The organism is Microbacterium sp. A94, assembly GCF_051842855.1.
Classification (GTDB): domain Bacteria; phylum Actinomycetota; class Actinomycetes; order Actinomycetales; family Microbacteriaceae; genus Microbacterium.
This window is the reverse complement of record NZ_JBPXMU010000002.1, coordinates 567,540-764,586: the sequence shown is the minus strand read 5'-3', so window position 1 is coordinate 764,586 and position 197,047 is coordinate 567,540. Positions and strand designations below refer to the sequence as shown.

Here is a 197,047-nt window from a genome sequence, read left to right as displayed (position 1 = left end):
CCGAGCACCTGCGCCGCTCGATCACCTGGGACCGCGGAACCGAGCTCGCCGAATACGCCACGATCCAGACCGCACTGGATGCAACGCTTTATTTCTGCGACCCGCACTCGCCCTGGCAGCGCGGGACCAACGAGAACACCAACAGGCTGCTGCGGTTCTGGTTCGAGAAGGGATCCGACCTCTCCGCCCATACTTCCGAGGATCTCCGCCGGGTCGCTGCGACGCTGAATCGTCGGCCCCGACCCACCCTCGAGCTTCAGACCCCAGCCAACCGGCTGAACGAGCTGCTACTCGCCGCTTAAACCCCCGGCGTTGCTCCCACCATTTGACATTGCCGCGGGTTTAGCAGCACCAACTGCGACCGGAACGGTGGAGGCGGTCATCCAGGCAACGACGACGTCACCGATCATCGAACGCAGGTGTTCGCGCCGTTCCTCGGCGAGCAGATCCCGATCGAACAGGTACCCGAAAGTGTGCTGGTTGGCGACCTGGAAGAAGCAGTACGAACTGATCAACAGGTGCACGTCGAGGGCGTCGACGTCGGCGCGCAGCGAGCCCTCCGACCTCCCCCGCTCCAGCACGACCTCGAGCACGTCGACGGCCGGCTGATTCAGTGTGCGCAACCCCTCGAGCCGTTTGATGAACTCGCCGTGGTGGATGTTCTCGATCGAGACGAGGCGGATGAAGTCCGTGTGATTGCGGTGGTGGTCGTAGGTGAGCTCCGCGATCTGGCGCAGTGCTTCCACGGGCGGCAGGTCCCCGGCGTGGATCGCCTGCTCCGTCTCACGGATGCCGCGGTACGCGTTCTCGAGCACAGCAAGGTAAAGCTGCTCCTTACCCCCGAAGTAGTAGTAGATCATCCGCTTCGTCGTCTGCGTGCGCTCGGCGATCTCATCGACCCGAGTGCCGGCGTACCCGGACTCAGCGAAAGCCTCGGTGGCGACTGCGAGCAGCTCCGCGCGCGTGCGCTCGGCGTCTCGTTTGCGCACGATCGGCTCAGCCACAACACTCTCGGTCATCACATCTCGTCTCTCTTGGCGCAGCGGTCCAACCGCTGTGCACACATCATGCCCCACCCGCGAGCACTCGTCGCGGATTCACAGTCATCAGCTGATGCACGGTGGCATCGTCGATACCGGCGGCACGCAGCTGCGGCAGCACGGTCTCGCACAGGTACGACATCTTCCAGTCGGGCGTATGCGTCGCCCGCCACGATGGCGGCGTCACCCGACTGAAGATCGCCGCGTCATGCGAGAGCACGATGCGTGCGGCGTATCCGGCGTCGAGCAGTTCGAGCAGCATCCGCACTCGATCCTCGTCGCGTGCAAGATGTGTCATGCCGAACCGGTCGAACCCGAGATAGGACCCGCGATCGGCGAGCCCCCGCAGGTATTCGAGGTCGGTGGAGTCACCGCTGTGCCCGATCACCACGCGGTCTAGCGGAACGCCGAGCCGTTCGAGTTCGTCCTGCTGGGCGATGCCCCCGCGGGAGGCCGCATGCGAATGGGTCGTGATCGGCACGCCGGTGCGTCGGTGTGCTTCGGCAGCCGCCGCGAACACCCGCGCTGCATCAGGAGTGAGGCCTGCGGCATCCGTCGCGATTTTGATCATGCCCGCGCGCACTGCCGTGCCGGAGATCCCCCGCTCGATGTCTCCGACGAAGAGGTCGACGAGGGGATCGGGACGGTCGACGACGAGGCCTGGGCCGTTGAGCCGGAAGAACGGGGAGAGCACCTCGGCCGCGTAGCATCCGGTCGCAGCGATGATCTGCACCGGCACGCGTGCGGCGACCTCGGCGACTCGGCGCACGTCGCGCCCGAGTCCGGGCACCGTCAGGTCGACGACGGTCCGCACTCCCAACGAATGTAGCTCGGAGAGCGTGGCGACAGCCTGTTCCAGATAGGCATGATCATCCCATTCCGGATGAGGCATATTGATGTCGAGTTCCGGGTCGGTGACGAAGATGTGCTCGTGGATGAGGGTCATCCCGAGCGCATCTTCGTTCACCTCCCCTGTGAACGTGGGTACCGAACGCGTCATGCAGAAACGGTCATCCAGATCACTTTGCGGTCGAGCGGATGGCTTCGTAAACGGTGAGCGAGTCACCGGTGAGGACACCGCTGAGGTATTCCTCGGCCTTTTCGCTGAATGCGTCACGGTCGACGTCTTCGATGACCTCCCAGTCATCTCCGGTGCGCCACTCTTCGAGGAGCGCCTCTTCGTCTTCGGCGACGCAGCTGGTGACCTCGGTGACCGCCGTCTCGGTCGCAGCGGTCAGCGCCTGCTGCTGCTCATCGCTGAGCTCGTCCCAGACAGGACCGACGATGACGAGGTTCGTGTTCAGCTGGTGCGAGCTCATGCTGACGTAGTCCTGAACCTCCTTCAGGTTCGAGGCCACGATGTTGGTGATCGGGTTCTCCTGACCATCGACCGTGCCCTGCTGCAGGGCGAGGTAGAGCTCCTCGTACGCGACCTCGGTCGCCTCAGCCCCGAGCGCCTTGGCGTTCATGAGGAACTGTGGGGATCCGGGGAACCGCATGCGCAGACCCTCGAGGTCCTCCGGTGTGCGGATCGCCGTGTTCGCCGTGAACTGACGTGCGCCGGCCGACCACGCGCCCATCGTGTGCACACCGGATGCCTCTTCGAAGTCCGCGGTGACGGTGTCGGATGCATCGCTCGCCATGAACGTGGCGAGGTGATCGGCGTCATCGAACGCGTATGCCGAGTCGAGCACGCTGATCGGTTCGTAGACCGCACCCAGCGCAGATGCACCCTGGATGTCGATGTCGATGTCACCGGATGCCACGGACGCGATGCGGTCGGCGTCGCCACCCAGCTGGCTGGATGGGAAGATCTCGATCTCCAGGCCGACGCCGGCGGCGTTGACCTCGTCAGCGATCACCTGTGCACCACAGCGGTGCTGCGGCTGGTCCTCGTTGTAGCTGTGGGCGAGCGAGAGCTTCTGGACGGTACCGGCATCGGCATCGCCGCCGCCATCGCCGCCGGTGGTGTCTCCTGCGCTGGAGCAGGCAACCAGCATCATCGCCGGTGCTGCAACCAAGGCGAGCCACATTGTTCGCCGAGTGCGTCGTGCATTCATCACTTTTCTCCTCTTTCTGGTGCTGTTTGGGGTGCCACGCTCTGTGCTGTCGCGTTGGCGGGGGTCATGGTCGCTTCTTGGGCGACCAGGTCATTGAGGTCGGCGAGCATCGCCTGACGGTCCGCACGCTCTCCTGTGAAGATCTCGAAGGCGTCGGCGGCCTGGTGCATGGCCATGCCCAGCCCCGACATGGTGCGGATGCCGCGGGCGCGGGCAGCCTTGAGCAGTGCCGTCTCCGCGGGGCGGTAGACGATGTCTGCGACGCGAATGGCGTCCGGGAGAAGTGCCACGTCGAACGGCGTGCCGGGGTGAGCGGCCATGCCCATTGGCGTCGCGTTCACGATCAGATCGGTGTCTGCGATGAGCGCGGGGAACTCGTCGACATCGGCCGCACGGACGGTCGCGGTTGTTTCTGAACGGACCTGCGCGGCGAGCGCGTCGGCACGTTCACGCACCTGATCGATGAGGATCAGCTCATCGATTCGCAACCGTGCGAGCGCCGTCGCGACAGCCGAGCCCGCTCCCCCGGTGCCGAACAGCACGACGCGTCGAAGGTGCTCGTCACCGAAGGCGTCTGTCACTGCAGCGGCGAAACCAGTGACGTCGGTGTTGTGGCCGATGGCGCCAGCATCCGTGAACACCACAGTGTTGACTGCGCCGACGGCGCGGGCACTGTCGCTGAGATCATCCAGGAGCGGGATGACTGCCTGCTTGACCGGATGCGTAATGTTCAGGCCGGTGAACCCGAGGCGACGTGCCGCCTCGAGCAGTGGGCGAAGCGCCCCGCTCGTCGCCTCGCTCTGATCGATGTCGATCGTGCGATACACATAGTGCATCCCGTGCCGCGCGCCTTCGAACTCGTGCATCGGCGGGGTGAGCGACGGTGTGACGCCCTCGCCGATCAGGCCGATCAAGACGGCCGGACGGCGAGTATCGACCGCAGCAGGCGCGAGCGTCATAGACCCAGCACCCCCGGCAGCCACATAACTGCAGTCGGGAACGCGATGATCAGCACGCAGATCACCAGCAGCGGAATGATGAACGGCAGCGACCCGCGGAACACCTCGCCGATGCGCGTCTTCGACACGGCTGCCGTCACGAACAGCACGGTTCCGACCGGCGGGGTCAGCAGGCCGATCATCAGCGAGAGGATCATCAGCAGACCGAGCACGATCGGGTCGACGCCGATCTGGTTGCCGATCGGAAGGATGATCGGAACCGTCAGCACCAGGATCGCGGTCGCGTCGATCACGGTGCCGAGAATTAGCATCAGGACCGTGACAAGGATGAGGAATACCGTCGGGCTGTCAGTGATGGCGAACACCAGTTCGGTGAGCATCTGAGGCAGCCGCTCACGAGCCAAGATGTAGCCGAGCAGTGACGCTGAGGCAACGATGATCATGATCGACGCGGTCGTTGTGGCGGTCTCGGTGAGCGCGTTGATGAAGCTCTTCAGACTCAGCGAGCGCTGGATGAGGCCGACGAGAATGATGTAGGCGACACCGACTGCTGCGGCCTCGGTTGGGGTGAAGAATCCTCCGAGGATGCCACCCAGGATGATGAACGGCGCGAGCAGCGGCAGGATGACGCCCTTGCTCGACGCGACGAACTCGGCGCGGTCGAAGGTGCCCTTCTTCACGTTGGGCATCCGCCTGACGAGTGCCCAGACGACAATGCACAGGCCGAGCGCCATCAGCAGCGCAGGGATAACGGATGCTGCGAACAGCGCTCCGGTCGAGACTGCGGCAAGGCCCGCGTAGATCACGGCGGGGATGCTCGGTGGCATGACCGGTGCGATCAGGGATGACGTCGCCGAGACGCCGGTGGCGAAACGGCGGCCGTAGCCGGCACGCACCATGGCCGGGATCTGCACCTTGCCGAGGGCGGCGGCATCGGCAACGGCGGAGCCACTCATCCAGGAGAAGCCGACGCTGGTTCCGACGGCGACGTAGCCGAGGTTGCCGCGGATGTTCGCGAGTCCCGCCTGAGCGAAGCGGAACAGCCGGTCGGCGATGCCGGCGTGGTTGGCAAGGGCGCCGAGGAAGATGAACAGGGGAACAGCGAGCAGCGGGAAGCTGCTGGCGGCGTTGGTGACGGTGCGCAGCGCCATACCGAGCGACTGGCCTTCGATGGCCATGTAGACCAACGACGGGCCGAGGAATGCGAACGGAACCGGCACGCGCAGTGCGAGCAGAAGGCCGATCGCGAGTACGAGAAAGAGAAGAGTCACAGTCCTGCCACCTCCGGCTGGTCTTCCTCGACGTCGGCGGCGACGGGGCCATGCATGGCGATGTCTGCGGCTGCGAAGAGGGCGCGAATGGTGGTGCTGACGGTGCCGATGAGCACGGGGATGTAGACCCAGGACATCGGCACGCGCAGCACGGGGGACTTCACGATGCCCTGGGTTTCGATCAGCGCCCAGGCCTCCATGCTGAGTCCGAAGCCGGTTGCTGCGACAACGATGAGCGAGAACACCTGGATGATGCGCACGGTCATCGGGTTGCGTAACGAGTCGACGAGTTCCAGGGCGATGTGTCCGTGGCTGGTGACCAGGATGCCCATGGCCGCGAACGTCGCCCACAGCAGCGCGAAGCGGGCAAGCTCGCCGGTCCAGGCGATGCTTTCGACGGGCAGGTATCGCTGCAGGGCCTGGTAGAAGACCAGGACGAGAATCACCATGACAGCGATAGCGCCGATGGCGAGTTCTATACCGGTGATGACACGCACAATGCGGCGCAGCACGCCGGTGCGGTGGGGTTGCTGATGTTGAGTCACGACGTCTTTGTCCTCGGGGTCGGTGATGCTGGAACTGAATGTACCGGTTAGTACATTGATTCAGCAATACCTCTGGGAAATTAATGTACAAACTGGTACGTTCACTGCCATGCTCACCTCAATCGCTTCCGTCTGCCTGTCCGGCGGACTCGTCGACAAACTCCATGCCTGCGCTGAAGCCGGCTTCGATGGCGTCGAGATCATGGATGCTGATCTCATCGCCGCGCCGGAATCCCCCGAGGAGATTCGCGCGCTGTGCGACCGGCTCGGGCTGCGCATCGACATGTTCCAGCCGTTCCGTGATGTCGAGGGCGTCACCGACGACGTCTTCGCCGACACCCTGCGGCGGGCGGAGGCGAAGTTCCAGATCATGAACCGCCTCGGCACCGATCTGATGCTCGTGTGCAGCAACGTCGGCACCGCCTCGATCGACGATGACGAGGTGGCGGCGCGCCAGCTGGGTGAGCTGGCCGATCGGGCAGCCGCACACGGCATCCGTCTCGCGTATGAGGCGCTGGCCTGGGGAAAGTACGTCGACGACTACCGACGCGCCTGGGAGATCGTGCAGCGCGCTGATCGGCCGAATCTCGGTATCTGTCTGGACAGTTTCCACATCCTTTCGCGCGGGCACGATCCAGCCGGCATCGAGGAGATTCCGGCTGAGAAGATCTTCTTCCTGCAGCTGGCGGATGCTCCGAAGCTCGACATGGACGTGCTCAGCTGGAGTCGCCACCATCGGCTGTTCCCCGGCGAAGGCGACTTCGACCTCGTGGATTTCATGACGCATGTGGGGCGCGCAGGCTACGCGGGACCGTGGTCTCTGGAGGTGTTCAATGACACGTTCCGACAGACCGATACGGTGCGAACTGCCGCACATGCGCACCGGTCGCTCGCCTGGCTCGCCGATCGGACCGCCGCTGCAAACGGCTGGGACGACGGCCGGCTCGGAGAAGCGCCGACGGTGACCGGTCTCGATTTCGTCGAGGTGGCCGGCACAGATCTCGCCGAGGTCGACGAACTGCTCGCCCAACTCGGATTCGCGTTCGAGGGGCGTCACCGCTCCAAGCCCGTGCGGCTGTGGAGCGCGGGCGCTGCTCGTGTGATCCTCAACGAGCAGGTACGCCATGATGAGCCTCGCCTGTCGGGGATCGGGTTGCGGGTGGCGGATGCTGAAGCCGCTGTCGACAGGGCGATCGCGCTGGGGTCACAGAACATATTCCGCCGCACGTATGAAGGTGAACAGGCGCTGCGTGGAGTCGCATCTCCGGACGGAACGCAGGTGTTCTGGAGCTCGCTGCCCGTCGAGAAGTCCTGGCTGCAGGAGTTCGATGGCGGTACCGGCGCGGTGGACGGACTCGTCGGCGAGATCGACCACATCAATCTGGCATATGCGTGGCAGGACTTCGACGAAGCGGTGCTGTTCATGTCGAGCGCGCTGTCACTGCAAGCCGAGCCGCCGGCCGACGTACCCGGCCCGCACGGGCTGATCCGCAGTCAGGTCATGCGCACACCGGATGGAATCGTTCGGGTGCCCATCAACCTGGCCCCGCCCACGGCGCCGAGGCCGGCACGCCACATCGCCGTGCGCACCGATGATGTGTTCACGGTCGCCCGCCGGGCGCGCGAACGGGGTATCGACCACCTCCGGATTCCGGCGAACTATTACGACGACCTCGGTGCGCGCTTCGGGCTCTCCCCCGAACTACTGTCATCGCTGCAGGAGCTGGATCTGCTTTACGATCGCGATGCCGCCGGCGAGTTCATCCATTTCTACACCCGCACGATCGGTGATGTGTTCTTCGAGGTGGTCGAGCGACGCGGCGGCTACGACGGCTACGGCGGCGCGAACGCGCCGATCCGGTTGGCCGCGCAGCGGTAGATTCTCGCCCGCCCCGCGCGCACAACTCCTGAAGTTCACGCAGTTCGGCCCCGAATCTGCCGGATCCGGGGCCGAACTGCTGATTTCTCAGGAGTTATGAACGCGTGGGGCTGAGCACCTCGCGCTCGAGGCGCGCGAACGACTCCTCCATGCCATCGGCCATGCCGGTGGCGAGGATCATGTCGCGGGTCTCCAGGTCGGGGTACTCGATGAGCACCGTGACCAGGGTGGCGCCATCCTCCTCGTAGAGGTTGAGGTCGTTGAGCGTCTGCGTCGGCATCCCCTGCATCCGCTCTGTCGTCACAGCGCGACGCGGGGCGTCGATGAGCAGGACTTCACCCTCGAAGCCGAATGGCTCGCCCTCGGTGTCACCGACCGGAGCCCAGGAGTTGCGGTAGCTCTCACCAACCGTCGTGGTGGCCACGCACTCCGTCATCTCCCAGCCGTCGGGTCCGAGCATCCACTGCTTGATCAGATCCGGTTCGTGGTGCGCGCGCCAGACGAGTTCGCGCGGGCCATCGACGAGACGCGTGATGCGCACATGGGTGTCATCGAGCAGCTCGACGCGCGTGCCCTTGCCCTGGGCGTAGTCGCGCAGGTCCTGGAGCACGGCATCCAGCTGGCCCATCGCCATCTTCGCGCCCTCGATCGCGCCCATCGCGACGACCTGCTCGAGCGCTTCGGCCGAAGTGAAGTAGCTGGTCGTGACCATGCGTGTGCTGTCACCGGATGCTTCGAATGAGAACGCCATGCGCATGGCGGGGAAGCCCTCCAGCGGCGTGCCGTCATCGTCGACGAAGGAATCGAGCACCTCGAACCGGTGCGGCTCCTCGATCGCGAGGAACTCCCAGGCCCCAGAAGATTTCTCGCCCTGCGGACTGGTCATGTGATAGATCGCGCGACCGCCGACGGCGTGGTCCCAGGTGGTGAAGGTGGCGGGCCACCCGGGAGGACCCCAGAAACGTTCGAGCTGGCGCGGATCGCTATAGGCCGCCCACACGCGCTCGACCGGTGCTGCGAGGTCGGCGACGACGGTCATGGTGAGGTTCTCAGCATCCGTGGTGACATCGGTGACAGGCATTTCACTCTCCTTGTTGTTTGGGCGCCGGCGTCTCTGCCAGCAGGTCGTCGAGGCGGGCGATCCGCGACCGCCACAGGGCTTCGTATTGGGCGAGCAGCGCCCGAGCGCGTGCGATCATCTCAGGATTCGCACGGACGAGCCGCTCGCGTCCCTCGGCGCGCTTGATGATGAGACCGGCGGCTTCGAGAACGGCGACGTGCTTCTGCACGGCCGCGAACGACATGTCGTAGTCGCCCGCGAGCATCGAGACGGACTGCTCGTCGTTGATCGTGCGGCGCAAGATGTCACGCCGCGTCTGGGCAGCAAGCGCTTGGAAGACACGGTCGATGTCCGTTTCACTCAATCCCATTTGTGCAACCATTTGGTTGTACGTTACGCCCGTGCGGATGCTGTGTCAAGGGCGGGCGCCGCCACCGCCACCGTGCTGTCGAACAAGAAATCGGCCGACCCCGCAGATGCGGAGCCGGCCGATATTCATGAGTCGTTCGTCAGGAACGCGCGCGGCGGATCATCAGTACCGCACCGCCGGAGAGCAACAGCACCAGGGCTGCGCCCAGCGCGATCCATGCCGGTGAACCACCGGTGGTCGCAAGGTCTCCTGCCGGCTCGACGGCAACGGGAGGTGTCTCGCCGCCGACAGCATCGCTGACCCCGCCCACTGCGGTTTCATCCGCAACGTTTCCAGCACCGTCCGGCGCCGCATCAGGAACGGCAACCGGGTCAGTCTCGGTGGGGGCGGGGGTGGGTGTGGGGGCGCCCACCGCATCTCCGATACCGCCCTCGACCGGCGCTGCGGGCTTGTCACCAGCATCCGGCGCTGGCGCCTCAGTGTTGGGAGCATCCACATCGGGGTTCTCTCCCGGCTCGACGACAGGTGCGTCACTCTCGACGGGAGCGGGCTGCTCACCCTCAGCAGGTTTGTCGCCTTCAACAGGCTTGTCGCCTTCAACAGGCTTCTCGCCTTCAACAGGCTTGTCACCCTCAGCAGGCTTGTCACCCTCAACGGGCTGCTCACCCTCCGCGGGAGTCTCGTCGTCGACCGGCGTAGAGCCGATCTCGTCGATCGCGTCGCCGATTCCGCCGGTCACTGGCTCGTCCGGAACCTCGGTCGGAGTTTCGTCAACGGGAACCTCCTCGGCCGGGTTGCCCTCAACGGGAACCTCGACGGCAGGCTTGTCGACTTCCTTGGTTCCAGCGAGAAGGGCGAGGCCATCTGCGCTGAGGTATGCCAGCAGCGGGTTGGCGTTCGTCTTGAAGCCGACCCAGTACTGGTTCGTGGTGCCCGACACCCCGTATGAGGTCACATACGAGGTCTTACGGTTGTAGTCCATTGCGCTGCGCGTATTCGAAGCACGCACAACGGTTGAGTCGCCGTTCAAGACCCAGCGCTGTTCGATGTTGTTCAACGAGCAGTCAGAAACCCCGTACGTACCCATATGCGTGACGCACAGGTTCGGGTTCTGGGCGCTGTGGATGCGACCCGCGATGTCAACGAACCAGGTTTCCTTGTGGTTGTCAGCACATTTCTGATCAGCATCCACTCGCAAAAGGTTCTTGTCATCGAGGTAGAGGCAGCGCCCCTGGTTGACGGTCACAGCCGAACCGGCCGGAGTGTCGACTGCACCATCAGCATCGGCATACCCGCGATCCTCGAGGAACGAGGCGAGTTCAGGCAGGTCTGCTGCGGTGACGCCCTTACCTCCGTGCTCAGCAAGGTAGGCCTCGACCGTGAGTGCGTCGGCAGTCAGCTGCAGAATCCGTTCTGCAACGCGACGAGCCTTCATGCTCAGCGGGGAGAGATCATCTGCCCACCCCTGGAGGATGATCATGTCCGGGACGCTCAGCACCGGGGCACCAACATTCTCGAGTCCGAGAAGGGTCGCTTCCAGCTTGCGCAGCTCCTGCTCGCGGAGCGCATCGAACCCGTCATCCATGCCAACGACGACCGCAGCGGGCATCGGCTCGAGGTCAGTGGCGATCGTGATGGGCTCGCCCATCTTGGTCGTCTGCTTCTCGACCCGGCAAGAGATCTGCGCACCGGTCGGGCGCTCGCTCTCGGCGATGTTCACGTTGAGCTGCTTGACACCGTCACTGGCATCCAGGGCGATGTACTGCGTCGCAGCATTCTGGAAGGTGACCTCGACCCAGCACGCACGATCGTACGACTGGATCTGCGGGTCCACCTGCGGCAGATCGAATGTCACACCGTAGTTCGAGCGGAATGCCGGGTACATCAGCGTCTGCTCGGGCTTGGCCGGGTTGTATCCACCGAGAAGGGTGAACACCGGCACACCGACCTGCTTAGGAGCAAGCATGTTGAAATCGGGGTTCGCCTGCTTCGCATCGACCCAGGCGCCCGCCTTCTCATCCCAGTCGCGGTAGCCGCTCGGGTAGGACGTGTCCGCGACAAGATCCCGCAGATAGGTCTGGATGCGCTTGAGAGTGTAGCGAGTGTGGTGGGTGTAGTCGGAAACCGGGCTGGCATCCCAGCCACCGGCCATCGCGTCGGTGTTGAAGTTGTAGCGACCGGCCAGGTTCTCACGGAAATCCATGCCGTTGATCGACGGGAACGGCCGGTACGCGCGCTGGTCAAGGTTTGAGCGCATGAGCCCCCGGTAGGCGATGTATCCCCATCCCGAGTCCATGTTGTGCGAGGCGTCGCGGACGATGTCATCGCCGGTCGCCTTGTTGTTCACACCCGGGTAGTGCCCGATACCGTAGGAGTGACCGAGCTCGTGGCTCAGCTCATTTCCGACGGAGTCGTACAGCGTCGCCATGCCGTTGCCACCGGACAGGCCGTGGCGATGACGGCCGTTCGAGTAGAGCCCAGCGGAGTGGTGGATGACGCGCTGGTTGGTGCTGCCCGGCTGGCGCTGATTCATCGGGGAGCTCGTGATGCCCCACGTCGCGAGGTTGATGCCGGTGGAGACCTGCGCCTTTCCGACGTTCTCGCGCATGGTGCCTGCGTAGACGCTGCCGATACGGGGATCCGGGCTGTCGACGGTGTAGATGTCACCCGAGTGGACGATGACCTTGTCGAGTTCGACGTCCTCGTACTTCGCCATGGTGAGCCTGGACAGCGGGATCGTCTGGAAGTAGTCAGTCGCACCCGACGCCGGGTCGTTGAGGAAGCGCTGTCCGTTGGCTACGGGCGGGAAGGTGAGCATGCCCAAGCGGATGTTGTTGATGACCATCTCACGCGGCGCACCGACATCGACTGCGTCGAGCGTGCCGGTGCGTCCGGCGCCGTCGATCACCGTAAGCGTGATGCCCGGCTGCACCCACTCGTACGGGAGTTCGACCGACCACGCGCGCAGCGAATATGCCACAGTTCCGCGCGAGTCGAAGCTCTGATCAGCATCCGGGAGCAGATTCGGGTGTGCGAGGTCGACGGTGCCCTTGACCTCGCCCTTGACCTTCACCTCGACCTTCAGGGAATCGACAACCGTGGTCGGTGTGACCATGAGCAGCGCAATACGATCGGCGACCAGCGTCGGTCCTTCGTGCGCTGCGTTGTCGGTGGGGTCGACGGTGGTCATCTGCGCGAACTCGACCATCGCGCCGAGATCGCCGGTGAGGTCGTTGCGGATCTCACGCTCAGAGCCGTCGCGTGTGTAGTCGTGGAAGCCGATGTCGGCGGATGCGCGGTAGCTGTCCGTAACAGGGAGAGCAGTCGCTGCAGCGGCGGCTGTCTCCTGGGAGGCAACCATCGGCACGGCGAGGGCGGCGACGCAGAGCGAAGCGACGAACCCTGTTCTCATCCGCCGAGCGGTTGACAGCGTGAATTTGCTGGGGGGCATAGTGGGGGATTTCCTCGATTGGGGGGAACGAGTCAGGCCGCGCCAGGTGGACACGACCGTGTAGGCAGTCGATCAGCGGCGACTGCTCGACTGGCGAGCATTTTGCGCAGACCCTTACCAAATTCTTATCCAGGATACTGCACGCTGCGGTCATTAACTCAGTAGCAGGGCGATTCGCCGCGATTAGGGGCTCGGGTGCGTTCACACGCCGAGAATGTCGGATGCCCGATCTACAGTGAGCACGTCTCACCGATGAGACAGTCTCGATACGAGATACAGACATACGGAACCGGAGTGAAGAACATGAACGAGACGACTCTCACCATCGTGGGGAACCTGACGGCCGACCCAGAACTGCGCTACACGCAGTCGGGTGCGGCGGTGGCGAGCTTCACCATCGCCAGCACGCCGCGCTCATTCGATCGCCAGGCGAACGAGTGGAAGGACGGCGAGGCGCTGTTCATGCGCTGCTCTGCCTGGCGCGACCTCGCGACGAACATCGCCTCATCGGTATCGAAAGGCAGCCGGGTGATCGCCTCCGGGCGTCTGCAGCAGCGCAGCTACCAGGATCGCGAGGGCAATTCGCGGGTCAGCATCGAGTTGCAGATCGATGAGATCGGGCCCTCGCTCCGGTACGCGACAGCGCAGGTGACGCGCGGGGATCGGTCGGCGCCGGTAGCAGCTGTGTCAGCGACGGTGCCCGTAGTGGCGCGAGCGGGCGCGCCAGTTGCGGCGGACGCAGCGGCGCCCGCGTCGGATGCTGGGTGGGCGGCGGTCGACGAGACACCGTTCTGATGTCGGGGCTTCAGTGCCGGCCACCGAAGAGCGCATAGAGCAGCGGCGCCGCCGAAACGATCATGAGCACCGCCCCCAGTGCGGGCAGCGGCGTGAGCAGCAGTGCACCCCCGACGAGCATGCCGGCGAACAGGACTGCGGCAACCGCGCGACGGCCGATGCTCATCACGATGTCGAGCCGCCGTTCGAGGCGGGATGTGTCGAACGTCACCGTGCCGTTGTCAATACTGGTGATGACGTTGTCGATGCGCTGCGGCAGCCGCCAGGTGACGTCTGCGGTGCGGAGTGCTCGACGAGCCAATTCCTGCACGACGTTGCCGCTCTCATCGCGGATCAGGCGCGCGGCATAGGGCTCGGCCGCATCCCAGACGTTGAAGGCGGGGTCAAGCCCGCTGCACATACCTGAGGTGAGCGAGACCGCACGGATGAGCAGCAGCATATCTTCAGGCAGCTGCAGCGGAAGCGACCGCACGACATCGCCGAATTCGGCGGCGAAGGCGCTAAATTCCTTCGGGTCGACCTTGCTCAGTTCGGCGACGCCCATCCCGCCGAAGCGTGCGAACAGGGCGGTCAGGGCACGTTCGAGTTCGAGGGTGTCGGCGGTGGGGAGCAGCATCCCGATCTCCTGCGCGGAATCCACCAGGCCTTTGCTGTCGCGCCCGGCGACGGCGATCAGCAGCGTTCGCAGCCCGTCACGCAACCCGTCTGGCACCTCGGCCATCATGCCGAAGTCGACAAAGGTGAGTCGCCAGCCGGTCCCCGCCGCTGTTCCCTCCCCCGATGCGGGCGTGACGAAGATGTTGCCCGGATGCGGGTCGGCGTGTACGAAGCTGTGGCTGAACACCTGGTCGAACATGACCTCGGCGAAGACCTTCGCGACCTCAGTCGGGTCGATCCCCGCCGCGCGCAGGGCCGTACCGTCATTGATCTTGATCGCGGTAACGTCCGACAACGTCAGCACGCGACGGGTGACGCGTTCCCAGACGATCTGCGGGGTGTTGACGCGAGGGTCGTCGGCGAAGTTGTCCGCGAAACGTTCGGCGTTCGCGGCTTCGTGCAGGTAGTCAATTTCCTCCAGGCTGGTCTGGGCGAACTCCTCGACGAGGGCTGGCGCATCGACACGGCTGGAGACGAGGCGGATTCGGCGCAGCCAGCCAGCGACGCGGCGAAGCGCGGCGAGGTCGGTGGCGACGATCTCGTCGATGCCGGGACGCTGCACCTTCACGACGACGTTTCCGAGTCCGGTATCGGCGGCGTCGAGTGCGGAGAGCCGGGCGCGGTGGACTTGGCCGAGCGATGCGGCCGCAAGCGGTTGCTCATCGACCCAGGCGAATGCGCGTTCGAGGGGTACGCCGAGTTCAGCTTCGGCCAGTGCTTTGATGTCTGCGAAGGAGACAGCGGGGACTTCGTCTTGCAGCCCGGCGAGCTCATCGGTGATCTCGGGCGGGAGCACATCAAGACGAGAGGAGAGGAACTGCCCCACCTTGATCATGAGTCCACCGAGCTCGATTGCGAGCACGTGGAACCGTTGGGCCAGTCGCTGCATCCGTCCGACACGACTGCGCTCCGTGACGCGCGAAAGGCCGACGCGTGGCAGGAACAGCTCGAACCACCACAGCTGCACCAGTTGCCTGGCGGCGAACGCGATGATGCGGCGGTAGCGTGCGCGGTGGGGACTCACTGCCCCAATTCACTTCTCGGCGAGGATCGCGTACAACCGGCGCCGTGCGTCTTCGAGTACGGCCACCGCTTCCTGCACCTGTGCGGGAGAGCCGGTGCGAGCGACCTGCGCGGCCGCGCCGGCGAGATCGATTCCCGCTTTCGGCAGCGCAGTGTGCGTTGATCCGTCGCGGGAAGAAAACGCGGCCCATGGTGCTGGCTTTTCTGCTGCGATCTCGGCTTCTTCACGCCCAGCACCGGTGAGCGAGTAGGTTTTGCGGCCGTTCTGCTCTTCTGCGGTGAGGAGCCCTTCGTCAGCCAGGAGCTGCAGCGTGGGATAGACCGATCCGGCGCTGGGTTTCCACGCGCCCCCGGAACGCTCTTCGATCTCATGGATGATCTGGTACCCGTGCATCGGCTCTTCGGCGAGGAGCGTGATGACGGCCGACCGTACATCTCCGCGCGCCATCCGCGAGGGCCCGGTGCGCTGCTCGAAGGATTTCCTGAGCTGATCCATCGCATCGAAGATCGCGGATGCCGGACCGCCGGCACCGCCGAACATTGCTCCGTCGCCGAACGGGCCCGAAGGGAATGACGTGCTCATGAGGACCTCCCGATAGTGGGTGACGCCGAATGGCTCTGGGGAGTTAACGATATATCGTTCAGTATCGCTAGGGAAGGGTGCGGCGCGAAGAGACCCGCTCATGCCACAGTGCCCCATGCCGCAATACCTCATGCCGCGATATCGAATCGTGCGCGCCCGCCGAGCCGGGGCTCGCGTGCTGGATCGACATAGTTCGGGGGAATAAACCAGACCCGCGCCCCAGCGCCGACGCCGTCAACGTTGACTTCCCACCCGTTGTCATGGATGCGATGGTGGCACGTCTCGCAGAGCAGCACCCCGTTCATCAGGTCAGTTCGACCGTGATGTCGTTGCCACCACCGGATGTGATGAGCTTTGGTCATTTCGGGTGGAAGAGCGCACATTGCGCAGCCGCCGTCCCGTTCGACGAGCGCCAACCGTTGAGCTCGAGTAAACAGCCGCTTCTTCCGGCCCCAATCGAGAATCTCGCTATCACCGCCGAGGACACAGGGGATGATGCCGTCACCCGCGGCCATTCGCCGGGCTGCGCTGACGCTGACTGGCTGATCTGCGCCGTCGATCGTTGCCCATCCGGTACCGGAGATCAGATCTTGCAGGCTGATGCGGACGATGACCGTGGCACCGGCGAGCGGTAGCTTCGAGTCGCATCCGAGCACGTGGGAGCAGAACGCCGCGAATGCGTCCGCTTGAATCATCGCTACGCTGCGGCGGTCAGCATCCGGAGCATTGGGGTCAACTGAATCCTTACGCGCAACGAACGCGGCAGACACGAAGCCGCGGAACGCGGCAAGGATCGGGGCACCGCTTTCGATATCGGTCTTGCCGCTGAAATGTAGCTCTCCATCGCGCTCGAACATGTTGAAGAAGCGCTTACTGCGACGCTCCTCTTCTCGCGGCTCGACGCCGTCGGGGTCGAGCCATGCCTCGGCGCGCACAATGAGCTTGCGCAACTCGTCGAGGCTGAGCCCGACGGCGTTCTCGGTGAGGACTCTCTCCCCCTCGGCGATGCGCTCGGCGCCCGCGGCCACCCGACAGCGATCGAGCAGCGTGATGATCATCGCCGCCGCCTGCGCGCTCAGCTCTCCAGAAGCTAGAGCCTCACGCACCAGTTGATACTTCGCCGGCAGAGGGTTGCCCAGCAGATCTGACCGCGGCGCGGTCCCCTCACCCACTTTGATCAGCCGGAATGCGTCACCCGACGACACCCCCGTCGTCGCAGCAATCAGCTTGGCGGCCGTGCGGAACCCCTGCTGCTTCGCCAAACTGTCTGGACCGAGTTCCGTTCGCGACTCGTGAGCGATCCCGGCGGCGACATCGACATGCAGGGCATCCAATCTCCGTTGCAGGAGACCGACAGCCGTTTCCGCTGCGATGAGCTGTTCTCTCGTAAAAGTATTCGAGTCACCGGCATCCGCCCACACAGCGTCCAGCCCATTCAGGGCCTCGTGGATTGCGGTCAACTGTGACATGACTCCAGCTTAGCAACCGAGTTCGACTTTGTCGAACATTATTTCGAGAAAATCGAACTTTCGGCAGATAGCAGGGTGGCTCACGTGCCACACTTGCCGCATGTGGATCGGCTGGCTCTGGTGCGATGTTTTACTCGGCGATGTGCGCTCCCTGAAGGAGAAGCGCAGCGTGATTCGTCCATTGATCTCCGACCTGGCCCGTCGCACCGAATCCGCCGCCGCCGAGGTCGGCGCCCATGATCTGCACCGGCGATCAGAGATCGGAGTGTCCGTGATCGCGGCAGAAGCCGCCCATGTTCGAGACATCCTCGATCGCGCGGAGCGGATGCTGGCGGAGGAGCATCCCGAGATCACGCTGTTGTCGACCCGCCGCGGATTGCACTCCAGCGACGACTGATCGCGGCCAATGACCGGACCACCCCTAGCCCCGATCGCCGTCGTGTGACATTCTTGCCCGACACGACCGGAGGTGATGATGGACACCATTCTCTTCTTGGGTTTCGCGATCGCGTACCTCGTCCTGCTGATCTGGGGGATCGCGCTAACAGTTCGACGCGGGCGACTGATCGTCTCCGACCTCGCACTACTCGTATTCGCAGCCCTCGTCTATGACAACGCCGTGATCGGTCTCGGTTCATTCATCGGCGAGAGCGCGGGCCTCGAGGCGCTCAACGCCGTGCGCTATTGGTTGCACGCGCTGGTGACGCCGATGCTGGTGCTCGTCGCGTGGAACGTGCTCGTTCGCGCTGGTGTGCGCTGGGCCAAGACTTCGTGGGCGACGCTGGGAGCCATCGTGATCACGGCCGCGCTCGTCACCTACGAGGTGATCGTGGGCGCGGCTCCGGCGCAGCTGGTCGCGCAGCACGAGTACGGAACGCTGAGCTATTCGAATGAGAATGCCCCGGGTGGCCCGCCGCTCATGGTGCTGTTCGTGGCTGCCGCGCTGCTTGTCGCCGGCATCTACGCGTGGAAGCGCCAGGGGTGGCCGTGGTTGTGCATCGTCACCATCCTCATGGTGATCGGAAGCGCCATCCCGTTCGATTTTCCCAGCGGAGCGGTCACGAATGCGTTCGAGCTGGTGCTGCTGGTCGGCGTCCTTGCGACGATCGCGTTCCAAGATCGGCGCGCCAAGGCCGGGTGACTCCGGGCGGGTCGACGTGCACGGCACACCCCGGGACGCGCTCGCAGCGCGCCTACCTCCACCCGCCCCCGCTCACTCAGGAACGGAGCGCACCACACGCGCGGGTGAGCCCACGACGATCGACCCCGCCGGCACATCCTTGGTGACTACGGATGCCGCCGCCACAACGGCGTCATCGCCGATCGTGACCCCGGCCAGGATGGTGGCGTTGGCGCCGATCCAGACGTTACGGCCGATCATGACAGGAGCCGGGTGCATGTCCGCACGATGGCTCGGCGCCAGGTCGTGGTTGAGGGTCGCGATGACCACGTTGTGTCCGATGAGGCAGTCGTCGCCGATGGTGATGCCGCCCTGGTCTTGGAACTTGCATCCGGCATTGATGAAGATGCGCTTGCCGAGCGTGATGTTCCGCCCGAAGTCTGAGGAGAACGGCGGGAACATCGTCACCGTCTCATCCACCGGCTTCCCGATCAGACGCGACAGCAGCGCGCGCACTTCGGCCGGCTCGTGGTAGCCGCCGTTGAGCTCGCCGGTGATGCGCATCGCCTCCTGACTCGTCCGATGCATGACCTCGTGCAGTGGCGAGTCCCCCTTAATGGTGCGACCAGAATTCAGTTCGTTCAGAAGATCGTCAAGATCCATGGTGCTTCTCCTTCTCTGCAGCCGTGGTGATCAGTCCAGGGGCCCGCCGCCTGTCCAGCACGCCGGCGAACGCCATCGCGACGAGTCCCGCAACGGGCACGACGAGCAACCCCCACCGGAGCCCGGCGTTGTCCGCGATGAAGCCGACGAACGGTGGCGAGAGCAGGAAGCCCAACCGCAGCAGCCACGACACGATCGTGAGGCCGGCGCCGTGGCGCAGGCCCGGAAGCGCGTCGGCTGCTTGCATCGCGGCGGGAATGAGCGTCGCCGACCCGAAACCTGCCGCGGCGAAGCCGAGGATCGTGCCGGGCACGGTCGGAAACATCAGCGCCAGCCCCATCCCGACGAAGATGAGCAGCCCTCCGGCGCGGGCGACGGCACGCTGTCCGAACCGGTCGACGAAGCGGTCGCCGGCGAGGCGTCCGATGAACTGTGCGCCGACGAGGGCGATGTATCCGGTCGCGGCGAGGACCGCGGGCGCGTCCAGCGAGGCGGAGAGGTAGAGGGTCGCCCACGACATCCCGGCATCCTCGACGACGGCGCCAGCGATAGAAATGAGCACGAGCGCGACCATCACGAAGACTGTCCGTCCCGAGATTCCCCGCCGCACGGCATCGCGGATCTCGGGGCCGTCGGCGACGGCATCCTCTTCGGTGACGTCGTCGCGGCCCGGCAGACACAGACGAAGTGCGATGAGCGCGACGATGCAGAACACGACGGCAGAGATGGCGAGATGGATGCCGAGGGGCAGCGCGATCGCGATCGCCACAGCTGCCATCGATCCGCCGAGAACCGCGCCGATCGACCAGATCGCATGGAAGGAGTTGATGATCGAGCGGCCGTAGCCGCGCTGCACGCGCAGACTATGCGCGTTCTGGCCGACGTCGGTGATCGCGTCGGAGGCGCCGCCGAGGAACAGGCCCAGCGCGAAGAACAGTGCCGACGGCGCGATTCCCGCAGCAAGCAGGCCGAGGCTGGTGATGATGGTGCCGATGACGGCGACCTTCGCCGAGCCGAAGCGACGGATGAGCACGGCCGCAGCAAGCCCGGCAACGATCGCACCGGCGGGGAAGGCGGCGATCGCGAGGCCGTAGGCTGCAGCATCCAATCCGAGCGTCCGCTTGATCTCCGGATAGCGCGGCAGGATGTTCGCGAACAGGGCACCGTTGGTGAGGAACAGCAGTGCGACGCCGACGCGCGCGCGGCGGAGAAGAGGAGCGACGGTGGTCGTGCTGGGCATATCTACCAGCGTAGGCCGGGGCAGCGGGGCGGGCGCCGCGGTCCGCGCGGCCGCCCTCGCTATGCTGGTCGCGTCTTAGTCGCCACGGGGGGATCCACAATGACCACGAGACGCACGCGCCGCGCGGCCGCTTTCGCCGCAGCATCCGCCGCTCTGGCACTGACAGCAATGCTGTCCGGATGCGGCCTGATCTCCGGCGGCAACTCCGGTGGCCCTGACGTTCCCGCTGATCTGGTGCTGCATCCATCCGGCGACGAGGGGGCGTGGATGCTCAACGGGTACTCCGCCGGCACGTCCGGCGAATGGGTCTCCGATGACATGCTCTGCGGCATCCGAGATGGCATCGCGATCCACCGCGATCTGACAGACAGGGCGGTCACGCTCATCGCCACCGACCTCGCAACAGGCAGCGACCTGTGGCGGCTCGAGACCGAAACGCCGGGCGGCGTGAACTGCGCGCCCGTTCTGGATGACCGCCTGTACACCTCCGAAAGCGAGATGAATGCGAACGGCGACTACCGTTCCATTGTCGTGCGAGTCGACCTGGCCACCGGCGAGCGCACCAACATCTACGAAGCACCCATCAACATCTCGATATTGACCGCGTTCGCCCATGAGGGTGAGACGGCCTACGCCCTTGCCGCCGCCGACGCCGGCGAGGTGCTGCTCGCCTTCGATGGTGCCGGGCAGATCGCCTGGCAGGCCCCGATGAGCGCCGTCGCCGAATGCCACCTGCTGTCCGGACACATCGCCTGCGTCGACATGATGACCACCGAGTACACCATCCTCGACGCCGCCACTGGCGAGATCACCGCCTCCGGAAGCAGTCCCAGCGATCCGAACGACCTCGTGAACTTCGCCGCTGACGGATTCGCGCTGACCACCGACCGCGTTTCCTTCACCGAAGCCACCTACACCGGCTACGACTTCGACGGCAATGAGATCGGCGAGCTCGACAGCGCCCGTGGCCCCGGTATGCCCTCTGCCCTGGATGGCGTGTTCTACGAATTGGACGACTTCAACTACTGGACTATCGCCGCCGTCGACAGTGCGGGAACCCCCGTCTTGAAGCTCCCCGGCGGCCTGGACAACGGGCTCGACTCGGTAGCGACCGGCAAGAACTTCCCCGACATCGAGCTCGACGCCGTCTCAGCCGACGGACAGACCATCGTCACGGCACCCTTCGGCGCGCCGGCGCTCATCCTCGACCTCGATGCCAACACGATCGCAGAGCTGCCCAGCGGCGACGGGATCCGAACCATCGGTGGGTATCTCACTTCCACGCGCGACAGCGGCTCGGTCGTCTACCTTCCGGCTGGATAGCGGATGCCACGGACAGCGGATTCCGCCCCCTCGACAAGCTCAGGGAGCGAGATCCGCCGCCCGGCGTTACTGGTCACTGAGCCTGTCGAAGTGCCGGCGTTGTTAGGACGCGGATGCCTCGGGAACGGCGATGCCGCGCATGAGCACCTCGCCGAGAGCATCCGCCTGAGCGTCGTCGATCTTGCGTCCGAGCAGAGCCGCATATGAGGCGGCCGCGGCGAATTGGTTCGCGACGGCTGCCGCATCGATCTCGACACGCACTTCACCGGCCTGCTTGCCACGCTCGATGCGCTCGGTGATCCACCCGATGATCGGCTCGGTGAACCGTTGATTGAGTTGTGCACCCAGTTCTGGATCTGCCACGTTGACGGCGATCAGCGCCCGCGCGAGCGCAGTGTTCTCGGTGGTGCCGATCCGCGCCATCATCGTCGACACCCACTCGCGCAGGTCGGTGCCGAGATCCGTTGTCATTGGGACCGGCGGGGCGTTCCCCGGTAGCTCCCCTTCGAGCAACGCTTCCCCCAGGATCGCTGATTTCGACGGCCACCAACGGTAAATCGTCTGCTTCGATACCTCGGCTTCGGCAGCCAAGCCCTCGATCGTCGCAGTTTCATATCCCCCGGTGGCCAGTGCATTCCGCATCGCAGCCAGGACAGCCTGGCGTGCCTTTTCGCTTCTTGGACGGGCCATTCCCTGATCGTAGCCGAGCAAAATAGCACATACTGAGCGCTCCGTGACAAAATTTCGCACCGAAGATGGTTTCAGGGACTCACCGGCCGCGCAGGAACTCCTCGACCTCAACTGCGGTCGGCGCGGTCGTCGGCCCTCGACGGGTGACTTTGATCGCGGCCGCCGCGTTGGCGCGTCGACAAGCGTCCACCCAACTCGATCCGACCGCGATACCGGCCAGCAGCGCACCCGTGTGGGTATCACCGGCCCCGTTGGTGTCGACGGGGGTCTGCGGAAAGCCCGCCACGTAGGTGCTTTCGCCGCGCGCCTGCACCGCGCAGCCTTCGGCTCCGTCGCGGACGATGGTGATCGCACCGGCCCGCATCAGCGGCGCCAGCGCGCCGGATTGCGCGACGATCTCGCGTTCGGATGCTTCGACCGGAACAGCCCGCACCGCCAGCAGGTCGGTCGCTTCCTCTGCGTTGCCGGTCCACACGTCAGTGCGGGCGAGCATCACGTCGCGCACGTCGGCAGGCAGCGCGGCGAACGCGGCCCCGGGGTCGAGGACGACGACGGCGTCCTCGGGGAGGGTTGCCAACCAGGTCAGCAGCGGGTCTCGGGTCTGTGCGACGGCGAGGGAGTATCCCGTGACGCAGACGAGGTCGCCGGGCTGGACGTCGGCGGTTGCAAGCGAATTGACTGTGATGTCGCGCTCGGCGCCCAGCGTCGTGATGAAGGTGCGCTCGGCGGTCGGTTCGACCAGCACGATGCATACGCCGGTGTCGCGTGTGGTGATCGGCGGGGCGGATGCTGTGATGCCATCAGCATCCAGTGCCTCACGGATGAGATCGCCGTGCGGGCCGGTGCCGAGCGCACCCGCGTGCACGCACTGCGCACCCAGGCGGGCTGCTGCGAGCAGCACGGTGACGGCGCCGCCGGCGTATTGAGCGTCGGAGCCGGCCATCACGTTCTGTCCGCGCGCTGGGATGTCGGGCACTTCGATGACCAGGTCGACCAAGGCTTGGCCGGTGTGGATCACGCGGGGGCGGTGCGCACGGCTTGTCTCCAGAAATTGCGATGCCATGGTCGGATGCTACCGCGGTCGCCGGACATCCCAGTCGCTGCAAGGCATCGGGGCCAATGTCCATGCCCCCGAATACACTCAACCTCGATAGGTCCGCACGGGCCCTGGAACCCGACTCGAGTTCCCCGATTCGCGCCCTGCCCTTAGGGCGATATTCGGCGTGCGTGCGAACCATCGCCCTACGGCATCCGTCGTGGGGCAGGCCGGTGCTCCACGCACACTCCTGAAGGAGAATCACATGTCCATTCCCAACCCTCCTGCGACTCCCGCTCCGCAGCAGATGCCTCCTCCGATGCCGCCCGCTGAGGCGACGGCATCCGCGCCGAAGAAGACGAACGTCCTCGCGCTGGTCGCGCTCATCGTGGCAGCCGTCGGCTTCATCTTCGCGTGCATTCCTGGCGCTCTGATCGTCGGCTGGATCCTGCTGCCGATCGCGTTCGTGCTCAGCCTCGTGTCGCTGTTCCTCAAGGGCGGGCGCAAGTGGATGGGCGTCGTCGGCCTCATCCTGTCCGTTGTTGGCACGATCGTCGGGGTGGTCGTCTTCTTGGGCGTTATCGCGAGCGCGGCCGATGAAGCGTTCGACGAGGCCTTCGGCGACACCGAAACCACCGTCACACAGCCTGCAGATGAAGAGGTCGTCGCGGTAGATGAGGAAGAGCCGGCGGATGCTGCCGAGCAGGGCACTCGCGAGAACCCGTACCCGCTTGCCTCGCAGATCAGCACCGATGACTGGACCGTCGTCGTGAACAGCTACACCGCTGACGGGGCGGCGGCAGTTGCCGACGGCATGTTCAACGACCCGGCACCTGCGGGGTCGCATTACGAGATCGTGAACTACACGGTCACATACACCGGTGATGAGTCCGGTCTCGCGGCCGAGGTCGGCATCGCCTTCGTCACCAGCGCCGGCAACGTCGTCAACAGCTACGACTCGATGGTTGTTCTCACGGACGGCATCGGGATGGACGAGCTCTACAACGGCGCATCTGCCACCGGCTCTCAGGCCTTCCTGGTGCCGGACGGCGAGACGGTGCTGATCCGGGTCAGCCCCGGGATGCTGGCTGACGAGGTGTTCGTTCAGCCGTAAGTAATGAGCCGCAGCAGGGGCCCAAATGGGGATGCGGGCCTCTGCTGCTTTTTCGCATACGGGGTCGTGAGGCGCGCATTGCGCATTAGCGATGCGGCGGCAGCGATAGTCGCGATACTTTGAGCGTATGAATCTGCGATCCCTCCCAACCTTCGCAGTAGCCGCTGTTGGAATTCTGTTCGTAGTGACTGGGTGTGCGCCGACGTCCACAAACCCGAGCATCGGTGCTCCTGAATCAGCCAGTCCGTCAGAGAGCCCGCCAACCACCACTACGCCGATGCCGTCACCGGCGCAGGAGGTTCGTGATGGCGATGACTACCCCACAATCGACAGCATCACTTGCGAAGGGATGCTTGATCCGCTCATAGTCGAGACGCTCACATCCCTCAGCTTGACCGCAGCTCCAAAAGAGTTCGCCCAGTTCAACGTGCCACTTTCCGGAGCAGCGCTCGAGTGCCCATGGGGATTTGAAGGCGATATGCATTCAAGTGTCTACTTCGCGTGGGCAGCCCTCACACCCGCCGAACATCATGCTTACCACGAAAGCACGAGGAGTAATGGGTACCTCGAAGAGCCTGGCAACGACGGCGTGTGGCTCCGTGACCCTTCCGGACCGCCCGGAGGTGAGGTTCTGGTCAGCGAGCGCTGGGTAGCGTTCGCTCCTACTCGAGCATTGATCGACGCGATCGTTTGGACGCGCTGAGGCGCATCAGAACCGGTGCCATGGATCCGCGTAAATCGTTGGGTCGCCGAGCACCTATCTCGATCCAAGAATCTGTCGCGCAGCTACACCGCTGACGGCGCCCCTGCAGTTGCAGACGGGAGTATGTTCAACGACCCGGCTCCGGCGGGCCGCGCCGAACTGCGCAATCGGCCGCCATCCTCAATGCCGTTATCACTTGGACCCGGCAATTGTCAGACACTCCCTGATATGGGAATGAGTTTGTCAAGGACGCAGGGGTGAGCGGATGCCGTTCCCGTCGGCTGCGGTGTCCGCTCGTTCCGGGCGCGTCTGGTGGTGACGCGCGTGTCGTGTTCGACCCGTTGTCAGTCTGACACGGATCAGGTGCTCGCGCGCCTGCGCCTGCACCTGATCTTCGGTGAGGGTTGCCACGTCTCCGCGCTGGGTGAGCACGCTGCGCGACAAAACATGCCCGCGTGCCAAGCACATTTCCGGGTCGTCGCGGCGTAGCCAACCACTCAACCAGCCTGCCGCGAACGCATCCCCCGCACCGACCGGGTCGACGACGTCAACTATCGGTGACGGCACGAAAATCTCGCCCGCCTTCGTGAACGAGGTTGCCCCGATGCCGGCATCCTTCACGACCAGCACGGCCACCTCCGGGAGGAGGGAGCGCACGTCCTGTGCGGTTCGCGTGCCCCACAGCATCTCGGCCTCATCGCGCCCGACAAACACGACATCGGCGCGCTGGGCCGCCTCGCTCATGACCGACGCGGCATCGTCCCGGTCTGCCCACAGCGCGCGGCGATAGTTCACGTCGAAGCTGACCGATCCCGCTTCCGGGTGCCCATCGAGCAACGTCCCTACGAGTTCGGCGGTAGTGTCACTGAGTGCGAGGGTGATGCCCGACGTGTGGGTGAGGGCTGCACCGCAGATGCGGGTTGCGGCCTCCGCGGTCAGGTGAGAAGCGGCTGATCCCTTGCGGAAGTACACCGGGGTGGACGACCCCGCCGCGTCGAAGAGCTTGAAGTATGCTCCTGTCGTATGCACCTCATCCACGGAGACGCCTGACACGTTGACCCCGGCCCCACCGAGCTCCGCCAGCGCAAGCCGACCCAGCTCATCGTCTCCGACGGCGCTGATCCACGCGGTGTCGATGCCGAGCTGGGCTAGTGCCATGGCAACATTCGCTTCTGCGCCGCCCACCCCGAACCTCATCGTGGCACCCACGCTGAGCGGTTCTGCGGCGGTCGGAGTGACCCAGGCGATCGCCTCGCCTACGGTGACGACGCGCGCGTGAACAACGAGGTCAGACACCGCGCACCTCTGCCACGAACTCCGCGGCGATGCGCTCCAGGATCTCGTCGGAGGCCTCAGCCAGCTGACCTGCACCGAAGAAGCTCACCCCCACACACGCGGCAGAAGCCCCGAACTCCAGCAGTTCACGGCTGTCGGCAGCCCCCAGCCCACCCGACACCACGTAGGTGATGTGCGGCAGCGGACCACGTAGTTCCTTGAGGTAGCCGGGGCCCCCCGCACGCACCGGGAACACCTTCACGGCGGCGGCGCCCAGTCGGTGGGCGGTTTGGATTTCGGTGGGCGTGAACACGCCCGGAATGTAGGCGAGACCGCGCGCCGCCGACATCTCGGCGACGGGCAGATAGGTGTCGGGCGCGACGATGAAGGTGGCCCCTGCATCCGCCGCCAGGGTCACCTGCTCGGGCTCGAGCACGGTGCCTGCACCCACGGGGAAGCCGGGGAACTCACGTACCAGCTCGGCCATCAAGTTCTGGGCGTTCGGAACAGAGAACGTGATCTCGACAGCGTCGAAGCCTGCCGCAATTGCGGCGCGCGACGCACGGAGAGCTTCACGCTCTGTGGGAACCCGTGTAACAAGAACGAGTCCGGTGGGTGCGAGGGTAGTCATTAGTCGATCTCATTCGGGTCGTGGCTCACGCGGCCGTTGCGTTCCATGTTGTCGATGCGTTGCATCTGCTCGTCGCTCAGCGAGAAGTCGAACAAAGAGAAATTCTCGCGGATGCGGGCAGGAGTGGACGACTTCGGGAAAATGATGTTGCCGTGCTGCAGGTGCCAGCGCAGCACCACCTGCGCCGAGGTGCGCTCGACGCCCGCCGCAATGTCGGTGATCGTCGGGTCAGTCAGCAGCGGGTACGCGCCCTGACCAAGCGGCGCGTACGCCTCAACCGCAATGCCGTTCTGGGCGCACAGGGCGACCAGATCCTGACGCTGGTATGCGGGGTGCAGTTCGATTTGGTTCACCGATGGCACATACGTACTGTTCTGGAGCAAACGGGTGAGGTGCGGCTCGAGGAAGTTCGATACCCCGATCGAGCGCGAGGTGCCCTGCTCGGCGAATGCCTGCATGACCTCCCATGTTTCGAGGTACTTGTCATTCTTCGGCATCGGCCAGTGGATCAGGAACAGATCCACGTAGTCCAGGCCCAACAAACTGAGGCTCTCGTGGAAGGAAAGCTCCGTGGTGTCGCGCCCCTGCCACGGGTTCCATAGTTTGGTGGTGACGAAGAAGTCTTCACGCGGCAGACCGGAGGTTGCCAGTGCTCGGCCCACTTCTGCTTCATTGTGGTAAATCTGCGCGGTGTCGAAGTGACGGTACCCGATCTCGATGGCCTCGAGCACGGCGCGCTCGCAGTCCTCTGCGGCAATCTGAAACACCCCAAACCCGAGCTGCGGGATCGTGGTGCCGTCGTTCAGGACGACCGAATCAGGATTCATCATCGCCACTCAGCGCTCGGCAAGAATCGCCGACACGTCATCCCAGATCGCGCTCGACATGGTGATCTGGTCGACATTCTTTGCGGCGTGAGCACGCTCGACGTCTCCAGGGAGGAGAACTTTGCCGCCCGGGGTGGACGGGGTGCTCGCCGTGATCACCTCGGTGGCCTCTGTGGTGTCGGCGAGGAACGCCTCACTACCGACGAAGAAATCCGGGGCGACGACGATCAGCACGACGCCGTTGCCGGAGACGTAGCTCTCGTTGACCGAGGGGTGCCCGCCCGACAGCGCGCCGCCGAGCAGCTCGATCGCCAGGCTCAAGCCGTAACCCTTGTGGGCGCCAAACGGCAGAAGCGCTCCACCGTTATAGAAGTCGTTCGGGTTGGTGCTCGGCTGACCGTCCTTGTCGACGACGGATCCGGGCGCTACCTCGACCTCGGCCGCGCGGGCGACACGCAGCTTGCCCTCCGCGACGGATGCGGTCGCGAAGTCGACGATGACCGGTTCGTTCGCGGTCGGTACCGACACCGCGAACGGGTTCGTTCCGAGCATCCGCTCTGCGCCACCGAACGGGGCAACGCAGGGGTCAGAGTTGCACCACATCATGCCGACGAGTCCCTGCTCGGCGATCTGGTCGACGTATTCACCGATGCGGCCCACGTGGTTGCAGTTGCGCACGGTAACAACCGCCACGCCGAGTTCGCGGGCGCGCTTCACCCCGGCGACGACGGCCGCGTGACTGGCAACCTGACCCCAGCCGTGGTGACCATCGATCATGATCGCGGCGCCGCGGGAGGAGATGACCTCTGGCTCGGCGTCTGGCACAACAAGCCCGCGGTCGACAAAGCTCGAATACTCGCGCAGACGCACCAAACCGTGGGAATCGTGCCCCACTATCTGCGCCAGCACGAGCGAGTGCGCCACCTCGGCTGCACGGTCGGCCGGAGTGCCGAGCTTCATCAAAATATCAACGGCTGCTTCTTCAGCATCAGCAACCGCAATAGTACGGTTTTCCGCTTGGGACATCACTTCACCACCACAGGATTAACAGGCGAGCCAGCCGCCTCACGAATATGCAGCGGAGCCGCTGCGAACAAAAACTCTCGCTGGCCGTCTGCATCGCAGTCGGCCGCAAGCTCAGAGAGGTCACACGCCTCGCAGAACGCAACGCCGAGGTTGCGCATGAGGGCGTTGTGCAAGGGAAGCTGTACCCCAGATTTCGGATCGATGGTGGTTTCGTTGCCCATCGTGTCCGTCACCAGGCACGGGATCTCCATGCGGTGGAACCACTCGACGAGCTCGGTCGAGAAGGTCAGCCCTGGCTCACGGAAATCGCGGTAGAAGTCCGCGGCCTCCGTGTTGTACCAGCTCTCCAGCCATCCGGTTCGTACAACCAGGATGTCGCGGGGTCGAATCTCGACGCCTTGCGCCTCGGCGGCTTCCAGCACGTCCACAAGCCCGAAGGTCTCGCCACGCTCGAGGTACGGGCGCCCGCGATGGCGGGCGACATCCACGATCACTGCACGCCCGACAACACCGCGCTTCGCGATCGGTGCAACGCTCGCGAAGCGCAACCCGCCGACGGTGCTGACAGCGGGTTTGCCATTGTAGATCTGTCCGTCGTACCAGACGTGGCCCAGCGCATCGAACTGCGTTGTGCCCTGCAGGTAGCCGGAGATCATGTCATCGGCCCAGTGCATCCCGCCGGGAGGGGTTTCCTGGTCATCGTTAAGCCACGAGGCCTCATCGACCACCATGTAGCGTTCCATGCCGCGACGCCCAGGCCAGACCGGGTCGCCGTGCGGATGCCCCACGGGGGTCTGCAGGGTGAATACTTTGCCTTGACGCACCGACCCGACCCCCGCGAGCACCTGCGTCGCATCGAGATAGTTGAGCGATCCGACTTCGTCGTTGTCGCCCCATTTACCCCAGTTGCTCGGCAGGCCCGCCAGCAGCTCCCTCAGCGGGGGAACAGGACTGTCGGTCACGGCTGCACCCGAAGGACGACACCGCCCGCGTCAATCTCGTCGCCCTCGGCGACAAGGATTTCAGCGACCGTACCGGTGACCTCGGCGGTGATCTCGAACGAGAGCTTGGCGCCCTCCACCTCGCACATCGGGGTCCCGGGGGTGACCGCGTCACCCACGGAAACCAGCAGCGACACGATTTCAACCGAGTCGCCTTCGAGGCCGGCCTTGGGCACGATGATGTCAAACATATGTGTTCTTCCTTGTTGTGTTTCTGATCGGCGTTCAGGGCTCACGCGCGGGTGCGCGCAACAGCCGCCGCGATATCCGTGGGGTTAGGCAGGTATGCCGCCTCGAGCACCGGGCCGTAGGGCACCGGAACGTGGGGCGGGCCCACGTGCACGGGGGCGCTCTTCAGCGCATCGAAGGCCTGCGAGGTGACCGTCGAGATGATGTGCTCAGCGATCGAGCACACCGGGTTGTCTTCGTCGACGACGATCAGGTGACCGGTTTTGCGCACCGAGGTGATGATCGCGTCTATGTCGAGCGGCACGAGCGTGATCGGGTCGACGACCTCGACCTCGACACCCTGCTCGGCAAGCGTCGCCGCAGCCTCAAGTGCACGCGGAACCATGGCACCGATGGCGACGATGGTGGCGTCGGTTCCGGGGCGCTTGATGTCCGCTTCCCCCAGACGCAGGGTGCGCGGCCCGGTAGCCGCCTGCTTCTTCGAGTAGAGTGCCGTGTTCTCCAGGAAGAACACCACGTTGTCGTCGGCCACACACGCCGGGAAGATGTCGCGCGCATCCGAGGCGTTTGCCGGGACCACGAGCTTCACACCCGGAAGGTGGGCAAGCAGGCCGAAGTAGCTGCCGGAGTGGTGGGGGCCTGCGGCAAGGCCCGCGCCGTAGGTGGAACGCACCACGAGCGGCACTGTCACCTGACCGTTCGACATGTACCGCAGACGCGAACCCTGGTTGAGGATCGGGTCAAGGCACATGCCGATGAAGTCGATGAACATCAGCTCAACGATGGGTCGGAGCCCGCATGCCGCGGCACCGACTGCCGCACCCATGAGGGCGTTCTCAGCGAGCGGCGTATCGATGACGCGGCGTCGACCGAACTCACCGACGAGTCCGCTGGTCACCCCGAAGACGCCGCCGAGGCTGCCCGACTCCTCGTACTGCTCCATGCCTGCGCCGCCCGCGACATCCTCACCGATCAGGATGACGCGCTCGTCGCGCGCCATCTCGGTACGGATGGCTTCGTTGACGGCATCGCGCAGAGTGAACCGCTTGGCCCGTGGGGTGGTGGTAGTCGTGATCATCGGTTGTTCTCCCCGGCAAACAGGTGGCTGGTGACTTCTCGGGCATCCGGCCACGGCGATTGGCGCGCGAACTCAATCGAGTCGCCAACGACGCTGTCGATCTCGTCGGCGATGTGGGTAAACCAGTCGTCGGCTACACCGGATGCAGTGAGGCGTTGGCGAGACATCTCGAGCGGGTCGCGACCGAATGCCGTCCATCCCTCAGGCAACAGATAGTTCATCTGGTCGCCCACGAAGTGGCCGGTCTTGCGCAGGGTGACCGCTTCGATGAGGGTCGGGGCGCTTTGCTTTCGGGCACGGCGCACGGCCTCGCGCGTCGCCTCAGCGACGGCGAGCACATCCTGACCGTCAACGCGCACTCCCACCATCCCGTAGATCTCTGCCCGCTGGGCGAGGTCGGTGCGTGCGGCGTGGGCTGCGAGCGGGGTGCCTTCGCTGAATCCGTTGTTCTCGACAACGAAGATCACCGGAAGCTCCAGCACTGCGGCGAAGTTCATGGCCTCGTGGGTGGCCCCGTGATCGGTCGCACCGTCGCCCATGAAGGTGACCGCGATACCATCGGTGCCGCGCGTCTTCGCCGCAAGGGCTGCGCCACACGCCAGGCCGCCGCCGGAAGCAACGATGCCGTTGGTTCCGAGAAGCCCGAGCTCAGGCTGGTACAGGTGCATGGATCCCCCGCGCCCACCGACCACACCGGTGGAGCGACCGTATAGCTCTGCCATGAGCGCTCGGGGCTCAAGCCCCTTCGCGAGGGCGTGGCCGTGGCCGCGGTGCGTGGAGGTGATCTGGTCGGCGGAAGTCAGCTGCGAGCAGACTCCCACCGCCACCGCCTCCTGCCAGAGATAGAGGTGCGTGAACCCGGGGATCTCGCCGCGCGAGAAAGCATCACCCGTGGCCTCTTCAAAGCGGCGCAGCAGCAGCATCTCGCGATACAGCGTCTGCTCGAACTCTAGGTCGTTGGTGACGGTCATCGGATCACGTACCCGCCGTCGACGAGCAGGTCGTGCCCGGTGATCATGCCCGACTGGGTGACAAGGAACGCGACCGCCTGCGCCACATCCTCGGGAACTGCGAAGCGGCCCACGGGGATCTTGGCGAGCATCTCATCTGCCTCGTCGCCGTTCCAGACGTTCTTCGCGAGCTCGGTGAGCACCACAGTGGGCGAGATGCTATTGACGGTGATGCCGTCGCGCGCCCACTCTCCCGCAAGAACCTTGGTCATGCCCACCACCCCCGCCTTGGAGGCGGTGTAGGCGGCGTGACCGTCGATGGCGATCGTGCCGCACATGGAGGCGACGTTGACGATGCGCCCGTGACCTGCGGGGATCATGTGCCGGGCAACAGCCTGGCTCATGAAGAACATGCCTCGCAGGTTGATGTCGAGCGTGCGGTCCCAGTCGGCCTCGGTGATCTCCAGCGCTGGCTTAATGATGCCGATGCCCGCAGAGTTCACCAGGATGTCGATACCACCGGCCTCACCGACGACCCGCTCGACCACCGAGGTGATCGAGTCTAGGTCGGCGATGTTGCCAAGCACGCCCACCGCATCCGGCAGCGCCGAAGCCGCGGCATCGAGCGCGTCCTGGCTGATGTCCACGAGGTAAACATGGGCACCTCGGCGGTGGAGTTCGGTGCCGATCGCGAGGCCGATTCCCGCGCCACCGCCGGTGACGAGAGCAACCTGACCTGTCAGGTCGTCGATTGAGTGTGACATGTGCGCTTCCCTAGTCAAGAACGAGTGCGGGCAGGAACAGAACGATGTCGGGGAACGCCAGGAGAATCGCGACGATGATCAGCTCCACGATCACAAAGGGCAACAGCCCCTTGAACACGCGCTCGAGCTTCACCCCCGTCGCCGCGGCAATCACAAATGCGTTCAAACCCACAGGCGGGGTGATGAGCGATACCTCGATCATTTTCACGATGAGGATGCCGTACCAGACGCCGTCGAATCCGAGGTCCATGAGGGTCGGGTAGGTCAGCGGCACAACGATCACGAGAATCGCGAGCGAGTCGAGGAACATACCGAGCGGAATCATCGCGATCAGGATGAAGATCACGATCATGATCGGCGGAACCTCAAGCGACGTGAGGAACTGCGCGGCGTGGTGAGGCACGCGGGCCGTCACCAAGAAGAACGTGAAGATCGCGGCACCAATGAGCATCGCAAACGCCATGCTCTTGATGCCTGCGGTCTCTGCGAGAGCCTCTGTGAAGTCGCGGGTGCGCTCCTTACGAGACTTCCGACGGTTCTCGATAAACAAGATGATGATCGCCATGACCGCAGAGATGGCCGCGGACTCGGTGGTCGTCATCAAGCCGGTGAAGATACCGACCATGATCGTCGTGAAGATCAGGACGATGTAGCCCACGGCACGCGCGGACTCTCCGCGGGCGACCTTCGGGACGGCAACCATGCTCGCCGTTGCGGCGAGCTCCGATGCGAGTGGGCCGACGACGTTCTTGCGAGCCATGAGCATGACGGCGACCGCGTACACGATGGCGCTCATGATGCCGGGGATGACACCCGCGGCGAACATACGGGCGATCGACTCGCCACTGATGATGCCGTACATGATGAGCACGAGGCTCGGCGGGATCAGGATGCCGAGGGTGGCGGCGATGCCGACAATGCCGGTGGCAAAGGTGTCCTTGTATCCGTTGCGCTTCATCTCGAGCACGGAACTTTTGCCGATGGTAGCAGCGGTGGCGACGCTCGAACCGGAGACAGCTGCGAAGCCTGCGCACGCGGCGACGGTGGCGACGCCGATGCCCCCAGGTAGCTTACGGAATGCCTTACTTGCCAGCGCATAGACGCGTTCCGCGATGCCCGCTTTCATCACCAGTGTGCCCAAAAAGATGTAGAGCGGCACCACGATAAAGGAGTACGAGGCAGTCGCTTGGAACGGCACAGAGCCGAGCAGACCTGCACCGATGGAGAAAGTCTTGAGCATGACGACGCCGACGGCGCCAGAGACGGCGAGACACCAGGCGATCGGAACTTCGAAGATCAGCAGAAATGCGAAGAGTCCAAAGACGATCAGGGTGGTCGTTAGTTCGGGAGTCATTTCTCCCCACCTTCCAGGGCTCCGTCGGCGTCAGCGTCGACGGGGCCGGAGAACGATTTTTTGAGCTCGATGACCGTCTCGATCGTGCGCGTAACGTACATCAAGAACAGCGCGGCGAGTCCAACAACGATGACGATTCGGGCGGGCCAGACGGGCAGGTTTACCAGACCCGCGGCATACTCACCGCGACCCAGCGACTTGCTCAGCTCGATGTAGCTCATTACGGTCATCCAGAGCACGATGAGGGCGCTCACGAGCATCGCAAATACACGCACGACGGCGGTGGCCTTGCGCGGCATCCGCTCGGTGAGGATCGTGACGCGGATGTGGTCGCCGTTGCGCTCTGCTTCGGCAAGGCCCAGGAAGGCGATCAGAACAACCAGAAGCTGCATGTACTCGAACAAGCCACGGATGGGCTGGTCGAAGAACACGCGAGAGAGGACTTCAGCCGTCAGCAGCAGGGCTGCGATGACAGTGAACGACGCCGCGAGGATGGCGAGGACGCGGGCCAGGTGACCCGGGAACGCGATCAGCGCCCGGGCCACCGGCGTCTCTAGGAGACTGTTCATCAGCGTTTTTAATCGCGCGACAGGCAGTAGTTGATGCCGGTTGGAACGTCGCCCGCAGCCTCGTGCTTGTCGAGAGCAGTGTGGTATGCACTGTAGTACTCGTCGGCGTCGATCCCCGTGGCGCTCGCACGCTCAGCCCACTCGGCCTTCAGATCACCTTCGACGAGGTCGCCCCATTCGGCCTTCGCCTCGTCGCTCCAAACAGAGAGCGTCACACCCTCGGTCTCGGCGGCGTCGCACACGCGCTCGTAGAGCGGGTAGAGGAACTCTTCACCGTATGAGGCCATGACGTCATCACTCGCCTGCGTCAGAATCTCCTGTTGTTCGGGAGTCAGTGCGTTCCAGCGGTCGAGGTTCAGGAGGCCAGCAGCAGCCTGGTACGCACCCGCACCGGTGTCGGTGATGTAGGGCGTGACCTCGTTGAGCTTGAAGTCGAGCACCGCGTTGTCGAGCGTGGTGGCGAACCATCCGTCGATCACACCACGGTCGAGTTGCTCGTAGACCTCACCGATCGGCACGGCGACTGCGTTAGCGCCACCCTTATCGAGGGCGTTGAGGAGCATGCCGTAACCGCGCACCGACTTGCCACGGATATCGTCGAGAGACTCGACGGGCTCGCGCGACCCCATCACAGCGGTGGTGGTCGGCAGGGCGTGCAGGAGGTGCACGTTCTGCGCGTGGTACTCCGACTGCACCTCATCGGTGGTGCGGTACATCTCGGTCAGCGACTGGCCGACGGCGATGACGTTCTCGGTGGCGTACGGCAGCAGAACGATCGAGCCGAGCGGGAAGGCTGCCTGGTCGAAGGCCGGCGAAACCGGCGTGATGTCTGCACGGCCATCGCTGGCGCACGCAAGAAGATCGGGCGTCTTACACAGCGACTCTGACCAGAATGCCTCGAAGGTGATCTGGCCGTCGCTCAGCTCAGTGACACGCTCCATCCACCAGTTCATGGCGACGCTGCCGTGATCCATCTCGCCCACGTTACTGGCGTAGGAGAGCACGATCGGCTCGACTATTGCTTCTCCGCTATTGGCCGACTCTGACGTGCTACACGCCGCCAGGGTTGCCGCCAGGACGGCCACGGTTGCCACGGCTACGCCGCGAACTGCCCACTTTTTCCGGGTTCCCACTTCATCTCCCTCGATGTCGGGTCTGAGCCACTACTTCTCGGGCCCTGACTGCCGATTACAGTATCCCGGTTTCTGAAAAACAGCAACACTGTTGCCGTTATTCAGGAACAGCGTTACCGTTGATGCAGCCGTCCGGCGACTTTCAACGACGAAAACACTTCGAAGGAACACATCGTTATGACCAACCTCTCCACCCAACGGACCCGCGACTTCCACGCCAAACTGCGCGCGAAGGAGAACGTTTACGGCGTCTTCATCGGTTCCCCGAACCCTGTTGTGCTCGATACCGTCAACGCCACCGGGTGGGACTTCGCCATCCTCGAGGGTCAGCACTCGGCGATGAGCACGGGCGACCTCGCCGCCACCCTCATCAGCCTGTACCACTCGGGGCTACCCGCGATCGTGCGCGTTGACGGGCACGAACCCTTCGCGATCGCCAAGATGTTCGATGCAGGCGCCGCCGGCATCATTGTGCCCATGGTCGAGACCGTCGAGCAGGCTGAGGCCATCGTCGCCGCTACCCGCTTTCGCCCGCGTGGCATGCGCAGCTTCGGCCCCATCCGCGCCGACCTCGTCGGAATGCGCCCCGCTGAGCTCGAAGAGCGCGTCTTCGTTTTCGTCATGATCGAGACCGCTCTCGGCATGGAGAACGCCGAGGCGATCGCCGCCATCGACGGCGTCGATGGCATCTTCGTCGGCATGGCTGACCTCGCCATCTCGCGCGGTGAAGACCCGCTCGCGGCGTACACCACCGACGTCGCGCAGAAGGACTTCGCGTACCTGCGCACGGTCACCGACGCCAACGACATCACCCTGGGTGCGCCCGCTTTCGGCCCCGAGAATGCTGCCAAGTGGCGCGAGTTCGGATGCCAGCTGGTGACGGTCGGCCTCGAGTCGGCGCTACTAGGCGCCGCGTCGCGCGACGCGCTCGAATTCCTCAAGCCCGGGAGCACCCCTGTTCGAGACGCTTCCTCACCGTACAGCTAACGAGATATCCTCTAACGCCATGAGGTTCACCATATTGGACCAGGTTCAGCGAACCGATCTCCTTACCCCCCTTCAGCAAGACCGCTATGAAAAGATCCTCTCCACCACCGTGGATCTCATTCGTAAGAACGGCTACGACGCAGGCACAATCCGCGACGTCGCGCAGGCAGCACAGGTGGGCAACGGGACGATCTACCGGTATTTCGGTTCACGCGACGGCCTCGTCTACGTTGCGACGGCAAGTTGGTCCATCGAACTCGGCTACGACCAACGCTCCCAAGCCCGCGAAGGCACCACGCGACAGAAGATCGTCGCATCAGTGACAAGCGGGGCGCGAGCGATGATCGCCGAACCCAACATGGCCAAGGCTTGGGCGTCCGTTCGTCAGTCCACCGATCCGGACCTCGTCAAACGCCTCACTGTGTCTGACGAGTACCAGGCGGTGAACGGCTTCTCGTTCCCGGACCCCAACGACCCTCTCCTGGCCGACCTGAACACCATCATGGAAGCCCAGACGGTGCACGGTCTCTGGAAGTGGGCACGAGGGATCATTGACGACGACACCTTTGTGAACGATCTCGTGCGCAGCGTCAACCTTGTGTTCGACGCCCACGGGCAGGAGTAACACTCCAAACCACAAGCGCCCTGCCTCTCGGACTACCGAGGGCAGGGCGTTTATCTATCTGCACCGCCCCCGGTTACGCAGAGCCGACGGCAGACTAGTCGCCTGCGACCTCTTCTACGCCGATGGCCCGGATCTGTGCGAAACTGCTGGCGCGAATCCGCGGTTGGTCACCGAGCGGATCCTCGAAGGTGAGCGCCGCTTCATGACCGAGATTCCCCTGGCTGCGTCCGGTCCGTGGGATGCTGCGGAGCTGGAGGCGATGCGGGCGGGGTTGGTGAAGGTGGATGCGCGGACCATGCGAGACGCCCCTCGCTCATGCGCGAGACACTGAACCCAGAACCTTTTCGATCTGAGGAGTGATCACGGAACTCACGAGCATCCAACTCGACCGTGCGATCGGCACGGTGCTCGCGTCTGCCGCCGGCGATGCCCTCGGCTCGCAGTACGAGTTCGGACCCGCACTGCCCGACGCGTTCACTCCGAGGTTCGGACGCGGCGTCTTCGGGCACGCACGGGGTGAGTGGACGGATGACACGAGTATGGCCATTCCGATCCTCGACGTTCTTGCCCGCGGCGATCGCATCGATGACGCCGCTTCGCGCGAAGAGATCGTCGGCCGGTCGATCGAGTGGGCAGACACCGCGAAGGATGACGGCGCCCAGACGCGATCGGTGCTGTTACAGACCCCGGAGTCGTTCACCGAAGCTGATGTGCGCACTGCCGCACACACTATCCACGAGCGTGCAGGTCGCAGCGGCGGCAACGGCGCGCTGATGCGCACGGGTCCGCTCGCTCTCGGTTATCTCGACCGTCCGACTACGGAGCTCGCCGACGCCGCGCGAGCCGTTTCGGGACTCACACGCTGGGAGGCCGACAGTGCATCGGCGTGCATCCTGTGGTGCGCGGCGATCCGCCATGCGATACTCACCAGCGAGCTGGATATGCGCGGACAGCTCGCGCTTCTTCCGGCTGCGGATGCTGCGCACTGGGCACCGTTGATCGACGAGGCGTTGGCACCGGGTGCGCACCCGCGGGACTTCATGGAAAGCAACGACTGGGTGGTGCGCGCGTTCCAGGGCGCGCTCGCGGCCGTCGCTGGTGCGAGCTCGCTGACGGATGCTGTCGAGCGGGCGATCCGCGGAGGACGCGATACGGATACCGTGGACGCTATCGCGGGGTCGCTGGCCGGGGCCGTGTGAGGCGGCGCTGCGGTGCCAGAGGAGTGGACGCGGGAGTTACAGGGGTGGCCTCGGTATGCGTCGGAGGATCTTGAGCGGCAGGCGGGGCTCGCGGCTCAGGGAGCGAACGAGGCATGATGAACCGGCATGTGCACTGTTTCGCTGTAGCCTCGACGAGCCAGTTAGCCATCAAGTCCCTCGACTAGAGCGACCGGAATAGCTCACGATCGGCGAGTTCGAGAATGAAGTCGTTGATCAGCGCCCCGTACAGGACATTCGTGTCAAAGAACGCCGGAAAACTCACTCAGCGTCCAGCTCCGCCATGCGCTTCACACTGCTCGGGTCTCCGATCCGGATCTTCGCCGTGGCACTGGTCCGTTGCAGCTCACGGAGAGCGGCGCGACGTTCGGCGCGGAATTTTGCTTGGTACGAAACCAGATCTTCGAGTCGGATCCGACGATGACGACCAGGCTTCTCGAAGGGGATTTCACCGGCTTCCAAGAGGCGAACAAGCGTCGGGCGACTGATCCCCAGGAAATCCGCTGCCTGCTGCGTCGTCATCGCCGCGCTTTGTGGAACGATCGTGATGCCTTCGCCCGCAGCGAGCGCATTCGTCACCTGGTCGAGGATACGGAAAATCTCGTCTGGAATCGGGCGGGCGTTGCCGTGAGGGTCGACAAGTGCGGCCTTAGACGAGCTCTGCGCCAGATACCCCTCAAGCTCGCGCAACAGCTCAGCGAAATCGAGAAGCTCACCGCGGCCCTCTGCCTCGGGGAGATAAGTCTGTGCCTTGCGTGCGCCGCGGGGCACATCAGTCGAGGTGCTCATGCGCCCACGCTACTCCGCAATTCGAAAAAATCGAACGACGAGTCCGTGCCCGCCGTGCTCTCCGGAACGCTGGCACACGCCGGGGCCGGTCGACAAGTCGCCTTCCAAACCCGGGCTTGACTGTTACCTGTCAGCGCAGTGGTCACGCATTCGCCAGTTGTCGGTCCCTGCCCGTCGATTGTGCGATGGGATCTGGCTACCGCTTACGCAGTCCTCATAGACATGGTGAACGTCAGGGTCACTGGGATTGAACGAGTGGCATGTCTCGGGCAACGTCGCGCGCTGGCGCAGCAAAACCGGAACACCAACTACTGATATCGACGTACCGCTTCACGGATAGCTTCCGCGTGACTGTATATCTCGTCGAGGTCACCAATCGGGTGACGCTCCTCGACTTTGTCCTCGTTCAGCAAACCGAGATACTTCTGCTTGCCGTTAAAGTGGAGGCGCGCGACCGGCTTGCGGTTGTTGTCGTCCAACAGGACGGCGAAATAGCTCTTCGCATCACGGTGCGTTACCCGCTGAGGCTTCACTTCGCCGCACGCGATCGCCTTCACTATCTGGTAGCCCTCGAGCTCTTCCAGCGTCGTCTCAATCTCGGTGTCTCGGTCCAGATCCTCTGCGGCCGCCTCCGCGCTTGTGACGGGTTGCACCGGGGACGCAGAGCTGATGCCAGAGGCACCGAGCGCGGTCTTGAGACGATCATTCACCCGCTCCGTAAGGAACTGTTGCGCCGCCTTCCCCACGAGGCCAGTGAACTGCTCACGAACTTTCTGTGTATAAGAACGCTCGTAGACGCGGGTTGCGAAAAACTTAATCCAGTCATCGGTGGGCTCACGAAACTGACTCGCAATCTCGCGCTTGAGCGCCCCGATGTATTTCAGTTCCTCAGCGGCGCTGATAATCGAATCAAGATCGAAGCTCTCCTTGCTGAGCTTTTGAATCTCTGGGATGAGAGTCTCGTCGATGTCGAGCAGGTCGAGAACGAGAAAGGGCTTCGCATCCATCCGGTTTGGGGCATCGAGGTCCGTATAGAAATGCCAGACCGCGCCATTTGTAAGAACAGCGACGCGAGCGTTCGTCACCGCAAAGTAGCGGAAGAGCTGTGAGGCATGCTCGATCTTGAGCGAGCCCATGGAGGGTTTGCATTCGATGAGGATCTGCACCTCGCCGTTTCGCATGATCGCGTAGTCGATCTTCTCCCCACGCTTCGTTCCCACATCGGCGGTGAACTCCGGCACCACCTCGATCGGGTCGAAGACATCGTAACCAAGGATCGTCGAAATGAACGGCATCACGAATGCGTTCTTCGTCGCTTCTTCAGTTCCGATTGCGGTGGCCTGGTTCTTCACCTTCGTCGCGATTGAGTCGAGACGCTCTGCAAACTCCATTGACGCTTCCGATCTACTTTGATCTATGGGTGATTCAGAGCGTATCGGAGCTTGGGATCCATTCAGCCAAATAGTTTGATCCTTCAGTTTCGCGCAGCACTGCCGACACGCAGTCTGGGTTCGTCGATGAACCCGACAGCTCACGGCGCCTGCTGGATTGCGTAGCCACAACGTGGTTCGCGATCACGCTCCTGCCGCGACGCGTAGGACGGGTCGATGTCGAGGCAGCGACCGTCTGGTCGCGCAGTCGTCGCACGCTGGCGAGCGCTGAGGTTCGTGCGATCACCGAGAACCGCGTACCACTTCATCTATTCGCGAAGAAGGATAACCAGGAGGGTCGCGACTATTTCTATCTGGGCAGGGCGCGTTCCTCCTCACCGGAGCGAACCAAAATGCAGAACGATGACGGTACCCTCCTCGACGTGGTTACGATGACGTTGTCACTGGATCGCCCGACTGAGACAACTTTGTACGACTACTTCGTATCGGGAAACGTCGTGGAGCATGAAGGCCCGCAACGCAGATGGCCTGCTACGGTCACTTCCATGCCGAGTCCCGCAACCCTCGCCGCCCTCCGTGCGTTCGTCGCCGAGCGCGATTGGGATCAGTTCCACTCGCCGGAGAACCTTGCGAAGAGCATCTCTATTGAGTCGGCCGAGCTGCTTGAGCTCTACCAGTGGGGCGGAGCGCCCGATCATCGACGGGTAGAAGAGGAGCTCGCCGACGTCGTCACCTACTGCATCCATCTCGCGGGCAAGATCGGCGTCGACCTCGACGAGATCGTCATGCGCAAGCTCGAGTCCACGCGAGCGAAGTACCCCGTCGAGCTCGCGAAGGGCCGCATGACGAAGTACACGGAGCTCGCAGCCGAGTCCGAGGAAGCGGAGTGACAAGCTTCAGCATCGAACACCTCGCCTTCGAACGCGGCGCGGTTGACGGCTGGGCGCGCAGCGACCCGTCCCACACCAACTGGCCCGTCGTCTATGTGATCGACGGTGCTGAGCAGCGCAAGACTCCCGGCGTCTACGTGGGCGAGACGGTCAGCACCGCAACGCGCATGCGTCAGCACCTCGCCGGCTCGAAGAAGAACGAAGGCCTGGAATCGATCCGCGTCGTGATCGACGAGCGCTTCAACAAGTCCGTCTGTCTCGACCTCGAATCGCACCTGATCCGTTGGTTCCACGGCGACGGCCGCTACGACATCCTCAACGGAAACGACGGGCTCACCGACGCCCAGTACTACGACCGCGATCTCTATCGCGAGTCTTTCCGCGACGTGTTCGAAGCTCTCCGAGCCGAGGGCCTCTTCTCGCGCAGCATCCCGCAGATCGAGAACTCAGACCTCTTCAAGCTCTCCCCGTTCAAAGCACTCAACGACGACCAGGCCGTTGCGATCACCGACATCGTCGAGGGTCTGCTCGACGATCTGCAGCATCCGGATGCCACCTCGACGCTCGTCGTGCAGGGCAACCCCGGCACAGGCAAGACGATCATCGCGATCTTCCTCATGAAACTGCTCGCCGATATCCGCGACTATCAGGACCACGACGACATCGAGTCTGATTCGATGTTTGCCGAGTTCTTCGTCCCCGAGAATCGCGAACTACTCGCCGATCTGCGCATGGCGCTCGTCATCCCTCAGCAATCGCTACGCGAATCGGTGAAGAAGGTGTTCAAGAAGACACCCCGACTGGATCCGAAGATGGTCCTCACCCCCTTCCAGGTCGGCGAATCGGATGCCGATTTCGACCTGGTCCTCGTCGATGAGACCCACCGGCTCGGACAGCGTGCGAACCAGGCATCCGGGGTGCAGAACAAGAAGTTCCGCGACATCAACGTTTCTCTGTTCGTCGAAGATGATCCGCGCTACACACAGCTCGACTGGATCAAAACGCGCAGCAAACACCAGTTGCTGCTCGTCGACGGCGAACAGAGCGTGCGCCCGCACGACCTGTCCCCGACCATCCTCGGCGCCGAAGTCAGCCGCGCGAAGAATGCGCACCGCCACTACGCACTCACCACGCAGATGCGCGTGCAGGCCGGTGCCGACTACGTCGAATTCATCCGCGCGATGCTGCGCGGGGAGGATCCCGAGCGACCGGAGCTCGGCGACTACGACCTGAGGTTCTTCGACGATCTCGGCGCGATGCGCGCAGCGATCGTGGAGAAGAATGCCGCGGTTGGGCTGTCCCGACTGATCGCTGGGTATGCCTGGGACTGGGTGTCGAGAAAGAATCCGGATGCTTTCGACATCGACCTCGACGGTCAGCAACTGCGCTGGAACAGCACGGACAAAGACTGGATCAACTCGAAGAAGTCTCTTGATGAGGTCGGTTCGATCCACACGGTGCAGGGATACGACCTGAACTATGCGGGCGTCATCATCGGGTCGGATCTGCGAGTCGATCCCACCACCGGGCAGATCGCCGCGGACTGGGATGCCTATCGTGACAAGAAGGGCAAAGAAAACACCGGCCATCTCAAAGACGCGTTCGGTGACGAAGACCTGCTGGTGTTCATCCGAAACATCTACGGCGTTCTGCTGACCCGCGGGATGCTCGGCACCTACGTGTACGTGTGCGATCCGGGACTGCGGGAGCGAATGCGCGAATACCTATCTTGATTCTTGACCACGGCGACGTATGAGGCTGTCCCCGAACAGATTCGGGGACAGCCGGTTGGAGTCGCGCCGGGCGCTGCTTACGTTGCGATGATTCAGGCCATTGACGGTGACACCTGCTCGGACTTCACCCGAACGTCCCACCGTGGTGCGAAAATGCCGTCATGAAGCTCTCCGAGCTCATAACTACTTGCGTGACTGACCGCCCTGACTCACCAATCCCTCGGCGCTGCTGTCGGTGGTCGACCGTAGGATGCCGTCATGGATGCCGGAACCGCTCTACGAGGACTCATGACCGCGATCGACCAGAAGCGGTGGGATGACCTCGAGTCATTCCTGCATCTTGAGTTCCTCTGCCGGTACGTGCACACCGGTGAGTCGTTCGGACGCGCCGAGTGGATCCGGGCCAACCGTGATTATCCCGGGTTCGCGCATCTGAAGGTCGAAGAACTCGTCGCGAGCCCAACCGAGGCCGCGTGCCGCTCCCACGTCACCGGCCGCGATGACGCCGGCATCCAGCATTTCGAGTGTGCGAGCTTCGCCCGCATGCGTGACGGTCTCATCGTGCAGCTCACCGAGGTCTGGACGGATGTGGAGCAGACGGCTCCGGCGGGAACTCGACCGGGCGGAGCTGGCGCCTAGCTCGTAGTCCACCAGCGGCGCCAGCAGCGCCGCAGCTCAGTCGAGCACGGCGTCCGCCTCTACCTCGACGAGCACGTCCGGCTCAAACAGGTAGTTCACCCCGATGACAGACAGCGGCGGCAGCGGCTGCGGAATCCCGAGTTCTTCCACCACGCTCTCGAGCCCGCGCATGAAGTCTGGATACATCGTTTCGTCGGTGGGGATGACATACACCCGCAGTCGCACGACATCAGCGAAACTGGCTCCGGCACCCGCCAACCCGCGAGCGGTGTTGCGCAGCGCATGAGCGAGCTGGCCAGCCAGGTCACCGGGGAACAGCCGGTTACCGTGCTCGTCGCGAGCGATCTGGCCAGACACTCTCACCTGGCGACTTCCCGAACTGACGGAGACGTGGTGGTACGGGACCGGCTGGAACATGCCCTCCGGGGTGATCAGTTCTACGGCCATGGGGTTACCTGCTTTCGCTCTCAATAATCAAGTAACCTTTTTATACCTAGTATTTGAAGGACACTTCAACGAGACTAGGTTTCATGGACGAAACCACCCTCAGCGTCGCTGGCCAGATCTCTGACGAGCACCGCGAGCTTCTGGACCAAGTGCTGGACAAGTGGTCACTCCTGATCCTCGACCGACTCTGCGAACGGCCCCGACGCTTCAATGAGCTGCGCAGAGCCATCCCCGCCGTCTCTCAGAAGTCGCTGACTACGGCCCTGCGCCGGCTGGAACGCAATGGAATGGTGGCGCGCGTGGTCATCGACACGCGACCAATCGCCGTCGAATACCGGATCTCAGACCTCGGACAGACGCTGCAAGACCTCATCGACTCGCTGCTCGCGTGGACATCCGCTCACCTCGGAGACGTCGACCTGGCCCGGGAACAATTCGATACCGAACATGACTCCGCTACCGGGTTGCGCTCGTAGCCGGAGAGTCACTCACTCCTGCTTGCTGAACACTCCGCGGAGCACCAGGTAAACCGCCACCGCGACGATGGCCACGACAGCGAGCTTGACGACGAACCAGAGAACGCTGAACAGCACGCTGACGAGCGTCCATGCGATGATCACGGCGACGACGACACCCACGATGGTCCACACGCTGGTCTTGTTCATTCCTCCAGCGTAACGGCGCAGCATCTGCCGTTTCCGAGAGTCGACCGCGGTCGTAGCTCAGTACTCCGTCCGCGCCTCTGTGCTCAGCCACCGCTCGAACGGCGCCGCCGCCTCACTGATCCGCAACGATTCCACCGGCACCGCCCACTCGGAACGCTCGGTCTCGAACAGGCGATAGAACGCAAGGTCATCGAAACCGCCGGCGGCTGCATCGTGGCGATCAGCAGCGTAAACGACACGATCAACGCGGGCCCACAGCGACGTGGCCAGGCACATCGGGCACGGCTCGCACGATGAGTAGAGCGTCGCACCTTCCAGCGAGAAATCACGGATGCGCTGTCCTGCCGCGCGCAGCGCCATCACCTCAGCATGGGCACTGGGATCATGATCCCGCGTGACCCTGTTCTGTCCCACGCCGATGATCTCACCATCGCGCACCACCAGAGCCCCGAATGGGCCACCGCCGTCGGCGACGTTGTCGACCGCCAGCCTCACCGCCTGCTGCAAGAAGTCCTTGTCACGACCCGCACTCTCGCGATCACCCGTGGCCGCTGCATTCGCATCCATGCCGCCAGCGTAGCCCGCGCATTCGAGCGCTCCACCGACTGCCCCTCTCAGACTCGGCGATTCTTCCCGCTGCGCTTCGCCCACCACACGACAAGCCAGATCGTCACCACGAACAGTGCGATCGTGGCCAGACCGGCGAAGACCACACCGATGAGAACACCGGCGATGTCCAAACCCTGATCCTCATAGGCGGGCGCATCAATGACCTCCCGCCACAGGCCCCAAAACCACACCGTCAGCCAGCCCAGGCCCGCGGTGATGATCACCGATGCGGTGATGTTGACCCAGGGGTTGAAGATGACGCCGCCACGGACGGTGATTTTTCTGGGGTCCGGAGAGAAATCGTCTTCGGTGCGCATGACGCCCACGCTCGCACATCCAACGAGCATCGGCACGGGACACTTCGACAGGCTCAGTGACCGGGGAAAGCGACCGGGGAGACCGGAAAGGGCGCGGACCAGGGAAACCGGTCCGCGCCCTCCTTCAGCGCTGTCAGGCGGTGCGGCGTCTCCATACGAAGATCGAGGCACCAGCCAGCATCAGCAGCAACGCGGCCCCGATGAGACCCAGCGGAACCGAGCTGCCAGTCCTCGGCAGTTCGTTCACGCCCGGCGTCCCCGGGTGCGCCGGGTCGACAGGCTCATCGGCGCTGTCGTTCGGCGCGTCCGAGACCGGCGCCTCCGGCATGGCCGGCTCAGACGGAACCTCAGCGTCGCCGCCGGTAGTCGGCGCTTCCGGTGTGACCGGCCCCTCGGGAGCGGTCGGCTCCGTCGGCGTGGTCGGCTCCGTCGGCGTGGTCGGCTCCGTCGGCGTGGTCGGCTCCGTCGGCGTGGTCGGCTCCTCGGGAGCGGTCGGCCCCTCGGGCGTACCAGGAACCTCAGGTTCCGTCGGCGTAGTCGGCTCCGTCGGCTCGACCGGCTCCACAGGTTCCGTCGGCTCCACAGGCTCCGTCGGTTCCGTCGGTTCCGTCGGTTCCGTCGGTTCCGTCGGTTCCGTCGGTTCCGTCGGTTCCGTCGGCGTGGTCGGCTCCACAGGCTCCACAGGCTCCGTCGGCTCCACAGGCTCCGTCGGCTCGACAGGCTCAACCGGCTCAACCGGCTCAACCGGCTCACGCACGATCACACCGGCATCCCAGGTGGGATCGATGCCCTCGGAGGCGCGAACATTCGCCCACTCGTACTCGTGAGTGAGTCGCGTGTTGTCCTCACCGAGGACGATCGTCTGCGTCATCCCGGTCTCCGGGTCCGCATCCGAGTCCACGACGTCATCCGTGCCAGCATCCGCCTGCGTGAACACGTAGGTTTCCTGCTGCTCGTCGGTCAGCGTGAACTTGACCTCGTACTCACCCGCAGGCAGTTCGTCGAACAGGTAGCGACCGCGCTCGTCGGTCGTGGTGGTCGCGATGACCTCGCCGTCCTGGATCAGTTCAACTGTGACGCCGGGCAGCACCTGCTCGTCGTCATCCTGCCGACCGTCGTTGTTCGCGTCGATCCAGGTCACGTCGCCGATGGCGTACGTCTTCTCCGGCTCGACCGTCTCGCCCGGCGTGTTGTACAGAACGACGTCAGCAGAGGCGCCGCTCGCATCGACCGTGATCGGGCTCAGTTCGTCAGCCTTCTGGTATCCGGCCGGAGCGACATCTTCCCGCAGCCAGTAGCTGCCGACCTCGGCGACGACCGGAGTCTTGCCCTCGGCCGTGACAAGCTTGCCGTCGACCACACGCAGGTCGCTCAGCACGACCGTCTGCTGGTCATCCGCAAGTACCGAGAACCGAGCACCGGGGTCGGTGATCAACTTCGCGGCATCCGTGCTGTCGCGCTTGAGCAGACTCAACGGATACTCGTTCGTCGGCGTGATCGTCGCCCCGACGGCGCCGATCCTGTTGGTGATGCCAACGTTCGCGTCATAGTCCGTGACCCGCACCTTGAAGTACAGCGCGAGCGTCTCACCACTGGTCAGGCGTCCCTTTTTCAGCGCGACAGTGTTGTTGTCGGCGTCGTAGGTGGCGGTGATGTTCGAACCGGGGATCGCATACGAATCCCCACCGGTCGTCTTACCAGACTCCACGTCACCCGGGGCGACGAACCCGACGAACTCCACGCCCGAAGGAAGCACGTCGACGACGTCAGCGACCATGTTCGCGAACGTGCCGTGCGGCATGAGCTCGACGCGGTAGACGAAGTCGCTCTGCGTGAGAGCACCATCGGAGTCCAGTTCGGCCCGGAGGTTACCGGTGAACGCATCGTTCGCGGCGTCGTAGATGCGCTTGCGCACCTCCATCTCGTTGCCGAAGCTCGTCGCGCTGGTGCTGGAGCCCGAGGTGTAGACGATCTCCTGACCGGCACCCTCGTAGCGCGCCGTGTTGTCGATCTCGAGCGTCTGCTTGCCCTGCAGGACATGCGTCGGCAGGTCGATGGTGATGTTCCAGGTGCCGGTGAACGGTGCGGCAGCGGATGCTCCCCACGAAGCATCCTTCGGGAACGCCGCATTCGGTGCGATCACCAGGTTGCCGTCACTGTCGAGCGACACATCGAAGGTGTCGCCGTCGAGCGGATAGTTCCAGTCATACATGCCGGTGATCGAAGCCTGGATGGCTGGCAGCGTCTCTTCGGTCACATCGAACACCGAGTGGTCGACGACATCGATGATTCTCGAGGATGCTGCATCCCCGACGCCACGGCCGACAGTGAATGTGTACGGGATCGTCGTGGACGTACCCGAGGTCAGCGTGATCGCGCTGCCCGGGGTGGTCTTGTTAAACCGGTTCGGGTCGTCGACGCCGCCGGAGGTGTCCTTCGGGACGGTGATCTTCGTGGATGCCGACCGCGACTCGCGCTTGCCGCCCGCACCATAGGCGAACGAGACGCGGTTGTCGACGCGGTACTCGGTCACGTACTGCGTCTCGTAGCTCGAGCGCTGCGGCAGCGCAGCAATGGCCGCAGCGGCCTTCAAGGTGTAGGACTTGGTGAGGTCCATGCCGAGGTTGACATACAGGATCTTGCCGTCGACAGCGTAGGTGTGCACGTACTCGTTCGCGAGGATGGCGTTGCCGATATTTCCCGTGAGCCCCTCAGCGGGAGCGAGCGTGATGACGTCGCCGTTCTGGTCGGTGAGGAGGAGGAACCCGTCCTCGTCTGCGCTCCAGGATGCCTCGGCGGGCAGGGTGTCGGTCATGATCACGTTGCGGTCGATCGCGAACGGACCGCCGGTGAAGTCAGCGAAGGCCGTGAAGTCGGCGCGCAGCGTATAGGTCACCGGGATGACATCACCGAGGGTCGCACCGGCAGCGAGCTGCTCCGCGAGCTGGACAGCACTCGGGTTCACAGCCTTGCCGAAAGCCGCACCGTAGCCGGGGCGATCCAGGCCCTTGGCACTGCCCTGAATGCGCGTGCTCGTGGAGTGCTTCTGGTCGTTGACGTCCACCTGGTTGGTCAGTGTGACGAAGTAGGTGCCGCCGTTGACCTTGTCGACGCCGTCGTATGCCTTCTGCAGCTCAGCGCGGACCGCGTCGAGTGCCGCGGCATCCGCGATCTTCGCCGTGTAGGTGAACTTATATACGGAGTTCGCCTCGGCGGGGAAGGAGTGCGTGAAGCTCGCGCCGGAGATGGCGGGGAGAGCGTCGAGCGCCGTGGTGACGGGGTTGAGGTCGCTGGCGTCGCGGACGACCTTGGAGCCTTCCAGCGAGCCCTCGACGAACGCGAGGTTTGCGCCGAGGGTGTCGGTGATGGTCACGTCGCGCGCATCGGCACTGGAGACGGTAACCGTGTACGGGAATTCAACGTCCAGCGCGCGCTCGTCGATGACGACCGTGCCATCGACGACGGAGTGCGGGACCGAGACTCCCCCAACCGACTTGTTCGACCACGTGGTCGTCGACTGGGGCGACTCACCGGGTGCGACGACGATGACCTTCTGTGTGGTGGGCACGCCGTCCACATTCCACACGAGGTCGCGTTCCTCGGAGTTCTCGACCGCGTCGACCGTGAAGTTCAGATCGAGCACACCCTGGGCGATGTCCTCTGGGAACGGCTTGTTAAACGTCACCACGAGCTGGCCGTCGGCGTTGATACCGAGCGACTGGACGGCGGTATTCCCGGTGGGAACGCTCAGTGCAGCTGCGGGAATTGTGATTCCCTCCGGCAGCGTGATGGCGACGACGGCACCATCCGCCATGCGCGTGTAGCCGAGCTGGAGCGCATACGTGCCGCCCTCGGTCAGCACGGGCAGACCCCCGTGGTTGCTGCCGGATTCGACCGGATTTACAGTGACCTGGCCGTCAGCCGCGAACGCTGGAGTGCTCAGACCTCCCACAGCGAGCACGGCGACAAGGATCCCTGCCAACCAGTGCATGAATATGCGCGCACGCGAACGCGGCGCGATGGATTGCGACATCGACTTCTCCCAGAAGGCAAACAAAAAGAGGCGCGTATGGATATACGCGCCCCTGCGTCAGCGCCGCGGTCGCGGCGCTGGGTCGATGACCCCTGGGATTCGGGTTCCAGGACTCATCGTGCGAAGAAAAGAGTCTCCGCATAAGAACAGACGGCGAAAGGGGTGATTCATTACGCGGATACGCTTTTTATTTTCACCCCAAGCTCCACCATCGATGAGTGGCTGAACGAATCAGTTGCTGATGATGCTCACGCCTCGCCAAACCGCTCCACCGAAGCCACCTGCTGCGCGACTCGCCTGAGCGCCAGCAGCAGCGGTTCGACCAGCACCGACCCCAGCACGACATACCTGACCGCGGCCTCAGCCGACTCGGTGGGCACACCGGCAATCTCAGCATCCGCAATTGCCCGCATACTCTCGAGATACACCGGCAGCACGCCCTTCGCCAGATCGAAGCCAGCGCGCTCCAGCCCCTGCAGCGCGCGGGCGACGTCGTGCAGGACCGCGTCGTCGCACATCCCGGGCTTCCACCCGAGGCCTGCGACGATGTCCCGCGTCGAGGTCAGATCAAGCGATTCGTCGGCCGGTGGCGTGATCGCGGCATGCGCAGCACCCAGCAGTTCGTGCGGGTTCTCCGGCGGGTTGTTCAGCGCGTCCAGCACCTGCCGGGTCTCCGCGATACTCACGCCGGACTCGATCAGCGCGCGGATGACGCGCAGCCGCTGCACGTGCACCTCGCCGTACGCGGCCTGGGTCGGCGCACTGCGCTCCCCCTCAGGCAGCAGCCGCTCGCGCAGGTAGTACTTGATCGTCGGCACCGGTACACCCGTCTGCGCCGACAGCTCCGAAATTCTCATAGCCACCTCTTGACATCGATAGTACAGCTATCCATTATGGATAGTGCCGCTATCCGATCAGGAGGACACCATGTCAAAAGTCATCACCGGTCGCATGACCCACCACCACGAGGGCGAGCTCATCGTCTTCCATATCGGGATGCAGATCAACCGCTGGTGGCGTCCCGATCTGTGGATGCCGGCATTCTTCGCCATGCCCCGGATGCTGCGCGAGCTGTCGGTCGACGAGGAATCAGGCCTGCTCGGCTTCCAACTGATGTTCGGCAGCGACGGCCCCTACGTCACGCAGTACTGGTCATCCATCGACAAGCTCTACGCCTACGCATCCGCACCCTCGCAAGAGCATCGCCCGGCCTGGACCGCCTTCAACAAAGCCGCCCGCAAAGCACCGGGCGCGGTCGGAATCTGGCACGAGACCTTCCTCGTCGAACGTGCCGAGAGCATGTACGTGTCGACCAAGAAGATGGGGCTGGCGAAGGCTACCGAGCTCGTCGAAGTCAGCGGGCGTCACAACCGGGCACAGGCGCGATTCGCCGAGGGGCGCACGCCGGCATCGCGTAACGCCTAGCGCCCGGCAGCGCGCCCTTGGGTTCCAACGGTGCTCGCAACACCCTGATCTTCAGCAGATCGACACGACTCAGTCTGTGACGATACGGCGCAGCGCCTCGCGTGCACCGAGGTCGCGGATGAGCCCGACGGCCTCAACATAGGCGGCGACGAACCGCGCGTCATCCGCGAGGTCCCCGAAGAACTCGCGCTCCTCGAGGAAAGCCCCCGGCCGCGTCCGGTCACGCCGCGCGGCGGCCATCACCCGCTCCCGTGTCTGATCCACGACGTCGATCGGTGCACCGTTCTCGTCGACACCCTCGGCGTAGCGGGCCCAGCTGGCGACGATCGCCGCGCACCGGCGGACGTCACCGCCCGCCGCCAGCTGCTCACGGATGACCGGCACGAGCCACGTGGGGATCCGGTCGCTGCTGTCGGCGCACAGCCGTGCGAGCGTGTCGCGCACGTCGGGGTTCGCGTAGCGTTGGATGAGCGACGCCTTGTACGCCGTGAGGTCGACACCGGGGACGGGTGGCAGCGTCGGCGTCGCCTCCTGATCCATGTAATCGACGAGCAGGCGCCGGATCGCGGGATCGGCCACGGCCTCGTGTGCGTACGTGTAGCCGAAGAGGTGCCCGAAATAGCACATGGCCTGGTGCGTGCAGTTGAGCAGACGCAGCTTCATGAGTTCGTACGGGATGACGTCGTCGACCATCTGCACGCCGACGTCTTCGTACCGCGGCCGCCCCGTGGGGAACCGGTCCTCCAACACCCACTGCTCCCACGGCTCCGCGACGACCGGCCAGGCGTCGTCCACACCGAAGCGGTCGTACAGCTCGACGATGTCCGCGGGCGACGTGACCGGGGTGATCCTGTCGACCATCGAACTCGGAAAGGCGACCTCCGCGGCGATCCACTCGGCGAGTTCCGCATCGCGCAGAGCCGCGAAGGCGGTGAACGCGCCCCGCGCGACTTCACCGTTGCCGGGGATGTTGTCGCACGACATGACCGTGAACGGGGCGACACCCCGCTCACGGCGCACGCGCAGCGCCTCGACGACGAGACCGAAGACCGTGCGCGGCTGCCCCGGAGTGGATAGGTCGTCCTGGATGCCCGGGCCCTGCGCGTCGAACTCTCCCGTCGCGCGGTGCACGTTGTACCCGCCTTCTGTGACCGTCAGTGACACGATGCGCACCGCCGGATCGGCGAGCCGCTCGACCGCGCCCGCCCTGCCGTCCGGCACGAACACGTAGTCGACGATCGACCCGATCACGCGGGCGTCGCGCACGCCGCCCGCACTCTTGAGCACGAGCGTGTAGAGCCCATCCTGGGCGGCGAGCAGATCGCGCATCCTCGCGTCGTGCTCCAGCATCCCCACGCCGCAGATACCCCACTCACTAGCCTCGCCGCGGTTCAGCAGACGGTCGAGATACATCGCCTGATGCGAGCGGTGGAAGCCACCGACGCCGATATGTACGATGCCGACCCCGACGTCCTCCCGTCGATACGACGGTCTCGCGACATCCTCCGGCAGCGTATCTAGCCCCGCCGCGTTCACGGCGATCGCCAAGATTGCCTCGTTCTCCTCATGGGACCGATCGGCATCCACGCCGGCTCAGCCCTTCCCGTTGACGTGGATGAGCACGCGCGCCGGTCGTTCAGCGGACGCCCCTTCGACGGTTACGCGCAACCAGTTGCCGAATCGTGCGACCGCGAGTTCCGCGATCGATGCGTCCGATGCCAGCGCGACGGCATCCCCGCGGCGGATCCAGTTGATCCCGTCCGGTGAGACCTCGACGGCCAAACGCAGGTCGGGATGCTCGCCCTCCACCTGCAGGAACACGACAGCCTCCGACGCCCACCCGGCCTCATAGGGCTGCGTCGCGTAATCGTCGGCGATCACGATTCTCCTGGCGAGAACCGATGTGTTGTTCTGCTGCATTCTCCGTGTCCTCTCAGTTCGCGGCTGCAACCGCTTCGACGTTGTCGAAATCCACGATCGCGCCGCTGGCGATCAGCTCGGCCCTCAGCAAATCGACGTCCATCGTCGACATCGACAGCCCGTGGTTGACGGCGAGCGCTGCCGCCGTCCCCGCACCCTGCCCCATCGCCATGCACGTCGCCATGACCCGCACCGATCCGAAGCCGGGCCCGTCGGCGCACAGGCAACGCCCGGCGGTCACGAGATTGTCCGACCCGTGCGGGATAAGACTGCGCAAGGGCACGTTATAGGGGTGGTGGAGGATGACGAAGTCATTCTGATCGATGCTGTCGACATGGTGGATGTCGATCGTGTGGGCGCCCTTCGCCACGGTGTCAGGAAACGCCTTCGGATGCATGATGTCGTCCTGCGTCAGCTCGTACAGCCCGACGATGTGGTGTGTCTCGCGCACTCCGGTCTGGATGCCGGACTTCGCCAACCACGCGTCCCGGAACTCCGGGAACTCCCGACGGAGCACCTCGATGAGATCGTGCATCTTCTCGCGCAGGCTCGTCTCAGTGCGCGAGAACCACTCCGGGTCGCTCGCGTCCGTCGGCTCGCGCAATACATTGATGCTTACGAAACCGTCGTGGAAGAACTTGTTGATCCACGGGCCGCCGAACAGCGGCACCTCACCCGCCTCATGCAGTTCGGCGAGCCGGGCGCGGATCGAATCCGACACCGGCAGGATGCCATCCACGGCATCGCCGAACACATACTCGAGCGCGGCGGTGTCCACTCCGCCGAGCTGAAACCACAGCGTCGCGGGCTGCAGCACGTCGCCCTTAGTCGTCGGCAGCCCCGCCGCGCGCACGACGTCGGCGTCACCGGTGCAGTCCACGACCGCCCCACAGGCGTACGCCACCCGTCCCTGTTTGTTCTGCACGATCACGTGACTGACCCGGCCGTCCTCGGCGACGACGTCCGCGAACCAGGTGTGCAGCAGGAGCGTCACTCCGCTCTCGAGGAGCAGGCGCTGCGCGGCGAGCTTGAAGATCTCGTCGTTCACCGGCCAGTTGCCGCTGTCCCGTTCGAGCTCGGCGCCGCCCAGCTCCGCCGCGCGGCACATGAGTTCATACGGGATTCCGCCGATGTGCGCCCGGCCTCCGACACGGAACTCGCTGATGGGGGTGACCAAGGCGCTGGTCGCCATGCCGCCGACGAAGCCGTAGCGCTCGATGAGGAGCGTGCGCGCCCCGCCTCGCGCCGCAGCAACCGCCGCCGTCACGCCGGCCGGCCCTCCCCCGGCGACGATCACATCGAAGGAACCCGCCACGGGTGTCTCGCGCGCGGGCTCCTTGATCGATGGGTGAGGGTCGGAACTCACTCGCACGAGTAGACCACCGAGTCGAGGAACAGGTTCACCGAGCGGTCGGTGTCCGTCTCGACGAAGAAGACGGGGTTGATGAGGTCCTTGATCGACCGGTAGCCCGGCACGAGCGTCGGCTCGAGTCCACGCATGTCGAACACCTGGTCCATGGACTGCAGTTCGACATAGCGGCGCCGCCGCACGTCGACCGTGAGCCGGAAGTAGAGCCAGTTGATCTTGTCCGGGCTCTCGTTGAACAGCAGCTCCTGCTCGCCACCGGGCAGCCACTGGTAGCCGTCTCCTGAGCCGTCCTCGAACCTCCGCCCGTACCACTGGTTGTCAACGCCCGGCACGCACCAACCGTCCTCGACGCCGAAGTTCCAGTCCGTCGGAGTGACCCCGTCAGCGACCCGGTAATACTGCCAGCGCCGCACCGGTTTCCCCCCGAGCGCGTTGACGTACCGCACGCCGGGCATGTAACGGTACTCGGCATCCTGCACGTCGAAGAAGAAACCGATCGCCCTGATGTCGTCTTCGCCGATCCCGAAGCGATCCTGGGATGGCGTGTAGGAGTACCAGGCCTCGATCTGGATGAGATCGGGGTCACCGAAGCGCGAGAGTCGCTTGATCGCGTGTCCCATGCTGCCGGGGCGCGGCGGTTCGGTGTGCGGCCCGCCGGTCGGTGCGGTGGTGAGCTTGAGGGAGTAGGTCCCCTCCATCGAGCCGTGCGAGGCCGCGAAACGCATCGCGGCGGTGCTGAGCTGGTTGGCCGGCCAGCTGGTGAGGTCGACCTCCGATTCGAACGACTCGTAGTTGTCGTAGACGAAGTTCGGGGTGAGGTCCATCCAGCCGTTGTAGCCGGTGTCGAAATCGTCGTAGGTGATCACGCGAGCCAGCGGGTTGAAGCGCTCGAGGCCGCGATCGTAACTGAGGAATTTCTCCATTTTTCCGATCCTGGATGCCGATGCGGGCGAAAAAGTGGAGGGGGCGGGCTGGCCGCCCCCTCCACCATTCGTCACTGGGAGAGATACACCGTGCGGAAGTCGATGAAGTCGTTCGCCGGGATCTTCAGACCCTGCACGTTCGACGCCATCGCGGCGTTCACCTTGATCTCGAACAGCGGGATCGCCGGGGTATCGGCGCGCATGAGGTCAACCGCCTCCTGGTACAGCTCGAGACGTGCGTCCGGGTCGGTGCTCTGCTGCGCCTGCGTCGTGAGGGCGTCAAAGTCCTCGTTGCAGTAGCCGAGTCGTGCCGCGGTGCAGTTGTACAGGCGGTAGATGGTGTAATCGGCGTCGCCCGTGATGGTCTGGTTCGGCTGGACATCGATGTCCCAGGCATGCGTGCCGTCATCGTTGACCGTACCGAAGGTCTGCACCCAGGTTGCCGAATCCATCGCGCGGGGCTCGACCGTGATCCCCACCTCGCTCCAAGCGGAGATGAACGCCTGCATCATGTTCGCGAAGCCGGCACCGTTCGCGGTGCTGTAGATGGCGTCGACGGTGAATCCGTCCGGGTAGCCCGCTTCGGCCAGAAGCTCCTTGGCGCGCTCAGGGTCGTACTCCACCATGCCCTCGCTCGGTTCGAGGCATCCGAAGGCCGCGACGGGGCAGTATGAGGTCATGACACTCGCGGTGTCGCCGAAGAGCGACTCTTGGATCGTCTTCAGATCGAGCGCCGCCCACATCGCCTCGCGCACGCGCTGGTCCTGCAGGTACTCGTTCATGTTGTCGAACCACAGGAAGTAGTAGTTCAGGCTGCTTTCCTGAGTGAAGACGACATCGTTCATCGCCTCGACCTGCGCGATCTGGTCGTACGGCAAATCGCCGACGACCTGTGCCTCGCCGTTCGATAGGGCCGTAATCTTCCCGTTGACGTCGGTGACCTGCTTCATCGTGAGCGTCTGGAGCTTGGCTTTCTCGCCCCAGTAGTTCTCGTTGCGTTCGAAGCTGAAGTGATCGTTGGCGACGTAGTCAGTGATGACGAAGGGCCCCGTGCCGATGGGCTTGGACCAGTAGTCGGTGTCCGCCTGGATCGTCGTGTCGGGGTGCGAGAACTCCGCCTTGCCGACGTAGACGAGTGACATCACACCGAGCAGGGTTCCCGAAGGCCCCGAGGTCGTGATCGTCACGGTGGCATCATCCGTCGCAGCCACCTCGACGATCGGGTCGAGCACGGTCTTGAGCGGCCCTTCCCACGCGATGTAGCGCTCGATCGAGCCCTTCACATCGGCAGCAGTGAGCGGAGTGCCGTCGCTGAACTCGACACCATCGCGCAGATGGAACACGAGCGTCGTGTCATCGACCCATTCCCACGATTCGGCAAGCTTCGGCTGCGGCTTGCTCTCCTCGTCGAGCGAGATCAGGCTCTCCATGGTCTGCGAGATGGCCATTTGCACGCCGATCTCGAGCGGCTGCTGCGAAATATCGGAGCCCGCCCATCCGTAGGCGGGGATGAAGGTGAGGTTCTGCTGGTCGTCGGGCAGTGGTTCCGTGGAGCCAGCAGCGTCGCCGCCTCCACCCGAGCATCCGGTGAGCAGAAGTGCGGCGGCAACCGCGACTGCGGCGACCGATCGCAACCTCGCGTTTAGCGATGTCATTTCTATCTCCTTTGATCGATGAACGTAACTTGGTGCGGCTCACTCGCCCCGGCGGGGCAACGTGAACGTCGAGGCGACGGGGTAGTGATCGCTGGGCGAGATTCCCCGGTCGAAGAACTCCACGACCTCGGCGCTGCGGGGGCGCACGGGGCCTCGGAAGAAGATGTAGTCGATGGTCTTGTGCGGGCTCGCGATCGGCGACTTCGGCGTGCCGACGCTCTCGCGGAACGGGTTCGGAACGACGGGGTGCGTCGGCGGAGCCTGCCGGTTGAGGGCGCTGAACGAATCAAGGTATCCGGCATTGCCGATTACCCAGATCGCCGTCGCGATCGCGTTCGTGTCGGAGGCGAAGAATACCGGCTCGTCCGGCCGGGCGAGACGGGCCAGTTCCTCCACGACACGATGAGCCTGGGGAGTGCGCTGGTTGACTCCCGTCTCCACTTCGATCGCGTTGCCCGAATACGACAGGTGCGCGGTCGTCCACAGGATCGTCCTGTCCTCCCCCACGACCCGCAGCCGGACCCAGAACAGGCGGGCGTGCGCGTCGTGAATGCCGACGTCCTCCGCGCCGTGCTCGACCTCGACGAACAGCTCGGCGTTCCACCACAGGTTGCTCTGCGATTCCCACCCGGGGAAGTCGTCCTGCACGCGCCGATGACCGGGCATCACCGCATCGAGCAGGTCTCGGGACCACGCGCGCGTCTCCTGCGTGGCGAGCAGGTCGGGTGCGCGCCGTTCATACAGCGCGCGCATCGCATCCACCCGCTCCGCAGCGTGGTGATCGCCCCACAGGTTGTGCGTCTGTGCAATGAAGGTGAGCGGCGCGGTCACGAGATCTCCCTCTGATCGGCAGGACGAGCCTGCGCGATGTCATGGTTGTAGCGCACGACCTCGCTGCGCCCGTCACGCAAGCGGAACGTCGTGACGGAGCAGTTGTCTGGGGCGCCGAGCACCATGTGCCCTGGTGAGGGGATACCAAGCATGTGGGCGGCCGCGAGCCGGATGGGGTTACCGCTCGTGAAGATGACCGCGATCCCACCCTCCTCCCGGCTCTCCAGCACGTCGACGACACGACCGATCGCGGAGACAACGCGTTCGCGCGTCTGGGCGAACGTCTCGCCGCCCACACCGCGGGCAATGTCCGCGCCAGCAGCCACGGCCGTCACGATCTCGGGGTACTTCTCTTCGGCGTCCTCAAGCGTCATTCCGGCCCAGTCGCCGACGTTCATCTCCCGCAGCGCCTCGTCCTCACGCACCGGAACACCGACGCGCTCAACGTACTTCGCGGCTGTGTCGCGCACTCGGGGCAGGTCGCTGGAGAATACGACGTCGGGGTGCGGCACCTCGCGGGAGAAGGCCGCGGCGAACTGCGCGGCCTGCGCGCGCCCGTCCTCAGTAAGGCCCGAGTCCTGCTGACCCTGATAGCGACCCTCGACGTTCCACAGGGACTCCCCGTGGCGCACGAGGTGCACGATCATCTGCCCACTCAAGGGGTCTCCTTCAGCCACGGGCGCGCGACAGGCACCGCCGCGAGGAGCGCCCGCGTGTAAGGATGCTGCGGATCATCGAACAGCCGTTTTGCGGTGCCCTCTTCCACGACGACGCCCTTGTTGAGGACGAGCACGCGGTCGCAGATGTGCTCGATGACCGAGAGGTCGTGCGAGATGAAGAGGTAGGAGAGTCCGAGATCGGCCTGCAGATCCTCGAGCAGGTTGAGCACCTGCGCCTGCACCGATACGTCCAGCGCGCTGACTGCCTCATCGCAGATGATGATCTTGGGACGCAGGGCTAGCGCGCGGGCGATGCCGATGCGCTGGCGCTGACCACCAGAGAACTGGTGCGGATACCGGTCGGAGTAGTCCGGATTGAGACCGACGCGCTCCATGAGCGCCTTCGCCTCGACCGTCCACTGATCACGTGACACGATGCCGGCGTGCACGCGCCACCCCTCGGCGATGAGATCGCGGACCGTCAGCCGCGGGTTCAGCGATGCGTACGGGTCCTGGAAGACCATCTGCATGTCGCGCCGCATGTCCTTCATCTGGCGTAGCGACAGCTGGGCGATGTCATTCCCCTCGAACCGGATGACGCCGGCGGCCGCGGGTACCAGTCCAATCACGGTGCGGGCGATGGTGGACTTGCCCGAACCGGATTCGCCCACCAGGCCGACCGTCTCGCCCGGTCGGATTTCGAAGTTCACGTCCGAGACTGCGACGTTCTCGCCGGTCTTGCGCAGCAGGATTGAGGAGCGCAACGGGTACGACACCTTGAGGTGTTCCACGCTCAGCAGGGGAACGGTCTGCTCAGTCATGCGCGAGCACCTCCTCGGAACGGTGGCAGGCCGCCAGGTGCTCCGGCGCCCATCCCTCCGGCGCACGTAGCGCGGGCACCTGGTTGCGGCAGAGATCGGTAGCGAACGGGCAGCGGGGATGGAACGAGCATCCAGTCGGCAGGGCGAGCAGGTTCGGCGGAGAGCCGGCGATCGGCGTCAACCGTTCGCCGCGCGCCGTGTTGCTGGGAATGGAGTTCAACAGCCCCTGCGTGTACGGATGCGCCGGGTGGTCGTAGACCTCGCGGATGCCGCCGAACTCGACGATCCGGCCGGCATACATGATGGCGGCCCGGTCGGCGACCTCCGCGACGACGCCGAGGTCGTGGCTGATGAGCACCATACCCATCCCTGTCTCCGCCTGCAGATCGGCGAGCAGGTCCATGACCTGCTTCTGCACGGTGACGTCGAGCGCGGTGGTCGGCTCATCGCCGATGAGGAGCTTCGGCTCCAGCGCGATCGCCATCGCGATCATGATGCGCTGGCGCTGACCGCCGGAAAACTGATGGGGGTAGTCGCGGATGCGCGTCTCCGCATCCGGGATGCCGACCCGCTTGAGCAGTGCGAGGGACTTCGCCCACGCCTCCTGTTTGGGAGTGCCTCGGCGGCGGCGGAACAGCTCAGCGATCTGCCACCCGACCCGGTAGACCGGGTTGAGCGAGCTCAGCGGGTCCTGGAAGATCATGGCGATCTCCGTCGCGCACAGCTCGCGCACCCGGCCGACGGGCTCCGCAGCAAGGTCGACGCCGCCGTAGAGGATCCGGCCGCCGACGATCGACCCAGCGGGCTTCGGCAGCAGCGCCATGATGGCCTGCGCAGTGACCGACTTGCCCGATCCTGACTCGCCGAGGATGGCGACGGTCTGCCCGGCGCGGACGTCAAAGCTGACGCCATCCAGCGCCCGCACAACCCCGGCCGAGGTAGAGAATTCGACCTGGAGGTCCTGCACGCTCAAGAGCAGTTCATCGGGCCGCGAGGGCGACGGCGTCGCCTCCGGTGCATGTGAGATCGTCATCAGGCGCTCCGCAACTTCGGGTCGAAACGATCGCGCAGGGCGTCGCCCAGGACTCCCGTGGCGAGCACGAGGACGGCGAGCGCGATACCGGGAAGGGTCGAGATCCACCAGGCCGTGCTGAGGTAGGCCGTGCCATTGCTGATCGTTGAGCCCAGGCTCGGGATGCCGAGCGGTACGCCGACACCCAGGAATGACAGCGCAGCCTCCAGCAGCACAACGTGGCCGAACTCGACAGTGGCGACGACGAGGATTGGGGCGAGGCATCCGGGCAAGAGCGTACGGAAGATGATGTGCCAGTCGCTCGCGCCCAGGGTGCGGGCAGCCTCGACGTACTCTCGGCTGCGCAGCGTCAGCACCTGACTGCGGGTGACGCGGGCGAACACGACCCAGTTGGTGATCGAGATGACCACGATCACGTTCCACAGGCTCGATCCCAGCACTGAGGCGAGGAGGATCGCGAGGAGGATCGCGGGGAAGGCAAGCTGCACGTCGGCGATGCGCATGAGCACGTTATCGACCCAGCCGCCGAAGTGGCCCGCGATCAGCCCCGTGAGAACACCGGCCACCCCCGCGAAGAGCAGCGAGGAGATGCCGACGGTGAGTGAGACCCTGGCACCCATCATCATCTGGGCAAAGAGGTCCTGGCCGACCTGGTCCGTGCCGAAGATCGCGACCGATCCGTCCGGCAGAGTCGTCCCGGGGGGCTTCAGTCGTAGCAGCACATCCGCGTGCAGCGGGTTGAAATTATAGAGAATCGGGACCACGATCGCGCCGATGATGAACAGGGCGATCACGACGATCGGTATCGCGATGCGTGCGGTGACGCCACGGCGGGCCTTGCGGGCGCGCTGCATCGTCTGCATGGCGATAGTGGGAGGGACACCGGTCATTTCGCGAGCCTCACTCTCGGGTCGAGGAATCCGTAGAGGAGATCGACGAGCAGGTTCACGATCACGAATCCGGCGGCGATGACCACGACGCATGCCTGCACGAGGTTGTAGTCGCGGGCGAGGATCGAAGAGACCAGGAGCCTGCCGACGCCGGGGAAGCTGAACACCGTCTCGGTGACGACCGCGCCACCGAGGAGGGTGCCGAATTCCAGACCCACCAGCGTGACGACAGGGATGAGCGCGTTGCGCGTCGCGTGGGTGAAGATCACCGTGCGCTCCGACAGGCCCTTCGCTCTCGCCGTGGTGACGTAACCCTCACCGACCACCTCCAGCAGACCACTGCGGGTCATGCGTGTGAGAATCGCGATGAAGGGCAGCGATACCGTCACGACGGGGAGTACGAGCGCGGCGGGGCTGCCCAATCCAGAGCTGGGCAAGAGTCGCAGCGTCTGCGAGAACACGAGCATGAGCACCACACCGACCCAGAACCCGGGAAGGGCCTGTGCGAGCAGGCTCCCGGTGGTGATGATGCGGTCAGTCGGCCGGTTGACGCGGATCGCCGCGAGCAGGCCGAGAGGGAAGCTCACGATGACCGCCAGCAGGCAGCCGAGGAACGCGAGTAGCGCCGTATTCGGCAGCACTTGCAGAACGAGTGCCATCGCCGATCCGCCGTGCGTATATGAGTTGCCGAAGTCTCCGCGGAGCGCTCCGCCGAGATAGCCGGCGTACTGCACGAACAGCGGTTGATCCAGCCCCATCCTGACGCGGATCGCGGCGATCTGTTCCGGCGTGGCATCGATTCCAGCGACGAGAACCGCTGGGTCGGACGGCACGAGCCGCACGATGATGAACACCACGGTCACGACACCCCAAAGCACGAAGACGGCGAGTAGCGCCCGTCGAATCGTGTATCCCAGCATGTTCACCTCCGTGGGGGTCCTCTGCGACCCCTGGTTCGGGTTCCGGCTCGTCTTCGATCCACCGGAACGTTATCGCTAATGAACCTCGCGCATCTCAGCCAAATTGTCAACCGCTAGTCAAGATCAGCGCAATTTCAAGGGTTCTCATATGAGCGCGCGTTTGCGCGAGGCTCGGGAGAATGACCTTTGACAGCGGTTCACGATAACGCTAATGTTGCGCTCACATCGCCCCGGCAATGCTGTCGGGGCCCGAAGTCAAGGAGTCACTGGTGACCACCCCCGATGTCGCGAACACCGCAGCAAGCCTGCGGGAAGCGATCCGCAGCAGCGATCTGCGTCTATCGAAATTCAATCCGCTCCCACGGATCCTCACGTTCGATGACTTCAACGAAGGCACCAACGGCTGGGTCGAGCTCGGCGGCAACTACAACGGCCGCGGCGACCTCGATTCGATGGACGAGCACTTCCGCGACATGCGCCCGCCGATGCTGTCCAATCAGAACTTCTTCGATGTGGGCACGCATGGCGGCATGACCGGCACGTACTCGCTCAAGCTCGCCACCCGCGAGGCGCCTGGCCACACGGCCACGGCGATCCGCCGGCTCACTATGAGCGGCCGCGGCTACCTGCAGATCGAGGCGTATCTCGCTTGGAAGGGCGAGGCGAATCTCGGCGGCGGCGAGGAACAGAACACCTACGGCGACATCAGCTGGGATGCAAACTCCCACCCGACCGAGGCTCAGTTCGGCGCATTCACCGTCGCCACCGACCTCGACCACGACGGCATCCGCTACCACAACGTCATGCGATTCCAGAATGCCGATGAGGACGGACGGATCATCCAGAAGTGGATGTACCCGACGGTCGCCGAGCCCACGCCGCACGAGCGGTTCGAGGGCAAGCACGACTACAGCCAGTACACCGACTTCACGGCGCCGAACCCCGACGACTGGACGTACCTCAACGATCAGCGGCAGGAGGCCTGCTACAACGAAGTGCCGACCAAGGTCAACTGGCACTACCTGCGCTTCCTCATCGACACCACAACCCGGTCGAACGTCGAACTGCAGTTCAACAACGACGTCTACGACCTGCGTGATGTGCCGGTACCGCCCTACAAGGAGAAGTACGAGTCGCTGGAGAGCCTGCTCAACTTCTATTTCTCGGTGCGCACCCTTGGCCCTCACCGCAACTTCCTCTACCTCGACTCCGTCGTCATCTCGGCAGATTGGTAAAAAGCAACATGCGTCAATCACAGAGCGCCGTCCTCGAACGCGGCGTCGATCTCGTCGGCTCCCACGCCACCGAGCCCTTCGAGGTGGGCTGGGCGGGCGAGGCCCGTTGGTACGTCCAGTTCCTCCGACCCGCACCGGGGACCGAGGTCGAGTTCCGCGTGCAGATCTCTCCCAACGGCCTTCAGTGGATCGATCACGATCTCATCGTGCCCGTGACATCCGAGGCGGTCGGTCTGCTTTCGATCCCCGTATCGACCTTCGGGCACTGGCTACGGCTGCGCAGCGAGCAGACCTCGGGGGACGACGCGCCGATGCTGCGCATCTACCTCGAGCTCAAGGAGTAGCCGGAACCGAATCATGATGCGCACAACAGACGGGCCGCGGCGGCGAACCCTGCAGGACGTAGCCGACGCCCTCGGCCTCACCGCCAACACCGTCTCGCGCGCGCTCAATGACAAGCCGGGCGTGAGCGCCTTGACACGGTCCCGCATCAAGGTTGAGGCCGAGCGGATCGGGTATGTGCCCAACGTGCATGCCCGATCCCTCGTCCTCGGCTCTCGGCGGACGATCGGCGTGATCCTCACCGACCTCGCCAACCCGTTCTTCAGTGACCTCATGAGTGAGGTCGAAGAGCTCGCAGTCAAGGCCGACTACACGCTCCTCCTGCTGCTGTCGGCCGAAGACCCGGAGCGCGAGCAGATCGCGATCGAGACCGCGCTGCGCTCCGGCGTCGACGGCATCCTCGGTGTCCCAGTGCAGGGACGCGCCAACCCGTGGTCAGCGGTGACAAAGGCTGGCATCCCACTGGTGATCATGGCCCGCGAATTGCTCGACCTCGATGTCGACCTCTACTCCAACGATAACGAGGCCGGCCGCCGGATGAGCGTCGAGGCGGCGATCGAGCGAGGGGCGCGCGACATCGTGCTCGTCGAGGAGGACCTCCACGTATCGACGGTCGCGCATCGACTCGATGCCTTCCACCAGGTGCTCGACGCGCACGGCATCCCGTTCGATCCGAACCGGGTGGTACTCGTCCCCTCCCGCCGCTCTTCGCGCGGGGCTTCCCTCTGGCGCGGGGAAGATGCCTTCCGCATGATCAGCGACTTGCTCGACACCCGGCCGGCGCCCGACGCTTTCCTCGTCGGCAACGATTACTTCGCCCTCGGTCTCTACGCCGCCCTGCGCGAACGAGGACTGCGGGTGCCCGACGACACGCTCGTTGTCGGATGGGGAGACTACCCCTTCTCACGCTTCCTCGACCCACCGCTGTCGACCGTGCGATTGCCCGCGATCGAGATCGCGCGACGGGCGACGAAGCGCCTGCTGGCGCTCATCGACGGCTCCGCTGAGCCCGGGCCCATCACCGAGTACTTCGCCCCGGAGCTCGTGCTCCGGGGGTCCATGAACCAGTGAAAGTTATGCCGGCACTTATGCCGCAGCGTTGGCCAGGATCTCATCAGCGGCCGCAGCGCTCGTGACCAGGCTCGTCACTAGTGCCCCGGCGGCGAGCGCTCTCAGCGCCTCGGCCCTGCCCGCGGTCGGTACCACCGCCATCACCTCGGGCACTCGACGCAGTTCGTCGAAAGATATGCCGAGCACGCGCTCGGTCGCCGCGGAGGCCACCGGCTGTCCATCGCGGTCGATCGGGATGCCGCACACTTCGGTGACCGCCCCTGCACGTCGGAGTTCGTCGCGCTCATCGTGCGCGAGCGAGTCGTATAGCCCGGAGGCCCCGGGCGCCCATGCGCCGACGGAGACGGCTGCGACATCGAGCCGTGCGTAGGCGGACATCGTCAACCGCACACGAGGATCGCGCCTCAGGTCGCGCGCCGAGGATGCGGTGGGCGTCACGAAGGGCGCGTAGAAGACGCGTGAGCGACCGGACGTCTTCTCGGCGATCTGGCGCACGAGCTCCACGGGTCCGACACCGTCGAGCTCATCCGAATGCACGCCGCAGAGTTGCACGACCGTGCTCTCACCGAGCGTCTCGATCTCCTCCCCCATCGCGATCAGGGCGAGGCTCGCCGAGATGCCCACGACGGACTCGCGGCCAGCCAGGGCGGTGAACAAGCGCGCGCTCGCCCGGCCGACCGCGCGCCGGACAGACTCGGCATCCGCATCGGTGGAGTCGCCGACCACTACGGCGCGGCGTAGCCCGAGCGCGCGGCGCAGCCGCTCCGACCGATCGGCGTCGGCGGCGCTCGGCGTGATCTCGATCCGAACGAGTCCTTTCCGCTTGGCGTCGTCGAGCAGTCGCGCAACCTTGAACCTCGAGATGCCGAACTCGGCGGCGATGTCGAGTTTGGTGGCGTCGTCGAGGTAGTAGCGACGCAGGATCGCCTCGGTCACGCCATCGTCAGGTACGTTCGCGTTCATCGTCAACCCTCCGCGTGTCTTCGTGTTGCTCAGATGAGCGTTCTGATCTTTCCGCACATCTTGAGATGTGTCAACATCTGGTAGTTAACTGAGGTCAGACCCTCTTCCACTCCGCTCACATGAGCATGACTAAGGACGAATCCAATGACGCACACGCCCACCTACTCCGAACCCGCACGCGACGTGCCAGTGATCGCCGATGTCGATGTGCTCGTCGTCGGCGGAGGGCCGGCAGGCGTCGGCGCGGCGATCGGCGCGGCACAGACCGGCGCCTCGGTCTTCCTCGTGGAGGAGATGGGCGCCCTGGGCGGCATGTGGACCCAAGGCCTCGTGATCACCCTCGCCGGTTACAACTCCTGGCTGCAACCCGACCGCGTCCGCGTCGTGGACGGAGTGGGCGGAGATTGGCTGCGCCGTGCCACCGCGATCGGCGGCGCCGTCGACCACGACGGCTGGGTGATGTCGACCGACCCGGAGAAGATGAAGCTCGTTGCCGACGAGATGCTGGCCGACGCTGGCGTCGACTTCCTGCTCCACGTGCTCGCGACCTACCCCATCGTCGAGAACGGCGCCGTGACCGGTTGCATCATCGAGACTCGCGAGGGGCGCCAAGTGATCCGCGCAGCGGTCACGATCGACGCGACAGGCAACGGCGATGTCGTCGCACGCGCTGGCGACGACTGGCTCAAAGGCAACACGCTGCAGCCGATGACGCTGCCAATGTACATCTCCAACGTGCGCACGACGCCGGGCATCGAGGCCGGCGAGCCGGCGCGCATCCGCACGGGTCCCGCAGCGGGCGACCTCGATGAGTACGGCATGGATGATGCAGAGGCCGCGCGTCAGGATGTCACGATTGACCGGCAACTCATGCGTGAAGCTAAGGCCCGGGGTGAGCTGCCCGTGTTCGGCGGTCCCTGGTTCGGCGGACTCGAGAAGGATGTCGTGTGGGTCAACTCGGTGCGCGTGGTCGGCGACGCAACCGACAACCGCGACCTCACGCGCGCCGAGGTACAGGGCCGACGCGAGGCCTTCCAGCTCTTCGAGTACCTGCGTGACAATGTCGCCGGATTCGAGGAGTCGAGGCTGCAGCAGACAGCCCCGACCATCGGCATCCGCGAGACGCGGCGCCTGGTGGGAGCTACCACCCTCACGGGTGACGACATCCGCGCCGCCCAACAGCCAGACGATTCAATCGCTCTCGGCGGCTGGCCGATCGACGTGCACCCGGTCGATGGCTTCGCCGGTTCGCACGTCATGTACGTGCCCGATCCCTACGGCATCCCTTATCGGGCGCTCGTGCCGGCGACGACCGACGGGCTGCTCGCCGCCGGCCGCTGCATCTCGGTCGACCGCGAGGCACTCGGCAGCGCGCGCGTCGGAGCGACGTGCACGGCGACGGGGCACGCGGCCGGGGTCGCGGCCGCACTAGCGGCACGCGACAACATCCGTCCGCGCGATGTCGACACCGCCGAACTGCAGCGCACGCTGCGCGCGCAGGGTGCACTGCTGTCGCCGGAGGATCTGTCGAACCCGGCACGATAAATGCTGGCCAGGTGCACGTCGCGACGCTTCATCGCGCATCGCGGCGTGCACCTGGGCAGCACGATCGCCGGAGAGAACTCGCTCGAGGCTGTGCGCCTCGCACGGCGGGCTGGCTTCGCCTGCATCGAGACCGACGTACGGCTGACCTCCGACGGCGTGGCGGTCGTTCTGCACGACGAGTCCCTCAACCGCACGATGACGACGAAATCCGGGCACGACCTCGACGCGCTTGTCCTTATCAGCGAGGTGCCGTTCGCGCGGCTGCGATCGGACTACCGACTCCGAGCGCGCAAGCACGAAGACCGCATGCGTATCCCGACCCTGGAGGAGTACCTCGCGGAATGCGCATCGGCACGGCTCCTCCCGTTCATCGAAGCCAAGCCCGTCGAACACGCATCGGCGCTGTGCACCTGTATCCGGGCGAGAATATCGCGTTCGCGGCCCCGCCCCGGCCATGCTTCGGCGGCGTCTTCCTCGATCTCGAGTTCACCGGCGATGCCGAGGTGCGGCTCGGCCCGCAAGCATTCCGCATTGCCAGTGCTCAGCCGCGGCGCATCCGACATCAAGTGCTGCTGGATGCGCGGCCGGCATCATTCTCCTTCACCGCCACGGCGCCGTGCCTCATCGGTCGGATCGAGGTCGTAGTCGCGGAGTACTGAACACCGAAAACACCGGACTCTTGCCCACTCCTGTCGCCCATCGGTAAGAATGGGGGCTTCGATAGGAGTCTCACCATGCTCAGAACCCCAGGAGCGCCCCGGCGGCGCACCCTGCAGGATGTCGCCGACGCGACCGGATTGTCGGTCAACACAGTCTCGCGCGCGCTGCGCGATCTATCGGGCGTCGGCGAGAGCACGAGGGCGCGGATCAAGACGGAGGCCGAGCGGATCGGTTATGTACCCAATGCCGACGCTCGCTCGCTCGTGCTCGGTTCGCGAAAGACAATCGCCGTGATCATCACTGATCTCGCGAACCCGTTCTTCAACGATCTCGTCACCGAGATCGAGGAGCAAGCCATCCAGGCTGGATACACTTTGCTCCTCCTGCTGTCGAACGAGGACCCCGAGCGCGAACAGTCCGCGGTGGACGCGGCGCTGCGCTCCGGCGTCGACGGCATCATCGCGGTGCCCGTGCAGGGACGGTCGAACCCCTGGACCGCAGTGACGAGGGCCGGCGTTCCCCTCGTCATCATCGCCCGCGAGTTGCCGGATGCGGAAGTCGATCTGTACTCGACCGACAACGCTGAGGGGTGTCGTCTAGCCACGTCCGCGCTGATCGAGCGAGGCGCGCGCGACATCGTCCTCGTCGAGGCAGACCTGCAGATCTCCACGGTCGCGCACCGCGTCGCCGGGTTCCGCAGCGCCCTCGAGGATCACGACATCGCGTTCGATTCTCGCAATACCGTGCTGATCCCCTCCCGGCGCACGAGCAGGGGCGCCGCTCCCTGGCGCGGCGAGGATGCCTACCGCATGGTCACGGACCTGGCGGAAAGCGGACGCATGCCGGACGCGTTCCTGGTGGGCAATGACTACTTCGCGCTCGGTATATACGCAGCACTGCGCGAGCACGGCGTCCGGATCCCGGATGACGTCATGATCATCGGCTGGGGCGACTATCCGTTCTCTCGGTATATGAATCCGCCTTTGTCGACCGTGCGCCTGCCCGTGATCGAGATCGCTCATCGGGCCATCCGAAGGTTGCTCTCTCTCCTGGACTGCACCGCGGAGAACGGCGTCGCCGCCGACTACCTAGTTCCCGCGCTCATCATGCGCGGCTCAACCGTCGCCGAGCCGGCTTCCTCCCGACAGGACCGATGAGCAGGGGCCGAGGCGAGCAGAATCCACTCGTGACGATGTTCGCCTGGGCGGCGCTGCGCTGATATTGGGGCATCCGCCGCGACATATACCCACGGCAGGGCATCAGGTTTCAGGCATATCCCGCAGCAGCCGCTGCACCTGATCGACTCCGGGGAACGAAGCGGTGCTGCCGTCTCGTTCCGGTGCGGGGTCACCGGCAGCGGATGCTGGGTCGATCAGCCGGCGCAGCCCCGAACGAATGAGCGCGGAATCCATCGAGGTGATGCCGCTCAGTGCGAGAACGGTGACCCCCTGATCGAGCGCGGTCATGAGGCGCGCGACGTCACCCGCGGGAAGAGCCTCACCGGCCGGTCGGTCCTCCGTCGCGATGCGCTCGTAGGCGCCGATCATCACCTGCATGCGCTCCCGCAGCGCGAGGACGAGGCTCTCGTCTCTGGCCGCGGTTGCGATGAACTCGAGCGTCGCGAGGCCGAACCCCCGAACCATCTGCGTGACATCCAAACCACCCGCCGTCGACGGTTCCGTCTTGTCGGCGCTGGCCGTATCAGCGGTCGAGAACGGGTCCCAGTCGGCGTCCTGCAGCATCTCCTGGTTGAAGTCCATCAGGGCGAGGAACAGGTCTGATTTGCTGGCGAAGTTCGAGTAGACAGCACCCTTGGAGAACCCGGCGTCATGCGCGATGCCCTCCAGGCTCGTCGCGTGATAACCGTCGCGGGAGAACGCGTCCAGCGCGGCGAGGATGAGTGCCTCACGAGTCTCACGCTGCCGTTCGGCGCGGGTCCGCGGTGTGCGCGTCGCTGAGCGAGAAGCATCCATCTCGCCATCCTAACGATTGACCTACCGTGCGGATCTGGATACTGTCGGTATGTGAAATACCGCTGGTATCCGAACTCGAAGGACGTGCAGAGATGAGCGCAGCACTGGAAGTGGACGGCCTCTCCCGACGATTCGGCGCCGTCGTCGCCAACGACGGGATCGGCTTGCGCGTGCAGGCAGGAGAGGTGGTCGGGCTGCTCGGCCACAACGGCGCCGGCAAGACGACGCTGGTCTCTCAGATCGTCGGATTGCTGCGCCCGGATGCTGGCTCGATCCGCGTCGCGGGCGTCGATGCGATCGCGGCCCCCGCCCACACGCGTCGGCGCGTCGCACTCCAGCCCCAGACGCAAGCACCGCTGGACGGTCTCACCCCGAAGACAGCGATCGAGATCGCCGGCCGGTTGCGGGGCCTGTCCCGCGGCGATGCCCGACGAGCCGCACGCGCCCTCGCTGAGGAACTTGATATCGGCCCCTGGTTCACCCAGCGGGCGACGCCAGACGGTGGCGGATTATCCGGAGGCGTGCGCCGACTCACCGCGTTCGCCATGGCCGTCGTCGCCCCGGTACCCCTGGTCGTTCTCGATGAGCCGACCAACGACGTCGACGCGGCACGACGACGACGCCTCTGGAAGATCGTCAGACGCCTGGGCAACGAAGGCGCCGGTGTTTTGCTCGTGACCCACAACGTCGTGGAAGCCGAGCGGGTGGTCGATTCGCTCGTCGTGCTCGATCGCGGCAAGGTTGTCGCCGCAGGTTCACCCAGTCAGCTCCGAGGCTCCAGTGATCAGGATCTGCAACTCGAGCTGTCCCTGCATCCGGAAGGCACACACCCGGATTGCACGCATTCAGGCGGTACCGACCCGTCCGAATCGCCTTCCGAGATTCCGATCCCGATCATTCGACGAGTCCGAGCCGGACGCCGGGTCCTGCTGACTCTCGCCGCGACGGATGCCGCCGCAGCCGTCGCGTGGGCAACGACTCTCCGCACATCCGAGCGCATCGAGGGGTACGCACTCGCACCGGCCACGCTCGAAGACGCCTACCTCGCGGCGACGGCGAGCGCCGATACATCTACGAAGGATGCTGCTGATGATTGAACAGCCGACGCTCTCCACGCCGACGACCTCCTCCGCACCAGCACCTCAGCGCACCGGCCTCTGGGTCGGCTACGTGGCCCTGCTGCGCTGGACGATGGCGCAGACCGGTGCCATGCTCCCGTTCGTCATCGTCGTCCAGGCGGTTCTCGCCGCCGGAATCATCATCGGCTTCGGTCTGCTCATCCCCGACATCGATACGGCATCCGCCCAGTTCCTGTCCACCGGTGCCCCCACCGTGATCCTCATGATCGTCGGGCTCGTCATGGTCGCCACCGGCGTGGCCCAGGCGCGCACAAGCGGCACGTTCACCTACCTTCGCGCGTTGCCCGTGCCTCGACCACTGGTCCTGGCGGCCGATCTGACCGTCTGGCTTGCCGTGATGCTCCCGAGCGTCGCGGTCGCCGTGATCGTGGCGCAGCTGCGCTACGGATTCAGCTACTCCTTCGACTGGCCGTTGCTTCTGACGGCATCCGTCTTGACAGCACTGACCGCCTCTGCGATCGGTTATGCGATCGCCGTGGTCCTGCCGCCGCTACTCACGCAACTGGTCACGCAGGTGTTGGTGTTCTTCGTGATGCTGTTCTCACCCGTCACCTTCCCGGCAAGCAGGCTCCCCGGCTGGTTCCAGACCGTGCACGACATGCTCCCGTTCCGACCGGCCGCCGATCTCATCCGCGCGGGGCTGCTGTCAGACACCTATCCGATGAACGGGCGCGACCTCATCGTGCTCCTCCTCTGGTGCGCGCTCGCACTCGCCGTCAGCGTCCGTGCGATGGTTCGGCGGGGGTGAACCCCGTGGTCATCGTCGGACTGGTCTGGCTCGACATCGCCTGATCCGCAGACCCGTCACACTCCTCCACGCCACCCACCCCACTGCTATGGTGACCCCAAGCTCAAGGGGGAGGGGTGAAGCAGTGCTTGACGTGTCCGTTCTCGGCGCCGTGAAGGCCAGCACTCGCGGCCGCGAGCACCCGCTCGGCGGTGCAAAGCAACGCGGACTCCTCGCGCGCCTGGTCGTCTCTCGCGGTCGCGCCCTCTCGGCAGAGCGGCTGATCGATGAGCTGTGGGATGACGTTCCGCCCCGCGACCCGATCCATGCACTGCAGGCCCGGGTCTCCCGGCTGCGCTCGGCGGTGCCGATCGAGATCGAATGGGCGGATGGCGGATACCGGATCGATCCGGCAGACATCCAGACGGATGCTGCACGCTTCGAGCAGCTCGTGCAGCAGGGGAGCATGTCGCTGACCGCGGGCAACTTCTCACAGGCCGCCACCCTGATCGGCGACGGACTCGACCTCTGGCACGGAACGGCATTTTCGGGCCTGCACGACCTCACCGCTCTGCGCGCCGAATCCGTGCGCCTCGAAAAGCTCTGGGCCGCCGCGATGGCAGACCGCATCGACCTCGAACTCGCCCTCGGACGCAGCGCTCCGGTCATCTCCGAGCTCCATGCGCTGCTCGAGGCGAACCCACTGGCTGAGCGCCACTGGAGCCAGTTGATCGCGGCACTGTACTGCGACGGGCGCATCCAGGAGGCACTCGACGCCTTCTCCCGCGCACGCACGATCTTCGCCGAGCAGCTGGGCGTCGAGCCGAGCAGCGAACTCAGCCGACTACACCTGGGGGTGCTGCAAGATCAACCTCCCGAGTCGCTGCTGCGCCTTTCTAGCGCGACGGTCGCCCACTCGCACGCGGGCGCGGTTGACGTCGAGATCGCCGATACCCCGGTGCACTCCATCACTTCGAATCAGCCCGATATTCTCGCGGGCATCGTTCGGGGTGGGCGTACGTCGCTGTTGACCGGGCCGGACGGCATCGGCAAGACGCACCTGCTGCGCGCCATCCGTGCGCAGTTCGAAGCGCAGCGCTGCACGGTCTCACTGCTGATCGCGACGCCGCTCAGCTATGCCGTGCCGCTCGGCATCTTCGCCGGCATCCTCCCCGAGAAATGGATAACTCCCGCCGCCCTCGTTGACCATTTCACCCGCAACCGTTCGACCACTGTGCTCCTGGTTGACAACGTGGAACAGCTCGACGAGGCATCCCTCTTCGTCATCAGCCAGCTCATTCGCAACTCGCGCATGCCGATGCTCCTCACCGCCACCGATCTCGAAGGCGCCCCCGACGGCATCCGTGCCCTGTACGACAGCGGCGACATCGCTGAGATCACCGTCGAACCGCTCACCTCCGCCGACGCCGATGAGCTCGTCCTCCACACCATCGGCGGCGCGCTCACCCCCGCCTGCCGACCCCGCATCTTCTCGCTCGCGCAGGGCAATCCGCTGCACCTGCGCGAGATCCTCACCGCATCGGTAAACGAGAACCGCCTCGTCCGCACCGACCACGGGTGGGAACTGCAGGACGAGCCCGCCTCGACGAAGCGCCTCACCCAGTTGGTTGGCGAGCGCTTCGAAGGCCTCGATCAGGCCAGCATCGAGACGGCCGCGAAGATCGCGATCGCCGGGGAGTACCCGGTCTCCGCACTGGAAGACACCGAGCGACGGATGCTGGCACGGGCAGGTGTCGTGGCCTATTCCGCCCCGGGGTGGCTTCGGCTCTCGCATCCGCTCGACGGCGAGTTCCTCCGCGGCCGCTGCAGCGATGCTCTCTGGCACGAACTCTCACTCGAGGTGCTTGCTGTGCTCCGCGGCGACGAAGCCGCCGCATTCCCCGCCGTCCGCCGCCACGCGCACATTCTCACGCTCGATCTCGGTGAACCTGTCGACGTCGCCCCCACCCTGGAGCTCGCGCAGTACGCACTCGGGGCGTTCGACGAGCGCCTCGCCTTGCGCGCGGCGGCAGCGGTCATCGACCTCGAACCCGACAACACCGCCGCGCACCGGATCGCCGGGATCGCCGCATCCATGCTGGGCGAGTCTGATGCGGCGGCCGCACACTTCGCGACTGCTGCTCGCACGGCGACGACGCCGGAGGAGCAGACCGCAGCGGCGCTCGCACACGCGCAGCACGTCGGATTGCGTCACCACGACGCGCCCGCGGCGCTGGCCATCATCGAGCAGGCACTCAGCGAGATCGACGACCCGGGTCAGATCGCCCACCTGCAACGCGATGCGCTGCGCTGGTCAGTGATCACCGGGCAGACGCGTGAAATCGCAGACGCCCCGGGAGACACCACCAACGCCGTGGCCGTGCGCGGTCTCATCACCGCGGCGAACGCCGCGGTCGTCACCGGCCCCCTCGAAGAGGCCACCCTGACCCTGCAACGGCTGCACCAGGCCCCGGCCGAGATCATCGCGCTGGTTCCCGGCGGCGCATCACTCATCGAACTCATCGCGATCATGGCACTGTCGAATACCGGCGATATCACAGCGGCCCGGCGCCGCTTCGACAGGGCCATCGCCGACACCGACGTGCACGCCCCCGAAGCCCTCGGCAGTTGGGAGTATGGGCTGGCTCTCATCGACCTGCTCTGCGGCAATGTGCACGATGCGTACGAAGGGGCAGCCTCGGCTGCCGTGCATTTGAAGTGGCGCGATACCTCCGGGCTACTGCCCGCGGCACTTGCCCTCGCCGGCGCCACAGCGCTTGCTGCCGGTCACGCCGAGGAAGCGGATGCCCGATTCCATGCCGTCCCTTCCGCCGCCGACACCGATCCGAAGGTCGTCATGCTGCGGGCATGGGCGGATGCATGGCGCGAGAACACGGCAGGGCGTAGCGATGCCGCAGCACGGATGCTCGTGGATTCGGCGCGCTGGCTGCTGGAGGCCCAGCACACCTACTTCGCCGGACTGCTGGCGCACTGTGCAGCGAAAGTGGTGGGATCGGTGCGGGCGCCGGGCGGCGCCAGCGATGCCCACACGCTCAGCGACGTGCTCAGCGATGCGATCGCGCTGCTGGACGAGGCCAGTGCGATCGGCCACGGCGGCCTGCTCGGCTTCATCATGCGCCACGCTGTGGCGACAGCATCCGGCGATCTCATCGCACTCGACGCCATCGCGCACGAGGCCGAGACGCTCGGGATGCGGTCTACGGCATCCGATATTTGGCTGACGCTGGGGCAGCCCGACCACTCTGCACCGGCGGGTCAGTCGATGACGCTGTGGTCGGCCGTGGCTACTCCGCCTCTGGATTCGGGAGGATATAGCTCACCCTCGTCGGCTCGTCATCCGCACCCTGCAGGAGGGCCACGTTGACGTTTATCTCCCCCTTCTTATAAGCGGCGCTGACCATCTGGTCCATGTCGACAAAGGCGACCTCCTCCCAGTCGGCGAAGTCCGCCTTCACCTGTGCGGCGACCTCGTCTATGCCGCGCGAATCATCCAAAATCACCATCGTGCCCTCGGGCAACGTCATGCTCTGAAGGATGTTGTCGGAGACCAGCGGGATCTCCTCGGGGAAGTCAGCCGGCAACTCGCCGATGTCGATCCCAGCCTCGCCGCCGGTCACCTGCTTGATGATGTCTTCCGCCGCATTCTGCGCCGATTGTTGCGTCGCATTCTCCACGATCGCGTCGAGCGGGTTGGCGAAGCATCCCGTCAGCATCGCAGCGGTGACGACGGCGAGCGCGCCCCCAGCGATACGCGTCGGTACAGATCTGCGGGTCATTGTGCTCCCCATGATGTTCCCCCCGTGAATTCCAGCCTCTGAACACATTTCAGCACCGTGCGCTCACAGAACGCTCACACCACTGCGATGACCGGCGCGATGCGTGCGCGTGAGGAGCTGTGCGTGCGTGTGAGGAGCTGTGCGTGCGCGTGAGCGATCTGTGAGCGCCTCCTGATTGCATGACTGGACACAGCTTGTTTCACGTGTCTCGTTAGGGGAAAAGATGGACATCTACTCTGGCATGCTCGCTGCATACATGGCAGCACTCGTCGGCATGGTCATCGTCGGCGCACTCGTTTATGTCGTCACGGCATTCTTCATGTCGAAAGTCTTCGCAAAAGCGGGCGTGCAGGGCACGTGGAAGGCCTGGGTCCCGGTATACAACTTCATGGTGTTCTTCAAGCTCGGCGACCTCAGCCCGTGGCTCGTGCTCTACTGCTTCGGCGGAGCGATCCTGCTCAGTTGGATCGGCATCGGTTTCATCTTCTCGCTGGCGCTCTTCGTCGGTGGCGGCGTGGCCGCGTACCGCATCGGCATGAAGCTCGGCAAGGAGACCGGCTTCGTCGCCTTCTGGCTGATTCCGCCGGTGTGGCTGGGCATCGTCGCGTTCGGTAAGGAGCAGTGGAACACCGCAGTGGCCCCGGCGCAGTGGGCAGGCAATGCGTTCCTCGCTGATCGCACGGTGTGGGATGGGGTGCCTGTGCAGGCGGCGGCAACGGGTGATGTTCCGCCGCATGCAGGTGGGCCGGTCGTCGGCCGTCCGGTTGCGCCCGAGAACCCCGCAGGAGCCGACGCATAATAGGCCGCCTCCGCCCTCCGATCCCAGCCGGGTGAAGCGGCAGCCGCCCGGGTTGAGGACCGGGTGATGAGAAGGATGAAATCACGGCCGAGCCGACCGCTTGCACCCCCATCGCGATAGCTTACGAGCGTAAGCACACCGTTGACCTCAGGGGGAGATTTGATGCGTTATACAAGCGGTAACTACGAAGCTTTCGCCAAACCGCGCAAACCCGCGGGCGTGGATGAGAAGCGTGCATGGTTCGTCGGGTCCGGCCTCGCCGCGCTCGCCGGCGCAGCATTCCTCATCCGTGACGCTCAGATGGACGGATCGAAGATCACCATCTTCGAGCAGCAGGCCCTTCCCGGCGGCGCCCTCGATGGCCTCGACATTCCCGATAAGGGCTTTGTTATCCGCGGCGGACGCGAGATGGAGAGCAACTTCGAATGCCTCTGGGACCTGTACCGTTCTATCCCCTCGCTCGAGATCGAGGGTGCCAGCGTTCTCGACGAGTTCTTCTGGCTTAACAGAGACGACCCGAACTCCACGCTCCGACGCACCACGAAGAACCAGGGCGAAGACGGCGGAACAGACTTCAAATTCAACCTGAGCGACAAGGCGCAGAAGGAGATCTCCAGCCTCTTCATGGCACTGCCGGAAGAGATGGAGGACAAACGCATCAACGAGATCTTCACCTCGGAGTTCCTCGACAGCAACTTCTGGCTGTACTGGCGCACCATGTTCGCCTTCGAGGAATGGCACTCCGCGCTGGAGCTGAAGCTGTACCTTCACCGCTTCATCCACCAGATCAAGGGCCTGCCGGACTTCTCCACCCTGAAGTTCACCAAGTACAACCAGTTCGAATCCCTCGTGATGCCCATCGTCACCTGGCTGCGAGAGCAGGGCGTGGTCTTCCGTTACAGCACGGTCATCACCGACGTCGATTTCGCGATCGAGCAGGACGAAGTGCGCAAGCAGGCGACGCGCATCCACCTCGTCGAGCATGGTGAGAAAAAGCAGATTGATCTCACAACCGACGACCTGCTGTTCATGACGATCGGGTCGCTCACCGAGAACTCGAACGACGGAGACCACAAAACCCCCGCGGCGCTGAACACGGGACCTGCCCCCGCCTGGGACCTCTGGCGCCGGATCGCCGCCAAGGACGAGTCCTTCGGCAACCCCGACGTGTTCGGCGCGCATATCCCGGAGACCAAATGGGAATCCGCCACCGTGACCACCCTCGATGCGCGCATCCCCGAGTACATCCAGAAGATCTCGAAGCGCGATCCCTTTAGCGGCAAGGTCGTTACCGGCGGAATCGTCACGGCCATGGATTCGAACTGGCTCATGTCGTGGACCGTCAACCGGCAGCCGCACTTCAAGAAGCAGCCGGCGGACCAGATCGTCGTATGGGTCTACGGCCTGTTCCCCGAGAACGAGGGCGACTACGTGAAGAAGCCGATGCAAGACTGCACCGGCGAGGAGATCACGCAGGAATGGCTCTACCACATGGGCGTTCCCGTGGATCAGATCGACGAGCTCGCCGCAACGGGAGCGAAGACCGTCCCGGTGATGATGCCGTATGTGACCGCATTCTTCATGCCTCGCAAACACAGTGACCGTCCGGCCGTCATCCCCGGCGGTTCAACCAACTTCGCTTTCATCGGTCAGTTCGCCCAGTCGCAGGAGCGCGACTGCATCTTCACCACCGAGTACTCGGTGCGCACCTCGATGGAGGCCGTGTACACACTGCTCGACGTCGAACGCGGCGTCCCCGAGGTGTTCAACTCGACGTACGACGTCCGTGCGCTGTTCAAGGCCGTCGAACGCTTGCGCGACGGCAAGGAGCTCGAGATTCCCGGCGGCAAGATCGGGAAGCATGTTGTGCACAAGCACGTCGAGAACACTGTGGTCGGGCAGCTTCTTCAGCAATACGGGCTGACGGACTGACCGGCCGCGGTCTCCGCGACGACCGCAGCTAGCCCCGCCCCGAAATCGTCCTCGCGTCCGCTCACTCGAGCGGACGCGAGGACGCGGTGGTTTTTACCTGCGCGGCGGCGCTTGCCTGTACGGCGGCGCTTGCCTGAACGCCGGCGACCACCATCGTGAGGCCGGCACCGAAGGCATCCGTCTGCTCGTTCACACTGGCGGGATCGAGGTCGACCGAAGCATCCGCCGCACCGACCACGGCGGCGTAGAGGCGCTGCTGCTCGTGGAACGTGTAGCCGATCACGAAGTGCACGAGCGTGTCGGCGGCGATGGGCGCGGATGCGTCGTCGAGTCCCAGGCCGCCCGCAGCTTGGATGAGGGCCGTTCTGCTGGGCAGACCGAGAAGGCCGAGAGCGAGCGAGCTCGACACGATCTCCGCGCCGTCGCGATGAGCGAGCAGCCGGTCGCGCAGCGCTGTCGCGATCGCGGCGAGCCCTGCCGCGGCATCCGATTCTGGGGCTCTTTCCGGGGTATCGACGATCTGCGCGCTCACGGCCGCGAGCAGCGCCTGCTTGTTCGGAAAGTGCCAGTACAGCGCGCTGACCTGCACCTCAAGCTCTTCGGCGATGCGACGCATCGACAGACCGGGCAGGCCGTTCTCGGCGAGCACGCGCATCGCTGCCGCGACGACGTCGGGCTTCGCATAGCGGAGGGGTGCGTTCATCCTGCTAGTGTACTGAACATCGTTCAGGTGAACAGTGTTCAGGATGTCAATCAGGAGGAACCATGTCCGTATCCGCCACCCGCACCCGCGTCCCCGTGCTGGCCGATCTCGTCGCTGGCACCCGCGCGCGCAGCGCCGCCCTGACGCTGCTGGGCACCGCGTTCATCACGGTCTCCGGCTACATCGTGATCCCGCTGCCGTTCACTCCCGTTCCAATCTCGCTGGCCACCTTCGCCGTGCTGCTCACCGGCGTGGCGCTCGGGCCCTCCAGAGGCGCCGCGAGCGCGGGCATCTACCTTGCGCTCGGACTCTTCGGCATCCCGCTGTTCGCGCACGGAGCATCCGGCTGGGCATTCTCATCGTTCGGGTACATCGCCGGCTACGTCGCCGCGGCCCTGCTCGTCGGAGCCCTCGCACGCCGCCGCTCCGCCCGCACCGTGTTGTCGACGCTCGGGCTCGCGGCACTCGGATCGCTGACGATCTATGCGTTCGGCGTTCCGTGGCTTGCGGCATTCCTCGGCGTCGACATCATCACGGCGATCGGACTCGGCGTGGTGCCGTTCCTGATCGGCGACGCCATCAAGATCGCAGCTCTCGGCGGCATCGTTCCGCTCACCTGGCGGGTCGTTGGGCGGTCGCGTTGATTCCCGTTCATAACTCCTGAAGTTCGGGCGGGCGCGGCGGCTATTCCCGGCAAATCCGCCCGTTTCCGCCCATACCCGCCTGTTTCTCAGGAGTTATGCGCGGGCATCGGCCGGGCAGCCCGGGTCGATCGGGCAGACCGGGTCAATCGGGCAACCACCCGGGCAGCCACCCGGCGAAGGCGCTCAACGTCGGAGCTCCCCTCTACGCTCGACACATGACCCGCTACCGCCTGCGCGTGACACTCATCGGCAGCGAGCCCGAGATCTGGCGCACATTCGACATCGAAGGAACCGCCCGGCTGCGGATGCTGCACCTCGCGCTGCAGACGATCATGGGGTGGCGCGAATCGCACCTACACGCCTTCACTGACGCCGACCCGTTTGCGCCTGCGCTGCCGGGCCAGGCAAGGCGCTGGGAATCCCCGGACTTCGAAGACACCGCAGAAGGCGCCCTCTCCGAGGAGGACTTCACGGTCGGCGTTGTTCTGCAGGGCGGCGGTCCGCTTTGGTATGAGTACGACTTCGGCGACGGCTGGATACATCGGCTCGACGTCATCGACCAACTCCCCTCCGACTCCGCGCTTACGGCGGTCGTGCTCGTTGACGGCGCGAATCGCGGACCGTTCGAAGATTCCGGAGGCCCGCACGGCTACGCCGAGAAGCTCGCGATTGCTGCTGATCCGCAGCATCCGGAACATGCATCCATCACTGACTGGATCCACACGACAGTCGGACCGTGGGCGCCTCATGACCCCGGGATGTTCGACCTCATCGGCGTGCAGACCGAGCTGAATCTCCTGTTCAACCCCGGCGAGTCCGGCATCGCACCGTACGACATGTCGGGAATCGTCAAGATCGAAGCGCACCGGCGTCCCGGAGATGTGCACGAGGCGTCGCCGATCGCCGAGTTCGCATCGGTACTGCCGCCACCCATCCGCTCTGAGCTGCGTCAACACCTTCATCGCACCGGCGTGCTCGAGCCGAATGAGATCGACGCTGAGACTGCGGCGCGCATTATCCGGCCATTCGGATGGCTGATGCAGACCGTCGGCGCGAATGGCCTCGCCCTGACAACGGCGGGGTGGATGCCGCCGGCCACTGTCCTTGACGGCATGACCGAACTCGGGTGGCTCGACGATTGGATCGGCAAGGGCAACCGTGAAGACCTCACACCGCCGATGGCCAATCTGCGCGAGACCGCCCAGCGCATCGGGCTCGTGCGCGTGCAGAAGGGACGATTGCTGCTGAGCACTGCGGCCAAGAAGGCACTGGGTGACCCGCAAAGTCAGTTGCGTCTCGTCGCAGGCGGACTGTTGCGGAAGCTCAGTGACGCCGAGACGGATGCGGCAGTCTTGCATCTGCTGGCGATCGCAGACGGCACACCACACGATGAGCGCTGGCGCACCGTCGCATTCGGGCTTGAGGTGTGCGGCTGGCGGTCGTCTACGGGATGGCGGTTCACACGGCAGGACATCGGTCACGCGACCTTCCGGGCGCAACAGGTGCTCGATCAGCTGGGTGAACTGTCTGCTCGCCGCCGTCGCCGGGGCGAGGATGATCCGCTCATCGTGATGTTCGCCCGCGAGGCCTTGCGGTACTGAGCGCTGCGGCACTGCGCGCTGCGAGCTGCGCTGCGCGTTGCGAGCTGAGCGCTGCGGCACTGCGAGCTGCGAGCTGCGAGCTGCGAGCTGCGAGGTGCGCGTTCATTTCCGTTCATAACTCCTGAAGTTCGGGCAGGTCCGGCGGCTATTCCCAGCAAATCCGCCCAAATCCGCCGGTTTCTCAGGAGTTATGCGCGGGCAGTGACCGGGCAGACCGCAACGACCGAGTAGCCCGGGCAGCCCGGGCAGCCACCCAGCGACCGGCCTCCTCCCCCAGCTCACCACCCGCCGCTACGCAAGTAGACTGGAGATGCCCCGCCGGCCCTGATCTTGGAGTGCGCGTGACCCCCGAAGCTGCTGCTGCCCCCGCGACTGTGAAGCACGTCCCCGACTCCGTCTCGAACGCGGTCGCGACCCCGGAGAAGGAGCAGCCGTACGCGGCGCTCGGACTCAAGCCCGACGAGTACGCGAAGATCAAAGAGATCCTCGGCCGCCGCCCCACCTCAGGCGAGCTCGCGATGTACTCGGTGATGTGGTCGGAGCACTGCTCCTACAAGTCGTCGAAGAACTACCTGCGCCGCTTCGGAGAGAAGGTCTCCGAAGAGATGAAGGAACGGCTCATGGTCGGCATGGGCCAGAACGCCGGCGTCGTGGACGTCGGCGAGGGCTGGGCGGTCACCTTCAAGGCCGAGTCACACAACCACCCCTCCTTCATCGAACCGTTCCAGGGCGCGGCTACCGGCGTCGGCGGCATCGTCCGCGACATCATCTCGATGGGCGCACGCCCGGTCGCCGTCATGGATGCTCTCCGCTTCGGCGCGATCGACCACCCTGACACCGCGCGCGTCGTGCACGGTGTCACCAGTGGCATCTCCTTCTACGGCAACTGCCTGGGGCTGCCGAACATCGGCGGCGAGACGGTCTTCGACTCCGTCTACCAGGCGAACCCGCTGGTCAACGCGCTCGCGGTCGGCGTGCTCCGCCACGAAGACCTCAAGCTCGCCAACGCCACCGGCGTCGGCAACAAGGTTGTCCTGTTCGGTGCCCGCACCGGCGGCGACGGAATCGGCGGCGCGAGCATCCTGGCATCCGATTCCTTCGACGACGGCGGCCCGACCAAGCGCCCCGCGGTGCAGGTTGGCGACCCCTTCGCCGAAAAGGTGCTCATCGAGTGCTGCCTCGAGCTCTACAAGGCCGAGCTCGTCGAGGCCATCCAGGACCTCGGCGCTGCCGGCATCTCGTGCGCGACCAGCGAGCTGGCAGCCAACGGAAACTCCGGCATGCACGTCTCGCTCGACAACGTGCTGCTGCGCGACCCCTCGCTGACTGCCGAAGAGATTCTCATGTCGGAGTCGCAGGAGCGCATGATGGCGATCGTCGCGCCCGAGAAGCTGGATGCTTTCCTCGAGGTCGTCGCCAAGTGGGAGGTCGAGACCAGCGTGCTCGGTGAGGTCACCGGCGACGGCCGCCTCATCATCGACTGGCAGGGCGAGCGCATCGTCGATGTTGACCCGTCGACGGTCGCCGTCGACGGCCCCGTCTACGACCGTCCGGTTGCCTACCCGACGTGGATCGACGCACTGCAGGCGGATGCTGCTGAGCTGCTGCCCCGCTCGGACGACGCCGACGTGCTGCGTGAGCAGTTCCTGGCGCTGGTGGGCTCGCCCAACCTCGCCGACACCCGCTGGATCACCAACCAGTACGACTACTACGTGATGGGCAACACCGCTCTGGCCTTCCCCGACGACGCAGGCATGATCCGCGTCGATGAGGAATCCGGCCTCGGCTTCGCGGTCTCCACCGACGCCAACGGCCGCTACTGCCAGCTCGACCCGTACGCGGGTGCGCAGCTGGCTCTCGCTGAGGCGTACCGCAACGTCGCCGTCACGGGTGCGACCCCGACCGCAATCACCGATTGCCTGAACTTCGGATCCCCCGAGAACCCCGAGGTCATGTGGCAGTTCGGACAGACCGTCGACGGTCTGGCGGATGGATGCTTCGAGCTGGGCACCCCGGTCACCGGCGGCAACGTCTCGTTCTACAACCAGACCGGTGACACTCCGATCCACCCGACCCCGTTGGTCGGCGTGCTCGGCATCATCGACGACGTCTCACGCCGCATCCCCTCGGGCTGGCAGGACGTGGGCCAGAACATCTACCTGCTCGGCACGACCTCGACTGAGCTTTCCGGTTCGGCGTGGGCGGATACCGTGCACCAGCACCTCGGCGGCCTGCCTCCGAAGGTGGATCTCACCGGCGAGAAGAACCTCGCGGGGTTGCTTGCTGCAGCCCGCGACGAGTGGCTGATCTCCTCGGCGCACGACCTCTCGGAGGGCGGCCTCGGCCAGGCTCTTGCCGAGGCCGTCATGCGTTTCGGCCTCGGTGCTCGCGTGTGGCTGACCGAGCTGATGGAGCGCGACGGGGTGGATGCGGCATCCGCCCTCTTCTCGGAATCGACCGGCCGCGTCATCGTGACGGTGCCGCGTGAGGATGATGTGAAGTTCCAGGGCCTGTGCGAGGGCCGCGGATACCCGGTGCTGCGCATCGGCGTGACCGACAGCGTTGCCGACCTCGAGGTGACCGGGCTGTTCACTGTTTCGGCGGATGAGCTGCGTGCGACTTCGCAGGCGACGCTGCCGGCGGCCTTCGGCCCGACCGTCACGGAGCCTGTTGCTGCCAGCGGCGTCGAGGGCCTCGCGTGAGCGAGCTGGCCGAGGTGAAGGACAACGAAGAGGACTACGGATCGCTCGGCGAGCCCCGCAACAGGCGCATGCGCATCATTGCCTGGGTGACGATCGCTTCGCTCATCCTCATCGGCGGCGGCTCGACGGTTCTAACTCTCCTCTTCGGCTAACTCCCGCGTCCCCTCCCCTACAGCTTGCGAGTGTCCAGTTGTGGCGCTGTTTTGCGCTGTTTTGCGCTGAAATTGAGCCACAACCGCCCACTCGCAAGTGGTGAGCTCTCAACGTCTGACCCCCGCTGGATACTGGTCGGCATCGTAGACGGAGGAGACGAAAATGAGCGAAGCCAAGATCGACCTGATCAGCAAACTGTTGGCGAAGGCCGAAAGCACGACGCCGGAAGAGGCTGAAGCCCTCACCGAGCATGCCGAGCGGCTGATGGTGAAGTACGGAATCGAGCAGGCCCGGCTCGATGCGCAACGCGCGAAGAATGGGCAGGCGCGGGAAGAGATCATTCAGGAGCGGATGCTGTTCACCGGGTCGTATGCGCGCGACATCCGTGAGCTCGGCGCCGGCATCGGTATCGCGCTCGGCACGATCCGTCCGATGTACTCGGAGGCGGCGACCGGGATGATCCTGTACCTCATCGGCTTCGCCTCCGACGTCGAGCAGGCCAAACGCCTCACCGCGAGCCTTGAGGTGCAGGCGATGGTCGCGATGCGGGCCTGGTGGAAACGAGAGCGCGAGCGATACCTACGGCATCCCGAGAGTGCGAAGCGCCGAGCGCGCAGCGGGTTCATCCGCGGCTTCGGCATCGGCGCGGCCGAGCGCATCACCGAGAGCCGCGCGGTGATCATCGACGACTCCGGCACCGGCACGGCGCTCGTGCTCGCTTCCCGCAAAGACCAGGTGGATGCCTTCGTCGACGCCATCCCCTCGAAGAGGGCGCGCACGCGCCAGGGCGTAAACGCTTCGGCCTACGTGCAGGGTCGTCACTCTGGTCGGCAGGCGAACACCGGAGGGCGATCGGTCACCGTGTGAGCGGGTTGAATGACCGGAAGGCGCATGACGCGCCCTAGGGTATGAGCATGACCGACAGTGAGCTGCGCACCCTGCTTGAAATGCTGCGCCGTGAGGCAAGCGATCGCACCGATGTGATTGCGAGCACGCTCACCGCTTTGACCCACGATCGCAGCAGTCAGAGCGACGATGACGAACATGATCCAGAGGGCGTGCCGCTGTCAGCTGAGTGGTCCCGCCTCAGCGGCGTGCTCGAGGGTGCTCGCGAAGAACTGCAGCAGGTCGATGACGCGCTCGCGCGAATGGATGCCGGCGCCTACGGCGTCTGTGCGAACTGCGGCGAACGCATCCCGCTCGCGCGTCTGCGGGTGCGTCCGTTCGCCGAGCACTGCGTGCCGTGCGCGGAGAAGCTCGGGCGCTGACCGAACGCTGCCACGACCTCAGCCGGCGTCGGCCTTGCGCGCGCCGGCCTCGAGCACATCGCCTGCTGGCAGCTCCTTGTGCCCACCGAACTGCAGGCGCATCGCTGACAGCACCTGGTTCGCGAACTGATCCTCGTCACGTGACGCGAACCGTCCGAACAGCGCTGAGGCAAGCACCGGCACGGGCACGCCCACGTCGACCGCAGCCTTGACTGTCCAGCGGCCCTCACCCGAGTCTGAAACCCGACCCGCCAGGCCATCCAGCGTGGGATCCTCCTGCAGCGCGGCCGCCGTGAGATCAAGCAGCCAGGACGAAATAACCGATCCGCGACGCCACAGCTCGGTGACCTTGTCGGTTTCAATCGGGAACTGGTAGAACTCCGGCTCCTCCAGCGGGGCAATCTCTGCGGAGTGCTCGGCCTCGCGCACTCCAGCATCCGCGTTCTTGAGCAGGTTGAGCCCCTCGGCGATCGCGGCCATGATGCCGTACTCGATCCCGTTGTGCACCATCTTCACGAAGTGGCCAGAGCCCGCGGGGCCGCAGTGCAGGAATCCCTGCTCCTCGGGTGCGAGGTCGCCGGTGCGGCCGGGCGTGCGCTCGATGTCGCCCGGGCCGGGCGCGATCGTGCGCAGGATCGGCTCGATGTGATCGACGGCCGTTTCCGTGCCACCGACCATCAGACAGTAGCCTCGCTCCAGCCCGAAAACGCCGCCACTGGTGCCGATGTCGACATACTCGATGCCGCGTTCACGCAGTGTGGCCGCACGGCGCACGTCGTCACGATAGTTCGAGTTGCCGCCGTCGATGAGGATGTCGCCGGCATCGAGAACCGCCGCGACCTCTTCAGCGATGGCTCCGGTGAGCGAGGCGGGAACCATCATCCACACGACGCGGGTCGGTTCGAGCTTGGCGGCGAGGTCGGCCACACTGTCTGCGCCCGTGGCCCCCTCCGCGACGAGTGCGGCGATAGCATCCGGATTCACGTCGTAGACGACGCAATCGTGCCCATCGAGCATCAACCGCCGCACGATGTTGGCGCCCATCCTGCCGAGTCCGACCATGGCGAGTTGCATCTGAAGTTCCTCCCGTTCGGGACCAGCCCGGAGTGAGCCGCGTCGTGGTCATCTTGGCACGCGTCGCCAGGAGGATGCCAGCACCAACGCAAAAGGCGGGCATCTCCGAAGAGATGCCCGCCTTTTACTCAGTGCTTATCAGCCTTCGATCAGCTTGCGACGACGAATCGTCAGAAGCGTGATGCCACCGGCGAGCAGAACCAGGGCACCAGCCGAGGCGCTCAGGGGCACGATCATGTCCGTACCGGTCGTGGCCAGGTTGTCGTCCTCGCCGCCGTTGCCGCCTTCGCCACCGGGTGCCGGAGGCGTGGTGGGCTCAGGTGCCGGAGGCGTGGTGGGAGCCGGAGCCGGCTCGACGAGAACCAAGAACGCGAGGCTCACGGGTGCGGATGCGACGCCCTCGATGCTCTGCGTTGCAGAGACCGTGTAGGAGCCGGGCTGCAGTGCAGCGTCGAACTTGACGGTCCACTTGCCATCAACGACCTCAGCCGGGTAGGAGCCGCTCTCAGCAGCCAGGGCTGCAGGCTCGGCGCCGTTGAGCTTCACGGTAACAGTTGCACCGTCGATGCCCGTGCCCGAGAGGGCGGAGGGTCCGTTGTCGTGCGCGAACGTGGTGCCGTTCGTGATCGAGGTCACGGCAGGTGCCACCGGGACAACCGAGAAGGCCGAAGTTGCGGCATCCGAGGTGTCGTCGTTGGCGGTCTGCACAACGCTGACGCTGTGCTTGCCGTACTTGAGCTCGAGGCCCTTGATGGTCCAGTTGCCCGAGCCGTCGACCGTGGTGGTGTACTCCGTGCCGTTGACCGTTGCAACAACCTCGGCACCGGGAAGACCGGTTCCGCTGACTGCCGTAACGGTGCTGTCGATGCTTGCACCGTCAGCAGGCGAGGTGATGACCGGAGTCGCGGTAGGTGCGAACTTCGTGGTCAGCGAGTAGGAGGTGGTCTCCGACTTGCTGTAGCCGCTGGATGCGACGAGCTTGTAGTCGTAGTCACCGGGTGTGCCGGGAGCCTTGAACGAGAACTCGCCGTTGGAAACGGAGACGTTGAATGCATCGCCGACACCGGAGACGCGAACCGTCTTGGCACCGGGCGCCTTGCCCGTGATGGTCGAGCCGACGATGGCGGTCGAGCCGCTAGCCGGGTCGGTCACCGTGGGAGCATCCACGTCGAGAGCAACGGTGTAGCCGTTGGTGTGCTCAAGGCCGTGGACGAGGGACGTTGCCCAGGTCCACTGCTCCTGGTCAGCCGAAGCTTCGACGCCACCGCTGATGAGACCGACAGCCGTCGTGCCCTGGATGACAGCGCCACCCGAGTCGCCGGGGCCTGCGACGGTGTCGCTGGAGAAGCCGCGAACCCAGCGGTCCTCGATCTTGGCCCAGCCGTCGAGGAGGTCGTTTTCATCGATCGTTCCAGTGGTGAACCCGGTGGTACGGCCGCTCTTGCTGACATCGCCGTGAACCGGTGCGCCGACGCTCTTGACTGCAACAGTGCCTTCAGCGAGCGAGCTGAGGTCTTCGCCAGCCGTGGTCCAGTTGGTCACAGCGGGAAGCGGGTTAAAGTCACCGGCTTCGTTGAGCGTCATAACAGCGATATCGGTCGCGTTGACGTCGCCCTGTGCACCGGTCGTGTTGTTCGGTCCACCGAACTGACCGAAGGTGAACGCAGCGAGCTCGGTAACTGCATTAGGAACCTCGAACCCGGGGCCGCCGACGGCAGGCTCCTCCGAGGGAACCGAAAGCGCGGTCAGGTCGTAAAGGTCACCAGAGTTGAAATCGAGCGAGCAGTGGCCGGCGCTCAGAAGCGCAGGGACACCCTCCGGCGAGAAGGCCGAGAAACCGACCGAGCAGGCACCGAGGCCGGCACCAGTGTCGATCAAGTAGCCCTGACCACCGACGATGTCATCGCCTGCGAAAAGCTTCGGGGTTGCCACGATCGTGACGACCTTTGCACCGGTGATGTCGGCTGCATCGGTAAAGGCCTTGACGGCTGCATCGTCGGTCGCAGCCTCGTCGCCTGCGACAACGACAACATCTTCACCAGCGGCGTTCACGCCGAAGGCAACGACCTCCGCTGCTGCGGCTGCCTCGTTGACAGTTTCAGACGGCGCGTCTTCCGACGCGCCCGGCGCCTTAAGAGTTGCGTCGGCCTTCGGCTCGTCCGCAGCGTAAGCAGGAGCCGCGAAGAAGAGCCCCCCTAGGGCAATCGTCGTAGCCGCTGTCAAAGCCAGCGGGCGACGTACCATCCCTCTGTTCTTCATAAAGTCGATGTCCTTCATCTGTAGCGAATAATGGTCCCGAAGCGACAAACTGCTCGTCGTTCCTCAGAAAATCGCGGACTCCGTGCCCGCAGAGCGAACACAGAAACCTCCGCAAGACTACCCAGCAAACTCTCAGAAGCCAACAGTAGATCTCCGTTCTGTCACATGTATGGGGACTTCTCCCCACTTCTTGGCTCGGTTACAACGGGTCGCTCAACCTTCCCGCTCGTCTCCAGGTGGGGCCGACTACGATGACGTCCATGCGCACACGAACCCCCAGAATCCTCACGCTGGCCGCGATGGTCGGTGCCGCCACTCTGCTCATCACCGGCTGTGCTGCCGGCCAGACACCGGGATCCGCACCCACATCCTCAGCAGACCCGAATGACCCCGTCGTCGCCGAACTGCTCGGGTCCTGGGGTGAGGATGCCGCAGGGCAGCCCCACCTGGAATTCACCGCCGATGGTGCAGTAACGGGCAACGACGGCTGCAATGGAATCTTCACCAGCTTCACCGTCGAGGGCGACCAGATCGACCTCGCGCAGTTCGCTTCCACGCTGAAGGCTTGTGAAGGTGTCGATGACTGGCTGCGCGGCGTTCGTGCGGTCGAGGTCGACGGCGACGTTCTCGTGGCCTTCAACGACTCCGGCGAGAAGCTCGGCGAACTCACCCGCGCCGAGTAACGCTCCGCACTGCTTGCGAGTGGGCGCGCGTGGCTCAATTTCTCCGGAAACTTGAGCCACAACTACCCACTCGCACCTGGTGCCGGGGACGGAGGGGAAACGGGCGGCGCAGTAGGCTGGGCGCATCATGGATGAGTTCTTCCGAGGCCTGTGGGATTTCGCCGGTAGCTACTGGTGGCTGATCTTCCCGATCATGGCGATGGGCGGCGGTGCCGCAAAAGCCTGGGAGCAGAGCGCAAAGCGGCGGCATCAGCGCCGGATGGAAACGCTGCGGATGAAGGGCGAGCTCAAGGCCGCTCAGATCGCTGCCCGTGGTTCCAGCGGCCCCGTCAGGAACGCACCGAAAGAGATCGACTCCGACGCTCGGCTGCCGTCGAATCAGCTCCTGGAGCGACTCTTCGCCGAGCACGACGAGATCACCGCGCGCTGGCTCGACTACGAACTCGACGTCGCCAAGCTCATCGCCTTCCCCGCTATGAGCGATGGACGCCAGCCACTGACCGCGGCGTTCCTGCGGGCGAAGAAGACCGCAGATGCTCTGCGTCCGGCATCCGCTGATGCCAAGGTGAGCGAGCAGCAGATCACCGAGTATCTGGATGCTGTCGGCAACTACGCCGTCGCATTCGAGATCGCTGAGAAGGATGCCCGGCGCCTGCGCGATTCGACCTTCACGGAGCCTGAGCGCAAGAAGCTCGACCGTGCACAGAAGCTGTTGAAAGTCGCTGTGGACGAATCAGCCACCCAGGCTGAACGCAACCTCGCTTATAAGCGGGTGCGGGACGAGCTCGAAGGCCTGATTGTGCTGTCCGATGAAGCCGTGCAGGTGCTCGAGAAGCAGGTCGCGCGGGAGATCGCCGCGCCTCGGCCACCTACCGAGGGTTGAGACCGGCAACCGCCCCTCACCCCGGCAGCTGCGCCGGATGTACCACCATGCGCCGCCGATCGCGCACCCAAACGACGCCGTCGGCTCGCCGCTCCGCACGCGTGGCGAAGCGGTACCGGTATGCCACCGCGCGCACCCACTGCGGCCGCTCCCCCGCGAACGGATCGTGGCGCAGCAACGCGAGCGTCGGGGCATCCGCTTCGAGCAGACGAGCCAGGAACCGGGTGAACCAGTCGTCGAGTGAGTGCCCGAGCGGCAGAAACCACATCAGCCAGTCAAGCCGCAGATGGTACGGAGCGAACTGGCGCGGCACGCGCCGCACGTCTCCCGGCTTGCCTGTGAATTCGTACTCGCGCCAGTGGGCGGCATCCGGATCCTCATCGAGCGTCCCCTCGACGACGATCTCGATCCGCTCCTTCGTCACCGTGCCGAACGCGCCGTAGGCGTTCGCGAGCTGCCAGCGGTTGAAGCTCGCATTCATCAGCTGACGACGGGCGAACAGGTTTCGAAGCGCGGGCCAGCTGAGCGCGAGATAGAGGATGCCGACAGCCGAGGTGATCACGACCCAGTAGAGCGGGAGAGAGCCTTCAGAAGGGCCACCCCCGCCGAATCCCGGCAGCCCGATCGCCGAGAACGCGAGCACCACCGTCGCCCAGTTCAGCCAGGCGAAGTTTCCCGTCACCACGAGCCAGAGCTGTGTCAGAAGCACAATGCCACCGGCGACCGCGCCGACGATCGAGGAGCCTTCGACCAGCTGCGGAGGAGCTCCCGGGAGCAGCCCGAGCAGCGGTGCGAACAGGAAGAACGGCACCACCAGCTGCGCGAAGTGATTGCCCAGCACCTCACCCTTGTGAAACCAGCGCGGCAGCAGATGCGCCTGCCGGCTCAGCGGCCCCGGCATCGGCTGCGTCTCATGGTGGTAGGTCAGGGCGGTGAGATCGCGCCACTCGCGCCCACCACGGATCTTGATCATTCCCGCACCGAACTCCAGGCGGAACAGCAGCCACCACAGCAGCACGATCACCACGGTCGGCGGCGGCTGATCACCAGAGCCGAGGAACGCCACGAGGAACCCGGCCTCCAGCAGCAGCATCTCCCACCCGAAGCCGTAGAAGCTCTGGCCGATGCTGGTGATCGACATGTATCCGAGCCAGAGCGCCAGGAAGCACACCATCGGCACCCAGGGCGGGCCGAGCTGCGGGATGCCGACGACGAGGACCACTGCCAGGACGATGCCCGCCCAGCAGAGGACGGCGAGACGCCGATCGGTATAGCGGATGCGACCGAACAGGGTCGGGCGCAGCATCCGTCTTCTCGCCTTCGAAGACGATGCCCACTCGAGCAGTTCCGGGGCGGGCAGTAGTCCCCGCTCGCCCAGCAGCGGTCGGAACTGGTTCAGCGTCGACACGAACGCGACCAGGTAGAGCGCCGCGATGCCCCGTTGGAGCACTTCGCGAGCAAATCCGAAGTCGACAGCGGCGAAACCGTCCATATCGGCCAGGCTACGCCGCTCAGGTGCCGCTCGCATGGGAGGAGAAAGCAGCGATGGGCGGAGCCTCCACTCGGAACGCTCCGCCCATCACTGCGAACTCCGCCCGAGGCTGCGCCCGGGGGAGAGTGAACTACTCGGTGACGACCCAGTCGAACTGGTCGCCGTACTCCTCGAGCCACGCGTCGATCGCGGCCGGCTCATTGTCCTCGCCGAACTCGTTGACGACCATGTTCTCGAGCGACCCGTACTGCTCATCGTCGAGCTTGATCTGCTCAATGAGCTCCGCAGCCTCGGGGTTCTCCTCGGTGAAGCCCTTGTGCGCGATGAAATGCAGGCCCTCGGGCTCTCCGTATCCGTCCTCCGAGTCCTGAAGCTCCTTGATGTCGAAGACATCGTTCACCCAGAACGGCCGCCACAGCGTGACGACGATCTCTTCCTTGTTCTTGATCGCATCCTCCAACACAGTGAGCATTGCCGGCGTCGAGGAGGTGACCAGCTCATACTCGTCATCGAGTCCGTATGCCGGAAGCAGCGACTCCTGCGCATACGTCGCCGCACCCGATCCCGGTTCGATCGTGTAGATCTTGCCGTCGAAGCGGTCTGCCTGACCTTTCAGATCGGCGATCGATTCGAGGTCGACGTACGAGGGCACGGCGAGCATGCCGCTCGCTTCCGAGTAGTACGTGCCGAGATCTTCGAGATCGTCCGAGAACCGGTCCCAGTAGCCCTTCTGCGCGACATCGATCCACGCCGAGGGGTAAATGTCCACATCTCCCTCGGAGAGGCCCGTGTAAAGGGGACCTGCCTCGGTCAGCGTCTGCAACTCGACCGTGTATCCGAGCTTTTCCAACTGGTCCTGAAGCAGGAAGGAGGTGCTGAGGGAGTCCGTCCACGACGGAAGATACCCGAGGGTGATCGTCCCCTTGTCTGCGTCACCACCGGATGCACCGGCGCCGTCGACGGCGCTGCCGGCGCATCCCGCGAGAACGAGGGACGCAACCGCCCCGAAGACTGTGACGGCCGTGATCCGGGTGCGTCGACTCATATGCAGATTCTCCTTCTATCGGTAATGCTAAAAGGGGGCGCCGCGGGCTACGCGACGCCCCCTTCAGGAGAGTGAATTACTCGGTGACGACCCAGTCGAACTGGTCGCCGTTCTCCTCGAGCCACGCGTCAACAGCTTCAGCTTCCTGGCCTTCGCCGAACTCGTTGACCACGAGGTCCTCGAGTGCGCCGTACTGGTCGTCGTCAAGCTTGATCTGCTCGACGAGAGCAGCCGCCTCAGGGAACTCCTCAGCGAAGCCCTTGTGTGCCATGAAGTTCAGCGTCTCCGCGTCACCCATCGCACCCAACGGGTCTTCGAGGTCCTTGACGTCATAGGTGCTGTTGGCCCAGAACGGACGCCACAGCGTCACGACGACGTCTTCCTCGTTGTCGATGGCCTCGCCGAGAACGGTGAGCATCGCAGCGGTCGACGAGGTCTCGAGCGTGTACTCGTCCTCCAGCTCGTAGGCCGGAATCATCGAGTCCTGCGTCTTCGCCGTCAGGCCCGCGCCCGGCTCGATGCCGATGATCCGGCCGTCGAAGCGGTCGCCCGCACCCTTGAGGTCTTCGATCGAGTCGATGTCCATGTAGCTGGGCACGGCGATCGTGAGCTTGGCGTTCTCGTAGTAGGCGCCGAGGTCTTCGAGGTCGTCGCCGTACGTCTTCATGTATTCGGCGTGCGTGACCTCAGGCCATGCAGACGGGAACATGTCGATGTCGCCCTGTGCTAGGCCGGTGAACAGCGGGCCCGCCTCGGTGAGCGTCTCGAGCTCGACCGTGTAGCCGATCTTCTCGAGCTGGTCCTGGACCAGGTACGCCATGCTCAGCCCATCCGACCAGGAGGGGATGAAGCCAAGCGTGATCGTGCCCATTTCAGCGCTTTCAGCGCTGTCGCCGTCTGCGCCTGCGTCACCCGAGTCGTTCGGGGTTCCCGCGCAACCTGCGAGGGCGAGGGATGCTACGGCTCCGAGAGCCACGATGGCTGTGATGTGCCGGTACTTCTTCATGGTGCTTCCTTTCGTATGTTCTGCTGCGTTACGTATGGGTAGGGAGAGAGTACGTGGGTGATCAGATGGCCGCGCCGCGGCGCGGTGTCGAAGCGGTCTCACGCTCAGCCTCGGCCTCGGCGTCCGCTGCCTCGTCACGACGTTCCGCCTGGCGACGCGACAGGATGCCAAGCAGGGACGAGCGAAATTGGTTCGGCGTGCCGAGCGCCGAGGTCACGCGGTCGAGGAAGACGGCGATCAGGACGACACCGAGACCAGCTTCGACCCCCTTGGGAATGTTGATCGTCGAGATAGCTTCGACGACCATCTTTCCGAGGCCATCCGCACCGGCCATACCGGCGATGACAACCATCGACAGTGCGAGCATAATGACCTGGTTGACGCCGGCCATGATTGTCGGCATCGCCAGCGGCAGCTGAATGCCGCGCAGGATCTGCGACGGCGTCGCGCCGAACGCCTGACCAGCTTCAACGGTCTCGGAATCCACACCCCGGATGCCGAGCTCGGTGAGTCGCACGCCAGGAGGCAGCGCGAAGATCACGGTCGCAACCAGCCCCGGCACGACGCCGATGCTGAAGAAGACGATCGCGGGGATCAGGTACACGAACGCCGGCATCGTCTGCATGAAGTCGAGTACAGGCTTGAGAATTGCGCGCACCGTACTGTTGCGCGCCGACCAGATACCCAGCGGAATCGCGATCAGAATGGCGACGACGGCAGACACCAGCACGAGCGACAGCGTCTGCATCGCCGGCTCCCACAGGTCCATGCCGACGATAAGGGTGAAGGAGATCACGGTGCCGACGGCCATCTGCCACGAACGCACCAGCCAGGCGATGACCGCGAAGAGAGCGATCAGAATCGGAAACGGAGTGCCGACCAGAAGGTCGGTAAGGCCGTTGACGAGGAACTTGACGACGAAGGCGATGAAGTCGAGCAGGCCTTCGAGATTGTCTTTGACCCAGTCGACGACGACCTTAGCAGCGTCGCCGATCGGAATGCGGAACCCATCCATCAGCGCACCTCCCCTTCGATCGCGGCGCCGCCGGCGACGGCATCCTCTGCCGCCTCCAGAACGGCGTCGATCTCAGCCTGCGGCACCGGCAGGTGCGGCAGGGTAATCTCCTCGGTCGAGTTCGGGCCGGGGCCGAGGGCCGCGAGCAACGTGACACGAGGGATGACGCCGGTCAGTCGCCCTTCCGAATCGAGAACCGCAAGCGGCAACTGCGACTCGACAGCGGGAACGAACAGGTTCATCAGCACGTCATCTTCTGAGACGCTCAGCGGCACGGGCTTCAGGATCGACGTCAGTGACGTCTCGCCCTTGCGCACCAGCTTCACCGCGTCGCGGTCGCTGACCATGCCGATCAGCTTGCGGTCACGACCCGTGACATACGCGGCCGACATGTAGGAATCCCGCATCTGACGAAGCGCCGTGCGCGGGCCGGCATTGTCGGCGACGACCGGTCGCGGACGCTCCATGACATTGGATGCCGTCAGCACGCGGGCGCGATCGACATCCTGCACGAACTGCTCGACATAGTCATTGGCAGGATCGGTGAGGATATCCTCGGGCGTTCCGATCTGCACGATGCGTCCGTCACGCATGACCGCGATCCGGTCGCCGAGGAACATCGCCTCATTGAGGTCGTGCGTGATGAAGACGATCGTCTTCTGGAGCTTCTGCTGCAGCTCGACCAACTGCTCCTGCATCTCGCGCCGAATGAGCGGGTCAAGGGCGCTGAACGCCTCGTCCATCAACAAGATGTCGCTGTCCGCCGCCAGCGCACGAGCGATGCCGACGCGCTGCTGCATTCCACCGGACAGCTGAGACGGGAACTTATCGCCCCAGCCGGTGAGCCCCACCAGATCAAGAACTTCATCAGCGCGCGCGAGACGTTCTGCGCGGGGCACACCCTTGAGTTCGAGCGGGTAGGCGACGTTCGCGGCGACCGTGCGGTGCGGAAGCAACGCGAAGTGCTGGAACACCATAGACACGTTGTCGCGGCGGATCTCACGCAGGCGAGCCGCCGGGATCCCCGTGATCTGGTCCTCGCCGATAGTGACGGTGCCGTCGGTGATGTCATGCAGTCCGTTGAGCATGCGGATGATGGTGGACTTGCCCGATCCGGACAGGCCCATGATGACGAAAATCTCGCCACGCTTCACTTCGAAGCTGGCGTCGATGACGGCGGCGGTTCCGGCATCCATCACATCGGTGCGGCTTTCGCCGGCCTTCAGCCGACGGACGGCCTGGTTCGGATTCTTCCCGAACACTTTGAACAGATTGCGCGCAACTAGTGCGGTTTCGGTCACGTTTCCCCCGGCGGCTCACCGACTTTTCGGGTTTCGGGAGCCCACTTCGGTTACGTCCGGGACGAGTTCACAAGGCCGTTCGAAATTGCTGCATCGCGGCACTGACGGCGGAATTCGGCTCCGCCGCAAGAACATCGACCGTACGTCCACGCCTCTTCGCAGCACAGCTCATCGAATGAAGGACGTGACCGCGGACTGGTCATCAGGCCAAAAGGCCTACATTTCAACGTAACAAAATGGCCGGTCAGGGGCAAATCTCGATCCGGTCACGGCGCTTGTTTTTGTCGCGTGAACGGGAGTTCTGTCTAATGTCGACAATCTGCGCGTATGCGAAATCAGTGCCGAATGCTTCGCGTGACGGTGAACTTCGGCGTGCGCCGGAGCTGCTCCGCGGGTCCGATTATGCGTCCGATTTCCGCCCGATATCCGAGTGCGGAGTTGTAGACCGTGAGCAGTTCTCCACCCGGGCGGAGCAGTCGAGCGGACGCCTCGAACAGCCGCGTGGCAGCCCCCGCGTGGATGCTGGCACCGAGGTGGAACGGCGGGTTAAGCAGGATGAGATCGGCGGATGCGTCGGGCAGTTCTGAACCGGCGTCGTCATGCGTGACCGTGACACGGTCCTGGATGCCGTTGGCCACCATGGTGGCGCGAGCCGATGCCACAGCCGCGGCCGAGCGGTCAGTCGCGGTGATCCGAGCTTCGGGGTGGCGCAGCGCGTAGTACGCGGCGAGGGCGCCGGTGCCGCAGCCGAGGTCGACGACGTGCTCGCCGCGCATAACTCCTGAACTTTGCGCCTCGAAAGCGGATGCATCAGCATTTCCGGCCGGAATGGGTGCAGTTCTCAGGAGTTGTGAACCGGCAGAGTCGGAGAGTACTTCCAGCAGCACCCGGGTTCCGATGTCGATGCGGTTGGCGGCGAACGCGCCGCCGTGGGCGACGAGTGTGAGCCCGAACCCCGAACCTGTCGATGGGTCCGGATGCTCCGCACGCTGCGGATACGGCGGCAGATCCGGCACGGGCCGCGGCCCCCGCGCAACGATGAGCCGTGACTTGCGCTCAGCACGCTGGGGCTGCACCTCGGCGAAGCTGCGGCCGAGCACCTCGTTTTGCGCGAGCGTCATGTGCTTGACGCGCCCTCCGGCCACCAGGGTCACATCGGGCGCGGCCCAGCGGGCGACGGCATCCGTGATCTCCTCCAACTCGGCGAGGGACTTGGGCAGCTGCAGCAGTACGAGCTTCGCCCCATCGAGCAGCGACGCGTCGAGTTCATGGGATGCGAAGCCCGTCAGTTCAAGCACCTGCGCGTTGTTGGCCAGCGCCCGACGCCCGGTGGCGAGATCCTGATGCACGCGGATGCCCGTGAACCCAGCATCCGTCAGCGCCAGCGTGATTGCACCGTACTCGTCGCCGATTACGGTGATCTCGGAACCACTCAGCCCAGTTTCTTCGACCAGCGCGAGAGCGCACTCGACCAACAGCAGATCGGTGGCGTCGTGGGCCTGCAGATTGTTCGCCTCGACATCGGGAAATCGGCACAGGCGGTCATAGGCAAAGTCGGGCACCTCCCCAACCTACGCGCCCGCGACCGCCGCTACGCGCCTTCGCGCTCCGTCTCGAACCCCGCCGTCGACGCGTGCACAACTCCTGAGGTTTTCGCGCCGGCGAGGGTCGAAGCTCCATTTTCGCCCGAATCCGGCACAGTTCTCAGGAGTTATGACCCCACCACACAGCGAGTGCATACCCTTGACAGAGGCTGAACATCTGTTTAGTCTGCTGTACATGCGTTCAGTACCTGATGACCTCACCGCTCGCGCTCGCATCCGCGACACGGCCATCGTCGCCTTCGCTCGCGACGGTTTCGATGGGACGAGCCTGCGATCCATCGCTCGCGAGGCCGAAGTCAGCCCAGCCCTGATCGTGCATCACTTCAGCGACAAGCAGGCGCTGCGTCGCATCTGCGACGAGTACGTCGCCGGCATCTTCACTGACGAGTCGCATGAGCTGATTAATGCCCCGACAAGCGACCGCATCCGCGCCGCCCTGAACGACCTCGACCGCTACGGCCCCTACATCGACTACCTCGGACGCATGCTCGTTGACGGTTCACCCGCCGCAGATCGGCTGTTCGACAGCATCCTCTCCGGCACCCGGAAGGTGCTCGACGAGCAGAACGCCGCTGGCCTGCTCGAACCGATGAGCGACCCAGAGATGACCACTCTCATCCTGGCACTCATGGGGCTCGCGCCCGTCGTGATGCGCACCCAGATCTCCCGCGCATTAGGCGCCGACTACCTCAGCCCCACAGGCCTCCTGCGCTCGACGCTTCCGACCATGGAACTGCTCACCCACGGCCTTTACGCCTCCGACGCGTTCCTGGATGCAACGCGCACAGCGTTGGGCGCCTCTCCCGTTCCCGAGGAGGAACGACCATGACCGCCGCCGTAGAAACTCGAGCCCTGCATAAAACGTATGGCCAGCGCGTCGCCCTGCACGAACTCGACCTGCGCGTGCAGGAGGGGAGCGTGTTCGGCCTGATCGGGCCAAACGGTGCTGGCAAAACGACCACGATGCGCACGCTTATCGACACGATTCGGCCGTCTTCCGGCACCGTGCGGGTGCTCGGCGAGGATCCCCGACAGGGAGGCTCGGCACTTCGACGGCGCATCGGCTACGTCCCCGGCGAACTGCACCTCGAGGGGCGCGCAAGTGGCCACCGACTGCTGTCGTTCTACGCCGAGGTGTCCGGACGGCCGGGCGATGCAGCATCCACTCTGCGAACAGCGCACGATCTCGCCGACCGGCTCGGCGTCGATCTGAACCGTCCTGTGCGCACACTTTCGAAGGGCAACAAGCAGAAGATCGGACTCATCCAGGCGTTCATGCACCGCCCCGAGCTCCTCATCCTCGACGAGCCGACCAGCGGACTCGACCCACTCATGCAGCGCGAGTTCCTGCAGCTCGTGCGCGAAGCGCGTGCTGCCGGCCAGAGCGTGCTGCTCAGCTCGCACGTGCTCAGCGAGATCCAACAGACCGCCGACGAGGTCGCCGTCCTCAGCGCGGGACGCATCGTCGCCGACGGCCCGATCGCCGCGCTTCGCCTCGGATCGGTACGCCGGGTGCGCGTCATCGTCGAGGGCACGGATGCTGCGGCGGCCCGCGCCGCGCTCGAAAGAGTGCCGGGAATCGACGCGCTGGAAGTCACCGCCGCCGCCGCAGACGTGCAGGTGTCCGCGACCATCGAAGGGGCGATCGACCCCCTCGTGAAGCTGCTGGCGCAATACGACGTGCGCGAGCTGACCGTCGAGGAGCCGGATCTTGAGGAGTCCGTGCTGCGACTGTACGGGGATGCTTCTTCCTCGACCCCCGGCGGCAAAGAGGCTGACCATGCGTAGTTTCCTGCCGGTATTTCGGCGCAGCATCCGCGAATCATGGCGCAGCCTTCTCGGCTGGTCGATCGGCATCGCCGCCGTTCTTTTCCTCTACTTGCCGATCTACCCCACGTTCGGGGCCAGCGATCAGATGACGGAGCTGATCGAGTCGCTCCCGAAACAGTTGGTCGACACGCTCGGGTACAGCCAAATCGCCACCGGAGCCGGCTACACCGAGGCCACGTTCTACGGGCTAATGGGCTTCCTGCTACTGACCATCGCAAGCGTCATCTGGGGATCGGCCGCGCTCGCCGGCGCCGAGGAGTCCGGACGCACCGAACTCGACCTCGCCCACGGCATCGGACGCATGCAGTACGCCTGGGAATCCGGGCTCGCCGTCCTGGTGCGGCTGCTGTGGCTCGGCGCGTTCTCGGGCCTCGTCGTGTGGGCATTGAACGGACCGAGCGAACTCGAGCTCGATCCCGTGCGCCTTATCGGCGCCAGCGCCGCGCTGACCGGGCTCGCCTTCCTCACTGCTGCGGCGGCTCTCTTCGCGGGAGCGGCGACCGGGCGCAAGATCTGGGCGACCGGCGTCGGTGCCGGCATCGCCGTACTCGCGTACATTCTGCAGGCACTGGCGAAGCAGTCGGGTGACCTGGAGTGGCTGAACGCGCTGTCGCCGTACGCATGGGTGTTCCGCCAGTCCCCTCTTGCTGAGGGTGTGGATGCCGGTGGGCTCGCGCTCACGTGGGGGGTCGCGCTGGCTCTGGCCGCGGCATCCGCTTTCGCGCTGCGCGCTCGCGACCTCCGCGGCTGACGACCGCGGCCCGGTCGCCGGTGCATAACTCCTGAAAAATTGAGCCAGGCCGGCCCGATCAGGCCGTGGCTACGTCAACAGTTGGCAGATCTCAGGAGTTGTGCAGGGCGCGGTTTGCTCGAGGACTTGACACACACTCGGGTTAGATGGTTAGTTAGTCGAGTAAGTAACCGACCAACTGCAGGAGGAATGCGTGATTGAAGAAGGAAAGCCCCTCTTCCTCCAGATCGCCGAGCAGATCGAGGACTCGATCCTCGACGGCTCACTGGAAGAGGAATCCCAGGCGCCCTCGACGAACGAGCTCGCCTCCTTCTACCGCATCAACCCCGCCACCGCCGCGAAGGGAGTCGCAATGCTCACCGATAAGGGAGTGCTGTACAAGCAACGAGGCATCGGCATGTTCGTTGCCTCCGGCGCCCGCGAACTGCTGCTCGGCGAGCGCCGTGCGGCCTTCGCCGACCGTTACCTCGACCCACTGCTCGCCGAGGCCCGCACGCTCGGGCTCGGCGCCGAAGATCTGGCAGCCCTGTTGCGCGAACGCGCTGCAGCAGGTGCATCCGAAACCACTACCGAAGGGACGCCCGCATGACCGCCGTCATCGAGGTGAAGAACCTCACCAAGCACTACAAGCAGACGAACGCGCTCGACAATGTGTCGCTGTCGATCGAGGGTGGCTCCATCTACGGGCTGCTCGGCCGCAACGGCGCCGGCAAGACGACACTCATGTCGATCCTCACCGCCCAGAACTTCGCCACGTCGGGCGACGTGAAGGTGTTCGGCGAGCACCCGTACGAGAACGCCCGCGTGCTCAGTCGGGTCTGCTTCGTCCGCGAGAGTCAGAAGTATCCGGATGATGCGACTCCGGGCCACGCGTTCCGCGCCGCTCGCCTCTTCTTCACGAACTGGGATCAGGGTCTGGCCGATCAGCTGATCCGCGACTTCCAGCTGCCGATGAAGCAGACGATCAAGAAACTCTCGCGCGGGCAGCTCTCGGCTGTCGGCGTCATCATCGGCCTCGCCTCGCGTGCCGAGATCACCTTCTTCGACGAGCCCTACCTCGGCCTCGACGCCGTAGCCCGGCAGATCTTCTACGACCGCCTGCTCGAGGACTACGCCGAGCATCCTCGAACGATCATCCTCTCGTCGCACCTCATCGACGAGGTCTCCAATCTCATCGAGAAGGTCATCGTGATCGACAGCGGCACGATCCTGCTCGATGAAGACACTGACACGCTGCGTGATCGCGCCGTCACCGTCGTCGGCGATGCGGCGAAGGTCGATGCCTGGGCCACCGGCCGAGACATTCTGCATCGCGAAGCGCTCGGACGCGTGGCATCCGTCACCGTGCTCGGGCATCTGTCCGACGCCGAAAGGGCAGAGGTCTCGGCATCCGGGCTCGACCTCGCACCCGTCTCACTGCAACAGCTCATCGTCCGCTTGACCCAGAAGGCCGGCGCAGAAACTCAGGAGGTTCGCTGATGTCCCGCACACTGAATGTCATCCGTCTGCAGTTCATCAACAAGCAGACCTTCATCTGGGTGCCGCTGATTGTTCTGGGCGGCGCCGTGCTCATCTCCGTTCTCATCTACGCGATGATCCCCATCGACACCCCGAAGTACGGTGGCGGCGGGCAGGCTCCGCTCTGGGTGTTCTTCGCCGTCGGCATGTCGGCGATGACACTGACCTTCCCGTTCTCTCAGGCAATGAGCATTACCCGGCGGGAGTTCTTCCTCGGAACGATGCTGACGGCGATCCTCGCGAGTGGCCTGATGGGGCTGATCTTCCTCATCGGCGGCGGTATCGAACTGCTCACGAACGGCTACGGCGTAAACGGCTATGTGTTCCACCTGCCGTGGGTGTGGGAGACCGGACCGCTCGGGGCCCTCATCGTCTACTTCACCCTCGCGCTGTTCTTCTTCGTCGTCGGATTCACCGGCGCGACGATCTACAAGAGCTGGGGACCGATGGTGCTGACGATCGCGAGCGTCGCACTGGCACTCGTCCTGGTCGGCATCGCCTTCCTCGTGACGCGGCTCGAGCTGTGGGAGCGGGTCTGGATCGGAATCCTCGACCTCGGAGCCGTCGGGCTCGCGCTGTGGGGACTCGTTGCCATTGTGGTGCTGTCCGCGGTCTCGTTCCTGGCATTCCGGCGGGCGACGCCGTAGGGGTCAGGGGCTTGGCGACGGCTCAGCCGTTCATAACTCCTGAAGAATCGGCTCGATCGGGTGCGTACAGCCCCTGATCGGGCCGATTCTTCTGTTTTTTCAGGAGTTGTGCACGTGCGGCGGTGGCGCGGCAGCGGCGGCGGCAGCGGACGCCCGTCAAATCGTGTCGTCGGCCCCGATGATGTCGAGAGTCCAGACGCGGCCGTCGGGATCATCAGGGTCGTGGGCGTCTGCGATCTCGTGGATTACGTCGTTGATGCGGTGCTCGATCTCACGAAACTCTGCCTCTGTCAGCCGCAGATTGCGCTGCGAGAAGGTACCGTGCACGGCCGGGTTTCGACCCGCAACATAATCGGGCGCCCACCTCATCACCCGCCGCACCATGTCGAAATGCTCATCGACAAGTGACGCCATGAGTGCATTTCCCAGCACCTCGTCCTCGACCGGATGCTCGGGGGACCCGACATTCCATGCCGTCTCCACGGCCTTCCACACCCGATCACGCTTGTCGCGAGCATGCTCGGGCGCCTCTTCGATGAGGTCGGCATCCGCGAGGACGCGCAGGTGAAAGCTCACGCTGTTCGCTGGAACGCCGAGATCAGCGGCAATATCGGCAGCACGAGCGTGTCCCCGTGCACCGACGGCCTTCACGATCCGGCGTCGGAGCGGATGCGCGTACGCCTTGAGCATCGCCGACGTCGCATTTCTCGCGTCGGGATGCACGGGCTTCGGAGATTCATCCGCCATGCCTCGATCCTATCCGCACCAGAAATTGCGCAAGAACAATTGCGCAATAGAACGTGCGCATCTAGTATCGACCCATGACCACCACGACCCCACCGCATCGGCTCACGCGCAATGGCCGCTACATCACCTGGCTGATCAGCGACACAGCCAAGGGTCTGGCCAGTGCACTGTTCGGCTTCGCGATCCCGCTGATCGTGCTCTTCGTCACGAATGACCCGGCCCAGGCCGGCATCATCGGCGCGGTCGGCATGGCAACCCGAACCATCACCACTCTGTACGGCGGCGTGCTGGCCGACCGCCACCGCCGCATCGTCATGATGGTGCTCGGCTCGCTCATCGGAGTGGTGCTGTCTGGAGCATTCGTGCTGCTCGCCCTCGGCGACGCCCTCACGTTCACGACGTTGCTGGTCATCGATGTGCTCCTCGCCGCGCGGACCGGCCTCTTCGACGTCGCTGGCGAGAGTGCGTTGAAAGAGATCGTCCCGGATGACGCGATGGGCCGGGCTCAAGCCGCGAACCAGGGCCGCAGCGCCGTGCTGGAACTGGCCGGCGGGCCGCTCGGTGGCGTGCTGCTGGCCGCCGGCGCCTGGCTGATCGGCGCGGCCATGGCGCTGTGCCACGTGATCGCGGCCGTGACGGCGTGGATGCTGCAGCGAACAGCATCCACTTCGCCTGTGCAAGATCCAGACGATCCGGATGCCGGAAAGCCCCGAGCGGATGCGGGCAAGCCCAATGCGGTACGGGAGATGAAGGAGGGGTTTCGCTGGCTGTTCTCGCGTCCCGACCTGCGGGGCGTGCTGTTCGTGGCGACGATCGTGAACCTCGGCTTCGCCACCGCGATGACGACGATCATCTATGCACTGCAGCAGGCAGGACACTCCACCATCACCATCGGATTCCTCGGCACCGCGGCCGGAGTCGCCATGCTGCTCGGCGCCCTCGTCGCACCGGCGCTGGTGTCGCGGGTGCGGGCGAGCGTCATCATCATCGGCGGTCTCAGCGTCTCGGTTTGTGCAGTCTTCGGCATGATTCCGGCGCGTGAGCCGCTGGCGCTGGCCGGCGTCCTCGCCATCACGGTGTTCTTTATCCCCGCGGTGAACTCCGCGCTGATGGGCTACTTCATGGTTGCGACCCCGACCGCACTGCTCGGACGCGCAAACAGCGCCAGCGCCGTGCTCGGAATGGGCGCCATGCCGCTCGCACCACTGATCGCCGGATTCGGACTCGCTTCGATCGGGCGCGAGGGCACGCTCATCACTGCATCCGCTCTGTGCGCCTTATCGGTGCTGCTCGCGCTTTCCAACCGCGGCCTGCGCGCACTCCCGGTCGAGTCCGGTTGGAGGGCGCACGCCCGTCAGTTCGAGACGACCTGACCCGGCCCCGGCAGGCGGTTCCCGGCACAGTTGTCGGCCCAGATCACGCCTGCAGGCCGAGATCCTCAAATCCGCCCGACAGGCGTGCCAATCGACCTACAAGTGTGACGCGTACCTGTGGCGCACCCGATGCACGCCCGGCAAAACAGCAGTGACCTCGGCGACAACCGAGACCCCGACTAAAGCACCCCGACGAGAGCGGCCACCCCGGCGAGCACCGATACGAGGGCGATCACCAGCGCGAACGCGATGAGGATCGCATGCACTTTGAGGAACGTCGTGGCCTTGCCGTCAGCATCCCGAGCCCGCGGATCATCCACAACCCGCTTGTAGAACCGGGGCCACACGATGACGTTGAAAGCGGCGTTGATGAACAGCAATACAGCAAGGGCGATCACCCTCCCAGCGTAGCCGCGCGGGTCGCGATGTATCACCGACGACTTGCCGTGCTCCTAGTAAGTGTGAGCACAATGATCATCATGACCGACGCCTCGCCCGAGGGCGCCGTCAGCGAGGATTCGCCGCGCTGGGAACGCGCCGCGCATCTGTTCGCCGACTGGCGCTCCGGAAACGCGCGCGCCATGGACGACCTGGTGCGCCTGATGACCCCCGTGCTCTGGCACGTTGTGCGCGCCTATGGACTGGAGCGCATGCTCGCCGAGGACGTCGTGCAATCCACCTGGCTCTCCCTCGTGCGCGGGCACGAGAAGATCGCTGATTCTCGGGCGGTGTCGAGTTGGCTGACGATCACCGCACGACGCGAGGCCTGGCGGGTTTCGAAGAACCATCGACGTACGGATGCCACCCCCGACGAGACCCTCGAACCGCTGCTGCCTGTGCAGGAGTCGACGGAGTCTCAGGTCGCGGCATCCGATGAGTCTCATCGCCTGTGGCGCGCCGTCGGCACTCTCGATGCCCGCTGCCAGCGGCTGCTGCGCGTGGTCGCCTTCGATGATCGTCCGGACTACGCCCGGATCGCCGCCGATCTCGAGATGCCGATCGGCAGCATCGGACCCACCCGCAAACGGTGCCTGGCGAAGCTGCGCACCGCCGTGGTGCACGCGGGCCTGACCCCGGAAGGGGGCGATGATGACCGACTCTGACGACGTCCTGCTCATGCGTCTGCGGACGGCAGCAGAAGAGATCGACCCGCTGCCCGATGGCCTCGTCGACCGCATGATCACCGCAGTCGCGGTGGCCGACCTCTCGCACGAGTACGCGCTGCTCACCCTGATCGAGAACGCCGATTCGCCCGTGCGCGGTGAAAGCGAGACGACGACGCTGCAGTTCAGCGACGGGACGACCAGCATCCTGCTGCACGTCAGCCGCGGCGAGCGCGGACAGCGCCGCGTGGACGGCTGGGTGGATGCCGGCGCGGTCGAGGTGCGTCTCACTCAGGGGACACAGTCCTGGAGCGCCATCCCCGGCGAGCAGGGCCGCTTCGTCTTCACCGATGTTCCGGCGGGCCTCAGCCAGGTGCTGCTCGTCACCGGCGAAGGAGCCACAGACCTGCGCACCCCGCAGTTCGAGGTGTGAGCGACCGTTCGGGGGACACAGCGGCGGTGACGCCGACAGAGAGGGAGATCAATGGAGCAGCCCAAGGGTTGGAGTTGGCGGGATCGCGCCGAGGGCTCGATCCCGCGCGGAAAGGCGCTCGATCCGACCGTCGACGCCGTGGTCGGCATCCGCGCATATCCAACGGCATACCTGCCGGATCGGATGCTGATCGCCGAACTCCCTGACGATGAGAATGGCGCGTACAACCGCGATGTGCGCGCGCTCACGCAGGCGGCCGGAGCCTTCGGCTGGCAGCTGCTGATCGAACCCGGAGACGTGATGCGAGCCGGCCAGCGAGACGACATGCTGCCCGGCATCCCCGGGTTGCATCGCGCCCTGCTGACCACCCCCGATGTTCCCGAGGAGGGCGAGTCGCCCGTGGCCCCGGATGCCTGGCGTGTGCTGCAGCGGGCGCGCCGAATCGTTGGCGACCCGATGCCACGTGCCGGTCTCGAACATGTTCTGGCGATTGATCCGGTAGGCCTCAATCCGTTCACCAGGACCAACCCGTTCACCCGGACCAACCCCTTCACCCGAACGAACCCGCTGCGCGGCGAAGGAGCGGTGGGCAGTGACGACTATCTGGCACCGGGCCGCGGTGGCAGGCAACCGATCGCCTGGGTGGGGGCGGCTCCGGTGCGCAGCGCGGGATCCAGAAAGCAGCGCCGTGCGGTGGTCGCTGTTCTGGACACCGGATGCGGCGAGCACGAGTGGCTGCCCGATGACATCGTGACGCGGCGCATCGAGCTCGACGGCATCCCGATCGGGCTGACCGGCGATGACGATCCGGAACGCTACCCCGATCTGTACGGCCAGCTCGACGGTGAGATCGACGCGGTCGCCGGGCATGGCACGTTCATCGCGGGGCTGATCCGGCAGACGGCTCCGGATGCCGACATCCTCTCGATCCGCGTCGCCGGGTCACTGGGTGTGGTCGATGAGAGCACGTTCCTGCAGGCTCTGGCGGCGACGGTGGAGTTGCAGCGTCGATTCGTGCACGGCCTGGATGGCGGGCATCCGATCGATGTGCTGAATCTGTCGCTCGGTTATTACCACGAGACCCCGTCGGACGGACAGTTCTCCCTCGTGCTGCACGATCTGTTGCGGGCGGCGCGGGAACTCGGCACCATCGTGGTGTGCTCGGCAGGAAATGACGCGGTCGATCGTCCGTCGTTTCCGGCATCGCTGTGGGCATGGCCGGGTGCGGACAACGGATTGACTCCGGATGCTGCGCTGCCGCTGATCTCGGTCGGAGCACTGAACCCGTCGCTGAAGTCGCTGGCGCTGTTCTCGAACGTGGGGCCGTGGGTGCGCGCCTATGCACCCGGGGCGATGGTCGTCTCGACCACTCCGGCGTTCGTCGGCGGGGCGCAGGCGACCACCCGATCGGACATTGGCAAGCTCGAACGGCAGACCGTCGACCCCGATGACTACCGCGGCGGCTTCGCCGCGTGGAGCGGCACGTCGTTCGCGGCACCCTATGTTGCGGGCAAGATCGCGGCGCTACTGGCCGAAGTCGTGACGCCGCAGGGGGCGGCGGAGCCGGCTGGGGCGCGGAAGGCCGTAGATGCGGTGTTGCGGATGTCGGAAGTTGTTACACCTGTCGGAGACATTTGACCAAAACCTCCCGCGTTCGTAACAAGCTCCGACATTCGTAACAGGCCCCGACAGGGGCGTCGGACTTTCGGTGAGCAGCAGTTCACGGCATCCTGGGCTGATGGCCACTTCCGCGCGCGCACTGTACGAACGCGGACGCGACGCCACCAACGCGCAGCGGTACGCCGAGGGGAAACGGCTGCTCGCCCGGGCGGCCTCGAGCACCGACGATCCGGATCTGCGCGCACGAATCGCCGGAACCACGGCATATGCCCTCGCTCAGACCGGCGAGCCCGCCCGCGCCGAGGAGCTCTGCCGGCAGGCCCTCGACCAGGAAGGGGTCAGCGCACAGACGCGCGCTGTGCTCTCCGGTCAGCTCGGCGTGCTGTACACGCGCGCCGGGCGGCTGGATGAGGCCGAGGCCATGCTCAGCGAAGCAATCGACGGTCTCGACGGCGTCGCTCAGGCCAACTGCCTACTCAATCGCTCGCTCGTGCACATGCAGCGCCGCGCCTTCGACGCCTGCACGACCGACCTTGAGCGCGCCGTCGCCCTGTATGAGACCGCAGGGGATGCCTCGGCTGCAGCCGAGGCCCGCCACAATCTCGGGTATGCAGCGCTGCTGCGCGGCGACCTCATCATGGCGCTCGAGCTGATGGCGCAGTCGCGTCCGGTGATCGCCGACAGCTCACCCGTCAGCGCGGCAATGAGCGACCTCGACCGCGCCGAGGTGCTGCGCGAGGCGGGTCTGGCCGACGAAGCGGAGCGTCTTCTCGAAGACGTCGCCGTCACCTTCGGAACAGCGCGGATGCGTCAGGCGCGAGCCGAGGCCGAATATCACCTCGCCCGTTCGCTCGTCCGACATGACCCCCAGCGCGGCGAGCGCGTTGCCCGAGACGCGGCGCGGCGCTTCCGTGCGCTCGGTTCCGACAGCTGGGCGGCGCGCAGCGACGCCGTTCGCCTCGACGCCCGAGTAGCCGCAGGCCGGAGAACCCCCGCACCCCAGTTCACGGCGACTGCCCGGGCGCTGCGCGCGGCCGGCTTCCCGATGGAAGCGGCATCAGTGCAGCTCAGCGCCGCTCTCGACACCGCCCGCCGCGGTGACGCCGTCGCACCGCGACTTCCGGTGGATGCACCCACGCCGTTGCGGTTGCGCGCGGCCGAGTTCCGCGCCGTGCGCGCCCACTCCCGGGGCCGGCACGCCGAATCACGCCGCCACGCCAGCGCGGGCCTCGACCTGCTGGCCCAGTGGCAGCGCTCGTTCGGCGCGCTCGACCTGCAGTCCTCGTCCACCATGCACGGTTCGGGTCTGATCTTCGCCGGGCTGTCCGCCGCGGCCGACAGTGGCGATCCGGCCGCCCTGTTCGACTGGTCTGAGCGCGCGCGTCACCTCAGCCAGCAGGTGGCGCCGGTGCGCCCACCGCATGATCCGCAGCTGGCCGCCGACCTCGCTGAGCTGCGGATGCTGCGCTCCGAACTCACCGGCAAGGAGTGGACCGCCGACCCCCAGGTGCGGATGCTCAGTGACCGGGTGCGCGACCGGCAGTGGTCCGCGACCGGGGCGGGCGACACCCGACCCCGCGCCGCACTCGAGGAGCTGCGCGCCGAGCTCGGCACCGAAACGGCTGCCCTCACCTATGTGTTCACCGGCACCGCGTTGCTCTGCGTCGTCACGACAGCGGAGGAGACGCGCATCGTCGAGCTGGAGCTCGCCGCCGTACACGCCGCGTCCGATGGGCTCCGCGCCGACCTCGACGTGTCAGCATCCATCCGCACCGGCCCGATGGGAGCCGTCATCGCGCGCGCCCTCGATGAGCGGATGCTGCGCCTGGATGACGCCCTGCTCGGCCCGCTGCGCGCGGTGCTCGGTGATCGTCGAACCGTGTTGACTGTGCCAGGAATCCTGTCCGGAATCCCCTGGGGGATGCTGCCCACCATGGCTGCGCGGCCATTCACACTCGCGACCTCGATGTCGCGGTGGGTGCAGGAGCGCGGCAGCGGGTCGCAGCCGATATCAGCGGGATTCGCCGCTGGGCCGCGCGTGCCCCGTGCTGTCGAGGAGGTGCGTGCTGCGGCATCCGTCTGGCGTGACGCACACGTGCTCACCGGTGACGAAGCCCGCGTCGAGGCTGTCACCGCCATGGCCGGCCGCGTCGACGTGCTGCACATCGCCGCGCACGGCAAACATGCTGTCGACAACCCCCTGTTCGCCGGGTTCGATCTGGCCGACGGGACGCTGTTCGGCTACGACGTCGATCTGATCCCGCATGCGCCGGACACCGTCATCCTCTCGGCGTGCGAACTCGGACGCTCCTCCGTCCGCTGGGGCGAGGAGGCACTGGGGATGACCCGCGTCTGGCTGCATGCCGGAACCCGCAGCGTCATCGCCGCCGGAGCCGTCGTACCGGATGACGTCGCAAGTGAGCTGCTCAGCGCCGTGCACACGGGACTCAGCCGCGGGGATGCGCCCGCGGTGGCCCTGGCTGCGGCATCCGTCACGACCGGGCATCGGACCCCGTTCCAGTGCCATGGAAGCGGATTCTGAAGAGTTTCTCCATTCGATGTATCAGAGCGGCGGGTGGGTGCTCTTGATCTACGGAAGGTGTCGCGCGGTGCTCCAGAAGGGTCGGAGCACGAGGGAGCCGCGGTCGTTCTGGGGATGCGCGTGGGGACGCAGCGACAGACACCGACTATTCAGGAGGGTGTGTGCGGACGCCGCGCACACCCTCCGTCAGGGTTCACCTGGCCCATTTGCAGGGCGATCGTACGGATGTCTGGGGACACGCCGCCGGATCGCCCTGCGGGTGTGCTTCGGCCCTGCAAGTGTGCTGCGGTGGGGCAAGCGGACGGGCGTCAGGCGACGACGACCTCGTAGCCTGCTTCGACCAGTTCGGGCGCCGCGGCATCCGTGATGACGGTGCGAAACAGCTCCGGGCCACCGATGTGCGCGAAGGCGTTCTCCCCGATCTTGCTGGAGTCCGCCACGACGATGGCACGGCGCGCGCGTGAGGCCATCATCCGGTTGACGGCCGCCTCGCGCTCATCGTGCGTACTCGCCCCGGACTCAGCCGACAGCGCGTTCACGCCAATGAAGGCGATGTCGAGATGGATGCCGCTGAGCAGCTGCTCCACGAACGGCCCCACGAGCTCATAGCTGCGGGAGTGGATGACGCCGCCGGTGACGACGACTTTGATGTCGGGGCGGGTCGCCAGCTGCGAGGCGATGTTCACGGCGTTCGTGACGACGGTGAACTCTCCGAGGTCATCGCGTGCGGCCAGCGCCGCGGCGATCGCCGTGGTTGTCGTCCCTCCCGAGAGGCCGACGACGGATCCGGTCGTGACCAGCGCGGATGCGGCCCGCGCGATGACATCCTTCTCGTGGGTGCGACGGTGACTCTTGTACTTCACCGGCAGCTCGTAGGCGACTGACTGTGCGACCGCGCCGCCGTGCGTGCGGGTGAGCAGCCGCTGTTCGGCGAGGCTGTCCAGATCGCGGCGGATGGTTGCGGCGGATGCCTCGAGCCGCTCGACCAGTCCATCCACGGAGACCTCACCCTGCGCTGCGAGCAGGTCGAGGATCTCGGTCAGGCGAGCCGCGCGCTTCATGCCGATTCCAGGGCGAACAGTCGCAGCATCCGCGCGGCCTCATCAGCGACCGCCGCACGGCCCGGTGCCACGTACTTGCGAGAGTCGACGAGTCGCTCGTCCTGTGCGAGAGTGTCGCGCACTGCGCGGGTGAAGAAGCCGTTCAGGTGCGTGGAGACATTGATCTTGGTCATTCCGGCACGCACGGCGTCGGCGATGACGGCATCCGCCACTCCCGAAGACCCGTGCAGCACGAGCGGAACGTCCAGCGCCGCGTGCAGCCGGCCGATCAGCTCGATGTCGAGCGAGGCGCTGCGATCGAGCATGGCGTGCGAGGATCCGACGGCGACGGCCAGGGCATCCACTCCCGTCTCGGCGACGAAAGCGCGCGCCTCATCGGGGTCGGTGCGCACGCCCGGAGCGTGCGCTCCGTCTTTGCCGCCGACCTCGCCGAGCTCGCCCTCGATGTACACCCCCGCGGCGTGGGCGCGGGCCGCGACCTCACGGGTGAGGGCGACGTTCTCGTCGTACGGCAGCGCGCCGCCGTCGAACATGACCGATCCGAAACCGAGGGCGATCGCCTCGTCGACGAGCTCGGGGTTCTCGGCGTGATCGAGGTGCACGGCCACCGGCGTCTCGGCCCGACGGGCGACGGCCAGGGTGGCCAGGGCGATCGGCTCAAGACCCCCGTGATACTTCGCGCAGTTCTGCGAGATCTGCAGGATCACCGGCAGTTGCGCCTGAGCGGATGCCGCCACCAGCGCCTCGGCCGTCTCGAGGTGGATCACGTTGAAGGCACCGATTCCGCGTCCGGAGTCGGCGGCAGCGCGGATCAGATCGGCGGCAGAAGCGAGGGTCATTCGGAATCCTTCGAGGTGTTGATGGTCGCGACGACGAGGTCAGCGGCAAGTTGCGGATGCTGGGGCGAGATTTCGCCCGCGAGCGGCATGAGCACGGCGGCGGCTGACCACGCGGTTGCGCGCCGCAGGATGGTCTCGGTGTCACGGATGCCGTCGGCGAGAAGGGTGGCCACGGCGGCGACAGCGGCATCGCCCGCACCGGTGGGGTTGCCGGCGAGGGGTGCGGGGAGGCGGGCCTGGAGGATCGTCCCGGATGCACCCACGGCGAACATCCCCTCCGCACCGAGCGACAGCAGCACGAGTCCTGCTCCGCGGCGCACCAGCTCGCGCGCACCGTCGAGCGGGTCGTCAAGGCCGGTCGCCTCGGCGAGCTCAGTCCGATTCGGCTTGAGCACGGCGACGCCAGCATCTGCTGCAGCCAGCAACAGGGGCCCGGAGGTGTCGACGATCACATCGCGGTCACCGGCCGCAGCGATCAGTTCGGCGAGCAGCGAATCCGGCGCCTCGGGAGGGAAACTGCCCGAGATCACGAGCACGGAGGCGGCAGCCGCCTCTTCCCGGACGGCAGCGATGAAGCGCGCCCATTCCTCGGCGGTCGGGTTCAGGCCGCGCTCGTTCACGATCGTCGTATCGCCGAGGGCGCGATCGACCCAGGCGATGCTGCGGCGCGTGTCGGCGGCAACCGGCACGAGTACGTGCGGCACGCCGCTAGCCTCGAGATCGCTCTGCAGCTCGGCGCCGGTCGCACCGCCCGCGGTGGTGAGGGCGCGCACCGCGTGCCCTTCGGCATGCGCGACACGGGCGACGTTGAGCCCCTTGCCACCGGCACGCACAGCACCGGCATCCGCCCGATGGGTGCCGCCGGGCTCGATGCGGTCGATCTCCCAGGTCATATCGACGGCGGGGTTGGGGGTCACGGTGAGGATCATGTCAGCTCTCTGGCTCGCAGCGCGGCACCGAGGATGCCTGCGTTGCCCTCAAGTTCTGCGGGGATGAGCACGGGCATCCGATGGAAACTGAGCCGCGCGGTCAGACGCGCACGCAGTTCGTCGAAGAGCGCGCCACCGGCGCGCGAGAGCCCACCACCGATCACGACCGCTTCGGGGGCGAACATCGCGGTCAATTGCGCGAGGGCAAGGGCCAAGGCATCCAGCGCCTCATTCCAGACGCGGGCAGCGACTTCGTCTCCGGCGGCGGCGCGGGCGATGACGTCTTTCGCGCCGTCCGGCGTCGTCCCGGTGGCGGCAGCGTAGCGGCGCGCGATAGCGCCGGCGGATGCGATGGCCTCCAGGCATCCGCGTGCTCCGCAGGCGCATTCCGGCCCATCAGCGATCGGGGAATGCCCGATCTCACCGGCGTAGCCGCCCGCGGTGTACGGGATGCCGCCGACGAGCACGGCCCCGGCGATCCCGGTGCCGATGATGAGGACCACGACGTCGTCGTGCGCGCGCGCACCGCCGAGTTCATGTTCGGCCTTTGCTGCCGAGCGCACATCGTGATCGAACGCGACCGGCAGGCCGAAGCGTTCGGTGGCGATGCTGCGCAGTGGCGCGTCGTGCCAGCCGAGGTTGCTCGCGTAGACACCGATTCCGGCATCCGTGTCGACGATGCCGGGCACGACGAAGCCGACTGCTTCTGCAATGACGGTGGGATGCTCCGCCCGCAGTTCATCCGCCAGGCGTGCAAGTTCTTCCACGAGAGCCGGCGCTGGATCAGCTCCGCGCGCCGGCGTCGGTGTGCGACGCAGGCTCAGCGCTTCGCCGTTCGCGTCGAACAGGGCCGATTTGATGTCGGTGCCGCCGACGTCGAACGCGAGCACCGGCGCCCCCGCGCCGATGCTCGCGCCCAGACCCCGGGAAGAGGAAGAAGTGCTCACGCGTCCAGAATGACGGATCGGCTGAGGTTTCGCGGCATATCCGGGTCAAGTCCCTTGCCGACCGAACGCTCCAGCGCCACACGGTGCAGGCGCACCAGGTCAGCCAGCGGATCGACATCGTGCTGCACGAAACGTCCGCCGGTGGCCTCGACCTGGCCGGCAAGACCCTCCGGCGCGACGCCGAACTGCCACGTGATGCGTCCGGGGGCGGCGATCGCGATCGGACCATGGCGGTAGTCCATCGACGGGTACGACTCGGTCCACGACTGCGAGGACTCGCGCATCTTCAGCGCAGCCTCGTGCGCCAGGCCGATCGTCCAGTTGCGGCCCAGGAAGGTGTACTGCTCAGCGGTTGCCAGCTCGGGGTCGTCGGTGGATGCCAGCACGGCCTCAGCATCCGCAATCGAGCGCGCGACGTCGTCGTGCAGCCCGAGGGATGCGCGCATCAGGGTCAGCGCGGTCGTTGCGAAGCGCGTCTGCACGACGGACTGCTCGTCGGCGAACGGCAGCAGCACAGCGCCGTCGACCATGCTTGCCAGCGGTGAGGTCGGGTCGCCGATCACGCCGATGACCGGGATCTTTCCGGAGATCTGCTCGGTGATCTCGAGCACCTCGCTGGTGGTGCCGGAGCGGGTGAGCGCGACGACAGCGTCATAGTCGCGATCGAGGAAGACTTCGGATGCCGCGTACGCATCGGTGATGCCCTGACCGGCAGTTTCCCGCAGCGCCGCGTAGGACTGCGCCATGAACCACGAGGTGCCGCAGCCGATGACGGCGACGCGCTTGCCCGCGGCCGGAAGTACCTTCTGCTCATCGCGCATATCTGCCGCGCGCGCCCAGGTCGTCGGCTGCGAAAGAAGCTCTGCGCGCATGTGCGCGCCGGGTGCGGATGTCTGGTCGGTCATATTTCGATTCCGTTCTAGACGTACGGTGAATGAAGACTTATGGTTCTTTAGTGAGCGATTCAATCATATAACGTCATGGACACGATTCAATGACGAAGTTGAGTATTTTTGTTCACACACTTCACAAATAGAGGTAGTGTTCCTACCCAGTCCAGATAAAAGACCCCGTGCGCGAAGTTGCGCACTCACATCACGCACCGTCGCGTGGAGTTTCCTCTCCTTGCGGCGGCGCACCCACACAGTGAGGAAAGACATGAAGAAGTCTGTGCGATTGGGCGCTGTAGCCATCACAGCCACCGCGACTCTGGCGCTTGCATCCTGCGGGTTCGGCGGCTCCGACGCCGGCGGTGGAGGGGACGGCGGCGAAGCCGGCTCCACCACGATCGACCTGCTCGTGCCCAGCTACTCCGACAACACCAAGGGCCTCTGGGAAGACGTCATCGAGGGGTTCGAAGCGGAGAACGACGGCATCACCGTCAACCTCGAGGTGCAGTCCTGGGACAACCTCGAAAGCGTCGTCGCCACTAAGGTTCAGGGCGGCGAGGCTCCGGACATCTACAACGGCGGACCCTTCGCCGGCTTCGCAGCCGACGGCCTGCTCTACGACGTCGAAGAGGTCACCAGCCCCGACACGTTCGCCGACTTCCAGGAGTCGTTCATCAAGAACGAGCAGCTCGAGGGCACGACGTACGCGCTGCCGTTCATCGCATCCGCTCGCGCGCTGTTCGTGAACAACGATCTGCTCGAGCAGGCCGGCGCCGAGGCGCCCACGGACTGGGATTCACTCCTGGATGCCGCAACCAAGGTCTCCGGCCTCGGGGGCGGCATCGCCGGCTACGGCATGCCGCTCGGTTCGGAAGAGGCCCAGGCTGAGGCCGCCGTCTGGCTGTGGGGCGGCGGCGGATCCTTCGGTGACGAGTCGGAGATCACGATCGACACCCCGGAGAACCTGCCCGGTGCCGAGCAGATCAAGAAGATGATCGACGCCGGTGCCACCCAGGCTGACCCTGGTTCCACGCAGCGCTCGCCCCTGATGGACATCTTCATCCAGGGCAAGATCGGCATGCAGGTGGGTCTTCCGCCGACGGTCGGCCAGATCGCCGAGAGCAACCCCGAGCTGAACTACTCCATCGTGCCGATCCCCACCCAGGATGGCTCGCCCTTCACACTCGGCGTCGCCGACCAGCTGATGGCGTTCCAGAACGACGGCGACAAGGCCGAGGCGATCACGGCGTTCTTCGACTACTTCTACTCAGCAGACGTCTACGTGCCGTGGGTGCAGGCCGAGGGCTTCCTGCCGGTGACGAAGTCGGGTTCTGAGCAGCTCTCCGGTGAAGAGGCGCTCGCGCCGTTCCTCGAGGTACTGCCGGATGCGCAGTTCTACCCGTCCACGAACGCGAAGTGGTCCGCAACGGATGGTGCATTCAAGGCGCTGTTCGGTCAGCTGCAGACGAAGCCGGCCGCTGACGTGCTGGCAGAGATCCAGGCGCAGGTCGACGCGGGCTGACGCCCGGGAGCGAAGGGGTTCGGGATAGATCCATGAACCGAATGACGAAATCCTCGAACCCCGTGGGGGCGGTCACCGACCGCCCCCACGCCCCCGAGGCCGCGGATGCTGTGCAGCAGAAGCGCCCCGGAGGGCGCGAGCTGTGGCTGGCACTGCCGTGGCTGGCGCCGGCGCTGATCCTCATCGTCGGCGTGGTGTTCTTCCCCGCCGGCGTGATGTTCTTCAACTCCACACGGGACATCTCACTATCGGGACTCGACAAGGGCTCGGTCGGCTTCGACAACTACGCCGCCGTGTTCTCGTTCCCGGCGTTCTGGCCGATCATGGGCCGCACGATCATCTGGGTGGTCTCGGTGGTCGCGATCACCGTCGTGCTCTCGCTCGGTCTCGCGCAGATCCTCAACAAGGCATTCCCCGGCCGCCAGCTCGTTCGGCTCGCGGTCATCATCCCGTGGGCGGCATCCGTCGTGATGACGACCATGGTGTTCTACTACGGTCTCGAGCCGTACTTCGGTGTGATCAATAAGTTCCTCGTCGACATCGGGTTTGTCGACACCCCGGAGGGTTACGGGTGGACCAGAAACCCGGCGACAGCGTTCGCTTGGTCGATCGTGATCGCGATCTTCGTTTCGCTGCCGTTCACGACCTACACCCTTCTCGCAGGACTCCAGAGCGTTCCCGGCGATGCGCTGGAAGCCGCCAAGATGGATGGCGCAGGTCCCGTGCGCACCTACTGGTCGATCATTTTCCCGCAGTTGCGCGGTGCACTCAGCGTCGCCGTGCTGATCAACATCATCAACGTGTTCAACTCGCTGCCGATCCTGAAAGTGATGACCGGGTCGATACCCGGATATGACGCAGACACCGTCATGACGATGATCTTCAAATACATCGAACTGCAAAAGAAGGTCGACGTCGCCAGTGCCCTGTCGGTGGTGGCGTTCCTCATCGTGATCGTGATCGTCGCGGCGTACGTGAAGATCGTCAAGCCCATGAAGGAGGTCTGAGGATGACTGTCACCGAGACCCGGGTCATCACGACCTCCGGCGGCGGCCGCGCCGCAGCATCCATCGGTCGCCGTCGTCGCTACACAGCCGACCAGGTGTCACTGCCGCGGGTCATCCTGCGGATGGTCGCCGGCGCCCTCATACTCGGCATCTTCGTACTGCCGTACCTGATCATGTTCTTCGGCTCGGTCAAGACGAAGTCGCAGATCCGCTCGGTCGATCCGACGTACTTCCCGGTGGAATGGCACTGGGAGAACTACATCAACATGTGGTCGACCCCGGAGACGCCGCTGCCGTACAACCTCATCTCGACCATCATCATCGCTGTCTTCGCCACGCTACTCGTGCTGCTGGTCGCGATGCCGGCTGCGTATTACACAGCGCGATTCCGCTTCCCGGGGCGCATGGTGTTCCTGTTCCTCGTGATCGTCACGCAGATGCTGCAGCCCGCCGTTCTCACCTCGGGCCTGTTCCGGCAGTTCACGACGCTCGGCATGGGCGATACGTGGGCTGCGATGATCTTCATCAACGCCGCCTTCAACCTGTCGTTCGCGGTGTGGATCATGCACTCCTTCTTCGCCGGCATCCCGAAAGAGATCGATGAGGCGGCCCAGATCGACGGCGCTGGACGCCTGACCGTGCTGTTCAAGATCAACCTGCCCCTGGTGTGGCCGGGAATCGTAACCGCGATCGTGTTCACCTTCGTCGCCTGCTGGAACGAGTTCGCCGCATCGCTGGTGATCCTGTCGACGGATAAGAACCAGCCGCTGTCGGTGGCTCTGACGAAGTTCGTCGGTCAGTACGAGACGAGTTGGCAGTACGTGTTCGGCGTCTCGATCGTGGCGATCCTGCCGGTGATCATCCTGTTCATGATGATCGAGAAGCGCCTCGTCGGCGGATTGACGGCGGGGAGTGTGAAGTAGGCGGCCGCTGAGCCTGTCGAAGCGCCGGCGGCTACGATCGGCACCATGAGGATCATCGTCATCGGAGCATCCGGACATATCGGAAAGGTCGTCGCCGACACGCTGTCGGATCGCGGACACGAGGTTCTGCGCGCATCGCGCACAGGCGAATGGCCGGTGGACATCACCGACCCGGAGTCCGTGCGCGCCCTGTTCACGCAGACCGGAACAGTGGATGCCGTCATCGTCGCCGCGGGTAAAGTGCCGTTCAAGCACGTCACCGAACTGAATCGAGACGATTACCTCGCCGCGTTCGTATCGAAGGCGCTGCCGCAGATCGCACTAGTGGGCGCCGCGTTCGAGCATGTGCGCGACGGCGGATCGATCACGCTGACCACCGGAGTACTCGCCCGGGAGCCGATCGCCACCGGTGCCGCCGGAGCCGCCGCCAACGGCGCGGTGGAGTCGTTCGTCATCACCGCTGCTGCCGAAGCACCGCGCGGCATCCGGATCAATGTCGTCTCGCCGGACGTTCTGGAGAACTCCCCCGGCTCACACGCCCTGTTCGCTGGCCACCGACCGGTGACGGATGATGAGGTCGGCCGCGCCTACACGCTGGCCGTTGAGGGAATCGGCAGCGGGCAGGTGCTGAAGGTCTGAGACGGCGGCCGGTGCCGGAGGCTCAGCGCCGGGGGTCAGCGGCCCTCGGCTGCCTCGGTGTGGTGGCGGATGACCTCGGCGACGACGAAGTTGAACCACTTCTCCGCGAACTCCGGGTCCAGGTGCGCCTGCTCGGCGAGCGCACGCAGGCGCGCCACCTGCTGTTCTTCGCGGCCAGGATCGGATGCCGGCATCGCATGTTCTGCCTTGAGGATGCCGACCTGCTGAGTGGCGCGGAATCGCTCGGCGAGCATGTAGATGAGGGCGGCATCGATGTTGTCGATACTTCCTCGCAGGCGCAGCAGGTCTGCCCGGGCGTCATCGGCGTCGGTCATGTGTCTCCTCATCGTCGGCGGTTAAGACGATATCGCGCGCGAGCACAATAGAGTTGGCGTATGAGCATCGATCAGCCCTCGGCTTCCGACGATCACGCTGCACCGGACGGCGCGCCGGCACCCGAGAACACCGCAAAGTCGCGGACCGAAGCAGCCCCCAAGAGCCGCGCAAAAGTCGCAGAGCCAAAAGCCGCGAAGTCGCGCAAGAAGCCGAAGCACGCCCCAGAACCCGATCACACCATCGAGATCGAACCGAAACCAGTCATCGACCCGGAGCCTTCGAATCGGTTCTCGTGGACGCGCATCGATCGGCCATTCATCTTCGGGTTCATGGTGACCCTGGGCGGGCTCGCTGCGTTCATGCTCGGCCTCGCACTGTCGAACCTGTCGACGGTCATCATCTATATCGCCCTGGCGCTGTTCGCAGCTCTCGGCCTCGACCCGGCAGTGCGGTTCTTCGAGCGACGCGGTCTCAGCCGAGGCTGGAGCGTCGTCGTCGTGCTGTTCACCCTCATCGCGCTGCTGGCGCTCGTGCTCTGGACCATCATTCCGGTCGTCGTCGCGCAGGTCGCGGCGTTCGTGAAGAGCGTTCCGTCGCTCATCAAGGACTTCATGGCAACCGACGTCTACTCCACGCTGGAGAATCAGTTCGGCGGCCAGTTTCAAGACCTCGTTTCGGATATCCAGAAGTTCCTCGTAGACCCCGGCAACATCGCCACGATCGGCGGCGGCGCACTGCAGGTCGGCGGCGCGATCGCCACCGGCATCTCCGGTGTCGTGATCGTGCTCGTGCTCGTGATCTACTTCGTTGCGACGCTTCCCGTCATCAAGGTGGCCCTGCTTCGCCTGGTGCCGGCTCGCGACCGCCACAACACCGACATCATCTCGACGCAGATCACCGACTCTGTCGGCGGCTACGTGATGGGAATGGTCACGCTGGCGTTCATCAACGCGATGCTCGTTCTCGTGCTGTACACCGCGATGTCGCTCCCGTTCCCCCTGCTGCTGGCGGTGGTCGCGTTCCTGATCACCCTCATCCCGCTCGTGGGTTCCCTCATGTTCTGGGTGATCGGCACCGGAATCGCACTGTTCACCGACCCGCTCATGGCCCTCGTGTTCGGGGTGATCTACCTGATCTACATGCAGGTGGAGTCGTACGTCCTCACCCCGAAGGTGATGAACCGGGCAATCTCCATCCCCGGCTCGCTTGTCGTCATCGGCGCGCTGGTCGGCGGCACACTGCTCGGGCTCCTCGGAGCACTCGTGGCCGTGCCGGTCACGGCATCCATCCTGATCATCATCAAGAAGGTGTGGGTTCCGCGCCAGGATTCGCGGGTCTGAGCGACCTCAGACGGTGACGTCGACGATGCCGATAAAGCGGCCGCCGACGCCCTCGATCTCGGTGCGGTGCTGGTCTGATGCCAAGGCGGGTAGCTCCGCCGGCGCATGAGTGCGACAGCTGAGATAGGTGAACTCCGGCCACCACTTCTTCGGCCGGACCGTCTCGGAATAGCCGCAGACGACGCAGGTCAGCGTGGCCCAGACCGGGCGTGCACCCTTCTTGCGGTTGGCGCGGGACTGAACCAGCCAGGCTGGCGGGTCCTGCTCGAGCGCGGTGAGCTCCGCCTCGCTCAGTCCGTCATTAAGCCCGTGCCGGGAAACCATCTCCAGGGAGATGTCGAGTCGCTGAGCGAGGTCGCGCTTGGAGAGCGTGCGGTGAGGTCCGGGCATGCCTCCATTGTCCCAGTTCGCCCGGACCCACCGCTCACAGAATCAGATCAGGCCATTGTCTGTCAGCCACTGCTTCGCGATCTCCTCAGGCGAGAGCTGGTCGACCGTGCTCTGCACACCGAGCGCGACGAGGTCGTCGGCCGTCAGCGCCCCGCTGACCGCATTGATGACATCGGCGATCTCGTCGGCCACGTCGCTGGAGGCGATGGGGACGACATTGGATGCCAGGATTAGGCTGTCGGGGTCCTCGAGCGCGACGATCTCCTCGGTCTGGAATGCCGGAGCTGCGGTGTAGATGTCGGCGACCTGGATCTCACCCGCCAGCAGCGCCTCCAGGGTCGTGTCACCGGTGGCGGAGAAGGCGAGGTCAACACCATAGAGTTCCTTGGCACCGGCCGGACCGTAGGGCCGCTGCTCGAACTCGGGTGCCGCACCGATCGTGACCTGCTCGCTGACGTTCGCGAGGTCGGCGATCGTGGTGAGGTCGTTCGCCTCGGCGAACTCCTTCGTCACGGTGTAGGTGTCCTGGTCGCTCGCCTCGGCGTAATCCAGGGCGGTGAGCCCCTCGGGGAGCACCTCCTGGAGTGCCGCATAGACATCCTCGGAGCTCGTCGCGTCGCCGGCATCGCCGTAGAACTCGAGCAGGTTGCCGGTGTACTCCGGGAAGAGATCGATCGCGCCGGATTCGAGCTCGGGGATATACGCGTCGCGCTGCCCGACGTTGAACTGCCTGTCCACCTCGAAGTCGGCGTTCTCCAGCGCCTGAGCGTAGATCTCGGCAATGATCTCGTTGGAGTAGTACGCCTGGGAGCCGATCACGATCGTGTCTGAGCCCGAGTCCGCACCTGTTGAGTCGGAGTCGGTCGGCGTGTCCAGCGGGTTGCTGCTCGCGCATCCGGCAAGCACGAGTGCGGCAGAGACGGCGATGCCGCCGACGAGAGCGAGTCGTGACTTTCTTTCAGTGAACATGATGTTCCTCTCTGGTGGGGAGTCTGGAGTTCTCAGGCGGGGACGTATGCGGTGCTTCTGCCTGGACGAATTCGACGACGACCGGGCTGCTGCGCGCGCACCCCAGACGGCACGGCGGCGCGCTGCGCGACCGCCATCAGCAGGTCGACGATGAGAGCGAGCAGCGCGACCAGGATCGCGCCGCCGAGAACCTGATCGAACCGGCGAAGCGGGATGCCCTGAATGATCGGCCAACCGAGTCCGCCGAGGTTGACGTAGGCGGCGATCGTGACGGTCGCGATCACCTGAAGCAGTGCCGAGCGGATGCCGCCGACAAGCAGCGGCAGTCCCAGTGGCACCTCCACCTTCCGGAAGATCTGCCACTCGGTCATGCCCATCGCCCTGGCCGCATCGATCACTCTTCGGTCGATGGCTTCGAAGCCGGTGTATGCGCCGGCTAGGAGCGACGGAATCGCCAGGAGGACGAAGGTGATGACCGCGGCCTCCGGAATACGCAGCACCCCGAGCAGCAGCACGAGCAGGATCATCAGTCCGAAAGAGGGAAGGGCGCGGGCCGCGCCTGCGACCGCGACGGCGAATTCGCGTCCGCGCCCGGTGTGCCCGATGAGCCAGCCCAGGGGAACGGCGATCACCGCCGCGACGAGGACGGAGATCGCGGTGTAGAACAGGTGCTGCCCCAGCAGCGTGGGCAGAGCGTACTGTCCTTCCAGCCGCTCGGGAGAGAACAGCCAGGCAAAGGCTTCGGCGAAGAGATTCATGCGGCCGCCCCTGCAGCGACGCGTGGACGCCGCGTCTTCGAGACGCTGGTGGCCCGCGCCCACGGCATGATCACGCGGCCGGCCAGCATCAGCAGAAGATCAATGAGCAGGGCGATGAGCACCACAGCAACGACACCGGCGAGCACCTCGGCGACGATCCGACGCTGCAGACCGTTCGTGAAGAGGTATCCGAGGTTGGTGACGCCGATGAGGATGCCGACCGTGGCAAGCGAGATCGTACTGACCGCGGCGACGCGGAGACCCGCGAGGATCACGGGCCCAGCGAGCGGAAGGTCGACCATCCAGAACCGGCGAGCGCCCCCGTAGCCCATCGCCGTCGCAGCCTGACGAACCGCGGCATCCACTGAATCGAGACCATCGGCGACAGCCCGCACGAGGATCGCGATCGCATAGATCGTCAGCGCAACGATGAGATTCGTCTCGCTGATCGCCGAGTAGCCGCCCACCGCGGGCAACAGAATCAACAGGGCCAGCGATGGAATCGTGTAGAGCAAACCGGTCAGCACGATCAGCGGGACGCGCACGAGCTGGTAGCGCCAGGCGATCCAGCCCAACGGCAATGACAGCAAGAATCCGAGCACTATCGGGATAGCGCTCTGCCTGAGGTGCACCAGGCTGAGCTCGAAGATCAGCCCGAGATTATCGAGGACCCAGTTCATGTCATGCGCCGCTCTCAGCTCCGGCCGTGTCATCCAGCAGCGCTCCCTGAGTGCGCCCCTCGGAGTCGACGACGACCCTCCCCCGCGGGGTCTGCTTGATGCGCAGCGCGCGCCGACCACGTTCGATGCCGATGAATGCCGAGACGAAATCGTCGACCGGATTCTCGATGATCTCGCTCGGGCTGCCGACCTGCACGATGCGGGCGCTCTTGTCGAGAATGACGACCTGATCGCCGAGCAGGAACGCCTCATCGATGTCGTGAGTCACGAAGACCACGGTCTTGTCGAGTTCCCGCTGGAGGCGGATGAGCTCCTGCTGCAGATCGGTGCGCACGATCGGGTCGACGGCCCCGAAGGGCTCATCCATCAGCAGAATGTTCGGGTCGGCCGCAAGACCGCGTGCCACCCCGACGCGCTGCTGCTGGCCGCCGGAGAGCTGACTCGGGTACCGATCGGCGAGAGCACGATCGAGCCCGACCGTGTCGAGAAGCGTACGGGCGCGTTCGTGCGCTTCCTTCTTCGAGGTGCCGGTCAACCGCAGCACCGTGGCAACGTTGTCGATGACCGTGAAGTGCGGCATGAGCCCAGAGTTCTGCATGACGTAACCGATGCGGCGGCGCAGTGCCACCGGATCACCGCCGAGCACGCTCTCACCATCGATCTCGACGTCACCGCCGGTGGGCTCGACCATGCGGTTGATCATGCGCAGCAGCGTGGTCTTGCCGGATCCGGATGATCCGACGAGCACTGTCGTCTTTCGCGAGGGGAGCACCAGACTGAAGTCCTCGACGGCGAGCGTGCCGTCGGGGAATCTCTTGGACACCGAGCGGAACTCGATCATGCGCTTTCGTCGACCTCTGCGATCACTGTTCCTGCAAGGACAACGTTCATCGTCTTGCCTCCTCGGATTTGGGTTCGAGCGTACGGGATGCGTCAGACATGCGGGGACTCCCTAGATATTCGAAGCGGAAGCGTGATCGGATCGCCCTCACGCCGATTCCCGTCCGTAGCCCTCGAGCAAGCGCAGCCAGACCTCGCTCACCGTCGGGTATGCCGCAACGGCGTGCCACAGCCGCTTTATCGGTACCTCACCGACGACGGCGATCGTGGCGGCGTGCAGCATGTCAGCAACGTCCGGGCCGACGAATGTGGCGCCGAGGATGACGTCGCGCTCCGTGTCGACGACCATCCGCGCCCTGCCGGCGTAGCCGTCCTCCCGCAATGACGCCCCAGCCACTGCCCCGAGATCCTGATCGATCACGTGGGTGGAGTATCCGGCATCCTCCGCGGCTTTCGCCGTGAGTCCGACCGAGGCGACCTCCGGTTCGCCGAAGACGACCTGCGGCACTGCGACGTGGTCGGCGGTCGCGACATGACGGCCCCAGGCGGCATCGTCAACGCTTTCGCCCTGCGCGCGGGCGGCGATCGCATCTCCCGCTGCGCGCGCCTGATACTTTCCCTGGTGGGTCATCAGCGCGCGCCCGTTGACATCTCCGACGGCGTACAGCCAGTCGCTCCCCGGCACCCGGAGCGAATCATCGGTTTTGATGTAGGTGCCCGGTTCGACCTCGACACTTTCGAGTCCGATATCGCCACTGCGCGGGCGGCGGCCGGTCGCGGCGAGCACCGCATCAGCAGTGATCTCGGAACCGTCACCCAGCGTGATCGTGACAGTGCCCTCGGTGCGGCTGACCCGAGCAGTCTCGGTGTGGATGCGCACATCCACGCCGAGGTCAGACAGCCCTGCTCCTACCAGCTCACCAGCGAACGGCTCCATGCTGGCGAGGAGCTCGCCCCGTGCGATCACCGTCACGTGCGCGCCGAGCGAGGCGTACGCCGTGGCCATCTCCACCGCGACGACTCCGCCGCCGATGATCGCGAGGGATGCCGGGATCTCCTGCGCGCTCGTCGCTTCGCGGCTCGTCCAGGGCGCAGCATCCACCAGTCCATCTATCGGGGCGATCGATGCATCCGTTCCGGTGCTGATCGCCACCGCGTGACGTGCCCTCAAAACGCGGGTCGATCCGTCATCGGCGGTCACGGTGACCTCACGCTCGCCGGAGAGTCGGCCATGGCCGCGGGCGAGGTCGATGCCTACTGACTCGAGCCACCGTACCTGACCGTCGTCCGACCAGTTCGCGGCGAATGAGTCACGCCGGGCGAGGACTGCTCGCACGTCGAGCTTCCCGGTCACTGCCTGTGCTGAGCCGGCGACATTCTGAGCCGCGCGCAGCGCCTGTGCCGAGCGCAGCAGCGCCTTCGACGGCATGCACGCCCAGTACGAGCATTCGCCTCCGACGAGCTCACTCTCGACGATGATCGCGGTGAGGCCCGCCTGCGCCACTCGGTCGGCGACGTTCTCACCGACCGGCCCGCCGCCCAGCACGATCAGGTCGTATTCGTCTGTCGTCATCTCCGCACCTTCCCTCGGATGCCAGTTTTACCGAGGTGCAACGTGTTGTCACCGGGCTTGTCCCGGACTCGCGTGTGACGTATAGCGGAGGGTGTTGCAGTTGCAGGACCTTTTCGGCCGATTCCTCCGACGTTCGTAACACCCTCCGACGGATGCAACGGCCGGCGGGGCTGGCGGGGGCGGGGGCGGGAGTGCTGGCGGCCGGGCGGGCCGGCGGGCGGGCCGGGAGGGGGCGAGTCAGGGGGTCAGGCGAGCAGGATGCTGGTGGGCGCGGGCGCCTGGGCGCGGTGCCGGATGCCCCGTGGCGCACCCGTGCGCTCGTCGAGGTCGAGGACACTGATGTCGTTCGACCTCTGCCCGGCGACCAGGAGGGCGCCGTCGTGGACCAGGTGGTGCCGCGGCCAGTCGACCCCGGATTCGGCGAGCGCGAACGGCTCGACGATCTCGCCGGCACCGCGCACCCGCAACGCGGCGATCGTGTTGCTGCCGCGCACTCCGGCGTAGAGGGTCGCGCCGTCCCGGGAGCGCGACAGTCCCGCCGCGAAGTCGACGCCAACCTGCACGGCCGGGCTCACCGGAGTCGCCGAGACGATGCCCCAGCGGCCGTCAGCTCCTGCGGCGAGCGTGAAGACTTCGCCGGAGTACTCCGTCAGCACGTGCAGGTGTCCACTCGGATGCACGACCATGTGCCGCGGGCCGACCCCGAACGGCAGCACAATCTCGTGATCGAGCAGCAGCGCACCCGAGCTCGTCGAAACCCGCCAGATGCGGACAAGGTCGAACCCGAGGTCGGTCGTCGCGATCCGGCCGTCGGCGAGGAAAGCGGCAGCGTGAGCGTGCGAGGTGCGGGTGGATGCCGCGGGCTCCGGCTCCGCGACGGATTCGGCCGCTTCGGCCGCCCCGGCCGCACGTCCGGCCGCTTCCCACGCTGGCTCCGCGAACCCGGCCGAGGCCATGGCTGCCGACAGCAGGTCGCTTTCCGCGGTGGCCTCGGCGGCAGCATCCGCCTCGAACTGCCGGAACAGCGCCAGTTGCTCGGTCAGCTGCACGCCGCCGGTGAAGTCCCCGGCATCCGGGGAGTCCGGCGAATAGGGGTCGGTTGCAGCATCCGAGATCGATGGTGCGAGCAGTCCGCCGGCCGCATCCAACCCGATGCGCACGATGCGCCCATCGCCATAGCAACTGGCGATCAGATACGCACCATTCGGGGCCACGGCAAGGTGGCAGACGGCGGCGCCCGCCTCGACAAAACGGCCGATCGGCGTGAGAGTGCGCTCGCCCGAGCGCCGGTACGCGCGCACGTGACCTGCGCCTTCGAGCGCTGCGTAGACGACGTCGTGCGAGGGATGCCGGGCCAGCCATGATGGCGACGCAGCATCCGCGACGGCACCGCGGTAGGCGAGGGTGGTGGGCTCGCGCCCCTCATCCCCTTCGAGCAGGCCGATGCCCGTGGCATCCCCACCCATGTCGGCGCCGTAGCCGCCGACCCAGAACTGCGTCATGCGCGTCTCCTCATGTGCGGCATCTAGGGAGGTGTCGCGGAGTGCCGCATCCGACCTGGCTCAGCGACCATACCTGACACCTCGCCGAAGTGCTCGATCTGGGAGGTGTCACGAATTGCCGCATCCGCCGCGATTCAGTGACCATACCGGACACCCCGCCTGCTGGGCGCGGCCCGCACAGCGCGAGCAGGCTCCACCCACAGCGCGACCGGTGCCTGTCAGTCCACGAGGTCGTGGCGGACGATCACCTGATCGCGAGCAGGGCCCACGCCGATCACCGAAATACGCGTCTTGCTCATCTTCTCGAGCGCGAGCACGTAGTCCTGGGCGTTCTTCGGCAGATCCTCGAAAGTGCGGGCCTTCGAGATGTCCTCGGTCCACCCGGGGAAGTTCTCGTAGATCGGCTTCGCGTGATGGAAGGCCGACTGGTTCACCGGCACATCGTCGAAGCGCTCACCATCGACGTCGTAGGCGACGCACACCGGAATCTGCTCGAGCCCGGTGAGGATGTCGAGCTTGGTGAGCACGAGGTCGGTGATGCCGTTGATGCGAGTGGCGTAGCGGGTGATCGGGGCGTCGTACCAACCGACGCGGCGATCACGACCGGTGGTCACGCCGAACTCGGCGCCGGTCTGACGGAGCCATTCACCGGTCTCGTCGAAGAGCTCGGTCGGGAAAGGCCCGGAGCCTACGCGCGTCGTGTACGCCTTGACGATGCCCACGATGCGGTCCAGGGATCCCGGTCCGACGCCGGATCCGGCTGCCGCGCCCGCAGCCGTCGCCGTGGACGACGTCACGAACGGGTAGGTGCCGTGGTCGATGTCGAGCATGGTGGCCTGGCCGCCCTCGAACACGACGACTTCCCCGCGCTCGAGCGCTTCGGCGATGAGGTGACCGGTGTCGGCGACCATGGGGCGCAGCCGCTCGGCGTACGACAGCAGTTCTTCGACGATCTCGTCGACCGTGACCGCGCGGCGGTTGAAGATCTTCACCAGCAGGTGGTTCTTCTGCTCGAGGGAGCCCTCCACCTTCTGGCGCAGGATGCTCTCGTCGAACAGGTCTTGCACACGGATGCCGACACGGTTGATCTTGTCGGCGTACGCCGGGCCGATGCCGCGGCCGGTGGTGCCGATCTGACGCTTGCCGAGGAAACGCTCGGTGACCTTGTCGAGGGTGCGGTGGTACTGCGTGATGATGTGCGCGTTGGCGCTCAGCTTGAGCTTGGACACATCGATTCCGCGCTCGGACAGCGCGTCCAGTTCCTGGAAAAGCACCTCGGGGTCGACGACGACGCCGTTTCCGATCACCGGCGTGACGCCAGGAGACAGGATGCCACTGGGCAGCAGATGCAGCGCATACTTCTCGTCACCGATGACGACCGTGTGCCCGGCGTTGTTGCCGCCGTTGAACTTCACCACCCAGTCGGTGCGGTCACCGAGCAGATCGGTAGCCTTTCCCTTGCCCTCGTCGCCCCACTGGACTCCGACGATCACAATTCCTGGCATGGGTGAACCCCCTGGGTTTTGCCTGTGCTTTCGCCGGGCTTGCACCGGCAGATGAGCTGGCCCGATTCGGGCTCTTCTATCTTAGCGAACGGGCTGTGCGTGCCGTCCGTTGACGCTCGCGCCGCTGCTACCTGTCCGCTCCGGTCGCAGTACCTGCCCCGCTCCGGTCGCATTACCTGCCCCACTCCGGTCGCAGTTGACGCTGCTATTCCGGAGTAATAGCGACACGAAGTGCGACCGGAGGTTACAGTTTGCGCGGAGGAACAATGACTCGCTGGTGGCCATACGTGCGATTCGGCGCCGCGGGGCTCACTCTCGCCGCCATCATCGCCCAGCTCTCTTTGACGGTCGCCAACAGCCGCGCTGCCCCGACCGAATGGGGATCGCACATCCCGACCGTCGTCACGAACTTCCTCAGCTTCTTCACGGTCCTGTCGAACCTTCTCGGCGCCATCGTCCTGGTGATCCTCGCGGTCTGGACTCTGACAAGGGGGCGTGACCGCCGAGTCGAACCGCGCGGACTGGCCGTGCTGCTGACCTGCGTGAGCACGTACATGATCGTCACCGGCATCGTCTACAACACGCTGCTGCGAAATGTCGAGCTCCCCCAGGGCATGACCGTGCCGTGGTCGAATGAGGTGCTGCACGTCGTGTTCCCGCTTTTCCTACTGGCCGATGTGCTGTTCGCGCCGAAGCGTCGGCTGCTGCCGTGGAGCACCGTGGCCGTGGCGGCCATCTTCCCCGTCGTGTGGGCGGGGTACACGCTCATCCGCGCGAACCTCATCATCGCCCCGGCGAGCGGAGATCCGTGGTGGTACCCGTATCCGTTCCTCGACCCGCATCTGCAGGGTGGATACCTCGGCGTGGCCGGCTACATCGTCGGCATCGCCCTTGCGATCGTCGCGGTCGCCGCGTTCGTGGTGTGGGTCGGCCGCCGGCGCGGCGCTCCCGACGGTGTTGCGGTCGTGCCCGCCGCTCCGGTCGCACTTTAGGTCGCTAAAAGCGCGTTAGAGCAGCACGAAGTGCGACCGGAGCAGCAGCAGGGCGCACGGGTTACCCTTTTCAACGGGGGACAGAAGCCGCGCGTCTCCCGGATGCAACTGAGGAGACCCAGATGACCCAGCCCCACTTCGCTTCGAACAGCGGTTCGTCGGCTCCGCCCCCGCCGCCACCACCGGCTGCAGCGCCGATCACATCGGTGCCGACGGGTGTAGAGATGGGCTCCGCCCCTTCGACAAGCTCAGGGAACGGTTCGGCGCCAGGGAACGGTTCGGCGCAGGCAGGGAACGGTTCCGCACCAGGGAACGATTCGGTGCGAGCGCGCGGCGCGGCGCCAGCGGCCGAGGCAGGACCCAGCGACGCGGAGATGGCGCGCGCGAGCGAGGTCCTGCGGGTGATCTCCGACGCGTACTCGGCGAAGATGGTCGGTCAGGAGCGGCTGCGCACCAGCCTGCTGGTCTCTCTCATCGCCGGCGGCCACATCCTGCTCGAATCCGTGCCCGGCCTGGCGAAGACCACCGCCGCGTCCACCCTGGCCGACACGATCAAGGCCAGCTTCAAGCGCATCCAGTGCACGCCCGATCTCCTGCCCAGCGACATCACCGGCAACCAGATCTATGACGCGGCGAACAGCTCGTTCCGCACGGTCCTGGGTCCGGTGCACGCGAACTTCGTGCTGCTCGACGAGATCAACCGCTCCAGCGCCAAGACGCAGTCCGCGATGCTCGAGGCGATGCAGGAGCACCAGACCACCATCGGCGGAGAGGTGCACCACCTGCCGAAGCCCTTCCTCGTCATCGCCACGCAGAACCCCATCGAGCAGGAGGGCACCTATGAGCTGCCCGAGGCGCAGATGGACCGGTTCCTGCTGAAGGAGATCGTCGACTACCCGAGCCCCGCCGACGAGTTCGAGATCCTCGGACGCATCGATTCGGGCGTGCTCGACCCGGAACGGCACGTCGCCAGCGCCGTTTCCCTGGACGACGTACGGATGCTGCAGGACGTGGCATCCCGCATCTATGTGGATGACGCGATCCGCAACTACATCGTCTCGATCGCGTATGTCACCCGTAACCCCGGCCCCTACATCGGCGAGGATCGCGCCCGCTACATCAAGTACGGTGCCAGCCCCCGGGCGAGTATCGCGTTTCTGCAGGCGTCCCGCGCGCTCGCGCTGCTGGGCGGCCGCACGCATGTCATCCCGGAAGACATCCGCACCCTCCGCCATGTCGTCCTGCGCCACCGGGTGCTATTGACGTTCGAAGCGGATGCTGAGGGCATCCGCAGTGAAGAGATCATCGACCAGATCTTCGGCGCGGTGCCGACGCCGTAGTCCGCCATGGCCAGTCTGATCACCCAGGTGAAGAGCAAGCTCTTCATCCACTCATCGCAGAAGTCGATGCACGCGCTCGATGGCGCCTACGCATCGCTGCTGCACGGGCGCAGCCTCGACTTCGAAGACCTGCGCGCGTACGAGTACGGCGATCAGGTGCGCGACATCGACTGGCGTGCGACGGCTCGGCTCGGCACTCCCCTGGTCAAACGCCACCGCGCCAACCGCATGCACACCGTGCTGTTCGTCGTCGACACCGGGCGCGGGATGACAGCACTCGCCCACGATGAGCGACCGAAGAAGGACCTCGCAATCCTGGCGATGGGAGCCCTCGGGATCCTGGCGCTGCGCCACGGCGACGACTTCACCCTCGTGCATGGCGACAGTGCTCGTATCCGGCATCGCGCTCCCGGGCGTAGCGAGGGCGCCCTCGAACACGCCCTCCGCACGATCGACGACGCGGTTTCAAGCACCGCCGCGCCCAGCGACCGTGATGCGCTGCTCTCATTCGTCGCCCGCACGATCGCGCGCCGCTGCATCGTGGTCGTGATCACGGACGATGCTCCGGTCACAGATGGAACCGAGCGGATGCTGCGCCGACTCCGCGCGCAGCATGACGTGCTGTGGGTCACGCTGAACGATGCCGACCCGGTGCTTCCCTCCGACAGGCGCCGCGCGCGGGACGGCCGTCGCCGACGCGATGTGGACACCCGCTGGAGCGTTCCCGACTTCGTGCACGGCGACCATGAGGTGCTGGACGAGCTGCAGGCGCAGACGCTCGCGGCCGCCGAGCACCGCACCCGGCTCCTCGATCGGCTCGAAATCAGCCATGCCACCCTCGACACTCAGGATGACGCGGTCGCGCAACTGCTGCGCATGCTGAACCGGAGGGCGCATGTCCGCTCCTGACGAGCTCTATCCACCCGCCCAGTACGGCTGGGGATGGTTGCTGCTGGCTCTGGCTGTGTTGGCGCTGCTGTGTCTGGCGGCATGGGTGCCGATCCTCCTCACCCGCCCGCGGCGAGGCCTCGTCGCCCTGGATCCGCAGCAGCAGCGCATACCTCTCACGGGCGAAGCGCTCAATATGCTCCGAATGGAATATGACGTCCGCATCGGTCAGATCGAGGCGGACTACCGGGCCGGATCGCTATCGGCTCGGAGGGCGAACCTCGAACTCAGCCGTGTGGTGCGCACGTTCGTCAATGAGTACAGCGGCCTGGAAGCCCCGGTCCTCGCGCTCGAGGACCTCAAGAAGCTCGGTGTCCAGCCCGAACTCATCGACGCGATGAACCGGTACTACTACCCAAGCATCTTCCGCCGCGATCCGGCCATCGACCCGATCGCCGGTGTGGAAGCCGCACGCAGGGTGGTGGCGTCGTGGCACTAGCGAACTGGTGGATGCTCCTCATCGCCGCCGCCATCATCCTGACAGCGATCGCGATCGGCCTGATCCTGGGCCTGCGCCGCAGTGCGCGCCACAACAGCGCCCCCAGTGCACCCATCGCCCGCGCGGAGCGGCTGCGAGAACTGGGCTCATTCCAGCAGGCTGTGCGTCGGCGCACGGCGGCCCTCGTCGGCGTGCTCGCACTGGGTGTCGTTGCTGCATCCGTCGGCGGGGTCGTCGCCGCGCGTCCGATGTCATCCGAGACGATCCAGCCCGTCAACACCAGTCGTGACATCATGCTCTGCCTGGATGTCTCCGGCTCGATGAGCGATGTCGACGTCGAGGTGCTCGCCGTTTTCGAGGAACTGCTCAGCGGGCTCGAGGGCGAGCGCATCGGACTCACCATCTTCAACTCATCTCCGGTGCAGGTGTTTCCGCTGACCGATGATTACGACTTCATCCGCACGCACCTGGAGAGCATCCGGTCGAGCTTCGACTACATGGAGGAGATCCCCGAGCACTGGGTCGGCACCCTCAACGGCCCCGGCGCCTCCCTCATCGGCGACGGCCTGGCCTCGTGCGCCATGCGCTTCGATCATCTCGATGACGAGCGCAGCCGGTCGATCATTCTGGCCACGGACAATGAGGTCGCCGGAGCATCCATCGTCAGCCTCGAAGAAGCAGCCGCCTATGCCGCATCCGTCGGTGTGCGCGTCTTCGCACTGAACCCGGTGCAGGGTGTGAACACGCAGATCAGTGACGAGCTGATCGCTGCGACCGAGGTGACCGGCGGCCAGACCTACGGGCTGCGCGACACCACAACGGTCGCAGACGTCATCCGGGACGTTCAGGAGCAGGATGCCACGCAGCTGCGCGGGCAGGCGCAGGTGGTGTGGACGGACACACCGAACCTGTGGATCGCGGTGCTGCTGGTCGCCGGGCTCGGATTCGTCGTGCTGCTGTGGAGGGTCAGACTGTGATCTTTCAACCCGTCCTCAACGTCTTCCTGCTGGTGCTGCTGTTCGCACCGGTGGTGTTCCTGGTGATCTGGATGCTGGTCGCACCCCGGCCCGTCGGCAAGACGCCACGCTGGCTCTGGGCACTGCGACTGGTGCTGCTGCTCGCCTGTTTTGCGATGCTGCTGCGTCCAGGCATCCCCGGCGGCACGACCCAGACTCTCGCCACTCAGACCGATATCGTGATCGTCGTCGACACCACCGCGAGCATCGTCGCCGAGGACTGGAACGGCACCGAACAGCGGCTGGAGGGCGTCCGTGCCGATGTGCAGTCCATCGTCGACGAGTACCCCGGGGCGCGCTTCGCGCTGATCACGTTCGATGCGACATCCGAACTGCGTCTTCCGCTGACGACCGACACCACCGCACTGATGTCGTCGCTGGAGATCCTGCATCCGGAAGTCACATCGCAATCACGCGGCAGTTCGATCGGCATTGCCAGCGGGATGCTGCGCGAAACGCTCGCGGCGGCGGCGGAGTCGGCATCCGATCGCTCGCGCATGGTGTTCTACCTCGGCGACGGCGAGCAGACGGCCACGAGCGAACCGGAGTCATTCGCGGGTAGCGCGCAGTATGTCGACACGGGTGCGGTGCTCGGATACGGCACCAGCCAAGGTGGGCCGATGAAGATCACGACCGGAGACGTCACCGGACTCGGCGGCGACTACATCGAGTATCTGGGCGCGCCTGCCCTGTCAGTGATCGACGACGCAAACCTGCAGACCATCGCCGGTGAACTCGGCGTGAGCTACCAGTTGCGCACAGCAGACACCGCGATCGACCTCCCGGAAGCGCCGACGACGACCACGACGTATTCGGATGCCGGGTCAGTCGGCAATGTGATCGAGCTCTACTGGATCTTCGCTCTCGTGCTCGTCGTGCTGCTGGGCGTGGAACTGGCACGAGCGACCATGCTCATTGCGCAGATGCGCGGGCTGGCGATGAGAGGAGGTGCCCGATGACCTCCGAAGCGGCCGCTCTGATCGCGTCGAATCGCCGCCGTCGCACCGTGCGGCGCTGGGTGATGATCGGCACTCTGCCGCTGACGCTGGCGGCGCTGCTGTTCGTAGGCAAGCTGCTGAGCATGTACGCCTTCGCGCACCAGGCCGTCACCTCCTACGTCGTCGCGGACTATGCGGGTGCGCAGGCGGCGGCCGAGGGTCAGGAGTTTCTCAACTGGTTCGAGCCGTACAAGGCCCCCTACAACGTGGGCACCGCTCTGGCCGGCGCTGACGAGCTCGATCGTGCACGCGTGAAGTTCGAGGAGGCGCTGCCGCTGGCGAACGGACTCGAGGTGTGCGCCGTCCGGGTGAACCTCGCGCTCGTCATCGAACGGCAAGGGGACGCCGCCCTCGACGACGGTGACGGGATCGGTGCGACCGATCTGTACGGTCAAGCGCTGCTGATCACGGCGGAGACTCCGAAGGAGTGCAACAGCGACGAGGCCGATCGGCAGTCGCCTGATCCGGATCGCAGTATGCAGGACTCACTCGACGAGTTGGGTGATCGTCTGCAGGAGAAGCAGCAGCAGAGCCAGCAGCCGCCGCCGGAAGGTCAGGGCGACGAGGGTGGCGAGGAGGACCAGCCGCAGCAGCCCGATCAGGACAAGCTCGACGAGCTTCAGGAGAAGCTCGAGCAGGGCGCCGAGGAGCGCGAACAGAATCAGCAGGGCGAGCAAGATACCCCCGGCGGCGGGACGGATAAGCCATGGTAGAGCCGCAGCGCGCCCGCTACGTTGCCGATGCGGCCGGCGCTCCCCCGGTACCGCCGCCCGGTGGTTATCACGGCGCTCGTCGCACCGATGGTTCAGCCCCGTATGGCACGCCGCCATCGCCGATCGTCAGTTCGATAGCGGAAGCGGCCCGAGCGCAGCGGCAACCGGCGAATGCGATCGGTTGGGCGGCGCTGGGATCGGCGGTCCTGTTCGCACTGATTCTGCTGGCCACCCTGCTCTCCGGCGGCACCGACCTGCTTTACGGCGTCACGCTGCTGACGCTGCAACTGGTCGTGGTCGGGGTCGTGATCGCGGCGCTGGCTTCACCACGAGGTCGGATGCTCGGGGCATCCGCCCTGGTCATCACCCTGCTGCTGAATGTGGCGACGGTCGGAGCGATGAGCGCTGTGCAGACGTCAGCATCGGGCAGCTATCAGGGCGAGAAGACCGCGGATCAGAAGCACGCAGAGGCTTTTCCGGGAATCAAGGGCACATCGGCGAACACGGTCCTCGGTCAGATGTCTCTGGAGCAGGTGCAGCGCCTCAGTAACGAAGCGCTGGCTGAAGTCCGTGAGCGGCTGACATCGCGGTATGGCTACACCTGGACCCAGGCGGGCGACGAGGTGCTGCGGCCGGAGCGCAACGGTTACGGCGGCGAGTCGATGCTGGTGCAGTACACCTCGGCGTCGTGGATGACGAAGGAGCCCATTCAGGACTACGAGCAGAAACTCATGGTCCTGGCCGTCATCGAAGAGGTGCTCACCGACTACGGCATGTACGACCTGTACTCGTTCAACGATCCGGCATCCGGGTTGGATGACACGATCCTGGAGCGCTTCTACGGCAGCACCGACCCGTACACCCAGCACACCTGGGAGGCGTACACCGACAACTACCCCGACCCGATGCGGTTCTACGCGGTGACGTACGACCTCTCCAACGACCGCACGGGCGAGTTCCTCGGCGAGCGCCAGGCGCAGCACGACCGAACCGGCGAGCCGCTGGAGGGTCTGCAGATCTACTTCCTGGCACCGGAGCTGCTCAGCGAGGCCGATCAGGCAGAGTTCCAGGAGCGGATGCAGGAGTACCCGGGGTACTGAGCCGGTCGCCTCCTGCGAGGCCCGAGCAGCGTCATCTGGACTCTGGCACGTGCAGGCGGGTGAGGAACGCGTCGGTGTCGCGCGGCACGCCGCGACGGTCACCGCGAGAGACAAACACCATCACGATCACGGAGATTGGCACGGTCCAGGCCGCTGGCTGCTCGAGAAACGGAGCCAGGGCAGGGACCACCGACGACAGCAACGGACCCCCGAGGATGGCGATGCCAGAGAGCGACGCCCCCGCAAGCATTCCCGAGACTGCGCCACGAGCAGTCAGACCGCGCCACCATATTCCGAGAATCAGCATGGGGCACAGCGTTGATGCCGTAAACGCGAAGACGAGCCCAACGCTGCCAGCGAGGCCCGCGGAATCGGTCGCGAGCGCAACAAGAAGCGGGATGAGTGACGATGCGATCGCCGCGATGCGGAAACCGCGCACACTACCGCCGAGCAGGTCTTGGCTGATCACACCCGCGAGCGAGACGACGAGGCCTGACGACGTTGAGAGGAAGGCAGCGAACGCGCCGGCGATGACCAGCGCCGTGAGCAGGTCGCCGACGAGGCCTGGAATGAGACGGCCGGGCAGTAAAAGCACGAGGGCATCAGCCTCGCCCGAAAGAGCCAGATCCGGCGCGAATGCCCGCCCGAGCAGCCCGAATGCGGTGGGGAAGAGGTAGAACACCGACAGCAGGGCGAGCACGATGACGGTCGTACGTCGGGCTGCAACACCATCGGGATTCGTGTAGAAGCGCACAAGCACGTGGGGCAGACCGAGAGTGCCCAGCAGCAGCGCGACCATGAGTGACACGGTGCGGTAGATATCAAGGTCACCGGGACCGACAGCCGGTGGAAATGCCTCGGCCGGCGTGAGCTGTTCGGGCGGGTCGCCGCCACCGAGCACGAGCAGGAGTACGACGACCGGCACGGCGAGCGCTGTCAGCTTCAGCCAGAACTGAAAAGCCTGCACGAAAGTGATCGAGCGCATGCCGCCCGCCGCGACGATGACGGCGACCAGTACGGCAACCGCGACCGAACCGGCCCATGACGGCAGTCCCGTCGTGATGCGCACCGTGAGCGCCGCTCCCTGCAACTGCGGCACGATGTAGAACCACCCGATAACGATCACGAGCGTCGAGGTGACGCGTCGCGCCCACCTCGATTCGAGGCGCGCCTCAGTGAAGTCGGAGATCGTGTACGCACCTGACCGTCGCAGCGGAGCTGCGACGAAGAACAAGAGCATGAGGTAGCCGCCCGTATAGCCGATCGGAAACCACAGGCCGTCAGAACCCTGCAACAGGATGAGCCCGGCGATGCCGAGGAACGAGGCCGCAGAGAGATACTCGCCACCGATGGCCGAAGCGTTCCACCACGGCCGCACCGTGCGCGAAGCGACGTAGAAGTCGCTCGTCGTGCGCGAGATCCGTAGACCAAAAAAAGCGATGAGTGTCGAGGTGAGGGCGACGGCGGCGATCGCCGCGTAGCCGATGAAAGAGTTCACTCCGGCTCCGTCAGTGAGCGGTAGCGTGCCTCGTTGCGCGACGCGACGCGCACGTAGAGACCTGCGACAGTGAGCGTCAGGGGGTAGATGCCGACGCCGAGCAGCAGCCATGACACCGGAACACCGAAGAGATAGCTCGAATCAAGGCCAGGCACCAGCACGATTGCGAGCACGAAGAGCGTCGTGGCGACCACGAATCCTACGGCGAAGACGACCGCGAGTCGCAGTTGCGAGCGGATGAGTGAGCGTACGTAGACACCCGCAATATCGCTGGTGGGCCCGAGAAGACCCAGGTGCGGTAACGGGCGAGTGGTTGCTCCGGCCACACCGGTACTGGGAGCCGTGACGCGCACGCGTGCGGGCGTGCTCGCGGGTTGCTCAGGCGATCCGTCGCCCTCACCAGACTCTGGCACATCGTCCTCACCGGACGCTGTCATATCGTTCATTGCCGCGGGCGGATGACCGCCTGGTCGAGTCGGGAGCGTAGCGCCGGCAGCAGCCGCCGACTCACCGGCAGTTCGGCTTGTCCGATAGTGACACTCGGCCGGTCGCCTCCCAGCCGAATCCGGCTGAGATGCGGCAGTGACACGAGATAGGAACGGTGCACCCGCGCGAAACCAGCATCCGCCCATTGCCGCTCAAGATCCCCCATCGGCACTCGCACGAGATAGCTCGCTTCCTCCGTGTGCAGCCGGGCATAGTCGCCCTGCGCCTGCACATATCGCACGTCGTCGAGTCGAATCATCCGGGTCGTACTGCCGAGAGTGACCGCAATCATTTCAGGCGCGGCGGATGCTTCGTCGCTCATCTGTCGCGCCTGACCCACCTTCAACGCCTCAACAATACGACCGATCGAACGGTGCAGCCGCTCGGTACGAACGGGCTTGAGTAAGTAGTCGACCGCAGCGAGGTCAAAGGCCTCGAGCGCTCCTTCTTCGTCTGCAGTAACGAACACGAGTACCGGACTGCGCTCGAACCGGGCAAGCGCCCGCGCGAGGTCGAAGCCCGTAAGCCCCGGCATGTGAATATCGAGAAATGCCGCATCCACCGACTCCCTGGCCAGCAGACGGATCGCCTCTGACCCGGACGACGCCTGATGGATCACGCCTACCCGGGGGTCTTGCGCAAGCAGGAACGCAAGCTCAGTAATAGCGGGCTGCTCGTCATCGGCGATGAGCACGGAGATCATGATTCACCTCTCCCGTCGGTGGATGCAGGGACCGTGGGACGCCTCGGCCCCGATTTCGGCACTCGCATGCGCACGAGCGTACCGGCACCGATGTTCGTCTCGACCACGAGGCCGAACTCGTCGCCGTATACCTGGCGCAGGCGCGCGTCGACATTGCGCACTCCCACATGCTCACCGTCGGCCGGGCCGCCAGCGAGCACCAGGGCGAGCACCTCGGGGTCGATGCCGACGCCGTTGTCTTCAACGCTGATGTCGGCGAAGGCGCCAGAGTCCGCGGCCGTGATCGTGATGCGTCCACCACCCTCTTTCGATTCGAGGCCGTGTCGCACAGCATTCTCAACGAGCGGTTGAATGGAGAGGAACGGCACGACCGTTGGCAGCACCTCAGGTGCAACTTGCAGGGTGACTTTCAGCCGCTCGCCAAAACGGGCCCGCTCCAGTCGCAGGTAGCTGTCGATCGATCGCAGTTCTTCTGCGACGGTCGTGAAATCACCGTGGCGTCGGAACGAGTAGCGAGTGAAATCAGCGAACTCCAACACGAGCTCGCGTGCCTGTGTGGGGTCGGTGTTAATGAACGACGCGATCGCGTTCAGGGAGTTGTAGATGAAGTGTGGGCTGATCTGCGCGCGCAGCCCCCGCACCTCCGCCTCGGCGAGCGCCGCACGCGAGGCATCAAGTTCGCCGAGCTCCACCTGTGCCGCGACCCACGCGGCTACTTCCCCTGTGGCCCGTACAAGACCCGCGCGCACAGGCGAAGAGAAGGCAACGATCGCCCCGAGCGGGCCGGTGCTTCCGCGGATGGGTGCAGCGACAGCATCCATCTCTCCGGCGGCAATGCGAATACGTCGCTGCACCTGCAATCGATTCCCCGCGGATGCTGCAGCGCCAAGGCGTTCAGCGACAGGACGGATGGCCTCGTCTCCATCAATGGCGATAATGCCGGAGCGGTCGGCGATCGCGAGGCTCTCGCACCCGAGCAGAGCGCGAAGGTGCTTGACCGCCAAGGCCGCGTCAGTCTCGTCAATGCCCCCGCGCAGATGCTCCGCCGCCCGCGATGCCAGATGCAGCGTCTGGTAAGTCGCCTGCTCAGCTTCGGTGCCGAGGTCTTTCGAGGTGCCGACGATACGACGCAACAACAGCACGAGCCCGACTGCGAGCGCACCGGCCAGCGCACCGAGCGCGGCAGCGGCAAGCATCGACTCCGGCATGCACGACAGCGTAACCGCTCATCGCTCGTCGTCCACTCATCATTCGTTCGTCGGCGTCCTCCTGCCGTTCGTCGCACCATGACCGCCGTTCAACGACGACGAACGGCGCGCGCCCCATGCCGGTGTCGAGTCGCGCGATAGTTGCCCGACTGCACCACGCAGCGGCCGGGCCCCGCCCGCCATGACCCCCGAAGGAGACGCCATGGGCAACGATGCCTTGAGCGCGGAGAACGAGACGGCGCCACCCGTCGACTACCCCGCGGTGCAGAAGTCCGAAGAGTTCCAACGACTGCGTTCGAAGCATCGAAAGTTCGTCTTTCCCGTGCTCCTCGCCTGCTTGATCTGGTATTTCGCCTATGTGCTGCTGGCCAGTTACGCGCACGACTTCATGTCGACACCCGTATTCGGCAGCGTCAACATCGCGATCCTGATGGGCCTTGCGCAGGTGGTGACCACGTTTGCCGTGACCACCTGGTACGTGCGCTACGCCAACAAAGAGCTCGACCCCATCGCAGCGAACATCCGTGAAGAGATTGAAGCCGACGAGACATTCGCCGACAAGGAGGCGACCCACTGATGTTGCATTTCGAAACCGCCGGCTCCTCGCCCGGCGAGCCCTGGCTGAACATCTCCATCTTCGGCGTGTTCGTCGCGATCACGATGGTCATCGTGTTCCGTGCGAGCCGCAACAACAAGACCGCCGCCGATTACTACGCAGCCGGTCGATCGTTCACGGGCGGCCAGAACGGCTCGGCCATCGCCGGTGACTATCTGTCTGCAGCATCCTTCCTCGGCATCGTCGGCGCGATCGCGATGAACGGCTACGACGGGTTCCTCTACTCGATCGGTTTCCTCGTCGCCTGGCTCGTGGCGCTCCTGCTCGTCGCCGAGCTGCTGCGCAACACCGGAAAATTCACGATGGCCGACGTGCTGAGCTTCCGCCTGAAGCAGAAGCCCGTGCGCATCGCTGCAGCTACCACGACACTCGTCGTGTGCTTCTTCTACCTACTCGCGCAAATGGCCGGTGCTGGCGGGCTTGTCTCGCTGCTGCTCGGCATCGGCGACCAGCTCGGCCAGGCCATCGTCATCACTGTCGTCGGCGCGCTCATGATCCTCTATGTGCTCATCGGCGGCATGAAGGGCACCACGTGGGTGCAGATCATCAAGGCGGTGCTGCTCATCGCGGGTGCCGCAGTGATGACGGTGTGGGTGCTCGCGATCAATGGCTTCAACTTCTCGACGCTGCTCGATAACGCGGTAGCCGCAGCCGGCAACGTCGAGATCCTGAACCCCGGCGTGAAGTACGGCGTCTCGGGTGCCACGCAGCTCGACTTCCTTTCGCTGGCTCTTGCGCTGGTGCTCGGCACCGCGGCCCTGCCGCACGTGCTCATGCGCTTCTACACCGTGCCTACGGCGAAGGAAGCCCGCAAGTCTGTCGTGTGGGCGATCTGGCTGATCGGCACCTTCTACCTGTTCACGCTCGTGCTCGGTTATGGTGCGGCTGCTCTCGTCGGAGCCGACGTCATCGCGGCTGCCCCCGGTGGCCCGAACTCGGCGGCCCCGCTGCTCGCGTTCGAGCTCGGCGGACCGTTGCTGCTCGGCCTCATCTCGGCAATCGCCTTCGCGACGATCCTCGCGGTCGTCGCCGGACTCACCATCACGGCGGCGGCGTCGTTCGCACACGACATCTACGCGAGCGTCGTAAAGAAGGGCAAGCCGGCTCCCGGTTCCGAAATGAAGGTCGCTCGTCGCACGGTGGTCATCATCGGCATCGTGGCAATCATCGGCGGTATCGGCGCGAACGGGCAGAACATCGCCTTCCTCGTGGCCCTCGCCTTCGCAGTGGCGGCATCGGCGAACCTGCCGACGATCGTTTACTCGCTGTTCTGGAAGCGCTTCACGACCAAGGGCGCACTCTGGAGCATGTACGGTGGCCTCGCATCGGCGATCATCCTCATCATCTTCTCGCCGGTCGTCTCGGGTTCCATGACATCGATGCTGAAGACGGAAGACATCAACTTCGCGATCTTCCCGCTCTCGAACCCGGGAATCGTCTCGATTCCGCTGGCCTTCTTCCTCGGCTGGCTCGGCACGGTCCTTGACAAGAGCAAGGAAGACCCCGCCAAGCAGTCCGAGATGGAGGTGCGTTCGCTCACCGGCGTAGGTGCCGAGAAGGCGACTCAGCATTGAGACGCCGCCGGCATAAAAATCTCTCTCTGTGCCGAGTTGGATGAAGAAGGTGGGGCGGATGCTGCGGCATCCGCCCCACCTTCTTCTCACAGGTCACGGACCAAGCTGGTTCTCTATGCGCCCAGCGACAGGCCCGCGACGAGCGCAAAGCCGAGCACCGTTGCCAGGCCTGTCAGCTCCTTCGCCTTGGACTGGGCGTCAGGAACCATCGAGTCAACGAGCATGACGAGCAGCGCTCCGGCGGCGAAGCCGCTGGCTCCAGCGCGGAACTCAGGGCCGACAGCATCCGCCAGCGCGAAGCCCGCGATCGTGGCGATTGCGCCCACGAAGCCGTTAGCCGGACAACTCAGGGATTGATACTCGGGCTGTCCGGCCATGCCCTGTTCGAGACCTACTCCGTGCTGACGAGATTGCCAGGCACCGCGCGAATCAGCCCCGATCGAGTCGTACAGATCATCGAGCGAACTTTCCCTGGTTCCGTCGCTCGAACCCAGAATCGCCATGGAGGCAGTCTCACTCCTCGCAGCCGCGGGAATCGCTGGCGGAGCGGTCTATGACGGATTCGTGGCACTGGCCGCACGGGAATCCGGCATCCGCCTGCTTTCCTGTGACCGGCGCGCCCTGCCGACGTACCAGGCACTCGGAATCGACTTCGACATCATCTGATCTGGCCCACCGGACATGGCTGCGTCGTGAGGGCGTGCCGGATCCCGGATGGATCGGGTCGGCCGCGGCGTGTCCAGCATCCGACACGCCGCATACGCCGCGGGGCGTCTGGGATTTGGGACACGAGCGGATGCCGCGACCGGGCTGATGACGCTCCGGGCGGGGCATACCCACCCGCTGGATAGAATGGAGACCATGTCTAAGGTCCTGCAGTCACTTCCCGTCGGCGAGCGCGTCGGCATCGCCTTCTCCGGAGGCCTTGACACCTCCGTCGCCGTCGCATGGATGCGCGACAAGGGCGCGATCCCCTGCACGTACACCGGCGACCTCGGTCAGCCAGACGAGACCGACATCGAGTCGATCCCCGGGCGTGCGCTCGAGTACGGCGCCGAGATCGCCAGGATCGTCGATGCGAAGACCGCGCTGGTCGAAGAGGGCTTCGTCGCAATGCAGTGCGGCGCGTTCCACATCCGCTCCGGCGGCAAGACCTACTTCAACACCACACCGCTGGGCCGCGCTGTCACCGGCACCATGCTCGTGCGCGCCATGAAAGAAGACGGCGTCGACATCTGGGGCGACGGCTCCACCTACAAGGGCAACGACATCGAGCGGTTCTACCGCTACGGCCTGCTGGCCAACCCGCGCCTGCGCATCTACAAGCCCTGGCTCGATGCCGATTTCGTCACCGAGCTCGGTGGGCGTCAGGAGATGAGCGAGTGGCTCGTCGAACACGGCTTCCCCTACCGTGACGCCGCCGAGAAGGCGTACTCGACCGATGCCAACATCTGGGGTGCGACGCACGAAGCGAAGACCCTCGAGCACCTGAACGTCTCGCTCGAGACGGTCGACCCGATCATGGGTGTGAAGTTCTGGGATCCCTCCGTCGAGATCGAGATCGAAGATGTCACGGTCACGTTCGATGGCGGCCGCCCCGTCGCGCTCAACGGCGTTGAGTACACCGACCCCGTCGCGCTCGTCCTCGAGGCGAACGCCATCGGCGGACGCCATGGCCTCGGCATGAGCGACCAGATCGAGAACCGCATCATTGAAGCGAAGTCGCGTGGCATTTACGAAGCCCCCGGCATGGCGCTGCTGTTCATCGCGTACGAGCGCCTGGTCAACGGCATCCTGAACGAAGACACCCTCGCGACGTACCACGAGCAGGGCCGACGCCTCGGTCGCCTGATGTACGAGGGTCGCTGGCTCGAGCCGCAGTCGCTCATGCTGCGTGAGTCGATCCAGCGCTGGGTGGGCCTGACCATCTCCGGCACCGTCACGATCCGCCTCCGCCGCGGCGACGACTGGACGATTCTCGACACCACCAGCCCGAACCTCTCCTACGGACCCGAGAAGCTGTCGATGGAGCGCGTCGGTGACGCGGCCTTCGGTCCGGTCGACCGCATCGGCCAGCTCACCATGCGCAACCTCGACATCGCCGACTCGCGCTCGCGCCTCGAGCAGTACGCGGGCCTCGGCCTCGTCGGCGGCGCCACGGGCGAGCTCGTCGGACGCGTCACTGCGGGCGAGGCATCCGAGATCTCCGGCTCCGGCGGAACACACGACGCTCTCTCGGACGCTGTCGACTCGGCATCCGAGGGCGCAGCCTTCGATTCCGGCACCGACTGATCCTGTTCGCGGACACACCTGCAGGGAGAGATCACACCTGCAGGGGCATCCGTCGGCGTTTCGCCCTGCGTCCGTGCTTCGGCCCTGCAAATGTGCCGGCGCGGACGCAGGTGCACACGCACATCCGCGCGCAAACCTGACGAAGAGTCCTTCCCCGGATAGGATCACAGAGTGCGTCCCGAAACGTACTCCGGGGGTCGGTGAGACCGAGTCCCACCCTCCTACCCGAAAGAGCTCTCGATGACGACTGAATATCCGGAACCCGACGCGCCGCGCTTCCCCGCTGCGAAGATCGGGCGGATCGCGTTCGGCGTCGTCGCAGCCCTTATCGTGATCGTGGTGATCATCGCCTTCGTCGTCGTGTGGACGATCCAGCGCTCGTTCCCGCAGGCGTCCGGTGAGATCGAGGTCGACGGACTGGAAACAGCCGTCAGCGTGCAGCGTGATGAGCTTGGCATCCCCACCATCACCGCCGACTCCTCGCACGACCTGTTCTACGCACAGGGATTCGTGCACGCCCAGGACCGTTTCTTCGAGATGGACTTCCGCCGTCACGTGACCAGCGGCCGCGTCGCCGAGATGTTCGGTGAATCGCAGGCCGGCACTGACATGTTCCTGCGCACGCTCGGCTGGCGCGATACCGCCGAGCAAGAGGTCGAAGCGCTCGATGAGACGACGCGGGGCTACTACGACGCCTACGCCGAGGGCGTGAACGCCTACCTCGCCTCGCACGACGGCGCAGACCTCTCGCTCGAATATGCCGTTCTCGGAATACAGAACCCCGACTACGAGGTCGAGCCATGGGAGCCGGCAGATTCCGTCTCCTGGCTCAAGGCGATGGCCTGGGACTTGCGCACCAACATCGAGGACGAGACTCAGCGTGCGCTGCTCGTGGCGGATGCTGGCGACGACACCGCCGCCGCGGACAGCCAGGCGCTGCTGGAGAAGCTCTATCCGGCGTATCCCTTCGATAAGAACCCCGTCATCGTCCCGACAATCTCGACCGTTGAACCGCTGGAGGACGGCACGGGCGCAGCCCCCGCTTCCGTCACCACAGACGACGACGCCGATATCCAGACCGCGATCACCACCGTCGAGTGGGCCGAAGCCGACAGCGTCATCGAAGCCGCGAGTCTGCTGATCGGCGACGTGGGCGAAGGCATCGGCTCGAACTCCTGGGTCGTTTCTGGCGAACTCACCGAGAGTGGGATGCCCCTCCTCGCCAACGACCCGCATCTCGGCGCTGCCCTCCCGAGCGTCTGGCACCAGGTACAGCTGCGTTGCTCGACCGTCAGCGCCGAGTGCCCGTTCGACGTCGGCGGATTCTCGTTCTCCGGCCTCCCCGGCGTCGTCATCGGCCACAACAGCCAGGTCGCCTGGGGCTTCACAAACCTCACCACTGACGTCGCCGATCTCTACATCGAGAAGGTCGATGGCGATCAGTACTGGCGCGATGGCGCACTTGTGCCGATGGACGTCCGCGAGGAGACCATCAAGGTCGCCGGCGGCGACGACATCGATCTCACCATCCGCTCCACCGTGCACGGACCGATCATCTCCGGGCTCGTCGACGATTTCACCGCGATCGCAGAGACCCCGGTGGTCGGAACCGGCGGCACTGTCCTCCCCCTCGACGGTGCTCCGGAGATTCCCGCGGGCGACGTCGCGGTGAGTCTGCGCTGGACCGCACTCGAACCCGGAAAAACCGCGTCCGCGATCTTCGCCCTGAACACCTCTCAGAACTTCGACGACTTCCGGCGCGCAGCATCCCTGTTCGATGTTCCCGCACAGAACCTCATCTACGCCGACATCGAAGGCAACATCGGCTACCAGACCCCCGGGCGCCTGCCCATCCGCGGCGCCGGTGACGGCTGGCTTCCGCAGCCGGGCTGGGACAGTGCCTACGACTGGACGGGTTTCATCCCCTTCGAAGAGCTTCCGGTCTCGTACAACCCCAGTTCCGGGTTCATCGTCACCGCGAACAACGCCATCGTCACTGACGACTACGACTACTTCCTCTCGCGCGACTGGGACTACGGCTACCGAGCCGAGCGTATCGCCCACATGATCGAGCGCCGTGCGGCGCTCGCTCCCCTCACCGCACAGGACATGCGCGACATCCAGAACGACAACGAGATGTGGATCGGCAAGAAGCTGGCCACCGCGATGGGCGAGGTCGAAGTCGACGGCGCCGGCCCGCAAGAGGCCGTCGCGCTGCTGCGCACCTGGGACGCCCAGAACAATCCCACATCGGCCGGCGCTGCGTACGCCAACGTGCTGTGGAAGAACCTGGTGATGAACCTGTTCGCCAATCGTGCAGAGCCGCTGCCGCACGACAGCCAGGCGCGACTGTTCCTCGTCGTCGGCGGGATGCTCGATGACCCCTCCGACCCCCTCTGGACGAACGAGCAGATCGACGTCGCGAGCATGGACGAGATGCTGGCGCTGTCAGCCGAGCAAGCCTACGACGAGCTGGTCTCGCTGCAGGGCGAGGCCACCGCACGGTGGAACTGGGGTGGCCTGCACGCCATCACACTCACCAGCGACACCCTCGGATCCTCCGGAATCGCACCGATCGAGATGCTCTTCAACCGTGGCCCCTACCCGGTCGGCGGCGGAGCGTCCGTTGTCAATGCCACCGGCTGGGAGCTCGGCGAGTCCTACGCCACGACGACCGTCCCGTCGATGCGCATGGTGATCGATCTGGCCAACTTCGACGACTCGACGTGGAATCATCTCAGCGGGGCATCCGGTCACGCCTTCCACCCGAACTATGTCGATCAGACCGAGGACTGGGCCGCCGGCGTCCAGACGCCGTGGGCGTTCACTCCGGATGCCGTCGACGAGGCGACCGTCAACACGCTGGTGCTGACGCCGAAGGGCTGAGGTTCAGACCTCTTCGACGAACTCGATAGGCCCGAAAGCGGGTGGCTCTTCATCGGCCGGGGTCTCGACGGTGTCGACACCGTCATCTTTTCCGGTGAGACGCTTGACCGCTTCGCTGAACTGACGCTCCAGCGCAGCGAAGGCGGATGCCGCATCGCCTGCGGCGAGCGCATCGAGCAGTTCCCGGTACGTGGCCGAAACCGACCGGCGGACGGTGTACCCGTTCGGATCGCTCAGGCTGGCGATGCGTGTCTCGATTGCGAGAGTCGCCATGTAGTGCGACAGCCGCCTGCTTCCGGCCGAGTCGACGAGCAACCGGTGAAACTCGATGTCAGCGTCGCCGATGGCGCGAGCATCCGTACCCTCGCTGATCTCGACGAGGTCCGCATAGGACTTTTCCAGGGCATCCAGAGCCGAGGCTGACTTCGATCGGATGATGAGCCGCGCCGCCTGCGCTTCGATCGCCAGACGCGCGTCATAGACGTCGGCGACGTGCTCGGGCCCGATAACGCTGACCCGCATGCCGCGCCCGGGGGATGCTGTCAGCAATCCCTCCTGCACCAGGCGCTGTGTCGACTCCCGCAGGGGGCTGCGGCTGACGCCGAGCTGCGATGACATCTCGACCTCACCGATCGGGCTGCCCACCGGCAGAGCGCCCGTGAATATGGCCTTGCGCAACTCTGCGGTGATGAGGTCGACGGTCGATGGACGAGCCACCCGGACCATGGAGATCGGCGATACCGCGCGAGGGGTGTGTGAGGCCATGTGCATCCCTTCCAGCCGTCGCGCAAACCGCGAACATCTCATTGTCGATCCTCAGCGCCCAGAAACGAAGCCGACGCAAGGTTTTCCAGTCTGCCGCAAGATCACGGTTTTGTATAACTGTAGACAATCTGCGGTTCTGACTGTACATCGCTCGACAGATTCCATAGTCTGGGGCACGGTTACGGCGGCTACGCAGCCCACCGACCTACGACATTTCATACGGAACGCGAGGAAATCATGACCAAGCGAATGACGCGACTCGGCATCGCCACAGCTGCCATCGGAACACTGACCGTCGGCCTTCTGGCCGGATGCGCCTCGGATGGCGGCGGCACTTCCGGCGACGGCGGGGGCAGCGAAACCATGACCACGCTTGAGAAGGCGCAGGAAGAGGGCACGATCACCCTCGCGATCGCGTCCGAGCAGCCTTACTCGTGGGTCGAGGATGGCGAGCCGACCGGCGCCACCATCGCGATGCACAAGGAGATCTTCGGAAACCTCGGCATCGACGACATCAAGATCGAAGAGGTCGACTGGAACTCGCTCATCCCCGGTCTCGCCGCGGGCCGCTGGGATGTCGTCAGCGCCGGTATGTCGATCCTCCCCGACCGCTGCGCCGAGGCCGCGTTCAGCGATCCCGAGATCATGTACACGACCACGCTCGTCGTGCCCGCTGGCAACCCGAAGGGCCTGAGCGACCTCGACTCGATCGCCGCAGCCGGCGACGTCACGCTCGCCGTGCAGTCCGGCGCGATCGAAGAGGGCTACGCCGCGGACCTCGGCATCGCCGGCACCGTGACGGTCGACAGCGCGACTGCAGGTATCGAGATCGTGCAGTCGGGACGTGCGGATGCTTTCGCTCTGACCGCCGTGTCGATGAACTGGATGACCGAAGGCATGGATGACGTCGAGACCACCGGCGCATTCGTGCAGGAGATCGACGGTGTCGAGCAGATCGGTGCCGGTGCCACCGTGTTCCGCCAGGAGGACACCGAGCTGCTCGAGGCATACAACGCGGAGCTCGCGAAGATCACCGCCGACGAGGCGACCTACCTCGATCTGGTTGAGCCCTTCGGCTTCACGGCCGAGAACCTGCCCCCGGCTGACCTGACCACCGAGCAGCTGTGCTCGGGCGAACTCGGCTGAGGCGCCAGCATCCACTGACGTGACTGAGAACTTCGAAGCGCTCTGGAGGGCGCTGCCCTATCTCGTTGATGGGGTCATCATCACCCTGCAGCTGACTGCGGGCGGTGCCCTCCTGGCCATCATCGTCGCCATCGGCTTCGGCCTGCTGGCACGGTTCGAGAACATCTTCCTGCGGGGCATCGCCCGCACCGTCATCGAGCTGTTCCGCGGAACCTCGCTGCTGGTACAACTGTTCTTCTTCTTCTTCGTGCTGCCTCTCCCCCCGTTCAACCTCGAGCTGCCCGCCGTCTTCACCGGCATCCTGGCCCTGGGTTTGAACTACGGCGCCTACGGTGCCGAGGTGGTGCGCGGATCGATCAACTCCGTCCCTGCCGGCCAGTGGGAGGCGACGACGGCATTGAGCTTGTCGCGCACCCACCGGATGTGGCGCGTGATCTTCCCCCAGGCGTGGGCGCTGATGCTTCCCTCACTGAACAACCTGCTGATCCAGCTGCTGAAGGGAACCGCCGTCGTGTACTTGATCACGATCGTCGATTTCACCGCCGAGCTGAATCGACTCCGCGTACAGACTGACGTCTTCTTCGCCTACACGCTCGGTCTTCTCGTGTACTTCGCGATCGCCTACGTGCTCACGCTCGCCATGAATGCACTGGAGACGCGCGCGAAACATCGCCTCGGATACGGCGGCAAGTGGTCGGATGCGATCATGAACACGCCGATCCCGGATGCCAAGGGGGCGGGCCAGTTCGGATGAACGATTTCTGGAGCTGGGAGCACGCGTCTGCGGTGCTCCCCGAGCTACTGCTCAAATTCTTCACCGTCACGCTGGTCGTGACGATCATCGGCAGCATCATTGCCGCCATGCTCGGCCTGATCATCGCACTCGGGCGTCGTACCGCGCCGCGACCGGTGGCTGCCGTGATCACCCTGCTGATGAACTTCATCCGCATGACGCCGCTCGTCGTGCAGCTGCTGTTCGCCTATTACGTGTTCACGAGCGTGCCTCCGCTCGTACTCGGAACAATCATCATCGGCATCCACTACGCCACCTATATGGCCGAGGTCTACCGGGCCGGCATCGACGCGGTGCCGCCGGGTCAGTGGGAGGCGACCACAGCATTGTCGATGTCGCCCGGTCGCACCTGGATGGCTGTGATCATTCCGCAGGCGCTGCGCGCGACTCTGCCGGCGCTCAGCAACTACGTGATCTCGATGTTCAAGGACACCCCGTTCCTGATGGTCATCACCGTGACCGAACTCGTCCGCCAGGCACAGCTGTACGGCGGCCAGAACTTCCGCTACGCCGAGGCGATCATCCTCGCCGGACTCATCTACCTGGTGGCGAGCCTTCTGAGCTCGGTGCTCGCCAGGCGATTGGAGAAACGTCTTGAATACACCACCGCTTGACGCCCACACCGGCGCGATCACACTGGACGACGGCGATGTGCCGGCGATCCAGTTCAACAGGGTGGAGAAGCGATTCGGCGACCACGTCGTGCTGCATGACCTGGACTTCACCGTGCGCCGCGGGGATCGGGTGACCCTGATCGGACCGAGCGGCTCGGGTAAGACGACCATCCTGCGCCTGGTGATGACGCTGGAGGAGGCGAACGCGGGTTACGTCCTCATCGACGGCAGCCCTCTCACGCACTATGAGAAGGACGGTAAGCGCGTCGAACTGAAGGAAAAGCACAAGAACGAGATGCGCAAGCGCATCGGCATGGTCTTCCAGCAGTTCAACCTGTTCCCGAACATGACCGTGATCGAGAACATCATCGAGGCACCCGTGCACGTGCTCGGACTCTCCAAGCGGGAGGCCATCAAACGCGGACGCGCGCTGCTGGAGAAGGTCGGGCTGCCCGACAAGGAGAACGCGCATCCCACGCAGCTGTCCGGCGGGCAGCAGCAGCGCGTCGCCATTGCGCGGGCGCTGGCGATGGAACCGGAGATTCTGCTGCTCGACGAGGTCACCAGTGCCCTCGACCCCGAAGTGGTCGGGGAGGTGCTGAACATCCTGCGTGATGTCGCCCGCGACACCGATGTGACCATGCTGATCGTGACGCACGAGATGCAGTTCGCGCGCGATGTGTCCAACCGGGTGCTGATGTTCGACAGTGGACGAATCGTCGAAGAGGGCGCGCCCGAGCAGATGTTCAGCGACCCGCAGGAGCAGCGCACCAGGGACTTCCTATCCGCGGTGCTCTAAGGCGTTAGGGTCAAGACGTGCCAGAACGTCTCCTCGCCCCTGAAGGTATCCCTGCATCGGTCGTCGAGTTCGACCATGGCGGAGCAACACTCATCGCCGAAGACTTCGGCACCGGTGCGCGACCGTATGTGCTCATCCACGGCATCGGCATGGGGCGCAGCGTCTACCTCGACTTCATCGAGCGCCTGCCCGGACGCATCATCGCGCTCGACCTGCCGGGCTTCGGGGAGGCCCCGGAGCCATCACGGACGCTGACTATGGCGCGCCATGCCGATCTGATCGCGGCTTATCTGCGCAGTGCTGGAGTTTCGGATGCCGTCGTCATCGGCCATTCGATGGGCAGTCAGATCGGGGCCGAACTGGCAGCGCGGCATCCCGACCTCCTCGACGGGCTGGTACTGGCCGGGCCCACGGTCAACAGCGCGGCACGCAGCGTATGGGAGCAGGCGACGTACCTGCTGCGAGACCTTATCGGCGAGCGACCCATCGTGCTGTGGCGCGGAGCACGCGAGTACCTGCGCGGCGGGCCGCACCTGGTCAGGAAGATCCGCGCGACGGTGGTGCACGAGCCGGAGAAGGCGTACGCGAAAGTGAAGTGCCCGGTGCTGGTGGTGCGCGGCGCGCATGACCCGCTGGCTCCGGTGTCGTGGTGCACCGAGATCACCCGGCTCGTGCCCGGACGGGCGGAGCTGCGGGAGATCCCCGACCACGGCCACGGCACGCTCATCAGCGACGCCGAGCTCGCCGCCGAGATCATCACGGAGTTTGCCCGCTCGCTCTGAGGTGGGGTGGCGTGGCGGGGCTGCGACTGGGGCTGCGGCTGCGGCTGCGGCTGCGGCTGCGGCTGCGGCTGTGTGTCCGCGCACAACTCCTGAAGAATTCCCGAGATTAGTGGTGCAGGGGCCCCAGCGACCCCGACCTGGCCTGTTTCTCAGGAGTTATGCACGCGGGGTGCCGCTGCGCGGCGTGCGATCGCGGCAATTCCGAGCGCCGCGCCCAGGAAGATCACCGCGAGAATGATCCATCCGACGATTCCGAGCTCGATTGCCGTTGCATTGACCAGGATCGGCGAGGCCAGGGCCGAGAGGGAGAAACCCATACCGAAGACGCCCTGGTAAGCGCCCGCTCGCTTCGAATCTGCCAGCTCGAAGCTGAGCCCCCAGGCACCGGCCTGGGATAGCACTTCGGCGAACGTGTGCGTGACCGCGGCGATGATGAGCACCACGATCGCGAACCAGGCGGGAAGACCGGCCGACAGTGCGTAGACGATACACGCAGCCGCCATCAGCCACCCGGCGATCATGGTGACGCGCCCCGCGGTACGGATGTCGTGCGTGCCGCGAGACATCGGCACCTGGAAGATCACCACCAGCGTGGTGTTCACGATCAGGAGGATGGCCACGGTCACCTCGGGGGCATTGGTTGCCGTCGTGATCCACAGCGGCATCCCCACTTCCGCCACCCCGAACTGCATCCCGAACATCGCTGAGAGCAAGGTGAGCAGGAGATAGCGCCGATCACGCCAGGGCGAACGCCGGTTCCAGTCGCGACGCGATTCACGTGCGCTCCGCTCCGACGCTGCCGTGTCGATTGAGCCGGTCTCGGTGTGCACCGGCTCGACGGCGCCGCGCGCAGGTGCGTCCACGTGCGCAGGCAGGCGAAGCAGCGCCATTGCCCCGAGCACTCCGAGAACGCCGGCAGCGACGATAACGCTCCGATACGCCACGGCCGTGCCGATTGCGAGAGCGATGGCCGCTATGCCGGCACCGAGGGCGATGGAAAGGTTGGTGATCGTGCGCAGCACTGCCCTGGCGTTCACGCGCTTGTCCGGTGAGAGGCCGCGAGCAATGATCGCCGAACGCGAAGAGTGGCCGAGCGTGTCAAAGAAGTTGCCGACACACGCGATGATGAGCGCACTGACGAAGTCGCCGACGAAGGCGTAGCCGATCAAGAAGATCGCGCCGAGAAGTTCAAACGCGAACGTCAGTCGCCGGGCGCTCCAACGGTCGGCCAACCACCCGCCGAGCAGCGAGGCGAGAACACCGCAGGCGCTTGCAACCGCGAGCACGATGGCGGCCTCTGTGCCGCTGAGTCCGATGATCTGCGTGAAGAACAACACGGTGATGGCGAAGAACACCCCGCGCCCGATCCGCGAGACCGCGGTTGCTGTGACGAGGGCGCGGAGCACGGGATCTTCCAGGCTCGTACGCACCCATGCGCCGAGGCGGACGAGGGGGCTTCCTGCTGAATGCACATGCCATCCTCGCATGGCCGCCGATCCCGTGCACAACTCCTGAGAAACGGCGGATGCTCGCGCGTGGCGGCTGTTTTTCGGGCCAGATGCCGGTACTTCTCAGGAGTTATGCGCGACCCGGATTGATGAACTTCGGCCCGAGCGCAGCGATGATGTCCACCAGCTGTCGGCGCACGTTCGTGGAGTGCCAGAGAACGTCGCCGGCGAGGGGCCGAACGGTGACATAGCCGAGCTGGGCAGCGGCGATGTCTCTGTCTCGATCCTCGACCTGCTTCTCCCAGCCCTCGTGGAACTCCTTACTGTCGCACTCGATGATGAGCCAGCCGTCCACGATGAAGTCGACGTAGCCCACACCCGGTAACAGAACCTGAGTTTCGTAAGTCACTCCCAGGGAGCGCAGTATGAGCCGCATGAACGTTTCGGGGCCGGAGGCAGCGGAGGCATCCACGAGGGGAAGAAGCGCCCTGAACCGATCGGGCAAGTCGGCGAAGAGCTCGACGAGCTGCTCGTACGTCATCAGCCCGTGATGAACGATGCTGTCGAGCGTTGCCAGTGCCGCGCGGGGCGTCTGGCAGCGGATCGCCTGGCGCACAGCGTCGTGGAACGGAACCACGTGTTTCTGACAGGCGTCCTCAGACCAGCGCCCCCAGTGCAATCGCGTCGATTTACTCTTCTTCGTGCGGATGCGCGACATCAGCGGCGGCACATGGACGTGCAGTCCGGACACTTCCAGCACGAAGATGCCGATCATCTGCAGCAGCGAGAGGCACGAGATCCGACCGCCGATGCGCACGGCCTCGGCCACGTCGGCAGAGAGATCTGGCCGGGCGTAGTGGTTGCGCCGCAGGCGCAGCAGGTGCTTGTAACGAACTGCTGCTGTGATGTCATTGCCGGTCATCCCCGCCGCGTGAAGTTCCGCGCGCGTGGAGATGACCGGCCGATATGCCTCGAAGTACTTCTGCCTCACCGTCTTCATAACGACACGATGGCGTGCGGCGCGCCGCGCGGGCGGGTTATCCACAGGCTTTCGGTGCCACTTCGGCCATCGGCCGATTGTGCAGAAGGAGTCGCCGCGCGCATAACTCCTGAAGAATCACCGCTGTGCGCGCGAAACCGTGCGTTTCAGGCCACTGAGGCCATGTTTCTCAGGAGTTGTGCGCGGGAAAAGGGGCGCAGCGACGCACCGGCAAAGCGGCACACCCACACCAGCCCGCCAACTACCCCGCGGCGGGCGGCGTCTGCTTCGATTCGGCCAGTTCGTCCACGACCAGGCGGCGTTCCTCGGCGGTGCCGTTGCGATACGCCTGGCGTCCGACAATGTGCGCCGAAAGCGGCGCCGTGGCGAACTGCATCAGCACGATCGGCGCGACAAGAGCGATTCCCAGCAGAATGCCGCCGATCGAGCGCTGCGACACGGCGACGGCCAGGCAGATCAAGATGACCCCGAGCACCTGGGGCTTGGTGGCCGCATGCAGCCGAGAGGGCACGTCGCGGAAGTGCAGCAGCCCGACCGCGGCAGACAGGCACAGCAGCGCTCCGAGCAGGATGAGCACGAGCACCGCCACATCAATGACGGCATCCGGAATCACAAAACCGAGCACGTTCATGTCGTCGTGTTGTCCCTTCGCGCGACGTAGCGGGCAACGGAGATCGATCCGAAAACGCCGACCGCGGCGATGATCAGCATCACCGGGATGCTGCGGGTGTGCCCATTGATCGCCATCTCGGCGCCCAACACGCACATCACCTCGGTCAGCAGCACATCGGATGCCACGGCACGGTCAAGAATCGACGGGCCACGGATGATCCGAACCACCGTCAGGATCGCGGCAAGGCCGAACACGACGAGGATCAATATCATCAGGATGCTCATCGTCCACCTCCGGTGCGTTCGTCCTCTTTCAGCGCACGATACTGCGCCGGACTGCCCAGCGCACGCACGATCCGCTTCTCCCACTGCAGGATGCCGTCGCGCGTGGCGTGCGCTTCAGCCAGATTGCGCACCCCGATGATGTGCAGATAGAGGATGCGGCGATGCCGATCGGTTTCGACCACGAGAGATCCAGGGATGAGCGACGAGGTGACCGAGACGTGCGTCATGATCAGGTCATCCGCATACTTCAGCGGCACCGCGATGATCGCCACACCCGGTTGGCGTCGGAAATCGAACACCTGAACCGTGACCGAGACGGCGCCGGCAACCACGGCCCACAGGAACTGCACGACGAACAGGAACGCGTACCAGAGGTTGATGCGTCCGGACAGTTCGATGGTCGGGAGGCGAAAGACGCGGGTGACGAAGACCGCGACGATGAATCCGGTGAGGAAGGACAGTACCGTGAACTGGCTCCACAACAGCATCCACAACAGGATGAGCCACGCCAGGAACGGCAGCTGCGCCCACAGGTCGCGCGCGAGGCTGCGCGGTGTCTGCGGGCTCACGACTCGACCTCCTGTTCGAGCTGAATGAGGTTCACCGGCTGCAGCAGCGAGGCGCCGATGCGATCGCACAGCGCATAGAGGGGCCCGGCGAAGATCGTCAGCATCAGGGTGACGCCGACCATTCCCGCGGTGGCAACGGTCATGATCCGCGGGATGTGGCGGCGTTCCTGCTGCTCGTCGGCTGCGGGTGCGTTGTCGAGGTAGGAGATGCGACGGTCAGCATCGGTCTCGGTCGAGTCCGCTTCTTCGCGCCAGAAGGCGAGATTCCACGCGCGCATCAGAGCGTAGAGGGTGAGCAGCGAGGTGATGATGCCGCTGAAGATCAGCACCATCATCAGTGGTGTGCCCACGGATGCCGCGGCATCGAACAGCGCGAACTTTCCGATGAAACCGGAGAACGGCGGCAACCCGCCCAGGTTGATTGCGGGGATGAAGTACAGCACCGCCAGCAGCGGCGCAATCTTCAGCAGTCCGTTCACACGCAGAATCGATGTGCTGCCCGCTCTTCGTTCAATGAGCCCGACCGCCAGGAACAGGGTCGTCTGCACGACGATATGGTGCACGATGTAGTACACCGTCGCACCGATCGCGGCGGGGGTGGCGATCGCCAGGCCGAAGATCATGTAGCCCACGTGACTGACCAGCGTGAACGAGAGAATTCGTTTGAGTTCCGCCTGCGCCACCGCACCGAGCACGCCGATCACCATTGTCGCCATCGCGACGATCAGCAGGAGCGTATTGATGCTGTTTTCGGCGAACAGTTGCGTCTCGGTACGGATCAGCGCGTAGACACCGACCTTGGTGAGCAGCCCGGCGAAGACGGCCGTGACCGGTGCAGGCGCGGTCGGATAGGAGTCTGGCAGCCAGAACGACACCGGGAAGATCGCGGCCTTGATGCCGAAGGCGACCAGCAGCATCAGGTGCAGCACCAGCTGCGTCTCCTGCGGCAACTCGCCCATTCGCTCGGCGATCTGCGCCATGTTGACCGTGCCCAGTGCCCCGTAGATCGCGGCGATCGCGGCGAGGAACAGGATCGACGACACCAATGAGACGACGATGTAGACCGCGCCCGTGCGGATGCGCGACTCGGTGCCGCCGAGCGTGATCAGCACATACGACGCCACCAGCAGGATTTCGAACCCCACGTAGAGGTTGAACAGGTCACCGGCGATGAAGGCGTTGAAGATACCCGCGGCGAGGATGAGGTAGGAGGGGTTGAAGATCGAGATCGGCGTCTCATCCGACCCGTCTGCGGCACCCTGGCCGATCGAGAAGAAGAGCACTGCGAGCAGCACGACGCTCGAGATCAGCACGAGCAGCGCGGCCAGCCGGTCCACGTAGAGCACGATGCCGAAGGGCACCGGCCAACCGCCGACCGAAACCGCGAGCGGTGTTCCGCCGTCGACGGCAATCAGCAGCATGGCGGCGATGATCGCGACCGCGACGAGGCTGGCGACAGTGACGAACACCTGCAGTCGCGGGCTACGACCGAAGACGAGGGTGATCGCCGCGCCCAGCAGCGGCAGGGCGACGAGAAGGGGAACGAGCGCGGTCATGTGCGGTCTTCCTCCCCCTCGGTCGTTGCGTCTGTCGAAGCGTCCGGCCGCGAAGGCTCTGAGTAGAGCCTGTCTATCGGCGCGTCATCCTGAATCGAGGGATGATCACGCATGTTCAGCACGGTGATGGGGGCGGTGCGCACGTCCACGAAGTCGGTGGTGGCGTCATCGTCGCTGGTGTCGTCTTCGTCATCCATGACGTCTTCGTCTTCATCCGTGCGCTGGCGCAGGGCGATATCGGCCTCGTCGTCTTCAACGGTGTCGGCCTGACCCAGCTGCCAGGAGCGGTAGATGAGCGCCAGCAGGAATGCCGAGACGGCAAAGGTGATCACGATGGCCGTCAGCGTCAGCGCCTGCGGTAACGGGTCGGTGACATCGGTCTCGCCGTAGAACGGTGCGTTTCCGGGGACGCCCATCACGATCAGCAGCAGCAGGTTGGTGGCGTTGCCCAGCAGCAGGAAGCCGATCAACACGCGGGTCAGGCTGCGCTCGAGCATGGCGTACACACCGGCGGCGAACAGCACGGCCATCACGAGGATCAGAGTGAGCGAGACATCCATCAGCGACTCACCCCCCGTACGCGCATCTCCTGCGCCTGCTTATCGACTTCAGCGCCGAGACTGCGCAGCACATCGAGCACGAGACCGATTACGACCAGGTATACGCCGACGTCGAAGATCGTCGAGGTGACGAACTCCATGTGTCCGATCAGCGGAATCTCCCACTCCCAGAACGTGCTGGTCAGCGGCGAGAGTCCGAAGAACAGCGGCATGACGGCGGTGCCGACGGCCAGGATCAATCCAGCACCCAGCAGGCGTCCGGCATCCGCGGGTGCGGCCGCGCCCAACTCCCACCGTCCGCCGGCGATGTAGCGCATCACCAGGGCCATGCCGGCGACCAGACCACCGGCGAAACCGCCGCCCGGGCCATTGTGGCCGGCGAACAGCAGGTAGATCGAGACGACGATGATGGTGTGGAACAGAATGCGGACGATCACCTCGAGCAGAATCGAACGATCCTCGGGCTTCATCTGCTGCCCCCCGACGAGCCAGGCGCGCGGGTTGCTGCGGTTCTCGGCGGTCTGGAAGCGGATGCCGTCGGTCGTTTCCACCAGTGGCGCGATGCGCACCTTCCGCTTAACGCGGCGGGGCAGGGACGGACGCTGCGAGAGCATGTCGGCGCGATGGGTGACGAACACGAGGGATGCCACGCCCGTCGCAGCCAGCACGAGAACCGACAGTTCGCCCATGGTGTCCCAGCCGCGGAGGTCGACGAGCGCGACATTGACGACGTTCTTACCGTGTCCGAACTCGTATGCGAGTTCGGGGAAGCTGAGCGAGATCGGCGGGGCGGTGCGCGCTTGAGTGGCCACGACAGCGACGAACGCCATCGTGACGCCGACGCCGATCGCCAGCACAGCGCGCGGGATGCGAGAGACCGAGGCGTTGTGCTCCCCCATGCGCGACGGCAGACGACGCAGCACCAGGGCGAACGTGACCAGGGTGACGGTCTCGACGAGAATCTGAGTGAGGGCGAGGTCGGGCGCCCCGCTGGTCGCGAACAGCGCGACCATGCCAAGGCCGGTCACCGAGACCAGCACCACTCCGGTGTAACGCTTGCGTGCTTGCACAGCGACCACCGCGGCGATCGCCATGATCGGGGCGACGGCAAGCTGCGTCGGCGTGTGCCACGCAGAGAGGTTCAACCGATCGAGGTCGGTGGCGAGCAGCGCAGTGGTTTCCGCCGCGACGAAGACCACGAAGATCGTGCCGACGTACACGGGCAGCGAGCCACGCTGGGTGAGACTGGTGGTGATGACCGAGAGTCGGTCGATGCCGCGCATGACAAGTGCATACACGTCCGCGGCGGTGAACTTCAGCACGCGCGGCCGGCGGTCCCAGCCGGTTCGGCGGGTGAGCAGGAAGATCCCGACACCGAGCAGTATCGACGCAACAGAGATACCGAGTGCCGGCTCGAAGCCGTGCCAGAGGGCGAGATGCCCCGGGCCTTCGACGGCCTGGCCGGCAGCATCCAGACCCGGGCTCGCCGTGACCGCATAACCGTGCAGCGCGACGTCCACGGCCGGAGCGCCGATGCCTGCGGCGACCGTGAGGCCGGCGAGGATGATGGGGGCCGAGAGGAAGCCCACCGGCGGGTCGGGCCAGACAGTGTCCGGCATCCGCTCGCCACGGTCATCGCGCTTCTTCCAGAACGCACCCCACAGGAAGCGCGCGCCATATGCCGCAGTGAGCATAGATCCCAGAATCACGCCGATCAGTGCGACGAGTCCCCACGGTGATCCGCCCACCGCGTCGTCGAGCAACGCGGTCAGCGCCGATTCCTTGGCGACGAACCCGATCGTCGGCGCGATGCCGGCCATCGACGCGACCGAGATGAACGCGGCCGTCGTCATCACCGGAGCCTGCCTGCCGACGCCGGAGAGCTCGGTGATGTCTCGAGTGGACAGCTGACGGTCGATGACACCGACGATGAGGAACAACGCCGACTTGAACAGGGCGTGGCCGATGACCAGTGCCAGTCCAGCCAGTGCCGCCGCTTGCGTGCCATAACCGACGACGACGGTGAAGAACCCGAGCTGGCTCACCGTGCCGAAGGCAAGAATGCGCTTGAGGTCGGTTTCACGCAGGGCCTGCACCCCGCCGATGAGCATCGTGAAGACGCCGAGCGATATGACGATCGGTCGCCACGCGTCAGACAGCGCGAAGATCGGTGCGAACCGGGCGATCAGGTAGATGCCGGCTTTCACCATCGCCGCGGCGTGCAGATAGGCGCTGACCGGGGTCGGGGCAGCCATGGCGCCGGGAAGCCAGAAGTGGAACGGGAAGATCGCCGACTTGCTCAGCGCACCGACCAGCAGCATCACGATCGCGGCATTGACTATCGGTCCGGTTGGCGCGAGCTCGAGGATCTCGATGATGCTCGACGTGCCGGTGTCAACGACCAGCAGCACGACGCCGACGAACATCACCAGGCCGCCGAGGGTCGTCACCAGCAGCGCCTGCAGGGCCGCACGACGGCTGGCTGCACGGCGGCGATAGTGACCGATGAGCAGATAAGAGAGGATGCTGGTGACTTCCCAGAACATCACGAGGATCACCAGGTCATCAGTAAGAACCAGGCCGTACATCGCCCCCGCGAAGCCGAGCAGGACTCCCGCGAACTGACCGACATCGACGGTGTCGTCGAAGAAGTACCAGCGGCAGTACAGCAGCACGAGTGCTCCAACGCCGGTGACGATCAGCGTGAGCACCCAGCCGAGCACATCCATGTGCATCGAGAGGTTGAGCCCGAGCTGCGGAATCCACTCGACCGACTCGAACGGGGTTGGATCTGCGGCCAGAACCTGCGGTGTCATGACCAGTGCCTGGACAAATGCCGCAGCGGGAATAAGAGCGGCAATGGCGAAAGCCCGTGCTCCGAGCCAGCGCACCAACGCGGGAAGGATGAGAGCCCCGAGAAGGAACACAGCGAGGAGCACTAGCATTCGCGGCTCCTCAAATGGCTCGTCGGCCTTGCGGCACTGGCGGGCAGGGGTTTTTCACAGTTTACCCGGCGCGGCGGCGTGCGAGTCCCCATCAGCGGCCCGCCGCCGATGGGGACTCGTCCGGTTCGCGCCCCAGACGGGTCAACCTCCGCTCAGCGGATCGACACCGGTTCACCGGAGCGCGCAGAGCGGCGTGCGGCATCGACGATCGACAGCGTACGCAGACCGACCTGCCCGTCGGGCTGGGGAATCGCGGCGGGTGCGCGCCCGGTGGCGGCGGGGCCGGTGCTGCGCACAGCTGCGAGGAATTCATCCACCATGAGAGCGTCGATATCGGTTGCGTAGCCGAGGCGAATGCCTCCCTCGACGCCTACACCCCCGACATGCTCGGCAAACGGCTCGACCTGCACAGAACCTCGGGTGCCGGTGACCTCCAGAGTGACTCCGCCCCAGGTCGGTGCGTTGTCGGGCTGGCTCCATGAGCAGTCGATCGTTGCGATGAGTCCGTTGTCGTAAGTGATGGTGACCAGTCCGCCGGTCTCGACTTCGACGTCCTTCTCCGAGTGCAGAATCGAGTTCGCAGCGGCGTACACCGTCTCTGCGCGCGCTCCGCCGGTGAGCGCGTCGATCAAGTCAGCGCAGTGGACGACATGATCGACGAGAGCACCACCTCCGGACAGCGCGGGGTCGGTGAACCACCGCCGTGAGTCGATCGGGATCTTGCCGTTGTTCGTTCCGACGATCGCGAACAGCTCGCCGAGCGCACCGGCATCAACGTGATGACGCAAGGCCGTGAATTGCGGGGCAAACCGAACTGGATACGCGATCATCAGGATCACCCCGGCTGCCTCGCATGCGGCGATCATCGCTTCGGCATCCTCGACCTCGGTCGCGATCGGCTTCTCGCAGAGGACGTGGACTCCTTCTGCCGCCGCCCGCTCGACGAGTGCGCGATGATGGACGTTCTCGGTCGTGACGATGAGCGCATCGGGGCCCCAGCTGAACAGCGCGTCATAATCGTCGACGTACTCGACGCCGAGCTCCGCGGCCAGCTCAGCGCCACGCGGTGCGGCATCGGGTGCCGTGCGCCCGTCCGGGTCGCTGACGAGCAGTTCGACGCCAGCAGTGCCGAGCAGGGTCTTGACGTAGCCCGCCGCGTGCACATGAGCGAATGACGCAATACCAACCTTCACGCGGTCTTCTCCTCGATTGTGCTGAACTCCGACATCACAATGACCTTCCCGCTCTCCAGCGACCGCTGGGCGGCTTCGGCGAGGTAGACCGCGACAGCGCCGTCCTCGGCGTTCACTCGCGGCGCCGGGCCACCGTTGAATGCCGCGGTGAACTCTCGGATCTCGCCGAGGTACGGACTCTCCCGCAGCTGAGTCGTCGGGATCGTGAGTCCTTCATCATCCGCGTCCTGCAGCTCGAGCGTGAGACCGCTGTTCTCCAGGGAAGAGTAGCTGATGACCCCGTCGGTGCCTGCAATGGAGAACCCGGTCTTGAACTTCGTGCCCGTCGCTGCCCAGGTCGCGTGGACGTGCGAGATCGCGCCGCCCTCATGGGTCAGCGTGACGTGCGCGGAGACGAAGGGCGCGATGACGCCGTCGACGGTCGGCGGATTCTGCACGGCATAGACGGTGACGACTTCGCCGCAGATCCAACGAGCCTGATCGAGATCATGCAGCATCAGATCCATGATCACGCCACCAGAGAGCGCCACGTCCTGGAACCAGGTGCCGATCGCCGGGCTCGATGCCTCTCGGTGGAATCGTGCGACCGCGACGCGGCCCAGTCGTCCGGCCGTGATCGCTCGATGCGCAGCCTCGTAGGGCGCGGTGTAACGCACCACATGTGCCGGGTATATCTGCACCCCCGCCGCCCTCGCCGCCTCGAAAACCGCACGAGAGGACGCGGCCGTGAGCGTCAACGGCTTTTCGCAGACGATGTTCTTGCCGGCCGCGATCGCGGCGAGCGCGATCGACTCATGCGTCGGCGTCGGCGTCACAATGTCGATGATCGAGGCTCGCTCGAGGACCTCTTCGAAGGAGTCGACTACCTCCAGGTCGAAGCGCTCTGCGAGTTCTTGTGCACCGTCGATGGAGTGCACGAGGACATGAGCTCCCAGCTTCTTCCACGCCGACGCATGCACCTGAGAGATGCCGCCTGCGCCGATGAGGCCGATGACAAGATCAGGGAGGTCGGATGCCACGGTATCCGGATTCTGCATGGACTGCTTTCTATTTGAGGCCGCTGAAGGCGATGCCCTCGACAACACGGCGCTGAAGGATGATGAAGGAGATGAGCACGGGTGCCATCGCAAGAAGGGATGCCGCCATGAGAACTCCGGTGTGGATGCTGGAACGATAACCCTGCAGCGTCGCGAGTCCGACCGACAGTGGCATCGATTCCGGCGTGCTGGCGACGACCAACGGCCAGAGCAGATCGTTCCAGGAGGCGAGAATCGTGATGATCGCCAGTGAGACGAGCCCTGGCTTGGCAAGCGGCAGCATCACCCGCCAGAAGATCTGCCAACTGTTGCACCCATCCAGACGCGCTGCCTGCTCGAGCTCCATCGGCATTGTCCGGAAGAACTGCACCATCAGGAATGTCCCAAAGGCGCTGAAGAGCCCTGGCAACGCGATGCCGAGGATCGTGTTCAGCAGGCCGAGGTTCTGAATGATCTGGTACTGCGGGATCAGGTATACCTGGCCCGGAACCATCAGGATCGACAGGATGACGCCCAGCAGCAGCCCCTTGAAGCGGAACTGCATCCGAGCGAACGCGTATCCAGCCATCGCGCAGAGAATCACCTGTCCGGCAGTGCGCAGCAGCGTGATCGCCACCGAGACCCAGAACTGACTGAGGAACGGCAGTCGCTGGAAGACCTCGACGTAGTTCTCCCATTCCACCCCCGACGGCCAGAAGTTCGGCGGCACCGACATGATCTCCGCCTCGGTGGAGATCGACAGCTTGATCTGCCAGAGGAACGGGAACAGCATCACGAGAGACGCGATGATGAGCACCACGTGGGCAACCCGATTACTGCCTTGACGCCCGCCTGTCACACGTCGCGGCGGTGCGGACAGGCTTCGTCCTGTCACAAGAGCCTCAGTCGACATAGTGCACCCACCTCCGCTGGAGTTTGAATTGCATCACCGTGCATACGGCGATGATCACCAGGACGACCATGGCGATCGCCGAGGCGTACCCCTTTTCGTTGGTGAGGAACGCCGCGTCGTAGAACATGAAGACCAGCGACTGTGTCTTGGGCATCACCGGGTTGGTCGGGCCGAGCAGTGCATAGAGCAGATCGAAGAGCTGGAATCCAGAGATCAGAGTCATCACCGAGAGGAAGAAGATCGATGGTGTCAGCAGCGGTACGGTGACGGCGAAGAACTGCCGAGACTGCGAGGCGCCGTCCAAAGCAGATGCCTCGTACAGCTCGGCGGGGATGCCCTTGAGCCCAGCGGACAGGATGATCATGTTGAATCCGATTGACATCCACAGTCCCAGCACTGACACGGCGATGAGGGCGAACCACTCCGTAGCGATCCACGCCGGCCCCTCGATGCCGAAAACGCGGAGCGCGGAGTTGATGACGCCGTAATCCTGGTTGTAAATGATCTTCCACACCATCGAGATGGCCGTGGGCATGGCGACGTAGGGAAGGAAGAAGCAGATCCGGTAGACCGTCGCGAAGCGCAGACCGGGACGGTTGAGCAGGCTGGCGAAGATCGTCGCGATCGGGATGCCCAGCAAAAGGATGAGCGTGTAGATCACCGTGTTCAGAATCGAACGCAGCACACTGGGATCCTGGAGCAGACGCGTGTAGTTGTCGATGCCGATCCACGTGGTGCCGCCGAAGACACCCCACTCGGTGAAGCTGTAGTACAGCGACTGCACGAGCGGCCACAGATAGAACAGGGCGACGCCGGCGAACAGAGGCAGCACGAACAGAGCGGGCCACCATCCATCAGCGCTCCCGCGTCGACGAGGCGTGGATGCGGCAGGCATCCCCCCGGTCACGGGGGCGGATGCGACTGCTGCATCCGCCCCGGTAGTCAATGTTGCCATGACCGGTTACTTCTCCTTGGCCAGAGCCTGGTTCATTTGCTCCGCGAGGTCCTTGGCCACCTCTGCGACGGGACGGTCGCCGGAGAACGCCTCAGGGAGCAGCTCGGTCTCGAGCTTGTTCCAGGCACTGGTGTTCTTCGACACCGGGTACGGCTGCGCGTAGTCGGTGGCCGCATTCAGGAAGGTCTCGAGGGTGTAATCCGGAGCGGAGGCGACCCAGGCCTGCTGGGTGTCGTTGAACGCCGGGTTGGCGATGCCCAGCTCCGCCTGGATCAGGGCCGCTTCCTCGGAACCGAGATAGGCGAGGAATGCCTGCGAAGCCGCGTCGCCCGCCGCCTTCGCGCTCATGACGTTGCCGATGCCGTGGATCACCGTCTGGCGGTCACCGGTCGGGGCCAGCGGAAGCTCGACGACGCCGATCTTGTCCTTGACGACGGAGTCCAGCAGCGGTCCGACCTGCCACGTGCCCGACCAAACCATGCCGGCCTGGCCGTTCATGAAGCGCTGAGTGCCAGCGGTGTCCGCATTCTGCGCGGGTGTCAGCATCGAGCCGTCCGCCACCATCTCGGTCCAGAACTCTAGCGCCTCGATCGTCTTCGGGTCGTCGTATCCGCTCTTGCCGTCTTCGATGATGAAGCCGCCGTTGCCGAGGATCGCCGGGTAGACCATCGGCTGGTTGTCATAGTTGTCGCCCGCACCGACGATGCCCTCGGATCCGAGGGTGTCGCTGATCTGCTTGGCCATGGCGTGATAGTCATCCCAGGTCCAATCCGACGTCGGCTCCTCGAGGCCTGCGCGCTCGAGGATCTCGCGGTTGTAGAAGACGGCGATCGTGTCGAAGTCCTTCGGAATGCCGTACATCTCACCATCGAGCGAGTACAGCTCGTTCATCGCGGGCGGGTAGTCGGCGGCATCGACCATGCCTGCTTCTTCGAGAGGGGCAAGCGGGGCGAGCATGCCGTTGGACGCGAACAGCTGGAAGTTCGGGCCGTTCATCCAGAACACATCCGGCAGCGTGCCCGATGATCCCTGAGTCTGTAGCTTCGTGAAGTACTGGCCGTACGCCGTAACCTCGACAGAAACATCCACGTTCGGGTACGTCTTGTTGAAGTCCTCGATGAGCGCTTCCATACCGGCCTGCTGGTTCACATCCCAGATGGCGTAGGAGACCTCACCACCCACATCTGCGGGATTTGTCGATGTGTCTACCTCGGCGGACCCGGTCGACCCGCCCGCAGCGCAACCGGTGAGCAGGACAGCTGCGGCGATGACGCCGACGCTGGTTCGAACAAAACGCATGCTTACTCTCTTTCGTTCAGGGCACGGTTATGAAGGCCAGTGCCTTCAGCCGCGAACCTGATGGTTGTCGAAGTACTTCCTGATGGCTGGCGAAACCGGATCGATCGCTTTTGGCATCGATCCGGCCCGTAACGACTCAGCGGCGGTGATACCGGTCGCGACAGCCTGGCGTGCGGCGAGAGGTGACGTCTGTGTCGTGCCTCCGTCGCGAACGAAACGGAGGAACTCTGCCATGGTGAGCTGGTCGGCGTCTCCGTGTCCGTCCTCGTCTCCCGTGATGGGATATTCGAGGTCGCCGTGCTCCTGATAGTTGTGCCGCTGGTTCCACACTCGGACGACACCACCCGCGGCATCGCCGAAGTTCTCAGCACGACCACGCGTGCCGATGACCGTGTAATTGCGCCAGTAGTCCGGAGTGAAATGGCATTGCTGGTACGACGCCAGCACTCCATTGTCGAGGCGCATCTGGATCATCGAGATGTCCTCGACGTCGATGATCGGATTCAGGTCGGTCTGCTCCTCCGGCGGCCAGTTGTCGTAGCTGAACCAGTCCCCCATGAGCCGATCGGCGTTGTCACGACGCGAAGCCACATCTGCATAGATCGCCAGATCGCCCATGCCGGTGACCCGCTCGGTATAGCCGTCGGCAAGCCAATGGATCACGTCGATGTCGTGGGCGCCCTTTTGCAGGAGCAGGCTGCCGACGTGCGAACGCTCCGCGTGCCAGTCCTTGAAGTAGTAGTCGCCGCCATGTCCGACGAAGTGCCGGCACCAGATTGCTTTGACCTCGCCGATCGCACCGCTGGTGATGATGTCGCGCAGACGACGCACGACGTTCATGTGCCGCATGTTGTGACCGATGTAGAGCCTGCTGCCCGATTCATACGCGGCGCGGAGTATCCGGTCAGAGTCCGCCACGGTGATGGCCAGCGGCTTCTCCAGGTAGACAGCGATTCCCGCCTGCAGCAGGAACTCGGCGACATCCGCGTGCGTGTCATCCGGGGTGGTCACGATCACCGCATCCAACCGGTGGGCGACGAGGTCACGGAAATCGGTGACGAACGCGATCTCGTCGCCATAGAGTTCGCGGGCGCGCATCTCAGCCTGCGGACGGACGTCCGCAGCGGCCACGAGCACGGCCTCCGTGTCAGCTGCGCTGACCCAGCGTCCGATCGCCGCCCGCGCGCCGATGCCGACGATCCCGACCCGCAGACTCATGCGGTGTCACCGTCCTGGGGCAGAACCATGTCCGGGACCGGAACGTCGACGATTCCGAAGAGGTCCTGTGAGCCGGTTTGGAAAGCGAGGGCAAGTGCACCGGCTGCCGTGCCGACGGAGCCTAGCGACGAAGCGACGACATCCGGCTTGACCGCCAGCACGATGAGGCGATGCATCTCGTCGCGCAGCATGTCGACGAACAGGTCCCCGGCGCGGGACAGACCGCCGCCGACGACGATGCGGGCGGGGTCCACGACCAGGCTGACCGTGGTGAGCGTCGGCGCGATCTCCACGATGAACGCCTGGACCTCGTCGAGCGCGTCCTGCGCTCCGGCAGAAGCTCTCGCGAACACGTGTTCCGCGGTCTCTCCGCTTCGCCAGGTGAGCTGTCCTTTGACAGATGTCTTCGTCCACCGCATGCCCCTGAGGCTGCTGACCTCGCCAGCGCTGCGGTGCGCACCCTGGAAGATCTGGCCGTCGAAGGTCTGGGCAAGGGATACCCGGTTTCCGGCCTGGATGAAGAGGATGTTATCGACATCACGCGCCGCACCCATATGGTGTTCGGCATACGCGGCGAGTTTGATGTCGTTCTCGAGCACAGTGGTGCAGCCGAAATGGCTCGTGACGTGCTCAGCGATGGCCACGTCGTTCCACTCCGGAACGGCGAAGCTGTCACAGATCCGACCAGACGCTCCGATGATTCCCGACACGGCGACGCAGGCGCTCTGCAGGCGATCGGCGGAGTGCCCGCTCCGTTGCAGCGCCTCCTCGAGCACCTCCACGACCAATGCCAGTCGTTCATCTGCTGTCAGAACGACGCTGACCACGCGTTCAGCGCGAGCCACGACGCGACCTCGCAGATCCGCGAGAAGAACCCGGATGTTGCGTGGTCCCGCGTCGATGCCGGCGACGAGCCCACTGGAGGCCACCATCTCATAGCGCCGTGCCGGACGCCCTCCGCTGCTGGCGACCTCGGCTGCCGCGACTACCGTGACCAGCCCCCGCCGTTCGAATCCGGAGATCACCGCATCGACCGTCGGGCGCGAAAGACCGGTTCTGGCGACGATGTCACTGATGCTCAGCGTTGCATCGTCCGCACGGAATACGCCGATGCAGGCGATGGCATTCGCTTGGCGGATGTCCGCCGGGCCTGGTGTGTTCATCGTCGTCCCTCCTCGGACCGTTGGGTAACGATACCAAGTTATATAACCACATTGTTAAACTGAGATTACGAGCAGATTACCTGGTACTCACAGCGGACGCGAACGACACGCCCGTCCCGATAGTGGACGGCAACCATGGCGGGCGATGTTGCCACCAAGAACGCGACGACAGCAGACGAGCGCGACGTCGTCAGCACAAGAGCGCGACGGTCAGCGCCCGTGCGGAGCCGCCGTCGTCGTGCCCGCGCGGAAGCGGCACGTGAAGTGCAACGATGACGACGGCTCGTCGCGCAGCATCCGGGCAATCTGCTCTCCCGCTGCGCGCCCCTTCTCAAACGCCGGCTGCACCATGGTCGTGAGCACATGCTCGCCGATGCCGTCGACGCGGATACCGTCAAAACCGGCCACGCTCACATCTTCCGGAACGCGCAGGCCGAGCTCTTCGGCCGCACGGATGACGCCGGCAGCCAGCAGATCGCTTTGCGCCAGCACCGCCGTGGGACGCGACGCCGGATCAGCCAGCAGCGCACGCCCGGCGATCACACCCTCGTCGATCGAGCTGCCGGCAGCCGCGAACGCCGGCACATCGGGATAGACATCACGGATGCCGTCGAAGCGGTCGATGCTGACCTCGACAGTGGCGTCATTCCACTGGTCGTCACTAATCGGTCCGCGGGCGGCTGTGCTGTTCAGCGGCAGGGTGACGGCGACGACGCGCTTGTGCCCGAGACCCTGCACATGGCGGGCTATTTCGGCTGCGGCCTCGCGGTTGTCCAGAGTGATTTGCGGCACCCCCTCCCCGGCGTCGCCCTCGATGACGACAACCGGAAGCCCGCGGCTTCGAACGACCTCCAGCGACTCCCGCGTTCGTCCCGAGCATCCGATCAGCACGACAGCATCCACCGGCGCGGTCGTCAGCGCGGGGGCGTGGGCGCCGTCAACCTCGTCGCGCAGCAGAAGCAGCCCCGCGCCCAGCGACGCGAGCGCATCGGTGAGGCCATCCATCATCGGAATCGTGACCGGATCAAGGAACGCCGCCCGCAACTGGCCCTCGAGAACGACGGCGACGATTCCGCTGCGCCCCATGCGCAGCGACGCCGCTCGCGGGTCGGGGCCGGCATAGCCGAGAGCTGCCGCTGCGGCGAGCACACGCTCGCGGGTGGCATCCGAAACCTTGGTCTTGCCGCTGAACACGACCGACGCGGTCGACGTGGAGACTTCAGCGCGGCGAGCGACATCGGCAAGCGTTGCGCGTCGTGCGGCGGCATCGGCGGTCATGCATCGAGGATATCTCGAAATGTTCCCATCGATCGAATCGATTCGATACGCTCTTTTCATGGACTTTGCTCTCACCCGTTCGCAGTACGTTCGCTGGCGCAACGCGATCTTCGCGATCTTCCTCGCCAGCGGCACGTCGATCGCGACCTGGGCCTCGCGTGTGCCGGACATCAAGTCCGCGCTCGGCGTCGACAACGCGCAGATCGGCCTGCTCCTGCTCGGCATGGGCGTGGCCTCGATCCTCGGCATCTCGACCGGGCCCGCCGTGATGGTACGCATCGGCGCGCGGCGCGGGATGCTGGCGATGATGATCATGCTCGCGCTCGGTCTCGTCTTGATCGGCGTCGGCACGACCGTGTTCGCGTCATTCCCGCTCGTCACCATCGGTCTCGCGCTGTTCGGGTTCGGCAACGGATGCCTCGACATCATGATGAACGTCGAAGCCACCGCCATCGAGCAGGAGGCGGGCAAAACGATCCTGCCGCTGTTCCACGCATTCTTCAGTTTCGGCACCGTCATCGGCGCCGGTCTCGGCTGGATAGCGACCACCTGGCACCTCGACGTCGCCACGCACGCACTCGTGGTCGCCGCGATCATCTTCATTGGCGCGTTCGCATGTTTCACCAATGTGCCCAACCGCGACGCCGGACTCGATCCGGCCGAACCCGGCGACAAGCCGCACTGGCGTGAACGCATGCACCTGGCCCTGTCGGCGTGGCGCGAACCTCGCACCTACGCCCTCGGCGTCGTCATGCTCGGTATGTCCTTCGCTGAGGGCGGGGCGAACGACTGGCTCGCGCTCGGCGCTGCCGAAGACCACGGCGGGGGCACGGCGATCGGGGCCGCGGCACTGACCGTCTTCTCGGTGTGTATGACGGCAGTGCGGATCTTCGGCGGTCCCCTGGTGGACAGATTCGGACGCGTGCTCGTGCTGCGAGTTCTCGCTGTCGCCGCAGCCGCCGGCATCCTGCTGTTCATCCTGGCCCCATCCCTCCCCCTCGTCTTCGTGGGAGCCGCGCTGTGGGGTGTCGGCGCCTCGCTCGGGTTCCCCCTGGGCATGTCAGCTGCTGCCGATGACCCGGCGAAGGCTGCTGCGCGAGTGAGCGCAGCTGCGACGATCGGCTACGTCGCGTTCCTCGGCGGTCCCCCGATTCTGGGCCTGATCAGCGAGCACATCGGCCTGCTGAACACGTTGTTCATCCTGGTCGCGCTGGTCGTGGCATCCGGACTGTTCTCCGGGGCCGCGAAACCGCTCGCGCTGAACGCGAAGGCGGGCGCCGCAGCGCGCAATACGTCCAACGGCAGTTAGGCTCGTCGAGTGCGTCTCGTCATTGCTCGCTGCTCCGTGGATTACACCGGGCGGCTCAACGCCCACCTCCCCCTCGCCACACGACTGCTCGTGCACAAGGGGGACGGGAGTCTGCTGGTGCACTCCGACGGCGGCAGCTACAAACCGCTGAACTGGATGAGCCCGCCGTGCACCCTCGCCACCGAAGATCCGACCGAGGCTGAGGGCAGCGCCGGCGTGCTCGAGGTGTGGCGCGTCACCCACAAGAAGACCGGCGATGCGCTGCGCGTGCAGATCTACGAGGTGCTGCACGACTCGGCGCATGAGCTCGGTATCGATCCCGGTCTGCAGAAGGACGGCGTGGAGGCCGACCTGCAGCGTCTGCTCGCCGAGCAGGTCGAACTTGTCAGCGAGGGCGCAACACTGGTGCGGCGCGAGTATCCGACGGCGATCGGTCCGGTGGATCTGATGGTCCGGGATGCCGACGGCGCTGCCATCGCGGTCGAGATCAAGCGCCGCGGGGACATCGACGGCGTCGAGCAGCTCACACGTTATCTCGAGCTCCTCGGGCGCGATCCGCACCTCGCTCCGGTGCAGGGCGTGTTCGCGGCGCAGGAGATCAAGCCGCAGGCTCGGGTGCTCGCTGAAGACCGTGGCATCCGCTGCCTCGTCCTCGATTATGACGAGATGAAGGGCATCGACTCGGGCGTTCCGCGCCTTTTCTGAGTCGCGAGAGCGATTACGCGATTACGCGATTAGAACTACCTGTTCGTGCCGTTCGGTCGGTGCCGCCAGAGCGCCCGCTGTCACACTCGATTAGTGCCCAGCCGGGCGCAACGACGCCGACAGCTATGGAGCATTCATGAGGAAACAGCGACGCAGAGCGCGAGCTGTCGCGAGCGCTATATCAGCAGGCATGGCGGTCATGCTGGTGCTGACAGGATGCTCAGCAACCGACGAGGCCGGCACGGCCAGCGCCACGCAGGCAGCTGCCTTCCCTGAGGTCTACGCCCAGACCGTCGAATGGGGCGAGTGCGACGATTCCTTCGGCATGAGTGATTCACTCGCCGACAGACTCGGCGAGCTTGGCACCCCCGTCGATACCTACGTATGCAGCATGATCGAGGCACCTTACGACTGGAACGATGCCGACAGCGACGAGACGATACAGCTCGCCGCGGTGCACATCCCGTCGACAGGAGCGGATGCTCCGATCGGAACGCTGCTCGGCAACCCGGGTGGCCCCGGCGTAAGCGGCCTCAATTACGCTTTCACGATGCCTGCCAGTCCGAGTTTCGTCGAGGTTCTCGACAACTACGACATTTTGGGTTTCGATCCACGAGGCATCGGACGCAGCACGCCGACCGAGTGCGAAGCTCAATCCACCATCACAGAACTCAATCTCGCGCTGTGCGCAGAGCAAGCCCCGATCGCGCTGACGATGGGTACGTCCCAGGTCGCCAGAGATATGGAGTTGCTGCGCAGCCTCATGGACGATGACTCCATGCACTACCTCGGGTACTCCTACGGAACTGTGGTCGGTGCCACCTACGCGACGCTCTTCCCCGAGAAGGTGGGACGCATGGTGCTCGACAGCGCAATACCGAGCAACTGGGCAAGCCCGCTGGGGAACTTCAACCAGAACATTGCGCTCGTGCACGAAACCGATGCCCTGCTTGCGGGCTGCGGCGAACTCTATGAGGTATCCGCGTGTCCAGTGACCGACGAAGCGAGGAGCTTCACCACGGTGGATCTGATCGCCGTGGAACCTCTCGTCGCGACTGATGGGACCACGGTGCCGGGGGACATGCTCTTCGGCTTCGTCATCTCCGCGCTCTATCAGGGCACCACGGGCCGAGAGCTCGCGCTCGAAACACTCACCGCCGCGCTGTCACAGGATCAGGCCAGTATTGACTCCATTGCCCTGGCGCAGGCAGATGGCGGATCGAGCGTCGACCTGAACGGGACGATCGTGAGTTGCCACTCGTTCCCCGCCGACCCACGCCTGTCCGAGCTGGTGGAACACATCATCGACACTGGCCTCCCTGAAGCGCTGGGTGGGCCCGAGATCAACGATGATTCCCTGCGCGGGTGGATCGATCTCACCTGCGGCGCGCTGCCCAACAGCGGAGATGACATCACCGACACCTTCTCGGGATCTCCGGATGCTCCTATCCTCGTCGTCGGACTAATCAACGATCACACGACGCCGTATAGCGGTTCTCAGAAGCTGGTAGAAGAGCTCGGAAATGCGACGCTGCTCACTCTCAACAGTGTCGGACACGGCGGATCGTTCATGTCGAAGTCATCCTGCGTCGACGAATACACCGCAGATTATCTCCTCACCGGAACCATGCCGCCCGAAGGCACTGTCTGCCAGACGGGGTCGTGACACGACCCCTTCGCTAGAGTCGGGGGGTGAGCGAACCGAGAGACGACAACCGCGCGTTTCCCGCTTCGCTCCCCTCCCGTCGATCTCACGAGATCGCCGCGCGCGCTCGCTGGGAAGAAGGTCATGGCCTCGCCGTTTTCGGCGAATCCGGCAGCGGGCGCAGCGTTTTCGTCACGCGGGCGCTGCATACATGGCCAGGTTCAGTGCACCGATACACCGGCAACGCTCTGCTGCGCGACGTGCCGTTTGCGGCCCTTGCCGCTATGACCGCACAGGCACCAGGTAGCACCCCTGCATCTCCCGTCGAGCTGATCGCTGCGCTCGCTGCGAGGGATGCGTCCGGGCCTCGCGCTCTGCTCCTCGACGATGCCGAGTTCATCGACGAGGCAAGCGCGGCAGCCCTCGCACAAGCGGTGACCGACAGCACGCTGCGTATCGCTCTGGTCAGCACCAAGGCGAGAAATCTGGCCACACCGTTGCGTGCGCTGGCCCTCCAGTGCCAAGAATTCACGCTGGACGATCTCACCAACGCAGACTCCATGGTGCTCGCTGAAGAGCATCTCGGTCGAGCGGTCACCATCGACACAGCACACCGGCTGCTCGAGGCAGCGGGCCGCAACATGCGGTATCTGCGCGAACTCATCATCGACGCGAACGACTCAGACAGTTTCCCAGAGGTTCGCGGGTACGCGACGCTCTCCGATGGGTGGCAACCGCGGGGTCGGCGTATCGGCGAATTCGTCGCGTTGAGGTTGGCACACCAGCCTGAGCCGGTCAAAGTGGCCGTCGAGCTCATCACTGTCACCGGGGAGATCCCGCGAGTCCTGGCGGTCGAACTCGCTGGCCCGGAAGCGATCGAGAGCGCCATCGAGGCAGATCTGCTCGAGGCGTCGTGGACGGTATCCGTGCAAGAGCCGGATGCCGACTTCGAAGCCGTGCGGTTGGGCTCAGGGCTCACCTCCCACACCGTGATTGCCGGACGGCCCGCGCGTGAGTTGCGTTGGCACGCCGAGCGCGCGATGCAATTCGTGCACAAGATGCAGCCGCAGACGCGTATCGCCGTCATGTCGCACGCCGTCCGCGCTGGCATCTCGCTCAGTGCCGATGCCCGAGACTCGATCGTCGACGAGGCGCTGCGGGCACGCCGGTTCGACGCCGTGCTCACGTTCACCGAGACGGATGCCGGGACGCCGGGATCCGAAACGCTCATGCTCGCGCGCTCCCGCGCCCTGTTCGAGCTCGGTCGCGCCGACGAAGCACTCACCAGCCTCGGGAAGCTCACCGAGCGCTCGCAACCAGTGCGCATCTGGGCCGCGACAGTCATCGCAGCTGATGGCCGCATCGACGAAGCAGCGGCGCTTCTGCGTGACCGACCCGGCGATGATCCACGTCGCACGGCTGAACTCATCGCCCGTCGCGACCTGCTGCGCGCCCGTGCCGGCCGCCCGGTGCCCGCCGAACGACTGCGATCGCATGCCGATGACGTGGGCCTCGATGCCGATGTGCGCGCATCCAGCCTGCAGAGTGCACTGCTGCTCGAGGTACTCGCAGGACGATCTCTCGAGGTGATCGACGAAGTCACCGCGCTACTGAACGGTCCACACTGGCAGCAGATTCCGATCACCCAGCAGGGAGAGCTCCTCATCACGCGCTTCGTCGCTTCCGTGAGTTCAGGGACTGCTCAGCACGATGATGAACTCGGCGACTCTGGGTGGGTCGCGCTCTGCATCCCTCCCCGCCCTGTTTCTCGCGGCAGCAGGCATGACGCGACTGGTCGCCGGCGACGCGGCCACTGCTCTGAGCATTTTGCGCCAGGTGCTGGTATCGATAGGCACCGAGAATCGATTCGGCATGACTGCCTACTTCGCGGCGGCGGCGACATCTGCAAGCGCGCTGCTGGGTTATGCATCGGGAACCGCCGAGTTGGTCGAGACAACGGAGGCAGCGTTCGCCGTCGAAGGACCGCTGAATCCGGAAGCGGAGCGAATGCTGCTGCTCGCACGAGTGCTCAGCAATGGCGCTCCCGCGGTCAGGGCTCAGTGGCAGTCTCAGGTGGATCGCGCACACCGCGATGGCCACCTCGGCGTCTACATGCGATTGGTTCATGACGGGTGGCGTTTCGGCATCCATGATGACATTTCTCTGCTTTCCGCGGCGACCGCGCACGTGCAGGGCACGCTCGCGACGGCACTGTCCGACTACGCGGGGGCACTTCAGGGTGATGACGACGCGCTCCAACGCGCACTCACGACACACCGGGATGCGGATCACACACTGTTCGCCGCTGAACTTGCTCAGGCATCACTGCGGCTTGCACGCGAAGGAAAGCGTCCGCGCCCAGTGCCGTCGATTGTGACGACGGCGGCAGACAGACTCGCCGAATTAGGTGAGGTCGACACTCCGATTCTCGGGCGCACGCGCGTTGACCGCACCGTGCTGTCCGAGCGGGAGTTCGAAGTGTCGCGGCGTGCAGCGTCCGGCCAGACCAGTCCCGAGATCGCGCAGGCCCTCTTCCTCTCGGTGCGCACGGTCGAGGGCCACCTGCAACGGGCATTTCGCAAGCTCGGCGTCGCGGGACGCCAGCAATTGGCACCTCCAAGAGCCGAGAGCTGACCACTCGTCTCGGTGAATTCCGGCTCGCGATGACCGGCCATAGGCTGGATGCATGCTTCTCTCTCCCTACACCTGCGTGCTCTGGGACGTCGACGGCACGATCGCCGACGCGACTCCCGGCATCTTTCCTCGACTTCTCGAGGTGCTCGCATCCTTCGGCGTCGCAGCACCCGATTCAGCCGCGATGCCCCGCTGGGTCGGTCCGCCGCTGTACGAATCGTTCCAGAACCTCGCCGGGCTCACCCCGGACCAGGCAGATGACGCGCTCGTCCGCTACCGCGAGCTGGCCGCACGCGACGGGTACGCGGCATCCGTCGATATCTACCCGGGCATCCCCGACGTGATTCGCGCGGTCGCGGCCGCCGGCATCCCGCAGGCCACGGCGAGCACGAAGCCCGAGAACCAGGTGCGGGCGATCCTTGACCATTACAACCTGAGCGACCTGTTCACCGCGATCTCCGGTGCGCGAAGCGGCACTGTGGGCCGCAACGACGGCAAAGCGGATGTGATCGGCTGGGCTCTGGAGCGACTGCAGGAAGCTGGCGCCGACACCTCGAAGCCGGTACTCATCGGCGACCGGCACCACGATGTCGAGGGCGCAGCCGAGTTCGGCATCCCCGTCATCTTCTCCGAGTGGGGCTTCGGCGACTCAGCCGAAGGTGATCCCGCAGCATTCCGCGCCGCCGACCCGGCCGCTTTGCAGCCACTGCTTCTGCACGAGAGCCTCTAACACCCGAGAAAGCACAACACTCCCCGTCGAGCCACGCTGGTGGCGCGCTCGATCGGGGAGTGTTGTGCTCGGCCCTCAGATGGGGCGGATGTTCTCGGCCTGCAGGCCCTTGGGGCCCTGCGCCACCTCGAACTCGACGCGCTGGTTCTCGTCGAGTGAGCGGTAGCCGCTTGCTTCAATGGCGGAGTAGTGCGCGAAGACGTCAGCGCCGCCGTCATCGGGGGAGATAAAGCCGAAGCCCTTCTCCGAGTTGAACCACTTAACCGTGCCTTGGGTACTCATGTACTGCCGTTCTTCTGGAATGTCGTCGACGCAGGGTGCCCCGACGTTGCCCACATTATCTGCGCAGGACCCGAGGGGAATAGCTCGGCCCGGATGGTAATCCAAATGTTGCATGAGCGGACTTGCGCACAGGCTCCGGAACCGAAAATAAACGGCCCTCATCGCGGGGGGAGCGATGAGGGCCAAAGACGACCGGAGGGGTGCGTCAGAAACACCCTAGCGGGAAAAACTCACTCTTGTCCCCCATTTGGGGGACAAATCGCCAAAAACGTGGGAAGATTTTCCCAGAACGGTTCTCTCGAGCAGCCCATTGGGGACTGAACTGCTCGAGAGAACCTCATCGCATGCGTTGATCGTTCGGGTGTGGGGACGAACCAAACCGTCAACTGGGGATGACGGTGACGATCAGACCCCGTGCGCATGCACCTTCACAGTAGGGGAGGATGTGCGACTCGTCGACGAGGTTCTCGGCAATGCGAGTCCAGCGAAGGTGGGGAACTGATCCCGCAGGGATCGCAGGTTCGGGAAGGGGTGGGACGCACAGCACGGATCTAGATCCGGCGCCTCGCCCCTCCCCGGCGAGCAGCGTGAAGTCGGCGCCGTCGAACATCGCTCAAAAGGTGGAGACTGCCCGCTTCCCCGGAGCGAGCGCGGGGCGCTGAGGTCGACTAACTGCGGCCGGTGGTGGCGAAGCGCTGCTGATACTGGCTGGGCGGAACCCCCGTGTGCGCGACGAACAGTCGCCGCATCGTTTCCGGGTTGTGAAATCCCGTCCGCCGAGCAGTGGTAGCCACAGACTCTCCGCTCAGCAGAAGCCCCTTTGCGTGTTCCAGGCGCGTCTGTTCCACGAACTCTGTCGGCGTCATATCCAGTTCTGTACGGAATAGGCGTGCCAGATGTCGCGCACTCACCCCCGCGATGCGCGCGAGTTCATCGAGTCCATGCGCGGCGTCCGGATGTGCCGTGACGTTATCGACGACTCGCCGCACGTTCTCCTGACTGCTGCGAGAGTGAGCAAGCATCGCCGAGTACTGCGACTGGCCGCCGGGACGCTGCATGTACACGACCAGATGACGAGCCACATCGCGGGCCAGGTCTACGCCATGATCGGACTCGATCAGAGCGAGAGCGAGGTCGATTCCTGACGTGACACCCGCAGAGGTGAAGAGGGCACCATCACGCACGAATATCGCATCAGGATCGACTTCGATCGTCGGGTAGATGCGAGCAAGAAGATCGGCATGCGCCCAATGCGTCGTCGCCCGCTTCCCGGCCAGCGCTCCCGTCGCGGCGAGCAGAAAAGTGCCCGTGCACACCGAGGCAACCCGAGCGCTGACGCGGACAAGATGCCTGGTGGCAGACAGCACACCAGGCGGAATGGGTTCCGTCGGAACCGCGTCACCACCAGGGATCACGACGATGTCGGCTCGGCTCACCTCTGATGCGGCGCTGTCTGCCGCAAACGTTGACCCGATCGACGTTCGTGCAGACGCACCTGTGGCCGAGACATAACGAAGTCGGTAGTCGGCTCCGAATCGTGATGCCTCCGTGAACACCTCTGCGGGGCCAGCGATATCGAGGTGCTTCACCCCGTCGAAGATGAGAAATACAACCTCGCGAGTGGACATATCCCACTATGTCCATATTCGAGGGGTAGTTGTCAATTCAGACACTCACACTCTCGGGGCATATGTTCGAGACTGGTCAGACTCGGCAAGACTGACCACCAGGAGCCACACCATGACCGAAACCATCGCCGGCATCCAGATTCCCGACACGGCGCTTGTGCGTGACATCACCGACTATGTGCGCGAGCACGAGAACGACCTGCTGTTTCACCATTCCCGCCGCGTGTTCCTTTTCGGCGCGCTCATGGGGGAGCAGCGCGGTCTTGACGTCGATCTCGAACTCCTCTACGCCGGAGCGATGTTCCATGACCTCGGCCTCACCGATGCGTACTCGTCATCGCAACTGCGGTTCGAGGTTGACGGGGCAAATGCGGCCCGCGATTTCCTCACCGATCGCGGTGTGGACGAAAAAAGTGCCGCATCCGTGTGGACAGCCGTTGCCCTCCACACCACGCCCGGCGTTCCCGAATTCATGGCACCGGAGATCTCGCTTCTCACCGCAGGAGTCGAAACCGACGTGCTGGGCATTTGGTACCACTCCGTCAGCGAAGCACACCGTGTTGAAGTAACTCAGGCCCATCCCCGTCCGGACTTCAAGAATCAGATTCTTGCGGCGTTCACACAGGGAAACCTTCACCGCCCCGACAGCACTTTCGGCAACGTGAACGCTGATGTGCTGGCACATTTCATGCCCGACTACGAACGCACTGACTTCGTCGAGATCATCCGAAACAACCCGTGGACTGAGTGACCGTGTTTCTCTGCCCGTCACACTGAGGCCCCATGGCTTTTAGTCGCCCGCATCCATCCCGTCAACCCCGTCGCCACAATTTCGCGTCGGTGTGAGAGTCGGTTGTACAGATCCCCGACGAAAGGAACGGATCAATGGGTATTGGAGACAAGGCCAAGCACGCCGCAGAAGACATGGCCGGCCACATGAAGGAAGCCGCCGGCAAGCTCACCGACAACGAGAAGCTCGAAGCCGAGGGTAAGGCCGATCAGGCCAAGGCCGACCTGAAGAAGGCTGGCGACGACGTCAAGGACGCCTTCAAGAACTGACGGCGTCGGCACCGACTGAATCCGGAACCATCGCATGACGCGTTTCGGTATCGAGGAGGAGTTCATGCTCCTCGACGAGGACACCCTCGTTCCCGTTCCGCTGGGCAGCGCCGCACGCACGGCTTTGCCCAGCGGCTCCGGCGAGGTGATGAAGGAGTTCCTCACCTCACAGATCGAGGTCGCCACATCCCCCGTGTCAACGCTCGCGGACGCCGGGCGAGAATTGCGCGCGTTCCGGGAGGGCCTGGACGCGTTCGCTCGCCGCCACGCTGCGGTCGCAATCGGCACCGGCACCCCGTTCGGAATCGGGCCCGAGACCTCGGTATCAGCCTCCGAACGCTACAGCACGATCGCGCACAGGCTCGGCCACATCGTGGATGGCCACCACGTCAACGGACTGCATCTGCACATCGAGGTCGCCGACGAAGAAGCGCGCGTCCGCGCCATGAATGCGGTGCGGCCGTGGATGCCGACACTGCTCGCACTATCCGGAAATTCGCCGTTCGCAGACGCCCAGGACACCGGTTACCAGAGCTGGCGCAGCATCGTCATGCGCCGCCTTCCCCTGGCCGGTTGCCCGCCGCACTTTCAGGACTTCGATGATTACCGCAGCACCGTCGACGGCCTGGTCAGGCAGGGCGTCATCTCCGATATCGCCTCGGTGTCGTGGGCTGCGCGGCTGTCCGCGAATTATCCGACCATCGAGATCCGGGTCTTTGACGCCCAACTGGCAGTCGCCGACACACTGCTGCTGGCGGCGGTGGGTCGCGCCCTGGCTGTGTCGGCGCCCGGTGATCCGCGCGCGCATGACACTGATTCGATCCAGGCCTCGCTGTGGGCCGCCTCGCGTGATGGTCTAGATGCCACACTCATCGATCCGGAGACCGACGCCCTGGCATCCGCTCGCGACCTCGCCGCACTGTTGCTGCGTACGATCACACCGGCATTGGAAGAAAGCGGTGATCTCGCGTTCGTGCAGGAACATCTTGACCGCGTTGTGCGCTCCGGGAACGGAGCGCAGCGCCAGCGCACCGCCTACGCCGAGAACGGAATCGCCGGCCTGCGTTCGCTGGGCTGCGCGGTGGCGCTGCCCGGCGAGACGGAGGCCGGCGAGACGATGACAGGGATGCCCGGGACAGGGGTGCCGGGGGAGTGGAACGCTTAGGCGACCGCGGAGACAACGCCGCTGATGAGCACGGCGAGGATGGTCGTCCAGCCGATGATGGCGACGGCCTGCCAGATGAGGATGCGGACCTTGCCGATACCGATGGCGGCAAGCATGGTCGCGGTGAACTGTGTGGGCAGCAGCAGCGGGCCGAGCAGGCTCACGCCGGGAACGCCGTAGCGCTCGAGTGCACCCTGGAACTTCTGGCGGCGCGCTGCCTTGCGTGCGCTCTCGTCTTCGACCGCAGCATCCACGATCTCTTCCACACCGGCGTCAGCGGCGTTCCCACTGGCGAGCACCCGAGCGCGCTTTCGGTTGACGACTGCGGTCCGTGCGCTGGAGCTGACGAGAACCAGGATCGCGACGCAGGCGAAGTTTCCGGCGATGGCGGCGATCGCGGCGACAACCGGGTTGATCCCACCGAGGATGCCGATCGAGACTGCGCCTTCGCCCTCGATGAAGGGGATTGCTCCGGCGAGCGCGACGATGAGCGGCTGCACCAACTCGGGCACTTGGGCGACCAGGTTCTGGAAAGTCTCGATGAGGTTCATGGCGGCTCCTGTCGTTATGCACCGGATGTCGGTGTAAGACAATCTCATCGCGTTTCGCCCCTGGCGATAAGTGTCTGTCTGTCACCTCTGTCCGGGTGGTTTGCACGTGGACGGGTGACAATTGTCACGGCCATAGGCTGGGAGCATGAGCAGTATGTCACCCGCCGAATCGGAGGGTCTTTCGGCCACGGCCACGGCCGGGCCGCATCGCATCGCCCGGAGCATCTCCGCCACCTGGTGGTACACGGTTTCTGCCCTGATGGTATTCCAGTTCATGGTCGTGCTGATCTGGTTCGGCGTCCAGTCCAGCACCGACGCCACGCCTGCCGCCCTGGCGATAGTCGGCGTCGGTGGCCTGCTCTGGTGTGCGAGCTGTGTCGCACTACTGCTGCAGTATCGGCACCGTGACGATACCGCTGGTGCCGTTGCCGGGTGGCGAGGAATCATCGTGCCTCTCGCCGTGTCAGCTGCGGTCGGCGTCGGAGCAGGGCTCGCCAGCGGACTGTGGATCATCGGAGCGCTCCCCCTGGTGCAGGCACTGATGCTGCTGAATTGGCCACGCGGTGTACGCCTGCGGCTCGTGATCGTTGCGATGGCACTGATGACGGGTGCGATGTTCGTCGACCTGCGCATGACCGACACCGCAGACGAGGCAACGGCGCGGAACTGGTGGATGCTCGGCTTCTTCTCGATTCTGCTGCCCGCCATGACGGTGACGTCGCTGTGGTGGTGGGACGTGCTCGCCACGCTCGACCGGGCTCGAGCCGCAGAGTCGAGGCTCGGTGCCACCCAGGAACGCCTGCGGGTGGCGACGGACGTGCATGATTTGCAGGGGCATCATCTGCAGGTGATCGCTTTGCAGCTCGAGCTTTCCGAGCGCCTTTTGGAGAAGGATCCGGATGCTGCGCTCGATCAGATCCGGCTCGCACGTGCCAGCGTCGCTGAAGCACGACAGGGCACACGCGATCTGGCCATGCGCTTTCGCGGTGTTCCGCTGCGCGATGAGATCGCCAATGCCGTGGATCTGTTGCGGGCTGCGGGCACGACTGCCGACGCCGAGGTGGATCCGGACTCCGATCACGCACCGGCATCCGTTCTCGGACCGATCATCCGCGAGACCACGACCAATGCCCTCCGGCACGGCGGCGGCAAGTGGGCGCATCTGTCGTTGACGCGCGACGAGTCTCGGTGGCGCTACGAGATCGCGAACGATTCCGCATCCGATACGACCCCCAGCAGCGACGGATCGGGGCTGGAAGGTATCAGTCGTCGTGTCGCCGAAGTCGGTGGTTCAGCACAGGTGCATCGCGGCAAGCACGAGTTCTCGATCGTGGTGCTGGTTCCCAGCGAGACGACAGCGGGGGAGAAGCGATGATCCGGGTTCTGATCGCGGATGACGAGGCGATGATCCGCTCGGCACTGGCGGCACTGCTGCGCTTGGAAGACGATATCGACGTAGTCGCCGAGTGCGCTGATGGTGAGCAGGCGGTCGTCATGGCTGAGAAGCTGCAGCCCGATATCTGCCTGCTCGATCTGGATATGCCAGGACTGGACGGTGTCGAGGTCGCCGAACGGCTGCGCCGCACACTGCCGGCAACGCGCTGTGTGGTGGTGACACGGCACGCCCGACCCGGCGTGCTGCGGCGAGCGCTGGCATCCGGAGTCGCCGGCTTTTTGCCGAAGTCTCGCGGAGCCGACGAGGTCGCGGAGGTCATTCGCCGGGTCGCCGCCGGCGCCCGCTATGTCGATCCCGAGGTGGCAGCCGACGCGCTGAGCGATGAACGCAGTCCCCTGACCGATCGTGAGCTCGACGTGCTCAGAGCGGGGCGACGCGGCGAGACGACGAGTCAGATCGCCCGCACGCTGATGCTTGCGCCCGGCACCGTGCGCAATCACATCTCGACCATGCTCGCGAAGCTGCATGTAGCCACCCGGCAGCAGGCAGTGCTGATGGCCGAAGAGCGCGGCTGGATCTGACTCGAAAGGTAATGCCATGAAGATGATCGGGGTGCTCGGCGGAATGAGCTGGGAATCATCGCTGGAGTGGTATCGCCTCGCGAACGAGCGCGTCAGGGATCGACTGGGCGGGCACCATTCCGCCCGAATTCTGCTGGATTCGCTGGACTTCGCGGAGATCGAGGCGATGCAGGCGGGAGACGACTGGGATGCCGCCGCACAGCTGCTCGCCGGGCGCGCCCGGGCCCTCGAAGACGCGGGAGCCGAGTTGCTGGTGCTGTGCACCAACACGATGCATCTCGTGGCAGAACAGATACAGGATGCCGTCAGCATCCCGTTCCTGCACATCGTCGACGTCACGGCCGAGGCGATCCGCCCCTCCGGTGTGCGAACCGTCGGGTTGCTGGGCACGGCTTTCACCATGGAGCGGCCGTTCTACGCGGATCGACTCGGTGCTCACGGCATCCGCACGATCGTCCCGGACGCAGCAGGGCGACGGGTAGTGCACGACGTGATCTACGACGAACTCGTGCACGGCGTCGTCCGGGAGGAATCCCGGCAGCGCTACCAGCGCGTCATGGAAGATCTCGTCGATCGCGGTGCCGAGGGGATCATTTTGGGCTGTACAGAGATCGAGCTGCTCATCGGCCCCGACGATGCGGCGGTGCCGGTCTATCCCACGACCTCGCTACACGTCGACGCCGCGCTCACCGCCGCATTGGGTGGCTGACGCCGCGTTACAGCGGCGGCTCTTCGATGTGTCGGCGCGAGCGGCCGCGGCGATGGCGTCCGCTGATGCCGAGCAGCACGAGGGCGATGACGATGGGGATGTACACGAACGCATCGTTCGTCGTGAATGTCTCACCCAGCAGAAGCGCCGCGCCGAGTAGCAGCACCGGTTCGAGGTACGACAGCAAGCCGAACAGGGACAGCGGCAGCAGGCGTGAGGCGAGGATGTAGCAGGTCATCGCGACTCCGCTCAGCGCTGCCATCAGCAGCAGCGACGGCCAGGTATCCGGGATGCTGCGCGAGAGGTCGGATGCGTAGGAGACGACGATCACGACAACTGCGGGCACGCTGAGCACGATGATCTCGATCAGGAAGACCTGCATCGAATCGAGCCCTGTCCAGCGGCGGAGGGCGAAGTAGATCGGATAGAGGCCGGCGATGATCATGGCCGGCCAGTTCACGCCGCCGGCGATCAGCAGCTGCACGAGCACGCCCACCCCGGCGGCCGCCACCGCGCACCACTGCATCCGGCTCAACCGGTCGTGGAAGAACACCCGCCCGACGACGACCATCACCAGAGGCAGCAGGAAGTATCCGAAGGCGATGTCCTGCGCATGCCCGTTGGCGGGCCCCCACATGAATACCCACAACTGCACCCACATGATGGCGCTGTTGACGAGAACGATCAGCAGCAGCTTCGGGCTGCGCGTGATGCGCTTCGTGACTGCTTTGAGCAGGCCGCGCGCCCGGGCTGATGCATTCACCGCGAGGAGTGAAATGAGGACGAACAGCACACGCCAGGCCGTCGTCTCCTCGGGCGCGAAACCGTCGAGATGGCCGCCCAGCACGCTAATTACGCCGAAAAGAACGGATGCCAGAAGTGATGCCACGACCCCGCGTCCAGCGGTCTGGGAAAGTGCGGAACGCGAAATGAGGGACTCCGTGAGATCAGGGGAGGGGTACTGCAAATCTAGTCGCCCGAGATGTAGCAACCTGAGTTGACAGCTCCCACCTAAGCAACGTAGGTTGACACTATGGAATCCACGACAATCGCGGACATCGCTGCCGATCTCAGCGATCCCCGGGCGGGCCTTCGCGCGGTGTCATCGTTGCGCGTTCTCGCCGATGTTCTCGAGCTCAAGCAGGTGGAGGCCGCGCTGCGGTCGGGCCTGAGCTGGCAGGAGGTCGCCGACGCCCTCGGGGTGAGCAGGCAAGCGGTGCACAAGAAGTACGCCAAGCGCATCGACCCGACCATCCCCGTTCCGAGGAGGACCTCATGAGCCGCTTTCTGACCGCCGCCGCGACCATGCAGACACTGAGTGCGACCGCCATGGAAGAGGCGTCCCGTGAGGGTCGCCGCGAAGCAGATCTCGAACACCTTCTGTTCGCGCTGCTGCTCAGTGAGCAGAAGGCCGGTCAGGTACTGCGCGGGCTGGGAATCACACTGGATGCCGCGCGAGACGCCGCACGACAGCAGCACGCCGCGCAGCTGCAGTCACTCGGCGTCTCGGTCGAGCAGAACGAACCGGGTCGCATCACGTTCCACGAGACCGAGGGCTACGAATGGAGCGAGCGAGCGCTGGGGGTCATGACCCGCGCGGGTAACGGGCGGCGCGCAGGAGATGCCGCGGCGATTCTGCGCGAGCTGCTGACGGAGCCGAGCGGGCTGATCACCGGCATCCTCGAACGAGTCGGGACGACACCCGCCGCCGTGACTGAACGGCTCGATGATGCCGAACGGATTCCGCAGCATCCGACTTCCTCGAAGAGCACCGTACAGGGAAGATTCGAGGTTTTCGTCCCTGCCGCTATCGCTGATGTCTGGGAACTCGTGTCGGATGCTGAGCGGATGCCGGAGTGGGAACCGCAGGCCGGAACCGTCGAGGTCGAGACCGCCGACACCTGGATCGTCCAGTCACGCACCGAGTACCCCGATGGCAAGCCCGCCAAGGTAAAGGAGCCGTTTCGGCGGCGGCGAGTCACGCGGGCCGAGGCGCTGGAGCCGACCTCAGTGGTCTGGTCGTTTGTGTTTCCCGACGCCGCGCACCCCAATCTCCGCACAGTGTGGATTGAACTCTCGCCCGCAGCAGGCGGCACGCAGGTGACTCTCACGTCATCCTGGCAGCGCCGCGGCGGCTGGCGCCGCATCGTCGGATTCCTGTTGAGCCCGCTGCAGCGCTTCTTCGTGTGGCTGCAGCTGTTTCAGGCCGGCGGTGCCATCAGCCGGGTGTTTCGATGATCAACGGGCGCCGCCGATGCGCTCAGTGACGAACGAAGCCTCCTCACCGGGCGCGAGCTCGACAGGCAGTGCTGGTGGCCGAGGAGCGCGGCTGGATCTGAGAGTCGTCGCCATAGGATGAGCGACATGCGCGCTGTCTCGAAACTTTCCTCGCCGTTGACAACGCGCCGCGCTCGGTTCTTGTCGAGCCTCAGTATCGCCGGAGAGATCTTCGGTCTCCTCGTGCAACTGACTCTCGTGTACATCGGTATCGACCTGTCCTTGTCGACGGATGGGGACCTCGACGTCTTCGTCGTGTTGTTGTGGTGCGCCCTGGCGACGCTGTACCTGGTGGTCACCATCATCGGGCTGAACGTACTCGTACGGTCAGATCGCGCAGAGCCGCCCGCAACGCGCAAGCTCATCATGCACCCATTGACCCGGCTGCTTTCTACACTTCTCACCTTCGGCGCGAGCGCGCTCGGTTTGCGCGAAGCAACCGCGCTGATCGTCAACATCGGTCAGGAAGTGGTCGATCCAATCGTTGAGATCAGTGCGATCTGGACGATGCTGCTCTCCTGGGCAATCTTCAACTGGGGCTTCGCGCGCATCTACTACTCGCGCTACCACCGTGCACCCGAACCGCCCCTGATGTTTCCCGGTACCGCTAAGCCGCGCCTCAGCGACTTCGTCTACTTCTCATTCACGAACGCGACAACCTTCGGCACCTCAGATGTGCAGGTCATGAGCTCTCGGATGCGCTGGACCGTCATTTGGCACACCACGCTCGCGTTCTTCTTCAATGCGCTCATCATCGCGCTGTCGATGAACGTGATCTCCAAGGGTGACCTCTTCAGCCGGATACTGTCCTAGCTGTTCTGGTAAGCCACCCGTTTCGTCGCTACTCCCCCGACTATGGCGCCGGTGACAGACGAACTGCACGAGCGTCTCACCGACCTGATGCAGCGTTACCTGCTCACTGCAGGCGCCGACATCAACATGCTGCTGCGCCATTACACGGGGGTGGATGTCATCCGCCGCGTGGTCGGAGTCGGCAGCGTCGGTACGCGATGCGCGCTCTCGCTGTTCGAAGCAGAGGAAAGCGTGCTCGCGCACTACGGCGGCATCGAACAACCCGCCGAGCTGAAGGCTCTCATCGGTGCGTTCGGTCAGCCCGTTCGCCACGTATGCCCAGGCCTGCGCGATCACTCTCGCCCGAGCGCACGCACAGGCTCCCCAAGCCGCCGAGATCAGTGGATACCTCGGCACAGGAAAGACCGCAGGCAAAGCGCTCTTCGAATGGGCCAGGGCCTATGCCCAGCGCTCGCGCGACGACTACGAAGCGTTCGTGGCGCGGGGCGCTGGGCAATAAGGCGGGTCTACCTCGTTCTCACTCGACTCCGCCTCGGAATCGACGGAGGTACAGCAGGATGCCAGCAGCACCCAGCGCCAAGGCGAGTGCGATCATCACCCAGATGGCGAGCGCCGGCCCGGTGAGCGCCAGCGGGTCTCCGTCGGATCCGGACGGATCCGACACCCCCGCCCCCTCACCGTCGCCCGCCCCAGACGAACCGTCGCCGGCTCCTGGCCCTGTTCCTGGGTCGGTCCCAGGGTCGGTCCCAGGGTCGGTCCCAGGGTCGGTCCCCGGATCCGTGCCAGGGTCGGTTCCCGGGTCCGTCCCCGGATCCGTCCCAGGATCGGTCCCAGGGTCGGTTCCCGGATCCGTGCCAGGGTCGGTTCCCGGATCCGTGCCAGGGTCGGTTCCCGGGTCCGTGCCCGGATCCGTCCCAGGATCCGTCCCAGGATCCGTCCCAGGATCCGTCCCAGGATCCGTCCCAGGATCCGTCCCAGGATCCGTCCCAGGATCCGTCCCAGGATCCGTCCCAGGATCCGTCCCAGGATCGGTCCCCGGATCCGTCCCAGGGTCCTGATCTGCTGTGACGACGAAACTGGCCGTCGCGCTGCGGGTGACGTGCCCGGCCCCATCCGTGAGCTCGACGTACCATTCGTGCGTGACGTCTGCCGGCACGACAATCGTCTCGATAGCAGCAGCCCGCTGCAGCGCGGTACGCGTAGTCGCGTCCTCGGCGTTGATCCGGATCTCCGCGTGCTCTGCCCCTACGAGCGAAATCGGATCTCCGATGGCTGCGGGCACTCCAGTGGAGAGAGTCACCGCATCGGCTGACAGGGTCCGCGTCTGCGTACCTCCCAGATCGAGCTCGAGTACGAAGTTCTCCGAGTCGTCACCGTGGAAACCGGGGACGACGTCCTCCGAGATCGGGGAGTGCCAGCGACCATCCGACGTCCATGACTCCAGCCATGGAGAGTAGGTGTTCACGTAGAGCAGCCCGTTCTCGGCGTCGACACTGAGGTTCTTGAGGAACTCATGTCCACCCCACGGCCGGGTCTGGTAATCCGTGAGGATTCCGTACGATCGCGTCCCGTGATCTGTCTCGCGAGCCGCCACGTAACTGCCCGAGTTGTGCCCGGCGAGCACGAGCGCCACGTTGGGGTACGGGTCAACGAGCAAGTCGTTGATCCGGGGATTGCTGTACGGGTCAGCCGTGTCACGCGCCTGCATGTAATCGTGCGTCGCAAGGATGATGGTGTGCTCTGGGTGCGCCTCGATCACGCCGCGCGCCCAGGCGATCCCCGGATCATCGTCGGTGTTCGCCGACCAATAGCTCAGCGACAGGAAGAGCAGGTTCGCCCCATCGATCTCGGCGGTGTAGAACGAGTTGTCGATGTCGTAGCTGTCCCCGAATGTGAACGGGGTTCCTTCCAGACCGTCCTTCATCCGGTCCATCGGGAAGTACTTCTCCAGCATCAGTCGCCCGTTGCGCTCCTCCGAGTAGTCATGGTTACCCCACGACACCATCAGCGGAATGCCCGCCTCCTCGAGAAGTCGTGCCGACGGTTCGGCCGCCTTCCACTGATACTCATCATCCAAGTACTCTCGGTTCACCCAGTCGCCCGCATGCACGACGAGTTCGGTCTTGCGCTCATCCGCGTTGTCGACGATGTGCTCGAACATGTCCGTCATCATCCATGGCGTCGACTCCGTGTAGAGCTGAGTGTCCGGCACGTGGTTGAATGCCCAGTCGAAGTCCGAAGCATCCGGATGCTGCTCGTAGACGCGCTCGCCTCCCCACGGCTCTTCGACGAGGCCGCGCCAGATCAACATGTCGATCGTTCGCTCCGGTCCGACCGCGTTCTCCGCCGCAGTGGCATCGACATCGAGCTGAATCTGCGCTCCTGAAGCCTCCGACGCGGAGTCCTTGAGGATCCAACGGGCCGCTCCGTGGTCCCACACCCATGCCGAGACGCGTCGGTCATCCCCGGTGCCCGACCATGTGAGGTGAAACGTGGGCTGGGCGGCCTGCTCCTCCGAAAGAGCGACCGTATAGATCTGGAACGGGTTCGCGTCCATTCCTACCGTCGTCGGCAGATAGTCCGCGGCTGGTTCACCCGAAGCAGGGGTGAGAGCCGTCGGCACACGATCTTCGGTCGATCCCACTCTGACCGAAGTGTTCTCTTCAACGAGCGGGACAGCCGCACTGGTGAAGAACTGGGCATCGACCGGCTCCCGGTTGTCCGCCTGCGGCGTAGCTCGGAGCGTGACGCCACCCGCCGCTGCGCTCTGCTCGAGTCGCGGGGCGAGCGGGGCGACGGTGTCAGAGATCGTGAGCACGATCTCGTCAACAGCCGGCTGCTTCCCTCGTACGGACGCGCTGAAAATGACGGCCTGCTCGCCGAGCGCATACACGGGCACTTCGATCTCGAACTCCCCGGCATCGACGCTCTCGCGATATATCTCCTCGCCGGCGACCTCCACGCGCACAGTTGCCCGCTCGCTCAGCACACCCGTGAACGTGGTGTTACCGGCCTCGATCACCGTGCCGTCACGCGGACTGCCGAGCGCGATGACGAGTGCGTCTTCATCCTTCGCCGTGCGCTCACCGTATGCGATCGCGTCGCCGAAGTAGTTGTCGTATCGGAAGGATTCGAACTCCGGCACGAACGGAATGCCAGCGATCTGCACCTCATCGATGTTCCCGCGGAACGGCGATACCGCCCGCGCGTTATCGCTATGGAAGTCGCCGATCGTGGTCGATACACCGAAGTCGGACAAGGTCGGTCGCTTTTCCGCCATGACCTCGCTCTGCTGCACTCCGTCGACGAACACCGCGTACGTCATGCCGTCGTAGTGCTGCGTGACGAGGTGCGGTTTGCCGTCGGCGGGCACGGTCGCACCGAAGATCGAGCTCCCCAGGCGCGCAGACACGCTGCCGCCCGCGGCGTCAACCGCCTGCACGAAGGCAGAGTCGTCTTCACCGAGACGTCCCTTGGTCACGACACCGGCAAGACCGGACATTGCTTCGAGGTCCTCAGGTGTGAACGAGTAGATTCCGCTCACCGAGAGGTTCGCGAATCCGCCTCCGAGGTCGCCTGCGTAGTCGAGCCGCGCCCCGTCGAATCGGCTTTCACGCGTGCCCTGATCCGTGACCTGCGCGCGCAAGTCACTGCCCGAGAGAGTTCCGGTGGCGTTTCCTGTCGAGTCCACACGCTTGCCGCCGGCTGCGAGATCGCCCGCGAAGTGCTCTACGAGGGCGTAGCCGCCGCTCCAGACATCCGTCGGGTCATTGTTCTCGGAGCCACCTCCGAAGTAGGCCCACACGACGGGGGCGCTGAGCCGCGCCAACTCTGGCAGCTTCACCCACACGGTCGAGACCGATCCGGGCTTCCAGTGCTCCACCTCGAATGACAGTGGCACCGCGTTCGCATCGGTGAAAGCGATCTCATCGGCCTTCACATCCGGAGTGTCGACCAGCGTGAGCCGGACCGGGACATCCGTGAAGTCGCGCTTGGTGTCATTGCGCACAGTGATCGGCTGACGCTCAGTCGCCTCAGCATCCGCCCACGCGACCGTGCTGCCGTCAGTGTTGGCCAGGCCCTGGATCTCGCGCAGACGTTGCTCTGCTGCCTCGAGCCTCGCGATGTCGAGGACGCCGTGTTGCGCGGACGTGAGGGCACTGACTGCCGCGCGCACGTCACCGATCCGCTCGGCGTGCACAGCGCTGACCTGCTCGACCTCTGGCAGCTCGGCGATCTGTGCGGCGACCTTCTCGACCTGGCGATCGATGCCGAACCCTTCGACCCGGCGAGGGCTGCCGCCATCGGTGATGTGGAATGTCTCGACAGTCAGTCGGTCGGCAGTGACATCGACAGAGCTGAATGTCTGCGCGTTGGGCCCCTGACGCGGAGTACCCAGACGATCGAACAGCCCGAGGTAGGCCTCCAGGTCGAACAGCTCTGACTCCGCGACCTGTGAGTAGCGCTTCGCGCCCGCCTTGTTCGGTGTGAAGTACAGCGTCCCATCGGGAGAGACGGAATACTCGATGCGCACGCCGTTGACGACCTCAGTGAAGACGGTCGTTTCCACGGGCTCGGCAGCCATCGCATCATCCGGCGACGACGCGAGCACCTTGGTGCGGGAGAAATAGTGGTCATGCCCCTGCAGCACCAGGTCCACGTCGAGCTCATCGATCACCGGAACCAGCTTCTGGCGCAGCGCGTGCACGTCAGCGTCATTGACGTGGCTCGCGGCGGTGTAAACGCCCTTGTGCATGACGAGGATGAGCCACTCGGCACCACTGATACGCGCCGTGCGTGCGTCCTCCTTCAGCCAGTCCAGCTGGGCGTCCGAAATGGCCTGCCCGGCATCCTCGTTCGTGTTCAGCACCATGAAGTGCGCGTTGTTGTAGGTGTACGAGTAGTACGCGCCGGTGGTGGTGTCCTGCCCGTTCGGATGCTCGAGCGTGAAGTGGTCGACGAATGCGCTCTGCGTGTCTTCGTGGTTGCCCGCCGCCGGGGCGATGGTGGTGCGCAGCAGTCCGTCCTGCGACGTATCGAGCAGATCGATCCAGTCCCGTTCGATGTGTCCGTCCTGCACGACATCGCCGTTGTGGACGACGAACTCCGCGTCGGGAACGGAGTCGAGCGCCTTGCGCAGAGTGGCGGCCGAGAGCTCCGCTTCCTGGCTCGCCTTCGCCTGCGTGTCCGTGAGGTTGATGAAGCTGAAGTCGCCCTCGCCAGCGGGGGTTTCGAACGTTCCGGTGCCGCTCCACAGGCCCGTGTTCGAATCGCCGACCCGGTAGTAGTAGGTGTTCCCCGGCTCGAGGCCGGTCGCGACCGCCTGGTAGACGCTCTCACCGCTGGCGGTCTTGCGGACCTCGGCATCCGTCTGCACCCGCGTGCTCGATGCGAACCCGCTGTCGGCGCTCACAATGACCTGGGGCGCGTCGGTATCAACGAGCTGGTACCAGGAGAACCCGCGCTGCGTCTGGGGATCGCCCGCGAAGGTCGTGGTGATGCGGTTGGGCATCTGCTCAGGCAGCAGGTGCTTCACGAAAGCACGACGATCGGTCGGGTCCCACCGCCAGCCGTCCATGAAGTCCCACTCGAGCCCGTCGTAGGTGCCCCGGTCCATGAGCGTGGAGAGGGTTGCATCGTCACCGTGTCGGCCTCGCTCCCCCGGCCCCGTAACGGTGCCGCCGGCGACGTCGATCTGCTGGGATGCGATGTTGCGCAGGGCCTCGCCCGCCGATGCCCCGACGACCCGTCCGGCGAACTCATCGCCGCTCTGCGGGTGTGAAACGGTGCCCGCGAGCACGACGTTCCGTGACACCGTGCTGGCTTCCGCGCTCGTTCCGACCACAAGCGCGGCGCCCGAAGTCTCGCCGGTCGCGGTGACGGAGCCTGCCACGAGGTTCTCGCTGACGTCGGCGCCTGCGCCTGCGGTGCCGATGATGACAGCCGGTGACAAAGCCGTCACCTCGGCGGTGATGTCATTTGTCGTGACGCGAGCATATGAGGCCATCGCCACCAGGCCAGCAGCCGTCTGGGAGTTCGGCGCGTTGATGGTCGTCTTCGTCATCGTCGTGCTTTCGACGACGGCCGGGCGATCCGCCGTGCCCGTCGCGCTCACGACCAGGCCAGATGCTGCGGCACCGTCCTCGGGTGCGACCGTGACGCCTCGAAGGATGAGGCCACGTACCGTACCGGACAGGTGACGGATGAAGCCGAGCGACGTCGAGGTCGCGCTGGGCGCGTAAACGATATTCGAGATCGTGTGACCGTGACCGTCGAACGTGCCGGAGAAGGTGTCGAGTCCCACGAACGGTGCGTGATCGACGAAATCGAGATCACCGGTGAGCATGACGTGCACGGGCCCGCGGAGGGTGGGGTCGCCATTGTTGGAGCCATTGGCGAGGAACTCCAGGTCTTCGATCCCGCGCACCTCGAATGGGGTGCTCTCCGTGCCGGCGCCGAACAGATAGGCGCGCTCGGGAACAGGATGCTGCAGCACATCGTCCCAGCGCCAGGCCGAGCTGAAGTCCCAGCCGAGCCCTTCGTAAGTGGACTTCATCGCAAGATCGGTGGCTGGCACGGATGTTCCGTGCATGTTCGCCTCCCCAGGCGACGACGGAATCTTCCCTGCGACGCGGATCCCCTCGTCTGCGAGGTTGTTCTCCATGACGTACCCGGGGCTGCGGTGGACCGCCGCTACGCGACCCGGGGCCACGTCGGTGCGACCACCGCGATAGGCCACCTCACCGCCGATCAAGACGTTCTCAGAGAAAGTGGACACGGGTCCTTCGGAGTAGCCGCCCTGGTACGCGACAACCATGGCACCGTATGCACGAGCACCACCCGACTCGACGTGGGCGCGGACGAGGTTGTTGCGCACCTCGATCCCGAACCGGGCATAGCCGACGAGCGCTGCGGGATAGCGAGCGCTGTCGTAGGTACCGGTCACCCAGTTGTTCGTGATGCGGACGCCGTTCTGCGCGTCGGCCACGAGGCCAGCGACGTACGCGTTTCCCGTCTGGAGGTTGGCGCCGAGCACGGCGTTTCCATCAAGAACCGTTCCGTCGCGCGCATCGAGCGCGATTCCCGCGAGCCTGACGTCCGCGGGATCGCGGACCGCGAGCCCATCGATCGTGAGGTTCTTCACCGTCGCACCCCGCAGGGTCCGGAACATCGCCAGCCCGTCCTGCGACCCAGGGGCCCAGGTGATGTTGTAGATCTTGTGACCCGCGCCGTCGAATACGCCGCTGAACAGGTTGATTCCCGTGAAACCCCCGCCCGCGAAGTCGATGTTCGCTGTCAACCGGAAGTTCCGCACGGCGTACGTGCTGGCATCCTCATTGATCGCATCCTGTGCACGCACAAGGTGGTCGGCCGAAGCGATCTGGTACGGATCGCTCGGCGTGCCGACGCCCTCAAGTCCGTCAAGCGTGATCGGGTCCGGTTCGACCTCGGGAAGGGGGACGATCGGCGTCGTGGTCACGCCCGAAAGCACGGGCACTGGATGCTGCGATGCGTCGTCCCAGCGCCAATGGCTGTCGAAATTCCAGCCGAGAGCCTCGTACGTCTCGCGCTTCGACAGCTCGGCGTACGACGTGTCGGTGCCGTGCATGTTCTGCTCGCCAGGCCCTTCGACCTGCACACCCGCCAGGGTCACTGCGGTGTTCGCGAGGTTGCCGTCGATCACGAACCCCGGTGTCCTCGGCATGGCGATCACGCGTCCGAGTTGAATGCCCGTACCGCCGTTGTCGTAGGTGACCATGCCGGAGTGCACGACGTTCCCGGTGATCAGGGTGTCGCCAGCGCCCGCAGACATCGCACCTGCATACGAGAGCACCATGCCACCGTGTGCACGAGCACCGCGGGAGTGAACGATCGCTTCGACGAGGTTGCGAGTGATCTGCACGTCGTTGTGCGCGTAGCCGACGACTGCTCCCGGGTAACGTGCGCTGGCGAACGTGCCATGCACGTGGTTGTCGGTCACGACGGTGCCGGACTTCGCATCGGCGACGATGCCCGCGGTGTACTGGTGCCCTGACAGCAGGTCCGCGTTGCGCACGGAGTTGCCTTCCAAGCGCGCACCGTTCTCGGCGAGCACAGCGATGCCAGCGACGCGCGCACTGGCCTTGTTGTGCACCTTCAGCCCATCGATGGCCAGATCGCGCACGGTTCCCCCATCGAGAACGCGGAACAGACCGCGCTCGTCAGTGGACCCGGCACCGTAAGTGATGTTCGTGAGTACGTGTCCTGCACCGTCGAAGACTCCGGAGAACAGGTCGATGCCCGGAAATTCGTTCCCGCCGTAGTCGATGTCCGCTGCGAGCACGACGTGCGCGCTCTGGTAGGAATCCGGCTCGCTGTTGATCGCCGTCGCTACCGAAT

General features: G+C 65.1%; 187 protein-coding genes and 2 pseudogenes (1 of these 189 running past the window's edge). 87 read left to right on the top strand and 102 right to left on the bottom strand.

Annotated elements, in window-relative coordinates:
- Positions 1-302, top strand: a 302-nt coding sequence (locus tag ACSU1L_RS09575; protein ID WP_439255590.1) for an IS30 family transposase, incomplete at its 5' end; no start/stop codon positions are given.
- Here the strand turns inward: ACSU1L_RS09575 and ACSU1L_RS09570 are convergent.
- The 6 genes from ACSU1L_RS09570 to ACSU1L_RS09545 are packed head-to-tail and all read right to left on the bottom strand — an operon-like array spanning position 288 to position 5,875.
- A complete protein-coding gene (locus ACSU1L_RS09570; protein ID WP_439255589.1) occupies positions 288-1,019 on the bottom strand; it encodes a TetR family transcriptional regulator in 732 nt (243 codons plus the stop codon). The two genes, ACSU1L_RS09575 and ACSU1L_RS09570, sit on opposite strands and share 15 nt — an antisense overlap.
- Positions 1,020-1,065: 46 nt before the next feature.
- Complete coding sequence (locus tag ACSU1L_RS09565; protein ID WP_439255588.1) at positions 1,066-2,040, bottom strand: phosphotriesterase family protein; 975 nt, start codon at positions 2,038-2,040, stop codon at positions 1,066-1,068.
- Positions 2,041-2,059: 19 nt separating this feature from the next.
- Positions 2,060-3,100, bottom strand: coding sequence for a DctP family TRAP transporter solute-binding subunit (locus ACSU1L_RS09560; protein ID WP_439255587.1), 1,041 nt, complete (start codon positions 3,098-3,100; stop codon positions 2,060-2,062).
- Positions 3,100-4,059, bottom strand: coding sequence for a shikimate dehydrogenase (locus ACSU1L_RS09555; protein WP_439255586.1), 960 nt, complete (start codon positions 4,057-4,059; stop codon positions 3,100-3,102). The genes ACSU1L_RS09560 and ACSU1L_RS09555 overlap by 1 nt, the downstream gene beginning before the upstream one ends.
- A complete protein-coding gene (locus ACSU1L_RS09550; protein ID WP_439255585.1) occupies positions 4,056-5,330 on the bottom strand; it encodes a TRAP transporter large permease in 1,275 nt (424 codons plus the stop codon). Before ACSU1L_RS09550 ends, ACSU1L_RS09555 begins: the two co-directional genes overlap by 4 nt.
- A complete protein-coding gene (locus ACSU1L_RS09545) occupies positions 5,327-5,875 on the bottom strand; it encodes a TRAP transporter small permease (RefSeq protein ID WP_439255584.1) in 549 nt (182 codons plus the stop codon). Before ACSU1L_RS09545 ends, ACSU1L_RS09550 begins: the two co-directional genes overlap by 4 nt.
- Before the next feature lie 109 nt (positions 5,876-5,984).
- Between ACSU1L_RS09545 and ACSU1L_RS09540 the strand changes: the two genes are divergently transcribed.
- Positions 5,985-7,754, top strand: coding sequence for a TIM barrel protein (locus ACSU1L_RS09540; protein ID WP_439255582.1), 1,770 nt, complete (start codon positions 5,985-5,987; stop codon positions 7,752-7,754).
- Positions 7,755-7,848: 94 nt separating this feature from the next.
- On the opposite strand, the gene ACSU1L_RS09535 is transcribed toward ACSU1L_RS09540, so the two are convergent.
- The 3 genes from ACSU1L_RS09535 to ACSU1L_RS09525 all read right to left on the bottom strand — a co-directional run bounded on the left by ACSU1L_RS09535 (position 7,849) and on the right by ACSU1L_RS09525 (position 12,635).
- Complete coding sequence (locus tag ACSU1L_RS09535) at positions 7,849-8,835, bottom strand: SRPBCC family protein (protein WP_439255581.1); 987 nt, start codon at positions 8,833-8,835, stop codon at positions 7,849-7,851.
- A 1-nt stretch (position 8,836) separates the two neighbouring features.
- Positions 8,837-9,196: an ArsR/SmtB family transcription factor gene (locus tag ACSU1L_RS09530; RefSeq protein WP_439255580.1), complete on the bottom strand. Its 360-nt coding sequence runs from the start codon at positions 9,194-9,196 to the stop codon at positions 8,837-8,839.
- Between the two features lie 127 nt (positions 9,197-9,323).
- Positions 9,324-12,635: a M66 family metalloprotease gene (locus ACSU1L_RS09525; RefSeq protein WP_439255579.1), complete on the bottom strand. Its 3,312-nt coding sequence runs from the start codon at positions 12,633-12,635 to the stop codon at positions 9,324-9,326.
- A 303-nt stretch (positions 12,636-12,938) separates the two neighbouring features.
- Here ACSU1L_RS09525 and ACSU1L_RS09520 point away from each other — a divergent pair, with 303 nt between their 5' ends.
- Entirely contained in the window at positions 12,939-13,430 is a 492-nt protein-coding gene (locus ACSU1L_RS09520; protein ID WP_439255578.1) for a single-stranded DNA-binding protein, read from the top strand.
- A 10-nt stretch (positions 13,431-13,440) separates the two neighbouring features.
- Here ACSU1L_RS09520 and ACSU1L_RS09515 read toward each other — a convergent pair whose 3' ends face one another.
- The 3 genes from ACSU1L_RS09515 to ACSU1L_RS09505 form a co-directional block, all read right to left on the bottom strand.
- Entirely contained in the window at positions 13,441-15,120 is a 1,680-nt protein-coding gene (locus ACSU1L_RS09515; protein ID WP_439255606.1) for an ABC1 kinase family protein, read from the bottom strand.
- Entirely contained in the window at positions 15,121-15,693 is a 573-nt protein-coding gene (locus tag ACSU1L_RS09510; RefSeq protein WP_439255577.1) for a PadR family transcriptional regulator, read from the bottom strand.
- A gap of 128 nt (positions 15,694-15,821) precedes the next feature.
- Positions 15,822-17,162, bottom strand: a complete 1,341-nt coding sequence (locus tag ACSU1L_RS09505) for a DUF222 domain-containing protein (protein WP_439255576.1) — start codon at positions 17,160-17,162, stop codon at positions 15,822-15,824.
- 100 nt (positions 17,163-17,262) lie between these two features.
- On the opposite strand from ACSU1L_RS09505, the gene ACSU1L_RS09500 reads away from it, so the two are divergent.
- Together ACSU1L_RS09500 and ACSU1L_RS09495 are read left to right on the top strand one after the other, a co-directional pair.
- The gene (locus tag ACSU1L_RS09500) at positions 17,263-17,559 is read left to right on the top strand and encodes a DUF503 domain-containing protein (RefSeq protein WP_438252677.1); all 297 of its coding nucleotides are present in this window, start codon (positions 17,263-17,265) and stop codon (positions 17,557-17,559) included.
- Positions 17,560-17,637: 78 nt separating this feature from the next.
- A complete protein-coding gene (locus ACSU1L_RS09495) occupies positions 17,638-18,303 on the top strand; it encodes a hypothetical protein (RefSeq protein WP_439255575.1) in 666 nt (221 codons plus the stop codon).
- A 72-nt stretch (positions 18,304-18,375) separates the two neighbouring features.
- Here the strand turns inward: ACSU1L_RS09495 and ACSU1L_RS09490 are convergent, their stop codons facing one another.
- On the bottom strand, positions 18,376-18,945 hold the full coding sequence (locus ACSU1L_RS09490; protein WP_439255574.1) for a DapH/DapD/GlmU-related protein: 570 nt from the start codon (positions 18,943-18,945) through the stop codon (positions 18,376-18,378).
- Positions 18,935-20,185 (bottom strand): MFS transporter, encoded by a 1,251-nt coding sequence (locus ACSU1L_RS09485; RefSeq protein ID WP_439255573.1) that lies wholly within the window; start codon positions 20,183-20,185, stop codon positions 18,935-18,937. Before ACSU1L_RS09485 ends, ACSU1L_RS09490 begins: the two co-directional genes overlap by 11 nt.
- A 99-nt stretch (positions 20,186-20,284) precedes the next feature.
- Between ACSU1L_RS09485 and ACSU1L_RS09480 the strand changes: the two genes are divergently transcribed.
- Entirely contained in the window at positions 20,285-21,508 is a 1,224-nt protein-coding gene (locus ACSU1L_RS09480; RefSeq protein ID WP_439255572.1) for a hypothetical protein, read from the top strand.
- A gap of 102 nt (positions 21,509-21,610) precedes the next feature.
- Here ACSU1L_RS09480 and ACSU1L_RS09475 read toward each other — a convergent pair whose 3' ends face one another.
- On the bottom strand, positions 21,611-22,198 hold the full coding sequence (locus ACSU1L_RS09475) for a TetR/AcrR family transcriptional regulator (RefSeq protein ID WP_439255571.1): 588 nt from the start codon (positions 22,196-22,198) through the stop codon (positions 21,611-21,613).
- A gap of 79 nt (positions 22,199-22,277) precedes the next feature.
- A complete protein-coding gene (locus ACSU1L_RS09470; protein ID WP_439255569.1) occupies positions 22,278-23,261 on the bottom strand; it encodes a PfkB family carbohydrate kinase in 984 nt (327 codons plus the stop codon).
- A 238-nt stretch (positions 23,262-23,499) separates the two neighbouring features.
- Here ACSU1L_RS09470 and ACSU1L_RS09465 point away from each other — a divergent pair, with 238 nt between their 5' ends.
- Entirely contained in the window at positions 23,500-24,348 is an 849-nt protein-coding gene (locus tag ACSU1L_RS09465) for a hypothetical protein (RefSeq protein ID WP_439255568.1), read from the top strand.
- Positions 24,349-25,294: 946 nt separating this feature from the next.
- On the opposite strand, the gene ACSU1L_RS09460 is transcribed toward ACSU1L_RS09465, so the two are convergent.
- Genes ACSU1L_RS09460 through dctP form a run of 12 tightly spaced genes read right to left on the bottom strand, consistent with a single transcriptional unit; the run spans position 25,295 to position 35,848 of the window.
- Complete coding sequence (locus tag ACSU1L_RS09460) at positions 25,295-26,347, bottom strand: sugar kinase (RefSeq protein ID WP_439255567.1); 1,053 nt, start codon at positions 26,345-26,347, stop codon at positions 25,295-25,297.
- Positions 26,340-26,957: a bifunctional 4-hydroxy-2-oxoglutarate aldolase/2-dehydro-3-deoxy-phosphogluconate aldolase gene (locus ACSU1L_RS09455; RefSeq protein ID WP_439255566.1), complete on the bottom strand. Its 618-nt coding sequence runs from the start codon at positions 26,955-26,957 to the stop codon at positions 26,340-26,342. The genes ACSU1L_RS09460 and ACSU1L_RS09455 overlap by 8 nt, the downstream gene beginning before the upstream one ends.
- Positions 26,957-27,787, bottom strand: a complete 831-nt coding sequence (locus ACSU1L_RS09450; protein WP_439255565.1) for an aldo/keto reductase — start codon at positions 27,785-27,787, stop codon at positions 26,957-26,959. Before ACSU1L_RS09450 ends, ACSU1L_RS09455 begins: the two co-directional genes overlap by 1 nt.
- Before the next feature lie 6 nt (positions 27,788-27,793).
- Positions 27,794-28,810, bottom strand: coding sequence for an Ldh family oxidoreductase (locus ACSU1L_RS09445; RefSeq protein WP_439255564.1), 1,017 nt, complete (start codon positions 28,808-28,810; stop codon positions 27,794-27,796).
- The gene (locus ACSU1L_RS09440; RefSeq protein ID WP_439255563.1) at positions 28,810-29,772 is read right to left on the bottom strand and encodes a cyclase family protein; all 963 of its coding nucleotides are present in this window, start codon (positions 29,770-29,772) and stop codon (positions 28,810-28,812) included. Before ACSU1L_RS09440 ends, ACSU1L_RS09445 begins: the two co-directional genes overlap by 1 nt.
- A complete protein-coding gene (locus tag ACSU1L_RS09435; RefSeq protein ID WP_439255562.1) occupies positions 29,769-30,002 on the bottom strand; it encodes a biotin/lipoyl-containing protein in 234 nt (77 codons plus the stop codon). Before ACSU1L_RS09435 ends, ACSU1L_RS09440 begins: the two co-directional genes overlap by 4 nt.
- Before the next feature lie 41 nt (positions 30,003-30,043).
- Positions 30,044-31,078, bottom strand: coding sequence for an alpha-ketoacid dehydrogenase subunit beta (locus tag ACSU1L_RS09430; RefSeq protein ID WP_439255561.1), 1,035 nt, complete (start codon positions 31,076-31,078; stop codon positions 30,044-30,046).
- Entirely contained in the window at positions 31,075-32,049 is a 975-nt protein-coding gene (locus tag ACSU1L_RS09425) for a thiamine pyrophosphate-dependent dehydrogenase E1 component subunit alpha (RefSeq protein ID WP_439255560.1), read from the bottom strand. The genes ACSU1L_RS09430 and ACSU1L_RS09425 overlap by 4 nt, the downstream gene beginning before the upstream one ends.
- Positions 32,046-32,792, bottom strand: coding sequence for a GolD/DthD family dehydrogenase (locus ACSU1L_RS09420; protein ID WP_439255559.1), 747 nt, complete (start codon positions 32,790-32,792; stop codon positions 32,046-32,048). The genes ACSU1L_RS09425 and ACSU1L_RS09420 overlap by 4 nt, the downstream gene beginning before the upstream one ends.
- 10 nt (positions 32,793-32,802) lie before the next feature.
- A complete protein-coding gene (locus ACSU1L_RS09415) occupies positions 32,803-34,146 on the bottom strand; it encodes a TRAP transporter large permease (RefSeq protein ID WP_439255558.1) in 1,344 nt (447 codons plus the stop codon).
- Positions 34,143-34,715, bottom strand: coding sequence for a TRAP transporter small permease subunit (locus ACSU1L_RS09410; protein ID WP_439255557.1), 573 nt, complete (start codon positions 34,713-34,715; stop codon positions 34,143-34,145). Before ACSU1L_RS09410 ends, ACSU1L_RS09415 begins: the two co-directional genes overlap by 4 nt.
- A gap of 8 nt (positions 34,716-34,723) precedes the next feature.
- Positions 34,724-35,848, bottom strand: coding sequence for a TRAP transporter substrate-binding protein DctP (dctP, locus tag ACSU1L_RS09405; protein WP_439255556.1), 1,125 nt, complete (start codon positions 35,846-35,848; stop codon positions 34,724-34,726).
- A 177-nt stretch (positions 35,849-36,025) separates the two neighbouring features.
- Here dctP and ACSU1L_RS09400 point away from each other — a divergent pair, with 177 nt between their 5' ends.
- From ACSU1L_RS09400 to ACSU1L_RS09385, 4 genes are all read left to right on the top strand, one after another.
- On the top strand, positions 36,026-36,835 hold the full coding sequence (locus ACSU1L_RS09400; protein WP_439255555.1) for an HpcH/HpaI aldolase family protein: 810 nt from the start codon (positions 36,026-36,028) through the stop codon (positions 36,833-36,835).
- Positions 36,836-36,854: 19 nt separating this feature from the next.
- Positions 36,855-37,460, top strand: coding sequence for a TetR/AcrR family transcriptional regulator (locus tag ACSU1L_RS09395; protein WP_439255554.1), 606 nt, complete (start codon positions 36,855-36,857; stop codon positions 37,458-37,460).
- A 202-nt stretch (positions 37,461-37,662) separates the two neighbouring features.
- Positions 37,663-37,791: a hypothetical protein gene (locus tag ACSU1L_RS09390; protein ID WP_439255553.1), complete on the top strand. Its 129-nt coding sequence runs from the start codon at positions 37,663-37,665 to the stop codon at positions 37,789-37,791.
- Between the two features lie 25 nt (positions 37,792-37,816).
- On the top strand, positions 37,817-38,659 hold the full coding sequence (locus ACSU1L_RS09385; RefSeq protein WP_439255552.1) for an ADP-ribosylglycohydrolase family protein: 843 nt from the start codon (positions 37,817-37,819) through the stop codon (positions 38,657-38,659).
- 279 nt (positions 38,660-38,938) lie between these two features.
- Here ACSU1L_RS09385 and ACSU1L_RS09380 read toward each other — a convergent pair whose 3' ends face one another.
- Together ACSU1L_RS09380 and ACSU1L_RS09375 are read right to left on the bottom strand one after the other, a co-directional pair.
- A complete protein-coding gene (locus ACSU1L_RS09380; RefSeq protein ID WP_439255551.1) occupies positions 38,939-39,466 on the bottom strand; it encodes a helix-turn-helix domain-containing protein in 528 nt (175 codons plus the stop codon).
- 308 nt (positions 39,467-39,774) lie between these two features.
- Entirely contained in the window at positions 39,775-40,857 is a 1,083-nt protein-coding gene (locus ACSU1L_RS09375; protein WP_439255550.1) for a type I restriction endonuclease, read from the bottom strand.
- Positions 40,858-41,006: 149 nt separating this feature from the next.
- Here ACSU1L_RS09375 and ACSU1L_RS09370 point away from each other — a divergent pair.
- The 4 genes and pseudogenes from ACSU1L_RS09370 to ACSU1L_RS09355 all read left to right on the top strand — a co-directional run.
- A pseudogene (locus tag ACSU1L_RS09370) lies at positions 41,007-41,327 on the top strand (DUF3427 domain-containing protein); the annotation flags it as partial.
- Positions 41,328-41,402: 75 nt separating this feature from the next.
- Entirely contained in the window at positions 41,403-41,747 is a 345-nt protein-coding gene (locus ACSU1L_RS09365; RefSeq protein WP_439255549.1) for a nucleotide pyrophosphohydrolase, read from the top strand.
- On the top strand, positions 41,744-43,480 hold the full coding sequence (locus ACSU1L_RS09360; protein WP_439255548.1) for a DNA/RNA helicase domain-containing protein: 1,737 nt from the start codon (positions 41,744-41,746) through the stop codon (positions 43,478-43,480). The genes ACSU1L_RS09365 and ACSU1L_RS09360 overlap by 4 nt, the downstream gene beginning before the upstream one ends.
- Positions 43,481-43,738: 258 nt before the next feature.
- The gene (locus ACSU1L_RS09355) at positions 43,739-44,119 is read left to right on the top strand and encodes a nuclear transport factor 2 family protein (RefSeq protein ID WP_439255547.1); all 381 of its coding nucleotides are present in this window, start codon (positions 43,739-43,741) and stop codon (positions 44,117-44,119) included.
- A gap of 36 nt (positions 44,120-44,155) precedes the next feature.
- Here ACSU1L_RS09355 and ACSU1L_RS09350 read toward each other — a convergent pair whose 3' ends face one another.
- Positions 44,156-44,566, bottom strand: coding sequence for a RidA family protein (locus ACSU1L_RS09350; RefSeq protein ID WP_438252592.1), 411 nt, complete (start codon positions 44,564-44,566; stop codon positions 44,156-44,158).
- Between the two features lie 83 nt (positions 44,567-44,649).
- On the opposite strand from ACSU1L_RS09350, the gene ACSU1L_RS09345 reads away from it, so the two are divergent.
- On the top strand, positions 44,650-45,042 hold the full coding sequence (locus ACSU1L_RS09345) for a winged helix-turn-helix transcriptional regulator (RefSeq protein ID WP_439255546.1): 393 nt from the start codon (positions 44,650-44,652) through the stop codon (positions 45,040-45,042).
- A gap of 12 nt (positions 45,043-45,054) precedes the next feature.
- On the opposite strand, the gene ACSU1L_RS09340 is transcribed toward ACSU1L_RS09345, so the two are convergent.
- The 5 genes from ACSU1L_RS09340 to ACSU1L_RS09320 form a co-directional block, all read right to left on the bottom strand.
- Positions 45,055-45,231, bottom strand: a complete 177-nt coding sequence (locus tag ACSU1L_RS09340) for a hypothetical protein (RefSeq protein ID WP_439255545.1) — start codon at positions 45,229-45,231, stop codon at positions 45,055-45,057.
- 57 nt (positions 45,232-45,288) lie between these two features.
- Positions 45,289-45,798 (bottom strand): nucleoside deaminase, encoded by a 510-nt coding sequence (locus ACSU1L_RS09335; RefSeq protein ID WP_439255544.1) that lies wholly within the window; start codon positions 45,796-45,798, stop codon positions 45,289-45,291.
- Positions 45,799-45,845: 47 nt separating this feature from the next.
- Positions 45,846-46,157 (bottom strand): hypothetical protein, encoded by a 312-nt coding sequence (locus ACSU1L_RS09330; RefSeq protein ID WP_439255543.1) that lies wholly within the window; start codon positions 46,155-46,157, stop codon positions 45,846-45,848.
- A 133-nt stretch (positions 46,158-46,290) separates the two neighbouring features.
- Positions 46,291-50,190, bottom strand: a complete 3,900-nt coding sequence (locus ACSU1L_RS09325; protein WP_439255542.1) for an SdrD B-like domain-containing protein — start codon at positions 50,188-50,190, stop codon at positions 46,291-46,293.
- Positions 50,191-50,438: 248 nt separating this feature from the next.
- Positions 50,439-51,047 carry a MerR family transcriptional regulator gene (locus ACSU1L_RS09320; RefSeq protein ID WP_439255541.1) on the bottom strand — a complete coding sequence of 203 codons (609 nt, stop codon included), beginning with the start codon at positions 51,045-51,047 and terminating at the stop codon, positions 50,439-50,441.
- 70 nt (positions 51,048-51,117) lie between these two features.
- Here ACSU1L_RS09320 and ACSU1L_RS09315 point away from each other — a divergent pair, with 70 nt between their 5' ends.
- Positions 51,118-51,615, top strand: a complete 498-nt coding sequence (locus ACSU1L_RS09315) for a DUF4188 domain-containing protein (RefSeq protein ID WP_439255539.1) — start codon at positions 51,118-51,120, stop codon at positions 51,613-51,615.
- A 69-nt stretch (positions 51,616-51,684) separates the two neighbouring features.
- Here ACSU1L_RS09315 and ACSU1L_RS09310 read toward each other — a convergent pair whose 3' ends face one another.
- The 11 genes from ACSU1L_RS09310 to ACSU1L_RS09260 all read right to left on the bottom strand — a co-directional run bounded on the left by ACSU1L_RS09310 (position 51,685) and on the right by ACSU1L_RS09260 (position 62,636).
- A complete protein-coding gene (locus tag ACSU1L_RS09310; RefSeq protein WP_438252584.1) occupies positions 51,685-53,163 on the bottom strand; it encodes a mannitol dehydrogenase family protein in 1,479 nt (492 codons plus the stop codon).
- A gap of 45 nt (positions 53,164-53,208) precedes the next feature.
- A complete protein-coding gene (locus ACSU1L_RS09305; RefSeq protein ID WP_438252582.1) occupies positions 53,209-53,535 on the bottom strand; it encodes a DUF6385 domain-containing protein in 327 nt (108 codons plus the stop codon).
- A gap of 13 nt (positions 53,536-53,548) precedes the next feature.
- Entirely contained in the window at positions 53,549-54,901 is a 1,353-nt protein-coding gene (locus ACSU1L_RS09300; protein ID WP_438252581.1) for an FAD-dependent oxidoreductase, read from the bottom strand.
- Positions 54,898-55,827: a DUF6772 family protein gene (locus tag ACSU1L_RS09295; protein ID WP_438252580.1), complete on the bottom strand. Its 930-nt coding sequence runs from the start codon at positions 55,825-55,827 to the stop codon at positions 54,898-54,900. The genes ACSU1L_RS09300 and ACSU1L_RS09295 overlap by 4 nt, the downstream gene beginning before the upstream one ends.
- Before the next feature lie 71 nt (positions 55,828-55,898).
- Positions 55,899-57,482, bottom strand: a complete 1,584-nt coding sequence (locus tag ACSU1L_RS09290) for an ABC transporter substrate-binding protein (RefSeq protein ID WP_439255538.1) — start codon at positions 57,480-57,482, stop codon at positions 55,899-55,901.
- A gap of 39 nt (positions 57,483-57,521) precedes the next feature.
- On the bottom strand, positions 57,522-58,313 hold the full coding sequence (locus ACSU1L_RS09285) for an endonuclease/exonuclease/phosphatase family protein (RefSeq protein WP_439255536.1): 792 nt from the start codon (positions 58,311-58,313) through the stop codon (positions 57,522-57,524).
- Positions 58,310-58,972 (bottom strand): histidine phosphatase family protein, encoded by a 663-nt coding sequence (locus ACSU1L_RS09280; protein WP_439255535.1) that lies wholly within the window; start codon positions 58,970-58,972, stop codon positions 58,310-58,312. Before ACSU1L_RS09280 ends, ACSU1L_RS09285 begins: the two co-directional genes overlap by 4 nt.
- Positions 58,969-59,793, bottom strand: coding sequence for an ABC transporter ATP-binding protein (locus ACSU1L_RS09275; RefSeq protein WP_438252576.1), 825 nt, complete (start codon positions 59,791-59,793; stop codon positions 58,969-58,971). The genes ACSU1L_RS09280 and ACSU1L_RS09275 overlap by 4 nt, the downstream gene beginning before the upstream one ends.
- A complete protein-coding gene (locus ACSU1L_RS09270) occupies positions 59,786-60,826 on the bottom strand; it encodes an ABC transporter ATP-binding protein (protein ID WP_439255534.1) in 1,041 nt (346 codons plus the stop codon). Before ACSU1L_RS09270 ends, ACSU1L_RS09275 begins: the two co-directional genes overlap by 8 nt.
- Positions 60,826-61,716, bottom strand: coding sequence for an ABC transporter permease (locus ACSU1L_RS09265; RefSeq protein WP_438252573.1), 891 nt, complete (start codon positions 61,714-61,716; stop codon positions 60,826-60,828). The genes ACSU1L_RS09270 and ACSU1L_RS09265 overlap by 1 nt, the downstream gene beginning before the upstream one ends.
- Positions 61,713-62,636, bottom strand: a complete 924-nt coding sequence (locus ACSU1L_RS09260; RefSeq protein ID WP_438252572.1) for an ABC transporter permease — start codon at positions 62,634-62,636, stop codon at positions 61,713-61,715. Before ACSU1L_RS09260 ends, ACSU1L_RS09265 begins: the two co-directional genes overlap by 4 nt.
- Positions 62,637-62,905: 269 nt before the next feature.
- On the opposite strand from ACSU1L_RS09260, the gene ACSU1L_RS09255 reads away from it, so the two are divergent.
- The 3 genes from ACSU1L_RS09255 to ACSU1L_RS09245 are packed head-to-tail and all read left to right on the top strand — an operon-like array spanning position 62,906 to position 65,284.
- Positions 62,906-63,871 (top strand): DUF6772 family protein, encoded by a 966-nt coding sequence (locus tag ACSU1L_RS09255; protein WP_438252571.1) that lies wholly within the window; start codon positions 62,906-62,908, stop codon positions 63,869-63,871.
- Positions 63,872-63,879: 8 nt separating this feature from the next.
- Entirely contained in the window at positions 63,880-64,215 is a 336-nt protein-coding gene (locus ACSU1L_RS09250; RefSeq protein WP_438252570.1) for a hypothetical protein, read from the top strand.
- Positions 64,216-64,228: 13 nt separating this feature from the next.
- Positions 64,229-65,284, top strand: coding sequence for a LacI family DNA-binding transcriptional regulator (locus ACSU1L_RS09245; RefSeq protein ID WP_438252569.1), 1,056 nt, complete (start codon positions 64,229-64,231; stop codon positions 65,282-65,284).
- Positions 65,285-65,299: 15 nt separating this feature from the next.
- On the opposite strand, the gene ACSU1L_RS09240 is transcribed toward ACSU1L_RS09245, so the two are convergent.
- Positions 65,300-66,247, bottom strand: a complete 948-nt coding sequence (locus tag ACSU1L_RS09240) for a sugar-binding transcriptional regulator (protein WP_438252568.1) — start codon at positions 66,245-66,247, stop codon at positions 65,300-65,302.
- Between the two features lie 144 nt (positions 66,248-66,391).
- Between ACSU1L_RS09240 and ACSU1L_RS09235 the strand changes: the two genes are divergently transcribed.
- The 3 genes from ACSU1L_RS09235 to ACSU1L_RS09225 all read left to right on the top strand — a co-directional run bounded on the left by ACSU1L_RS09235 (position 66,392) and on the right by ACSU1L_RS09225 (position 69,609).
- Positions 66,392-67,792, top strand: coding sequence for an FAD-dependent oxidoreductase (locus tag ACSU1L_RS09235; protein ID WP_438252567.1), 1,401 nt, complete (start codon positions 66,392-66,394; stop codon positions 67,790-67,792).
- Positions 67,793-68,437 carry a glycerophosphodiester phosphodiesterase family protein gene (locus tag ACSU1L_RS09230; RefSeq protein WP_439255533.1) on the top strand — a complete coding sequence of 215 codons (645 nt, stop codon included), beginning with the start codon at positions 67,793-67,795 and terminating at the stop codon, positions 68,435-68,437.
- Positions 68,438-68,526: 89 nt separating this feature from the next.
- A complete protein-coding gene (locus ACSU1L_RS09225; RefSeq protein ID WP_438252565.1) occupies positions 68,527-69,609 on the top strand; it encodes a LacI family DNA-binding transcriptional regulator in 1,083 nt (360 codons plus the stop codon).
- A gap of 102 nt (positions 69,610-69,711) precedes the next feature.
- Here ACSU1L_RS09225 and ACSU1L_RS09220 read toward each other — a convergent pair whose 3' ends face one another.
- Positions 69,712-70,425 carry a TetR/AcrR family transcriptional regulator gene (locus ACSU1L_RS09220; RefSeq protein ID WP_439255532.1) on the bottom strand — a complete coding sequence of 238 codons (714 nt, stop codon included), beginning with the start codon at positions 70,423-70,425 and terminating at the stop codon, positions 69,712-69,714.
- Positions 70,426-70,517: 92 nt separating this feature from the next.
- Here ACSU1L_RS09220 and ACSU1L_RS09215 point away from each other — a divergent pair, with 92 nt between their 5' ends.
- The 3 genes from ACSU1L_RS09215 (at position 70,518) to ACSU1L_RS09205 (ending at position 75,676) form a co-directional block, all read left to right on the top strand.
- The gene (locus ACSU1L_RS09215; protein WP_439255531.1) at positions 70,518-71,522 is read left to right on the top strand and encodes an ABC transporter ATP-binding protein; all 1,005 of its coding nucleotides are present in this window, start codon (positions 70,518-70,520) and stop codon (positions 71,520-71,522) included.
- Positions 71,515-72,312, top strand: a complete 798-nt coding sequence (locus ACSU1L_RS09210) for an ABC transporter permease (protein ID WP_439255530.1) — start codon at positions 71,515-71,517, stop codon at positions 72,310-72,312. Before ACSU1L_RS09215 ends, ACSU1L_RS09210 begins: the two co-directional genes overlap by 8 nt.
- Before the next feature lie 124 nt (positions 72,313-72,436).
- Entirely contained in the window at positions 72,437-75,676 is a 3,240-nt protein-coding gene (locus tag ACSU1L_RS09205) for a BTAD domain-containing putative transcriptional regulator (RefSeq protein WP_439255529.1), read from the top strand.
- Here the strand turns inward: ACSU1L_RS09205 and ACSU1L_RS09200 are convergent.
- Positions 75,597-76,088: a hypothetical protein gene (locus tag ACSU1L_RS09200; RefSeq protein WP_438252560.1), complete on the bottom strand. Its 492-nt coding sequence runs from the start codon at positions 76,086-76,088 to the stop codon at positions 75,597-75,599. The genes ACSU1L_RS09205 and ACSU1L_RS09200 overlap by 80 nt on opposite strands.
- Positions 76,089-76,311: 223 nt before the next feature.
- Between ACSU1L_RS09200 and ACSU1L_RS09195 the strand changes: the two genes are divergently transcribed.
- Both ACSU1L_RS09195 and ACSU1L_RS09190 read left to right on the top strand, forming a co-directional pair.
- Positions 76,312-76,887 carry a large exoprotein gene (locus ACSU1L_RS09195; RefSeq protein WP_439255528.1) on the top strand — a complete coding sequence of 192 codons (576 nt, stop codon included), beginning with the start codon at positions 76,312-76,314 and terminating at the stop codon, positions 76,885-76,887.
- Between the two features lie 162 nt (positions 76,888-77,049).
- The gene (locus ACSU1L_RS09190; RefSeq protein ID WP_438252558.1) at positions 77,050-78,819 is read left to right on the top strand and encodes an oleate hydratase; all 1,770 of its coding nucleotides are present in this window, start codon (positions 77,050-77,052) and stop codon (positions 78,817-78,819) included.
- A gap of 61 nt (positions 78,820-78,880) precedes the next feature.
- Here ACSU1L_RS09190 and ACSU1L_RS09185 read toward each other — a convergent pair whose 3' ends face one another.
- Positions 78,881-79,522 carry a helix-turn-helix domain-containing protein gene (locus tag ACSU1L_RS09185; protein WP_439255527.1) on the bottom strand — a complete coding sequence of 214 codons (642 nt, stop codon included), beginning with the start codon at positions 79,520-79,522 and terminating at the stop codon, positions 78,881-78,883.
- 62 nt (positions 79,523-79,584) lie between these two features.
- Here ACSU1L_RS09185 and ACSU1L_RS09180 point away from each other — a divergent pair, with 62 nt between their 5' ends.
- From ACSU1L_RS09180 to ACSU1L_RS09155, 6 genes are all read left to right on the top strand, one after another.
- Positions 79,585-80,166, top strand: coding sequence for a biotin transporter BioY (locus tag ACSU1L_RS09180; protein ID WP_439255526.1), 582 nt, complete (start codon positions 79,585-79,587; stop codon positions 80,164-80,166).
- A gap of 215 nt (positions 80,167-80,381) precedes the next feature.
- On the top strand, positions 80,382-81,767 hold the full coding sequence (locus tag ACSU1L_RS09175) for a plasmid pRiA4b ORF-3 family protein (RefSeq protein ID WP_439255525.1): 1,386 nt from the start codon (positions 80,382-80,384) through the stop codon (positions 81,765-81,767).
- Positions 81,768-82,108: 341 nt separating this feature from the next.
- Positions 82,109-84,469: a phosphoribosylformylglycinamidine synthase subunit PurL gene (gene purL / locus ACSU1L_RS09170; RefSeq protein WP_439255524.1), complete on the top strand. Its 2,361-nt coding sequence runs from the start codon at positions 82,109-82,111 to the stop codon at positions 84,467-84,469.
- On the top strand, positions 84,466-84,621 hold the full coding sequence (locus ACSU1L_RS09165; RefSeq protein ID WP_438252553.1) for a hypothetical protein: 156 nt from the start codon (positions 84,466-84,468) through the stop codon (positions 84,619-84,621). Before purL ends, ACSU1L_RS09165 begins: the two co-directional genes overlap by 4 nt.
- A gap of 163 nt (positions 84,622-84,784) precedes the next feature.
- A complete protein-coding gene (locus ACSU1L_RS09160; RefSeq protein WP_439255523.1) occupies positions 84,785-85,489 on the top strand; it encodes a DUF2786 domain-containing protein in 705 nt (234 codons plus the stop codon).
- A 47-nt stretch (positions 85,490-85,536) separates the two neighbouring features.
- Positions 85,537-85,890 carry a TraR/DksA family transcriptional regulator gene (locus ACSU1L_RS09155; protein ID WP_439255522.1) on the top strand — a complete coding sequence of 118 codons (354 nt, stop codon included), beginning with the start codon at positions 85,537-85,539 and terminating at the stop codon, positions 85,888-85,890.
- 18 nt (positions 85,891-85,908) lie between these two features.
- Here ACSU1L_RS09155 and gnd read toward each other — a convergent pair whose 3' ends face one another.
- Positions 85,909-86,964 carry a phosphogluconate dehydrogenase (NAD(+)-dependent, decarboxylating) gene (gene gnd, locus ACSU1L_RS09150; RefSeq protein WP_439255521.1) on the bottom strand — a complete coding sequence of 352 codons (1,056 nt, stop codon included), beginning with the start codon at positions 86,962-86,964 and terminating at the stop codon, positions 85,909-85,911.
- 138 nt (positions 86,965-87,102) lie between these two features.
- Positions 87,103-89,208, bottom strand: coding sequence for a hypothetical protein (locus ACSU1L_RS09145; protein ID WP_439255520.1), 2,106 nt, complete (start codon positions 89,206-89,208; stop codon positions 87,103-87,105).
- Between the two features lie 275 nt (positions 89,209-89,483).
- On the opposite strand from ACSU1L_RS09145, the gene ACSU1L_RS09140 reads away from it, so the two are divergent.
- On the top strand, positions 89,484-89,906 hold the full coding sequence (locus ACSU1L_RS09140) for an META domain-containing protein (RefSeq protein WP_439255519.1): 423 nt from the start codon (positions 89,484-89,486) through the stop codon (positions 89,904-89,906).
- A 127-nt stretch (positions 89,907-90,033) separates the two neighbouring features.
- A complete protein-coding gene (locus ACSU1L_RS09135; protein ID WP_439255518.1) occupies positions 90,034-90,789 on the top strand; it encodes a hypothetical protein in 756 nt (251 codons plus the stop codon).
- Positions 90,790-90,805: 16 nt separating this feature from the next.
- On the opposite strand, the gene ACSU1L_RS09130 is transcribed toward ACSU1L_RS09135, so the two are convergent.
- From ACSU1L_RS09130 to ACSU1L_RS09105, 6 genes are all read right to left on the bottom strand, one after another.
- A complete protein-coding gene (locus tag ACSU1L_RS09130; RefSeq protein WP_439255517.1) occupies positions 90,806-92,281 on the bottom strand; it encodes a lipase maturation factor family protein in 1,476 nt (491 codons plus the stop codon).
- 130 nt (positions 92,282-92,411) lie between these two features.
- Positions 92,412-93,326: a glycine betaine ABC transporter substrate-binding protein gene (locus ACSU1L_RS09125; RefSeq protein ID WP_439255516.1), complete on the bottom strand. Its 915-nt coding sequence runs from the start codon at positions 93,324-93,326 to the stop codon at positions 92,412-92,414.
- Between the two features lie 76 nt (positions 93,327-93,402).
- On the bottom strand, positions 93,403-94,332 hold the full coding sequence (locus ACSU1L_RS09120) for a glycine betaine ABC transporter substrate-binding protein (RefSeq protein ID WP_439255515.1): 930 nt from the start codon (positions 94,330-94,332) through the stop codon (positions 93,403-93,405).
- 61 nt (positions 94,333-94,393) lie between these two features.
- Positions 94,394-95,347 (bottom strand): ABC transporter permease, encoded by a 954-nt coding sequence (locus ACSU1L_RS09115; RefSeq protein ID WP_439255514.1) that lies wholly within the window; start codon positions 95,345-95,347, stop codon positions 94,394-94,396.
- A complete protein-coding gene (locus ACSU1L_RS09110; RefSeq protein WP_439255513.1) occupies positions 95,347-96,648 on the bottom strand; it encodes a quaternary amine ABC transporter ATP-binding protein in 1,302 nt (433 codons plus the stop codon). The genes ACSU1L_RS09115 and ACSU1L_RS09110 overlap by 1 nt, the downstream gene beginning before the upstream one ends.
- Before the next feature lie 335 nt (positions 96,649-96,983).
- A complete protein-coding gene (locus ACSU1L_RS09105) occupies positions 96,984-98,210 on the bottom strand; it encodes a class I SAM-dependent methyltransferase (RefSeq protein WP_439255512.1) in 1,227 nt (408 codons plus the stop codon).
- A 217-nt stretch (positions 98,211-98,427) separates the two neighbouring features.
- On the opposite strand from ACSU1L_RS09105, the gene ACSU1L_RS09100 reads away from it, so the two are divergent.
- From ACSU1L_RS09100 to ACSU1L_RS09075, 6 genes are all read left to right on the top strand, one after another.
- Positions 98,428-99,081, top strand: coding sequence for a TetR/AcrR family transcriptional regulator (locus tag ACSU1L_RS09100; RefSeq protein WP_439255511.1), 654 nt, complete (start codon positions 98,428-98,430; stop codon positions 99,079-99,081).
- Entirely contained in the window at positions 99,078-100,040 is a 963-nt protein-coding gene (locus ACSU1L_RS09095; RefSeq protein ID WP_439255510.1) for an ABC transporter ATP-binding protein, read from the top strand. The genes ACSU1L_RS09100 and ACSU1L_RS09095 overlap by 4 nt, the downstream gene beginning before the upstream one ends.
- Positions 100,033-100,833 carry an ABC transporter permease subunit gene (locus tag ACSU1L_RS09090; RefSeq protein ID WP_439255509.1) on the top strand — a complete coding sequence of 267 codons (801 nt, stop codon included), beginning with the start codon at positions 100,033-100,035 and terminating at the stop codon, positions 100,831-100,833. Before ACSU1L_RS09095 ends, ACSU1L_RS09090 begins: the two co-directional genes overlap by 8 nt.
- Before the next feature lie 193 nt (positions 100,834-101,026).
- Positions 101,027-101,422, top strand: coding sequence for a GntR family transcriptional regulator (locus ACSU1L_RS09085; RefSeq protein WP_439255508.1), 396 nt, complete (start codon positions 101,027-101,029; stop codon positions 101,420-101,422).
- Positions 101,419-102,312: an ABC transporter ATP-binding protein gene (locus ACSU1L_RS09080; protein ID WP_439255507.1), complete on the top strand. Its 894-nt coding sequence runs from the start codon at positions 101,419-101,421 to the stop codon at positions 102,310-102,312. The genes ACSU1L_RS09085 and ACSU1L_RS09080 overlap by 4 nt, the downstream gene beginning before the upstream one ends.
- A complete protein-coding gene (locus tag ACSU1L_RS09075; protein WP_439255506.1) occupies positions 102,312-102,998 on the top strand; it encodes a hypothetical protein in 687 nt (228 codons plus the stop codon). Before ACSU1L_RS09080 ends, ACSU1L_RS09075 begins: the two co-directional genes overlap by 1 nt.
- Before the next feature lie 156 nt (positions 102,999-103,154).
- On the opposite strand, the gene ACSU1L_RS09070 is transcribed toward ACSU1L_RS09075, so the two are convergent.
- Complete coding sequence (locus tag ACSU1L_RS09070) at positions 103,155-103,745, bottom strand: winged helix-turn-helix domain-containing protein (protein WP_439255505.1); 591 nt, start codon at positions 103,743-103,745, stop codon at positions 103,155-103,157.
- Between the two features lie 74 nt (positions 103,746-103,819).
- Between ACSU1L_RS09070 and ACSU1L_RS09065 the strand changes: the two genes are divergently transcribed.
- A complete protein-coding gene (locus ACSU1L_RS09065; RefSeq protein ID WP_439255504.1) occupies positions 103,820-105,118 on the top strand; it encodes an MFS transporter in 1,299 nt (432 codons plus the stop codon).
- Positions 105,119-105,297: 179 nt separating this feature from the next.
- Here ACSU1L_RS09065 and ACSU1L_RS09060 read toward each other — a convergent pair whose 3' ends face one another.
- A complete protein-coding gene (locus ACSU1L_RS09060) occupies positions 105,298-105,516 on the bottom strand; it encodes an SCO4848 family membrane protein (protein ID WP_438252533.1) in 219 nt (72 codons plus the stop codon).
- Between the two features lie 81 nt (positions 105,517-105,597).
- On the opposite strand from ACSU1L_RS09060, the gene ACSU1L_RS09055 reads away from it, so the two are divergent.
- The 4 genes from ACSU1L_RS09055 (at position 105,598) to ACSU1L_RS09040 (ending at position 110,816) form a co-directional block, all read left to right on the top strand.
- Positions 105,598-106,221, top strand: coding sequence for an RNA polymerase sigma factor (locus ACSU1L_RS09055; protein WP_439255503.1), 624 nt, complete (start codon positions 105,598-105,600; stop codon positions 106,219-106,221).
- Positions 106,208-106,654: a hypothetical protein gene (locus ACSU1L_RS09050; RefSeq protein ID WP_438252531.1), complete on the top strand. Its 447-nt coding sequence runs from the start codon at positions 106,208-106,210 to the stop codon at positions 106,652-106,654. The genes ACSU1L_RS09055 and ACSU1L_RS09050 overlap by 14 nt, the downstream gene beginning before the upstream one ends.
- A 51-nt stretch (positions 106,655-106,705) precedes the next feature.
- Entirely contained in the window at positions 106,706-108,292 is a 1,587-nt protein-coding gene (locus tag ACSU1L_RS09045) for a S8 family peptidase (protein ID WP_439255502.1), read from the top strand.
- 100 nt (positions 108,293-108,392) lie between these two features.
- On the top strand, positions 108,393-110,816 hold the full coding sequence (locus tag ACSU1L_RS09040; RefSeq protein WP_439255501.1) for a CHAT domain-containing protein: 2,424 nt from the start codon (positions 108,393-108,395) through the stop codon (positions 110,814-110,816).
- A gap of 308 nt (positions 110,817-111,124) precedes the next feature.
- On the opposite strand, the gene ACSU1L_RS09035 is transcribed toward ACSU1L_RS09040, so the two are convergent.
- From ACSU1L_RS09035 to ACSU1L_RS09015, 5 genes are read right to left on the bottom strand one after another with little or no spacing between them, the layout of a single operon-like run.
- Complete coding sequence (locus ACSU1L_RS09035; protein ID WP_439255500.1) at positions 111,125-111,877, bottom strand: DeoR/GlpR family DNA-binding transcription regulator; 753 nt, start codon at positions 111,875-111,877, stop codon at positions 111,125-111,127.
- The gene (locus tag ACSU1L_RS09030; RefSeq protein WP_439255499.1) at positions 111,874-112,716 is read right to left on the bottom strand and encodes a class II fructose-bisphosphate aldolase; all 843 of its coding nucleotides are present in this window, start codon (positions 112,714-112,716) and stop codon (positions 111,874-111,876) included. Before ACSU1L_RS09030 ends, ACSU1L_RS09035 begins: the two co-directional genes overlap by 4 nt.
- A complete protein-coding gene (locus ACSU1L_RS09025) occupies positions 112,713-113,645 on the bottom strand; it encodes a 1-phosphofructokinase family hexose kinase (RefSeq protein ID WP_439255498.1) in 933 nt (310 codons plus the stop codon). Before ACSU1L_RS09025 ends, ACSU1L_RS09030 begins: the two co-directional genes overlap by 4 nt.
- Positions 113,642-114,592, bottom strand: coding sequence for an ROK family protein (locus ACSU1L_RS09020; protein WP_439255497.1), 951 nt, complete (start codon positions 114,590-114,592; stop codon positions 113,642-113,644). The genes ACSU1L_RS09025 and ACSU1L_RS09020 overlap by 4 nt, the downstream gene beginning before the upstream one ends.
- Positions 114,589-115,497 carry an SIS domain-containing protein gene (locus tag ACSU1L_RS09015; RefSeq protein ID WP_438252524.1) on the bottom strand — a complete coding sequence of 303 codons (909 nt, stop codon included), beginning with the start codon at positions 115,495-115,497 and terminating at the stop codon, positions 114,589-114,591. Before ACSU1L_RS09015 ends, ACSU1L_RS09020 begins: the two co-directional genes overlap by 4 nt.
- 253 nt (positions 115,498-115,750) lie before the next feature.
- Between ACSU1L_RS09015 and ACSU1L_RS09010 the strand changes: the two genes are divergently transcribed.
- From ACSU1L_RS09010 to ACSU1L_RS08995, 4 genes are read left to right on the top strand one after another with little or no spacing between them, the layout of a single operon-like run.
- Positions 115,751-117,004, top strand: coding sequence for an extracellular solute-binding protein (locus tag ACSU1L_RS09010; RefSeq protein WP_439255496.1), 1,254 nt, complete (start codon positions 115,751-115,753; stop codon positions 117,002-117,004).
- 32 nt (positions 117,005-117,036) lie between these two features.
- Positions 117,037-118,011, top strand: coding sequence for a carbohydrate ABC transporter permease (locus ACSU1L_RS09005; RefSeq protein WP_439255495.1), 975 nt, complete (start codon positions 117,037-117,039; stop codon positions 118,009-118,011).
- 2 nt (positions 118,012-118,013) lie between these two features.
- A complete protein-coding gene (locus ACSU1L_RS09000) occupies positions 118,014-118,934 on the top strand; it encodes a carbohydrate ABC transporter permease (RefSeq protein ID WP_438252521.1) in 921 nt (306 codons plus the stop codon).
- A gap of 45 nt (positions 118,935-118,979) precedes the next feature.
- Positions 118,980-119,573, top strand: coding sequence for a short chain dehydrogenase (locus ACSU1L_RS08995; RefSeq protein ID WP_439255494.1), 594 nt, complete (start codon positions 118,980-118,982; stop codon positions 119,571-119,573).
- A gap of 35 nt (positions 119,574-119,608) precedes the next feature.
- Here the strand turns inward: ACSU1L_RS08995 and ACSU1L_RS08990 are convergent, their stop codons facing one another.
- Positions 119,609-119,908, bottom strand: coding sequence for a chorismate mutase (locus tag ACSU1L_RS08990; protein WP_438252519.1), 300 nt, complete (start codon positions 119,906-119,908; stop codon positions 119,609-119,611).
- A gap of 60 nt (positions 119,909-119,968) precedes the next feature.
- Between ACSU1L_RS08990 and ACSU1L_RS08985 the strand changes: the two genes are divergently transcribed.
- The gene (locus ACSU1L_RS08985) at positions 119,969-121,249 is read left to right on the top strand and encodes an AI-2E family transporter (protein ID WP_438252518.1); all 1,281 of its coding nucleotides are present in this window, start codon (positions 119,969-119,971) and stop codon (positions 121,247-121,249) included.
- 6 nt (positions 121,250-121,255) lie between these two features.
- On the opposite strand, the gene ACSU1L_RS08980 is transcribed toward ACSU1L_RS08985, so the two are convergent.
- The 8 genes from ACSU1L_RS08980 to ACSU1L_RS08945 form a co-directional block, all read right to left on the bottom strand.
- On the bottom strand, positions 121,256-121,639 hold the full coding sequence (locus ACSU1L_RS08980; protein ID WP_439255493.1) for a DUF5997 family protein: 384 nt from the start codon (positions 121,637-121,639) through the stop codon (positions 121,256-121,258).
- Positions 121,640-121,681: 42 nt separating this feature from the next.
- Positions 121,682-122,608, bottom strand: a complete 927-nt coding sequence (locus tag ACSU1L_RS08975; protein WP_439255492.1) for an ABC transporter substrate-binding protein — start codon at positions 122,606-122,608, stop codon at positions 121,682-121,684.
- Positions 122,609-122,640: 32 nt separating this feature from the next.
- Positions 122,641-123,366, bottom strand: a complete 726-nt coding sequence (locus ACSU1L_RS08970; protein ID WP_438252514.1) for an ABC transporter permease — start codon at positions 123,364-123,366, stop codon at positions 122,641-122,643.
- On the bottom strand, positions 123,363-124,046 hold the full coding sequence (locus ACSU1L_RS08965; protein ID WP_439255605.1) for an ABC transporter permease: 684 nt from the start codon (positions 124,044-124,046) through the stop codon (positions 123,363-123,365). Before ACSU1L_RS08965 ends, ACSU1L_RS08970 begins: the two co-directional genes overlap by 4 nt.
- 1 nt (position 124,047) lies before the next feature.
- Positions 124,048-124,887, bottom strand: a complete 840-nt coding sequence (locus tag ACSU1L_RS08960; RefSeq protein ID WP_438252513.1) for an ABC transporter ATP-binding protein — start codon at positions 124,885-124,887, stop codon at positions 124,048-124,050.
- A 147-nt stretch (positions 124,888-125,034) separates the two neighbouring features.
- Positions 125,035-126,459, bottom strand: a complete 1,425-nt coding sequence (locus tag ACSU1L_RS08955) for a dihydrolipoyl dehydrogenase family protein (RefSeq protein ID WP_439255491.1) — start codon at positions 126,457-126,459, stop codon at positions 125,035-125,037.
- Positions 126,460-126,704: 245 nt separating this feature from the next.
- Entirely contained in the window at positions 126,705-127,961 is a 1,257-nt protein-coding gene (locus tag ACSU1L_RS08950; protein WP_439255490.1) for a lactonase family protein, read from the bottom strand.
- Positions 127,962-128,179: 218 nt separating this feature from the next.
- The gene (locus tag ACSU1L_RS08945; protein WP_438252510.1) at positions 128,180-129,466 is read right to left on the bottom strand and encodes an adenylosuccinate synthase; all 1,287 of its coding nucleotides are present in this window, start codon (positions 129,464-129,466) and stop codon (positions 128,180-128,182) included.
- Positions 129,467-129,732: 266 nt separating this feature from the next.
- Here ACSU1L_RS08945 and ACSU1L_RS08940 point away from each other — a divergent pair, with 266 nt between their 5' ends.
- The 8 genes from ACSU1L_RS08940 (at position 129,733) to ACSU1L_RS08905 (ending at position 137,012) form a co-directional block, all read left to right on the top strand.
- Complete coding sequence (locus ACSU1L_RS08940) at positions 129,733-130,458, top strand: Pr6Pr family membrane protein (protein ID WP_439255489.1); 726 nt, start codon at positions 129,733-129,735, stop codon at positions 130,456-130,458.
- A gap of 374 nt (positions 130,459-130,832) precedes the next feature.
- Positions 130,833-131,798 carry an AAA family ATPase gene (locus ACSU1L_RS08935; RefSeq protein WP_439255604.1) on the top strand — a complete coding sequence of 322 codons (966 nt, stop codon included), beginning with the start codon at positions 130,833-130,835 and terminating at the stop codon, positions 131,796-131,798.
- A 6-nt stretch (positions 131,799-131,804) separates the two neighbouring features.
- Complete coding sequence (locus ACSU1L_RS08930; protein ID WP_439255488.1) at positions 131,805-132,707, top strand: DUF58 domain-containing protein; 903 nt, start codon at positions 131,805-131,807, stop codon at positions 132,705-132,707.
- Positions 132,694-133,185, top strand: a complete 492-nt coding sequence (locus ACSU1L_RS08925) for a hypothetical protein (RefSeq protein ID WP_439255487.1) — start codon at positions 132,694-132,696, stop codon at positions 133,183-133,185. The genes ACSU1L_RS08930 and ACSU1L_RS08925 overlap by 14 nt, the downstream gene beginning before the upstream one ends.
- A complete protein-coding gene (locus tag ACSU1L_RS08920) occupies positions 133,176-134,162 on the top strand; it encodes a VWA domain-containing protein (RefSeq protein ID WP_439255486.1) in 987 nt (328 codons plus the stop codon). Before ACSU1L_RS08925 ends, ACSU1L_RS08920 begins: the two co-directional genes overlap by 10 nt.
- The gene (locus tag ACSU1L_RS08915; RefSeq protein ID WP_439255485.1) at positions 134,159-135,160 is read left to right on the top strand and encodes a vWA domain-containing protein; all 1,002 of its coding nucleotides are present in this window, start codon (positions 134,159-134,161) and stop codon (positions 135,158-135,160) included. Before ACSU1L_RS08920 ends, ACSU1L_RS08915 begins: the two co-directional genes overlap by 4 nt.
- A complete protein-coding gene (locus tag ACSU1L_RS08910; RefSeq protein WP_439255484.1) occupies positions 135,157-135,912 on the top strand; it encodes a hypothetical protein in 756 nt (251 codons plus the stop codon). Before ACSU1L_RS08915 ends, ACSU1L_RS08910 begins: the two co-directional genes overlap by 4 nt.
- On the top strand, positions 135,906-137,012 hold the full coding sequence (locus ACSU1L_RS08905; protein WP_439255483.1) for a hypothetical protein: 1,107 nt from the start codon (positions 135,906-135,908) through the stop codon (positions 137,010-137,012). The genes ACSU1L_RS08910 and ACSU1L_RS08905 overlap by 7 nt, the downstream gene beginning before the upstream one ends.
- A gap of 31 nt (positions 137,013-137,043) precedes the next feature.
- Here ACSU1L_RS08905 and ACSU1L_RS08900 read toward each other — a convergent pair whose 3' ends face one another.
- From ACSU1L_RS08900 to ACSU1L_RS08885, 4 genes are read right to left on the bottom strand one after another with little or no spacing between them, the layout of a single operon-like run.
- Positions 137,044-138,510, bottom strand: coding sequence for a sodium/solute symporter (locus ACSU1L_RS08900; protein ID WP_439255482.1), 1,467 nt, complete (start codon positions 138,508-138,510; stop codon positions 137,044-137,046).
- A complete protein-coding gene (locus tag ACSU1L_RS08895; protein ID WP_439255481.1) occupies positions 138,507-138,956 on the bottom strand; it encodes a hypothetical protein in 450 nt (149 codons plus the stop codon). The genes ACSU1L_RS08900 and ACSU1L_RS08895 overlap by 4 nt, the downstream gene beginning before the upstream one ends.
- Complete coding sequence (locus ACSU1L_RS08890) at positions 138,953-139,699, bottom strand: LytR/AlgR family response regulator transcription factor (RefSeq protein WP_439255480.1); 747 nt, start codon at positions 139,697-139,699, stop codon at positions 138,953-138,955. The genes ACSU1L_RS08895 and ACSU1L_RS08890 overlap by 4 nt, the downstream gene beginning before the upstream one ends.
- Complete coding sequence (locus ACSU1L_RS08885; RefSeq protein WP_438252499.1) at positions 139,696-140,907, bottom strand: sensor histidine kinase; 1,212 nt, start codon at positions 140,905-140,907, stop codon at positions 139,696-139,698. The genes ACSU1L_RS08890 and ACSU1L_RS08885 overlap by 4 nt, the downstream gene beginning before the upstream one ends.
- Positions 140,908-141,109: 202 nt before the next feature.
- On the opposite strand from ACSU1L_RS08885, the gene ACSU1L_RS08880 reads away from it, so the two are divergent.
- Together ACSU1L_RS08880 and ACSU1L_RS08875 are read left to right on the top strand one after the other, a co-directional pair.
- Positions 141,110-141,484: a DUF485 domain-containing protein gene (locus ACSU1L_RS08880; RefSeq protein ID WP_438252498.1), complete on the top strand. Its 375-nt coding sequence runs from the start codon at positions 141,110-141,112 to the stop codon at positions 141,482-141,484.
- Entirely contained in the window at positions 141,484-143,097 is a 1,614-nt protein-coding gene (locus ACSU1L_RS08875) for a solute symporter family protein (protein WP_438252497.1), read from the top strand. Before ACSU1L_RS08880 ends, ACSU1L_RS08875 begins: the two co-directional genes overlap by 1 nt.
- Before the next feature lie 113 nt (positions 143,098-143,210).
- On the opposite strand, the gene ACSU1L_RS08870 is transcribed toward ACSU1L_RS08875, so the two are convergent.
- Complete coding sequence (locus tag ACSU1L_RS08870) at positions 143,211-143,600, bottom strand: hypothetical protein (RefSeq protein ID WP_439255479.1); 390 nt, start codon at positions 143,598-143,600, stop codon at positions 143,211-143,213.
- Here ACSU1L_RS08870 and ACSU1L_RS08865 point away from each other — a divergent pair.
- The 3 genes from ACSU1L_RS08865 to ACSU1L_RS08855 all read left to right on the top strand — a co-directional run bounded on the left by ACSU1L_RS08865 (position 143,599) and on the right by ACSU1L_RS08855 (position 148,275).
- Positions 143,599-143,763 (top strand): hypothetical protein, encoded by a 165-nt coding sequence (locus ACSU1L_RS08865; RefSeq protein WP_438252495.1) that lies wholly within the window; start codon positions 143,599-143,601, stop codon positions 143,761-143,763. The genes ACSU1L_RS08870 and ACSU1L_RS08865 overlap by 2 nt on opposite strands.
- Positions 143,764-143,958: 195 nt before the next feature.
- Positions 143,959-145,389: an argininosuccinate synthase gene (gene argG, locus ACSU1L_RS08860; RefSeq protein WP_439255477.1), complete on the top strand. Its 1,431-nt coding sequence runs from the start codon at positions 143,959-143,961 to the stop codon at positions 145,387-145,389.
- A 240-nt stretch (positions 145,390-145,629) separates the two neighbouring features.
- A complete protein-coding gene (locus ACSU1L_RS08855) occupies positions 145,630-148,275 on the top strand; it encodes a penicillin acylase family protein (RefSeq protein WP_439255476.1) in 2,646 nt (881 codons plus the stop codon).
- A 3-nt stretch (positions 148,276-148,278) separates the two neighbouring features.
- Here ACSU1L_RS08855 and ACSU1L_RS08850 read toward each other — a convergent pair whose 3' ends face one another.
- Complete coding sequence (locus tag ACSU1L_RS08850; protein WP_439255475.1) at positions 148,279-149,040, bottom strand: GntR family transcriptional regulator; 762 nt, start codon at positions 149,038-149,040, stop codon at positions 148,279-148,281.
- Positions 149,041-149,277: 237 nt separating this feature from the next.
- Between ACSU1L_RS08850 and ACSU1L_RS08845 the strand changes: the two genes are divergently transcribed.
- Genes ACSU1L_RS08845 through ACSU1L_RS08825 form a run of 5 tightly spaced genes read left to right on the top strand, consistent with a single transcriptional unit; the run spans position 149,278 to position 153,174 of the window.
- Positions 149,278-150,186: a transporter substrate-binding domain-containing protein gene (locus tag ACSU1L_RS08845; RefSeq protein WP_439255474.1), complete on the top strand. Its 909-nt coding sequence runs from the start codon at positions 149,278-149,280 to the stop codon at positions 150,184-150,186.
- Positions 150,187-150,205: 19 nt separating this feature from the next.
- The gene (gene ehuC, locus ACSU1L_RS08840; RefSeq protein ID WP_439255473.1) at positions 150,206-150,940 is read left to right on the top strand and encodes an ectoine/hydroxyectoine ABC transporter permease subunit EhuC; all 735 of its coding nucleotides are present in this window, start codon (positions 150,206-150,208) and stop codon (positions 150,938-150,940) included.
- Complete coding sequence (ehuD, locus tag ACSU1L_RS08835) at positions 150,937-151,593, top strand: ectoine/hydroxyectoine ABC transporter permease subunit EhuD (RefSeq protein ID WP_438252489.1); 657 nt, start codon at positions 150,937-150,939, stop codon at positions 151,591-151,593. The genes ehuC and ehuD overlap by 4 nt, the downstream gene beginning before the upstream one ends.
- A gap of 16 nt (positions 151,594-151,609) precedes the next feature.
- A complete protein-coding gene (ehuA, locus tag ACSU1L_RS08830; protein ID WP_438253054.1) occupies positions 151,610-152,392 on the top strand; it encodes an ectoine/hydroxyectoine ABC transporter ATP-binding protein EhuA in 783 nt (260 codons plus the stop codon).
- A gap of 17 nt (positions 152,393-152,409) precedes the next feature.
- Positions 152,410-153,174, top strand: a complete 765-nt coding sequence (locus ACSU1L_RS08825) for an alpha/beta fold hydrolase (protein ID WP_439255472.1) — start codon at positions 152,410-152,412, stop codon at positions 153,172-153,174.
- A 149-nt stretch (positions 153,175-153,323) separates the two neighbouring features.
- On the opposite strand, the gene ACSU1L_RS08820 is transcribed toward ACSU1L_RS08825, so the two are convergent.
- The 16 genes from ACSU1L_RS08820 to ACSU1L_RS08745 form a co-directional block, all read right to left on the bottom strand.
- The gene (locus ACSU1L_RS08820; protein ID WP_439255471.1) at positions 153,324-154,646 is read right to left on the bottom strand and encodes an MFS transporter; all 1,323 of its coding nucleotides are present in this window, start codon (positions 154,644-154,646) and stop codon (positions 153,324-153,326) included.
- Between the two features lie 106 nt (positions 154,647-154,752).
- Positions 154,753-155,622 carry a hypothetical protein gene (locus ACSU1L_RS08815; RefSeq protein ID WP_439255470.1) on the bottom strand — a complete coding sequence of 290 codons (870 nt, stop codon included), beginning with the start codon at positions 155,620-155,622 and terminating at the stop codon, positions 154,753-154,755.
- Between the two features lie 241 nt (positions 155,623-155,863).
- Positions 155,864-156,253 (bottom strand): monovalent cation/H(+) antiporter subunit G, encoded by a 390-nt coding sequence (gene mnhG / locus ACSU1L_RS08810; RefSeq protein WP_438252484.1) that lies wholly within the window; start codon positions 156,251-156,253, stop codon positions 155,864-155,866.
- The gene (locus ACSU1L_RS08805) at positions 156,250-156,519 is read right to left on the bottom strand and encodes a monovalent cation/H+ antiporter complex subunit F (protein ID WP_438252483.1); all 270 of its coding nucleotides are present in this window, start codon (positions 156,517-156,519) and stop codon (positions 156,250-156,252) included. Before ACSU1L_RS08805 ends, mnhG begins: the two co-directional genes overlap by 4 nt.
- Positions 156,516-157,088: a Na+/H+ antiporter subunit E gene (locus ACSU1L_RS08800; protein WP_439255469.1), complete on the bottom strand. Its 573-nt coding sequence runs from the start codon at positions 157,086-157,088 to the stop codon at positions 156,516-156,518. The genes ACSU1L_RS08805 and ACSU1L_RS08800 overlap by 4 nt, the downstream gene beginning before the upstream one ends.
- Positions 157,085-158,644, bottom strand: a complete 1,560-nt coding sequence (locus ACSU1L_RS08795) for a Na+/H+ antiporter subunit D (protein ID WP_438252481.1) — start codon at positions 158,642-158,644, stop codon at positions 157,085-157,087. The genes ACSU1L_RS08800 and ACSU1L_RS08795 overlap by 4 nt, the downstream gene beginning before the upstream one ends.
- Complete coding sequence (locus tag ACSU1L_RS08790) at positions 158,641-159,204, bottom strand: Na(+)/H(+) antiporter subunit C (protein WP_438252480.1); 564 nt, start codon at positions 159,202-159,204, stop codon at positions 158,641-158,643. Before ACSU1L_RS08790 ends, ACSU1L_RS08795 begins: the two co-directional genes overlap by 4 nt.
- Positions 159,204-162,149: a Na+/H+ antiporter subunit A gene (locus ACSU1L_RS08785; RefSeq protein ID WP_439255468.1), complete on the bottom strand. Its 2,946-nt coding sequence runs from the start codon at positions 162,147-162,149 to the stop codon at positions 159,204-159,206. Before ACSU1L_RS08785 ends, ACSU1L_RS08790 begins: the two co-directional genes overlap by 1 nt.
- 152 nt (positions 162,150-162,301) lie before the next feature.
- Positions 162,302-163,342, bottom strand: a complete 1,041-nt coding sequence (locus ACSU1L_RS08780; RefSeq protein ID WP_439255467.1) for a Gfo/Idh/MocA family protein — start codon at positions 163,340-163,342, stop codon at positions 162,302-162,304.
- A complete protein-coding gene (locus ACSU1L_RS08775) occupies positions 163,339-164,379 on the bottom strand; it encodes a Gfo/Idh/MocA family protein (protein WP_439255466.1) in 1,041 nt (346 codons plus the stop codon). Before ACSU1L_RS08775 ends, ACSU1L_RS08780 begins: the two co-directional genes overlap by 4 nt.
- Positions 164,380-164,389: 10 nt before the next feature.
- Entirely contained in the window at positions 164,390-165,178 is a 789-nt protein-coding gene (locus tag ACSU1L_RS08770) for a carbohydrate ABC transporter permease (protein ID WP_439255465.1), read from the bottom strand.
- Between the two features lie 82 nt (positions 165,179-165,260).
- Positions 165,261-166,226 carry a carbohydrate ABC transporter permease gene (locus ACSU1L_RS08765; RefSeq protein WP_439255464.1) on the bottom strand — a complete coding sequence of 322 codons (966 nt, stop codon included), beginning with the start codon at positions 166,224-166,226 and terminating at the stop codon, positions 165,261-165,263.
- Between the two features lie 6 nt (positions 166,227-166,232).
- Complete coding sequence (locus ACSU1L_RS08760; protein WP_439255463.1) at positions 166,233-167,525, bottom strand: ABC transporter substrate-binding protein; 1,293 nt, start codon at positions 167,523-167,525, stop codon at positions 166,233-166,235.
- A 45-nt stretch (positions 167,526-167,570) separates the two neighbouring features.
- Entirely contained in the window at positions 167,571-168,743 is a 1,173-nt protein-coding gene (locus ACSU1L_RS08755; protein WP_439255462.1) for a Gfo/Idh/MocA family protein, read from the bottom strand.
- Complete coding sequence (locus tag ACSU1L_RS08750) at positions 168,740-169,906, bottom strand: ROK family transcriptional regulator (protein WP_439255461.1); 1,167 nt, start codon at positions 169,904-169,906, stop codon at positions 168,740-168,742. The genes ACSU1L_RS08755 and ACSU1L_RS08750 overlap by 4 nt, the downstream gene beginning before the upstream one ends.
- Before the next feature lie 210 nt (positions 169,907-170,116).
- The gene (locus ACSU1L_RS08745; protein ID WP_439255460.1) at positions 170,117-171,184 is read right to left on the bottom strand and encodes a LacI family DNA-binding transcriptional regulator; all 1,068 of its coding nucleotides are present in this window, start codon (positions 171,182-171,184) and stop codon (positions 170,117-170,119) included.
- Between the two features lie 58 nt (positions 171,185-171,242).
- On the opposite strand from ACSU1L_RS08745, the gene ACSU1L_RS08740 reads away from it, so the two are divergent.
- From ACSU1L_RS08740 to ACSU1L_RS08715, 6 genes are all read left to right on the top strand, one after another.
- On the top strand, positions 171,243-172,493 hold the full coding sequence (locus tag ACSU1L_RS08740) for an MFS transporter (protein WP_439255459.1): 1,251 nt from the start codon (positions 171,243-171,245) through the stop codon (positions 172,491-172,493).
- Between the two features lie 9 nt (positions 172,494-172,502).
- Positions 172,503-173,198: an endonuclease NucS gene (gene nucS, locus ACSU1L_RS08735; protein WP_439255458.1), complete on the top strand. Its 696-nt coding sequence runs from the start codon at positions 172,503-172,505 to the stop codon at positions 173,196-173,198.
- A 190-nt stretch (positions 173,199-173,388) separates the two neighbouring features.
- The gene (locus tag ACSU1L_RS08730) at positions 173,389-174,864 is read left to right on the top strand and encodes an alpha/beta hydrolase (protein ID WP_439255457.1); all 1,476 of its coding nucleotides are present in this window, start codon (positions 173,389-173,391) and stop codon (positions 174,862-174,864) included.
- A 26-nt stretch (positions 174,865-174,890) separates the two neighbouring features.
- Entirely contained in the window at positions 174,891-176,972 is a 2,082-nt protein-coding gene (locus tag ACSU1L_RS08725; RefSeq protein WP_439255456.1) for a hypothetical protein, read from the top strand.
- Positions 176,917-177,477, top strand: coding sequence for a response regulator transcription factor (locus ACSU1L_RS08720; RefSeq protein ID WP_439255455.1), 561 nt, complete (start codon positions 176,917-176,919; stop codon positions 177,475-177,477). Before ACSU1L_RS08725 ends, ACSU1L_RS08720 begins: the two co-directional genes overlap by 56 nt.
- A 52-nt stretch (positions 177,478-177,529) precedes the next feature.
- The gene (locus tag ACSU1L_RS08715) at positions 177,530-178,207 is read left to right on the top strand and encodes an HAD hydrolase-like protein (RefSeq protein WP_439255454.1); all 678 of its coding nucleotides are present in this window, start codon (positions 177,530-177,532) and stop codon (positions 178,205-178,207) included.
- Between the two features lie 75 nt (positions 178,208-178,282).
- On the opposite strand, the gene ACSU1L_RS08710 is transcribed toward ACSU1L_RS08715, so the two are convergent.
- Both ACSU1L_RS08710 and ACSU1L_RS08705 read right to left on the bottom strand, forming a co-directional pair.
- On the bottom strand, positions 178,283-178,489 hold the full coding sequence (locus ACSU1L_RS08710) for a cold-shock protein (RefSeq protein WP_033105552.1): 207 nt from the start codon (positions 178,487-178,489) through the stop codon (positions 178,283-178,285).
- A 668-nt stretch (positions 178,490-179,157) separates the two neighbouring features.
- Entirely contained in the window at positions 179,158-180,117 is a 960-nt protein-coding gene (locus tag ACSU1L_RS08705) for a GlxA family transcriptional regulator (RefSeq protein ID WP_439255453.1), read from the bottom strand.
- A gap of 112 nt (positions 180,118-180,229) precedes the next feature.
- Here ACSU1L_RS08705 and ACSU1L_RS08700 point away from each other — a divergent pair, with 112 nt between their 5' ends.
- From ACSU1L_RS08700 to ACSU1L_RS08690, 3 genes are all read left to right on the top strand, one after another.
- A complete protein-coding gene (locus tag ACSU1L_RS08700; RefSeq protein WP_439255452.1) occupies positions 180,230-180,868 on the top strand; it encodes an HD domain-containing protein in 639 nt (212 codons plus the stop codon).
- Positions 180,869-181,002: 134 nt separating this feature from the next.
- On the top strand, positions 181,003-181,176 hold the full coding sequence (locus ACSU1L_RS08695; RefSeq protein ID WP_438252464.1) for a CsbD family protein: 174 nt from the start codon (positions 181,003-181,005) through the stop codon (positions 181,174-181,176).
- Positions 181,177-181,210: 34 nt separating this feature from the next.
- Positions 181,211-182,341 carry a carboxylate-amine ligase gene (locus ACSU1L_RS08690; RefSeq protein ID WP_439255451.1) on the top strand — a complete coding sequence of 377 codons (1,131 nt, stop codon included), beginning with the start codon at positions 181,211-181,213 and terminating at the stop codon, positions 182,339-182,341.
- Here ACSU1L_RS08690 and ACSU1L_RS08685 read toward each other — a convergent pair.
- The gene (locus tag ACSU1L_RS08685; protein ID WP_438252462.1) at positions 182,338-182,892 is read right to left on the bottom strand and encodes a small multidrug efflux protein; all 555 of its coding nucleotides are present in this window, start codon (positions 182,890-182,892) and stop codon (positions 182,338-182,340) included. The two genes, ACSU1L_RS08690 and ACSU1L_RS08685, sit on opposite strands and share 4 nt — an antisense overlap.
- A gap of 145 nt (positions 182,893-183,037) precedes the next feature.
- On the opposite strand from ACSU1L_RS08685, the gene ACSU1L_RS08680 reads away from it, so the two are divergent.
- Genes ACSU1L_RS08680 through ACSU1L_RS08670 form a run of 3 tightly spaced genes read left to right on the top strand, consistent with a single transcriptional unit; the run spans position 183,038 to position 185,578 of the window.
- Entirely contained in the window at positions 183,038-184,267 is a 1,230-nt protein-coding gene (locus ACSU1L_RS08680) for a sensor histidine kinase (protein ID WP_439255450.1), read from the top strand.
- Positions 184,264-184,869, top strand: coding sequence for a response regulator (locus ACSU1L_RS08675; protein ID WP_439255449.1), 606 nt, complete (start codon positions 184,264-184,266; stop codon positions 184,867-184,869). Before ACSU1L_RS08680 ends, ACSU1L_RS08675 begins: the two co-directional genes overlap by 4 nt.
- A gap of 16 nt (positions 184,870-184,885) precedes the next feature.
- On the top strand, positions 184,886-185,578 hold the full coding sequence (locus ACSU1L_RS08670) for an aspartate/glutamate racemase family protein (RefSeq protein WP_439255448.1): 693 nt from the start codon (positions 184,886-184,888) through the stop codon (positions 185,576-185,578).
- Between the two features lie 7 nt (positions 185,579-185,585).
- Here the strand turns inward: ACSU1L_RS08670 and rarD are convergent, their stop codons facing one another.
- On the bottom strand, positions 185,586-186,467 hold the full coding sequence (rarD, locus tag ACSU1L_RS08665; RefSeq protein WP_439255447.1) for an EamA family transporter RarD: 882 nt from the start codon (positions 186,465-186,467) through the stop codon (positions 185,586-185,588).
- Positions 186,468-186,611: 144 nt separating this feature from the next.
- On the opposite strand from rarD, the gene ACSU1L_RS08660 reads away from it, so the two are divergent.
- The 5 genes and pseudogenes from ACSU1L_RS08660 to ACSU1L_RS08640 all read left to right on the top strand — a co-directional run bounded on the left by ACSU1L_RS08660 (position 186,612) and on the right by ACSU1L_RS08640 (position 189,167).
- Complete coding sequence (locus ACSU1L_RS08660; RefSeq protein WP_439255446.1) at positions 186,612-186,857, top strand: ECF-type sigma factor; 246 nt, start codon at positions 186,612-186,614, stop codon at positions 186,855-186,857.
- Positions 186,854-187,816 carry an SRPBCC family protein gene (locus tag ACSU1L_RS08655; protein ID WP_439255445.1) on the top strand — a complete coding sequence of 321 codons (963 nt, stop codon included), beginning with the start codon at positions 186,854-186,856 and terminating at the stop codon, positions 187,814-187,816. The genes ACSU1L_RS08660 and ACSU1L_RS08655 overlap by 4 nt, the downstream gene beginning before the upstream one ends.
- Before the next feature lie 126 nt (positions 187,817-187,942).
- On the top strand, positions 187,943-188,668 hold the full coding sequence (locus ACSU1L_RS08650; RefSeq protein WP_438252455.1) for a DUF1345 domain-containing protein: 726 nt from the start codon (positions 187,943-187,945) through the stop codon (positions 188,666-188,668).
- Between the two features lie 27 nt (positions 188,669-188,695).
- Positions 188,696-188,884, top strand: a pseudogene (locus ACSU1L_RS08645) (DUF2252 family protein); the annotation flags it as partial.
- Positions 188,885-188,954: 70 nt separating this feature from the next.
- A complete protein-coding gene (locus tag ACSU1L_RS08640; RefSeq protein WP_439255444.1) occupies positions 188,955-189,167 on the top strand; it encodes a DUF2252 family protein in 213 nt (70 codons plus the stop codon).
- A gap of 18 nt (positions 189,168-189,185) precedes the next feature.
- Here the strand turns inward: ACSU1L_RS08640 and ACSU1L_RS08635 are convergent, their stop codons facing one another.
- Positions 189,186-197,047: the 3' portion of a metallophosphoesterase gene (locus ACSU1L_RS08635; RefSeq protein WP_439255443.1), read on the bottom strand. Its footprint extends 1,153 nt past the window's final position; 7,862 of the gene's 9,015 nt are visible here — the last part of the coding sequence; the start codon falls outside the window, past its right edge; its stop codon occupies positions 189,186-189,188.

What these genes read in the sequence shown, in the direction of transcription:
- ACSU1L_RS09485 (WP_439255573.1), bottom strand. Translation starts at nt 20,185, where the DNA reads ATGCCCAGCACGACCACCGTCGCTCCTCTTCTCCGCCGCGCGCGCGTC.
- ACSU1L_RS08730 (WP_439255457.1), top strand. Translation starts at nt 173,389, where the DNA reads ATGGCGGTCATGCTGGTGCTGACAGGATGCTCAGCAACCGACGAGGCC.
- ACSU1L_RS09080 (WP_439255507.1), top strand. Translation starts at nt 101,419, where the DNA reads ATGACCGCCGTCATCGAGGTGAAGAACCTCACCAAGCACTACAAGCAG.
- ACSU1L_RS09525 (WP_439255579.1), bottom strand. Translation starts at nt 12,635, where the DNA reads ATGCCCCCCAGCAAATTCACGCTGTCAACCGCTCGGCGGATGAGAACA.
- ACSU1L_RS08805 (WP_438252483.1), bottom strand. Translation starts at nt 156,519, where the DNA reads ATGAGCATCCTGATGATATTGATCCTCGTCGTGTTCGGCCTTGCCGCG.
- ACSU1L_RS08945 (WP_438252510.1), bottom strand. Translation starts at nt 129,466, where the DNA reads ATGCCAGGAATTGTGATCGTCGGAGTCCAGTGGGGCGACGAGGGCAAG.
- ACSU1L_RS08690 (WP_439255451.1), top strand. Translation starts at nt 181,211, where the DNA reads ATGACGCGTTTCGGTATCGAGGAGGAGTTCATGCTCCTCGACGAGGAC.
- ACSU1L_RS09315 (WP_439255539.1), top strand. Translation starts at nt 51,118, where the DNA reads ATGTCAAAAGTCATCACCGGTCGCATGACCCACCACCACGAGGGCGAG.
- ACSU1L_RS08695 (WP_438252464.1), top strand. Translation starts at nt 181,003, where the DNA reads ATGGGTATTGGAGACAAGGCCAAGCACGCCGCAGAAGACATGGCCGGC.
- ACSU1L_RS08845 (WP_439255474.1), top strand. Translation starts at nt 149,278, where the DNA reads ATGACCAAGCGAATGACGCGACTCGGCATCGCCACAGCTGCCATCGGA.
- ACSU1L_RS09325 (WP_439255542.1), bottom strand. Translation starts at nt 50,190, where the DNA reads ATGTCGCAATCCATCGCGCCGCGTTCGCGTGCGCGCATATTCATGCAC.
- ACSU1L_RS08905 (WP_439255483.1), top strand. Translation starts at nt 135,906, where the DNA reads ATGGTAGAGCCGCAGCGCGCCCGCTACGTTGCCGATGCGGCCGGCGCT.
- ACSU1L_RS09420 (WP_439255559.1), bottom strand. Translation starts at nt 32,792, where the DNA reads ATGTCACACTCAATCGACGACCTGACAGGTCAGGTTGCTCTCGTCACC.
- ACSU1L_RS09380 (WP_439255551.1), bottom strand. Translation starts at nt 39,466, where the DNA reads ATGAGCACCTCGACTGATGTGCCCCGCGGCGCACGCAAGGCACAGACT.
- ACSU1L_RS09185 (WP_439255527.1), bottom strand. Translation starts at nt 79,522, where the DNA reads ATGAACGCACCCCTCCGCTATGCGAAGCCCGACGTCGTCGCGGCAGCG.
- ACSU1L_RS09260 (WP_438252572.1), bottom strand. Translation starts at nt 62,636, where the DNA reads ATGCTGGGATACACGATTCGACGGGCGCTACTCGCCGTCTTCGTGCTT.
- ACSU1L_RS08795 (WP_438252481.1), bottom strand. Translation starts at nt 158,644, where the DNA reads ATGACCGCGCTCGTTCCCCTTCTCGTCGCCCTGCCGCTGCTGGGCGCG.
- ACSU1L_RS08950 (WP_439255490.1), bottom strand. Translation starts at nt 127,961, where the DNA reads ATGACGCAGTTCTGGGTCGGCGGCTACGGCGCCGACATGGGTGGGGAT.
- ACSU1L_RS09450 (WP_439255565.1), bottom strand. Translation starts at nt 27,787, where the DNA reads ATGATGAATCCTGATTCGGTCGTCCTGAACGACGGCACCACGATCCCG.
- ACSU1L_RS09495 (WP_439255575.1), top strand. Translation starts at nt 17,638, where the DNA reads ATGGACACCATTCTCTTCTTGGGTTTCGCGATCGCGTACCTCGTCCTG.
- ACSU1L_RS08935 (WP_439255604.1), top strand. Translation starts at nt 130,833, where the DNA reads ATGGCGCGCGCGAGCGAGGTCCTGCGGGTGATCTCCGACGCGTACTCG.
- ACSU1L_RS09475 (WP_439255571.1), bottom strand. Translation starts at nt 22,198, where the DNA reads ATGGCCCGTCCAAGAAGCGAAAAGGCACGCCAGGCTGTCCTGGCTGCG.
- ACSU1L_RS08700 (WP_439255452.1), top strand. Translation starts at nt 180,230, where the DNA reads ATGACCGAAACCATCGCCGGCATCCAGATTCCCGACACGGCGCTTGTG.
- ACSU1L_RS09050 (WP_438252531.1), top strand. Translation starts at nt 106,208, where the DNA reads ATGACCGACTCTGACGACGTCCTGCTCATGCGTCTGCGGACGGCAGCA.
- ACSU1L_RS08670 (WP_439255448.1), top strand. Translation starts at nt 184,886, where the DNA reads ATGAAGATGATCGGGGTGCTCGGCGGAATGAGCTGGGAATCATCGCTG.
- ACSU1L_RS08940 (WP_439255489.1), top strand. Translation starts at nt 129,733, where the DNA reads ATGACTCGCTGGTGGCCATACGTGCGATTCGGCGCCGCGGGGCTCACT.
- ACSU1L_RS09570 (WP_439255589.1), bottom strand. Translation starts at nt 1,019, where the DNA reads ATGACCGAGAGTGTTGTGGCTGAGCCGATCGTGCGCAAACGAGACGCC.
- ACSU1L_RS09480 (WP_439255572.1), top strand. Translation starts at nt 20,285, where the DNA reads ATGACCACGAGACGCACGCGCCGCGCGGCCGCTTTCGCCGCAGCATCC.
- ACSU1L_RS09010 (WP_439255496.1), top strand. Translation starts at nt 115,751, where the DNA reads ATGAAGAAGTCTGTGCGATTGGGCGCTGTAGCCATCACAGCCACCGCG.
- mnhG (WP_438252484.1), bottom strand. Translation starts at nt 156,253, where the DNA reads ATGAACGTGCTCGGTTTTGTGATTCCGGATGCCGTCATTGATGTGGCG.
- gnd (WP_439255521.1), bottom strand. Translation starts at nt 86,964, where the DNA reads ATGCAACTCGCCATGGTCGGACTCGGCAGGATGGGCGCCAACATCGTG.
- ACSU1L_RS09065 (WP_439255504.1), top strand. Translation starts at nt 103,820, where the DNA reads ATGACCACCACGACCCCACCGCATCGGCTCACGCGCAATGGCCGCTAC.
- ACSU1L_RS09490 (WP_439255574.1), bottom strand. Translation starts at nt 18,945, where the DNA reads ATGGATCTTGACGATCTTCTGAACGAACTGAATTCTGGTCGCACCATT.
- ACSU1L_RS09455 (WP_439255566.1), bottom strand. Translation starts at nt 26,957, where the DNA reads ATGACTACCCTCGCACCCACCGGACTCGTTCTTGTTACACGGGTTCCC.
- ACSU1L_RS09155 (WP_439255522.1), top strand. Translation starts at nt 85,537, where the DNA reads ATGACCGACAGTGAGCTGCGCACCCTGCTTGAAATGCTGCGCCGTGAG.
- ACSU1L_RS09330 (WP_439255543.1), bottom strand. Translation starts at nt 46,157, where the DNA reads ATGCGCACCGAAGACGATTTCTCTCCGGACCCCAGAAAAATCACCGTC.
- ACSU1L_RS09115 (WP_439255514.1), bottom strand. Translation starts at nt 95,347, where the DNA reads ATGGATGGGTTCCGCATTCCGATCGGCGACGCTGCTAAGGTCGTCGTC.
- ACSU1L_RS08740 (WP_439255459.1), top strand. Translation starts at nt 171,243, where the DNA reads ATGGACTTTGCTCTCACCCGTTCGCAGTACGTTCGCTGGCGCAACGCG.
- ACSU1L_RS09410 (WP_439255557.1), bottom strand. Translation starts at nt 34,715, where the DNA reads ATGAACAGTCTCCTAGAGACGCCGGTGGCCCGGGCGCTGATCGCGTTC.
- ACSU1L_RS09530 (WP_439255580.1), bottom strand. Translation starts at nt 9,196, where the DNA reads ATGGTTGCACAAATGGGATTGAGTGAAACGGACATCGACCGTGTCTTC.
- ACSU1L_RS09270 (WP_439255534.1), bottom strand. Translation starts at nt 60,826, where the DNA reads ATGACGATCTCACATGCACCGGAGGCGACGCCGTCGCCCTCGCGGCCC.
- ACSU1L_RS08775 (WP_439255466.1), bottom strand. Translation starts at nt 164,379, where the DNA reads ATGCAGAATCCGGATACCGTGGCATCCGACCTCCCTGATCTTGTCATC.
- ACSU1L_RS09075 (WP_439255506.1), top strand. Translation starts at nt 102,312, where the DNA reads ATGTCCCGCACACTGAATGTCATCCGTCTGCAGTTCATCAACAAGCAG.
- ACSU1L_RS09500 (WP_438252677.1), top strand. Translation starts at nt 17,263, where the DNA reads ATGTGGATCGGCTGGCTCTGGTGCGATGTTTTACTCGGCGATGTGCGC.
- ACSU1L_RS09045 (WP_439255502.1), top strand. Translation starts at nt 106,706, where the DNA reads ATGGAGCAGCCCAAGGGTTGGAGTTGGCGGGATCGCGCCGAGGGCTCG.
- ehuD (WP_438252489.1), top strand. Translation starts at nt 150,937, where the DNA reads ATGAACGATTTCTGGAGCTGGGAGCACGCGTCTGCGGTGCTCCCCGAG.
- ACSU1L_RS08760 (WP_439255463.1), bottom strand. Translation starts at nt 167,525, where the DNA reads ATGCGTTTTGTTCGAACCAGCGTCGGCGTCATCGCCGCAGCTGTCCTG.
- ACSU1L_RS08815 (WP_439255470.1), bottom strand. Translation starts at nt 155,622, where the DNA reads ATGAAGACGGTGAGGCAGAAGTACTTCGAGGCATATCGGCCGGTCATC.
- ACSU1L_RS09200 (WP_438252560.1), bottom strand. Translation starts at nt 76,088, where the DNA reads ATGACCCGCAGATCTGTACCGACGCGTATCGCTGGGGGCGCGCTCGCC.
- ACSU1L_RS08715 (WP_439255454.1), top strand. Translation starts at nt 177,530, where the DNA reads ATGCTTCTCTCTCCCTACACCTGCGTGCTCTGGGACGTCGACGGCACG.
- ACSU1L_RS08985 (WP_438252518.1), top strand. Translation starts at nt 119,969, where the DNA reads ATGAGCATCGATCAGCCCTCGGCTTCCGACGATCACGCTGCACCGGAC.
- ACSU1L_RS08895 (WP_439255481.1), bottom strand. Translation starts at nt 138,956, where the DNA reads ATGAACGATATGACAGCGTCCGGTGAGGACGATGTGCCAGAGTCTGGT.
- ACSU1L_RS09510 (WP_439255577.1), bottom strand. Translation starts at nt 15,693, where the DNA reads ATGAGCACGTCATTCCCTTCGGGCCCGTTCGGCGACGGAGCAATGTTC.
- ACSU1L_RS09135 (WP_439255518.1), top strand. Translation starts at nt 90,034, where the DNA reads ATGGATGAGTTCTTCCGAGGCCTGTGGGATTTCGCCGGTAGCTACTGG.
- ACSU1L_RS08885 (WP_438252499.1), bottom strand. Translation starts at nt 140,907, where the DNA reads ATGCCGGAGTCGATGCTTGCCGCTGCCGCGCTCGGTGCGCTGGCCGGT.
- ACSU1L_RS09220 (WP_439255532.1), bottom strand. Translation starts at nt 70,425, where the DNA reads ATGGATGCTTCTCGCTCAGCGACGCGCACACCGCGGACCCGCGCCGAA.
- ACSU1L_RS09160 (WP_439255523.1), top strand. Translation starts at nt 84,785, where the DNA reads ATGAGCGAAGCCAAGATCGACCTGATCAGCAAACTGTTGGCGAAGGCC.
- ACSU1L_RS09425 (WP_439255560.1), bottom strand. Translation starts at nt 32,049, where the DNA reads ATGACCGTCACCAACGACCTAGAGTTCGAGCAGACGCTGTATCGCGAG.
- ACSU1L_RS09195 (WP_439255528.1), top strand. Translation starts at nt 76,312, where the DNA reads ATGGACATCTACTCTGGCATGCTCGCTGCATACATGGCAGCACTCGTC.
- ACSU1L_RS09015 (WP_438252524.1), bottom strand. Translation starts at nt 115,497, where the DNA reads ATGACCGACCAGACATCCGCACCCGGCGCGCACATGCGCGCAGAGCTT.
- ACSU1L_RS08970 (WP_438252514.1), bottom strand. Translation starts at nt 123,366, where the DNA reads ATGAATCTCTTCGCCGAAGCCTTTGCCTGGCTGTTCTCTCCCGAGCGG.
- ACSU1L_RS08975 (WP_439255492.1), bottom strand. Translation starts at nt 122,608, where the DNA reads ATGTTCACTGAAAGAAAGTCACGACTCGCTCTCGTCGGCGGCATCGCC.
- ACSU1L_RS08755 (WP_439255462.1), bottom strand. Translation starts at nt 168,743, where the DNA reads ATGAGTCTGCGGGTCGGGATCGTCGGCATCGGCGCGCGGGCGGCGATC.
- ACSU1L_RS09295 (WP_438252580.1), bottom strand. Translation starts at nt 55,827, where the DNA reads ATGGAGAAATTCCTCAGTTACGATCGCGGCCTCGAGCGCTTCAACCCG.
- ACSU1L_RS09290 (WP_439255538.1), bottom strand. Translation starts at nt 57,482, where the DNA reads ATGACATCGCTAAACGCGAGGTTGCGATCGGTCGCCGCAGTCGCGGTT.
- ACSU1L_RS08865 (WP_438252495.1), top strand. Translation starts at nt 143,599, where the DNA reads ATGGAGGCAGTCTCACTCCTCGCAGCCGCGGGAATCGCTGGCGGAGCG.
- ACSU1L_RS09470 (WP_439255569.1), bottom strand. Translation starts at nt 23,261, where the DNA reads ATGGCATCGCAATTTCTGGAGACAAGCCGTGCGCACCGCCCCCGCGTG.
- ACSU1L_RS09305 (WP_438252582.1), bottom strand. Translation starts at nt 53,535, where the DNA reads ATGCAGCAGAACAACACATCGGTTCTCGCCAGGAGAATCGTGATCGCC.
- ACSU1L_RS08980 (WP_439255493.1), bottom strand. Translation starts at nt 121,639, where the DNA reads ATGCCCGGACCTCACCGCACGCTCTCCAAGCGCGACCTCGCTCAGCGA.
- ACSU1L_RS09120 (WP_439255515.1), bottom strand. Translation starts at nt 94,332, where the DNA reads ATGAAGAAGTACCGGCACATCACAGCCATCGTGGCTCTCGGAGCCGTA.
- ACSU1L_RS08660 (WP_439255446.1), top strand. Translation starts at nt 186,612, where the DNA reads ATGGAATCCACGACAATCGCGGACATCGCTGCCGATCTCAGCGATCCC.
- ACSU1L_RS08965 (WP_439255605.1), bottom strand. Translation starts at nt 124,046, where the DNA reads ATGAACTGGGTCCTCGATAATCTCGGGCTGATCTTCGAGCTCAGCCTG.
- ACSU1L_RS08750 (WP_439255461.1), bottom strand. Translation starts at nt 169,906, where the DNA reads ATGAACACACCAGGCCCGGCGGACATCCGCCAAGCGAATGCCATCGCC.
- ACSU1L_RS08765 (WP_439255464.1), bottom strand. Translation starts at nt 166,226, where the DNA reads ATGGCAACATTGACTACCGGGGCGGATGCAGCAGTCGCATCCGCCCCC.
- ACSU1L_RS09145 (WP_439255520.1), bottom strand. Translation starts at nt 89,208, where the DNA reads ATGGTACGTCGCCCGCTGGCTTTGACAGCGGCTACGACGATTGCCCTA.
- ACSU1L_RS08890 (WP_439255480.1), bottom strand. Translation starts at nt 139,699, where the DNA reads ATGATCTCCGTGCTCATCGCCGATGACGAGCAGCCCGCTATTACTGAG.
- ACSU1L_RS08685 (WP_438252462.1), bottom strand. Translation starts at nt 182,892, where the DNA reads ATGAACCTCATCGAGACTTTCCAGAACCTGGTCGCCCAAGTGCCCGAG.
- ACSU1L_RS09250 (WP_438252570.1), top strand. Translation starts at nt 63,880, where the DNA reads ATGCGTCAATCACAGAGCGCCGTCCTCGAACGCGGCGTCGATCTCGTC.
- ACSU1L_RS09415 (WP_439255558.1), bottom strand. Translation starts at nt 34,146, where the DNA reads ATGACTCCCGAACTAACGACCACCCTGATCGTCTTTGGACTCTTCGCA.
- ACSU1L_RS09560 (WP_439255587.1), bottom strand. Translation starts at nt 3,100, where the DNA reads ATGAATGCACGACGCACTCGGCGAACAATGTGGCTCGCCTTGGTTGCA.
- ACSU1L_RS08675 (WP_439255449.1), top strand. Translation starts at nt 184,264, where the DNA reads ATGATCCGGGTTCTGATCGCGGATGACGAGGCGATGATCCGCTCGGCA.
- ACSU1L_RS09435 (WP_439255562.1), bottom strand. Translation starts at nt 30,002, where the DNA reads ATGTTTGACATCATCGTGCCCAAGGCCGGCCTCGAAGGCGACTCGGTT.
- ACSU1L_RS09430 (WP_439255561.1), bottom strand. Translation starts at nt 31,078, where the DNA reads ATGATCACGACTACCACCACCCCACGGGCCAAGCGGTTCACTCTGCGC.
- ACSU1L_RS09190 (WP_438252558.1), top strand. Translation starts at nt 77,050, where the DNA reads ATGCGTTATACAAGCGGTAACTACGAAGCTTTCGCCAAACCGCGCAAA.
- ACSU1L_RS08880 (WP_438252498.1), top strand. Translation starts at nt 141,110, where the DNA reads ATGGGCAACGATGCCTTGAGCGCGGAGAACGAGACGGCGCCACCCGTC.
- ACSU1L_RS09375 (WP_439255550.1), bottom strand. Translation starts at nt 40,857, where the DNA reads ATGGAGTTTGCAGAGCGTCTCGACTCAATCGCGACGAAGGTGAAGAAC.
- ACSU1L_RS08990 (WP_438252519.1), bottom strand. Translation starts at nt 119,908, where the DNA reads ATGACCGACGCCGATGACGCCCGGGCAGACCTGCTGCGCCTGCGAGGA.
- ACSU1L_RS08710 (WP_033105552.1), bottom strand. Translation starts at nt 178,489, where the DNA reads ATGAGTACCCAAGGCACGGTTAAGTGGTTCAACTCGGAGAAGGGCTTC.
- ACSU1L_RS08870 (WP_439255479.1), bottom strand. Translation starts at nt 143,600, where the DNA reads ATGGCGATTCTGGGTTCGAGCGACGGAACCAGGGAAAGTTCGCTCGAT.
- ACSU1L_RS08655 (WP_439255445.1), top strand. Translation starts at nt 186,854, where the DNA reads ATGAGCCGCTTTCTGACCGCCGCCGCGACCATGCAGACACTGAGTGCG.
- ACSU1L_RS08855 (WP_439255476.1), top strand. Translation starts at nt 145,630, where the DNA reads ATGACGACTGAATATCCGGAACCCGACGCGCCGCGCTTCCCCGCTGCG.
- ACSU1L_RS09090 (WP_439255509.1), top strand. Translation starts at nt 100,033, where the DNA reads ATGCGTAGTTTCCTGCCGGTATTTCGGCGCAGCATCCGCGAATCATGG.
- ACSU1L_RS09210 (WP_439255530.1), top strand. Translation starts at nt 71,515, where the DNA reads ATGATTGAACAGCCGACGCTCTCCACGCCGACGACCTCCTCCGCACCA.
- ACSU1L_RS09505 (WP_439255576.1), bottom strand. Translation starts at nt 17,162, where the DNA reads ATGTCACAGTTGACCGCAATCCACGAGGCCCTGAATGGGCTGGACGCT.
- ACSU1L_RS09520 (WP_439255578.1), top strand. Translation starts at nt 12,939, where the DNA reads ATGAACGAGACGACTCTCACCATCGTGGGGAACCTGACGGCCGACCCA.
- ACSU1L_RS09335 (WP_439255544.1), bottom strand. Translation starts at nt 45,798, where the DNA reads ATGGATGCGAATGCAGCGGCCACGGGTGATCGCGAGAGTGCGGGTCGT.
- argG (WP_439255477.1), top strand. Translation starts at nt 143,959, where the DNA reads ATGTCTAAGGTCCTGCAGTCACTTCCCGTCGGCGAGCGCGTCGGCATC.
- ACSU1L_RS08650 (WP_438252455.1), top strand. Translation starts at nt 187,943, where the DNA reads ATGCGCGCTGTCTCGAAACTTTCCTCGCCGTTGACAACGCGCCGCGCT.
- ACSU1L_RS09175 (WP_439255525.1), top strand. Translation starts at nt 80,382, where the DNA reads ATGACCCGCTACCGCCTGCGCGTGACACTCATCGGCAGCGAGCCCGAG.
- ACSU1L_RS09265 (WP_438252573.1), bottom strand. Translation starts at nt 61,716, where the DNA reads ATGACCGGTGTCCCTCCCACTATCGCCATGCAGACGATGCAGCGCGCC.
- ACSU1L_RS09005 (WP_439255495.1), top strand. Translation starts at nt 117,037, where the DNA reads ATGAACCGAATGACGAAATCCTCGAACCCCGTGGGGGCGGTCACCGAC.
- ACSU1L_RS08785 (WP_439255468.1), bottom strand. Translation starts at nt 162,149, where the DNA reads ATGCTAGTGCTCCTCGCTGTGTTCCTTCTCGGGGCTCTCATCCTTCCC.
- ACSU1L_RS09355 (WP_439255547.1), top strand. Translation starts at nt 43,739, where the DNA reads ATGGATGCCGGAACCGCTCTACGAGGACTCATGACCGCGATCGACCAG.
- ACSU1L_RS09225 (WP_438252565.1), top strand. Translation starts at nt 68,527, where the DNA reads ATGCTCAGAACCCCAGGAGCGCCCCGGCGGCGCACCCTGCAGGATGTC.
- ACSU1L_RS09275 (WP_438252576.1), bottom strand. Translation starts at nt 59,793, where the DNA reads ATGACTGAGCAGACCGTTCCCCTGCTGAGCGTGGAACACCTCAAGGTG.
- ACSU1L_RS09215 (WP_439255531.1), top strand. Translation starts at nt 70,518, where the DNA reads ATGAGCGCAGCACTGGAAGTGGACGGCCTCTCCCGACGATTCGGCGCC.
- ACSU1L_RS08850 (WP_439255475.1), bottom strand. Translation starts at nt 149,040, where the DNA reads ATGGCCTCACACACCCCTCGCGCGGTATCGCCGATCTCCATGGTCCGG.
- ACSU1L_RS08745 (WP_439255460.1), bottom strand. Translation starts at nt 171,184, where the DNA reads ATGACCGCCGATGCCGCCGCACGACGCGCAACGCTTGCCGATGTCGCT.
- ACSU1L_RS09390 (WP_439255553.1), top strand. Translation starts at nt 37,663, where the DNA reads ATGACCGAGATTCCCCTGGCTGCGTCCGGTCCGTGGGATGCTGCGGAG.
- ACSU1L_RS09350 (WP_438252592.1), bottom strand. Translation starts at nt 44,566, where the DNA reads ATGGCCGTAGAACTGATCACCCCGGAGGGCATGTTCCAGCCGGTCCCG.
- ACSU1L_RS09095 (WP_439255510.1), top strand. Translation starts at nt 99,078, where the DNA reads ATGACCGCCGCCGTAGAAACTCGAGCCCTGCATAAAACGTATGGCCAG.
- ACSU1L_RS09070 (WP_439255505.1), bottom strand. Translation starts at nt 103,745, where the DNA reads ATGGCGGATGAATCTCCGAAGCCCGTGCATCCCGACGCGAGAAATGCG.
- ACSU1L_RS09345 (WP_439255546.1), top strand. Translation starts at nt 44,650, where the DNA reads ATGGACGAAACCACCCTCAGCGTCGCTGGCCAGATCTCTGACGAGCAC.
- ACSU1L_RS09140 (WP_439255519.1), top strand. Translation starts at nt 89,484, where the DNA reads ATGCGCACACGAACCCCCAGAATCCTCACGCTGGCCGCGATGGTCGGT.
- ACSU1L_RS09365 (WP_439255549.1), top strand. Translation starts at nt 41,403, where the DNA reads ATGCCGAGTCCCGCAACCCTCGCCGCCCTCCGTGCGTTCGTCGCCGAG.
- ACSU1L_RS08960 (WP_438252513.1), bottom strand. Translation starts at nt 124,887, where the DNA reads ATGATCGAGTTCCGCTCGGTGTCCAAGAGATTCCCCGACGGCACGCTC.
- ACSU1L_RS09340 (WP_439255545.1), bottom strand. Translation starts at nt 45,231, where the DNA reads ATGAACAAGACCAGCGTGTGGACCATCGTGGGTGTCGTCGTCGCCGTG.
- ACSU1L_RS08955 (WP_439255491.1), bottom strand. Translation starts at nt 126,459, where the DNA reads ATGACGACAGACGAATACGACCTGATCGTGCTGGGCGGCGGGCCGGTC.
- ACSU1L_RS08995 (WP_439255494.1), top strand. Translation starts at nt 118,980, where the DNA reads ATGAGGATCATCGTCATCGGAGCATCCGGACATATCGGAAAGGTCGTC.
- ACSU1L_RS09400 (WP_439255555.1), top strand. Translation starts at nt 36,026, where the DNA reads ATGACCAACCTCTCCACCCAACGGACCCGCGACTTCCACGCCAAACTG.
- ACSU1L_RS09000 (WP_438252521.1), top strand. Translation starts at nt 118,014, where the DNA reads ATGACTGTCACCGAGACCCGGGTCATCACGACCTCCGGCGGCGGCCGC.
- ACSU1L_RS09040 (WP_439255501.1), top strand. Translation starts at nt 108,393, where the DNA reads ATGGCCACTTCCGCGCGCGCACTGTACGAACGCGGACGCGACGCCACC.
- ACSU1L_RS09320 (WP_439255541.1), bottom strand. Translation starts at nt 51,047, where the DNA reads ATGAGAATTTCGGAGCTGTCGGCGCAGACGGGTGTACCGGTGCCGACG.
- ACSU1L_RS09465 (WP_439255568.1), top strand. Translation starts at nt 23,500, where the DNA reads ATGTCCATTCCCAACCCTCCTGCGACTCCCGCTCCGCAGCAGATGCCT.
- ACSU1L_RS09555 (WP_439255586.1), bottom strand. Translation starts at nt 4,059, where the DNA reads ATGACGCTCGCGCCTGCTGCGGTCGATACTCGCCGTCCGGCCGTCTTG.
- ACSU1L_RS09055 (WP_439255503.1), top strand. Translation starts at nt 105,598, where the DNA reads ATGACCGACGCCTCGCCCGAGGGCGCCGTCAGCGAGGATTCGCCGCGC.
- ACSU1L_RS09540 (WP_439255582.1), top strand. Translation starts at nt 5,985, where the DNA reads ATGCTCACCTCAATCGCTTCCGTCTGCCTGTCCGGCGGACTCGTCGAC.
- ACSU1L_RS09025 (WP_439255498.1), bottom strand. Translation starts at nt 113,645, where the DNA reads ATGATCCTCACCGTGACCCCCAACCCCGCCGTCGATATGACCTGGGAG.
- ACSU1L_RS09445 (WP_439255564.1), bottom strand. Translation starts at nt 28,810, where the DNA reads ATGTCCCAAGCGGAAAACCGTACTATTGCGGTTGCTGATGCTGAAGAA.
- ACSU1L_RS09180 (WP_439255526.1), top strand. Translation starts at nt 79,585, where the DNA reads ATGTCCGTATCCGCCACCCGCACCCGCGTCCCCGTGCTGGCCGATCTC.
- ACSU1L_RS08790 (WP_438252480.1), bottom strand. Translation starts at nt 159,204, where the DNA reads ATGGATGTCTCGCTCACTCTGATCCTCGTGATGGCCGTGCTGTTCGCC.
- ACSU1L_RS09100 (WP_439255511.1), top strand. Translation starts at nt 98,428, where the DNA reads ATGCGTTCAGTACCTGATGACCTCACCGCTCGCGCTCGCATCCGCGAC.
- ACSU1L_RS09230 (WP_439255533.1), top strand. Translation starts at nt 67,793, where the DNA reads ATGCTGGCCAGGTGCACGTCGCGACGCTTCATCGCGCATCGCGGCGTG.
- ACSU1L_RS09245 (WP_438252569.1), top strand. Translation starts at nt 64,229, where the DNA reads ATGATGCGCACAACAGACGGGCCGCGGCGGCGAACCCTGCAGGACGTA.
- ACSU1L_RS09130 (WP_439255517.1), bottom strand. Translation starts at nt 92,281, where the DNA reads ATGGACGGTTTCGCCGCTGTCGACTTCGGATTTGCTCGCGAAGTGCTC.
- ACSU1L_RS08875 (WP_438252497.1), top strand. Translation starts at nt 141,484, where the DNA reads ATGTTGCATTTCGAAACCGCCGGCTCCTCGCCCGGCGAGCCCTGGCTG.
- ACSU1L_RS08705 (WP_439255453.1), bottom strand. Translation starts at nt 180,117, where the DNA reads ATGTCCACTCGCGAGGTTGTATTTCTCATCTTCGACGGGGTGAAGCAC.
- ACSU1L_RS08910 (WP_439255484.1), top strand. Translation starts at nt 135,157, where the DNA reads ATGACCTCCGAAGCGGCCGCTCTGATCGCGTCGAATCGCCGCCGTCGC.
- ACSU1L_RS09535 (WP_439255581.1), bottom strand. Translation starts at nt 8,835, where the DNA reads ATGCCTGTCACCGATGTCACCACGGATGCTGAGAACCTCACCATGACC.
- ACSU1L_RS09235 (WP_438252567.1), top strand. Translation starts at nt 66,392, where the DNA reads ATGACGCACACGCCCACCTACTCCGAACCCGCACGCGACGTGCCAGTG.
- ACSU1L_RS08930 (WP_439255488.1), top strand. Translation starts at nt 131,805, where the DNA reads ATGGCCAGTCTGATCACCCAGGTGAAGAGCAAGCTCTTCATCCACTCA.
- ACSU1L_RS09035 (WP_439255500.1), bottom strand. Translation starts at nt 111,877, where the DNA reads ATGAAGCGCGCGGCTCGCCTGACCGAGATCCTCGACCTGCTCGCAGCG.
- ACSU1L_RS09125 (WP_439255516.1), bottom strand. Translation starts at nt 93,326, where the DNA reads ATGAGTCGACGCACCCGGATCACGGCCGTCACAGTCTTCGGGGCGGTT.
- ACSU1L_RS09030 (WP_439255499.1), bottom strand. Translation starts at nt 112,716, where the DNA reads ATGACCCTCGCTTCTGCCGCCGATCTGATCCGCGCTGCCGCCGACTCC.
- ACSU1L_RS09395 (WP_439255554.1), top strand. Translation starts at nt 36,855, where the DNA reads ATGAGGTTCACCATATTGGACCAGGTTCAGCGAACCGATCTCCTTACC.
- ACSU1L_RS08680 (WP_439255450.1), top strand. Translation starts at nt 183,038, where the DNA reads ATGAGCAGTATGTCACCCGCCGAATCGGAGGGTCTTTCGGCCACGGCC.
- ACSU1L_RS09240 (WP_438252568.1), bottom strand. Translation starts at nt 66,247, where the DNA reads ATGAACGCGAACGTACCTGACGATGGCGTGACCGAGGCGATCCTGCGT.
- ACSU1L_RS08925 (WP_439255487.1), top strand. Translation starts at nt 132,694, where the DNA reads ATGTCCGCTCCTGACGAGCTCTATCCACCCGCCCAGTACGGCTGGGGA.
- ACSU1L_RS09565 (WP_439255588.1), bottom strand. Translation starts at nt 2,040, where the DNA reads ATGACGCGTTCGGTACCCACGTTCACAGGGGAGGTGAACGAAGATGCG.